Genomic DNA, 230,686 nt, shown 5'->3' with positions numbered 1-230,686 from the left:
ATTCAAAGCAGAGCGATATACAGGATATCACGCATGATCTTATAAAACTCACCCCTTATCAGATGGAAATCATAAAAAAAATGGTACATGCACTGGTATAGCGGATTGGGAGGTGTTGTAGACGGTCTGTTATTGGTGCAGAGGCTTTAATGTTTGGATGCTCTGTGTCGAGGTATGTTAATTTACAGGGTACTCCAAAGAGTGCCTGATGTATTTACCCTGATATACCTTTCTTTCTTCTCTCCTGATTTTGATATTTCGCAACCGCCACAAAACTTCCATTTAACCCCTTGACTTTTCATAGCAGACTATTTTCAAAAGGCAGTTCTAATGTCTTTACCCTTTTTCGTTTCATTGACTGAAACCGGTAAAAGTGCCATACTTGCCAATAACTTTATACGAACATCGCTAAAAACTAACCGAGTTTTTAGAGATGCTCATACCTTTTTAGGAGGATGAAATATATGAAGAAAAGAATTTGTATTCTCTGTTTACTCACCGTATTTTCGATAGGCTTTCTTTCCGCCAAAGTAAAGATGAGCCTTGATGTAGGACCGGTCTATACCTATTTCGGTAGCCGTACAACTCACAGCAGCGAAAATAAATCTTCATGGGCAACCCATACCGGCGGTCTGAATGTCTTATTCGGTGTTGAGTTCGTTCAAAATTTCGGGGCATACGGAACCGTGAATTTTGCGTTCGGACAAAAAATTATCACGAAAAACCGTGTAGGGAACAATAACCACAAGGTAATTACTATAGACAGAGGGAACGAAGATCTGACGTATGTAATCGACAGTCAGTTTGGATTTTTCTATGTATTCCATCCCATAAAAAAGATGGATCTTACACTCGGACTCGGTCTTGGCATCGGGGGAAGCGGGCGAAACAACACGTATACTAAGCTTTTTGTAACAACAAAAGAAGAAAAATCGCAAGTCAATATCGGCGGCGGCGTCAATCTGAATGTTTCCTATATGTTTACCAAAATGGTAGGAATCTACGGCGGCATATCCGATACGCTCTACGCTCCCGTATATACAAAAACTGTAACAAAAACCGGTAACACAAGCACTACAGCAGAAGATAAAAGTGCATCAGGGAAAATTGCACATTCGTTAAATATCAAAGCCGGTGTTCAATTCGTCTTTTAAAAGACACCCCCGACGCAAAGCGTCGGGGTATTAAACCATCCGCACGAATAAATCTGCGGTAAGTTTTGTTACACAAAAAAAAGCCGGTTAAAGAACCGGCCCGCCGTCTGGCTATCGGTCGATTAATGGGTGGGAGGGGAACTAACCGACCGATACTCTATATATCGGCTTTGATGTGCTAAACCTTAATGCATTTTATTTTAATCTGCAATTTCCTGCAAGAGAACATCCATCGTCATTGTCATTTCGTAGGTCTTTCCTTCCTCAACGGTAATTTGACGGGTTAGTTCATACGTTCCCATCTTAAAGACTATGGTATGCCCCCCCACTGCAACCGGCAGCGGTTCCTTTGAAAGCGTTATCTCTTGATTATCAAGGAATACTGCCACATTTTCCGGCGCTTGTATGTGCAGTAACGGCGTAATAGATTTCAACTGAACTTCCAGCTGCGTAATTTTACCTCGCTCGATAATACAAGAGCGCATTTCGGTTCGGTATGCATCTGAACTGATACTTATCGAATATGTCCCCGGCAATAACAGCTGCAAATCTTCGAACTGCGTAAGATATTCATTATTCAGCTGCACAGTAACAGGTTTCTGTTCCTTTTCGGGGAATTGAAGCTTCAACTGTAAGCCGCCCTCAGCAATCAGCAAGGGACGAATAATAACCGTAAAAGAGGCTCGTTCAAAATCGTCAGGCAAGCCTTTCATAACCGGATTCAGCCGCAGCATAACAGGACTTACAGCGACCCTACTGCTATACGGTAAAAGTTCACTATTTTTTATGTGCTTAAAAGTATAGTCTTTCTTTACCGGAATCCTCAGAATATGCGAAAACCTATTCGGCAGCAGCGCCGTACTGATTTTTTTTGCAGAATAGTCGATATATCTCTTTGAAGGTTCAGGTTTAATATCGGTATACACCGTATAAGCGATGGAATTGGGATAATTCATACTTATCTTATCCTGCTTTATTTCAAGTTCTATCCCTTCCAAAAACAAAAAATCGCTTTTAACCGCAAATGAAACCGCATCATTATAACCGATGGTGAGCGACACGGGTGCAAACGCCTCCCTGTCAAAGATATATGAATGCATATTGCTGACCCTAAAACTGTCAGGGTAAAAAAAAGAAATGGAAAAAAAGAAAAAATATGATGTTATACACAAGAGCTGTTTCATGACTTTGCTTTCTTTGTATCAATGAAAAGGGACGGATTTTTTGCTTTTCCTTGCTCGCGTACCTCAAAGTGTAAATGCGGTCCCGTGGAAAGTCCTGTAGAACCGACATACCCTATTACTATACCTGATTTTACCTTTTCATACAAGCGGGCTTGAACCTTGCTTAAATGACCGTACAAACTTTCCCTGCCGTCATCATGGCGTATCAGGATATAATTGCCGTAGATATTACTGTATGCAACTTCAATAACCGTACCTGCGGCACAGGCATAGACAGGGCTTCCGGTTGGGGCGGCAAGATCAATGCCTGCATGATAGGTTGATTTTCCGGTAAACGGGCTTTTCCGCATCCCGAAGTCAGAAGTAACAACTGCATTCTGCAACGGAAACCGATAGAACGGAACAAAAAAGAAGCTGCGCACGGTGCTGTCAAGCATTGCATTCGGAAAGCATTCCACCCGTATTTTTTTTCCGGGGTTTGCAGCAGAAGGAAGCGTAATTGAAAAGGATTCGGTTTTAAGCTTTTTACTCAGCGCTTCGGTCAATTTTTCGATATCCGAAACCGCTTTTTCGGGGAGATAGAGCGCCGGTAAAGTCGGTAGCAAGAGCATTTTACCTGAAATATTGGTTTTAACGGATTCGATACCGTTTAAAGTGATCAGCGCATCATACGGGATACTGCATCGGGCAGCAATTCGGATAATGGTATCTTCTTTTTGTGCTTTATAGCGATAAAATTGCAGGGGCAGTTCACGAGCGGTTTTTCCCGCTGCAAGCGCTTTCCGTGCATAGAGGACATCATCGCTATATTGCTGAAAAATATGATTTTGAGGAGACAGCTCCGGTATAAGCGGCAGTTCCGCGGACTCGGCTGCCGCAATAATATGGACAACCAGAAGAAGTGCGCAGCAGAGCGGAAATTTTTTCATCACAGAGAACGCTATATCCGGTCTTCCGAAAACCCAAAGGCTACGAAACCATATAATATGAGCGAGAGAATAAGCACGGATAAAGCCAAGATACGATGATAAGCAAAAATAAATATAAAGAAGAGGAGCAATCCTCCAAAGAGAATGAGCTTTTTTATGAGCGAATGCAGAAACCTTCGCGGATGAGCCTTATAGCTTTTTATACTGCGCTTAACAATGAAAAACAACAGGAGCGCCACAAAAAGCAGGAGACTGATAGCGGTATAAACCTGTGTGTACCGAGTTGCCAACAACCAGAGTGGATAGACAATACAAAAACTGAAAAGAAGGCAAACTCCTAAAAGCAAAACAAATGTACACGCCTTTAAAAATAGAAACTTATAACCGGCAGCCAGTTTGTGAAAATACTCTTTCACGCTTAAAACCTTTTGTAATAAAATAAGATAATAGCGGCAGTCTGTGCATACCGAACCGTCTTGCATTTACCGGTTCCAGAACTGCCGCAAAGAAACCTAAACGTTATTCTTCGGAAATTGCTTCCGTAGGACAAACGCCGGCACATGCACCGCAGCTGATGCAAGCATCAGCATCGATAACCCGTACTCCATTCGCTTCACTGATAGCGCCGACGGGGCATTCGCCCTCGCATGCACCGCAATTAACGCAAGCATCGGAGATCTTATAAGCCATAATCATACTCCTTGATATGTGTGATGCCCCTATCATAATCAGAACGACCGAAAAATGCAAGGCTCCGCATTGCATCTCATTGTAATCTTCCTTAAAATGCAATTACTTGACACCATATATAACATCCTTTAAAAATTATATATCTTGCAGGGCAACCGCATTAAAAATATTTTTAGAGGTTGCCTTCCTTCTGTGCGAAATTTTGGTTAAAATTTCGCACATTTTTTTTCAACAGGCGGGTAAACGCATCAGGTAGAGTAGATAAAAACCGTGGAAAAATTAAGACTGTGAGACCATTTGAACCGCGAAGAGGTTCAACTCTGGTCGAATAGTCTCAATTTTTCCGCGGGGGGTGTTAAAAAAACGGCCTGATGCGTTTACCCTGATATATCTTGTGTGTACAAATTACACATATTATGATATATTGTACTATGGAGGTAGTAAAAATGGCAGTCGCACTAAAAAATGTAAGAATTGACTTGAGAGCCAACACTCAGCAAAAATCCACACTTGAGAGAGCTGCTGAACTTAAACATCTTTCACTCTCTTCATATATTCTTTCAACCTCATTAAAACAAGCACAAATAGATTTAACAGAAAATGATACTCTTGTACTTTCTAATCGTGATAGAGATTTAATAATGATGGCTTTAGATAAACCGCCGGAACCCAATGATGCTTTGAAAAGATTATTTCAATGATGAGTGACCATAAGTTAGTTTCAATAAAAGAAATACAACAAAAATCGCTCCTTAAAAAATTTGATTGCGGTATTGAGAAATTAAATGAATTTTTATCACGATATGCAATAAAGAATGATGAGTTGGGTATAGGGAAAACTTTTGTTGCTTTGAATAACAATAACCGGATTTCAGGCTATTTTACATTAGCGACAGCTCAAGTTGCTTATCAAGAAATTCCGGATAGATATAGAGATAAATTGCCGAAATATCCGATTCCTGCACTAAGAATTGCGAGGCTCGCTGTTAATAAAGAAATACAAGGGAACGGAATAGGAAAATGGCTTCTTTTACAAGTTTTTATAAAGGCTATTCAAGTAGCAGATATAACAGGTCTTTATTTGATAATAGTAGATGCAAAAGAAACTTCAAAAAACTTTTATGAACATTACGGTTTTCAAAAATTCATAGATGAGGATTTATCTTATTTTATGCTCGTTGATACAATAAGAAAAGCAACCCAAAAAACTGAGTTTTTTTAAAGGTTCCCTCAAAACAATCACAAACTTTATAGACTCGTATGTTCCTTCCTTAAAATGCAACAGTTGAACAAAGTTTCAACTTTGGAAACTGTTGCATTTGTGCGCGGAACGCGCATACGTCAATACGCGATATTTGCGTAAGCAAACTCGACGTGTTTTTAAGCCGCGCTATTTCAGCGGCTTAAAATAAACCTTCCCTAAAATGCAACAGTTGAACAAAGTTTCAACTTTCGATTGACTTTTTATGGGAGAATACCCTGTTTTAATTACCGGCGAAGAGTGTTTTTTTCCAGCGGGTGATCATCTGCAGGGCTTGGAGCGGAGTGGTTTCGTCGGCGTTTGTAGAAAGGATCTCGTTTATCACCATTTCTTCATCGCTAAAGAGACTATTTTCCGGAGAGGCTTTTTTCTTTGCCGGCACGGTAAAGTCCGTAGGTATGGTAGTACCGGGAACCTGTGCGTTCAGCAGTTCCGTCGCCCGCTGTATAACCGTTTCCGGCAACCCTGCAAGTTCCGCGACGTGCACCCCGTATGAATGGGCTGCAATACCTTCGATAACCTTCTTTAAGAATACAATTTTTCCTTCGGTTTCCAATACATCCAAACAAAGTTTTTGCAGCCGCGGATGGACGAGTTGAGCTAACTCGTGGTAATGGGTTGCAAAGAGGGTTTTTGCACCAATCGTATGCAAAAGGTATTCGCTCACCGCCCGCGCAATTGAAAATCCGTCCCCCGTCGAAGTCCCTCTGCCGATTTCATCCATAATAACGAGGCTGTTAACCGAGGCGTTACGCAAGATATATGCAGTCTCGGTCATTTCGACGAGGAAGGTAGACTCCCCGCGGGCGAGATTATCGCTTGCACCAACCCGACAAAAAATACAATCGACAGGGGTAAGCAGCGCTTTTTCCGCCGGCACAAAAGAACCGACCTGTGCAAGCAGCGTAATAAGTGCAGTCTGCCGCAAGAAAGTGCTTTTCCCTGCCATATTAGGGCCGGTAATGAGCGCAAACGAGGGTATATCCGAAGCGGCGGAAGAAGAAAGCCGTATGCTGTTGGGCACGAATTCGCCTGTCGGCAGATGATTTTCTACAACGGGGTGCCGACCTTCACGGATATCTAACAGGCCGTCGGCGGAAAACTCAGGCTTTACCCATGCATGAAGGGCTGCCGTATATGCAAAGGATTGTAGCACATCCAATTCTGCGATTTCTTTTGCAAGGAGGTGCAGTAGTTCAATCCGATTGTATACTTCCGTATGCACTGCAAGGAACAGCTCTTTTTCACACGCAATAATGTTTTCACCTACATCGTTCAGCTTTGTTTCAAGTTTGCTTAAAGCCTCCGTCGTAAAACGGTCGGCGGTTGTCAGCGAGCGGCGTCTAATAAAATGCTGAGGAATCTCCGCCGTTTTAAGGCTGCCGTGGGTTACTTCAAGAAAGTAGCCGCTTAACCGGTTGTACTTGATTTTTAAGTTTTTAATCCCCGATTTTTCCCGCTCTTTTTCCAAATAGTTTTCTAAAAGCTTATTGGCGTTATCCCGCGTATTGCGCAGTTCATCCAGTTTTTTTGACCAGCCCTGCTTAATTAAGCCGCCTTCGGTAAGGACAATCGGGCAATCTTCGGCGATGCTGTTGTCCAAAAGCGTATAGAGCCGTTCCATATCATCGCTCAGCTTTTGCGGCAGCTGTAAAAAAAAGAGGCCGTTACTTCTACTGAGCTGTGCAAGCTCGATACAGGCATTAAGGCTCTGCTTAATTCCTAACAGATCCTTTCCGTGCGCCCGCTGCATGGCAACCCTACCGGTAAGTCGGTGGATATCAAGCACTGCAGCAAGTGTGTTCCGCACGGCAGCGAGCGCTTTTTCATTATGGAAAAGCAGCGCCGTTTTATCAAGCCGCGCGTTTATTTCCTCAGCGGTTCGCAGCGGATGATAGAGCCAGTGCCGCAAAAGGCGCGTTCCCATCGCCGTCTTTGTATAATTGACGGTTTCAAACAGGGTAAAAGAATCCGTATTGTCATGCAGGTTTTGGAGCAGTTCAAGGTTTTTACGTGTCGCATCATCCATCATCACAAAATCGGAATCGCGGTATACCTTTATGCCTGTAATATGGGGCAAAGCCGCTCCTGTCGTTTGATCCAAATATTGAAGCAGCAGCCCTGCCGGTGGCAATTCGGGTGAAGATGCCGTTAAAGAAAACGATTTAAGTGTTTCGGTACCGAAGCACGCACACAGCCTCTTTTCTGCGGACGCAGCGGAAAAATGCCAATCGGGATAGAGGTTTTGTAGCATCTGCGGATATTCTCCGCACAAGGTTTTTAAGGCCGGCACCGAATTGGCAAGCGATATTTGAATAAGGATTTCCCGCGGCTGTATACGACCGAGTTCTTTTTTAAATTGCTCTGCAAAATCGGAACGCGGAAAAGACGTAGCAAAAAATTCTCCGGTGCTAACGTCAAGGTACGCAAAACCGATAAACACATCCGTAATAGTGCCGCGGGTAATTTCTTTCGGTGTGCAGTACACAGCAGCAAGGTAATTGTTTTGTCCTTGCTCAAGGAAATCTTCCCCTGTAGCGGTGCCGGGAGTAATTACTTCTACAATTTTCCGCTCGGTCAGTTCGCCCGGAACAACATCCGAAACCTGCTCGCAAATCGCAATTTTTTTTCCGGCACGCAACAGACGCGCAATATAAATACGCGAAGCATGATAAGGAATGCCGCACATCGGACTTCCCGTCCGCTGAGTCAGCGTTAAATTCAGCAGTTTACTCACCTCGATTGCATCGTCGTTGAACATCTCATAAAAATCGCCTAAGCGGAAAAAAGAGCACAGCATCCCTATACTGCGCCTTTATTGAGAGATACTGCTGCATCATCGGGGTGAGCGACGCCGGTTTTGTCATATTAGTTTGAGCTGAGCTCTCGGATAACGGTTTCCGTAATATCGACAGTCGGGCTGTACCAGATAATTGCTTCGCCTTGTTGCAAGTTCAGTACCATCGTATAGCCTTGACTTTCCGCAATCTTTTTAATTGCGGCATAAAGACGGGAATAAAAGACATCATCGCTTACCAAACTCTTCCGCAGCACTGCCAACTCGTCGTTACACGCCTTGGAATATTCAAGCAAAAAACTCGTCTTTACGTCGATTTCGGCCTGATATTTTTGGACGGCATCGGTTTTTCCGATAGCTTCCGCATCCACCTTCTTTTGGCGAAGCGCGATAATTTCATCGGACATCCGCTGTATTTCTGCTTGATACTTTACCTGTTTTGCCTGATAATCGCGGACGGAACGGGAATCCCGCAAAAAAGTAGCGTAAATACGGGAAGTATCGACAACCGCAAACCGCGTTATCTGCTGCGCGGATAGCGCAACCGCACCCGCCAAAAGACAAAATAATATAAAAGTATATTTTTTCATCGATTCTCTCCTCTTATAAGTTGGGCACATTAAACGATAATACAAACCGCCAGTCGGCGCCTTTACCGTTTCCCCAAACCGGCTTTCCGTTCTGAGCTTTAAAGGTATTTGCAAACATCAGCCGTAGCGGGAATTGCGGAATAACAAAGCGCAATCCCGGTCCAAAGCTGAAATAGTAATCATCGATTTTAAAGGTCTTTAAATCAGTTAAATCTTTTTTGACGGCTGCCGCATCCGCAAAAAAGTCAAAGGACAGAATACCGTGCGCTAACGGCCATCTAAACTCTATCCAATGGTTGAGCAGCACATTGCCTTTGCCGCTCGAGCCAAGCGTCATCCAGCCCCGGCCGGTAAACATACCGTCAATAGCGAGTTTACTGCTATCCCCGATAAGGCTATTCGGCATCGGTATCTGGAACGAGAAACCGGTATAAAAGGCCAGTACAAACTTGAGGTTCCAAATTTCAGAAACAGGATAATCGACGAGGGTAATATACGCCTCCGCTTTTGTTTCGGAACGGAAGAAATATTCATCTTCAACTTTTGGTATAAGACCAAAGAAAGATATCTGTTCACTCAAGAACCAGCCCTTGCTTGGGTCATACGTAATATCGCGTCCGTCAAACGAGAGACGTGTCCAAAATGAGTTGCTGAGCCGCCATTTAGCCTCCTGTTGCCGTATCGTCGGATCAGCTGCACGATATAACTTAGTATCGTAGAAGTTCTTGACCAATGAAAAGTTCACACCACCGCGCAGTGTAATCGTCGCATATCGGGGGTACCATCGGTAACCGGTATGAACGCCGAATGTTGTTTCAAGTCGGTCATAACGCATTCGGTAGGCATTAGCCAAGTCTTTATTTTTTTCGAATTCTTCTTTATTTTTGAACGGCCCATAGGGGAATACCATATCCTGATAGTCGAACAGTGATTTATGTGTAAACGATAGGTCAAAGCCGAGTGTCAGCGGATAGCCGAGAAACCAGTTTTCAGCATAGCCAAGTTGGAGCGTTTGATTATCCGTTGCCGCAGTTGCATTAACCGATAGTTCGTTTCCACGTCCTGCAAGGTTCCGTTCCTGCCACTGCACGAATAATGAGAGAGGGAAACTGTCGGCATCGGAAACGCCCGAGAACGTAATACCGAATTGGATACTTGCCGTCGACTGCTCTTCAACATTGAGAATGACATCGATTAGATCCTGCTCGGAACCGGGCTGTACATCCGGCACAACCGTAGAAAAATAACGCAGGTTAAATAAATTGCGCAAACTGTTGGTAAATTTTGATTTTGAAAAAACATCTCCCGGCTCAAACAAAAGCTCACGGCGTATAACGTAATCCTTTGTCCGTGCATTACCGCGGATAATAATATTTTCGATATGGCTTCTGCTTCGTTCTACAATGGTAATTACAAACGATACTTTCTTAGTTGTTGAATCGCGCTGCATTGCTTTTGCAATATAATTTGAAGTATACCCGTTTTCAAAATACATATCGGCAATGGCTTGAAAGCCTTGCTCAAATCTGGTCATATTCAAAATGCTGCCCGGTGTCAGTCTTATTTTTGCGCTCAAATCTTCGGTAGAAAAAATCTTATTTCCTTCAAAAGAGGTTCCATTGTAAGTATACTGCTCTCCTTCCATAATGATATATGTCAGCTTTACCATGTTTTTTTGCGGATCGGATTCGGAATCTATGTCCTTAACGATGTTTTCAACATGAGCATCGATATAACCGCGTTCACCGTAGAATTGCTGTATCGCCGTCTTATCTTCTGCGAGTAGACTCTCTTGAAAAATCCCCTTCACAAGGAATTTTGCCGGTTTGGTAAGGAGAACTCCTTTGAGCGCCTTTTCTCCGACAGCGGTGTTACCTTGGAATGCAACTTCGGAAACAATTGTTTGCTTTCCTTCCGTAATGGTAAATTCAAGGATAACGCCGCCTTGTGGACTCTCTGAAACGCTCGAGCTTACGGCAGCCGATGCATAACCTTTTTCTATATAATAATTTTTGATGGTTTGCTCGTCGGCATTCTTTTTTATCTCATTGTAGATATCGCCTTTTTTTAATACTATCTTCGATAAAATATCGCCGCGTGAAATGCGGTTATTTCCGGTTATTTTTATCAACGTAACGACAGGTTTTTCCGTGACTTCAAATTCAAGCCGAACATACTGATAATCGATGTCGGCAGGAACGGCCTTGGGTACAATATCGGAAAAATAATCAAGCGCATATAATTTTTGCAGAATTTCCGAATACGTTGCATCGGAAAAAGGTTTTCCTTTAAACGAATCAAAAATACCGTCCATTTCGGTTTTTGATACGCTATTTAACCCCTGAAAAACAATTGCTGTTATCGGTTTATTTTCATACCAATTATCGGGAGCTTGAGCCCATAAAAAGCAGAAGGATAACATGAGCGCCGTTACGGCTACCACTTTCTTTAACATTAAAGACTCCTCTATCTCATTTACATTATCTTATCAACGATAGCATTATCGCACGGCAACCTTTTTGCGCTGCACGGAGGGGATGTCTCAAAAGTTGGTTACTTTTTCGCTATCCCCGCGAGTTTAAAATTAAATCTTTATACAATACAGAAAAAGCCGATAGGCTTTCAGTTTTTGACAGCCCCGAGTTTTAATATGAATATTTCCATGAAAAAGTCAATGCAGTATCTCCTACAAATAAGGTATCCGGTTTTGTAGGGGCGACTGACCAACGCAGCAAAAAGAAGGGAGTTGCCATTTCCAAACCGATTTCCGGCTGAAATAAAATATCCTTATAAACAGGACGCTTTGAGCCGCCGTTCTTAAGCGATTTTGAATCATAGTGGCTTAAGTGCAGCAGTGCATCCGCATAGATAGCCGAACCGAAATATTTCCCTATATAAACACTCGTATTATCAAGATAGTTACTCATTGTTAAAGTAGTATTCTGATTTGCAGTGAACAGGTTACCAAAAATGGCATTTTGCAGCAACAATGTACGGAAGGAAAAAGCATCCAACCCTATAAAATCCCTGACTTTGCTTTCCACTTTTTTAAGAAAGCCTACTTGTGCAAGGATATCGGAACTGGAAACCAGCAGATTTTGCCATAGATTATCTTTGCCCGTATCGCCGATAGCCACTTGTCCCAATAGCTGCATAATTTCATTCGTAGAACGGGGCGGATCCGAACTAATTTCAGGATTAAAACTGAATAATGACTGATCTTTTGTCGTCAAGACAAGCCGCAACGGTTCACCGCTACTGTCACGATCGCGGATTTCCGCCCTTAAAGTTACCAACGGTTCAATTTCGTTAGCCACATCCGCAAAAGTAATAGCCCCTTCACGGATATAGAAACTACGCTTAATATAAAACACTTCCCCTCCCCGCATCTTTACATCACCTTTCATTGTAAAGTTACCGGTTCCGGCATCGGAAATCAACGAAAGCGGAGAATCCGTAGGCACAAGTGTTCTTAAAATTGGAAAATCTGCTGTCGGCCAACGGAATTCAGCTTTGTGGCCAAACTGTAAATCCAGCTTCATATCAAAAGCGGTATCCCCCTCCCCTCCGTATTCGGCATTGAACTTATCAAAATCGTTAAATTTAACCACAAAGTAGCCTGAATCAAATGTTGCGGAGCCGTATACGCCGACAAGTGTAGGGGTTACCTTTATTTCAACAGTACAACCGGCAAGACCGTCCGCTTGGAACAGGATATTGTCGGTCTTAAATACTCCCATCTTGGTTCCGAGCGTCCCACATTGGACTGAAATATTGTCAGGAATCCAACCTGAAAACTCCGCAGTGCACCGCGCCCAAATATCCGTCGACGGACCTTTCAATACGGTATACGGTACCTCAAGCCCCGTACCGTCCGCAATAATGTCGAGTAAAACAGGCCCATATATCTCCGGTGCATAATTGGGAGAATTGACGGTTATATTCTGTCCGACTAATTTTCCGTTAAACTCAGGTTCCATCGGTTTTCCCCCGATAGTCAAATCTCCGGTAAGCGTCCCGCCGTGAAAAAGCACATAGTCAAGGCCGGTTATGTCCCATATTCGTTTAACATCTGCTCGGATATCGGTTACTTGCAGATTTAACGCCTCTTTTTTTACGGTACCGTCCAAATTGAGTTTAAGCGGCAGTGTTTCCGCTAATTTGAGCGACACTACACCGTCATCTAAGATAAAGCCGGTTATCTCATCATTTTTTCCGGCATAAAACGCAGTAACGCCCGGATCACGGATCATTGAAAGCGGAACAGTGTTCTTCCCGGTAAAATCACCGAACTGCCAATCGCTCAAGTAAGTGTTAATCGTAAAGCGCGCTCCTACGTTTTTGAGCAGGGAAAAGAATGCAGCTTTTGTTTTTTCATCAGGTTGTACACCGGTATACATAGTACCGATATGCGCTTTTAGCTGTTTATCGGCAACCGTACCGGTATAATCGGCATCAAGCCTTCCGGTCATCTCTGCTAACGAGAAATTGCCCGTTATATTGGAAGCTTCATGCATCCCCCATCCAAGCTGCGTAATATTCAGTTCCGCTTTTTCATCTTCCACCACAAGGGAACCGACTATATTCAGATCTTCGCCCTGTACAAACATTGAAAGTTGAGACAAATCCAATCGAGCTAAAAAGGAATCCGGATCGATTGAAAAAGCGGCATCAGCCGACACAGTATGCTTTTTCCCTTGGCTATATAAAAACCGATCCACCGAGATATTATCAAGTTTAAGCGAGCCGGCGGCACGGATATCTCCGCTTGAAAAATCAAACGTTGCGGCACACTCAACCTTTTCGGCGGCATCGGGAGAAACGAGATTCATTGCAGCAGTATAGTTTTTTCCGCCCTCATTATCAGGTATGGAAACTGCCGTTATAGCCAACGTACCGGTCAGCGCTTCGTCATCACCAAGTTTGACTTCAGACAAAAGCAGTCCCGAAGGATCTGCTTTTCCCATAAAATGCAAGCCAATCTTTGCCGGAGTTAACGAAGCAGGAGTTCCATAACTGACATATCCGTTGTCAATAGTATAAAACCAATCCGTGCGGTTATGATATTGAAACTCCGAATCCAAAGTTAAAAAGATGGGCAGAAAAGGCAGCGGTATTTCATTAGTTTTAACGCTTCCTTTGAAGCCGGTACCTTTTTCATAAAGGGCGCTAATTGCGAGACCATAGTCGCCGTAAATATTGAGAACATTCTGAGAAAAGAAGCCCTGTAGCTGATAACCGATCGAGTTAATAGCTAAAGAACCGGTAAAAATGATGTCGTTTAAACGATCAAAATCGGCATTGATATTCCCGCGGACGGACATATTTTTGTAAGATAGTTCGATATCGGTTAGCGCAAAAGAAGATTGATTCCCTTTTACCGATAACAGCGCATAAAAGTCATCAAGTGTATTTGAAACTAAAACGAACCTGATGCAGTTATATGAGAAACTGCGTAAATCACTCGAAATATAAAACTCGGTTGTACATTGGAGCGATTCAACCGCTGCCTGCGGTATATCCGCTTCAGGAACCGCTGCCTGAATAAAGTTGCAGATTGTACCGATACCGACGGCATCGAATGCCCCATGCAACTCTGCAAAATGAGGAGAAGCGGAAGCGCTACCTTCGTTATAGATATAAGATCCGTCAAAACGATACTTTCCATATCCGTCTTCGGCAGATAAGGTATAATCAGCTTTCCGTGCCGAAGGGTTAACAGCTAAAATGATGTTATGAAGTGCCCCTTTGCCGGCGGTAAGCGATGGTATTTTGCAGAAGAACGACTTTCCTTGCTTAAAAAACTGAAAATCCGCAGCCACTGAAGCGCCGGACGGAAGCTTAAACCGTTTTACAACAGCCTTCCCTGTAGGGATCTTAGTGTTGAGGTCAAAACTAAATTGAGAAAACACATCCGCATCTTTTCCCAATAGCGAAAGCTGTGAAATGTTGATTCTCTTATCATCTCCCTCCGCTTCAAGATTCAGTTGGGAAGCCGCGAAGCGGTATGAAGGGAACACTAGCGACGGTAACGCAAAACTTAAATCGCTATTCCATTGGATATGCCGCCCCGAAAGAGCAAATTGAAAGCTGCCGGACATTGTCATGGAAGCAAATTGGGTGAGGCTTTTGGGGGCATTATAGACCCTAACGGACTGCAAGGGGGCAAAATCTTTGCAGCTGAACCTTCCGTTTATATCGTTCGTTGCAATATTCCAGCTTGCGGTAAAGTCAATCGGCTGAAAATCCTGCATGGTATTAAAGGTAAAAACCTTATCCCGGTAATCCGCAAACAGTTTGAGCCGGTATATACCGAACCGATCGGTAGAAATATGAGAAAAATCGGCAACTACCGAACCGGCAGTCAAATCTTTGTTGAATTTTCCTTCGATAGTAAAGTCCGTTTCAGCTTGACCGATGGCCGTATAATCGCTATTCCGATAAGAGGCAGCGCTGCTAAGACTGACCGTTACAGCATCCGCATCGATAGCGACATATCCATCCGTTATCTTTGCGTTGATATCATGTACGGTATTTCTAAATCTTAAACGAACATTTTTAATGTGGATGTTCAGCAGCTGCGAGGAGAAAAAAGAAAGAATCTGTTCGGCATTTACAGAAGATTGGGTGGAACTTGGAGATTTCCGCACTGTGTTGAGCTTTTCGGCAAGCGATTTATTCTCTATCAAGTCTGCATCAATAAAGCCGTTGGCAATATTCACGGAATCTAATATCTCGGCAGTATTTCCGAAGATGAGCGCCCAAAAACGATACTGAACGGAAAAATCTTCAAAAGAAGCAATTTCTCCATTATGTTCCGCATCAAAGATTTTTACATTCCGTAATGAAACCGAGCGCAATATTGAAGGAGAAAGCGATTCGTAAGATAAGCGTACATTATACGTTTCCTCCAGCTCCGTCAAAACCAGCGAACGCACGGCTGCCAATTTTTTTTCCAGCGTTTGCATCAGAGGGCGGAGCGCCGCAAAAGAGAGAATAAGTATACATAAAAATAGTAAAAATTCTATTTTAGACCGTACGACAGGTTTCATCGAGGGGCTATTATATCAAAAAAGAAATTGCTATGATAGATAAGCGTGTCGAACAAACGCATCAGACATTTTGTTACATCTCCCCGCAGAATACTGAGGCCGTTCAACCTTTCCTTTTGAAAATATGGGGGCATCTACTTCGTTATTTCACAAAAATTAGTCCTCGACGTGCAAAAGCACGCCTGTGGGTAATTTTTGTTCATGCCTCGTATCTGCCTCCCATATTTCCAAAAGGCTAACGGAAAGATTATTTTCGAACATCATACTCTCATTTATTTTGCGGTATTTGATTTATTGGTTTGATACGATTATCCTCTTGCTAAGAATAAGGAAAAACTATAGATGATTTTGAAAAATTTTGTGGTGTTTGAGGGGCTTGACGGGACGGGGACGACGAGCCAGATACGGTTGTTACAGGAAGCGTTTGCTTCCCACGGGCGGCAAGATGCCGTGCTGTTTACTTGTGAACCCACCGGCGGTTCCATCGGGAAGTTAATCCGCGAAGCGCTTTCAGGCGCAGCAGGATTCGATGGTCAAACGATTGCCTACCTTTTTGGAGCGGATCGATGCGAGCATATATATGGTAAAGAAGGTATTTTCGCACAGCTCCAAGCGGGGAAGGCGGTTTTTTCCGACCGGTATCTGTTTTCCAGCCTTGCCTATCAAGGGCTTGCTGCAGGAAAGGAACTGGCACGGGCAATCAATGCGCCGTTTCCGCTTCCCGAATATCTCTTTTTCTTTGACTTGCCTGCAAAAACCGCGATGGAACGAATCGAAAAGCGAAACATCCCGCGGGAAATATACGAAAAAGAGGCGTTTCAACAAAGGGTTGCGGACGAATATCAAGCCATTTTCCGGTATTACGCGGAAACGGCGCCGGATATGCGGATTATCCGTATCGATGCTGCTCAACCAATAGCGAAAATTCACGAAAACATCTGGAGTATTGTCTGTAATCTGCCGATAATATAAAAGATGAAAAGGCGTTTTTGTTTATCTGCAGTGTTACTGTTTTTCTCTTTCGCTCAAACGGCGTTGCTACCTGCGTACTTTGTAACATATAAAGAGCAGTATTATAAGCTCTACCATATCCATTACCAGCAGTATCCCGACGATACGATCGAGAACATTTATTGGCTTGAAAAGGCGATCAATGCGGATTTCTGTAATCCCCTGTACGCATTAGGAAAGATCACCGATAAAACGGATTGGGAAAAATACCGGTATCTCTTTATGATGCACTTAAACCTTAAAATGGTAGAACAGCACCTCAGGCTCGGTATGAAATACGATAAGCAGGTCGCATATTTTTATAATGCGCCATGGAAAGAACAAAACATCGAAAGTTTAAAAATGGCCGAAGATTGTTACAACACCGCCTTGTTTTATTGGAAAGAAGCAACGCTGTGGGCTGAAAAAGCAAATGTACGGAAGTTTCAGTTTCTCTTTCTAACCGATCTACAGTATTGGGAAGATGAACGGGAACGGATCGCGCAAAAAAAGCTCAATTACGAACGCACGATAACACGGGAATTGGAACGGCTCGCCAAAGTCCGCGCCGAATTTATCAAAATGGAAGACACATATTGATAATTCAAAATTGAATTATCAATATGTGCGAAATTTTTTATTAAAATTTCGCACAGTTTATTGTGAAAGAAGGGAAAACGTAGCAGGCCAATGGGATAAATATCGCAGAATAATGGAGATTGGGCAACCATTTGAACCGCGAAGAGGTTCAACTCTGGTTGAACGGTCTCCATTATTCTGCGGGCTGTAAAAATTAGTCTGCTACGTTTTCCCTGAATGCAAATGCTGGACAGGTAGCTCGTTAATTGGTATACTTTTCCAATAGCGCTATATAAAGAGGTGTAAAAAGTGTCTCGAACACGAGGATATAAGAAAACTGAAAATAATATTGTACGATATATCTCAAAGCAGATAAAGAAAGCAGCCGAAGCGGTTTTGCATTTTTTTCAACGAGTCATTGCAGGCGGTCGAAAAAAGCTAACCATCATGATCGTCCCGCATTCACAAAAGAAAGTGCTGAATTTTCAGACCAGTATTTTCAGCTTACTTTTCACACTGATTATCGCCATCGGCTTTTTCTCTTCATTCTTTTGGTTTGCACACAAAACAGCCGTATCGGTACAAGACCTTTCAGCTACCAAAGAGGAAGCCCGCAAAGCACAGGCGAGTTTGGACGTATTACGGGATGAAACCAATGAACTCCTAAAAACCGCACGGAATTTTCAGACAGCGCTTACTTCAACTTTCTCCTCACTCGGTTTAAAGACAACTACTCCTGCGGGGCAAGCTGCAAACGGAGATTTATCTTTTCTATTTAATATGCACGAGGTTGCGGAAGGTTCGCTGAAAGAAGCTGCGGAGCTGCAGCAGCTTACCTCATACCTTAACGATGCCGTATTACCGGTACAGGAAATGGGGAAACTCCTTAATATGCAGACAACGCTCTTTTCCGATATTCCGAGCCTTTGGCCGATTAAGGGCGGCATCGGGCATATTTCGATGGCATTCGGACAAAACCGGCACCCCTTTACCGGTCAGTGGTATATTCATAAAGGTATAGACCTTTCCACCTATCGTTCGGGAGACCCAATCGTGGCCACTGCGGACGGGCAAGTTGTTACCGTAGAATTTGATCCCGGATGGGGAAATTATATCATCATTAAGCATAAACACGGTTTTTATACCCGATATGCACACCTTCAATCTTACCGCGTAACCAGAGGTGAATATGTACAGCAGGGACAAACCATCGGATATATCGGAACAACCGGTATTTCGACAGGTCCCCACCTACACTATGAAGTACATATCGGTTCCGATGTTGTAGACCCGATTAAATATCTTAATATAAAAGCTTCCAATACAAAGCAATAACTATGGCAAAAAAAAACTTTATCGATGATATTTCGATCAACACCATTGTTGGGTCGGGATCGATGATAAGCGGGAATATAACGGTTTCAGGCTTTTTACGGATAGACGGTGATATAAACGGCAATATACAGACCATGGGACGTGTCATTATCGGAGAGGAAGCCCGAATACGAGGCAATATCCGTGCAGCTTCGGTTAGTGTAGGCGGAATTGTACAGGGCGATATTATTGCGCCGGATTATGTCGTCGTCCTTTCATCGGGGATGGTTATCGGGTCGGTTCTGACAAAAAAAGCTACGGGTTGATGATAATGTTATCCTGCACGGATTCTGCTCCGCAACCGGCGATCAGCACAGCTTTGAAGAAGCGGAAAAAAAATATGCAAACCGACAAGCGCTCCATTCCTCCACTTTTTCTTACTCAAAATAAAGGAGAAAGATGGGAAATCAGATAGAAAGTTCAACTTACGCAGCAGGGGTAACCGTTCAACCGTCCTTACAAACCAAAACAGCGCAATCCGAAAAAGACAAAAAAAAACTGAATAAATTTAAAGAGATGCTGCGAAGTGTCTTACCCCAAACCCGGCAGGGAAACGAAGTCGATATACTCGAACAGCTGAGTACATTACCGCAAGAAGAAGCAATCGCTCTGTTGCAAGACGATGTACGATCTGCAGGGGATACCTTGCGAACGCGCCAAAATCCTGAAACAATCTTACGGTATAAGCAGGCTGTTAAAAACTTTATCAGCTATGTCGCGCATGAAGCATATACGGTTACGACACGGACTCACTTACGCCGTGATAAGACCAATCATTTAAGACCACGCTCTTTTACCCAAATTGTTATTATCAATGAAAAGCTTGACAAGTTTGCAGGTGAATTGCTCTGTGACCAAAAAAGCCAGCTTTTTATTCTTGAACGGCTTGAAGAAATATACGGCTTAATTATAGATTTAATTACATAATAGGAGTCAGAAATGGATATTGAATTTGAAGAAACATATACCGAATACGAAGAAATAGATGATTTAAGCGCTTTGGAAGATAGCGATGCGCCTCAAACGGAAGAAACTATACCGGAGGGAGCCTTCCCCAAACCACTCTATCAGTTAAAGCTTGAATATTCACAAGAGACTTTTTACGCGACAACGGCGGATTTAAACCTGCAAGACGGTGATTATGTCATTACCCCTACCCGCTACGGTGATGATATGGCTCGTGTAATGGGTTTGGTACAACATCCTATTAGAGCAGCAATTAAAGATATCGTTACGGTTACGCGGAAAGCAACTGATAAGGATTTTCAGCGTATAAATGAAAATCTTGAAAAAGAAAAGGAAGCCGGCGCAGTTTTTAAAGAAAAAGTTCTTATTCATAAACTTGATATGAAGTTGATTGACTGCCACTACTTGCTTGAGGATCCTAAAGTGATCTTCTTTTTTACGGCAGATACCCGTATTGACTTTCGTAAGCTGGTTAAAGACTTGGTTGCTATTTTGCATCTTCGTATCGAGCTGCGGCAAATCGGTGTTCGCGATGAATCGAGAATGGCTGGCGGCATCGGCTGTTGCGGTCGCCCGTTTTGCTGCCATGCCGTAACGGACAAACTGCGGCCGGTATCTATCAAGATGGCAAAAGAACAAAACCTATCGTTAAATTCGCTCAAAATTTCGGGGCAATGCGGACGTCTACTCTGTTGCCTTTCTTATGAATATGATTGGTATGTGGAAACGCGGAAAAAGCTGCCCTCAATCGGCACCAGTCTCTACTACGATAACACCCTGTTCCGCATCAGCGAAATAAATCTGATTACCGGCATTATTGCACTTGCCGGAGAAGACGGGCGGGTTATTTCTATGCCTGCACAGCGTTTTTCTCAGCAGCACGGAAAATGGAAAATTAATAATTAGCAAAGAGGTTATTTAATAAGGCGGTCATAAGAGGTTTGCACCCTTTGGGTTTTAGATATCTTATCTTCCGGCCCGGGAGCCTTATTGAGTTTACTAAGATACGCATACAGCTTATCTGAAGTATCCTGGCTGATCGCATGTTCCATTTCGCATGCCTCGCGATCGGCAGTTTCTTCGTCTACACCCAATATATCGGTCAAAAACTTATACAACGTGTTATGCCGTTCGCGAACATTTTTTGCAACAGCACAGCCTTTTTTTTTCGGTAAGACGCACCAATCCGTAGGGTTCATGTTCGACAAAACCGGAATCTTTTAACAGACTGAGACGCTTATTTACGCTTGCCCTCGAAACCCCCAACAAATTAGCGATATCGATTGAACGGACAGCCTCAGTACCGTGTGATAAATCATAAATAACTTCCAAATAATCTTCTTGCGAAGCAGAAACTCGTGCTATCATAAGTTTATTATATACCCCTTTGAGTTCGTTTGCAAGTTTTAATTTTCTGTTGCAATTTATAATTCAGATAGTATGAATATGCGGTATCTTTAAAAATCCGTTAGCCTATGCTATAATACTTACCAGCAAGCGAGGGAGAACAGCTATGAGCACTGCAAACAGAAAGTACAAAGACTCCGTATTTGTCGACCTTTTCAGCGAAGACGAAAAGGCAAAAGAGAATTTCCTCTCATTATACAATGCTCTGCATGGAACAACACTTAAAGATACAGCACAACTAAAAACAGTCAGACTCGATCAGGTTCTCTATATGTCATTTTATAATGATGTATCTTATCTCGTTGAGAATAAAATCATAGTACTTGCAGAGCATCAATCAACCATAAACCCCAATATGCCTTTACGCTGTCTTGAGTATGTCAGCCGCCTGTATGAAACGCTCTTTGAATCAAAAGAAAAATATAGCCGTAAACTTCTTAACATTCCCACTCCTGAGTTCTATGTCTTTTACAACGGCATAGAAGACTATCCTAAAACTACAATGCTAAAACTTTCAGATGCTTTTGTAGAAAAGGTAGGCGAACCAAGCCTTGAGTTGACCGTTAAGGTAATAAACATTAATCAGCACGATAAACATCCGATATTAGCAAACTGTAAAACTATGAAAGAATACAGCATATTTGTGGAAACAGTGAGAAGATGGAAAGAGCTAGATCAGATAAACGGTTTTCAACAAGCGATTGAAGAATGCATAGCAAATAATATCTTGAAAGAGTATCTCAAACGTAAGACCAAGGAGGTATTGAACATGTTACTCGCTGAATATGATTATGAAACCGATATAGCCGTGCAACGAGCGGAAGAACATGAAATAGCCTTTGCCCAAGGCATTGAACAAGGTATTGAGCGTGGTATTGAACAAGGTGCTTACCAAAAAGCTCGTGAAACTGCAACCGCATTTAAAAGACTTGGAATTGATATTGCCAAAATAGCAGAAGGAACCGGCTTAAGCCTTGAAGAAATCTCACACCTATAAAGATATGGGCATCTCTAAAAAACCGATTCACAATCCGCTTAAGAATGGAAATAAAGGTACTGGAGATAAACACAAAAAAAGGGCTGTCCTTTTAGAACAGCCCTTTAATTTTACTGAGGTTAATCCCTTAAATTATTAATCCGCTAAATCAGGCATTCTCACTCATCCAGCCATTTACCGAATTCAATATTGCTTCCAAGATAGCCTACTACAGGCCGTCCATCAGTATCAAAGCCTAAATTTACCTTCTTAAACTTAGGTGTACCGCCCTGAGCAGGCGTAAGAGTAGGAATAGTCATACAGTCCCACCTGCCTGTTACAAAACCATCCTCGTAATATAATCCTTCAGCTATTTTGTTTGCTTCATCACCCATTGACGTACCGACACCATTTTTAACAGTACCGACATTATCCTTTGCAACGGCAAGCTTGATGGCACTTCGCTGACCCGCTTCAGAATTATTGTAATAGGCAATATAGGGTTTGTTATTATGAACCTTAATTTGTGTCCACTGCCCCACGCTAAAAGCAGCATCCACCAAAGCTGTTTTCAATGTAGTAGCATTATAGCTGTCAAGATAGAAATACTTTAAATCTCCATTATTTGAATCAAAGGCCGCTATATGAATACCATTGCCTGAATCGATATCCATCGAAACATATTGACCGACATAGTTGGGGAACTCAATAGAACTATCCGTCCAAGCAACCACAGCTGTAGGATCATCACCCGTTACAGGAGCATTTGAATAACGCAGCTTAAGCTTACCTACCGATTCATCAAAGTATACAACTACGACACGTCCATCACTCAGTACGCCTATATCAAAATATGGAGAAGCAGATGTAACGAGTTCTAAACGACCTGTATTGTAATCAGGAGAAGGGAAAGCTTCTTTGGTATCCTTTGGAGCAGTTGTATAATTCTCCTTTAAATTTGTCCATTGCACATATTCTGGATGACTACTATCACTATATAGTTCAAATTTAGTAGGTGAAGATCCCGTGTCAATACCGGTAACACTATCTTTTTTGCCAATCTGAAAATTTCTAAAAATGAGTTTTTTATCATTTGTATTAGTATCATAATATGCCATATACACCACAGCTTTATCAGTTATAGAATTTCCTTTTGTTATGATCTTCGGATACTGATATCTGCCCAATAACAGAGAATCATGATGGGTGGTTTCAAGCGTGAGAGCATTATTCTTAAGCCTCGTTGAAAGATTTCCACCCTGAGCTTCATACTTAGCATACTGAACACCTGCCCCCCAACCTTTTCCGTCATCGTATAATTCAGCATACCTATCATAAATAAAGGACATAGCGCACTTATCTCTATCGTAAACCGTTACATGATGGTATCTTCCGCCATCATCCCTTGCCATACCCATTTGATCCCATATTGAAGCTTTTATCAGGTATTCTGTATCCGTTGTACTGCCTGTAGCGCCGTTAAATTTTGCACGCTGAGGCATTGCATGTGAAGGCTGATACGCCCCAGCGCCTCCCGATGCGACAGCACTATCAGGTCCTCCGCTTAAATCAATATACCCGAACACCGGATCATTTCCATCCATAATCATTTCAGGATAGTAACCGTTTCTCACAGCTGTTTGCTTTATATCGAATAGGCGCAGATATCGGTCATCGTTGAAGTTTTTATTTTTCAACAAATACAAATCTTCTTCTTTGTTATACGCTTTTTCATTGCTATTAATATTATTTATTGCACGAACCTTCGAAGCTCCTGCAAATACTTCAAGATAACCCGATTTTGAAAGAGCATTTGTTAGTGTAAATTCGGAACCACTTCCGGTAGCAGTAAGACCTTCTCCAGTCGTTTCTGTAGCAGTTGGCAAGTCTGCTGCTTTAACAAGTCGTACAGTAGGATTAGGCAAGTTAAAGCCCTTTACCTTTATGAATCCTACCGTACTGCCTTTTATAACCGAATATTTCCCGTTCGATGAGCGGATAGTATTTTTAGTCAAGCCGCTTTCGTGCGTTTTTTCAGTTACTATCTCCGTAATATACGGCACAACATCCACCTTCCTGCTATCAGACGCGGTATTTGTTTGAGCGGTATCTTTTACTGTTACCGTAACGGTTTTATCCAAGCCTACGCCGTTCGCTATCTTTGAGCTATCCCAATCGAGCTGCCATTTAACGGTATGACCCTTTTCAACACTGAACTCATTCGATACAACAGTAAACTTCCATCCGTTTGTATCAACATTACCGGATTCTACCGTAAAATTACCGGTTGAAGTACTATACGTTGCAAGCCTGTGACCTACTTGAGCATCCGTAGTACTTGCACCGGTAAATGTAAAGCCGTCGATCTTTGCCCAAATTTCCGTGATAACCTGATCGTCATACGCAGTTCCCGTAATGCTGATCTTGCCGGAAACTTTATCATCCTTGTCCATAAGGCCGCTTGTCTGGTTAAAAGTACTTGGTAAATCGGTTCCTCTTTCGATGTGTCCGTTATCGCGGCTGTTGCCGTACAAGCTGTTTTCGCTTTCGGAAACCCACTTAAATGGATTTATCTCGTTTGTGGGCGCAATTCTGTCTGTAGTATCGACAATAACATCCAGTGCCAGTTCTGCCATCCACGTATCGGTACCGCAGGTTAACCCCTGTGCAGAATCCCATACGGTAAGAAGAAGCTTACGCTTTTTGGGGTCGCTTGTGGCAAGGTCATCACTTTGACCTATTTTAGTAAAATCAGCCGCATCCAGCGTAATAACGCCATCTGAAGGTAATGCAGTTAGATTCCGAATGTCAGTACCGTTTGTTACGCATTTCAGCGTATACTTTTTATCGCCGCTTCCGCCGCCGGTTCCAATGTTAATGTGCGACGTATTGTTTTTAAATCTAAACGTACCGCCGTCAGCTTTACCGTGCCAATCGTATTTTTCACTGTCGATACCGTCAGGATTTGCTGCGTTATATGTCAGCCCCAACGTTTTGGTTTCAACCACCGTAGAGCCGACATCTGCGATAGTGCCGTTCCGGTTCATATCCGTTCCCAATGCTACAGCGCTTATCTTCAAAGGCTCCTTTTTAAGTTTTACCGGTACTTCAATCGGAGCAGAGGCATTATTTGCACGGTCAATCGGCGTAATGACGATTTTCCCCGTACCATCTACAAAACTGCTGACATCGAGTTCACCTTTCCATGTGACAAAGTTGACATCGCCGTTACCGACATCCGTTCGCACGCCGCTCGGAAACTCTAACGTAACTTCGCTTGCCGGAACTCCATTATAGCTTACTTTGACCTTTTCAACCCCAGCGCCTACATCATACGCAGCGCCGGATACCCACACTTTACCGCTACTGTCAGGCCTCAAATATTCAATGGGACTGTAAATAAGATATCCCTTTGTAGGATTCGCCGGAGCGGTGGCAAGCGTAACCTTCCCCGTACTCTGATCAAATGCGGTAATTGCAATATCTTCCCCTGAGGTAAAAACCTTCATCGAAGCATTGATATTGCTTCTCCCTATTAACCCAGTGTCGGTAAACGAAGCTCCGCTCACCTGTACAATACCCGATGAATACATTTTTGTACCAAACACCGCGGTTGGAACGCTGTTATCATACTTAAAGGAGAATGAAGTTGAAGCCGTTAACCCCTCTATATCTCCTTCTTTTTGTTTTTTAGCCTTTATCGTAACATTAATCGTAAATCCGTTATTATTTGCAGGGTTCCCCGTCGTCTTTAACGGTATCCGCATCTTGTAGTTATGACCGTCTGCTTCAAAACACTGCTGATTATGCAGCTGATAGCCGGTTATCTCACTGTCTCCCGTTAAAGAAACAGACGTACCGAGATAGCTCCCGCTTATATCTATCCTTTCTATACCGGCATCATGCGATAACTCTGCACATAAATACAGTCCATCTCCCTTGATCCACATATTTGAAACATAGTCTTGGTTTTCGGGGTCAATCTGCCCGGAAGGAATAGCCGTACCGATCTTACTTTCGCTTGCAACCTTCATATCGGTAATAGCCGGAGCCTCCTTATCAACGGTAACTTTAATCGGCTCTGTCCATTGTCCGACTCTCCCCTTCTCATTTTGCCGCACAATCTAAACCAAATAATCCGCTGCCGTTCGCTTGCTGCTTCAAATTCCTTACTTCCGTTTATTTCTACCGACCAATACGAACTTCCCGCCGTATAGCTTAACGGTTTCCCATCGGCAGGGCACCACTCGCTTTCGCCAAACAGAGCGCTCCGGCTAAAATCCGGTTCGTGGGGTTTTCAGGTTTGGTGTTATCGGTAATTTGAATCAGTACAGCATTGACCACTCCCGCTGCGGATTAGGTACCTTCACGGTTCCCCATATACGGATCCTTCCGCCTAATACTTTATCCGCTTCAGGCGATAATACCTTTACTTCGGAATATCTCCGTTCGGGTCTACTCTGATTATTTGACTGATAATACCGGCATTGCCTGCTTTATCTTCAACTAAAAAAAGAACAGCGGTATATCATATAGTTCTACTCCCGCTGCGAGCCCGTCAACTTGTTTACCGATCCTTTCAGCTTTTGTTTTCTGCGTGATATTATCCCCATCGGTAAAAGGGATAGCCCATGTATCTCCCGATATCTCAAGCTCTTTCCACTCGAGCGAGGTTTCTGCGGGCTTTACCGTTATATCACTGCTATCTTGTTTACCCACGATATATTTTATGCTTTTGACGCCGCTCGGTATATCGATAATCGAACCGCGCATCGTAAAATCACCACTTTGACTTTTCGATAAATCAGGACTCAGTATTTCTACTTCGGGTGCTCTATTGTCTATTTTATAATTCTTGGTAAATGTGCTTGTCTTTCCGCCTGTATCGGTAACCGTAACCGTTACTTCATATTCACCGTCGGGAAGAGCGCATCTATTTCCTTTCACTTCATTGTCTATATGGGTACTCCACAACACCGATACGCTGCCCTTACTAAAGTCATTGGCCTCATACGTTTGGCTCGTTTCTTTCGTTTTGATATTTTCAAACACAACCGAAACCGATTCGACACCATCGTCATCGCTCGCCTTTCCCCTTAAAACAAATGAACCGCGTATCGCACCTACCCCATCAGGAGCGGTAATCTCTCCATTTGGCGGAAGAATATCTATCTGACCGCCTAAACCGATACTGTTCTTACAGGTAAAACCTGCAATGGCAGCAAGCACAATCAGTGCAAAAGATACTATACGATTCTTCTTTTTCATAAGCTTTTTCTCCGCTTTATTTAGTAAGCACCCTTAACACATGAACCCGTGCTGTTAAAAGCGCACTTCTATTACTGCTGCATATACGCCGCAGCAGTAATTTTTCATCGTCTTGCTTTCCCGTTTCAGCGGTAGCGGCATGATCGGCACAACTTTCTGCTATCCCGCTTCTCATATCGGCAGGTATAGCTCAGCATTTTAATGTTGCTAATGATAGACTTTTTATACGATTACTTTTGCAGATAACTTTTAGAGAACGGCTCTATGCCGCATAGATTACTAAATACTCTGTAATGATATACTGATAATCCTATGCTTTGTCAAGCGGGTAGAAAGAGCAAGAACAATTCTTATTTTTTTATGGCAAAAAATAAAAACATCGTTTATACTTATAATAATAGAACAGCGCTGAAATCCTAACGCGCTTGTAGATACTTCTCTCGGTTTTTGCGGAATGCGCCCCTGCAAATATCATAAGGAGGATATATGCCGAAAGTATTATCGATTATCTTGGGAGGCGGAAAAGGAACTCGTTTATACCCGCTTACTCAATCCCGTTCAAAGCCGGCCGTACCGTTCGGGGGGAAGCACCGTATTGTCGACATCCCTATCTCCAATTGTATTAACTCAGGTCTTCGGCAAATCTATGTATTGACTCAATTTAATTCCGCATCGCTGCATCTGCACATTGCGCGGGCATACCGCTTCGACAGTTTTTCAAACGGTTTTGTTGAAATCCTTGCTGCGGAACAAACATTTGAGCATTCGGGCTGGTACGAAGGAACCGCGGATGCCGTAAGAAAAAAACTTTACTCACTTTAAAACGCAAGATCCGAAATACTATATCATCCTTTCAGGCGATCAATTATATCGTATGAACTTAAAAGAGTTTTTAGCGCAGCACGAAGCTTCCGGAGCAGACATCACCATTGCCTGTACGGCAGTAAACCGCCGCGACGCTTCCGGATTCGGCATTATGCAGATTGATAAAAAATCGAATATCACCGCTTTTATGGAAAAACCCGGCCCCGACAAAAATATCGACGAATGGAAAATCCCTGCACAGTCGGGTATTTCCGTTGCAAGCCCCGATAAAGAATATCTCGCTTCGATGGGTATTTACATCTTTAATGCAAAGGCGATGGAAGACTGCTTAAACAATAGCATGACGGACTTCGGAAAGGAGATCATCCCCGCGTCGATTAAAGATCATAAGGTTTCGGCGTTTGTGCATAACGGCTATTGGGAAGATATCGGTACCATCCGCAGTTTTTACGAGGCGAATCTCGATTTAACGGAGATTACACCGCAGTTTAACTTTTATGATGCGGAAGCGCCGATTTATACTCACTACCGAAATCTGCCGGCTTCAAAAATCAACGGGGCGCAGCTGGATCGCGTTACCTGTAGCGAAGGCTGTGTTATCACGTATGCAACGATTAGCCGCTCCGTTATCGGTATCAGAACCATTATCGAATCGGGCAGCGTGTTGGAAGGGGTTGTCTGTATGGGAGCGGACTACTACGAATCAGAAAGCAGCAAGGCGGGGGACGAAAAAGCCGACATTCCGTGCGTCGGTATCGGGAAAAACTGTCATATCAAAAAAGCGATTATCGATAAAAATGCACGCATCGGGCATAACGTATCCATCGGTATGGGTGAAATCCCACCCGACGGCGATTACGGCTATTATCACGTTGTCGACCGCATTTACGTTATCACCAAGAACGCAATTATCCCCGACAACACCGTCATTTAACAAGCAAGAGGGAAAGCGCTTTCAATCGATATTGCCATTAGCCATCGGTCTCAGTATTATCCTTACGGTATGAGTGAACAAGCGGACGTGCGTGAGGCGCTTCATCAATATGCGCTGTCGGCGCCTAAAACCAGCGGCGTGTATCTGTGGCGGGATGAAAAAGATATCGTTATTTATGTCGGAAAGGCGAAATCGCTCAAGAATAGGCTGAGTTCGTATTTTGCGTCAAAGCGGGATATAAAAACCCGTATCCTCGTTTCGCGTGCGCGCCGTATCGAATATATTCAAACCGATAATGAGTATGAGGCGCTGCTGCTTGAAAATAATTTGATTAAAAAATACAAGCCGCGTTACAATATCAATCTCAAAGACGGGAAAACCTATCCCGTACTCAAAATCACCAATGAACGCTATCCGCGGCTGTACCGAACGCGGCGGATACAAAACGACGGCGCACGGTATTTCGGCCCTTTCCCCAATGTGCCGGCTGTTGATGATTTTTTGTCGCTCATTAAACGGACATATACATTGAGGCAATGCAAGCGCTTAAAGAAGCGTGAACCCTGTCTGTATTTCCATATCGGCCGGTGCAGTGCGCCCTGTGCGGAAAAAATTTCGGAAACCGACTATCGGAAGGATATTGATGAAATTGCGCTGCTGCTTGAGGGCGACGTGAAAAAACCGCTTGCCGAATTAACGGAAAAGATGAAAGCTGCTGCTGCCGCCCGCGAGTTTGAAAAGGCCGCCCGTATTCGGGATGGGATGCAGGCGGTACGGGCGCTCCGAGGCCAAAACTCCGTTGAAGATATGGATCCTGAATCCCGCGATTATATCGGATGGGCGGCGGAGGGAGCGCTGATTACGTTTACGGTATTTAAAATGCGGGGCGGCAAGGTTGTCGGGCGGGACTTATACCGGACGGAAAGCCTTAAAGACGAATCCGAGGTCTTACCTGAATTTCTCATTGCCTACTACACCGATCCGAAACAGATTCCGCCGCATATCTTTGTGAGTGCGGGACAAGAATACGAACTCGCAGAACAATGGTTTGCCGACCGGCTCGGCGTCAAAGTTACTATCACGGCGATTCCGTTGGAAGATCGGAAACAAGCCTCTGCAACGGATATGGAAAGCCTCACCGCTGTGAACGAACATTCATATCATATTGATAACACCGAAGCGGCAGTCGCCGAAAAAACGCCGGTATATGGCGCCGTTACACCTGATGAGGCTGCTACGACGCCGGTATCCGGCAGCGCAAGCGAACCGGAGATATCAAAACAAACAGCGGCAGACCGTCTGTCTCCTTCCGTACTTCGGCGGCATAAAGCGGCGCTTGCAATGGCTCAGTTTAACGCCAAAGAGGACGTTGCCCGCCGCGTAAAGGAACTGGGAGACTTCCCCGCGCTGGAAGAACTCCAAAAAATATTGTCGCTTGACCGTCCGCCCCACCGCATCGAGGGCTTCGATATCGCTCATTTGCACGGCAAGTACACGGTTGCGAGCCTCATCTCGTTTAAGGACGGCAATCCCGACAAAAAGAACTACCGGATATTCAGACTGCGTACTACGGACGGTATCATCGATGACTATGCCTCTATGCGGGAAGCGGTGGCGCGGCGGTATACCCGTTTGCTGAACGAAGCGGCGGAGCTGCCCGACCTGATTATGATAGACGGCGGCATCGGACAGGTGAATGCGGCAAAAGCGGTACTCGATGCATTGGAGCTGGATATTCCGTTGGTGGGTTTAGCGGAAAAAAATGAAGAACTCTACCGGCCGCATATCAACAAGCCGATTGTACTGCCGCGGCGGAGCGCAGCCTTGCGGGTACTCCAGCGGGTACGCGACGAAACACACCGGTTTGCCAACACCCGCAACAACCGGCTGCGGTCAAAAGAAGAGCTGCACTTACGGTTTGAAGAGCTGCCCCACATCGGAGAAAAGCGGGCTGCGCGTTTGCTGCGCAGCTTTTCAAGTATTGAAAAGCTTGCAGCCGCTTCCGTGGAAGCGGCTGCCGCCGCCGCGGGGATTACGCAGGCTCAAGCGGAAGAAGTGATTGCCGCCGCTCGGGAAGTATCCGGTCACGGCTCGGCAAGAGTATGATTAGGATGATGTACACTGTAGTTTTGTGTTTTAGATATTGAAAAGGTATATTTTCAAAAGGCTAAAATGATGATAGAATATGACCTATGCATTTAACTATTTGGGCGCTTGCCTTTCTATGGTTCTTTGTTTTTTTGGCGGGGTTTGTCGATTCCGCTGCAGGAGGCGGAGGCTTAATCTCGCTGCCTGCGTATCTATTCGTCGGGCTTCCGCCGCATACGGCAATCGGATGCAATAAGTTTTCCGCTGCGTGCGGTACCACGCTTTCCGCAGCGCGATTTTTTAAAAGCGGCGCAGTTGACTGGCAGGTTGCTGCCATTTCCGCCGTCTGTTCGTTTATATTTTCGTATATCGGTATCAGAATCGCATTGATGATCAATCAAGAAACGCTCAAAACAGCATTGGTCGTCGTTCTCCCGATTGTCGCGGTTCTGCTGTTATTAAAACGGGATTTCGGTACGGAGAATCAGTCAGCCGATATACCCAAAAAGAAAGCGTTCATCTTAGCAACCTGTGCCGGCTCCGTTATCGGATTCTATGACGGGCTGATCGGCCCGGGAACGGGAACTATCGCGATTATCGTTTTTTCCGCATGGATGAAGTACGACCTTAAAACCGCTTCCGGCAATGCCAAAGTATTGAACCTTGCATCGAACTATGCGTCGCTCATCGCCGTCATCATCGGCAACAAAGTCATCTATTCCATCGCGATTCCCGCCGCCGTATTCGGCATCATCGGGAACTATATCGGAGCAGGCTTTGCAATAAAAAAAGGTACTGCGTTTATCAAACCTCTGATGATCTGCGTCATCATACTGCTGTTCGGAAAACTCTTTTACGATGTTTTCGGAACGCTGTTCTTTTCATAATTGCCGATGTACGATACGCTTTACGACCCTTACGACTATCCGCTGTACCGTCCGCCGAGCGAGGCATATTCTTTAATCTTGCAGGTAACGCTCGGCTGCTCGTATAACCGCTGCGTCTTTTGCGGAATGTACCAGACAAAAAAATTCCATATTAAACCGATCGAAACGGTGAAGCAGGAACTCGTGATGTTTGCCGAGCACTACCGCCGTGTCGATAAGGTATTCTTGGCGGACGGCGATGCGTTGACTGCCCCGACGGAATACTTAGTCGCAGTGCTGGACGCGATCGCGGCCGTTATTCCGCAGTGCAAACGAGTGTCCTGCTATGCAACCCATCTCAATATCAGGCAGAAGTCTCCGGAAGAATTGCAGCTGCTGGCCTCGAAGGGGCTGACACTCTTGTATCTCGGTGTGGAAAGCGGCGATGATGAAACGCTCAAGTTTATTCGGAAGGGAACAACGGCGGCGGAGCTGATCAAACTTTCGTATAAAGTAAAAGACGCGGGAATGGAGCTGTCGGCAACTTTTATTTTAGGAATTAACGGCGCGGAGCGGGATAACACGCAGCATGCGATTAAAACCGGTGAGATTATCTCCAAAATGTATTTGACGTATGCGGGGCTGCTCACCTTGCGGCTTGAGGACGGCAGCTATCTTACCAAAGCCGCCGCCGAAGGGAATTACACGGTTGTCGGGATCGAAGAAGTTGTTAAAGAATTAAAGCTGATTTTAGAAAATATCCATGTTGAAGAGATGACCGCTCCGGTGATTTTCCGCTCCAATCACGCCTCCAACTTTTTAACGCTGAAAGGGACGCTGCCGCAGGATAGGGATGCAATGCTCGCGCAAGTCAACCGCGTTCTGGAGCGGGGCGTCTATCCTGAACATCGGAAATACTACCTATAGGGCTGAGCCGTGTGAGCGTATCAGAGCCGCCGTCTCCATAGCGGTTTTAATGCCTTGTGCCCTGTTAAGTAATTCATTGACAGAATAGATATTCGTTTGTATATTAAGTGTATGAACACATCAACTGACAATATTTCATTGCAGCAAGCAAATGAAAAAATCACTCAGCGGTTTATCACCGCCGTATATGGATGGATGGTTGCAGCTTTAGCAATGAGCGGAATTGCAGCCTTTGCAGTATTCAATAGCGAAACGCTTCTCTATTTTATCTTTGGGAATCGTTTTACCTTCTTAGGCTTGATTATTGCGGAATTTGCGCTTGTCATTATTTTGTCGGCAGGCATCAGAAAGATGAGCTTCCCTGCTGCAGCCGCTTCTTTTGTTATCTACTCAATTGTTAACGGCTTGACGCTCTCGTCGGTACTCTTTGTATATACCGGTACTTCTGTTGTCCGTATCTTCGTAATAACGGCGCTGATGTTCGGTGCAATGAGCGTTTACGGTGCAACAACGAAGAATAATCTGCAATCGGCGGGTAAGTACCTGATGATGGCTGTTATCGGGCTGATAATTGCCTCGCTTGTTAATATGTTTATGCGTTCTTCTTCACTTGATTGGCTGATTTCTTTTGTAACGGTCGGTGTTTTCACCGGACTAACCGCTTATGACACTCAAAAGATTACACAAGCTGCCCGCTATGCACAGGATAATGAAAACTTTAAAAAGGTTGCGATTATCGGCGCATTAGAGCTGTATCTCGACTTTATCAATATCTTCTTAGCGCTTCTCCGCTTATTCGGCAAAAGAAGATAAGGGCATCTCCCATGGTAACCGTTAACAACTCAGGTACGGTTACCCTTGCGCTGCTAAATATAAACATGATACTATCACCTTTATGGAAAGAAAACGAATTTTAACGGGTGATCGCCCTACGGGTAATCTTCATCTGGGGCATTATGTCGGCTCGATTAGGAATCGAGTACGGCTTCAAGAAGAATTTGAATGTTTTTTTATTATTGCGGACTTGCATACACTGACGACAAAGCCCGAAAAACACTATATCGATGAACTTGCCGATAATGTGCGGCAAATGGCGCTGGACTATTTAGCCTGTGGAATTGATCCTGAAAAATCGGTTATTTATTTGCAATCGGCAGTGCCGGAAGTTTGCGAGCTGAACCTGTTTTTTGCCGACCTTGTTACCGTGCCGCGACTGCAGCGTATTCCTTCTATAAAAGATATGGCAAAGGCTGCACATCTTTCCGAATTACCGCTTGGTCTCCTCGGCTATCCTGTGCTGCAGGCTGCCGATATCTTGCTCCCCCGTGCAAATCTGGTGCCGGTCGGCAAGGACAACGAAAGCCATGTCGAATTGACGCGGGAAATTGCAAAGCGTTTTAACTATATGTACGGCGATGTGTTTCCGTTGCCGGAGGTTATGGTGAGCGACTACGGCTCGCTTGTCGGCACGGATGGACAAGCTAAGATGTCGAAGAGCCTCGGCAATGCGATATTCCTCTGCGATGATGAAAAAACGGTGGTAAAAAAGGTACGCAGTATGTACACCGATCCCAACCGAACCAGCGCCGATATTCCGGGTACCGTGGAAGGGAATCCGGTGTTCATCTACCATGATGCCTTTAATCCGAACAAAGCAGAAATTGAAGATTTAAAAGAACGCTACCGGAAGGGAAAAGTCGGCGATGTTGAAGTAAAGGATAAACTCGCCGCCGCCATCAATACTTTCCTTGAACCTATTAGAGAACGGCGTGCGATGTATGCATCCAAGCGAGGCTTCATCGACGAGATTATTTACAACGGCACGATGAAGATGCGGGCGGAAGCCGCACAAACCCTTAAAATCGTAAAAAAAGCGATGGGGGTTTTCGGTGTTTGGAATAAAATTTCCCGAAAAGCGGAAGAAGCGAAAAAATAATTGATAATGGGTAATGTGTAATTAAAGAAATTTTCTTGTACGCTCTCTTTTATCGCACTGTGTGAGCGTTTCTATAATTACCAATTATTTATTTGAATTATCCCTGATTTTCTTAGATGTTTTTATCTCCGTGCTTTACATAAAAAAGCCGGTCTATGGACAACCATAAACCGGCTTTTTTTTGCCCTGCGGTTTACACCCATCGGAGCGTAGTACCGCAAGCGCTATACAGAGGACTTCTTTTATAAGCCCCAGAACGTTTTCAACATCGGTGCGATAACCAATGAGACCATCGACATCAGCTTTATCAAAATATTGATTGAAGGACCGGCGGTATCTTTGAAGGGATCTCCAACCGTATCACCGACAACAGCAGCCTTGTGCGCTTCCGAACCTTTCCCTGCGCCGCTGCCCGATTCAATCATCTTCTTTGCGTTATCCCATGCACCGCCCGAATTTGCCATAAAGATAGCGAGTACAACGCCGGAGCCGGTAACGCCGGTTAATAACCCGATAAGCATCGCCGGACCGCCGACGAAGCCGACTAAAATCGGTGTGATAATGGCGACAAGACCGGGAATAACCATTTCGCGGATGGCTGCCTGCGTGCTGATATCTACACAGCGCTTATAGTCCGGCTTTTCAGTGTTGTTCAAAATACCGGGCTTGTTTTTAAACTGACTGCGTACTTCTTCTATCATCTTGTACGCGGCTTTACCGACTGCGGACATCGCCATAGCGGAGAATAGGAACGGCACCGCAACGCCCAGCAAAATACCGGTCAGAACGGGAATATTCGTAATATCGACGATATTGACGCCGGTATGTTCTTTGAATGAAGTGAAAAGGATGATAGCGGTTAACGCTGCGGAACCGATTGCAAAACCTTTTCCGATTGCTGCGGTGGTGTTCCCAACGGCGTCGAGGTTGTCGGTAATTTCGCGTACTTCGCCCGGGAATTCCGCCATCTGAGCAAGACCACCTGCGTTATCCGCGATGGGGCCGTAAGCATCGACTGCCAACTGAATACCGAGCGTAACCAGCATACCGACCGCCGCAATACCGACGCCGTAGAGGCCAGCCAAGCTGAAGCTGCCCCAGATTGCCGCTCCGATCAATACGATGGTCGGGAAAGCGCTCCGCATACCGACACCGAGTCCTGTGATAATCGTTGTTGCGGCGCCTGTTTCGCATGAATTCATAATCGAAACAACCGGTTTTTTGCCCGTGCCGGTGTAGTATTCGGTTAAAAGCCCGATAAGTACGCCGGATGCAAGACCGGTAATTGTTGCGCCGAAGATGTGATACATACCGGCGCTTCCGTTAAAGGTTTCCTCGCCGATGAAGAACTTCAATACGATAAATAAGAAAACGGTCGCCAGAATCGCCGCGCCAAAGGTACCGGCGTTCAATGCTTTTTGAGGATCGCTTCCCGGCTTTGCACGCACAAATATCGTTCCGATTAAGGATGCGACAATGCCCAAAACCGCAATCAACAGCGGCAATACCATAAGCTTTAATTTAAGATCATCGGAGGCGGCGACGGTTAAACCGAGGATCATTGCCCCGATTAACGAACCGACAAAGGATTCAAAGAGGTCAGCACCCATTCCTGCAACATCGCCGACGTTATCGCCGACGTTGTCCGCAATGGTAGCCGGATTGCGCGGATCGTCTTCGGGGATGTTTTTTTCTACCTTACCGACCAAGTCTGCGCCGACGTCTGCCGCTTTGGTAAAGATACCGCCGCCGACACGGGAGAAAAGCGCAACCGATGAAGCTCCGAGCGAAAAAGCGGTTCCGAGCGGCAGCGTTATATCATAAAAAGTCTTGATATCCGTTCCATACGACAGGGACGAAACCAGCATCACAATAAAGAAACCAAGCAGTGCAAGACCGACAACGCTCATACCCATGACGCTGCCGCCGGAGAAGGCGACCTTTAACGCAGGGGTAAGGCCGCCGTTTTTGGCCGCCTGTGCGGTGCGCGCATTTGCAGCGGTTGCGACCTTCATACCGATAAATCCTGCCAACAGGGATACCGCTGCGCCCAATACAAAAGTAAGCGCTTCTATCTTTAACGCACCTTTATTTCCGGCAGCCAAAAACAAGGCAACCGCTGCAATAAAGGGTACCAATGCCTTGTATTCACGGTTCAAAAAAGCCATTGCTCCTTCCGAGATATAACCGCTGATATGCCGTAAGTCGTCGTTCTCTACCGGCTGCCGGTTAATCCAGCGCGTTTTTACAAAGGCATACAGCAGCGCTGCAATGCTCCCCGCAAGAACAAGCGCCAATACGGAATACACAAGATTCGTCATCATACTATTACTCCTCTCAATACTTTTTCCTCTTATATAAAGTTTTTATAGAAGATTCTATTACAATTTATAACCACCGTTTCAGTGATATGTCCAAAGGACCTTTTATTGGAACTAATTTTGTATTCTAATACATGGAATATGTTTTTTCAAGCCCGATTTTACCGCCTATTTTTATCGCCTGATAATGGCAATCGCTCTTTTGAAAATAGATGGCGCATCTGCTCTGCGTTATCACAACATGCGTTATCGCAAAGGGCTTTACGGTTTGCATTTTAATCAGTATGTTATGGGCATCTCTAAAAACTCGGTTAGCTTTTAGAGATGCCCGACGAGTTTCAATTTAAGTTTTTATATTGTAATTACTTAAATTGAAACATCGCAAATTAAATCTAAGGAAAATCTCTAAAAATTGAAGTTTTTAGAGATTTTCTTATACGGAAATGCCGATCGGCGAAATATTGCCGATTGATATGAGGAGCCTGTTATGGTGCGTTCATTATTATTAACTGTTAGGCAGCTGATCAATGCCTATCTCTTTTTATGTTTTATTAAGATTTTGCTGTCGTGGGTTCCTTCTGCGGCGTATTCATCATTCGGCAGGGTGTTATCATCCATTTGCGATCCTTATCTAAATTGGTTCAGACGATTCAGATTTACCCGCATCGGTATGGTCGATTTTTCACCTATTTTATCGCTCGGTATCTTGTCCATTGCAGCGCAGCTTATTACTTCCATCCTTGCGACAGGAACGATTTCCCTTTGGGTAGTATTTGTGAGCATCATGCAACTGATATGGTCGTTTATCGGTTTTATGCTCAACCTGCTGATCATTTTTTTGATTATTCGGCTTGTGTACGATCTTTTCGGTTCGTCAAACAGCTCTCCGTTTTGGTATAACTTGGATAAATTTTTAAGTCCCGTTATTGCAAAGGTTACCGGTTTTTTTCCGCGAAAGCCGCTGCAGTACCGTACCCGACTGATATTGACGATTCTCATTATCCTTTTAGTCCGTATTGCGCTTGGCCTTTTTTTCGGTTCTCTATTATTTCAATTTAAGGTAATAAGAATTATGTAGAAACCACCATGGGCGCCTCATTTCTATTGTGTTTTTATCGGTTTTTGTATATGGTATTTATCGAAGAGGGGGATGGGAAATTGTCTTCGGGAAAAAAACTGATTAAATACAATAGCGAGCTTATCCACGATTTACCGCCGTGGGCGCAGGAACTCGCAACTAAATACTGTACCGAAACGGTCAATCTTTATTTTGTACATGGTAATATCCGTGATTTCCTGCCGCACAATCATCGGGCAAGCGCTCATTTTGTTTTTGTAAAGATATGGGATTATATTTCGGAGGTCATTTTCGGTAACAAAGATATTATCGTATTTTACGATAAATCGAGCGGCGTATCTTTTTGTATGCAAGAAATGGATCAGACCTATATTGCAACGATGCACAGCCGGTATCCCGAAGTTCCCATCGAAGATTTTTATTCCCGCGATCCCGTTAAAGCCTTTGCATACCTTGAACGCTATTTTACGCTGAATATGGGAAGCGGCCGCAGAATGGTATTGATTATCGATTATGCGGAAACGGTTATCCCTGCGGAGGAAATCGGGAACCTCGATGCAGTTGATCGCTACTGCTTGGTTACCTTGAACCGCTGGTCACACGATCCTCAATTTACCAATGAAGATATTTCGGTTGTTATGTTGACCGAAAATCTTGCCGATGTGAATTCCCGACTCGTTGCCTCTCCTTCAACGGTTAAAGTCGCTATCCCGCTTCCGTCGGAAGCAATCCGTATTCATTTTTTAACGTATTTGCAAAATAAAGGAGAACTATTATTGGAACGTCTCCTCAATGCCGAGCGGATGGGAAAGCTGACATCGGGATTAAATCTATTAAATCTTAATCAGCTGGCAAAAGAATCGTACAACGAAGACATACCGATTACGTTTGAATACCTTCGCAAAAAAAAGCAGGAAATTATCGAAAACGAAGCGGGCGGGTTGCTGGAGTTTTTGGAAACGGAGCATGACCTCTCATTTATTGCAGGGCATGAATTTGTAAAAAAGCGCTTTAAGTCGATGGCAAAGGCGCTTAAACAGGGAAGAACCGATGTGCTCCCGATGGGCTATTTAATTTCAGGGCCGATCGGCACGGGTAAGTCCTTCCTCGTTTCGGCATTTGCCGGAGAGATCGGCATCCCGATGGTGCGGCTTAAAAATTTTCATACGCAATGGCAGGGGACAACCGAATCGAATTTAGAAAAAGTGCTGAATATTCTGCGAGCAATGGCGCCTGTTGCCGTGATGATCGATGAAGCGGATGCCGTTTTAGGAAACCGTAAAATGCAGGATGGTGTCGGTTCCTCCCGCGTATTTGCGCAAATTGCAAACTTTATGGGCAACACCGATTACCGCGGAAAAATCATCTGGTTTTTAATTACCAGCCGTCCCGATTTATTGCCGATAGACTTAAAACGGCAAGGAAGAGCGGAGGAGCACTTAGCTCTTTTTTATCCTGAAACGTTGACAGAAAAAGTTGAGATTTTTGAAACGCTGCAACGAAAGTTGAAAATTAAAACAAAAGATATTTCTTTTTCTAATATTATCAATAGAAAGCTGAAATTTCCTATATCCGGTGCGGACATTGAGGCCATTTTGGTTCGGTCGAAAATGAATGCAAGTGCTGACAACCGTATGATGTTGACAGCGGAAGATATCGAACAGACAATCGACGATTTTATTCCGCCCTCCTATCCCTATGATATTGAATTACAGAATTTAGTCGCTGTACTCGAGTGTACCAGTAAAGAGATGCTGCCCAAGCAATATCAGAATATTCAGCGCTCAAAACTGGTTGCAGAGATACAGGAATTAAAACAACTGCTTGGAGAAAAATAAAACCGCTCTGACACCTATTCAAATGGAAAATAGACGGCTCGGAGCGGTTTAAACCGTATTTCGATTATACAGCGTTTTCGTCTTTACACCTAATTATTTACCGGCTTTTTGTTCTTCCAGATTCGGCCACGTCAGCACCTTTGAACTTAACTGAGCAAATTCTTTTGCGGCATTTTTTGCATCACGGAGCGGAACTCCGGCTTCCTTATTTAAGGTTTGTTCAAAGAACAGTTCGATGGATTGAAATACATCGGGAAGCGGGTAAAAGAGGAAAGCAAAGTTTATACCTGTAGGCTTAACAATAGTAAATGCCGACAATGCCTCTTGCGGCTCCTTACTGAAAATAATTTTTGATTGATTTTTTGCAGTGATGATATTTGAATCTTTAAATCGCAGCGGTACTTGAAAGTCGCGCTCACGGCAGTAGGGTTCCATAGACTTATGGGAATAGTTTTCCGGTTCGACAAACAAGAAAAGTTTTTTTCCGTTTGTTTGAAAAGTTAAGCCATTACTTGTTAGGTAAATATCCTTTAGGGTCGCATAGGAAACGATCTCGTAAATACTGTACGCAGAATCTTCTTTAAAGAACGATGAAACAATATATCCTTGATCCATCGGCAGTTTCTGTTTTGCATACGCTTCAAAAAAGATCCATCGCTTTAACTGTTGCCATACCTGTTCCTCCAAATTATATGCTGTCTGCTATGGGCATACTTGCCTGCTTTTCAAATGTAGCATACGATGAAAGTATATGCCATTTCTTGGCAAACTGCAACCTTTCGTACGCAGGGCAGAACGTATCGGTTATTTTCTGTAATATTCCCACAGCCTCTTTATCTGCGGAATTTGGTCTATTACGGGTTTTACCGACGGCTCTTACCAAACCAAACTTGAAACGGCAAAACTGATGAGGAATTAAAGATTGTACCTTACAAAAGCGCCTACCGATAGCTTTCAAAATCCTCATATCCATGCTATACTATAGCCATTGAGGGAGAAGCAGTTATGAGTACGGCAAACAGAAAATATAAAGATTCCGTATTTGTCGATCTTTTCAGCGAAGATGAAAAGGCAAAAGAGAATTTCCTCTCATTATACAATGCTCTGCATGGAACAACACTTAAAGATACAGCACAACTAAAAACAGTCAGACTCGATCAGGTTCTCTATATGTCATTTTATAATGATGTATCTTATCTCGTTGAGAATAAAATCATAGTACTTGCAGAGCATCAATCAACCATAAACCCCAATATGCCTTTACGCTGTCTTGAGTATGTCAGCCGCCTGTATGAAACGCTCTTTGAATCAAAAGAAAAATATAGCCGTAAACTTCTTAACATTCCCACTCCTGAGTTCTATGTCTTTTACAACGGCATAGAAGACTATCCTAAAACTACAATGCTAAAACTTTCAGATGCTTTTGTAGAAAAGGTAGGCGAACCAAGCCTTGAGTTGACCGTTAAGGTAATAAACATTAATCAGCACGATAAACATCCGATATTAGCAAACTGTAAAACTATGAAAGAATACAGCATATTTGTGGAAACAGTGAGAAGATGGAAAGAGCTAGATCAGATAAACGGTTTTCAACAAGCGATTGAAGAATGCATAGCAAATAATATCTTGAAAGAGTATCTCAAACGTAAGACCAAGGAGGTATTGAACATGTTACTCGCTGAATATGATTATGAAACCGATATAGCCGTGCAACGAGCGGAAGAACATGAAATAGCCTTTGCCCAAGGCATTGAACAAGGCATTGAACAAGGTATTGAGCGCGGCATTGAACAGGGGGCTTACCAAAAAGCTCGTGAAACTGCAACCGCATTTAAAAGACTTGGAATTGATATTGCCAAAATAGCAGAAGGAACCGGCTTAACCGTACAGGAAGTTGAAGCGTTGAACTAATTCAGAATTATGTCTTGCGCTCTCCCCCACAAAAATAAAAACACCCACACCCATGTAGACACAAAAAGAGCCGATAAGCATTAAACCAGTTCGGGAACTCACCTTTCTAAACAGGTTACCTTGAAATGCAAGGTTCACTCATCCGGCGCTTTGCTTTTTGCGTCTCCCCTACTCCATCATCCCCACTATGGATGCCGCTTCTGCGCAGCCAGCACCTTTTGAAAATAGACGGAGTAGATGCTTTGCCAGCAAATGTACATCCGTGTACATTTGCTGGCGGCGAGTTTGCTTTCGCAAACATCGCTGCTGCATGGAAACACGGACATCCGTGCCCGTCCTGATACGTTGAGACGATGCAGGCGCCCATGTATTTTAAAACCAACACTTTTGAAAATAGATGGTGTAGATACGAGGCGCGAGCACAAATTAACCGCAGGCGTATCTTTGATACGTTGAGGATTAATTTGTGTGCAGCAACGAAGTAGATACGCCGTATATTTTCAAAAGGAAATCGAAGGGGGTCATAAAATATGTTAGTAGCCGAATACGATTATGATACGGACATTGCGGTACAGAGAGAAGAGGCAGGCAGAATAGCCTTTGCCAAGGGGATATCTCAAGGAATACAGCAAGGCTTTGAACAAGGTGCTTATCAAAAAGCCCGTGAAACTGCTAAAAACTTAACTGAAATGGGTTTTGCTGTAGAAGCTATCTCAAAAGCTACCGGCTTAAGCCTTGAAGAAATAGAAAGGTTACAATACCTCAGACCCCACTACCAACTCCAGCCATAAAAAATCCCCCGACGGGAGAAAGTAAACCTATATTAGCTTAAACCTCATTTCATCTTAGTATACTCAATAAAGGAATCCCCAAGCCATGCAAGCACTGGCTTATTTGTCCCACCCTCAGTATAGTTGTCTATCATCACACAGTTAAACTCAGGGATCTTGCATTGGGCTTAAATATTCACACAACATCAAACCAAGAGGAATTTGCTACAAAAGCTTCGCATACTGGAGCTTTTTTTAAACCAATAATCAATGAATGAGCAATATTTTCACCGTGAATATCATTATCTGATGATGTTATTGGACTATATTTAATCGATTGATGCCACTCACGGATTATCTGTGTACTTCTTTTTGGATTAACCGGATTACGAATTGCTTCACAAACATTAATTTGAATTATTCGCGTCTTTCCTTCAGCAATATGAAATGATGTTGATGGATCTTGCCTAAATAATTTCCAATCGCAAGAAAGGCTTCTATCCATAAAAATAGAAATCGGAATTTCCAACTGTCCGTCTGGGAATGCTGCCGGATTACAATAGCGAAAAAGAACTTCTCCGTTCGGTATTTCATCATTCGGTTGGTAATTCATTAATTAGCCTATATTGATAAATTATTTTATTAGCATCCATACTTTCCGTAATTGAATAATAGTAATCATAATACTTTAAATCAATATCAATTGTACCTTCATTAAATATTGAAACATACATGGCATTATTTTCATTGATATGTAACTCAAAACAAATGCCTCCGCTCGGTATGGGGCCTATAATTATTTTAGGGATTGGAAGATTTCTTTTGTTGAGTATTAATCGCGTAAGATCTGATAAGAACCTTTTTCCAACAGAAAGTGAAATTTGACTTGGAATTTCTGATTTACCATTAATCCAGTTGTTATTTAAACTAGAAAGACTATCGAGATATTTTTTTCTATTCATTAATAATAGAGCAAAATTTTGTTTTTCAACAATAGCCCAATTATCCTCTGTTTTAATTTTCTCAAAAAAAGAAATCTTTGAATTTTGGTAAATAGGTTCTAAATTATCCTCAAAAAAAGAAATCTTTGAATTTTGGTAAATAGGTTCTAAATTATCCTCAAAAAAAGAAATCTTTGGATTTTGGTAAATAGGTTTTAAATTATCCTCAAAAAAAGAAATCTTTGAATTTTGGTAAATAGGTCTTAAATTATCCTCAAAAAAAGAAAAATTAGATAAAGTACTATTTTGAGAGATTATTCCATTATAGGAGTTTATCATAACCATTCCTTCTTTAGGTTGTCAGTAAAAAAGATTCTCAAAGATAAATGATTGTTTCTTATGAGCTTCTTCAAACCATGTTGTAAAAGTAAAACCTTTCAAATTTCCTCGTAATACAGTTTCTATTTTAATTACTTGACTTCCCTGTATTGAAGTGGCGGTATTAATATTGACTAGCCCAAATCCATTCAATTCACTATCTTCATAAGTATACTTAGCGAATAAATTATTGTAACCTTCTTTTGAAAAAATAGGCGGAGTAGAAATATTTATAAGGTCATTAACTTTGCTTAATTCAGGAATATAACGCTGCCAATCAATTCTATCTCCATACGAAAGGTCGAGCATATTGATATCTTCATACATATTAATATTTAATATTTCTTTAATGGAATCCAGAATACAAACAAATTGCTTATATACAGCAGAATATCCTATATAATTACCTACAGATTCTGAATCATTTCTAATCCAGTTTAAATAGATAGTGTTCGATTGGATTTGTAATAACCATTTATTATCAGAAGACCTGCGACGTAATAGCAAAGGTCCACTTAATAACGGATCTAAATTTGGAAGTAACTGAAACCCATTGAGATTCTCAATTACTAGTGGTGAAAGTATTTCCAGCAATGGAAATTGATTTTTAAAATGACCATTCAAAAAGAAAATATCATCAGAAGAAAGCTTCTGTTTTGTATATACAACGCCAAATATAACTTCTGAAATAGGAGCTTTTGTATATTTCATATAGTTCCTCCTAATTTTTATATCATAATCAGTCTTATGATATAAAAATTTTCGCGATTAATTTCTTTTTGGACATTCACAACTTTCAACATTTTTTTATCTGTGACTGCCTCTCATACATATTAGATTTTTTTGATATTAACTCATTTATTCGTTTTTTTCAACTGTTCGCTTTCATATTTTTGTTAGTCTCCCCCTCATTAAAAGCAAGCAGTGTTCCATCCTGCACACTAACACAGAACGCTGCCCCATAACACCACAACAGCCCGGTGAGCAATGCGCACCGGACTTTTTGCTTTCAGCAATCCCCTTAATTCCTCATCTTGAATTAAGGGAAACTCTGCATTCTTAATTACGAATCTCCTCCCTGCCGCGGGCAGAGAAAAAGATTACAAAAAAGGCATTGTTAAAAAACTTCCATTTTTTAACAATGCCTAAAACTTTTATTTTACTTTACAAAAGCAACTACTTGCCTACATAGAAAGCAGCACGGTAATCCGAACCGGTGGTAAACCCTACCGCAACAGGCATCATACCCGTAGCATTGTAATGCTTTGCCTGTGTTTCAATGCAAATACGGCTGTTTGCAGCACGCTCGTTAAGAGGAGCCGTCATTGTTTCCCAGCCAGCCACATTCGTCCCCGTATTGTTAAAGTCCATAGATGTTTTATAGGCAATGCGGATAGCATCGTACGAGTTGGGACGGGACACATACGTGATATACGGAGTTGCGCCGTCCATGGTCATATCTATAGACGTACCGGAATCATCCAGTACTTCCGAATCGCCAAAACCATACTTTGTTGAACCGTCATTGGACGTATTTGTAGATTTTACGTACACGAGCTGCCCTCTGGTGTTTTGGAATGCGATATGCAGAACTCCGTCGCTGCCGACACATGCATTGATGTAGTCGCTTGCAAGATTACCGTTCGGATCCGAAGAAGTGAGAACCTTTTGAATTTTCCAATCGGTAGGCAACGTAGGCTGTTTTTTCGTACTTCTTGCAAGGCGCAAGCTTCCTGTAGCAGCATCCATGTACACTACAACGGGATAGCCTTGTGTAGTCGTCGTAACGGCGATGGATTCCCACACCGCATTTGAAACGGAAAGGCCGTCTTCAAATGTGTTCAGTACATACGGCTTTGCCTCATTATTTGAACCGTCAGGATTTACAAATTTAAATGTTTTCTGCTCCGCCGGAGCATCAGCCGGAGCGTCAGGTACTGCACATTCGCTATCGGTTACATCGGTATTGCCGTCAATGACGCACCACGGAAGCGCTTGGTCTCTTGTAATCGGCTTTTTGCTGTCATCTACCCAGGCGAATTTTACGGCTCCGGTCAACCGATCATAGTAAACCGTATAAATATTGTCTCCGGAACGCACTGTCCGTATGTTTTTAAACTGCTGCAATTCATTATCATAAGTAAACAGTTCAAACCGGTATATTCTAAAATAATTCGGGACTGTACTGACCTCTACCAGCGGTGCATCTTTATCATAGAGATATAAGCCCCCAGCATTTGCAGATTGGGTATCGTTCCAAGGATAACTAGAGTCTCCGTTTCCCCAGTCAAAATCACGACCTCCATGATAATTTGCAGCATACAGTACATTTACTTCCGCTCCATTCACGGTTATATCGGTTTCTTCCGGCGGGTCATATCCGGTAAATACTCTTGTTGCACCGTCTCCGGCTGTAACAGCACCTCCTCCCGTAAATGCATCTGAATAATACACTGACGACTTTGAGTAATTACTGAATGAAGCATACAGTGTACCGTCAGTTCCTTTACTCATTGCAGGATAAATGGCATTTTTACTGCCCTTAAACGTATCTTCCTTATTTACACGCCAGATATGCACAAATCTGTCGTCGGAATGTTTCTCGGTTCCGTATGTATCGGATTTTTCCATATTGCTTTCGGTATACGCATTTGTATTATTCACCGCAGCAACACCGTTTACCACAAGATGCAGATATCCGTCTTTTGCCGTATCGGGAACTGTAAAGCTAAAACTCTTCTTATCACTACTTAAAGTAAGACTCTCCATTGGAACTGGAGAACCGGTTCCGTCTTTATTTTCAGTAATCTTTAAAGAGGGAGCGTTTCCTTCAAAGTTAAAGCCTGTAATCGTATTGCCAGCTTCCCCGCGGAGCAAAGGTATAGCACCGCTTCGCGCACGCTTTGTATTATAGGTACTATTTCTAGTGACCCCCGTAATATACGGCACGACATCAACCTTTCTGTTATCAGACACGGTATTTGTTTGAGCGGTATCTTTTACCGTTATCGTTATGGTCTTATTGGTTCCGACACCGCCATTTATCTTCGAGCTATCCCAATCAAGCCTCCATTTAACGGTATGCCCGTCTTCAACACTGAACTCATTCGATACAACAGTAAACTTCCATCCGTTTGTATCAACATTACCGGATTCTACCGTAAAATTACCGGTTGAAGTACTATACGTTGCAAGCCTGTGACCTACTTGAGCATCCGTAGTACTTGCGCCGGTGAACGTAAAGCCGTCGATCTTTGCCCAAATTTCCGTAATAACCTGATCATCATACGCAGTACCGGTAATGCTTATTTTGCCGGAAACCTGCGAATTACCGCTCGCCTTGATTTCGATGTGTCCGTTATCGCGGCTGTTGCCGTACAAGCTGTTTTCGCTTTCGGAAACCCACTTAAACGGATTTATCTCGTTTGTGGGCGCAATTCTGTCTGTAGTATCGACAATAACATCAAGTTCCAGTTCTGCCATCCACGTATCGGTACCGCAAGTTAAACCAGATGCAGAATCCCATACGGTAAGCAGAAGCTTACGCTTTTTGGGGTCGCTTGTGGCAAGGTCATCACTTTGACCTATTTTAGTAAAATCAGCCGCACTCAGCGTAATGACACCGTCTGCCGGTAAATCTGTTAAACCTTTTACTTCCTGACCGTTTGTTACGCATTTCAACGTATACTTTTTAGGATCGGTTCCGCCAGTCGTTCCAATTTTAATGTGCGACTTATCGTTTTTAAACCTAAACGTACCGCCGTCAGCTTTACCGTGCCAATCATATTTTTCACTGTCGATACCGTCAGGGTTAGCGGCATCATAGGTTAAAGCTAATGCTTTGGTCTCAACCGTCGTCGTGCTGACATTTTCGATAGTGCCGTTCCGGTTCATGTCCGTTCCCAATGCTACAGCACTTATCTTCAAAGGACTTTTCTTCAGTTTTACCGGTACTTCAATCGGAGCAGAGGCATTATTTGCACGGTCAATCGGCGTAATGACGATTTTCCCCGTACCATCTACAAAACTGCTGACATCGAGTTCACCTTTCCATGTTACAAAGTTGACATCGCCGTTACCGACATCCGTTCGCACGCCGCTCGGTAACTCTAACGTCATTTTGCTTGATGCAACACCATTATAGTTTACTTCGACTTTTTCAACCCCAGCGCCTACATCATACGCAGCGCCGGATACCCACACTTTACCGCTACTGTCAGGCCTCAAATATTCAATGGGGCTGTAAATAAGATACCCCTTTGTAGGATTAGCCGGAGCAGACGCAAGCGTAACCTTCCCCGTACTCTGATCAAATGCGGTAATTGCAATATCTTCCCCTGAGGTAAAAACCTTCATCGAAGCATTGATATTGCTTCTCCCTATTAACCCAGTGTCGGTAAACGAAGCTCCGCTCACCTGTACAATACCCGATGAATACATTTTTGTACCAAACACCGCGGTTGGAACGCTGTTATCATACTTAAAGGAGAATGAAGTTGAAGCCGTTAACCCCTCTATATCTCCTTCTTTTTGTTTTTTAGCCTTTATCGTAACATTAATCGTAAATCCGTTATTATTTGCAGGGTTCCCCGTCGTCTTTAACGGTATCCGCATCTTGTAGTTATGACCGTCTGCTTCAAAACACTGCTGATTATGCAGCTGATAGCCGGTTATCTCACTGTCTCCCGTTAAAGAAACAGACGTACCGAGATAGCTCCCGCTTATATCTATCCTTTCTATACCGGCATCATGCGATAACTCTGCACATAAATACAGTCCATCTCCCTTGATCCACATATTTGAAACATAGTCTTGGTTTTCGGGGTCAATCTGCCCGGAAGGAATAGCCGTACCGATCTTACTTTCGCTTGCAACCTTCATATCGGTAATAGCCGGAGCCTCCTTATCAACGGTAACTTTAATCGGCTCTGTCCATTGTCCGACTCTCCCCTTCTCATTTTTGCCGCACAATCTAAACCAAATAATCCGCTGCCGTTCGCTTGCAGCTTCAAATTCCTTACTTCCGTTTATTTCTACCGACCAATACGAACTTCCCGCCGTATAGCTTAACGGTTTCCCATCGGCAGGGCACCACTCGCTTTCGCCAAACAGAGCGCTCCGGCTAAAATCCGGTTCATTGGGGTTTTCAGGTTTGGTGTTATCGGTAATTTGAATCAGTACAGCATTGACCACTCCCGCTGCCGGATTAGGTACCTTCACGGTTCCCCATATACGGATCCTTCCGCCTAATACTTTATCCGCTTCAGGCGATAATACCTTTACTTCCGGAATATCTCCGTTCGGGTCTACTCTGATTATTTGACTGATAATACCGGCATTGCCTGCTTTATCTTCAACTAAAAAGAACAGCGGTATATCATATAGTTCTACTCCCGCTGCGAGCCCGTCAACTTGTTTACCGATCCTTTCAGCTTTTGTTTTCTGCGTGATATTATCCCCATCGGTAAAAGGGATAGCCCATGTATCTCCCGATATCTCAAGCTCTTTCCACTCGAGCGAGGTTTCTGCGGGCTTTACCGTTATATCACTGCTATCTTGTTTACCCACGATATATTTTATGCTTTTGACGCCGCTCGGTATATCGATAATCGAACCGCGCATCGTAAAATCACCACTTTGACTTTTCGATAAATCAGGACTCAGTATTTCTACTTCGGGTGCTCTATTGTCTATTTTATAATTCTTGGTAAATGTGCTTGCCTTTCCGCCTGTATCGGTAACCGTAACCGTTACTTCATATTCACCGTCGGGAAGATTGTATCCATTTTCCTTCGCTTCATTGTCTATATGGGTACTCCACAACACCGATACGCTGCCCTTACTAAAGTCATTGGCCTCATACGTTTGGCTCGTTTCTTTCGTTTTGATATTTTCAAACACAACCGAAACCGATTCGACACCATCGTCATCGCTCGCCTTTCCCCTTAAAACAAATGAACCACGTATCGCACCTACCCCATCAGGAGCGGTAATCTCTCCATTTGGCGGAAGAATATCTATCTGACCGCCTAAACCGATACTGTTCTTACACGTCGTAAGTAAGGCGGTAACGCACATTATCAAGACCGCCGCTAATGCGGTGTTTCCCATACGTGTCTTTTTCATACACTGCTCCTTTGGTTTCACACAATACAAGCGTATCCCGCTTCTCATATCGGCAGAAATAGCTCAGCATTTTAATGTTGCTAATGATAGACTTTTTATACGATTACTTTTGCAGATAACTTTTAGAGAACGGCTCTATACCGCATAGATTACTAAATACTTTGTAATGATATACTGATAATCCTATGCTTTGTCAAGCAAAAGCTTAAATCTTTATCCGGCCTTTAAAGCTGCGCATCAGCGTCAGTTTATCGGTGTACTCCAAGTCGCCGCCGACCGGCAGTCCCGATGCAAGGCGGGTAACCTCGACGGGGAGATCGCGCAGTACCTTTTGGATATAAAGGGCGGTGGTATCCCCTTCGATTGTCGGATTGGTTGCAAGGATCACTTCTTTTACCGCCGTCCCGCTGCCGATGCGCTTAACGAGGCTTGCGATGCGGAGCTGTTCGGGGCCGATACCTTCAAGCGGGGCGATGACGCCGCCGAGTACGTGAAAAAGCCCGCGGTACTCGCCCATGCTCATCAGCGTATAGACATCCTGCGGTTGTTCCACGACACAGATACAGGAGCCGTCCCGCCCCGGATCGCTGCAGATAGAACACACATCCTGATCGGTAAAAGCGCCGCATACGGGGCACGGCTTAATGCTGTCGTGAAGTTTATAGAGGCTATCCGCCAGCCGGTGGGCATAGGGCGGCTCTTGTTTGAGGATATGATACGCGAGCCGTGCAGCGCTTTTTTTTCCCGATACCCGGCAGGCGGCATAAATTATCGATAAGGTCTTCGAGCGCATTCATTATGACGGCATTCCTCCCGCAAGCGCGGCGAGCGGCCCCATCTTTTCCTTTAATGTATCCTTAATTTTTTCTATCGCATCGGTATGAGCGGATCGGATCAGGTCTTGTAACATCGGAATATCGCGGTTATCGACAGCGATGGGATCCAATTCGATTTTTACCATATCGAAGGTACCGCTGAGTGTTACTTTCACCAAGCCGCCGCCCGAAATGCCTTGCACGCGGAGCGCCGCCAACTCTTCTTGCATTTTCCCGAAATGAGCCTGCAAGTCTTTTGCATTTTTCATCAATTCAAAAGGATTTATATTCATTCTTCTTCCTCCGGTTCTTCTACAACCGCTTTTTTCTGTATGTCAACGATGCTGCCTTTGATATTACGCATGACCATCTCTACCCGCGCGGGGACGGCTACTTTTTGCGCTGTCTCTTCTTGGGCAAGCGTTATCTGTATTTTCAGCTCTTTGCCGTAGAGCTCCGCCGTTTTCCGGGTTAGGATATTTTTTTCCCGCTGCAGCTGCTGTACTTCAAAAGGCGTATGAACGGACATATACAGGATGCCGTCCCGTTCGTTCCAGTTGAGCGTTTTACCAACCGCCGCCGACAACATTCTATGTTCTATCAGCAAATGCTGAACGAGCGCCTCTTTAAGTTCGGCAATGCTTTTGATGCGGAGCGGCGGCGGGGGTTCCGCCGGAGATTGGCGTACCACCGAAGGCTGCGGCACTACCGAAGATTGATGTCCTGCTGCCGATGGACGAATCTGCTGTACCATTATTCCGGTTGCCGGATGTTGATTATAACCCGTCGGCGCATTGACGGGCATTCCGGCAGACTGCGTGCCTGCTGTTCCTACCGGAGCATTGACCGGTGTCCCGGTCGATGCGGTGTTTCCGTAAGCGCCGGCAGCCCTCAGCGAGGAGAAGCCGCCGGTCTTAAAAAAGGGGAGTCAGCCCCGCCTTTTTGCGGCGCCCCGCTGCCGGGCAACGCTCTGTTTGCCGCTTGAACCGCCGTTGGTACACCCGCGAGCAGCGCTTGAGCCGCATCAAAGGCCTCTTTCAGTTCCTTAGGGGAAACATAGTCGGAAAGCCACGCAAGGCGGGAAACTGTTAATTCCAGTTCATAGCGAGGATTAAGCGAGAAGCGGAGATCTCTGAAAAGCTGCAAAAAAAGATACAGCGCGCGCTCAAGCTGCTGCGCATCCCATCCCGTCAGTATCTCCTGCGGGAACCGCTCCGCACGCTGCCCGATCAACGCCTCTTTTGTGATGCCTTGTTGTATCAATAGAAGACTGCGGATATAGTTGGTGCAGTCTACCGTAAATTGCTCGGTGGAAACACCGTTCTGTAGAATGGTGTCAAGGGTGAGCAGCGCGGCGGCTGCATCCTTTTGAACGCAGGCTGTCAGCAAGGCGCCAATCGAATCGGTACCGGTTAAACCGAGTGTGCTCTGTATTTTTTCAAAGGTGATATGCCCGTCAGAAAAAGCAGCAACCTGATCGAACAGCGTATAGCAATCGCGCACGCTTCCGGTAGCCTCACGCGCAATCCAGTACAGCGCCTCGTCGTCAGCCTCGATATGCAGCTCCGCCGCCGCTTCCGCTAAAGCTTGTTTAAGCACTTCAACATCGACTAATTTAAAATTGAAGTGCTGACAGCGGCTTTTGATGGTCGCCGGAACCTTGTGCAGTTCGGTCGTTGCAAAAATAAAGATAACATACGGAGGAGGCTCTTCAATCGTTTTCAGCAACGCATTGAAAGCGCTCGTAGAAAGCATGTGCACTTCGTCGATAATGTAGATCTTGTACCGGCTGGTATTAGGCGGAAAGAGGATTTCGTCCTTGATTTGCCGCACATCATTGACGCTCGTATTCGAGGCGCCGTCTATCTCGATAACATCGATGCTTGACCCCGCTGTAATTTCGCGGCACGAGGTGCAAACTCCGCAGGGAGTAGCGACTGTTCCCGTTTCACAGTTAAGCGCCTTGGCTAAAATACGCGCCGAACTGGTTTTACCGCATCCACGCGGCCCCGAAAAAAGATACGCATGGGCTATTTTCCCTGCTTCAATGGATTTTTGCAGCGTCGCCGCAACAAAATCCTGCCCTAATAAATCTTCAAATCGCTGAGGCCTGCGCCGTGTCGCAGTTACTTGGTACTCCATCCGGGTATAGTATCATAAATTGCGGTTTGGATAAAGAGTATCCCTTTTGATTCAGAATATCTACAAGAGCCTGCTGGTCTATATAATTTTTTGTATTAAAATCCAAATAGAGGACGGGGTATTCTTGCCATGCATTCCTACCTTCTTGCAGAGCTTGTTTTTCTTCCGCCTTTTCAAGGTACAAGCCCTTGAATAGCTCTTTTGGCCCGCAAAAGTATGCCGCTAAAGTTGAAAGAAAAAGGCTTTTACCGAACCGGCGCGGGCGGCTGAGGAAAAAAGGACTGGATGATTGAATAAGATGCCAAATGAACGGTGTTTTATCAATGTAAAGGTAACCATCCTGCCGCAGCTTTTCAAAACTCTGTATACCGATCGGTAATTTGCAGGTCATGTTCATACCGGTATTATAGCAGGTTTTTTGATAAAGCAAACCGCCGTTCGAGGCTGGTTTTTATGCACTGCACAGGATGTGTAGCGATTTAGTCTTACGATAAGCAACCCTGATATTATAACGCTTTCAGGTACCGCAATATTTTTTGAGGATTGGCGTAGGCACGTTTTTGCAGACGCTCAAAAGCTTCTTTTGTTTCGGTTGCGGAACCGCTTAACAGTAAGGCGTTCCGCTCCCACAGGAACCAAAGATAATGCATCTCGGGATGAACATACAGTTGCTTACGTTCCAACTCGGCCTGTAGATCACTGCCAAGTTCAAGGTGATTAGCTTCTCCCGACAGCCAAAACAATCCTGCATCGCAAAAGCAAATCACAACCCGCCGGAAACCGCGAGCCGCCGCATCATCGTTCACAAAATCTTTTACAATAAGCTGAATTGCTCCGAGAGATAAATCATACCCTTCCAAACGCAGCGCTTTCCTCAATGCGATAAGGTCTTCCCGTACCGATGCGCGTACCGCATCATTTTTCCCTGTTTGCAGCCGTTTACGCCATACGGCAAATTGCTGCTCATAGTTCTGCTGCAAAGGGGTAGACGCAAGAAAATGCTCCGTTTCGGAAAGCAATTTCCAATCGGATTGAAAGCTATCCCGGAGGTTATTCAAAAGTCTTGTTGTAAGTTTTTCCGGCATACGGTATGATATATTCCTCTCAATATGAAAATAGTGGTAACGGCAGATATCCATGCAAACATGGAAGCACTCAACGCTGTACTGGATTCCGTCAAGGGACAGTACGACGGCTTTATCTCGCTTGGCGATATGGTCGGCTACGGTCCCGATCCCGAGGGATGCATTCAGCAAGTAAAAGGATTAAAAAAACATATCCAGCCGTGCATTCTTCTGACAGGTAATCACGAAGAAGGATTGCTTAAAAGGCTTCCGTCCGACTGGTTCAGCGAGAATGCCCGCCGTTCGCTCAAAAAGACTGCATCGCTTATCTCGTGGAAAAGCCGATTCTTTTTAGCACGATTACGTCCTCTCTATTTTTTATCCGAAAAGACACTGCTTGTGCATGGGTCGCCGTTGGAACCCGTCACCGAATATCTGCACGGCGGACAAGAAACAGCGGTATCGCTCCGGTACCTGTGTGCAGAAGGCTTTAAACTCTGCTTTTGCGGACACACGCACCAAGCTGCCGTTTTCTACATCGATCGGGGATACTACAATGCATTATACCCCGAACCGGAGCAAACGGTAACACTCGATAAAGATTGCTGTATCGTCAATCCGGGCAGCGTAGGCTTTCCGCGCGTATTAGGCGCAGCTGAGGACAGGGCGAAATCGCTTGCCGATAAAACGCATTTCCCTGCATATTTTGCGCTATGGGATACCACCGCCCGCACGGTTACCTTCAAAGCAGCGTATTACGATGTCCGCCCTACCAATGAAAAAATAAAACAACGGCTGGGAACGGCTCTATTATAAACGAGATCGTAAAACCAATCAGCCTACCCAACTTTCCCCTTTTTTATAATTCTAGTCCCCTACCCCGTTTTTTAAGCATATATCATTGAGCTTACATTCGGAACAATCAGGATTTCGAGCTTTACAGACATATCTGCCGTGCAATAATATCCAATGATGAGCGTCCGGCAAAAATTCTTCGGGTGTTATGCGCAGTAAATCCTGCTCAACCTCAAGCGGGGTTGTCCCCTGCGACAGTCCGATACGAGGGGCAGTACGCAGAATATGTGTATCAACCGCTATTGCAGGTTCTCCGAATCCTACATTCAGCACAACATTGGCTGTTTTCCGCCCGACCCCCGGAAGGCTTTCCAATGCAGTACGGTCATGCGGCACCTCCGAATGATATTGGTCTATCAGAATCTTACTGAGCGCGATAATCCGCTTCGCCTTTGTCGGGTATAAATTGATGGAATTGATATAGCTTTTCAGTCCCTCTTCGCCGAGGTCAAGCATTTGCTCCGGTGTTTCAACCTTTTCAAAAAGAGGTGCGGTTGCCTTGTTTACCCCGACATCGGTTGCCTGCGCGGAAAGCACCACGGCAACCAGCAATGTATAGACATTTTTCCAATGCAGCTCGCTCCGCGGGTTGGGATTTTCCTGCCGCAGCCGTTCATACACCGTGTACACTGCATCGGCGGGAAGCAATCGTATCGTAGGATCCATACTCTCATTTAGCCTTTTTAAGTAAGCTACGAGTATTTATGCTGCCTGTCAACCCTTCATACCGGTACTTGATTCGTGCGGAAAGTAGCATTTTCCAACCCGCTGTGTCGAGGGATAGTTGATTAAAAGAAGAAAAGCGGTGATACTGTTGTGCATGTTATATTCTGTATATTGTACTGTTGAAATTGTCATGCTCGTTTTGGGATTGATATGCTTTTTTGCCTTGTATTTTATTCCTGCGGGGTACGGAAAGCTGATCGATAAAAAATGGGGCTTCAGTTTTAACAATAAAGCTGCATGGATGCTGATGGAGTGTCCAACTCTTATCGTTATGATTTCTTTACTGTCCGTACTCGACTATGCACACAAACCGGTGCGGATAGTGCTTGTGTCTTTCTTCCTTGCCCACTATATTCAACGCACGCTGATTTTCCCGATGCTGCTCAAGGGAAACAGTAAAATGCCGCTCAGCATAGTATCAATGGGGATGCTCTTTAATACGATCAATGCGTTTTTAATCGGTTTATGGATTTTTTATTTTTCTCCTGCAGAGATGTATAACGTGCGCTGGTTTGCCGATCCCCGTTTTATCCTCGGCGCAATTTTATTTTGTGCCGGTATGTTTATCAATATACAATCCGATTCCTATATCCGTTCGCTGAGATCAAATGGAGACAGCAAGCACTACTATCCGTGTAAGGGAATGTACCGCTACGTTACCAGCGCAAACTACTTCGGTGAATTGGTGGAATGGCTCGGCTTCGCCGTTTTAACATGGTCATCCGCCGGTTTCCTGTTTTTATTTTGGACGGCTTGCAACTTGGTACCGCGCTCTCATGCCTTGTATAAAAAATATGCGCAAGACTTCCCCGATGAATTTGCCCGCTATAAACCGAAGCGTATCATCCCCTTTGTGTATTAGAGGAACCTGCTTCGTAGGCGAATATATCGCGGGCATCCTCTGCTGAATACGATTCCGTTTCATCAGCCGTGTGGTCGTCGTACCATACTTGCGCATAAAACGGAATGTGCTTTGCAAGCTCTCCGAAATTCCACGGCGGTACGCTGCAGCATTCGGGACACCAATGCCCTGTTTTAAGCACCAAATACGGCGTCGCCGAAAAATGATGACCATTATGGCACTGCCATTGCAGCGGGCGGTACATATCGCCGCGGGTCATCGTTGTACTATTGCACTTGCCGCCCCGGAAAGCCGCTGCCTGCTGCATATCTTCAATATCAAGTTCATCCGGCTTCTTTGTTTCATCATAACCGTGATTTAAAAGCATATTGTTTGCTGCAAGCAATGCTTCGTCTTTTAATGCCGCGTAATCTAACTCAGCACCGGTTTCAGGGTTTTGATTTTTGCACAATAACGGAAATTTTTTCCAGCTGCGCGGGATTGCGTTATACGCTTCCGGCGATCCGAAAAAGGCATCAACTCTTTTTTTGAGGTTGTGCGTAACCCAGAAGACCGGAGCATTATTTGTGTTCAGTAGCGGCATAATGGAAAAACGCTGAACAAGGCGCGGGAACGGTTTTCCCAATTTAAAATACCATAATTTTTTTTCAAGCTTTGAAAAAAACGCTTCAAACCCCTCATGCTGGAAATCCAGATAGCTGTTTAATATATGAGAATCGGCAAACCACATACAATGGAAATTGCGGCTTGCATTCCATTCGGGGCGGAAAATTTCCTCGGCGCTCCGTCCCATCATTTTAAAACCGCGGTCAAGTGTTTCAAAGCCGGTAACACGGGCATCCTTTCCGTTTCCGATATTGTATACCTTTTTCCAAAAATCAGACCTGAGCGTTCCGTTTGTATCTTTTTCAACGAGATTTTTCAGAAGCAGACCGGAGGTACGCGCCGTTGCCCATTCTATCGGCGTATTCCAGCACGTATGAAACATCAACCCATCATTCATATTATTGAAAAGCACTTCGTCATATAAGATACCGCTTTGCCGCAGCGAAACCCAGCATAAAGGGGATTCAATAACCGCACGCTCAGCCTTTACTTTGCTTGCCGCATACATATCAAATGCACTCGGCAGAAGCGGATCGCCGACTCGTCCCCACGGGTGTTTGAATGTTCTATTACCGTATTCCGCAACGGTGCCTATGTAAACGAATTTGGTCTTTTCGATTTGTCCGTTTTCTACCACAGCATTAAGCAGATTTTGAGTCCCCAGCCAATTCGTACGGAATGCAGCATCATGATTGTGGTCGGCTGCCGGAGGAATAATCGCTGCGCAGTGAAGCACATAATCTGCATCTTTTACGCCGGCAAGGCAGTCTTCGTAGTTTTGTATATCACCGAACAACACTTCAATGTTTTCGTTTTTTTGAAGCTTTTTTGCCAGCTTTATATTCGCCTTTTTAGGTCGTAATAGAACACGGCACCGGAATGCTCCCGTTTGAGCAATCTGTTTTAATGCTTCGGATCCCATCGTTCCGGACACACCGGTAATAAAAATAATTTTCATATATTTCTCCGCAATCGCAGATATGCAACAATAAATGCGACGGTAGTTAAACTCCAAGATACAGGAAACGCCCACACGATTACTTCAATCGAAGGATACAGCGGTACGACACACCATATCCACAGAATACGGAACACACATATTCCAAGCAAGGTAATAATCATCGGTTTAAATGTTTCGCCGATTCCGTACATTGCTGCAGACAAAATCTCCGAAAATACGAATACCGTATAAAAGGGAGCCATCAGATGCATTAACCGTTCAGCAATGGTAAGAATACCATAATCTTCAGCGCTGATAAAGAGCTTTCCCAATGGCACACACCATAAATACAAGATCGCACTCAATATTCCGATAATGGCAGTACTCATCAATAAACCGGTACGAACCCCCGTACTTACCCTGTCATATTTTTTCGCACCATAGTTTTGTGCAACAAACGTAGAAACAGAGGTTACCATTGCTTCAAGTGAAATCCAAATCAGAAAATCCAATTTACCACATAACGCCCATGCCGCAATGTTTTTCGTACCGGTAGCATTTACCCGCGCCTGAATGATCATATTTGCAACTGGAAAAAGTATTGACTGCAACCCTATCGGAATACCCAGTTTTGTGATAGCTGTAACTACAGTACCGTATACTTTAAACTTTGAAATATATAACGGACACAAGCTGCTTTTTTTTGAAAGTGTAACAAAAAGAATTGATGCACTGCATAATTGTGCAAACACGGTTGCGAAAGCTGCCCCGCCGATACCCCACTTGAACACACCGATAAATACAATGTCGAGTATAACATTTATTCCGCTTGAAATCACCAATGCATAAAACGGCGTTTGCGCATTTCCCATTGCCCGTAAAATTCCTGCAGCAATATTATAAAAGAGCGAGATTAACATCCCGCCGAAGTATATCCTGGCATAGATTAGTGTTGCATTAAAAATATCGGAAGGAACGCCCATCATTACCAATAATGCAGGAGCCAATAAAACACCGATAGTAGATAAAACCGTTCCGACAATAAACGTGAGTACTAATGCCGTATGCATTGTCTTTGACAGATCATTGTACTTTTTTGCTCCATAGAGCTGTGGAATTAAAATTGAAGAACCGGCCGACAGTCCGCTGAACAAATTAACGGGTAATCTTAATAGGCTAAAAATAGAATCGATTGCGGCAAGGCCTTCTTTGCCGGTAAAACGCCCGACAATCACCGCATCAGCTGTCGTATATAAATGCTGAAAAAAAATTCCCCACCAAAATCGGTACGGTAAATATAATCAGCGTTTTCCAGATAATTCCTTCCGTCAGATCACTATTTCTTTGTTCGACTATCATTTTATTTCCTTAAAAAAATATAATGGTCAACAGACCGGTTAAAATAGACCTAACGAGGCTGGCATGAAATACGGGAAACAACAGGGCATCTTTAAAAAACTGAGGTTTTTAGAGGTTCCTAACAAGAAGTTAAATATTATAAAAAGAATGAGACTAGGCGGATTCGAACCGCCGGCCTTCAGATCCGGAATCTGACGCTCTATCCAGCTGAGCTATAGTCCCAAAGGCTGTTTTATAGTACACAAGACGGTATCGGGTGTCAAGCCCTTAATTTCTTCTTGTTTAAAATAAAAATATGGCGTTTTGAAAATAGTAGTACCGGATACAAGCCGTATACCAAACCGCAATGTCTCAGTTTTTATTCTTGTGCAAACGGATCATATTTCATTGTTTAACAGCGTTTTTCTAAAGTATGCAACCGTGCCTGCTCCGACACCTGCTTGCCGCCGCCGCTTAATTAACCTACAGGCTATCTTTATTACGATGCGTTCCATAGTAATACGCCGCGGATCAGACCCCATTGCGTCAAATTCGGCGATTTTGGTGTCGCCGACTGCGCGGCGGATTATTTCGGTACCGGCAAAGCCGTAGGCATCGGCACGTATTTCAGTAAGCCTCCGCCGGATATACCGTTCGTTGTAGAGCGGGTCGCTCAATGGGACGGTTTTACACCGTTCCAGCGCTTTTGCGGTAAAAAGCTGCGGCAGGGTTTCGATTGCGGCGGCTATCCGTTCGGTAAAATCATCGGCAGCACGGGGCTGAGGTACGGGTGATTGCAGCTCTCCCTGCGCATAGAATTTTTCGTCGCAGCAGGCGCCACGGGTAAAAGCGACATACATCCATGCACAATAAAGGTGTGCGATAATATTACCGAGGTCGTATCCGATTGGGCCGTAAAAAGCGAATTCGGGATCGATAATTTTCATACACGGCTCGGTTGTTCCATTCTTATCGATGGCAGTGCCGGTATTATTTCCGATAAAAATGGAGCCGGTGTGTAAATCCCCGTGGATAAGAGCCTCCGCCTTATTCATAAATGTTTCCCGCAGCGAAGCGGCCTCGGCTTTAAGCGCTTCGTCATTGTACAGCGTTTTTTGAATAAAGGCCTCGTTCCCGGGCGTAATACGGTTGCGGTTTTTTCCGTTGCAGTACGGCTCGGAAAAAACCAGCGTTTCGGAAATTGCGCACAGTTCGGGATTAATAAACGCTTTTACCCGCTCCTTCTTTTCCTCCGGAGATACAAATAGATCACTTGTCCCAAAAACCGCATCGGCCAAAAAGGATGCTGCGTTTTCTGCGAAGTTCGCCGGAAGCGGACGCCCCGCCATCAATTCCTTCCGTAGATTACCGCAATAGGAAATATCTTCCATGCAGATAGCGCTCATGGTATCGTCGTAGGCGTAAATACGGGGAATAAACTGCGGGGTAAGGTCGGCGTAAATACGGAGCGCATCCGCCTCTCTTTTGCTGCGGGTAATGTCGAGCGGACGCCCCGATGAGCGGAGCAGCCGGTCTGCCTGTTTTACAATAATACTTTTTCCGCTTGTACGGGAACACACACGGAATACATAGTTGATATTCCCGTCTCCGATTTCTTCCGCATCGAGCGGTTCATCGGCGGGAAATAGCTTGAGTTTTTCAACAAGGTATGTCTTTACGGTTTCCGTATCAAGTAAGTAATGTTCTGCCATAGTTGTATGTATGTCCTTAAAATGTACCGATCGAACAAAATATGATTTGTATCGGCAGCCGCAGTTAAACCGCCTTATGTCCTAAAGAGCCGGTAGAACAGCACGATCATCAAAAAGAGAAGATAGCGGAATACGTAAAATACTTTAAAGGGATTGCGCAACAGCTGCGGCCAAAACTCATGCCCTTTCCGAAATGCAGCATCGGAAATGCGTTTTTTACGTTTTGCAAAGATGTCGATGATATCGTTATTGTGGATAAAGATGCTTGCAGGTAATTCGGCTTTATTCCGGTAAATCCATCGAACGCCGCCGGGAACACCGTTTCCGGCAATCAATAGCGCAGGATGGGCTTTGACAATCGACAGGATAATATCCGGCTCCATATTCTTGCGGTAAAAACCGTTAAAGCGGCCGACAATACCGATACCCGGAAAGGTTACGTGCACGTTGCGCTCGGCGTCCAACAAATTTTGCGCCCGTCCGCCGAGGATGTAGAGCGTTTTATAGTGAGAATCAATGATGTTCAAGATTCTGATAATCATATCAAAGGAATCACGCCTGATCGGTACGGGAAGTTTGAGAAACTGCGCCGCTTTTAATAAACTTTTTGAAAGAGGAAGACAGAGCGCCGCTTGTTCAAGCATTGCGCGGAATTCCGCATCGCGCCGAGCCCTGAGCAAATCCCAGATCGTAATGAAGACAATCTGCTGAGGTTCTCCTTTACCCGCCATATCCATTATGGTTTGTTCAATATCTTCGTCAGGGAGAATATCGATGGGAATTGTCAAGAGTCTTATACGGGTAATTGCCATTGGTCAGCCTCGTTTATAGTAGTTTGTGCCGCTGCGATTGCATACAGTGCGGCGGTTTCTGCACGTAATACATTTGTTTTAAAATGAACGGTTTGGAATGCCGCTTCACGGAGCACCGCCGCTTCCGCAGGGCTTATCCCTCCTTCCGCCCCGATAGCCAGCACAATATGGGAAGGTTTTTTTGCAAGCAGTTGGTGAAATCCGACGGACGCTCCTGCGGCTTCGCTGCACTGAGCGAATACGGTACGAGCAGCCGGAACGAGCGTTTTTAAGGTATTGAGCGCTTGGGCAAGCGGAACCGGTTCCATAACGACGGTATTGACCGGAGAACCGGATTGCTGCCGCGCTTCTTTGATGATTCGCCTGAACCGTTCCAGCTGCGCAGGGTTTTGTTTTTTTGCAACGGAAAATTCTCCAATCACCGGTAAAACGGCACGAACGCCCGCTTCCGTTGCCTGCCGGATAATCGCATCGGTCTTGGAACCTTTGAGTACCCATTGCAGCAAGATGAACTCGGCAGCAGGCGCGGCAGGAGAAGCGGGTATGATGTATCGATTCGGCGGTTGATTGTCTGTACCGAACGACGCTGTTTGCCGCTTTAACCGCAGCGTTTTCTTTGCGGTATTTATCGAATCGATTACCATATCGGCAGCGCCGCTTTGGGGTAGCAGCGCCGGTAGGATATCGCCTTCCCGCATACGCCGTACTTTTACCAAATAGGCAAAAGCCTTGCCGCTCAACGTGAGTATACCGTTACTGTCCGGCTCTTGCTCGATAATAAATTGCTTCATCGCTTCGTAATACCGATTTATGAAGCCTTCTTCAACTCGGCAATAGCCTTTTCTTGCGCCGCTTCTTCCTGCATTTGACGTACGGTTTTACTGTTTTTGAGCAGCTGCGGCAAAGTTCCGCTTTTAAGAATTTTGACAGCCTCTTGCAGCGGCGCATCATATTCAATATCAGCTGCCGGCGCGGTATGCGTTCTATTGTATTCCTGCCGAATCAAGATACGGAGCAATTCTTTGTTTAAGGAATATTCTTTTGCGAGCGATTCCGCATATCGGGTAATCTGCGTAGCGGTTAAATCCTTGTTTTTCTTTACATAGTTTGAAATTTTTTCATCTTTGAAGAGCTTTTCAAGGTTCTTTTCATCATCTGCCGATAACGGCGGGAACAACACCGCTTCTTTGTCCGGTTTAATACCGGTTTTGTCGATATTGGCATCGCTCGGCGTATAATAACGCGAAATGGTCATTTTAAAGGAATCTTTTTGCGTTAAATCGAAGATTTGCTGCACGGAACCCTTTCCATAACTGGTTTCTCCGACGAGGTACGCGCGCTTATAATCCTTTAAGGCGCCTGCCAATATTTCTGAAGCGCTTGCCGAACCTTTATTGATGAGCACGACAAGCGGCACATTTGCAAACACCGCATCTATCGCAGCGTTGGTGTTAAACTCAAGATTTTGCTGCGGAATACGCGACTTTGTCGAAACGATCAAGCCTTCTTTGATAAACAAACTTGCCGTATCGACTGCTGCGGTGATAAGCCCACCCGGATTATTCCGCAGATCGAGCACTAACTTGGTTACCCCTTCCGCTTGCAGACTTTCCATTGCTTCCCGTATACGGCGGCTGCTGTTGGGATTAAACTCTATCAGGCGGATATAGCCGATATCCTTATCAAGTTTCATGTATTTAATGGTCGGCACTTCAATCCGTGCCCGCACCAGCTTAGCCGGAAATTCCATATTCTTTCCCCGCCGGACGGTTACCGTAACGGATGAGCCGATTTTTCCGCGGAGCTTTGCAACAACATCCGCCGTCGTCATCTCGATAACGGATTCGCCTTCGATTTCGGTGATGAGGTCTTCCGCCTGAATACCGGCTTTCCACGCAGGGGTTCCTTCGAGGGCGGAAGCAACTTCAATATAGGCTGGACGTTCGGATGTTGAAACGGCCGGCTTGGTAAAAGTGATGCCTATGCCGCCGAAGTAGCCGGTTGTCGTATCCTGCAGCCCGACACCGGTTAAACTGCCGTTGTCGATATACATGGTATACGGATCCTTGAGCGCATTGAGCATTCCTTCCGCTGCGCCCTGAAAGAGCACCTCAGGTTTTACCTCATCAACATAATAACGCTGGAGCGCCTCATTTAAGTATTGCAGGTATTGCATATACGGTATCGTACTTTGCCCCTGCTCTTGCTGAGATTGCGCAAAGACGGACGGCGCATACGATACGGTACATACAATGAAAAAGCGTTTTTCGATTCGCTACAAACTCATCATCATTTTCGGTTTTCTTATTGTGGCAGCTTTAACGATAGAAAGCGTACTTGCCGTTCATACAGCACGAAAAGCTGTAATAGAAAAAATTGAAGCACATCTGCTGGATAAGGTGCATGATACGGCTGAAATACTGGACGGTAAGGTTGAGCAGTGGTTTCAATTGCTTGAAGGTATTGCCCAGATGCCGACATTGCAAAGTGATGAAGTATCATATTTTGAAAAAGCAGTATTGTTAAAAGACCTCGCCGATAAAGATGCCGCTTTTCAGATACTTAATATTGTCACTCAAAACGGAATCGGTTATTTAGCTAACGGGCGAACAAGCGATATTTCTTCAACGGCTTGGTTTAAAGCCTATCGTGGGAAACCTTTAATGTGCGAACCTTTTGTATCTCTTATCAACGGTAAAATAGTTATCATTATTGCTGTTCCGATTTATGATGATAATAATCAAGCACGCAATATACTCGCAGCAACAATCGACGGATTTGCGATGTATGATGCCATAAAAGATATCGTTATCGGACAAACCGGTAATTGTACTATGATAGGGGATACGGGAATAATCATCGCTGATCAAGATACGGAATTGATTGCAAATCAGTTTAATCCAATAGAAGAAGCTACAAAAAATCCGGTCTTTACTTCTCTTGCAGCATTTTTGCAAACAGCGCTTGAAGCAAAAGATTCTGCAATCGGATACTATGAATACAAAAATGTACACAAAATAGCAGCGCACGCTATAATGAAAACGACCGGATGGACAGTGATTGTCAATGCACCTGCAGAAGAATTTATGGGGGATGTCAATACATTGCGCGGTACTATGCTCATTATAGGGCTTATCATTTTACTGGCGGCAATTGTTATTGTATATATTATCGCTCGCGCAATGGTAAAGCCGGTACAGACTGCTGTTAATGCCTTAAAAAATATTGCACAGGGGGAAGGAGATTTAACGGTACGGTTGCCTGTAATCGGTAATGATGAGGTAACTGATCTATCCGAATATTTTAACGAAACAATTGCTAAAATCGGCGCTTCAATACAAGCGGTTGAAACAAATAGTAACGAAATGGAAGAAATCGGCGCAGAGCTTGCTTCCAATATGACGGAAACAGCCAGCGCAGTAAATGAAATCAGCGCTAACATCGACGGGGTTAAGCAGCAGACGATGACCCAAGCAACAAGTGTTACCGAAACGGCGGCTACTATCGAAGAGATTGTCCGCACGATAAAGCAGTTGAATAACAGTATCGAAACACAAGCGACAAGTGTTGCACAATCTTCTTCTTCCGTAGAAGAAATGGTAGCGAATATCGCCTCTATCGGACAGACACTCGGCAAGACCGATGACGTAATTAAAAACTTGACAAGCGCAACCGGAGACGGCAAAGCGACGCTGGTAACATCCAACACCGTCACACAGAAGATTGCAGAAGAGTCAGGCTCGCTGATGGAAGCAAGCAGCGTTATTCAACATATTGCGTCGCAGACAAACTTACTCGCGATGAATGCTGCGATTGAAGCGGCTCACGCCGGTGAGGCAGGCAAGGGCTTTGCCGTCGTTGCGGATGAAATCCGCAAACTTGCCGAAGATTCTGCAATGCAAGGAAAAACCATCACCGCAACGCTGAAAACATTATCCGGTGAAATTGAAACGCTTTCTGCATCTTCAAAAACGGTAGAAGAAAAGTTCAATGCAATTTTCACCCTTGCCGAACAGGTTAAGGAGATGAGCGCCTTACTAACTAAATCGATGAAAGAACAAGAAAACGGCAGTAAAGAAGTATTAACAGCTATCAAAAATATCAACATGGTAACGGTGGAGGTTCAAAGCGGTTCGGAAGAGATGCTGAAAGGTGGCGAGAGCGTTGCACAAGAAATGTGCAAATTAGACAATCTTAGCCGCATTATCACCGACAGTATGAACGAAATGGCCTCCGGTGCAGTGCAAATTAACAATGCGATACAAGAAGTCAATGAGATTACGCAGAAAAATAAACGGAGTATTGAAAGCTTGGCAGAGGAAGTAGGAAAATTTAAAGTCAACTAGACAATATGTTGTACCAACCGGTTTGTAAAAACGAGGATTGAGCGACAAGATGGATAATGATAGCATTACTCGTATGAGGTATTACCAAGCAACACCGAAAACCGTACTTGCCGTTGGTTACAGAAAGCAGACTGCCCCTTACTGCTTAATGGAATAACAGCCGCCTTCTTCTGCCACAAAACCTTCGCGGATGAGTCCTTCAAGCGCTTTATCGAAGAGGAGTTTTTCCGTCTGAGTATTGCCGTACAGCTCTGCATATCCTTGGTTATTGTGCGCCGTAAGAGTTCTGATTACTGCGCCGCGCGCTTGCCGTACCGACCCTTCAAATTTGGACTGTTTGGTATAATGCCTGCTTTTTCTGTTCGGATTGACGGTTTTCTTTTTTAATTCCACGCCGTAGTCCATCAGCGCGTAGTACCAAAGCCGCGGATTTTCTGTATACAGCGACGCTTCGATATGCGGGAATATTTCTTTATCGCTGATATCTGCCCTATCCTTAAAAAAGAAAAAGATAAACACCGCGCGGATATTTGTTTCGATAAATGCGTTAGGTTTATTGTAGGCAAATGTCGAAATCGCGGCAGCTGTGTAGGGACCGATACCCGAAAGCGTTTGAAGCGTTTTAGAAGTGTCGGGAACAACTCCGCCGTATTCGCTTGCAATGGTTTGGGCGCACTGGTGTAAAAAACGCGCACGGCGGTTGTACCCAAGACCTACCCATTGCTCAAGCACCTGCACGAGGGAGGCGGCCGCAAGGTCTTGCACCGTGGGGAACACTTCCAACCAGCGGTTATATTTTTCCACCACCCGTTCGGTCTGCGTTTGCTGCAGCATAAATTCGGACACAAGGATGGAATACGGATCGTTTGTCGTGCGCCACGGAAAAGACCTGCCGTGTGCAGCATAGTAATCTAAAATCGCTTTTTGAAAATCGGTGTAATCGGGATGAGGTGGTGCTTCAAGAATACTCATCTGTCTGCTTTCCGAACAATGAGCGAACGCCGTAAAAGCTCGTCTATGATAAGCCCTACAATGACATCCGGCGTATAATGCTCCGTATCGATCAGCATATCGGCAAAGGCATAATCGGTATTGTCGATATTGTACAATTCTTTGTATCGGCGGGTGTCGTCGCTGTCCCGCATCGCGGTAAACTCTTTGATATGCTCAAGGCTTCCACCCTCCCGTTGAAAAATGCGTCCCGCGCGTACTTCTTCGGAGGCATAAAGATACACTTTTAAATCCGCCTCTTTCAGCATCCAAATCGCAAGGCGGGAACCCAATACGCACGATGATTTCAACGCCTGCTCAACTTGGCGGCTATCGACAATACGGTCAAAGCTGAAATCCGTTTTCGCTTGCTCAATGACTTTTTTTAACGGCATACCCAATTCTTTTGCGAGATTCCTAAAGGTATAATTGATGCATGGAATACCCAACGTGTCGGCCAACAAAGTAGAGACCGTTGTGTTGCCGCAGCCGGAAGCACCTGAAATTGCAATGCGCAGCTCTTTTTTTGCAGGAATGGCGTAGTTGTTTTTCATCAATAGTCTCTCTCTTAGTATCCCTTATTCGATATTGTGAGCCTGCTCACGGATATTTTCCAGAGCATCCTTAGCGGAGATTACCGCCTGTCCGATTTCCGTCAGCTGATTTTTGGAGCCGATGGTGTTGATCTCCCGATTGATTTCCTGACACAGGAAATCAATTCTCCGTCCGGGAGTTTCGTTTTCTGCAATTTCTTTTTCTAAAGCCGCGATATGCGCTTTTGCCCGTATGATTTCTTCGTTGATTGTATACTTAACGAGCAGCGCCGCGACTTCCTGCATAACGCGCTGTTGATCCGGTTCACGCTCCATAAGGTCGGAAAATTTCTTTTTCAGCATTGCAGAAAAAAGCTCTTCCATTTTAGCGGCGTGCCGTTCAATCTCCGCAACCGAGCCGGAAAGTACGGCAAGCATTTTCCGTATATCGGCGGATAACGCCTTACCTTCTTCAACCCTGCACGTATTGAACTTTTCAATCAACTCATCGAGGAGGGGGATAAGGGCTTTTTGCCAAAGCCCCTCATCAAAACTTTTATCAATCTGCAGCACGCCCTCTTGCCGTAAAATCAGCTCAAGTGTGATTTGATTTTCCATTCCAAGCGCATGGGCAATATCGGCGATGGATTTATAGTAAGTCTGTGCAAGCGGTATATTGGGCAGAATAGGCTGCTCGTTGTGTACTTTCTTTAAGCGCAGATAAAAATCGACCTTGCCCCGTATAATCCGCTTGGAAAAATATGTGCGTAAAAACGGTTCAAGCCGAGCCATTGTAGAGGGAACATTGATGTTGAGATCCAAAAATCGGGAGTTATAACTTTTCAGTTCGCAGGAAATATCGGTACCGTTCACAACGCCGTCAAGATAGGCATAACTCGTCATGCTTTTCATACGTGTGCCTTTGCGAGTAAGTCGTTATAAACGGCGCGGCCGAGCTTCCAATTGTCGCCTGCCCCAACGGTGATGAACAAATCGTTCGGGCGCAGCTCGTGTTCTACAAAATCCTTTGCATCCATAATCTCTTCAAAATAATGAATTCGTTTATGCCGCTTTTTCATTTGTTCGTACAAAGTCCTGCCGTTTGTCGAACCGTTGTATTTTTCCCGTGCGGAAGCGTATATCTTATGCAGGATAACCGTATCGGCGTAGGAAAAAGCATTTGCAAATTCCGGAAGCAGCGCTGCGGTGCGCGAATAGGTATGCGACATAAAGTCCGCGATGATGCGCCGTTTGGGATAAAACTCGTGGATGCCCTTGAGCGTTTTATAAATTGCGGTGGGGTGGTGTCCGTAATCGTCCATAAACAGGATGCCGTTTACTTCGCCTAAAATTTCGCTGCGCCGTTTTGCCCCCTTAAATGAAGCAAGACTGTTTCTGATTGCGGTGAGATCGGCGGCGGTAACCTCATTTCGCTCCTGTTTGATAAGCCCGATTACCAGCGCGATTGCGGCAGTTGCATTGAGGACGCTGTGCTCTCCCGGAATACCGATGCGGAATTCTCCGCCGAAGCCGCGCAGAGAAAAGACCGACTGCCCGTTTTTGATACCGAGAGTTTTAATCCCGTAGTCGCCGTGCGCTGTTTTGCCGTAAGGGGTTAAGACAAGATCGGGACGGGAAGAAAACGTGAGCTTTGCTGCCTCCCGCGCTCCTGCATCGTCTGAGCAATAAATCAATTCGTTGAACTGAGGCAGGCGGTCGATGTACTGTAAGAAGGCAGTCAATATGTCTTCGTATTGAGGATAGTAATCTTGATGATCGCTTTCGATGCTGGTAAGTACGATTTTTTGAGGATGAAAAAACAAAAAGTTGCGTTTATATTCGCAGGTTTCGGCGACAAAATACTTTGAACCGTTGATAACCGTGCATCCGCCGCCGAAGTTGGACACGGCGCTCCCCGCCAATACTGAGGCGCTCAAGTTTAAATCCTTTAACAACGTTCCTGCAATACCGGTAGTTGTCGTTTTGCCGTGCACGCCTGCGATACCTGCCGAATAACTGTGTTGAGAAAAAGCGCCCAACGCTTCGGGATAGCTCATACGCGGGATATTTTTTTCCACAGCGGCATATAGCTCAGGGTTTTTGTCAGGCGCGTACGCCGTTGAATATATGATAAGCTTGGTGGAAGCGGGAATGTTTGAAGGCGCAAAAGGAGTGCTGACCGGTATGTTCAGCTTACGCAGCAACGCATCGGTATAAAATTCATCGCTGACATCACTGCCGCTCAGAATCGCGCCCCGCGAAACAAGCAGCTCCGCTAAGGCCGCCATGCCGGTTCCTTTAATACCGATCATGTGTATATGATAACCGGAGAGATTTTCCGGCAAACGGGTTGTAATCATAGGCGCTATAGTAAATCAAAATTGCATTTTAAACAAGAATATAAATTGCAAGAGGTATTGACCAAAAGCGCCGTGTAACAGTTTTCTTAAATGCTTGACAAGAGCATTTTCAACGTGTAGGCTATAAAACAAAGTTGGTGTTACTATTCTAAAGGAAGATACCGTTTATCGATACACGACGGAGCTTCCCTCAAAATTTTATCAATAAGGATGCATTATGAAAAACGCAGTGATTAAAGGGGCGAGCTATACGTTAGCGCACAGCCCCGATCTGTTAAAACGGAACGGTTCAACTCAGACCGCAGCGATTGCAAAAGATCCTGCCGATCCCTATATTGCCGCAATTCCGTCTCATTTAAGAACCTTTGAGCAGGCTGTGCAATATCCGCCCAATCAGGTGTATATCGGAAATAAAAAGCCTGAAGATTTGCCCGGCATCCCCGAGCCGTGGTTTAAGTGCACCGAGAAAGCCGACCGCTTTGGGCCGTTCGGCGAAATTGCAACGCAAAAAGAACTTTACATCTTGATGAAGTATGCCGATGTCTTTGAACTGGTATACTTAACCGAAGAATTTACTGCCGAAGCGGCAACGATTATTCAAAATCATCCGCTCATGAAGGATAAGGCGATTGCGTTGGGAGAAGCCCATTCCAAGGCCGATATCGAAAAATTGGTGCAATCGCATACGGCGGAAGGCTTGTACGACAATGACGTGCTGGTCGGCTGTGTCAAGCAAGCGCACGACACCGACCCGAACTTGAGCGCCCATACGATGCTCGAAAACCTTGTTACCAAGGGAAGCGGTATTTTAACCGCGTGGCACCTCGCAGAACTTGAAGGTATCAATGCAGCGGACATCGATTATATTATCGAGTGTTCCGAGGAAGCTGCGGGCGATGTAAACCAGCGCGGAGGCGGCAACATCGCAAAGTCCGTCGGCGAAAAAGCGGGATGCGTTCATGCAACCGGCTGCGATATCCGCGGGTTCTGCGCAGCGCCGGTACACGCATTGGTGAATGCCGCTGCGCTCGTGCGGTCGGGTATCTTTAAAACCGTTATGGTTGTCGCCGGAGGTTCCGTGCCCAAGCTCGGTATGAACGGTAAGGATCACGTTAAAAAAGAGATGCCGCTCCTTGAAGATATGGTGGGCGGTTTCGCCGTTTTAATTACGGAAGACGACGGCGTAAACCCCATTATCAATACCGATGTGATCGGTAAACATACGATTTCTTCCGGTTCTTCTCCGCAGGCGGTTATGACAGCGCTCATCTATGATCCGCTCAACGCAGCTGGGATGAAGATTACCGATGTCGAAAAGTTCGCTGCGGAGTTGCAGAACCACGAGATCACCGCCCCTGCGGGCGCCGGAAATGTGCCGGAAGCAAACACAAAGATGATCGCGGCGCTTGCGGTTATGAAAGGACAGCTCGAACGCGCAAAAATTGCAGAATTTGTAAAGCAATACGGCGTGGAAGGATTCGCACCTACACAGGGACACATTCCCTCCGGTGTTCCCTTTATCGGCCATGCACGGCGAGATATGCTCGCAGGCAGTCTGCACCGTGCGATGATTATCGGAAAGGGCAGCTTGTTCCTCGGCCGTTTGACAAACCTTTTTGACGGTTTAAGCCTTTTAATCGAGGCGAACAACGGCAAGGAAAGTTCCGGTGCTGCGGGCGGCGCCGGTGAAGCGGAAATTAAAAAGATTGTAGCCGATGCTATGCGCGATGTCGCTGCCCGTATTTTAGCGGAGGACGGAGCAAAATGAGCAGTACAAAACAACAACTGGCCGATGCCTTCAGCCTGATGGCGAAGGGACTGGAAACCGGCGCCTTTGCGGAAGCCTTTCCGGTCGGCTTAACCGTCCCCGGCAGCGAGCACGGAGAAGCGGAGCTTATCCGCGCGGCAAAGCTGGCAGCCCATGCCAATCCCGGATTGGATATTGTGCTGATCGGCGGCCCGAAAACCGAGGGGTTCCGCTGGTATGAAGCGCCGACGCTGGAAGACGCGCATCATAAAATGGAAGAATTGTTTAAAACGGGCGAAATAAAAGCCGCGGTGACGATGCACTACACTTTCCCACTCGGCGTTACGACAATCGGAAAGGTAGTAACGCCCGGCTTCGGCAAAGAGATGTTTATTGCGTCCACTACCGGCGCTTCCGATGCCGACCGGTATAAGGCAATGCTGTTAAACACCTTTGCAGGGATTGCCGTTGCAAAGGCAAACGGCGTTGAAAATCCGACGGTCGGGCTTTTAAACATCGACGGCGTTGCGACAATTGAAAAAGCATTGCTAAAACTGCAAAAAGCGGGCTATCCGATACGCTTCACCGAATCGCACCGCGCCGACGGCGGGGTACGCATGCGTGGAAACGATTTGCTGCAAGGCACGCCCGATGTGATGGTCTGCGATACCTTAACCGGCAATGTGTTGATGAAGCTGTTCAGCTCTTTCTTAACGGGGGGGAGCTACGAAGCCTCCGGTTCCGGTTACGGCCCCTGCGCCGGTAAAGATATGACCGATGTTGTCGCGATTGTTTCCCGCGCATCGGGCGCTCCGGTTATCGCCGCAGCCTTGGCGTATTCTGCGCGCAGCGCGCAGGCAAACCTACAAGCGCTGTGCCGTGCCGAGATACAAGCCGCCGAAAAAGCGGGGCTGCAAGCCATACTCGACTCGTTCGGCGCCGTAAAAGAAGCAAGCGCGGAGACAGTCGCGGCGCCGCCTAAAAAAGCTGTTACGGAAGAAATCCACGGCATCGACGTTATCGATATAGAAAATGCCTGCAAGACGCTCTGGAAAGAGAACATCTATGCGGAAGCGGGTATGGGCTGTACCGGCCCCGTCATCCTGCTCGCCGGCGAAGACGCCGAACAAGCCCGTAAGATTTTAACCGCAGCGAACTATATCTAAAAAGAATTACTGTAGGAGACCTCTAAAAACTGCAAGTGCCGCGGCTTGTTTTATAAGGAAATTCATTTCCTTGTCTGCTGCGGCCTGCAAAGCAAGTTTTTAGAGGTCTTCCTTAAACATCTATATTATTATAAAGAGAAGCTATCTGATATGCTTCGTAGAATGAACAGTTTTAACGTACAGCGCACAAAAATACTTTATAAACGGACGACATAACACTGCATACGACAGGAGATGCCCATGAACTACATTGCGTTTTTCAGTTTTGTATTTTTTACATCGATTACTCCGGGGCCGAATAATATTTCAGCAATGATGTATTCGAGTAAATACGGATTTCGTAAAGGAGTTCTCTTTGTTTTCGGCTGTTTGATCGGCTTTCTGTGCCTTATGTTGTGTTGCGCTGTTTTTTCTTCTATTCTCTATGAAACAATTCCTGCAATTAAACCCTTCTTCTTAACGGTGGGAGCGCTGTATATGATTTATCTTGCATGGATTGTATGGAGAAATAAACCGCATAGCGGAAAAACGCCGATGAAGAGTACGCATATCGTATTACATGGGGCATTGCAGCAGTTTATCAATATTAAAGTTATTATCTATGCTATCACTGTATGGACTACCTTTATTTTACCGCATTATAACACATTGAGTGCGCTTATCGGATGGTATATCTTTCTATCATGCTTCGGTCCAATATGCGCGTTCTGTTGGGTGATAGTAGGTACATCATTCGACAAACTTTTGGGTAAGTACGGCATCGTAGTCAACGCCGTTATGGTGCTCGGCTTATTATATTGTGCCGCAGCCATGGTGTTCGATATATTTCGGTAAGGATTAGCTATTGTATATATTTTGAAAATAATCGGCTGATATATATGCAATCATACGCTGTACGGTGGGAGAACAATTTATCGGTTGTAAATGAACATTGGGATGCATGTTTCTAAACACTCTAAAAACTTCATCGGCGAATGCTTGACCTATTTCAGTTACCCCTTGAAAATCCAAAACAACTTCTAAAAATTTATCAAATCTTGTAATAAGTCTTTTTGCTTGTGAACGGGATAGTAGTAGTTCGCCTTCATATTCCATAAGTTTTACCGGTATACGGGTTTTATAAAAACCGGGCTGTTTATCCGGGTCTGCATACTCATTAAAAACATCCGAAATATTTAAATGTGAGTTTTTTGCTATTACCATCGAAACCGCAGTACCTGATACGGAATCAGGATTTTCAAGCAGCCAGTCATTTTCATGATGACCACTAAAAAATAATCCGCCGGATAAGATCATAAACTTATCACATAGACGGGAACTAAAAAAAATACCTTCACCGCTGTGTCTTTCAGGATCCGATGTAAATTTTCCCTTTGCAAGTTCCAAAATAGCATATTTCGGATCTTCAAGACCGAGGGCTTTTTGAATTTTATTAAAGATACCGACTCCGTTATCACGAATCAAGATTGCAATATTTAAAGCGTTTAAGTCTACTTCCACATTCATTATATCTGCGTTTGAGTGATCAATAACATTATTCACCATTTCGGTAAAGCAATATTGAACAATTCGTTGAACATTTTCTTGTACATCAGATAAAAGAGGCAAAATATCCTTTCGTAAAATTATATCTTCTTCGAGCTTATCTTTAAGTTTATATGTAAAAGAATATTTCTTTGTAACCAAAGAATAATCAGGGTATCGGCCTTTTCTGTTCATTTCAATAATATTTTCTAAAATAAGCTGATTTAAAAACTTTGCTACCGTCGGTTTTGATATACCGAAATGATTCATAGTAAAAGTAACAATATCGTTTTTATGAGAAGGTAGTTGCTCTATTATAAAAGTTTGTATAGCTTTTTCTATCTCTTTAGTAAACTTCATATTCAATATTCACCTCTAATAGCAAATATAAATCGTTTTTTAATAAATGTAAACTATTGACATACCCAAAAAAGTACGCCTACTCATTTCACCCTGATCCTATAATCACAGGCTAATTCGGTAAGCAACGCAGCTCAGCCGTTGTGCCTCATTCCTACGATATAGGTTCACTTTACTCGCTTTTGACGGTAGCGGTTATCTTCCTTCTGTGCAAAATTTTTTCAGAAACAGGATAAACGCATCAGACAGCTAAAAACATATCGCAAAATAAGCGGCTGGAGCAGCATTTGAACCGCACAGCGGTGAAATTCTGCTGATACAGCCGCTTATTTTGCGGGGTAATACACCAAACTGTCTGATGCGTTTACCCTGTTGAAGCTCGCTTGACCTTTTAATAAAATAAACTTATTATTACTGCTATGGGTTTCCTGACGAGTCAACAGGTTAATAGGTATTACGATTTTTTCCAAAAAGCGGAAATAACTTTTACAAAAGAAGTTATTCAAGCAATGAATCTTAATGCGCAGCAATCATCAATACGCTGTGTTGGCGCCGAAGGAGGACCGTGGCCGTGCGTCATCAACTCTTCTTCGATGATAGGAGCAAAGGTAATCGTACCGCAGCATTGCGGAATATATGAAAAAATATGCGAAGGTTCTACGGCGGTTTCTCTGTGGTTTTCCTTTTCTCAAACAAATGGGAAAAGTGATCTTTCGTTCTTTGTTTCAGGGAAAGTGGTAAGCTGCACACCATATACGGTAACCCCCGATTTACTCCTGCTTAATATCGAATATACACAACGCGCTCCCGACGACTTAATTGAAAAGCTGGGGCTCCTTGTCGATGCAAAAGCAAATACAACTAAGCGCGGAGATGAACGTATCGAGTTAAACGCGGAGGCGATGCGGAAACTGTCGCTGACAAAAAAAGAAACAATTGTTTACATCGAAAACATTCCTAGGCGTTGCATCGTGCGAGATATTTCGTTTTCCGGCGCAAAGTTTATTATGGCAGGGATTGCTCCGTTTCTGCTCAATAAAGACTGTGTGCTGAAGTTCGACTTTGATGATCCTACCGTCATTGTCGGATTGCGCGGTAAAATTATCAGAGCAGAGTTGGTAGAAAAACGGAAAGACCTGATTGCAGTTGCGATGACGTATACTCCCTCGACGGTGCCGCTTGCTTATAAAATACGATTAACTCAATACTTTAACCAACAACGTAAAACCTATCTCTAATGAGGTTTATCAGTACAAACAAACCGTCGTAACCCAATAGGATCAATACAAATGGAAAACTCCGATAAGCAACTCATTTATATCAAAGTGCCTGATGAATATGCTTTAGCGGCAAAAATTCCCGGCTTTGATTCATCGATACCGCTTCCGCTCCTTCTAACGGATGAAGAGGAAAAGTTTACGGCGGGAAGTATTTCCGAAGAGATGATTTTAGCCGGTATGCTGAATGTATTTGCATACGAAAGGGATAATCAGCACATTGCATACTATCGGGATATTTTTAAGGAATTACGTCCGAATATCCTCGAAGAAATGACCAATGCTGCAATTCTAAAGATAAAAAATGCCGATTTTGACTTAGCTGAACAGCTGTTGTTTGCACTTGAAGGTCTATTCCCCGAACACATGCAGACAAAATTGAACGTTGCCCTACTGATGGATGAACGCTCCCGTTTCTACGAACAAGCGGGTGCAGAGGATTATGCCGAATACTATACCGATAAGGCTTTTCAAGCATATAAAGAAGTGTTGGCTGCCGAACCGCCGTTACCTGACGCCTTTTTTAATGCAGGCTTTTTCTTTATCCGTCAGAAAAACTTTCCCAAGGCAAAAAGCGTATTGGAAACGTACCTGCATATTGAAACGGCGCAGGATGAATTAACGGCACATCGCAAAAAAAAGGCTTCCGAACTCATTGAATGGATAGAAACACAAGCGCTTGACGATGAGCTTTTTAAGGGAGCTTTTGATTTTATACAGATGGGAGAAGAAGAAAAGGCGCTGGAAAAAATACGGGAGTTTTTAGAGCATCACCCTAAGGTATGGAATGCGTGGTTTTTGCTCGGCTGGGCGCTGCGCCGTCAAGAGCGATGGAAGGACGCTTCGGAAGCATTCCTTCATTGTCTGGAGCTTGGGAAAAAGACTCCAAAGGAATTGGCAGTTGCCTATTGCGATATTTGCAATGAGCTTGCCATCTGTTTAATGGAGCTTGATCAATTTGACGAAAGCCGCCGTTGGCTGATGAGCGCACTTGAGCAAGAGCCGGAGAATATCAAGATTATTTCAAATTTAGGAACTATTTCGTTAAAAGAAGGAAGGACTGAAGAAGCAAAAGCATTTTTTAGAACGGTTCTTGATATTTATCCCGAAGATACGCTCGCCGTTGAAATCTTAAAAAAATTGGAAAATACATAAAGGATACAATACGGAGTATACTATGAATATAGCTATTATTTATGGCGGAAGATCGGGTGAGCATGAGGTGTCGCTTGTTTCCGCTTCTTTTGTTGTTCGTGCTATCGACAACGAACATACCGTACATTTAATCGGTATTACCAAAAACGGTGAATGGTATTTGCAGCCTGACTCACTTTTAGAACGTATTCGTAAGGATACGTCCGCAGTCTTAACGATAGAGCGCAATAAGGCAGCACGTGTTGCCGTTATCCCGGGCGGAGGCACTACATCCGGCTTATCAGTAAACGGCAAACCGATTGCTACGGATGTTGTTTTTCCGGTATTACACGGCAGTTTTGGAGAGGACGGCACCATTCAAGGTTTATTTGAAATGGCTGACCTTCCATATATCGGCGGCGGCGTGCTTGCAAGCAGCGCTGCGATGGACAAAGAAAAGACAAAGATAATCTGGCAGCATGAGCAGTTGCCGATCGTGCCGTTTTTATGTGTAAGAAAATTCCAATGGGATAACCCGAAAGAACGCGAAAGCATTATCACTCAGGCAGAAAAAGAATTGGAATACCCGCTGTTTGTAAAACCGTGCAGGGTAGGCAGTTCCGTCGGCGCCGGTAAAGCAGCCAACCGTACCGAGCTGCTGCAAAAAAATGCAGGAAGCCTTTCTCTGGGACAGCAAGGTGCTGATCGAAGCGTGTATTGCCGCGCGCGAAATCGAATGTTCCGTAACCGGCAATGATGAATGCGTAGTCTATACGCCGGGAGAAATTATTCCTTCCCACGAATTTTACGATTATGATGCAAAGTATATTGATCCCAACGGAGCGCAGCTGAAAATTCCTGCCGACATCGACGACGAACAGCGCCGTGAAATCCGCAGTATTGCAGGCAAAGCCTACCGAGCGCTTGATTTAAGCGGCTTAGCGCGGGTCGATTTTTTTATCGACAAAAAAACAAAGAAAATTTATTTGAACGAGGTAAACACCATCCCGGGCTTTACCGCCATTTCGATGTTCCCCAAGATGTGTGAAGCATCAGGCATGCCATATCGGGAACTCATCATGCATTTATTTGATCTTGCCATTGAACGATTTACTTCTTCGCGACAAATTAGGACGGATTGGAAGTAATCGCGAACGTATCCACGTTTCAAAAGGCATATAATAAACCGCGATAGAGAAGCCGCGTAAAACAGCCGACGGCTTCTCTTTAGTAAAATTGCCGGACATCTCTAAAAACTTAGGGAAGTGCTGATTAAAGCGAGAAGCGCATTTAATCAGCACTTCCCCTTGTCTTTAATTGCCTATTTGCTATGAGCACGTCCGATAATGATCTTTTGTTGACTTTCGAGACTCTGTTGAGGCCGCAGGTAAATTCTTGTCATAAAGATGACAAAGAACACTGCCGCAACAACAATTCCGACCGCATACGAAATCGTAATTCCCTGCATACCGAGCCGAACCAGATTGAAACACTCCGGTGCATACATCAGGTAGGTAACGGAAACAGCCGACATAAAAGTTGCGGGGATAACCGCAATCCAGCAGCGGTTCCGATTGGAATAGTTTGTTGCAAGATAAGCGCCGCCTGTCCATAAGACAATCATCGCAAGCGTTTGATTTGACCACGAGAAATAGCGCCATACAACACTGTAATTGATAAGCGAAATACAGTACCCAACCAGCAGTAACGGTACGGCAACAGAAAGTCGAGTCTTTAGATTCTTTTCATCAAGTTTAAACCAGTCAAAGACAATCATACGAGCGCTGCGGAACGCGGTATCACCCGAAGTAATGGGACATGCGATAACACCGATCATTGCGATAGCGCCGCCGACCGTTCCAAGTAAGCCGGTACAAATGGCGTAAACCGATTTTGAATTTCCGCCGCCGATATCGAGGAGCGCTTTAAGACCGGTACCTGAGCCGTCTTTATTCCAAAAGAAAGCGATTGCCGCCGATGCCCATACCATTGCGATAATACCTTCGGCAACCATTGCACCGTAGAAAACCCAACGGCCTTCTTTTTCATTTTTTAACGTACGCGAAACAATCGGAGACTGCGTTGCGTGGAAACCGGAGATGGCGCCGCATGCTACCGTGATAAACATTAACGGCCAAATAGGACGCTGATGTGCGCTCGGATACAAGTTTTCGAGCGTCAATTCCATCATTGGACGAGTTCCGCTGTTCAGTATTGTCGCAACCGAAACACCGACAGCCATTAAAATAAGGAAAATACCGAAAATCGGATAGAACCGCGCAATAACCTTATCAACCGGCAGGAGAGTCGCAAGGAAATAGTATACAAGAATGATAATTGTCCATACTTTTACATTGAGCCATTCGGGCGTCAGCAGCGCAAGCAGACCTGCCGGACCTACCATAAATACGACACCGACCATAACAAGCAACACTAAACCGAATACGCGCATAATATTCTGCATCGTATGACCTAAGTATTTACCGGTAATTTCGGTAATACTGGCGCCGTCATTCCGCACCGACAACATACCGGCAAGATAATCGTGGACACCTCCGGCAAGCAGCGTTCCGCCGACAATCCAGAGATAGACACTTGGCCCCCATAAAGCGCCGGAAATTGCACCGAAGATCGGCCCTAAACCGGCGATATTCAAAAGCTGGATTAAAAAAGCTTTCGGCTTTGAGATCGGAACATAGTCTATTCCGTCAGGATTAGCCATAGCAGGCGTCCGATTTGCTTCATTCGGAGCAAAAACTTTTTCTACAAACGTACCGTACACCAAGTAACCGACAATGAGCGCTGCGACACACAGCAAAAACGTTACCATAAAAAGTACCTCCTGTGAATTGGATTTATGAATGACCCCTTAGCTTGCATTACTATTGAATCATTACACATAAAGTATAAATCCGTTTTTTACGTTTGTAAATAAAAAATAGAATTTTATATCTCTACCAAAAGTATGATGCTAAGAATATCAAAAAAAATACTCTGATGCGTTTACCTTCCTTTTGTGCGAAGTTTTTTTTAAATTTCGCACATTTTTCCGGCAAACGAGTAAACGCATCAGGCAGAATAGATACAAATCGTGGAAAAACTAAGACTGTGAGACCATTTGAATCGCGAAGAGATTCAACTCTGGTCGAATAGTCTTAATTTTTCCGCGGGGTTTCTAAAAAAATCTCTGATGCGTTTACCCAGTTTTGCTATAGTTGTTCACCGGAGCGGATTTTTTCTTCAAAGCGTTCCAGCTCTTTGCCTTTGAGTCCGCTTTCTTCGCCTTGCAGCAGATTGCGCACGGCTTCCAGTTCGGCGCCGGAAAGATGCACACCGGTTAAGCTATGCTTTTCGAACGATCTTGTTGCAAGCGGCGCCACGTTCCGGCAAATCTCCAGCAGTACAAAGGCGTAATCGCGGATTTCCTTTTGAGCATGGCTGTCGCAACGGAGTTTTAAGAAGTGAAAGAGATTGTGTAAATCGATTTGCCAATACATTTCCGTATAGGCAGATAGGGGCAAATTGATGCGAGCAAGTTCCCGCGCCAGTTTTGTATCAATGAGTGCACGGTATTCACGGTAGGCGCTCTCTTGCTGCGTGTGCAGAGTGTCCCGTATCTGCGTCCGTATCTCAAGCGGCGCCGGTTCGCTCATACGTCCCTGCCGGTTATCCGTACTTTGGAATGCGATATCCTCGGATGCGGGTAAATAGCATTCGTCCCGCATAATCGAATACCGCCCTGAAATTTCGTTAAGACGCGCCGTCCGGTGCCGCACCCATTGCCGCGCGACAAAAATCGGCATCTTTATATGGAAGGTCAGCACGACCTGTTCAAACGGGGACGTATGCTGATGCCGTAGTAGGTAATCGATCAGCCCCGCATCTTCGCGAACGCTTTTTGTGCCCTCTCCATACGACACCCGCGCGGCCTGTACGATGCGCGCGTCTCCTCCGAGATAATCAACCAAGCGGACAAAGCCTTTGTCCAACACCTTATATTCTTTATCAAGAATTTCTTCCGCCGTGGGAACAATACAATGAGCCATAGTCTATGTATCGGTACTTTTCCGTTGCATAGTTAATTGATCCCATCAAGCGGCAAGTGTCCCTGCGGTTTAAAATCGCCGAGCAATGCTCCGAAGCCTGCGGTAAACGAAACCGGCGCATAGCTGTAAAGAGCAAGCGCGGTTGGAATTTCCGGAATACCCGACAAGAATACCGGCGAGAGGCAGGAAAAAATGATATACCGTTTGTTAGGATAGGTCTTATAGAGCCGCTGCAAGACTTGGAGTGATGAATCGTTTGCAAGACAGAAAATGACGGTATCGCTTGCGGCGGTTTTTGAAAAAATGTTGTCCGCCAGATTGCTGGTTCGGGCAGCAGGGAATCGTTTTAAACCGGCCTGTAAAAAAGCGGAATATGAACCGGCAAGCAATATCTTTTCTCCCGGTTTTATTGTATACGGAATGTATTTACCGCGGACAACGGTAACTGCCCGTGCTGCAAGTGAAAGAAAAAATGCCTGTCCTTCGGCATCGGGCAGCTTTTCGGGAATAGCATATATGTCGGGATACAGCGGTACTGCATTGCCGCTTTTAAAATACCGAAGTTTTGTTTCGATTATCCTACGCGCCGCATCCTTAACCCGCAACCTGAATGCTTCATTGGTTTGCATCCGCTGTAAATTTTCCGTCCAAAATGCATCATAAAGGCGAGGCGTAGTAGACGATTCGATGATATCGTTTCCCGCCTCAAGCGCGAGCTGAACCGCCTTGGCAACCGTACCGGCATAGCGGATTGCGCCGTGCATCATCATATCATCGGTGATAACCAAACCTTTAAATCCGAGCTGCCCGCGCAGTACGGTTTGCAGTAAATACTGAGAGAACGAAGCGGGCTCTCCGTGTTCGGATACGGCGGGAAAGTGTAAGTGTCCGGTCATAATCGCCGGTACATCCGCTTCGATGAGATATTGAAACGGCACCAACTCGCGGTTATAGAAGGTCTCTTTGGAAATGGCGATGCTCGGCAGCTTTCCGTGGCTGTCAAGCGCCGTGTCCCCGTGTCCGGGGAAATGCTTAGCAGTGGTCAGTACGCCTGCTTTTTTACTCCCCTGCATAAAGGCACGGGCTAAAATCCCCGCAGCCTCCGGCGATTGCCCGAAGGAACGCGGCCCTATAATGGAAGATTCATGGTTGGTATAGAGGTCTACCGTCGGCGCAAAATTGAGATTGATCCCAAGCGCCGAAAGCTCACGGGCTATATAAAAGCCCTCGTAGTAAGCATCTATCGGATAGCCGGAGGCGCCGATAGCGAGGTTGCCGGGTGTTTCCGATGTGCGTCCCTTAACATGCCGTATCCAGCCCCCTTCCTGATCGGTTGCAACAAAGAGCGGGATACGGAAGCGGGTGCTGTTGGCTTTTTTTTGTAAAAGGCTAACCGCTTTTGCCAGTTCAATACTGTCCTCGGTATTCCAGCCGAATATCTTGATGCTGCCGAGGCTCCGCTCGGTAATCCAGCTCATTAAAAGGTCGGTCGGCGCCTGCCCCGCCCATCCGAACATGAATGTTTGGGATAATAGCTCTTCGTCGGTCATTGCCTCCGTAATCCGGCCGGCAAGCTCCGCGGCAGGTACGGCATCATAAAAATCGGGCAGGGTTTTAAGTGCAGCAGTTTGAGCTTGAGCATTCAGTTGTGTCTTGAGCTGCGGTAAGATCAGCAGTGCGACGCCGAATAAGACGGCGGCAAAAAAATATTTACGACGCAAAGCGGTTAACTATGGAGATTTTCGATATAGGCTGCAGCGGTATGGGCGGCAATAGCGCCGTCGGAAACTGCGGTAACCACCTGCCGGAAAGACTTCGCGCGCACATCGCCCGCCGCGTAGAGTCCTTCGATAGAAGTACGCATATCCTCATCGGTAACGATATAGCCCGTTGCATCTTTCGTTGCGTCGGGAAATAGCTCCGTTTTAGGATTCATACCGACAAAAAAGAAAACTGCATCACAGACAAGTTCCCGCTCTTCCTGCGTTTTTACGTTCCGCAGTACAACGGCGGTTACCTTATCGGTTCCCTTTATTTCCGTAACGGTCGTATCGAATACCGCCGTTATATGAGGATTGTTCAATGTTCGGGTAACGAGCGCCTTTTGCGCGCGGAAGGTATCGCGGCGGTGTACCATCGTAACTGTATCAGTCAAATTGGCAAGAAAGAGCGCTTCATCACAAGCGGCATCCCCTCCACCGACCACAACGATATGCTTATTTCTAAAGAAGGGACCGTCGCAGGTAGCGCAGTACGAAACGCCTTTACCTTGCAGCTCTTTTTCGCCCTTTACGCCAAGGCTGCGGTGCTCTGCTCCCGTCGCAAGAATAACTGCAAGCGTCGTGTAGGTTTTATCCGTGGTTTGTACGGTAAAGGTTTTATCTCCGTTTTTTGTAACAGCTTCTACCTTATCGGAAGCAAATTCGGCGCCGAAGCCTGCCGCCTGTTTACGCATATTTTCAGCAAATTCAAAGCCGTTTATCGGTTCGGCATATCCGGGATAATTTTCAAGCGAATCGATTAAAACAACCTGTCCGCCCGGCGCTTTTTCTTCCAGTACCAATACTTTTAAGTTTGCTCGGCACGCATATTGCGCCGCAGCCATACCCGCCGCGCCTGCGCCGATAACGATAATATCATAATTTGTATTCATTATCATAATGTACGAAAAAAGCTCTCCTTGGTCAATTGAAGGGGGCATGGCAACCAAAATTTCGTACGAAAGACAATGCGCAATCTTGCAGAAAAAGCGGTAAAATAGTACACTCGTGCCTACATCTGTGATTCGGAGGTTTTATTATGCGGTTTGTTCAAATAATGAAAGACAAAGCGAAAGAATATCACAATCGCTTGGTTTTGCCTGAGGCGACGGAAGAGCGTACTTTACGTGCAGCTCGTATACTTGTCGATCAACAAATTCCAGCCGAGTTGTTTTTAATCGGAAAAACATCAGAGATTAAAGAAGCCTGCAAAAAGTTAGGCGTATTGACCGATGGGTTTACTATTGTCGATCCGGAGCATTCCGAATGGACGGAAGATTTTGCCGTAGCGTTATACGAAAAACGGAAAGCTAAAGGAATGACACCGGAGGAAGCAAAAAAAGAGATGCACGAGCCTTTACGGTTTGCCGCGATGATGCTGGCACAAGATAAAGCTGATGCGATGGTTGCCGGTGCGGAAAACACAACAGCAAACGTATTGCGCGCGGGGCTTACTATCGTCGGTGTAAAGAAAGGCGTTAGAACCGCTTCTTCCTGCTTTATTGTAGATACCAAAAGTACCGAATGGGGGACGAACGGTGTATTGATTTTCTCGGATTCTGCGGTTATTCCCAATCCTACTGCCGAACAGTTAGCGGATATTGCAACTGCGGCAGCCGAAAGTTATCGTGCTTTTGTCGGGCATGAACCTGTCGTTGCACTCCTTTCGTATTCGACAAAAGGATCCGGCGGGGATAAAGATGAGAGCCTTATCAAAGTACGCGAAGCCGTTAAATTGCTGGATGAACGAAAAGTGAATTTCTGTTATGACGGTGAACTCCAGCTTGATGCCGCGCTCATACCGGAAGTAACCGATAGAAAAGCGCCAGGAAGCCCTATCCGCGATAAGGTAAATACGTTGATATTCCCCGAGCTTAATTCGGGAAATATCGGGTATAAGTTAGTACAGCGCTTCGCAAAAGCCGATGCTTACGGACCTTTTATGCAGGGGTTTGCAAAACCGTTATCGGATTTGTCTCGAGGCTGTTCAACCGAAGATATTGTCGTAACGGCAGTTGTAACACTCGTACAGGCCGGTAAAAAATAAAACTGCGTTGTTCCCGTTCATTTATACGGAGCGTTTACCACCCCGACACTCTGCGTCGGGGTATGTTTCATTTTAAGAGAATGCCCCCATATCAGACAGCTCCATCAATATCGCAATTAAAATTCGTTATCAAAAATAGGTGATTCGAATAGAGTGTTTAACTCCCGTTCGGAATATCGTTTGGAATTTAAAAAATTTTCTTTTACCAGTTCTCGTGTTTCCTTATCTAAAACCAACCTCTTTTCATCCCGTAGATAAACTACCAAATCTTCAAATACCGATAATGGAAGCCACGGGAAGGCAATATCAAAAATATTATACCATGCATAGTATTGCTTCACATTTTCATCGGTTAACAACGCCCCCTGATCTTTTAACCGATCGCGGGTTACGGGGTGAATAGTAAACACCTTTTCATTTAATAGATTACAATAATCCTCGGCAGAGAAGAAAGCTCCGGTTTTTCTAATCAATTCGGTTTTTTCAACAGAGGGTACATCAGCTAATATAGAAGCTGTTACAAAATTAAGCCCATCATGGCTGATTTTGCTTAGTTCCTTACCTTCGCTTTCTGCCAAAGTAAGGCTTTCCTTTAACAGTCCTTTTTCCAAAAGCGGCTTTAAAATATCTATGGCTTCCATGTATTTAGTATAACCGAAAGAGCAAGAAAAGACCAGCCTATCTTCTTTTTGCGCACAATTTTTTTAAATTTTATGCTTTTTAAGAAAGACGGATAACCATACTATAATCTCCCTAAAGGACAGTTGTTTAACGCGGAGAAATATAAAAGTGCGTCCGATTCAGTCGCCCTGATATTCACCGAAGGGCATCAGCTTTTAACAACCAGCGATAAAACTCCATGCCGCTGACGGGTTTGTCGGGTTCAAAGTTTTTACCGTCTACGAGCGGTACAACATCTTCTTCTACCGTACCGATGATAGCATCAAAATAAACACCGTCCATCAAAACATCGGGAATAGGCAGCCGTCGTCTGCTGGTGTAATAGCGTGTATATTTCTTTAAGCGAAGTTCATCATTGCCTACAATTAAATGCCATAAAAACAGTGCGGCATCTTTTTTCGACGCAAAATCTTTGAGAACATCACATTCCGGATTGTACCATCCATCTTTTTGCAGATATTCGGCAAGGAGCGGCGGTTTCCATTCTGCGGTACCGGTTATAAAATCCAGTGCGTTCGTAGAATCTTGCGTAAGGGTTGCCATTTCTATTAATGAAAGTTGAGGCGCTTGCAATATCTTTTCAGAAGATTTCCGAATGGATGCCCCGTCTATCGTATAAAGCTGTAAACTCTGCTCGCGCTGTTTACTGTAGAGCCGCTGATATTCTTCAGGTAAAAATAAAAGCGAAGCGTCAAAGGCTGCGAGGGCATTCCGATAGTCTTTTACCGCGAAATAAAGCCCTCCGAGTTCTGCTTTCAGCCGGTAATACGTCGGATTTTGTATAAGCCGCTCTTCCAAATATGCTCTCCGCTTTTCCTGATCGGAAATGATCCGTGCCGAAACTAATTGGACGTATTCATCATATTCGTTTTGCTGTTTTGCCTCAGCTAATCGCTTCCGTGCTTCGTTCGGTTGGCGTTGTAATAGGTATACGTCTGCAGAAAGAGCATATAGCCGTGCCAAATATGAAGAATCGGTGGAAGGTTCCCGCAACAAGGCTTCGATGTCTGTCTGTATCCGCTTAACTTGTTCGGAGCTATATTGTATCCGTTGCGAGACGATAGCCGATTCAAGCATTGCAAGTGTTTTTTCACGAGCAGATCCCACGCCGCCCGAATAGCGGATATCCGTTTGTACCGAAGCACATGAGGTGCTGCATAAAGCGCAGAAAAGGATCATCGCAGCCATAATCGGCGCCAAGCATATCCGAGGCTTTGTTATAGCAGTATGCTTAACAATCAGGCACCAAAAAAATTGAGCGTTATGGTTAATCATAGCTTGGCTCCTCTCCATATAGATAATAGCAAACTTTACCGCAACTTTTTATTGGCTTCTATCTTATAGAGGAAAGAAATTTTTTTCAGTTTTTAGAGTTTCCCGATCCTTTGTATAAATTGATTAGGGATAGGTGCGGCGGGGTTTTTCCTGTGCGACATTAACGCGGAGACGGCGTCCTTCGAATTCTTTTTCGTTTAATTCTGCAATAGCATTTTGCGCAGCGCCCTCATCAGCCATTTCAACAAATCCGAATCCCTTTGAACGGTTGCTGAACTTGTCTTTAATGACAACTGCCGAAACGACTTCGCCGTAAGTTCCAAACAAGGTTGACAAACCTTCTTCCGTGGTTGCGTAGTTTAAATTCCCTACATAGATTTTCTGAGCCATACTCAAATCCTTTTACCTTTTGCGGTGCTAAATAATGAATCCATACGGAAACAATTTCTATGAGACCTTTATTTGATTATGTAAGCTGAACTTTCGGCTCTATCATTAATGGAAACAACGATCACGTAGATAAGCTACTGTAACATAGTTACGATAAACGGTCAACCGACCGATACGCAGGCAAACGCATCAGTCCGTTTTTTAACATCCCCGCAGAATAATTAGGGCTGCTCAACCAGAACTGCCAAGGATGGCAGTGATTCCATACAGCAGCGATGTTTTGTGCACACACAAAACTCGCCTTCAACTGTTGTACACGGACGTACAACAGTTGAAGATGGTTCAAATGGTCTCATAACCTCTTTATTCTGCGATTCCGGTCTACTCTACCTGATGCGTTTACCCGCTTGTTGGGAATATCGATTAATACATTCCGCCCATACCGCCCATGTCGGGAGCAGGAGCTGCCGGAGCGTGCTTTTCAGGAAGATTAGTGATAGCGCACTCGGTGGTCAGCAGGAGACTCGCAATGGATGCGGCGTTCTGCAATGCGGAGCGGGTAACCTTTGCGGGGTCGATAATACCGACCTTCATCATATCCGCCCATTCCATTTTTGCAGCGTCAAAACCGATACCACGCTTCTCTTTTGCTTTTTCCGCAATAACAGCGCCGTCAACACCGGCATTTTCCGCAATCTGGCGAATCGGCTCTTCAAGCGCGCGCTTCACAATCTTAAAGCCAATCTTCTCGTCTTCAGTCAGCTTGGAAATATCAGCCTTGTTGAGCGCTTCCGCAGCCTGAATGAGTGCAAGACCACCGCCTGCAACAATACCTTCTTCGATAGCGGCGCGGGTTGCGTTCAAGGCATCCTCTACGCGGTGTTTCTTTTCCTTCATTTCTACTTCGGTAACAGCGCCGATCTTAATAACCGCAACACCGCCGGCAAGTTTTGCAAGGCGTTCCTTGAGCTTTTCGGTGTCGTATTCGGAAGAAGAATTTTCAATCTGCTTCTTAATCTGAGCCACACGGTCGCTGATGTGCTTTTTATCGCCTGCGCCGTCGATAATCGTAGTATTCTCTTTATCGATTTTAACGCTCTTTGCCTGACCAAGCTGACTGATATCGGCTGTTTCCAGTTTTAAACCCAGTTCTTCGGAGATAACCTGTCCGCCAGTCAAAATAGCGATGTCTTCGAGCATTTCCTTGCGGCGGTCGCCGAAACCGGGAGCCTTTACCGCGCAGGTTTTTAACGCGCCGCGGAGGCTGTTTACAACCAGTGTTGCCAGCGCTTCGCCTTCAACATCTTCTGCGATAATCAAAAGCGGGCGGCCGGACTGCGCAACTTTTTCCAAAAGAGGCAGCAGATCTTTCATCGTAGAAATAGTCTTGTCATGGATCAATATGTAGGGATTGTCGTATACGGTTTCCATGCGGTCGCGGTCGGTTACAAAATAGGAAGAAATATAACCGCGGTCAAACTGCATACCTTCAACATATTCGGTAACGGTTTCCATGGTCTGCGCTTCACCGACATCGATAACACCGTCTTTTCCAACACGGGCAATGGCATCGGCAAGGATTTTACCGATTTCCTGATCGTTATTCGCAGAAACGGAAGCAACATGCGCAACTTCTTCGGAACCTTTAATCTCTTTGGCGTTTTTCTGAATATCGTCTACGGCGATTGCCACAGCCTTATCCATACCGCGCTTTAATTCAAGCGGGGTCATACCGGCGGCAACGGCTTTTAAGCCTTCGCGTACCATAGAATAAGCCAAAACGGTTGCGGTTGTGGTTCCGTCACCGGCAACATCGTTGGTCTTTGTGGCAACTTCTTTTAAGAGTTGCGCTCCCATATTCTCAAACGGATCTTCCAATTCAACTTCACGGGCAACCGATACACCGTCTTTGGTAACGGTTGGAGCGCCGAAGCTCTTATCGAGTAAGACATTGCGTCCTTTGGGACCTAATGTAACTTTTACCGCACTTGAAATTTGTTCAACACCGGAAAGCAGCTTTTTCCGTGCTTCTTCATTAAACAGCAGTTGTTTTGCCATCTTATGAACTCCTTCATCATTATAACTGAAATTATGCTACGTACTGTAGTTTTTAACATATAGAACATTTACCAGTCTGCAAAAGCCTCGTAAACATTCAAAACGATATGATAGTAAAATACAAAAAAAAAGGTAAACCGGCAAGTGATTCAAGAAACCAGTTATAAAATCGACGGATGTTCCTAAAAATCAAACCGAGTTTTTAGAGCTGCCTGCTGAATTTTAGGAACACCTTGTCAGACGCAGATCGGCTTCACCTCAGTACCGCTCCCCGATATGCGTGAACTTTTGAGTCGATACCGTGTGTGATCAGTTCGGGGAACGAGTCTCCGTCGATATCGAGTAAGTACGGCGTTCCCGTACCGGCAAGGGGAAAACCGTCCAGCGGAGCAAAGCCGGAGGTGAAGCCGTAAAGTGCATTGCCGCCTCCCGAAACAAAGATTTCATCTTTACCGTCGCCGGTTACATCGAGCAAGGTGATGCGGTAATCATCCGCAGCGCCTGTTTTTAACGGTAATGAGTCTATTATCGCACCGGCGGTGTTGAATTTGAACAGGTGGCCGTCTTGAGAAACCACAAAAAACGCCCGCAACGATGCCGAATACGCCAAATCCGCTTTACATACGGTGTTAAGATCACACGAGGCGGTCTCCGCATAATCCTGCGATAAGCTGCGGATAGAAAATCTACCGTCTTCGCTTACAAAAGCGACAGCGTAGTTTCCCTTTGTTTCTTCAAAGAATACCGGCGCTGCGGCAAAGATGCCCTCAAGTTCAATGGGATACCCTTCAACGGTTTTCCCCTCGTTATTAAACAAGTACAGATTGCTTTCAAAAGAACGAGGAAGCGCCGCGACCCCAGCCTTCCATATAATAGGGGCAGTTCGCAATTTCGCGTTCATCGGCTCAGAAATAAACCAATTATCCGTTGCGTCGGCAAAGAGGAGCGTCGAATCGGAAGAAAGCGGAGCCACGATGCCGCCGTTAAAAGTAGCCGGTTTGGGGAGGAGTTTTTCCGCCGTCAGTATGGGATAACCTGCAAAGGGTTCCAAGTTTTCATTTACCCGATAGATGGAACCGCGGGCGGAAACAGCCCACAACGCTTGCAGCTTTGAGTGTTTTATTTCGGCGGCAATCCCCGCTTTTCCGTCGAGCGAAAGCGTTGACTCATTTCCGGTTAAAAGATTCATGCCATGCACATTCGAACCGTTCGTCCAAAAAATATAGGGAATATTGTCCGCGGACTTTGTGCAGATAATATCGGTTTCGGGCCGCTGAGAAAGAGACCGCGGAAATGAGGGGATTTCTTCCAATTTGCGCGCATCGGTTTTCTGCGTATAGAAATCCAAATGAACTTTGCGATCAGCTGCAAAACGCAATGATAATACGCCTTTACCGTAATTCTTAAAAGCGGTTTTTAGCAGTGCATTTTGTTCCAAGAAAAACGGAATACTTCGATCCAGCGAATAGTACACCAAGAAAGACGTTTCGGCGGAAACGGATTTTGCAATTTTCTTCCATTCATCGGTTTTTACCAAGAGCTTACCAGCATCGGTTTCCTTTTTGCACATTCCGAGCGCTTCAGCACTATTGGAAAGATACAAATAGCTGTCCTGTATCATATAGAATGGTTCCGGCAGATCGATTTGAAAGGCTCGTAGCAGTCTTGACAACCACGAGGGGAAGATAATCCGCGGGATACGGTTATCGTCGACTACCGCAGCAGTGCTGCGATCGATGAATATCGTGCTAAACAAATCTTCCAACAGATAGCGGCATTTTGCCTCATCCTTTAACGAAATGAAGAAAACAGGCGTTTGAGAATCCCGATGCCCGAATACGCCGATTTCACTGCCCATCCAGTCAAAAATAAGTTGATTCAAATCTTTGTTAAAAAAGAATTTACTATTTTTATCCGCCGAATTGAAGTTCTTCGTTAGTTCCGGAGGGAAAAAAGCTTTGGTGTTTTCGTAGAGAAATTGGGGATCGCCAAGGTTGAGTAGCGTCACATAGACGGCGCCTTCCGGCAGACGAGATAAAATAGCCGGCAGGGTTGAGCGCCGCTGTAGGATGGCATTTACCTCGTTTCGTTCCGAGATCCAATTGATAATGCTGTGAAGAGAGACGGTTGTTTCGTCAAAATTGACGTTGAGCGCTGCCGGATCGGGGAAGGCGAGTTCCCGTATCATGTTGCCGACGATGTCTCGTTTTGCTGCCATACCGGAAATAAAATACGACGGTTCCGCGTAGACACTGATAGCTCCGCGATTTGAATCCCGCAGCAGCGCAGTCAGCCGTTTACCGCTCGCTTCTGAGTTTTCGGCCAAACAGGAATACAGCAAATCTTCCGAGGTTGTGGCAACCATGAGATTTTTATAAAAACAGATGTAGAGCCGCTGATCTTGAGTCAGTTCAAAGAGAAAGCCTTTTTTTGCGCTGCCGTTGATGTCAAATTCGGTTTGCGAAAGGTTCGGCACCGAATCAAACAGTTCCGGCTTAACGGCACTAATAAGGGGAAGCAGCTGAACGGCAGCAGAGCGGATACCGATATTCGCAACAATCGCGGCATTACTGCCTTCATAAACAGCAATGTTCACGGGGACGTTCAGCAGCCGCTTAAACCAACTCGATTGGAGCGTTGTATTCGATCGCAGCGCACGGAGATTGCCCTGTAAAGCTGCCGTTTCGGGCGAGGAAAGGAGCGAATCGACAGCGCTAAGGTACAGTCCTTTTTGCAGCGTATCACTTGCAGAGCGAATGGTAACCGCTGCATAGTATCCATCCGCAATATGCCGCGCAGGATTCGTCCGGTTTATCAATGAATATCCGATTAACCCGACAAGCGGAATCAGGATAATCAAAATAAGGACGAGGAGAAAGATACCGACTTTTTTGAAAAATCCGCTCTTTTTCCGCTTTTTTTTCGTGGGCGGAGACGGAGGGGCTTGTACCGTATCGGCGTTCTGCGCTACCGTCTGCCGCTCTGCCGGATGACTGCCTGCCGTGTCAGCGTTTTCGTTTTCAATAGGCTGCATATTAGGCAGCATTTCGGCGGTACCGCTTGCCGTGGTACCCGGGCGTATCTCCGTATCGAGGTTCGAAGCGGGTGGCATATCGTGCCCTTCTGCTGAGTGAATGTGTTCGTTGGTATTTAAATCGTCGGTATCCATAGGTATTCCTTAATTGCAGGGTAAACGCCTTAGGTTCTTTGTAAGACACGCCCGCAGAATATAGGGGGCTGCACAACCAGAGTTTCGCCGCGTTGCGTCTCAAATGGTTGCTCCGCTCCCTATATTCTGCGGAGTTTGATTCATTTGCCTAATGCATTTACCCTTATTCTCGGATAAAGAGTGCGAAATTTTGTCAAAATTTCGCACAAAAGGAAGGCAACTGCTTTAAATATTTCCGATGCGGTTGCTCAGATCGCTTCGTTACTGTAGTTTTTGTTTGAGCGCGTTTACTTGCTGCGCGGTTAGACCAACCGTTTTGGTCAGGTAGTTTTCCGTAACGGATTTTAAGTTGGCATCGGTAATAGCCTTGCCGCCGTTCATCTTTACGAACATATCGGTGATAATCTTCGCAATTACCGGATATCGCGCATCGGTTTTCTTGACGTTAAAGTAATTCATGTATGAGAGCATATAGTCGTCAGCAACCTGCTGCACGGTGGCGCCCATCAATGCCTCTAGTACGGCGGCAACCATACCCGCGCGGTCTTTTCCTTCGTTGCAATGAACATAGAACGGTCCCTCGTGCTGTCCCATAAAGATCAACCCGTCTTTCAGTTTCGCGATAAATGCAGGATCGTTAAAATCAATTCCCATATTAAGGGTGATAACCTGTCCGTCTTTTACCAGCTGCTGATAGTAAGGCGCTGCAGCAAGGTGCGGTTCCATGCTTTCGGCGCTGTCTGCAAGATTGATAACGGTTATAATTTTTGCTTCTTCAACGAGCTTTGCCGCATACGGGGCGCGGGCATCGCCGAGTACCGGATTGCATCCTCTGTACAGCCGATTGGACGCAATAGAACCCGCTTGAACGGCGCGGAAGTTTGCGAATATTGCATCGGAAGCATAATCCTCACGTTTTTCCGATTTAACCAAGTGGCGCATTTCATATTCCTGTAAATAGGCGCCTTTCTTGGAAAGAGACAGTGTTACCGGAGTTCCCTCGACTGCACCGGTTTTGCCGCTACAGTTATCATAGCTCATCGCGATAGCGGTAAATCCGTGTGACATTCTAATCAGATAATCCCCTCTATTAACGTCGCTATAGGTTGCAACAAAGGGAGCTGTTACGGTTTTGTCTCCCAGCTTTGCGAGCAACACATCGCCGAGTTCATACCCTTTTTCTTTTAAAGCCGCTTCGGTAATGTCCGTTGTAAGGTTACCGTACTTGTCAACCGATGAAACGGTTCCCTGCAGCGGCTCATATACCGGCTCCTGCATACGTGCGCTGTCCGTAGTAGCGCATGACATCAGCACGGAAAGGCTGAACAATAATGCAATCGATAGACGCATAAAACGTTTGTGAATCATAAAACCTCCAAAAATTGAAGCCTCACGCAGAAAAAGTGCAAACTTCTTTCTTAATAATATACTATAAGTATATATGCTAATGGGGCGATAAACAAGACTTTTGAAAATAACCGACGCCTCTGCACCGCCTTTTTTCAAAAGATATAGTCTTCGTTCTAGCGAATGTAATCTCCCCATCTAAGCTGCCTGCTCTTTTACTGAAAAACACACGGGAACCTCTAAAAAACTGATTCGCAATCCGCTTTTGCGGATATGATAAATCACTTCCTTACAGAACAAGCCGATAGGTTTGAGGTTTTTAGAGATTCCCATATAAAATGTTAAAAAAATTTTGCAAAAAGGCTAAAGTTTTCAGCTTATACCACCGATAAAAGAAATGGAGATATTCTATTTTCCTGAAAAGCACGGATGCTTTTCAGTACCACATTTCATGGAGGAAATGCTATGGTTATCAACCACAACATGAGTGCAATGTTTGCACAGCGTACATTGGGCGTTACCGGTGTACGTATCGGTAAGGACATCGAAAAATTGTCCAGCGGTATGCGCATCAATCGCGCAGGTGATGATGCTTCCGGTCTCGCAGTTTCCGAAAAAATGCGCGCTCAAATCCGCGGCTTAAATCAAGCTTCGACAAACGCATCGAACGGAATCAGCTTTATTCAAGTTGCCGAAGCGTATTTGCAGGAGACGACTGACATTATGCAGCGTATCCGCGAGCTGGCGGTGCAGGCATCAAACGGCATTTACAGCGCGGAAGACCGGATGCAAATTCAGGTCGAAGTTTCCCAGCTTGTTGCCGAAGTTGACCGCATTGCAAGTTCCGCTCAATTTAACGGTATGAATATGCTGACCGGACGCTTCGCACGGGAAGGCGGCGAAAACGCTGTAACAGCATCAATGTGGTTCCACATTGGCGCCAACATGGATCAGCGCATCCGCGTGTACATCGGTACTATGACGGCTCATGCCCTCGGCGTGCGTGATCTGAGCGATAACCGCACGATGACGATCGAAACCGCAGAAGAAGCCAATCACAGCATCGGTACAATCGATGAGGCATTGAAGAAAATCAACAAGCAGCGGGCAGACCTCGGCGCATACCAGAACAGACTGGAAATGACTGTTGTTGGAATCGATATTGCCGCAGAAAACCTACAGGCATCCGAATCACGTATCCGTGATGCCGATATGGCCAAGCAGATGGTTGAGTATACGAGAAATCAGATACTCACACAGTCCGGCACGGCAATGTTGGCGCAGGCGAATTCAAATACCCAGCTTGTACTCTCATTATTACGGTAATTTCTTGCGTAACTCTCTTGTCTTTTTTTCGGCAAGAGGGTATACTTACCACTGTAATAACGAGAACCGGCGGGATGTCTCCGGTATCCCGTTAACATGATCTTTGAAAAATACCCTTAAGAAGCCCTGTATAACAGTATTATTGGTCTTCGGTTAGTACATCGAAAGCCAATAATACTGTGTAAAAAACAGAAAGGAAAGGCGCAACCAATTTCCGTAATGTTTTTATACAGTGACCATTTCCGGCATGGATGCCGGGAGCAGACTTCAAGGAGGGTTATATGATTATTAACCACAACATGAGCGCTATGTATTCACAGCGCAACACAGGTATCGTCGAGACCAGCATCGTAAAAGACATAGAAAAGCTTTCCAGCGGTATGCGCATTAACCGCGCAGGCGATGATGCTTCCGGACTTGCAGTTTCCGAAAAAATGAGAAGCCAGATCCGCGGTTTAAATCAAGCAGGTCAGAACATACAGAACGGTGTTTCCTTTATCCAAGCAACAGAAGGATATTTAGCTGAAACCACCGATATCATGCAGCGCTTACGCGAGTTGGCAGTTCAGGCCGCTAACGGTATTTACTCTGCAGAAGATCGTATGCAAATTCAGGTTGAAGTTTCTCAACTTGTGGATGAAGTAGACCGCATTGCAAGCCATGCCCAATTCAACGGTATGAACTTGCTTACCGGACGCTTTGCAAGAGATGCAGCTGACAATCAATTGCAGTTGCATGTCGGTGCGAACATGGATCAGTCTGAAAAGCTCTTCGTCGGCACAATGACTGCTACCGCTCTCGGTCTTATCGGTGGTATGCAGGGTGGTGAAGGCGATATGATCACCATCTCTTCTGTAGAAGGTGCTAATATGGCCATCGGTACTATCGACAATGCATTGAAGCAGATCAACAAGCAGAGAGCAGACCTCGGTGCATACCAGAACCGTTTCGAACTTGCATACAATGGCGTTGCAATTGCTGCTGAAAACCTGCAGGCTGCTGAATCACGCATCCGCGATGCTGATATGGCAAAACAGATCGTTGAGTACACCAAGAATCAAATCTTGATGCAGTCAGGTACCGCAATGCTTGCACAGGCGAACACACAACCCCAGTCGGTTATCCGCCTCCTTCAATAGCGCTCAAAAAAAATCGGGGAAATAACGCAAACCTAAATCAACAGTGAGGGTTTGACTAAAAGAGGTTTCTGGATGTTATCTCTTTTTCCACGACTTAAAAGGAAGAAGAAGCCGCGCCCTTCTTCTTCCTTTTTTTATCTAAAAATATGTAAATCACGTAACTCATTTGATTCCATAAAGATTATTGGTATTACAGCCGACAATGATAGTAGATAAGTTTTATCCGGCTTAACGGTAAAGGGGTTAGAGTGTCCGATATGAATATTCCCGGCATAGGAGCCGGTAAATATGATAATCTCATTGAAACGCTGATGAAAAAAGAGCGTGCCCCGCGCGATTCAGCTGCTGAAGATTTAAAAAAATATGAACGGCAAAATACTATTTGGCGAAAAATAAACCAGTTCTCTACCGAAATCCGCGAAAAGACACGGGAACTCTATTCATTTAACAATCCCTTTGTAGAAAAAACCGTTACCTCTTCCAATGAACGAGCGGTAACGGCAACCGCTTCACGGGATGCCCGCGAACAGACTTTTAAAATCTCCATCAATCAAATTGCCCAAGCGGATTCTTTTTTATCACAAGAAGTATCAAAAGACTTTCAAGTTCCGAAAGGGCTCTACACCTTTACTGTCGGCGAAAAAAAATTTTCGGTGAATTGGCAAGGCGGAAAATACCGAAGTTTTATCGATGCCGTTAATAAAAAAGGAAAAGATATTCTCAGAATTTCGGAAATAAAGACTTCGCCCAGTGCCGTTTCGTTGCTTTTTGAATCCCAGCTAACGGGGGAAGCCAATAAGCTGGAGTTTTCCGATGATGCCTTATCCTTTGCGCTCGAAAACGGTCTGATAAAAAAGAACGACCGTCCTGCAGTGGATGCCGAAAAAACAGAGGCTGCAATTCCTGCACAGACAACAGAACGCATTATGTTTTCCAAACCGGTGCGCGGCTCACAGCAGTATGTATTGGAATATACCGTATCCTTGCAAAACAATACCGATGCAGATGCTTCGCCTTCCGCGCAAGGAGAAGTATCCGCCCCCAGCGGAGAATCGATTTATGAACAAGTCGGTTCCGCATCGTATAAAGGCGTAACCGTAACCAATGCGCCGAGCGATTCAAGTATCCTGCCTGAAACTCTTGGGTTAAATCAACAAACCGCTGCCCCTGTGGAAGATTATAATGTACTATCATTAGTTTCTCCGCGTGGAACGCTTATCCCGTTGCCTGCACTAGCCGATACGGCAGAAACGCAGACCTTCAGTATCCCCTTGAGCGAATATGGTGATATTACCGGACTCACCGTACATAATAATAACACAGATAAAAGCGTATCAATAACGCAGATCAAAGTATACGATCCTAAAGCGACAGGCGAATACATACCGGTTAATCCCGTCTCGCAGGCACAGGAGGCAGCTCTTACCTTTGAAGGCATCCCTGTAAAGCGAAGCACAAATAAAATCGATGATCTTATTCCGGGAGTAACGCTCCAACTGGAGGATAAGACCGATAAACCGGAAAGTATCAGTATTAAACCGGATCCTCAACCGGCAAAGGATGCAATTATCGAATTTGTCGCAAAATACAACCGGCTTTTGGCGGAAATCAATATTGTAACGAGCAACCAGCAAGCGGTTATCGATGAAATCGAATATTTTACCGACGATGAGCGTAAAACGGCGGAAGAAAATCTCGGCGCTCTTTTCGGGGATACGACGCTGTCCGCTTTAAAAAATAATCTGCGCCAAATCGTTGCAAATGTATACCGTAAAAATGCAGACACCCCAATACGGACGTTATCGCAAATCGGCATATCGACAAAATCGGATACAAGCTCAGGCCTTAATGAAGCGCGGCTCCGCGGATATTTGGAAATCGATGAAAAAAAACTTGATGAGGCTTTACAAAATTCGATGGAAGATGTCCGTTACCTTTTCGGATATGATACCGATAATGATGTGCTTGTCGATGACGGCGTCGCGTTTCAGGTATTTAAACAGATAGATCCATATGTGCAGCGGGGCGGAATTTTTTCTACGCGAACAAACGGATTGGCAGCTCAAATTAAGACGAGCAAGGATAAAATCGCGCGGTACGATAAGGCTCTTGAAAAAAAGGAGCTGGAGCTGCGGCAAAAGTATGGGAATATGGACGGAACTTTGCGAAATTTGCAAAAGCAGTCGGATATGATCAATAATTTCAGCCGACAAAATAAAGGCGGTTCTGACAACTAGCGCTGAATAATCCGCGACATTGCCGAAACGATAATCACGTGAGGAGTATGACGATAAATGGTAATAAAAATTAACGGCGAAAAACTCTCGTATACACTTGAAAATGAAAAGACCGTTGGCGAAGTGTTAGGCAGCATTGAAGAAGCGTGTTGCCGTGAACATGAAACAATCGTACAAGTTGCAGTCGATGGAAAAGAATTGACTTCGCAAGAGCTTGATCTGCTTTTTAAACAGCCGGCTGATAGCGATATTACGATCGAGCTTTCAACATTTTCCGGAACGGAAATTCGTAATTACATGAAGAGTTTGACACAAGAACTGTCCGGCTATGCGGAAGAGTTTGAGCAGATTCCGGTGTATATGCAGACCGGAAAAGATATGCAGGTTTTAAATTTGCTTGGAACTTTTTCGGAGAAACTCAAGGAATTGTATCGATCATTACTCTTATCCGATGTAACGGAACTCCCCATCGATATACAAATTGAAGAAAAATCGGTTCATGAGTATCAGAAAGAAATAACAGCGCTATTGCATGATATCGTATCAAGTATAGAAGAAAAAGATATTATTCAAGTCGGCGATTTAGCCGAATATGAATTAGCTCCCCTTGTCAAAACTTTGATAAATGGGGTATCATCAATCCTAAATTAGACGGAGACGGAAGCAGTGCTTGTAGAGGATATTATCGATATTGAAAAAAAGAATTCTCTTATTTATTATCGGGAGGAGTTTGAGGCTACCGCCGTTTATAATATTTTAGAAAGAGAGCAAAAAGGAAAAATAAGCTTTTTAATCGAAGTCAATCCTATCGGCCAGCAACAACTCTTCGTACAGCTTATCGATAAACCGGACTACCCTATATTACCGATTCGTCTTGCATTAAAAGAAAAAATACAGCATTTAATTACTTCCTCCGCTCTGCCGCTTTAGGAAAAGAAGCCTCGAGTGGGGCGATTTCAGGGTAGAATATTATGTTTGGAGCAGCTCATGTATGAATATCACATTGAAGGCGGTTTCCCCGTAAAGGGTACCGTTAAGGCAAGCGGGAATAAAAATGCTGCGTTGCCTTGTATTGCCGCCGCCGTCCTTACCGATCAGCCTGTTACCATAAAAAATCTCCCTGAAATTGAAGACGTCTTTGTAATGTTTGAGATATTCAAATCGTTTGGGGGAACAATCTCTAAACTTGCTCAAAACGAATATACCTTGCAATTAAAAAACCGTAACCGGCTATGAAGTACCGGCGCCGCTGGCACAAAAGATTCGGGCTTCTATTTTGTTTGCGGGGCCGCTGCTCGCGCGTTATGGAAAAGTTATGATGACACCGCCCGGCGGCGACGTTATCGGGCGACGTCGGTTGGATACGCACTTTTTGGCGCTAACAGAACTCGGTGCGCAGGTAAAGATAAACGGGCATTTTTTATTTACGGCAAATAAGCTCATCGGGCAGGATATTTTTTTGGATGAGGCTTCCGTAACCGCTACCGAGAATGCAGTGATGGCTGCGGTAACCGCCGAGGGTGAAACCGTTATCACCAATGCGGCAAGCGAGCCGCACATTCAAGACCTCTGCAAACTGTTGAACGCAATGGGAGCAAAGATAAGCGGTATCGGGTCTAATATTCTTAGTATTCAAGGAGTGCAGCAACTGCACGGCGCAGAATATCGCATCGGTGCGGATTATATGGAAGTCGGATCGTTTATCGGGCTTGCCGCGGTAACACACGGCTCGCTTACCATTACCGATATCAATCCGCCCGATATGCGGCCGATAAAGCTTGCGTTTAACAAGCTGGGCATCCGTTGGGAAATCGACGGCACAAGCCTTATTGTTTCCGCACAGCAGAGTTTAAAGGTAAACTGCGACCTCGGCGGTATGATTCCGAAAATCGATGACGCGCCGTGGCCGGGATTCCCCGCCGATCTTACCAGCATTATGGCGGTTATTGCCACACAGGTGGAAGGCACGGTGCTTATCCACGAAAAAATGTTTGAATCACGAATGTTCTTTGTCGATAAACTGATTGGTATGGGTGCACGTATTACGCTTTGCGACCCGCACCGCGCCGTCGTTACCGGTCCCAGTACCCTGCACGGTTCTGAACTGGTCTCTCCCGATGTACGCGCGGGAATGGCGCTTGTCATTGCCGCTTGCTGCGCCCGCGGTGAAAGCCTTATCCGCAATGTGTACCAAATCGAGCGCGGCTACGAACACCTCGTCGACCGGTTTAAAGCGCTCGGCGTACAGATCGAACGCAAGCCTATCTGCGTATAACATTGCACACAAATAACAACTGCGCTATACTTTTCCCGATTATGAAATATACACAGCTGCCTGTTTATGAACAAAAGGCACGGATTTTAGAGAGTTTGGATCGGCATCAGGTTATTGTCGTTGAAAGCCCTACCGGATCGGGTAAGACTACCCAGTTGCCGGTTATTTTACATGAGGCGGGCTATACGCAAACCGGCATGATCGGGGTTACCCAGCCGCGGCGGATTGCAGCGCTTTCGGTAAGCGAATTTATTGCACATCAACTGAAGGTTCCGCTCGGCGATGCAGTGGGCTACAAGATGCGGTTCGAAGACCATACCTCGCCGAACACAAAGATAAAGATAATGACTGACGGTATACTCTTGCAGGAGCTTAAACTTGACCCATGGCTCAGCAAGTATTCCGTTATTATGGTAGATGAAGCGCACGAGCGCAGTTTGAATATCGATTTTATACTCGGGCTGCTCAAGCGGATTTTACAGGAGCGGCAGGATTTTAAGGTGATTATCTCATCGGCGACTATCAATACCGATATGTTTTCGATGTATTTTAACGAATGTCCGGTGATTAAAATCGATGCGATGACCTATCCGGTTACCCTCATCTTTGACCCGCCTGCCATCACCGCCTCCACAGAGACGCTCGCTGCGGAAACAGCATTACTCGATAAAATTGCGGTGATTGTCGGGCGGATTTTAAGCGAGGGGCGCCCCGGAGCCATCCTCGTGTTTCTTCCCGGCGAGCGGGCGATTAAAGACTGCATCGAGCGGCTCTCGCATGAGTCATGGTTCCGCAAGCTCTACCCGCTGCCGCTGTACGGGCGCTTGAGCAAGGAAGAGCAGGAACGGGTGTTCAAGTCCCCGCCGTTCGGGAAAAAGAAGATTGTTATCGCAACGAACATTGCCGAAACCTCTATCACCATCAACGATATTGCCGCCGTTATCGACTCAGGCTTATCGAAGCTCAATTTTTATAATCCCTTTACCTACACGTCGAGCTTGGACGAAGCGCCGGTGTCGAAGGCATCGTGTAATCAGCGGCGGGGACGCGCGGGACGGACGCAGGAGGGGGTATGTTACCGCCTCTACACCCGCAAGGATTTTGAAACCCGCGTTATGTACACCACGGAGGAAATCTACCGCACTGATCTTTCGGAGGTGGTGATGCGGATGGCGGAGCTGGGGATCTACGACTTTGCGAACTTCGATTTTATTTCCCCTCCCGGCAAGAAGGGCATTATCGGTGCGGTAGATACGCTCAATATGCTTGGCGCGTTGGAACCTGATAACAGCCTGAGTAAAATCGGGCAGATGATGTGCCTCTTCCCGCTCAGCCCGCGTCAATCCCGTATGATTGTAGAGGCGGTACTCTATTATCCCGAATCGATTGAGGATGTATTGATTGCCGCGGGCTTTTTATCGGCACGCAGTCCCTTCCTCTTCCCCGACGGGCATGAGCTTGAAGCGAGAAAAGCCCATGCAGCATTCCGCGATCCGCTTGGAGACTTTGTGTCCTTCCTCAAGGTCTATCGGCAGTACATGCAAGCGGAAAACCAAAAGCGCTTTTGTGAACGCTTTTACCTCGACGAGCGGATTATGGCGGAAATTGCCAATATCAAGGAGCAGTTGGAGCTGATTGTCTCCGATATGGGCGTGCCGATTCTCTCCGGCGGAAAACCGGCGGATTATCTGACGGCGGTTGCCCGCGGTATGATTCAATTTGTGTGCGCTGCACAGGGGCGGGACGTATATCGCAGCCTTACCACCGAAAAGATTTCCATCCATCCGGGTTCCTGTATGTATAAGGAGCATCAGCCCTTTATCGTTGCGGGGGAGATTGTGCGTACGTCACGGATGTATGCTATGTCGGTTTCACCCCTTTCCAAAGACATTGTAGCTCTTGTTGCCCCTGCGCTCCTCGACAAAAAAGCAGCACAGCAAACGCGGGCAAAAGCCGGTAGCGGTAAGACTGATAGAGCCGCAAGCGGAACTGGAAAAGGCAGCGGCAAAGGCGGCAGTAAAAACGCACTGGGAGCCGGTGCGGTCGGAAAGCTCTCCGGCAGTGCAGGAAGAGGTGTGCCACACGACTCCGCAGCAGCATCGGAAAGCGCAGGCAGAAAAGGAACCGGCAGTGTCGGTACCGCAGCTGAAAAACAGCTGCAAACAGTATCCATCTGTGGCACCCCGTATATCGTACAAAAGATGAAAGGGAAAAAGCAGCTTTTACTGCCGTGGGAGCAGTTCAGGCATACGGTGGAGCAGCTGCGGGTGGAGCGGCAGCTGCAAGGATCCGGCAAGCCGAATACCGATTGGAATATGCAAGGCGATGCTTCGATGGAAGTCTCTGGCAGCATTATATATGACGGTCGGCTGGAACAACTCAAAAACCTGCGAGCAAAAATCACCTTCGGCAGCTATGAGCTACTCGCCGGAGAAAAGTTCGGCTTGGTATTAAGCATTGCCAAAGCCTTTCCGCTGCAACCTCTTGATTCGGAAACGCCTTTTCCACGCACCAAGAACTTTACGCTGCCGGATGACACCACAGCCCTGTTGGAGCAGCTGCCGCTTATCTTCCGCACGGTAGCGGCAAAGCAGAAGAGCAAGCAGCTCGGCTTTATCACCCTGTTCAACGACGGCAACGGTACTTTCTGGCTGAAAACTTCACGCGGCTTTCACACTGCATTGCACGAAAACCTTGCTTCCCTGCAGCAGCTCATCGACAGCGCCGGTGCAGGATTGGATGAAGCGCAAACAGCCGCGGTTAATAGTCTCTACAGCAAAATTGCAAAACTAATATAGGCAAAAAAACTGTATCAGTCTGATGCGATTGCTCTGTCAGGACACTATGTCAGACGGTCTTTACATCGCCGGTAAAATGTGTAATAGTTGCGGATACGAGGAGTCTCTAATGGAAAAATTTGTTTCGTGGGATGTCAGTTATGATGTGGGAGTTCCGAGCGTCGATAAACAGCACCGCCACTTAGTAGATTTAATCAATAGCTTATATAATGCCTGCCTTGGAGAAAAAGCAGAACTTGAAGAGACATTTAGAGATGTAATGAAAGAATTGGTAGACTATGTAATGATTCATTTTAAAGATGAAGAAGCAATAATGGAAGGAATCAATTATCCGGGGTTAAAAGAACACAAACAAAAACATGAGTTATTCGTTAAAGAAATTTTAAAATCAGTTAACGCCTATACAAACGGTAAACAACTCGTGCCCAACTCATTTGTCCGCTTTTTACGCGACTGGCTGTTTAATCATATCTTAATCGATGATAAAGCATGGGCACGCTATTACTTCTCACTTAAAAAATAAAACAGAAAAAGGCTGTCTTAAAAGCTGCTCACTTTTAGGACAGCCTTTCGCATATTAACAAACTGAGCGGGTAACGATACGGCTAAACCGCTTCTTTCCGGCACGGAGAATGAGTTCTCCTGTTTCATCCAAGGCGGTGGCGGTAATGACCGCCTTAAAGTCAGTAACCGATTCACCTGCAACAAGCGCCCCGCCCTGCTCTATTAAACGGCGGGCATCGCTCTTGGTGGCGCATAAACCGCTTTGCACATATAAATCGACAATCGAAATCCCCTGCTCAAAAACGGTACGGTTCATTTCTACGGTCGGCATTGCGCTTTTATCGCCGCCGCCGCCGAATGCAGCTTTAGCACCGGCAAGCGCCATATCTGCTTCATCTTTCCCGTGTATCTCTTTGGTAACTTCCCATGCAAGCCGCTCTTTCGCCTCATTGATATTGCCGGCGCAGATACGGTCAATCTCTTCAATCGGCAAAAAGGTAAACAGCAGCATAAAACGGCGCACGTCGGCGTCGTCAACATTTCGCCAATACTGGAAAAAGTCGAACACGGGGGTCATCTCTTTGTTTAGGAAGAGTGCGCCTTTTTCGCTCTTTCCCATTTTTTTACCGTCGCTGCGGGTAATGAGGGGGAAAGTCAGCCCGAACACCTCATCACCGGTCTTGCGGCGAACTAAATCGACCCCTGCAACGATATTGCCCCACTGATCGTCTCCCCCTATTTGCAGACAGCAGTGATGTTTTTGATGCAGCATTAAAAAGTCGTAACTTTGTAACAGCTGATAGTTAAATTCGAGGAAAGACAAACCCGTTTCCATCCGTATTTTATATGCCTCAAACGAAAGCATCTTGTTGACCGAAAAACAGGAACCGATGTCTCTCAGAAAATCGATATAGTTTAAATCAGCCAGCCAGTTTTTATTATTTTCGGGAAAGGCGGTTTTCCCGTCAAAACCGATAAAGCGGTCGAGCTGTGCTTTTATCTTTTCAACATTTTCATCAAGCTGCTGATAATCCAGCATTTTGCGCATCTCAGTCTTCCCCGAAGGGTCGCCGATGCGTCCCGTACCGCCGCCGAGCAGCGCAATACCGATATGCCCCGCATCACGTAAATGCCGAACTGCAAATTGAGGTACGAGGTGCCCGATATGCAAACTGCCGCCGGTTGGGTCGGTACCGGTGTAAAACGTAACCGGTCCTTTATCCATTAACGCGGATAGCGCTTCCACATCAGTGCATTGCTGAAAAAATCCACGGTCTATTAACGTCTGTAAAGCTCTATTCATAACCGGATAATACCCTTTTTTATAAATAAATGCAACTTTTGACCACAGGACTGCGCGGTACAAAAGCCGATTTTCGATTCTGAAAATGCTCAACGTATGATTTCGATAATTCACATCATAAATCCACAATTAAAAATTATCTAAGCGTTTCTCCATCTGCTTTGCAAACCTCACTCGTCCTATTCACTAAAATCGTTAAATGAGGTATCATTTTAGCCGTTTTATGAAAAAAAGGGGGAAGCCGTTATGGATATTCAATCGGTATTAAAAAATCTGCACCCGCTTGAAATCAAGGTATTAAAGAACTTTAAGATAGGCGAAGGATTATATGCGAAAAAACTGCAAGAGGTTTTGCAGTATAAAGAAGGTCATGCAAATCAGGCATTTTCGTGGCTCAAGCTCAAGGAATTGGTAAAAGAAAAAACGAGAAAGACAACCGTTGTCTACGAATTGACGGAGCTGGGCAAAGACTATGCACAAAACGGATTGCCTGCCGAGCGGATTATCTTGTTGTTGAAGGAAGCAGGACCACTCAAGCTGCCTGAAATTGCGCAGAAGCTCGGTTTACAGAATAAGGATGTCGGCTCTTCCTTCGGGGAGCTTTCTAAAACGGGCTGTGCCGCGATGAATGATGAAAAAAAAGCGGTATATATAAAAGAACCTGACGATAAAAACTTTCTATTGAAAAAAGCGCTGCTGAAACGTGCAGCAGAGGCTGCCGACTGCCGTCTGCCTGAGGACTCTTTAACGGAGGACGAAAAAAACTGCATTGCCGATATAGCGAAAAAACGCGGCGCTGCGGATGCCGCATTCAAGATTATTGAACGGGACGAGATTGTCTACGCCTTTACGGATATGGTTGCCGCAGTGCAGAAGGCATTGAATGCGGCAGGTATTACCGGCGACGAAACGGGACAGCTGACGTCTGAAAGTCTCAAGACCGGCGCATGGAAAACGCAAACCTTCCGTAGCTACAATATCCAGCTGCCTCCCGCCCGCGTTATCCCCGGCAGGACAAACCCCTACGTTGATTTTTTGGAGAGTGTCAAAGATAAGCTCACCTCCCTCGGCTTCGAGGAATTTGACGGGCCACTCGTCGAAACGGATTTCTGGAACTCCGATGCGCTCTTTATGCCGCAGTTCCACGCCGCCCGCGACATTCACGATGTGTATTACCTAAAAAATCCCACGCACGCCAAAGCTATCGAGGAACCCTTCCTTTCCCGTGTTGCGGAAATTCACGAAACGGGCGGGGACAGCGGCAGCCGCGGCTGGAACTATCACTTTGACCGCGATTTTACCCGACAGCTGTTACTCCGCAGTCAAGGCACGGTATTGTCCGCTCATCAGCTGGCAAAGGCAAAAATCCCGGGCAAATACTTCGGTATTGCGCGCTGCTTCCGCTACGATAAGGTAGACGCAACGCACCTTTCCGACTTTTACCAAACAGAAGGTATCGTCCTCGGCGAACAGGTCAACCTGCGAACGCTGCTCGGTATCCTTAAAATGTTTGCCGTCGAAATTGCCGGCGCCACCGAAGTGAAGTATGTCGGCGGGTACTTTCCCTTTACGGAACCTTCTATAGAAGTACATATCAAACATCCGATACTCGGCTGGTTTGAACTGGGCGGTTCCGGCATCTTCCGCCCCGAAGTTACCAAGGCAATGGGGATCGACGTTCCTGTTCTGGCATGGGGTATCGGCATTGACCGTATGGCGCTGATGGCATTGGGGCTCAACGATTTACGCGAGTTGTTCAGCACCGATATCGAAGGCGTCCGGCTCCGCAGATAGACTGCTGTATCAGTAAGCAACTGCTGGATACTCAAGGGCACAGGCATTCAGGTACCCTGATACTCGGATGCTCAAGTCCCCTGATACACAGGCGCCCCCTACCGATCGCATATAGCATATATGAAACGAACATCATCTTTACTGAAAAGCGGTATTAGCCTGTCCGTACTCACCCTCATGTCGCGGGTGTTAGGGCTGATACGGGAAATGACCAAATCAGCCTTCCTCGGCACCGGCCCCCTCGCGGACGCCTTTACCGTTGCCTTTATGATTCCCAATCTACTTAGGCGCATCTTTGCCGAAAACAGCATGACCGTTGCGTTTATTCCTACTTTCCAAACCTATCTGGAGGATGAGAAGCGCAATGTGCCGGATGCAAAGGCGGCGATGAAGGAGTTCCTTTCCGCAACGTTCACCATGCTGTCTTTTGCCGTAACGGGTACCGTCATCATCGGGATTTTGTGCAGCGGTCTGATTATTGCGGTGTTTTTTCCGAAAATCGCCGATTTTTCCGCAACGGTACTCTTAACGCGCATCATGTTTCCGTACCTACTGCTCATCTCCATTGCGGCATTCTTTCAGGGGATATTGAACGGCGTCCGCAGCTTCTTACCGACGGGAATTACGCCGATTTTGTTTAACCTGTCCGTTATCGGCTGTACCTTTGTACTCGCAAAGCCCTGCGGCAATCCGGCTCTTGCAATGGCGATCGGCGTGGTAATCGGCGGCTCCTGCCAAATGCTATTTCAGCTCCCCTTTGTACTGCGCGCAGGCTTTTCGTTTAGGCTGATACCGTTCCGGCGCTGTGTACATAATGCCGGAGCGCGGAAAATACTACGGCTGATTGTGCCAACGCTTATCGGAACGGCGGTGTATCAGATTAACGACCTCGTTTCTACAGCGCTCGCGACATACTCCGGAGTCGGGGTTGCGGCAAGTTTGCAGTATTCAATCCGTTTACAAGAGCTGATTCTCGGCATCTTCGCCGTTTCCGTCGGCACGGTTATTCTGCCCGACCTTTCAGCCCATGCGGTTAATAAGCAATGGGAAGTCTTTCAAAAACTGCTGTTGAATGCCGCAAAGATTATTGCGCTCGTAACCGTCCCTGCAACGATTTTCCTGCTCTGTTCGGGCGAACATATCATCATTTTGGTGTATAAGAGCCGACGCTTTACCGAGGAGTCTGTCCGGCTCACCTTGCAAGCCTTTCAGTGGCATATCGCAGGGTTGTTCTTTATCGCATTAAACAGGATTTTAACCTCGGCTTTTTATGCACAAAGCGATACCAAACGTCCCACGATTGCAGGTATTGCGTGTTTCGGAATCAATATTGTGCTTGCGGCGGCTCTGGCAGGTTTTATGCAAGGCGGCGGTATTGCGTTGGCACTGACCGTTGCGAGCGCCGTTAATACCGGTCTTCTGCTGTATTTTCTTACCAAAAGCGATTCAATCGATGTGCGTACATTGCTTGTATCGGCAACCGGTTTTACCGTTAAGATGCTGCTTTTTTCGCTGATTGCCGCCGCCCCGCTGTATTTTTTCGGCGAATGGCTCTACGATCCGTTAGCGGCATACCCCCGCATTATCGCACAGGGACTTCCGCTCTTTATCAGCGCCGCGCTTTTTGCACTGATCATTTTAACACTGCTCATCATAACGGGAGATTCTTTGTTAAAGACTGCCGTACAAAAAATACGGCGGCGGTAAACGCATTAGGCCTTATTTTTTCATATCCGCCACGGATGGCGGTGATACTAATCAGCAGCAAGTTTTTTGCTAGAAAAACTTGACACGAACATTGTACAAGGAAGTACAATGTTCGTGTTCCCCGCAGAATGATTGTGGCTGCTCAACCTTTCCTTTTGAAAATATGCGGGTATCTACTTCGTTATTTCACAAAAATTAGTCCTCGACGTGCAAAAAGCACGCCTGTGGGTAATTTTTGTTCATGCCTCGTATCTGCCTCACCTCTTTTCAAAAGGCTAACGCAAAAATTATTTTTAACCATCAGCCTCAATTTTTCTGCGATTTTTATCTAATCTGTCTAATGCGTTTAGCACCTGTTAGAAAAAATGTGCGAAGTTTTGTTTCCGTAAAATGCAACTGTTGAACAAAATATGAATTTTTGAAACTGTTGCATTCGTGCGCGAAAAGCGCACACATCAAGCGACAGTTTTTTGTCTTGAAAACTACCCGATTGCGTTTAAGACTTTGTTCAAGCGGTTCTTATCAAAGAGATCCAGCGGGCGGCCTTCGGTAAAGCGGCGGGCTTCTTCCGTAAAGGTACCGGCAGTCATACAGATTCCCTTCCCCGCCTTCATCTCCTTAATTCTCCCGTGGAAGTCGCGCAGTACCAGTTCACCGACCGAACCTTGGGAACGGAAAAATCGGAATATTACAAGATCCGCCCATTTAGGCGTATCAATTTCAGCAACGATATCGGTATAGGTTGCAAGAACACTAATATCAAGTATTTTGACCTTAGCATTCGGAAAAAATCGTGAAACGATTCTGCGGCATAATCCGACAAATTCACTTTGCCCCGACATTAAATAGGTATGAAGGTTTTTATTCTGATTTAATTCCTGATACCGCATGATAAGAGAAGCGACATCTTTATACCCCGGACTGACGGTCTGAATTTCTTTTAATTGAATCAGCGCTTTTTGTAAATCCTGCGTTTTAATCCGCGCAGCGGCTAAATTATAGCGCAGCTCATTCATAATATCCAACGGGATGCCGTCATGCTTTAGGCCGATTTCAAAATCTTCAATTGCCTTCTCTAATTGACCTGCACGCATCCGTATTAAACCCGCATAGAGCGCAGCACGCGGCCCCACTTCGGGGGATACCCGCAAATGAGTGAATATCTTTAACGCCTGATCATTTGAGCCGACTTCATAAAAACACTCCCCCATCGCAAAAAGCGCATCTTTATTATCAGGCTGAACATCCAATACTTTTTTTAAGCTGGGGAGCGCCTCTTGATATTTGCGTAAACTTTGGAGTGTATAACCAAGATACTTTAACGCCATCACGTTATCGGGCTGAGTGAGTAGCGCTTTCCGCAAAAACGGAACCGCTTTTTCATATTCTTTTTGAATATAGTAAATATATCCGAGATTATAGTTTATCTCGAAATGGTTGGGATTGATATTTTTTGCCAGTAAAAGCCCTTTCTTCGCCTCTACAAACCGGTCTGTTTTCAGTGCGCTGATACCGTACCGTAAGCTGATTTCAAATTGCTCCGATGGAACACGCCCGCCCATCTGATCCAACAGCGGCGCATAAGAAGCATAGGCTTTTTCCCAGTCTTGATCCTGAAAGTATATATCTCCGACCATTAAAAGTGCGGCGCTGTCATTCGGATTTTGCGCAAGCCGTTTCGTTGCCTCGCGTATCACTGCAGCCTTGTTTTTTTTGCCGATCGATAACGTTCCGCGGCCTTTGAACCCCGTCATAACAACCGTTACGACCGCAACAACTGCGATAATGATGAAAAGAGAGATAATTACAACAGACATACTGTTTGTATTATCTTATCTATTTGGATAACTGTCAAGACAAGCTCAGTTTCTGAAATATTGCTTATTTACGTGTGCGGTGTCGTACGATATTCACCAGAATTTAACTTCTGCACTCTTCAAGATTTGATAATATTTTCGATTGTCGAATTTCAAGAAAAAGATTCCACAGCGGGATTAAATAAAGAAAAAAGGCTGCTAAAAGCACTGTTGCAGGTGCGCCGATTGAAGTCAACGGAACGCTTACCGCTATCGACCACGGCATCAGCGGCGCTACGACAACGGCGGTATTCTCCAAGTAAGATGCAAGGATGTTTTTATCTTCTATAAAATCATCACAAACTTGATGAGTCAGCATAATGGCTAATGTTTGATTGCAGGCAATCGCCGAAGCAAATACGGAGGCGGTAAGAACACTGCCGAATACGGTAATACGGCTGCTGAGCCACCGCATAATTCGCTGCATTCCATCGAAAAAATGAGTTCCCTTAAACATTCCCGAATAACAAGACGAAATGCAGATAATTGCAAATACCCGTATCATCGAAACAATCCCTCCGCCGGCCATAAGTTTTGCCAGTTCCGTATCTTGAGGATGAAAACCGAAAAAGACTATTTTTATCAGCTCTGCCACCTGTATATGCTGCAAAAATCCGGCGCAGAACAACCCTGCAAGGCAGCTTATCGCCATCGTTATTTTTACATCGATTTTAAGTAACGAAAAAAGGATGATGATAACGGCAGGGATAGTCGTAAAAAGCGAAAGGTTGTAATAATCGGTGAAGATACGGAAAGTCATATTGCTTTCTCTGCCGGAATTAATGATAGTCTCAATAATACTATTTCCCGCACTGGGATTGATGATAATCCCGATGATGCCATACAGAACAGCTGTTACGATAAAGGGGATAAGTGCGGTTTTCACCATCATTTTGATATTATTGAAGACATCAGTATGCGTTAATCCGCTGATGAGATGCGCTCCCGACGACATCGGCGAGCAGCGGTCTCCGAAAAATATCCCCGAAATAACAGCCCCTCCAGAGTATATAACGGGAATATTCATACTATTTGCTAATGTCATACAAATAACACCGATGGTGGCGGCGCTTCCGAAGGCGGTACCCATCAAAAACGATACAAAGCAGCATAGTAAAAAGCAGAGCAACACCATAGCCTGCGGCACCGCAACCAGAGAGGCATAGTACACGATAAAGGCGATGGTGCCGCATGCACGCCATATTGCAGTAATACAGCCTATCAACACAAAAATCATCAGAATATTTTTTACGGTTAGAATACCGCGAAAGGAATAGCGGAGCATCTCCTTCCACGTTTTGCCTTTGATAAGGCCGAATACAAAGAAGAGCGCATAGCCGAATATCAGCGCGTATAAAATTGAATAGTGAAGAATAACGCAGATAATTAAACTGACGGAAAACAGCAATAGAATACATAATTCAAGCATAAGTCTTCTACGTTCCTTTCCGTTATTATTATGCAGAGACACGCGCCTGTCAATAAGTAAATATGAGCTTGCAGGGCAATCGCTTCAGGGCAAAAAAAAGGTGATAATCACGGTACGGCTAAAGGAGAGATGTAAAGGCCGTACAATGACTATCACCGGGATTAACTGTTGTTTGTATTAAGCCCGCACGTAAGGTTTGAGCTTACTCTGCAAGGCTTTTGTAAATTTTTTCTATATTAGAGGTCATCCGTTCCGTATAGGATAAACCATCCTCAGCCGACTCAATCGTATAGATTGTTTGCACCGAAGCTCCGACTTCTTTTGCTAAGGTAGCCGAAACTTGCGGACTTGCCGTATTTTCGGAGAAAACAACTTTAATTCCATATTGGTTACAATAATCTGCTAATTTTGCTAATTGTTGTGCACTCGGCTCGCCTGCGGAGAATACATCTTCGACGCTGTTCTGTTCGAGGTTGAAATCTCTGCAGAGATATCCGAACGCTGCATGTCCGACGACAAAACGGCGATGACTTACCTTCGCAAAATTACTGCGATATTTTGCTAAAAGCGCATCAGCATTCGCAATAAAAGTTGCGGCATTCGCCTTATAGAAAGCGGCATTTGCAGGATCTACCTCACTTAAACCGTCGGCGATGTTCTTAACCATCACTTTAGCGGATTCAAGGCTCAACCACGCATGAGGATCAACCGCTTCGTGGTCGTCATCATGATCATGGTCATGCTCGTCGTGATCATGATCGTGCTCATCTTCGTGGTGGTGGTGATGATGATGGTGTCCTTCTGCGAGTTCGATCGGTTTAATACCGTTACTTGCACAGATAGTCTTTATCGTATCCTGCTTCACCGCATGGAGAGCATCCATAAGCCATGGTTCCATACCGAACCCGTTGTAAACGACAGCCTTTGCCTGCATTAAGAACTTTAAATCCCCTGCCTTTGGTTCAAAATCGTGTGCTTCAACTCCCGGCGGAATAATCGTATGGACGTACACCTTATCTTTACCCACGATTTCCGTGAGTTCCTTCATCGCATCAAAGGTTGCTGCAACGGCAACTTTGCCTTCCATGTTTTTCTCGGTTTTTCCGCCGGCAAACAGATTTACCGCGGCGATGCCGAAAAACATCATACAAACTGCTGTAAAAAACAATTTCTTCATTAAAAAAACTCCTCTTGCAATGCTACTTGCAAATCGGTTGCAAGTATACACAAATGCAAAAAGTTTGCAAGTAGCAAATAAGCATAAAAACTAATTAAATCTAAAGAAACCCTTTAAAAACGGATTCGCAATCCGCTTTTGCGGATATGATAAATCACTTCCTTACAGAACAAGCCGATAGGTTTGATGTTTTTAGAGGTTCCCATATATCATATTTTTTATGCTTGAGGAATTTTTTCGCCTCTTTACAGAACCGGATATTAGTCATACAGTAGCAAGGATGAAACTGCTCCATACCGCCGACCTGCATTTGGGAAAGACGCTGCATGAAACGCCGTTGCTCGGCCTGCAGGAAAAAAAATGTTGAACGATATTCATGATATCCTTACACGGGACGACTATGCAGCGCTGATTATCGCAGGCGATGTGTATGACCGCGCCATTCCTTCGGCGGAGGCGGTTTCGCTTTTCAGCCGGTTCCTTGCACGGATACGGGAGGATTGTCCCGATACGGCGGTGTTTATCATTCCCGGCAATCACGACTCCGCGCAGCGGCTCGCCTTTGCCCGCGAAATACTGCAAAATCAGCGCATCTATATTGCGCAGGATACAAGCAGGCTTGCCGATCCGGTGATTCTTACCAAGGGCGCGGAAAAACTTGCGGTATACCTGCTCCCGTTTTTAAACTTCGGAACCTTTTCGGAAGAAAAAAAAGAAGCATGCCGCGCCGCGGGTGATTCACAAGCGGAAATGGCGGCAGTTGCGTCGCACATACTGAAACAAGCGGTGCCGCCGGGCATACCCGCGCTGTTAGCGGCGCACCTTTTTACCGTTGGCGGGCAGAGTTCCTCCAGCGAGCGCACCTTTATCGGTACCGCCGAATATGTCAATCCCGACCTTTTTTCTTTTTTCGATTATGTTGCGCTCGGACACCTGCACCGCTGCCAACGGATAACCGACAGAATGTATTATTCGGGATCTCCTCTCCCCTACTCCTTTGATGAATCGGAGGATTCCAAGTGTGTTCTTTCGATAGATATCGACTGCACGCCGAAACAAAACGCTGCCGAAAAGAAAAACAAAGCGAAAGTTAGTGCGGAACTCTTCGATAGTGAAACAACTAAAGCTCATGCGGAGCTTTTCGATGCGGAAATAACGAACTCCCGCACAGAACTGTTTGATGCGGCAAATCAGCAGTCCGATATGAACAGTGCAAAGGCTCCGCTCAACATTGAACGGATACCCATTATTTCCGAACGTCCGCTTAAACGACTGGAAGGCAGTTTTGAAGAGTTCTTTACCGGAAATCGCTACGACGAATGGAGCGGTTGCTATCTGGAAATCACACTGAACGATGCCGAAGTCATTGCGCACCCGATGCAGCTGCTGCGGCAGAAATTTCCGTTTTTGCTGAGTATCCGGCAAAAGAGTTTTATGAATCGGGAACAGCAGGATGGGGAAGAACAGTTGACACTCCGCGAACGGACGGCTGAAGACCCGCTCACGTTAGCCGAAAATTTTAGCCGGTTTGAAATCGTTATTAACGGCGAGCCGAACCAAATGAAGCAGGAGCTTTTTGAACAGCTCTGCAAAGAGGCTATTGATGAGACCTAAAGAACTGATACTGCACAACATCGGCCCTTTTACCGGCGAGCATACCGTCAATTTTGACAGCCTCGGCTCCCTCTTTTTAATTTACGGACAAACCGGCGCCGGAAAGACCACGCTCTTTGACGCCATTTCTTACGCCTTTTACGGAAAACCGCTCGGCGGAAGATCGGGCGTTATGCGGAATTTGCGGAGCCATTTTGCAGACGACTATGCAGTATCCGATGTCATACTCACCTTTTTTATCGGTCCGCAGCTGTACCGAATAAAACGGCAGCTGCCGTATACCAAAGAAGGCCGAAAACTGGAAACACCGGAAGAAGTCTCCCTCGAATGCTACGAAAACGGCAGCTGGGAAAACCGCTCATCGACGAACAAGCGGGAAACCGATGCTTCAATCCAAAATCTGATTAAACTTTCCGACAAAGAGTTCAGCCGCATCGTCCTTTTGCCGCAGGGAGAATTTGCGCAGTTTTTGCGGGCGCAGTCGAGCGATAAAAAAGAGACGCTGATGCACTTGTTTCCTATCAAACGGTACTCGGATTTGATGCAGGAAGCGAAGCTCCGCGCAGATATGCTGCAGCAGGAAGCTCATACAATAGAAGCAAACCTTGAAACCCTGCATACCCGCTTTGTCTACCACCGTTACGAAAGCGACCGCGCGGAGCTGCTCAACGAAATTGACCGTATCAGGGATGAACACGGTGGTGTCCTGACCGCCCTACAGACAAAGAATACCGAGCTTGAGCAGGAAAAAATACTTGCAGAGAAGCGAAAAGAGCTGGAGCGAGTTATCGAAGAACTGGAAGCATGCCGCATCCGTGAAGAGGATATCCGCAATTTAAAAGCGAAAATCGAAAAAGCGCAGCGGGCGGCTCCGCTCGCAGTCCACGTAAATCAGCTCCTTGAGTTGGAAGCAGCATGTGCGGCGGACGAGCGGCAGATACGGGAAAAACGGGAACGCATGGAAGAACTGACCGCCCGCATGAACGCTTTGCAGGAGCGAGAAACCGACATAGCGGCAAAGGAACACCAGCGGGATAGCCTCTTTGCCGTCATCGATTCCCTGCGGAAAGCCGCCGTGTTGGAACGGGAAATCGGAGCGGAGCAAGCCGAAGAAGATAACCTGAAACGCGCCGCCGCCGCCGCCCAAGCGCAACTGCAACGCATCGAAGCGCAGCTCGCCGCCGTTACGGAAAAAACCGCAGCCCTTGCTCCTGTCGTCGATGCGCTTGACGAGCGGGAACACGCCTACCGCAGCCTGCAAACCCGGCTCGACATGGAAAAACAGCTGCACGATATGTTATGCAAACAAGAGCAGCTCACCACCTTTTTGCACAGCTATGCGCAGGCTGCGGATAATGCGCGGACACAGCTTGCAGAGATCGCCCGCGACTGTGATATTCAAGCGGAACAGATCGATAGAATAGAAAAAGAAAAAAAAGCAGCGGAACGGCAGCGTGCAGCGGCGGCGCTTGCGGAACATCTCGAAGAAGGAAGTCCCTGCCCTGTCTGCGGTTCGGTACATCACCCTGCACCGGCTCAAGGTATGTCAGAAAGCGCGTTCAGCTTTGACGAGCGGATAGAAGCGGCAAAACGGAGCGCAGCAAAACTACAGCACGAAAAAGAAAAAGCGCAGACGGCGCTCGCCGGTGCGGAGGCTTCGTATACAAACTATCAAAAACAAATAGATGAACGGGCGGCCACTGCGGCTGATTTACAGCTGCGGTATAAAGAATGCAGCACGGCGCCCTTTCCGGAAGGAAAGGATGCGGCGGAATGCCGCATTAAGGAAACCGCTCAGCAGATCAACGAGGCGGTGCAAGCGTACAACGCATCCCGCAAAGCCTTTGCCGAACACAAAACGCTGGAAGAAGAAGCCCGCCGTTTGCAGCGGGAGCGGCAGGAATGTACGCAGCAGCACCATAGCGCGGAACAACGCTTAAGCGGAGTTTCCGCCGCGCTGCAAGAAAAACGCCGCCAGTTTGACCAAGCTTTTTCCCAGCTACCCGAAAACCTGCGTAGCGTTCAGTTGAGCGCGGATAGGGAAATTTTGGACAACCAGGAAACCGGCGGCAGAAACAAAGCCCCCGATGCCCCTGCCGGCCAGACCGCACCGGAGCAATATGAAGTTCCTGATGCCGAAACCGCGTTGGAGCAATGCGAAGCGCTGCTGCAAGAGCTCAAACTGACTATCAACGCCTACCATACCGATGTTTCCGAAGCAACGCAAAACCTTGAACGGATCCGCGGCGAACTTTCCACAGCGGAAACGCACGGACAGGAACGCTCGCAGCAGCGCAGCGAAAAAACGGCACAGCTCGAAGCCGCGTATATAAAGGAAGGTTTTGCCGATTTGGAAGATCTACAGCAAGCCGTGTGCAGCGAACCGGAAGTTGCGCAGTGGAAAACCGAAATCGACACCTTTTATGAGCAGTACGCGGCGTACAAGCAGGCGGCGTCCGGATTGGAAAAAGACGTTACCGCAACGGAGCAGCGCGATCTCGATGAGCTGGAAACTGCCGTCGAAGCCCTGCGCCAACGGTATGACGAAATACAGGCGCGGCTCGAAGTCCTCAATACGGAGAAAGCAAAGCTGGAGGAGTTGCACGCCCAGCACATGGAACTGACCAAAGCCCTCGCAGTTAAAACGGCGGAGGCGCAAAACTGGGTAGCCCTTGCAAAAGACCTCTGCGGCAGCAATCCGCGGAAACTCCAGTTCGACACGTGGATTCTTTCCGCCTTTTTGCATGAAGTAACCATGTTTGCAAATAAGCGGCTTGAGCGGATGAGCGAGGGACGGTACCGGCTTGCCGTCAGTGAAGAGCACGGCGCAGGGAACGCATACCGAGGCCTCGACTTGGAAATCGCCGACGCCTACACCGGTAAATGCCGCCCCTCTGCGACCCTCTCCGGCGGGGAAACCTTTATGGCCTCCATCAGTCTTGCGCTCGGCCTTGCCGATTCCATTCAGGCACGAGCAGGCGGCATCAGAATAGATTCGATGTTCATCGACGAAGGCTTCGGGTCGCTTGACGAAAAAGCCTTGGAAAACGCTGTCAGCATCTTAGACGAAATACGTGGGAACCGGATGGTCGGCATCATCTCGCATGTCAGCGAACTGCAAAGCCGCATCCCACAAAAGATTGAAGTGATAAAAACCGGAACGGGTTCATCCATCCGGCAAGGTAAACTTCATCCTTGACTTTACTCGGATGGGGGTATAGTATAAGGACTCTTAATTGGCAACCTCTAAAAACCGCAGTTTTTAGATATTTCCTTTAAGCTTATTTGCGGAATTCTTTAAATACCTTAGCTTTAGAGTATCCCGCCTGTCAAAGTAGGTGCTTATGAATTTGAAAAACGCACTGGTTAAAAGACTATACAAACATCCGCGTATTACTTTGGGTATTATCCTCGGCATCACGCTCTTCTTTGCATTGCAGCTTCCGCGTATCCGATTTGATAATAATAATTTCCGCTTTATACCGGAAAGCGATCCCTCTCGAATAGCGGATGCCGAAATGGCAAAGATATTCGGCGATTCGGTGCCGCTCCTGATCGGAATCCAACGACACTATTCGACGGTCGTTGATCGAGAATTTTTAGAAAAAATGCAAGAGCTGGATAAACAATTGCTTGCATTACCGCTTGTAAAAAATGTCGTTTCGCTTACGACAACAACCCATATCGAAGCGGCGGATGATTCAATTGTGAACGAAAAACTTGTGCCGGAACATTTAACCGGTTCGCCGGAAGAATTGAAGACAATTACCGAACGGCTCCGTTCGATGGACACCTATAATCGAAGCTTGGTTTCCGATGATTTAAAAGCCACACAGACTATTATCTTCCTTAACATAAAACAGGAAGAAAGCGGATCCCCGGAAACGGTTTCCGTATGCCGTGAAATAATGCGCATCGCGGAGGAATGGGACTTTCCGGACTCCGTTACCTACGTAACCGGCACACCGGTTTTTAGCGAAATTGTCAATGAAGCAACCGGTCATGATTTAATGTTCCTTGTCCCTATCGTCGTCATCATCGTGGCGGGCGTCTTATTTTTTTCGTTTAGAAGATTTACCGGCGTATTTTTACCGCTGCTCACCGTTATTATTTCATGCATTTGGGCAATCGGTGCAATGGCACTGTTGCAAATTCCATTGACTATCCTTTCGACGGTGCTACCCGTTATTTTGATTGCCGTTGGTAGTGCATACGGTATCCATGTTATCAATCACTATTTTGATGAAGTAACACAGAGCAAGGAAATCTCTCGGGAAACGCATTCAGCACAGATTGTCGAAGCTATGTCGCGGGTTATTCCGCCGGTTTTTTTAGCGGCGCTGACAACCTTTGCAGGCTTTGTATCATTCTGCTTTACGAGCGTTGTCCCGATTTTTGAGTTTGGGATATTTTCGAGCTTTGGTGTACTTTCAGCCTTTATTGTTGCGGTAACGCTTATCCCTGCAATTCTTATTTTACGGGGACCGCGTAATCCGACCATCGGCGGTCGCTTTGGGGCAAAATCGAGCCACAGCGGTATTATCGATCGGATTATTGCCGATACACTGATGATTGTTCATGCACATAAACGCAGTGTACTTTTGGTCAGTCTCGGTTGTATTATTTTCGCCGGTTTGGGGATTTCAAAACTCGTTATCGACAACGTATTAATGGAATACTTTGAACCGGATGTACAGGTTGTCAAAGCCGATACGTTTATCCGAGAAAATTTTGGCGGTTCAAAATTACTGAACTTAGTTATCAAGGGGACGAAACAGGGAGATGTTATTCGCCCCGATGTGTTGCAGGCAATCGATTCTCTTGCCGAGTATGCGGAAGAAAATATCCCCGAAGTAGGAAAAATTACCTCGCTGGCGGACGTTATTAAACGGTTCAATCAAGTGTATAATGCGGATGCTCCGGCAGCAGGACTGGCAGCTACAGGGCGTACTCCCCTGTCGTCCTCCGATGGACAAACAGCTGCTACCTCGACTGTAGTTTCCGGTGCGAACTCCACCGAAAAAGAAGAAGATTCGTTTGGCGATTTTGGCGACTTCGGAGATGCAGACAGCTCATGGGGTTTTGATGATGTTGACACATGGAGTGATTCGGAACCATCCACCTCGGCTTCCGGTAAAGCAGGACACACCATAAAGGAAACGCAAAAAGAACCGGCGTATACTTTTTCTGAAATCATCGAAAAACTTGCAGCTGCTCAAACAGCCCGCCGCGGCAGATATGTTTCTGCGACCGAGGTGATTGATGCGTTAAAAAAGGATATCAATTATAAAGGCGCTGCCTACTACGAAATTCCTACGGATCCTCACAAATACGGCAAAGAAACTCAGGAAGAGCTTACCGCGCTTATTCAAAACTACCTTCTCCTGCTGGCGGGGAATGTACAGGATTTTATTGACGATACATATACCCCAACCGCGCTCAAAGTAAATATTCAGCTGCGGACGCTCGGTCAACAAGACAGTGAACAGGCCTTGCAAGCGATTATGGCGTATGTTAAGGATAATTTCCCCAAAGATATATCCGTAGAGCCGAACGGTTCAATGTTTATCGAACAGTCGTTGAATACCCTTGTGGTACAATCCCAGCTGATTTCCGTTGCGGTGTCGTTCGGCATTGTGTTTTTAATTTTAGCGGTCTATTACCGCTCCATTATTGCGGGTATTATCGGCATTATCCCGCTGATGATTTCCGTTGCGTTGAATTTCGGCTTTATGGGAATCGTTGGTATAAAACTCAATATCGGGACGGCAATGGTGGCAAGTTTTGCAATCGGTATCGGTATCGATTATACCATCCACTATTTGGCCGCCTATCACCATGAATATACCAAACGACGTGACGACCGGAATTTCCTTATCCACACGTTCTACGGTTCCGGTAAGGCAATTCTGTTTAATGCGGTGTCGGTCGGTGCAGGATTCGCCGTCTTAATGCTTTCAAAGTTTAATATGCTATCAGAACTCGGTCTATTGATTGCGTTGGTGATGGGTACCAGCTCTTTTGCAAGCTTAACGGTACTACCGACCATCCTTTCGATTGTAAAGCCGCGGTTTATTACGAAGCCGTTACCGGGGGATTTTGAAAATATATAGCGCATCTACTTCGTTACTGCACACAAATTAATCCTCAACGTATCAAAGATACGCCTGCGGTTAATTTGTGCTTGCGCCTCGTATCTACACTATCTATTTTCAAAAGCGCTGGTTTTATATAGCATATCTACGGATCCGATAACGAGTTGGGAAAAGAGCAGGAGATAGAAGTAGAGAATAATATTTGTATAAATGTTAGAGGAAAGAATGATTTTTGCTATCATGCTATAATACGCTTCTTAACAAAAATCACTCCGCCTGTAATACAGAATTGATATCTATATCATTTTTTGTTGTTTATCGCATTAATAATAATGACAAGCCCTGCGATTATTGCGCCAATTCCCAATCCGATAACTGTTCCAATTCCGGGAAAAAGAAGCGGCCCAATGACGGAACCCGCAGCTGCAATTAGTGTAATTACGCTCATTAAGCTGCCTCCGTTCTCAGATGAATTGTTCATAATAAACATCCTCTCATCTCGCTTTTTCAATACATAGTATCAAAATTACAAGCGCTTGCAATCATTGCATATAAACTTTGAGCAGTTTCACGTGTCATAAAATCAAGGTTTTTTGATCCGAATGTTCCCGTAAGATTTACGCCATAGGATATCGATGTTTTATTGTTTTTATCCACATGAGCATCAAAATTCAACGATGCACTTATAATTTCATCCAGATTAATAACGTTTTGGCTTAATTTACCGAACGGTTTAAAAAGCGCTGTAAAATAGTTCGGCTTTAACTTTATTACTCGTTTATCTAAATCCAATATGATCCCCTGTTTCTCTACTCGGAACCAAATGAAAAAGATATAAAAAAATATCAGCATAATTATCACACCAAGAAAAGAAAAACCCGTATCTTTAGAAACCATATAAGCGAAAAAGATAAGAAAAAGAATAAACAAAAACGCTGTATTTAATAACACAGAAGTAAATCTAAATACATTTTGCTGAAGTTTTTTTACGCCCATAATACACCTCTTTTTAACGATAAACGGTTATGAGTAATCATACTTTTAGGTAAATATCCGGAACGGAATTTTAGGAACTGCCGGAGTACATGCTGACTTGTGATTCCTTGGGGCTTATGCATCATCTTTACACCTCATAAAATATATTGACTGAAATATACGATATAAATCAACAGCACAAATAACTGTTTTATAAAACTATTCGTTCGCCGTTCAGTCGTTTTTTTCAGCCTGTCATAAAAATCGGAATATTTTATTTATTCAGATTTTCTTCCATAATACCCCCCCCCCCCCCCTCAAAAGTCAAGAGTTTTTTGTAAAAAAGTATAAAATAAATTCAATACTGTTATTTTTATACGTACACGTTAGCGACCGTAGTTAAAAGCAACCAACAACTTGATGCAGTGTGTAAAAATATGTATAGTATAAATATATTTAAATCGATGAGTGATGAATGCGTACAAACAAGCGATACGGGAACTAAAGAACGTACATTACTTTTTAAAAAGACATAGCAGTAACCATGACATATATTTCAATGCTGAAAAAAGCCGTTCAATTCCGCTTCAAAGACATTATTTTGATGAAGATGATTTGCGGTATAAGAAAAGAAATTATGAACGAAGATAGAAAATGAAATATACCTATACAGCTGTTTTCACCAATAAACACGGTAAGATTTATGCAAGAGTTCCCGATCTTAACGGATGTATAACAACAGGATCGGATTTGGTAGATGCAATTGAGCAAATGGAAGATGCTATGTCTGCTTGGCTTTGCGTAGCGGAAGATGAGCATTTACCTATTCCGCCATCGACTCCACAACATGCTATTCAATACGGTGCGAATGAAAATATTTCTTTAATAAAGGCTGACACCTATAAATATCGTGCTCTAACGGATACAAAAGTTGTTCGCAAAAATGTATCGATACCGGCATGGCTTGCTTCGGCTGCCGAAAATGCGCACCTAAATTTTTCACAAGAATTACAAAAAGCTTTAAAGCAACGTCTAGAAATAGCATTTTGAATTTGTGAAAAGCCCTTTGCGACAGGTTTTATTTTGTGTTATAGTACCGAACTGTAAGCTCATCAAGGGAGTATAACAATGAAAAAATTACTAATGCTTTGTTTTTTATTGCTCTGCAGCATCGCAGTGCTTTTTGCCGAAGAAGCCGCCGAATCCATTATGAAGGGCGCTCCGTCAAAAATAACAATTGAAACAATCGGGACGCGGGCAAAGATGGAAATCCAACGAAATGGAACGACGATGGCGGAACTGTTGGTCGATCAATATTCCGTGCAAAAAGAAAATGATCACCGCACCTTTTTGGAAATTAAAGCGCCGGCAAATGTAAAAGGAACGCGTTTTTTGATGATTGCAAAAGACGGTGTTACCGATCAGCGGATTTATCTACCGTCGCTCGGGAAAGTCCGCCGTATTACCGGTGAATCTGAAGGGACTGAAAGTTTTCTCGGTACTGATTTTTCGTATAATGATATGTCGTATCTACAGCGGGACAGCAGTTTGGACACATACAAGATATTGCGCGAGGAAGAATACGGCGGAGTTTTGTGCTATGTCATCGAGGGCGTTCCTAAAGATACGAAATCCGAGTATTCCAAGACTAATGTGTGGGTAGAAAAAGATTCCAAGCATTTGGTAAAGATTGCCTTTTATGACCGGAAAAACGTATTGGTAAAAATCATGGAAATGAGCAATTACGAGACAACCCAAGGCGTGGACACTCCTCGGATTACTAAAATGACAACCCTCGCAACGAATACGGCAACGACCATCAACATTATCAAAATGCAATATAATATGAATATCCCTGATAAGATTTTTACCCCGCGGTATTTGGAGCAAGGCCGTTAAGTAACAGAGCATAATCGCATAAAAAAAACCGGTATGCCTATCGGCTATACCGGTTCATCAGATGCGTATCGGTGTAACTGTTATTCAATTACCGCGACGATATCGCCTGCCTTTAAAATTAGGTAATCTTCACCGTCGATCTTAATCTGTGTCCCTGCGTATTTATCGTGCATCACTTTTTGACCGACCGACACCTTAATCTTCTCTTTATCATCGCCGATGGCAACGACAACTGCCGTCTGTGTTTTCTCCTGTGCGGTATCGGGAATAATAATTCCGCTTGCGGTTTTAGTTTCTACCTTATCGACCTTTACTAAAACACGGTCTGCTAATGGCCGTACTTTCATGTAAGAACCTCCTATCATACTGTACTTTTCGGTAGTAAAAAAATATGCCCCGATGACATCAAGGGCATTTTAACCGGATATAGCTGTGTCAATTTAACCCAGTTTTAATCATATTTATACTGAGTGTGTCATTTCAACCATACGAGGTTATATTTAATATACAAACAAAGATATAAAAAGGCAAGTTTTTTTCTTTTTTTTATAATTCCATGCCTAAAATGCCCGCAATGTAAGTATTTTTGTGGCTCTTTTCTCTTTCATCGTACCATCTTTTATCTTGAAAAAATTGGCATAGTATTTGCTTTAATAATAAGCATACACGGTTTAAATAAGGTGCACATCAGAATGCCCCTTTAACCGGCGAATTTCGGTTTGCTGCATTGCCTCGAAATATCGTACACATCACTTGCAAGGAGTTTGACTTATGGAAAAAATACGGAATACACGTGCGGATAATAATGTCTTTGCAACCTATTTAAGAGAGATAAACAAGATACCGCTGTTGTCGGTAGAAGACGAAGTTAAATATGCAAAAGCCGCTGCTGCCGGTGATGAGAAGGCGAAAAAAATACTGATTGAATCGAATTTGCGCTTTGTGGTCAATGTCGCAAAAAAATATCAGAATAAAAATATTCCGATTATGGATTTAATCAGCGAAGGCAATATCGGATTGATGAATGCTGCCGACCGCTTTGATCCCGATAAGGGATATAAGTTTATTTCGTATGCAGTATGGTGGATTCGCCAAGCGATTTTAAAAGCCATCTGCGAAAAATCCCGCATGATTCGGCTTCCGCTGAACAGGGCAAACGAATTAGTACAGATTGAAAAAGCTCGTAAACTTACGGGAAAAACCGGAAGCGAACCGGAAGATAAAGAGCTAACCGCCATCGCACAGGAACTCCGTATAGAACCTGAAATGGTACGGACGATTATGAATGCTGCCCGCGACCCCGTTTCTTTGGATGCGCCGGTATTCAATGATAACAGCGCTGCCAGTACCGGTGATTTTATCGAAGATACCCGTTATATGCAGCCTGAAAGCTATGCACTTGATATTGATTTGCGCGAAAATGTCGATACATTGCTTGCTTCTTTGACTGAGCGGGAAGCTGAAATTCTCCGTTACCGCTTTGGACTAAACGGATACGAGCAGCTTTCGTTGAAGGAAGTCGGTATGCGGTTCAATTTAACCAAAGAACGCATCCGCCAAATTGAAAAGAAAGCGCTTGAACGGTTACAGTCGATAGGTCATCAGCACGAACTCGAAAGCTTCGTCGCATAACCTTCGACTGGGACAACCGCATCAGCTTGGCTTTTTAATGCCCCCGCGGAATAAATAGGCTGTTCAACCGGAATTTCGCCGCGTTGCGTCTCAAATGGTCTCACAGCCTATTTATTCCGCGATTCGTTTATATACCCGTCTGATGCGGTCGCCCTTATTCTAAAATAAACTGTTCGAAATTTTGGATAAAATTTCGAACAAAAGGAAGGTAACCGCATCAGAGCCTTTTTAAGCGTGAGTGGGTATTCGGTACTCGGTGTAGCGGACGTTCTTCTTTTCTACGGCATCGCGCAGCGAACGTTCGACTTTTGAAAGTGTTGCATTACCGGTTTTTACTTCGACGAACAGTACTTCATCAACGGCTCCCGCAGAAAGCCCCGGAAAGGCGACGAAGTCTACCGGTTTTCCGAGAAATCGGATTTCCGTCGGATCGGCAGGAAAACCGGGAAAGAACGCTGCAAATTGTTCGGAAAGCTGTCCGTTCAAAACCGCTCGAGACCGTTTAACAGCATCTTCACGGGCAATTTTTATCTCTTTAGCGAGGTGCTTGCTTGCGGTAAGTCGTCCTATTTTTGTTCCGAGGAAGAAAGCGATGATAATGAATGAGATACTTGCAATCGCTAGAATAAGCAGCAAGAGTTTTACTTCTACCGTATCAAACATAATTTTCCTCCTCGAAAAAACTTTTGGTCGGCGTAAAATGCCGTATGCTGTGTTACTGTGAGTATCGGTTATCTGTTGTATTCCTAAAGGATCCTATTAAAGTATCCGATATAAGAGTTGATTTTTTCTACGAAGTTGAGGCGTTAGTGTATGTATCGTATAGGTTCTGTACTCTGTTGTTGCTTTTTTTTATCATTAGTTGTTTCTTGTGCATCAATAGCAACCAAAGGGGATACCGCATCGCCGGTAACGGAATCGAGAGAAGCTCTTGAACAAGGATACGTGAATCAATCCCCTCGGACAATGAAATCAGGTAACGAGATTACTGAAACAGTATCGGAAAAGCAAACACTTGCACGGCTGCTTCCCGAGCTTACGCAGGCTGTTGAAAACTACGATATACATAAGATGCTTGCATTATTCAATGCTATTTATGAATCGTGCAATGGACAAGAAGATAATGCGATTCTCATCGAAGCTCGCAATCGAATAGAACCGCTATTGGAGACTATTTCCATCGAGGCGGTCAGCAGCCCCGCACCTGTGAATGCCGACTCTCCGTTCACTCAGCCGTTTACGGCACGTGTTGTCATTACCGCCCCCGAAAAACAGTTTCCTCTCGATAATTATCCTATTACCGTTCTCTATCCGTCCGCCGGTACCGGCAGCGCTTTAAAAAAAGAGCTTGTACGGACGGATTCCGATGGTTTTTTATACTTTACCCCTCCCACATCCAACCGAGCATGCGACGGAAAACTATTTTTTTGCCTTTGTCCGGTCAAAAAGTCTACCGCTTTAGCTGATGAGGCAACCGACAACCTCTCCGTTTCTTTCCCTTATAAAGTTGCAACAACAGAGAAACGGATACCGTCTATTATTGCTATTCTTGATTATGATGAAAATAATACACCGATTTTTTCCGGTAATATAACAGCAACACGCTTGCTTACGGGATTAATGAAGCGGGGATTCAGCAGGATCGGGCTGGATGAATATCGTGAACTAGCCAATACAGATGAGGCTTCCGTTATCCGTGCTGCTCAAACGAAAATCGGTGCTGCTGTAGACCGTTTTATTTTCGGTAGGACGTACATTACGGTAGAAACAACGGAAGATAGTACCTTTACCTGTACCGTACGTGCTGACATATCGATTTGGGATTTTAAACAAGCACGAAAGATAAACCGATTTACCTTTACCCATACTGCGAAAGCTAAAACAAAAGCTCAAGCAATTTCGCTCGCCCGTACCGATTTGGGTGAAACGGTAATCGCCGAAACATTCAATTACAGTCTTTAAGCAATCAACAATGCGGCCTCTTGCAGTTCAAACTTTATTTGCTTATACTTTTTGCCATGAAGCTTTTTGTTGTGCGCCACGGTGAAACGGATTTGAATGTAAGAGAACTGGCTTGCGGTGTTTCGGAATCTATGTTGACGGAAAAGGGGCGGATGCAAGCCCAAAACTTGGCAAGCCGATTAAAAGAAGATAAAGAAAAAAACAATATCACGACAATTTACGTATCTCCACTTAAACGGGCAAGAGATACGGCTGCATATATTGAACAGGCATTACAGCTTACGGCTATGCCGGATATCCGCCTGCAAGAGATCGATTTCGGTGACTTTGAAGGAAAACCGTGGAATACCCCCGAAATTTTATACATTCATAAAAATCCTTTTTTAACATTTCCCAAAGGTGAATCCTTTGCGAAAGTAGCACACCGTGCATACAGTATTATAGAAGACGTAAAGCATAAGCATACAGGAGACGGCAATATCCTCTTTGTCTGCCACGGCGTGCTAACAGCGGCTATCTATACGTACTTTAAACCTTTTTCGGCAGAAGAATTACTCCAGTTAGAAATTGAGAATTGCCAGCTGCTTGAGTTTGATCTATAAGAGCAGCGGACGCTATTTTTTCCCAGCTCGAAAAATATCGATTGATACAAGTTTCCATCTCGAAATAAAATGGAGCTTCAATGAAAGCGGGGATATCCGCCGGTCTTGAAGCGGGAAAATACAACCGCCACGCATGGAGTACGTAGCGCTTGCACGCAGGAAGCGGATTTCCTCCGCGGTATTTACGATCTCCAGCCAACGGATGATCTACACTCGCAGTATGCTTCCGTATTTGGTGTTTTTTACCGGTGATAAGCTTAAACAGTATCAGCGACGCATCGATCCCTTTATTGTAACTCAGCGAATAACATTGTGTGATAGTTTTACCGCTTTCGTCTTCGGCGGTAATAAGCTGTGATGGCATAGCGCCGCGCACAACGCCTAAATAGTATTTACCTACTGTTTTTTCCCGCAGACATTGAGAAAACCATTGCGCTCCGGCAAGTGTCTGCGAAAAACAGAGCACGCCGGTAGTATCTTTATCCAACCGGTGCAGCGGCCCTTGTTTAAAAGAAAGACTTTGCAAAGGATTACGAGCGAAGCCGACAGTAGACGGTATATTGGGGGATAACTGTACCGTAGTGTCGCACTGTAGGGTATTGCCGCAAAGATGCGCAGCGCCGGAAAGCAGCGTATCGATACTGTGCACCCCGTGTACGGGAATTCCCGCAGGCTTATTGACGATAAGCAAGTCGGTTGTTTGTAACAAAATCGGGATATCGGCAGGAATGCGAGCTTGCCTGCCGGAGACACGGCACCGTTTGCCGGAGGTATGGTTTTGTTCACCGGACGCAGACTGCTTCTGTACCGGCTGTTTTTCAGCAGAGAGAAGCATTTCAGAAATCGATAATGTATCGCCTACTACCGTCCGGTAATTAAGCACTGTCCGCTTACCATTGATACGGATTAAGCCCTTACGGATTGCTGCATACAGCGTCGAAAGCGGAGTATCCGCCAGAAATTTTCTGATTACACGGTCAAGCCGCCTACCGGCATCGTTTTCCGAAAGAATAAATTCCGTTTTATGCTTTTCCCATACGGCCGATGCTGTTTAACACCAGTTGTTTAAACAGAGGAGCCGCTTTTTTTCCTGCATCCAGCACTTCTTGTTCACTCAATAATGAGCTGCTCATACCTGCTGCGAGATTCGAAATGAACGAGATGCCGCAAACACGCATACCGGCATGGCGGGCAGCGACCGCTTCTACAGCAGTACTCATACCGACAGCATCAGCGCCGAGTATCCCTGCCAGACGTACCTCTTGTGGCGTTTCATAAGCAGGGCCGGTGAATTGACAATACACTCCCTCTTGCAGAGGAATATGCAAGGACTCTGCCGCTGCCTTGATATGCATCCGAAGGTCTTTATCATACACTTGCGTCATATCGGGGAAACGCACGCCAAGAGTTTCAAAGTTTTTCCCAATGAGCGGAGAAGGCACAAGACATGTGATGTGATCGGTAATCAACATAAAATTACCTGCACTGAAATTTTTGTTCGCACCGCCTGCCGCATTAGTTAAGAAGAGAACTTCCGCCCCCATCATTTTCATCATCCTGATAGGAAGCACCACATCGGTCATCGGATATCCTTCATAATAGTGGATTCTCCCCTGCATAATAACGGTAGGAATCCCTTCTATTTTCGCAAATACGAATGCGCCGCGGTGTCCCGGTGCCGTAGAAAGCGGAAAATCGCGAATGGAAGCATACGGAATCGTTGCCTCGACCTGCAGCTCGTTCGCAAGATTGCCCAGTCCTGAGCCAAGCACTAGTGCAATTTTTGGGGTATACGGAACGCGATCTTTGAGATTCTTAAAACACTGTATCAATTTTTCTTCAGCAGTCATATAGTTTCCTTTAAGCATCCGTATCGACTAAGCATCTACATCGGCATTTGCCAACAGGCGTTCCATGTCGGACAAGTCCGCAATACGGCTTGCAACGGTTTTGCCTTTTCCTGACATTTTTGTATCGTATTGGAGCGTTGCATGATAAAGTTCAAGCACCATCGAAGCCAATAGGTTAAGGTTCGGCCCTAAATTACTGAAAGCCATATTACGGTACACTTTATCGGCAGTCGCCATTTTGGTATTTGCTTCGGTAATCGAATTAATATTGGGAAGAACATCGCGCCGGACTAAATAAATAAACCGGGCAAGCGCGATAATGTCATAATAAAGGTCATCAAGATGGAAACCTTGTAAGACAAAATCCTCGGAATGTTCGGTCAAATCAACGATATGCCGCGATAAATCAATATTAGAAAGAATTTGTGCAAACAAAGGGCGTAAGAAGCGCGTTGCGATATTTTCATTGTAATGCCGCCCAATTCTTACGATTATTTCAGCGATAATTCTATCATCCACTAACATGGTCTTCACTATATATCAGTTCGCAGGTTTTTACAAGTATAAACAGCTTACATAGAAAACTTCTTCTTCATCTGGGCAAACATCTTGGCGATATCTTCTTCCTCCGGTTCCGTTTCCGGCTCATGGTACTGCACTAGCTCCGCAGGAATTTCTTCCAAGAACGGTGACGGGCTGCACTCCAGCAAACCCGCCTGCCTGCGCCGCGTTCGGCAGCTCGTAATAATGAGCTTGTCGCGGGCGCGGGTAATGGCGACATAGAACAGGCGGCGCTCTTCTTCCACATCCCCTGCATTTTCTTCCATACTACGGGCATGTGGGATAATGCCTTCCTCGGCGCCTGCAATAAACACCACCGGAAACTCCAATCCCTTCGCTGCGTGGATGGTCATGATATTCACCTCACCGGTATCTTCCTCATTTTGGTCATCGCGGCTCAACAGTGTGATGCGATTGAGGTAAGTATACAGCGAAGGGTCAAAGTTGTCGGGGTTTGTCTCCCACGTGTCGATGGACTGCAAAAGGCTTTCGATATTCAAAAACTTAAAGCGCGCCGCTTTTTCGTTTTTCTGAAATTCCTGCGTCAGATAATCAAAATACTGAATGCGCTCTACGAGTTTCCGCACCTTATTTGCCAAGCCCTTGCCGGACAGCAGCTGTTTCCGCTCGGAACTTATCAGCTCGACAAATTCCTCCAAATCGGCAAGGCTCTTTTCGCGGAAGTCGTCCGGCGGACGCTCAAGCAGCGCATGAATCGCCATGCGGATGGAGCACTCCTTTTCCGTTGCGATTGCGGAGAGCACTTCCAGTGTTTTTTTCCCAATACCGCGCCGCGGTGTGTTGATAATCCGCAAGAGGTTAATATCATCGTCGGGATTCGCAATCACCCGCAGATAGCTGATAATGTCTTTAATTTCTTTGCGCTGAAAAAAACTCGTGCCGCCGGACATCCGGTACGGAATATTGGCATCGAGGAAGGCTTCTTCAATCGCGCGCCCTAAGCCGTTGGTACGGATCAAAACGCCGAAGTCCGCATAGCTCCGGTTCTCGCGCATCTTCTCCGTAAGGATGGTGTCCGCAATAAAATCAGCCTCTGCCGCCTCATTCTCCGGGATAAAAATTTCAATCGGCTTGCCGGAGCCGTTCCCCGACCACAGCGCTTTTTCCTTCCGGTTGGTATTGTGCGAAATCACCCCGTTCGCAGCCGCTAAAATCGTACCGGTGGAACGGTAATTCTGCTCAAGCTTAATCTCCACCAGATGCGGGAAATCCTTTTCAAACAGGCGGATATTTTCATAATTCGCCCCCCGCCACGAATAAATAGACTGATCATCATCGCCTACCACGCAGACATTATCATCTGCAATCAAATGCATCATCTGATACTGCTGAATACTCGTGTCCTGAAACTCATCCACCATCACATACCGGTAGCGGTTCTTGTACACCGCGAGCACATCGGGATGTTCGGTAAAAAGCTTAATCGGCAGCATAATCAAATCGTCAAAATCCACCGCATTGAACAGCTTGAGTCCCGCCTGATATTCGTTATACAACGGACGATACACCGCCGTCTGTGCCGTAAAGTTTTTCTGCCCCGTCTTTATCTGAGAAAACAGCGTCCCCACTCCGTACACATCGAGCGTTTCCGTTGCAATTTTCAGTTCCTTCGCCGACTCCTTAATCAGCTGATTGCGGTCTACCTCGTCGTAAATGCTAAAGTTCTGCCGCCATCCCAGCCGGTCAATATATTCCCGCAGGATTTTCACCCCCAGCGCGTGAAAAGTACTAATCGTTAAATTCTGTAACTTCTTACCCGTCAGCTCCTTAATGCGCTGCTCCATCTCCCGCGCCGCCTTGTTTGTAAAGGTCAACGCCAAAATCTGCGACTGAGGAATCCCGCTTTCCAGCATGTGCGCAATCCTAAACGTAATCACGCGCGTCTTCCCCGACCCCGCCCCCGCAATAATCAGCACCGGCCCGTTAATCGTATTGACCGCCTTCGCCTGCTCAGGATTCAAATTTTCCGTATTCATAAGAGAGAGAAGTATAGCACAAAACGAGGGGAAAAGATACGGAATAGTTTAGGTCTTTTTTTCGTTGGGTATTTGGTGGGGGAAGTCTCCCCCTACGGCTGCACACGGTTGCAGCCTACCCTCTCTGCGGGGATACCCCGCAACGCCCCGGCTTTATCCGTACGAAACATTGAGCAATACTCACATGCCGCATCGGGATATTGTTGATTTATGAAGATGCCGATAAAATCACATCCACCGCTGTACTAATGTCATGATTGTGTCTTTAGCCTTTTCTTTTTCTTCATTCGTATCTAAAAATAATGAAGCCGGACTGATGTTTAGTGCCTGGCATATTTTTAAAAGCGTATCCAAACTTGGTGTCCGTTTTCCTGTTTCAACATAGTTAATCATATTTTGTGAAATATTTGCTCTCAAAGCCAATTCAAGTTGCGACAAACCTTGCTTTTCCCGCTCTTTCCGTAAATTGAGAATAACCTTTTGCTGTTGTTCCAGAAGCACACTCATTTATTCAATTTTAATAAAATATAGTGTTGCAGCAATGTCATAACGTGTGCTATAATTATAAATATAGTATTATTCGGGTAATACACCAGTAAATGAAAAAGAGGGAATATATGGGAAATGCTGTAGGCAGCTATGCCGTAAGAGCTGTTAAAGATTTTGAACCTGATCTGGAAGACTCCGTTGAGAACTCTCTTCTCATGCAGTATGAACGAGTTATTATCGAAAGTATCATTAACTCCTTCGGATTGGATTTTATTATAAAAGACCGGCATGGCGGTGATGTAGATACTATCCATAATGTCAGGCAAATCGGTACTGACGATAACATGACCTATAAAAATAAAGCAAATGCCGAAGCCTATGAAAAACGCGGAGCCTACAATTCAGCAGACTATCATAGCGATAAACGGTACATCGAAAAAAACCGTGCTATTGCTGAACAAAGAAAAACGGGAACGTTGAAAGATGCTTATACGGGCGAAGATATTCCTGCAAGCGGCACAAGCGATCTTGATCATGTTATTTCCGCAAAAGAAATACATGATGACAGAGGCAGAAGCCTTGCCGGTTTAAAAGGCACTGACCTGGCAAATAGTGATGAAAATCTTCAAGCGACAAACCGGCGCACTAATCGGACAAAGAAAGCCGATGATATGGATACTTTTTTAAAAAAGTACGGCAACGAATATACGGAAAAACAAAAAGCAGCCATGCGCCGAAAAGATGCGAATGCTAGAAAGGTATATGAACAAAAACTTGCGCGGGCGTATTATACCGGTTCTCAATTCCGTAAAGATGTTGCATTTGCGGCAACCGGTGTCGGCTTAGGTATGGGTGTCCGGCAAGCGCTCGGATTTGCATTTACCGAAATCTGGTTCAATATAAAAGACGAACTTAATCGATTATACCGACAAGCAGATTTTAAGTTTGAAGAATTTTTCTCTGCAATAGGAAGCGGTATCAGAAACGGATGGGAAGCGGCACAACGAAAATACAAAGAACTTTTTTCAAAATTTCTACAGGGAGCAGCAGGCGGTGCAATGGCAAGTTTGACCACAACGCTTTGTAATATTTTTTTTACTACTGCGAAAAATACGGTTAACATAATACGCCAATCATGGGCTTCGTTGGTAGAGGCATTTAAAATTTTGTTTATTAATCCGGACGGCTACCTTCCCGGTGATAGAATCAAAGCTGTGGCAAAGATACTGGCAACAGGAGCAAGTGTGATTACCGGTACTTTAGTAGCAGAAGCGGTAAGATCAAGCGGCATCGGTGCTATCCCTGTCATTGGATCAATTGTACCGAGTTTTTGCGGAGCTTTTGTTACCGGTATTTTAAGCTGCACCTTCCTGTATTTTCTTGATAGGTCTCCTCTCATACATAAGCTCACCGATTTTTTTAATGCACTGCCGTCAATGCAGCACATTGTCAATTACTATAAACAGCAAGCTGCATATTTTGCAGAGTATGCGGCAAAGCTCATGGAGATTGATATCGAGCAATTCAAACAAGAAACAGCGCTGTATATCAGTCTTGCCTCCAATTTAGAAAATGCAAAAACAGAGCAAGAATTAAATACAATGCTTTACAAAGCTGCTGAAACAATCGGAATGAAAATACCGTGGCACACGCACAGCAGTTTTGATTCTTTTATGAAAGATAAAAATGCCCGTATGGTATTTGAATAATGTTTCAATGCAACCGTTGCGGCGAATGTTGTAGAAATGTGGATAAGTCCCATTTATATACAAACTTGAATAGAGGAGACGGCGTATGTAAATATTTAGACGGAAATATATGTACCATCTACAATGAACGGCCATTATTATGCAGAGTGGATGAATCTTTTAACCGGTATTTCAAACATACTATGAGTAAAGAAGATTACTATACGTTAAATTATCAAGCCTGTCAGATGCTAAAAGAGCAGGCAAAAAAGTACAGGAACCATAATAGATAGGAGTAGATTATGCCCATACCATTAATTCTCGGTGCTGCTGCGGCTGCGGCAGGATTGATAGGAGCCGGTGCCGGTATTAGCGGCGGAATGAAAATGAAAGAAGCTAATGACACAATAGAAGCCGCACAATCCAGACACCGTAGAAATATTAGTAGATTTAAAGAAAAACAAGAAGCTGCAACAAATGCTATGGATACTTTAGGAGAACTTGAACTCAACACCTTGAAAAGTTTTAAACACTTTCAAGCATTGATCGAAATAATACAAAACCGTCCGAAGTTTAAACCGTATGAAAAAAACGGCGTGAAGATCCCTCCGTATGATAAGGAAAAGATAAAAGAAGTTTCCGTCGGTGCTGAAATATTACTCGGTGGTTTAGGCGGTGCCGGCTTAGGAACTGCCGGAGGGCTTGCCGCTTCGGGACTTACTACCGGAGCGATTATGGCATTTGGAACTGCCTCCACCGGTACTGCGATTTCAACTTTAAGCGGTGCTGCGGCCACAAATGCAACCCTTGCAGCCTTAGGTGGAGGAAGTCTCGCGGCTGGCGGCGGTGGAATGGCGCTGGGAAGTCTAATACTCGGCGGTGCAACCTTGGGAGTCGGGTTACTGGTAGGCGGTATTATTTTCAATATTACCGGTAGTTCCCTTTCCGATAAGGCAGATGAAGCATGGACTCAAATGAAAAAGGCTGAAAATGAAATCGACTCCATTTGTCCCTACTTAGATGATCTTAAAAATATCGCAGAACGATATAACGCTGCTCTTATCAAAGTGAAAAATATCTACGATTCTCATATCAAGCTGTTGTATTCCATATTTAACAGCCAAACCGCTATGTATAACACAATAGATTGGAATAATTTTACACTTGAGCAGCAGGTAACTGTACATAATACGAGTTTATTGGTAGGCGTCCTTTTTAATATGTGCAAGGTAAATATTGTAAACAAGAGCGAAACAGAAGGCGAGAAGCCCAGTATTAATAAGTCAGATATAGAACAAACACTGCAGGATACTGAAACGTTTTTACAAGCAAAAAAGCTAACAGCTTAACATAAGGAGATACTCATGTATTTAAATCGACTTTCCGGAGAACAAAAAGAACTGTTTCTGGACTTATGTATTCATGCCTCGAAAGCGGATGGAATATTTGCCGAGGAAGAAAAACAGTACATACAACAATACTGTATTGAAATGCAACTGGAAACCGTCCGCTATTCCGCTCAAAATAATTTAGAAAATGTTATCAAAAAAATTACGGAAGTCAGTACTGATATTGACTTAAAGATTATTTTGTTTGAAATAGCTGCACTGGTCTTATCGGATAATACTTTCGATAAACAAGAACAGAATTTAGTAGACAAACTTACCGTGGCATTCCAACTTGGTGCAGATTTTAAAGAAAAGGCTCTTACACAGCTAAAAAATTTGATGAATGTATATGGAGAAGTCAACCGTCTATTGTTTGAAAGTGTCTGAGCAACTTTCATAACCATTGACCAAGCTAAAATCTTTCTTACTAATCACATCGTGAGGGGTAAAGTCAAAAGTCTTACAGAGTGGAATAGTCAGTCCCCCTTGTGCAGGGGGATAGTGTCTAAAATAGAAACCAGTTGCAACAATACCACATAGCCGTCTTGCATGGATAGCAAAAAAACCGGCTTAGCATCTTCCGTGTTTATTACCCGTATCTGTGTCAATGTTTCCTGCGTTGCGTCCGGCAGCATATCCGCACACAATGTATCCTGCGGTTCAAGTAAATATGCATCAGTGAAGGCGCCTGCTAGGAAGTTTGGTTCTTATTCCGCCGGCGCACCCTCTTTCCACGATTCAAAAATATACTCACGGGATTGATAGAAAAAATCCGTATTATAATTTGAAATTGCCCCGTCAATCCATGATGAATAAACAGAGACCAATGTGTCAACAATAAAATCAATAAATTCGTTTTCTGCACAAATATCTTCAATAAGGCGTTCGTATACTGCGCCGATTGTCCAATAATCCGGAACTGCATAACGGCACCGTAAAACATTATCAAAGTCTCCGGATGTTATATTATAAATGGATATAACTTCATCGGCAATTTTTTCAATCGGTTCGCAATGAAGCACATCTGCATCTTTATAAAGTCTTTTTATATTATTTTTCCCAAGTTGATTTACCAGTTTTGACCGCTCAATTTTGCAAAGGCGGCCGATATATTCCAAAAGACTGCACACATAAAATAACGAACTATTATTTTTCATCATACACCTCGTAAGCCGTCTTGAAAGTCAATGTTTCCAATGCTCGCGCTGTATGAAAACTTATCTGATGGGTCGGTTTCTTGAACTTTGCAAGTTCCCAAAACGCAGATCGGGAAATCTTACCATCAATGAAATCCTGAATATAATTGAAGATAGTATCATTCGCCATAGGACCTTCCACTATGTCATAATCATGAGATTTCCCACTCCGGCAATCAATGATAAAATCAAGCCATCCCTCTGTCATCGCCGGAAAGTTCAACATTTTGAGAGAGAAATTCTGAACATATTCATATTCGTTCACTATCCCTTTTCCGGAGAATCTCACTGCCCATCTTTTCGCCTGCTCGCTTATAAGCGTACAATAAAAACCAAAGTAAAAGTCTTTACTATACCGGAGAATGCGGATTTCCGGGCTTTTTACAATTTCTCTGCTTCCGTGATAAAGTATCATACAATAGGTTCCTTTGGTAACTATTATAATTGAGATTTGTCTTTCTGAAAACATACTGTATTATCTGTAATTTGAACAACGGTTTGTTTGGACCGGTTGCGGCCTCTCGCCTGAGCCGAAGCTGTTGATTGTATAAAAAAACGCTCCAGGAGTCTACAAGATTGAGTCGTTTATACTCTGTAGTCTTTTCGGAAAGCTCCCGTTGTTACCGGTTCCATCATAATTTAGCGGTTATTTCCGTATCCAGCTCATTAAACAAGGCGCGATTTGCAGGTATTTTCCCTGCAATAATGCCTCTCGCTTCTTCTATTGCCGCTTCGGTTTCAGCATTAAAGCGGGGTTGTTTCACCGCAAAGGGGAGTCCCCCTTCCATAATGGATTTATGAAGAAAAATAGAGATTGCATCCGTTACGGTGATGCCGAAAGTTGAGAAAAGTTGTTCTGCACTTGTCTTTGTTTCAGGATCGATTCTGATAGTAATATTTGCCGTCTTTGCCATGAATAGTGCCTCTTGATACAGGAGTTTATACCATTTTGTACGAACAAATGCAATACAATGTATAACACAACTCACCTCGATTTGCTAAAACATTTATTTGCTCCTCTCTGTCTTTTTTATAGAAATTTGATATAATAAAAAACAATTATCAATGAATCCTCTATGGAGTTACGTATGAATATTTCAGATGAATATAGACTCAAACTCACACAGTTGACTGACCTTTTTGAAAGAAATAGAAAACAGTACAATACATCGGCTTATGACGAAGCAAATACCCGTACCGATTTTATTGACAAGTTTTTTGAACTTTTAGGCTGGGATATAAGGAATGAACAAGGTTATTCCGAACAATATCGGGAAGTGGTGCGTGAAGACAAGGTAACGATAGCCGGAAGGGTTAAGGCTCCCGATTATGCCTTTAGAATAGGAGGGGTGAGGAAGTTTTTTGTAGAAGCGAAAAAACCGAGCGTTAACATTAAAGATGAACTTGAACCGGCGTTTCAGGTAAGGCGGTATGGGTACACGGCAAAACTCCCCCTGTGTATACTTACCGATTTTGAAGAATTTGCCGTGTACGACACTCGTATAAAACCTTCGCCTTCCGATAAACCAAGTACAGCCCGTATCTTTTACTGTACCTTCGATGAGTACCATAAACATTTCGATTTTATTTTTAACACTTTTTCAAAAGAAGCAATTTTAAAGGGCAGTTTCGATACCTATATTCAAGAGAATAAAAACAAAAAAGATACTTCCGAGGTTGATAAGGAATTACTGAAACTGATTGAAAACTGGCGGACGGATATTGCAAAAAATATCGCACTGCGTAATCCTTCGCTCAATATTTATCATCTAAATACTGCCGTACAAAAAATTATCGACCGAATCATTTTCTTGCGAATTGCGGAAGATAAGGAAATGGAAGAGTACGGCACCCTTTTGGGAATCTGCGGGTATCTACGTCGTTACGGCACCCAAAATAATACTCAATGTACTGTCAGTACACCTCCGTTTATTTTGGGTGCCGTGCCTAGTAGCTGTTCCACATATTCCCAAAAGACCTTTGATTCACATGAAACCGAAAGCGGCACAGTGTATCAAAAGCTGCAAGCTGTTTTTGACAGGGCTAATGCAAAGTACAATTCGGGACTTTTTAAACCGCATGATTGGCTTCGCAATTTGACTATTGATGATGCGGTTCTTTCTTCTATTATAAATGGACTGTATTATCCCGAATGTCCGTACGAGTTTTCCATTTTACCGGTCGAAATACTCGGCAATATTTATGAACAGTTTTTAGGAAAGATCATTAAATTTCGTAATGTGAAAGGCGGACACACTGCGCTGATCGAAGAAAAACCTGAGGTAAAAAAAGCCGGCGGTGTGTACTATACCCCGCAATATATCGTCCGCTACATTGTAGAAAATACCCTCGGCGTAAAAATAAAGGGGCAAAGCCCTGACGCTATTGCTCAGCTTAAAGTGATTGATCCCGCCTGCGGTTCAGGCTCCTTTCTTGTTGAAGCGTATCAGCAGCTCTTGAATTATCATTTGGACTATTATTCAAGCGAAAAGGAGCGGAAGCTGGCTTTGAAAAACAGCCGTATTTATGAAACAGGGAAAAATATTTATAAACTCACCATTGAAGAAAAGCAGCGTATTTTGCTGAATAATATTTACGGAGTGGATATAGACGGTCAAGCTGTGGAGGTTACCAAGCTTTCGCTCTACTTAAAGCTATTGGAAAATGAAGGAAGCGAAACGCAAGGGCAGCTGTTTAAGTTTTCGGATATGAAGCTTTTGCCCTCGCTCGATTCGAATATTAAATGCGGCAATAGTCTTGTCGGTTCCGACTATTATAACGAAAAAGACGTAAGCCTTTTTGACGATGAAGCAATGCGAAAAATCAATACCTTTGACTGGGATAAGGAGTTTCCGGAAGTCTTTGCTCAAGGCGGTTTTGACTGCGTAATAGGGAATCCGCCGTATGTGAACATCAGTGTATTTCCTGAACTGCACACATATTTGCAAACAACATATCCTGTAATACACACAGGTTATAACGATTTGATGTATTATTTTATGTATCGCGGTATTGAGTTCTTAAAAGAAGATGGATTGTACGGTATTATTACTTCAAATTATTTTTTTAGGCAATGAGTATGCAAAAAAATTACGAGTCTTTTTATCCGACAAGATTACCAAAATTGTAAATTTTAAAAATGCAAAAATATTTAGCGCAAATGTACATACTGCATTAGTATTTGCAGAAAAACATACAACAAATGACATCGATATTTTTACATATTCAAGCGATAAAGCTCCTGATTCCGTAATTATAGAAAATGATTACTCATATATCACGATGAAAAGGAATACACTCGGTGAAGTATGGATTCTTGCCGATAGCAAAGAACAGTATGTTATTGACAAAATGAAAACAGATTCATTATATCTTGGTGATATAATGCTCATTGAGCAAGGTTCTAAATCAGGTAAAAATGATATTTTTACAGTACCGCTTTCCGTTGCTGAAGAAAATACTTTTGAAAAAGATCTTATACGAAAAAATATAAAAAACGGCGATATTCATAGATACCATTTAGAAAATAGAAAAACTGTTCTGATTTATACAGATAACAAAACCGACATAAAAAAGTATCCGAATATTTATAAATATCTTTCAGCACATAAAAAGGAACTCAGCAACAGAAATGAGGTGTTAAAAGGTGCTTATGCATGGTATCGTTTTGATAGACCACGTAATAAAAATATTTTTGATGCAAAAGAAAAATTGATTGTCCCGTATCGGGCAACACAGAATCGCTTTGCGTATGATAATCAACAGTATTTCAATGACGGCGGTGATATCCGTGCATTAGTAATGAAAGAAAATATGCCTTTTAATATTAAATATCTACTGGTATTACTTAACTCAAAACTACACAACTGGTATTTTGGCTTTATCGGTAAATCAAAAGGAAATACGCGGGAATATTTTAATAAACCTCTTGCAGAAATTCCCATAAAAGCTATTTCACCGGAGGATCAAGCCCCGCTTATCACTCTTGCAGATCAAATGCTTGAAATCAAAAGCAGATTGCAGCAAGTTTTTTCCGATGAGGATAAAAAGCTCTTGGAACAACGGGCGGCAATTATTGATAAGCAGATTGATAGGGCGGTATACCGGTTGTATGGGCTGACGGAAGATGAGATAAAAGTGGTGGAGGGGGAGTAGGGATGAATGAGCATATAACAGAGTATTGTAAAAATTTTATAGAATCAATTGATAATCCGCAATTTGCAGTTTTTCTAAAGGGTAAATGGGGAATTGGTAAAACCTATTTTATTGATACTTTATTGGATAAATATAAAACAAGCAATACGAATAACAGCTCTGATATCGATGAATCACATATCATTAAGATAAGTTTATTTGGTGTCAAAAATTATGATGATATTGATATAAAAATTTATGAAGCTATTCATCCTATTTTATCATCTAAGGGAATGAAAATAGCAGGGGCAGTTGCTCGCTCCGCCTTAAAACTGGGAACAAGTATTGATTTTAACGGAGATAAAAAGAATGATATAAGTATGACTATCGGCGGTTTTTCGTTCGGCAAAGGCAAAATTGCAAGACACATCGCTAAAAAACTTATTATTGTAGATGATTTTGAGAGAGCGTTATTAGAATCTGGTGAAATATTCGGTTATTTTTCAGAAATAATTGCACAATCTAATACAAAAGTAATTTTTATTGGAAATGAAGAAAAAATTGCAGAAAAAAACGAACAAAAGAAAATAGAATATTTACAAATAAAAGAGAAAATTATAGGAATAGAATTTGAAATTGAACCGGACATCGAGAATGCTATCAATCATTTTGTCGAAATCTTGCCATTTCAAAATAAGGATTTTTTCAGGACTAGAACAAAAGAAATTATACAAAACCTTGGTTGTACTAATCTTAGAACTGTTTGGCAGGCTCTATATAATTTGAACTTACTAATTACGTTAATAGATGAAGAAATAGAAGATACTGATAAGGAATATATTTTTTCCATCTTCCTTGTATTATATATACAAAAAAATCTTGAAGAAATTCATGAGGATGATCAGATCATTGATATTCTTTCAGGATATTTTAAATATAATAGCCCATATAAAAGATATAAAGAAATGAAAGCAGAACGAAAAAAAGAAAATGCATATTTTTTCTTTTTAGATATTACTGGGTATATTCCTTTGCTTTCATCTTGGACTAGATTGATTTTTGACGGTTACTATAATAAAGAATGGCTTGTAAAAAACTATAAAGAAGAAAAAAATGCTATTAAAATAGAAAATGAGAAAACAGATAAGAATTTATTTAAATTATTGCATAATTGGCGTAATTTAAATGGCACAGATTTTGAGCCATTGATAAAATTAGTTTTTAAAGAATTTGATGAAGGTGTATATTTACACCCCGGCGAAATCCTACATTTTGCACATATTATGATGCTGTTCTCGAAATGGAATTTAATCCCTGATAGTATTGATACAATTTCTAAAAAGATTGAGAAGTTTTTAACAGATTTTTCTGATAAAGTTATTCCAGTAACTAACTGGGAATATTTAATACTGGAATATAACGGATATGAATATAATACAGATCTCATAGAATTTAAAAAAGTGCTTGATGAGCTCAACGAGTTTAATTCTGAGAATGTAAAAAAACATGCAAGTATTGATATACAAGAAGAAGTAAAACTTTTAGATACAGATGAGGGTATAAATATTTTCTGTAAAGACATTATGTATGCAAATGGCAGCGGTAAATATTATAAACAACCAATACTAAGTTATTTAGATATGAAAGATTTCTATAATATTTTAAAAACTCTATCAATTAAAAATCAACAGAGAATATTATATTCTTTTGTCGATCGGTATGGTAAAAGATATACTAATGAACCTTTAGAAAAAGAATATTATCCTGATTATAAGAACTTAGAACTTTTATGTAATATATATAAATCTGATGTAAAAGAGATTTATTATAATCCGCAAGAAATGTTAAAAAATAGCTTGGCAGAAGAATGGGATAACTTACTTTCATATTTTAAAAGAAAAATAAATGCTTAGTCATAATAAAACTGAGGAATTATAAATAATTTAAATTAAGCAGGAGTGATAAATCAATGTCTTACAAAACAATTATTGAACAAGTAAAAATGCTGCCGGAGCCGCTATTGGTGTCAGTGTCAGCTTTTATTAAATTGCTTGAAGCAGAGCAAACTTGTAGGGTTACGGAAAATTATACTAAGCAAACAAAACCGAAAGATAAGCAAGCATTCTTTGCGTTAGCAGGAAAAATCCATCTGGATCAAGATGCAGTAACCGAATTACGCGAGGCAAGTTTGATATGATTCTGGTAGACTAAGACTTTTTCGATTTCTTTTAAAAAGAGATGGAAAAAGCGAATTTTAGCCACTATAAAGGAGCCTGCTAGGAAGTTTGATTCTTATTCCACCGGAGCACCCTCTTTCCACGATTCAAAAATATACTCACGGGATTGATAAAAAAAATCCGTATTATAATTTGAAATTGCTCCGTCAATCCATGACGAATAAACAAAGACCAATGTGTCAACAATAAAATCAATAGATTCGTTTTCTGCACAAATATCTTCAATAAGACGCTCGTATACTGCGCCGATTGTCCAATAATCCGGAACTGCATAACGGCACCGTAAAACATTATCAAAGTCTCCGGATGTTATATTATAAATGGATATAACTTCATCGGCAATTTTTTCAATCGGTTCGCAATGAAGCGTGTCTGCATCTTTATAAAGTCTTTTTATATTGTTTTTCCCAAGTTGATTCGTGCGGAGGGTTTAATACCCTGACGCTTTGCGTCGTAACAAAGGGTATTAAAACCGACTGCAACCACCTTATAGAACACACAGTGCGAAACATTGAGCACTGTGCCCCGATGCTCTGCATCGAGGTTGTTGATTTACCAGTTTTGACCGCTCAATTTTGCAGAGGCGTCCGATATATTCCAACAGAAAGGCGAGTTTCCGAACAGGTTTAATGTATTTCCCTTCCGCACGAATGATGAGTGTTCAAAACGAGCAGGGGCACTACGGTGAACTGCGTAGGGTTAGCGATGGGAGCTGCGCCGCAGGCGTTCCAGAACGAAGTGAAGGAATGGAGCGGTAGCGGAACAGCGGACGTAGCGACCCGAACGGAGTGAGGGGAACCCCAAATAAAAAATCAAGGTTTATTTTTCACCCGCTAAAACATCGCTACTGCATGGAACCACTGCCATCCTTGGCAGTAATGGACGGCGAGTTTGCGCAGAACCGCCTAGGATGGCGGGCGTATGAAGCAGAAACGATGTTTTACCAAAATTTTATTTTTGTAAAACTCGCGAGTCAATTTACACCACGGATGGTGTAAATTGACGATGCCACTTATCATCGTATGCGCGTTCCGCGCATCAATGCAGCAACTTCCAAAGCTTATACTTTGTTCAGTTACTGCATTTTAAGGAACGGAAGTGTTAAAAATTAATCCGAGTTTTTAACCGGAGTTAATGAGGATAAAACGATGCAATTTAAATTGTTTGTTATACCAATCTCCAATTATGAACAAGCGGGTTCGAGAATGCGATTAAAGAATACATCAAAAATGATATATTGCGGGAATACCTACAAAGAAAATCACGGGAGATCATCAATATGTTAATAGCTGAATATGATTACGATACTGATATTGTCGTACAAAGAGGAGAAGCAGGAAGAATAACTTTCGCCGAAGGCAGAGAGCAAGGGATATCACAAGGTTCCCGCCAAGCAAAGCTCGAAACAGCAAAGCTATTAAAACAGCTTGTTGATTCTGTACAAAAGATAATGCAGGTTACCGGATTAAGCAGAGCTGGTGTGGATGGCGCCTAAAAGCGAAGCTCTCTATTTTATAGAACACCGTATTCCGAATATCATATTCCGCTTGGAAATTGCCGATTTTTTAAGATACCTCGGGTTTTTTGATCACTATACAAAAGAAAAGATGAAGGTAAAAGGTTATGTCCGGTATATGGATGACGTACTACTGTTCACCAATACGATGCAGGAAATAAAGGCGATGTTCAAAATCGTGCTGTCTGTACAACTTTGGACTCATCGACCTGTTCGACAACGAAGGTATCGAACAGGTTGACTATGAAAGGCATTACCGGTACTCGGCATTTACCGCTGCAAGCGCGGGGAGTAGGTTGTCGGTAAAAAACCGGTCTTCAATCGGGAGATTTGCCGCAGTTCTGCCTAAATACACATCCTTACGATTTGCCCCGTGAAAGTCGCTGCCGGCGGTAACAATCAGCCCGAGATTTTCGGCAAGCGCTTGCAGGCGGACACATTCGCCGTACCGAGCACCGGAATGCCATGCTTCAAGACCTACTAAGCCTTGACCTTTAAATTGAGCAATCGTTTCGGGTAGTTTTCCCCACGAAAGATAGAGCGACATCGGGTGAGCCAAAACGGGAACCCCGTGTGCAGCTTTAATCGCTTCTATCACTTCCGTAAGCGGTAAACACTCTTTTTCAATATAAAACGGCCGTCCTTTGGCTAAATATCTCAGAAAGGCGTCTTGAATGGATTTTGCTTTCTTTTCTTGTACAAGGTACTTTGCAAAATGAGGTCGCCCGATTACCGTTCCTCCGGCTATGTTATGCAATTTTTCTTCATCAATTACGATTCCTGCCTCAGAGAACTTTTTGATGATTTTGCGGTTCCGTTGGAGACGTTTTTCCTGCGCATACTGCATAAGGCCGCAAAGTGTTTTATTTTTAATATCGATTCCCAGCCCAAGCAAATGTAATTCCCCGGGTTGCCATTCAACACTGATCTCTATTCCCGGTAAAACACGGATACCGAGCGCTTCCCCTGCCTGCTGGGCTTCCGCAACCCCCGCTACGGTGTCGTGGTCGGTAAGGGCAAACAGCGAAAGCCCCGCCTTATGTGCTTCCGCTGCCAATTCCGTTGGTGAAAAAGTGCCGTCGGAAGCAGTGGAGTGCGTATGTAAATCTATCATAACAATCATTATAACAAAAAGATGTATAATGCACTAGGTTTTTTTTAGCGAGGTGTGGTATAATCATCAAAGGTAGTTCTTACCGTTAATTATTTGAATAAATATATGCGATCCCCTTTAAAAACTGAAGTTTTTAGAGCTTCCCATATATGATTACAGTTGAGAACTGCGTGTGCTACGGAGGACAAAATGCCAAAGGCTGTTCAATACAGCGCAAATTCAGTAATTTATTTTTCAGGCGATTTTGATGCTCGAGTATTTTTGCTGCATAGCGGACATATTGCACTCAATTCGCTCGATATTGAAACCGGCGCGCAGGTAACGGAATATATTAAAACCGGTGAATTTTTTGGGGTGAAATCCGCACTCGGGAATTATCCGCGGGAAGAAAGTGCAATGGTTTTAACCGATTCGCTCGTATATACCTTCTCGGTTGCCGAATTTGAGAGCTTTGCTCAAACAAATACTCGTATTATCCTTCAAATGTTGAAGGTTTTTTCCAGACAACTGAGAAATATTCATCATCAACTTGAATCGTTAATGGATAGTAAACAGCAAACGAATAACGAAGACGGTTTATTTACAGTTGCAACAGCCTTTTATAAATCGCAGCATTATCAAGCGGCAGCCCAAGTAGCAGCACGCTATCGGGCGCTCTATCCGGCAGGCAAGCACTTGGCAGCGATTAGTCCGATTATTGCAAACTCGACACAGATGGCAGGTCGCAGCTTTGGAGAAGCCCGGCAGCAGACCAACATGAGCAGTATTTCTTCCGGGCAACCTACATCATCAGCTTCCATTCCTGCGAGCGGCCCCGTTCAACAGGCTCAGCCCGATGATGCTTCAGTAGATTTGAGTTTTCAACTTGCCGAAGATCTTGCAAAACAAGAAAAGTGGGCTGATGCATACAAGCAATATCATACCATTATTGAAATGAAACATGGTACGAAACTGGAGGCAGCTTATTTAGGAGCTGCCCGTTGCTTATATAAACAGGCAGAATATGTGCGGTGTATTCAGCTTGGTACGAGCTTTATTACTCAATTCCCCAAATCTTTAAAACTTGCAGAAATTCTGATGTTCCTCGGCCTCTGCTATCAAGGTATGGAGCGCCCCGATAAGGCATTGCCGTTCTATGATAAAGCTTTGACGATGGCAGGGCCTCTGTTGGTACCCAAGATTAAAGAGCTGCAAACCGCATGCGAAGGAGCTATTCATGCCTGATTTATTTGCCTCGTTTGCTCGTTTTGCTAAAAAGTTTCCCAAAGGTTCCGTTATCTTTTCCGAATTTGAACCCGGCGCTTCCTTCTATTTAATTCAATCGGGGCGTGTTCAACTGATTAAGATTATCAATGGGGCAGAAAAAAATCTTGATATTTTACAGCAGGGTGAAATCTTCGGTGAAATGGCTGTTTTGGATAATTCTCCCCGTTCCGCTTCCGCGATTGCGTATGACGATGTCGTTGCCCTCGAGTTTAATAAGGAAAACTTTGAAATTCTGTTAACCGGAAATCCGGCCATCGCAATGCGCCTGTTAAAGACTTTTGTCAAGCGTATTTACGTTCAGAAACGCCGATTCATGATTTTGACGATACAGGACAATATCGCTCGTGTCGGTGACGTATTCTTGATGCTTGACGAAACGCAGCCCGATCTTGACCGCTCAACCCAGATGCGTACCTTTATCATTACGCCGGAAGAAGTTGCTCGATGGGCGGGACTTTCTGCAGAAGCAACAGGCGATGCACTGCGTAAGTTTGCCGATCAGGGACGATTGGAAGTATACGGCGACCGTATTATCGTAAAAAATATCGTTGACCTTGCCCGTTTTGTAACGACCCGACGCTCAAAAGATAACTTTTTCGGCTAATTATCGGTGATGAAAGAACAGACATTACAAGGCAGTATCCGCTCATGGAAGACCATGCAGGACGCTTTTTCCTCTTTGAGGGAAGAGCGTTTTCCGTATCATATACACGGGCTTTCAGGCGGTATATTCGCTTTTTTCTTAGCCGAATATGTCCGCCGTTTCGGCACTAATCTTTGTATCGTTGTCCCGACGGAAAAAGAAATAGAAGAACTACGTGCAGACCTTGATATTGCAGGATTGCAGGCTCAGGTTTTGCCGTGGTGGGGCAATATGGCATACCGGCCGGTACAAAACTCGGCGCCGGTATTTGCGGAGCGTGCTCAAATATTAGCGGAACTCTGCGCAGGGGCGCCGGTATCCGGCGCGGTATCGTCCGGTATGACGACAAAAGCGGTATCCGGTGCGGCGGTCTCCGGCTCAGCGGCGTCAAATTCGGCGGCAAACACGGTAACGGTTATGACCCAGCGGGCATTTTTAACGCCGGTTCCGCCGCCCGACTACCTTAAAACACTCACCTGTACTCTCTATAAAGGTAAGGAAATCGACACGGAAAAAATAGCTTCGCTGCTGGTGCAATGGGGCTATACACGGGTGCCGCGGGTAAGCGTCCGGGGCGAGTTTGCACTTCGAGGCGAGGTACTCGATGTCTGCGCCGCTGCTAACAAAGGGTCGCAGCACACCGCTTACCGTATCCAATTCGACTTTACTACTATCGAAAAAATAAAATCCTTCGATATGCACACGCAGGCCTCGGTTGAAGAATTTGACAGCCTTACGCTCTATCCGATGAAAGAAGTTATCTGGGATGATGAGCGGATCGCCGCGTTCGAACGGAATTTACCGCAGATGCCCGAATTTACCGCCGAAGGTACGGACAAGCTTATTGCGCACTTAAAAGAACACCGCGCCTTTGGCGGTGAAGAGCTTTTTTATCCGCTCTGTTTTGAAAAACCTGCAAGCGTCCTTGATTATCTTGAGTATCTGCACGGCAGTGGTGCATCAACACAGCGGAATGCAGATGGCGCTTCAAGACATCAGGGTACAGGCGGCGCTACGAAACCTGCAGTTCTCCTGTACATGGACTACGACCGGCAGCGGAACGCGGTGGAGGCGCTGGAGCGGGAGTATCACGGCTTATATAACAAAATCACCCGCGCAATCGACGACGACATCAAGCATAATCTTTTGATTACCGAATATCCCATGCCGCAGCGCCTTTTGCTGCCCTTTGCGGAACTGACCGAGAGCTATCCGCAGAGTCTTTTCCTCCGGACGCTGAAAGAAACAGACGAAACCGGAGCGTCGATTGTGTTTAACTGCGACCCGCCGCGCAGTTTTTTCGGCAATATCGTGTATCTAAAAGAAGAATTAACGCATTTACAGCAGGAAGGCTGGCGTATTTTTGTGTTTGCGGAAAGCGATGCGCAGGCGCTCCGTATCGGTGAATTGCTCAAGGATATTAAGGCAACGGTGCTGCCGCTTACGCTGTCGTCCGGCTTCGGCATCCCCGAACTTAAAATACTCGTTATTCAGGAAAACGAAATTTTCGGCAGGCGGCGGCGCATCCCGAAATCGGTTAAACAGGTTAAAAGCTCGGTTATCGACACCTTTGTAGAACTTAATCCCGGCGACTATGTTGTCCACGTCAACTACGGTATCGGGCAGTTTAAGGGGATTGAGCGGGTCAAAACGCTGGGGCATGAACGCGACTATATCAATCTGCTATACGCGCAGGACGAAACGGTGTTTATCCCGATCGAGCAGGCGAACCTCGTGCAGCGGTATATCGGCAATGAAGGCGAGGCGCCGCGGCTGGATATCATCGGCTCTAAGGCGTGGGAAAACCGGAAAAACAAGGTTAAAAAATCGGTTGAAGATATTGCCGATAAGCTTATCGACCTGTATTCCCGCCGTAAAGCTGCCGCCGGTTTTGCCTTTGCGAAAGACAACGAATGGCAAACCGCTTTTGAAGCCGCCTTCCCGTATGAGGAAACGGAAGATCAGCTGACTTGTATTGCCGATGTAAAGACCGACATGGAAAAACCGATACCGATGGATCGGCTCATCTGCGGCGACGTCGGATACGGTAAGACGGAAATTGCGATGCGGGCAGCTTTTAAGGCGGTGATGAGCGGGAAGCAGGCAGCCTTTTTAGCCCCGACCACCATCCTCGCGGAGCAGCATTTTGATACCTTTCAAGAACGCTTTCAAAAATTTCCGGTCAAACTCGCACGGCTGTCCCGCTTTGTTTCCAAGGCTGAACAGAAAAAAGTGCTGACCCAGCTGAAAAACGGCGAACTTGATATTGTTATCGGTACACACCGCGTGATTCAGAAAGACGTGCAGTTTAAAGATTTGGGGCTGATGATTGTTGACGAGGAACAGCGCTTCGGGGTTAAAGACAAGGAGCGGCTCAAGCAGATGAAGACGAATATCGACTGCCTCTCTTTGAGTGCGACCCCCATCCCGCGTACCCTGCATATCAGCCTCTTAAAAATCCGCGACATGAGCCTTTTAACCACGCCGCCGCAAAACCGCCGTCCGGTGGAAACCGTTATTTCTCCGTTTGACCCTGAAAAAATTGCGCAGGCGATCCGTTTTGAAGTTGACCGCGGCGGGCAGGTGTTCTATCTGCATAACCGCGTAGAAAGCCTCGAAGAAACGCGGTATAAGATTCAACAGCTCATCCCCGAAGTGCTTATCGATATTGCGCACGGGCAGATGAGCGCAACCGAACTTGAAGATATTTTCCGCCGCTTCAATATGGGCGGCTTTCATGTCCTCATCGCGACTACCATTATCGAAAACGGTATCGACATCCCCAATGCGAATACCATCATCATCGACCGTGCCGATATGTACGGCGTTTCGCAGCTGTACCAACTGCGCGGCCGCGTCGGACGTTCCGACAGAAAGGCCTATGCGTATCTCCTCTACCCCGAAAACAAGGCGCTTTCGGAGGTGGCGATGAAGCGGCTGCAGGTTATCTCCGATTTTACGGAGCTCGGTTCCGGCTTTAAAATTGCGATGAAGGATATGGAAATCCGCGGCGCAGGGAATCTGTTGGGAAAAGAGCAGTCAGGCGATATTTATTCCGTCGGCTTTGACCTTTACCTTCGTCTGCTGGAAGAGGCGGTGGAACGGCTGCAAAACGCCGGTTACGAGCCTGAAACGGAGCCGGTCATAGAGCTGGAATACACGGGCTTTATCCCCGACAGCTATATCCGCGTGCCGGAAACAAAGATGGAAATATACAAAAAAATCGCCGCCGTCCGTACCGCGGAGGAGCTCGACAGGCTCTACGCGGAGCTGTCCGACCGGTTCGGCCCCGTTCCGGAAGAAGCGGAAAGTCTGCTTTCCCTTGCCGAAATTAAAATTATCTGTGCAAAACTCGCAATCGCCTCGCTTAAAGAGCGGAACGGAACCGTGCGCATCACCTTTGCTAAAGTCTCAAAGATTTCTATCGACAAATTACTCCGCATGATAAAAGAGTCGGCGGGGCGGGTTAAACTCGATGCAAAGCAGCCGAATGTCATCATGCTCGAAACCGGCTCTATCGGCTTAAAAGAAAAGAGCGAATTTATCAGCGAAAAACTTAATCAGCTTGTATAGGGCATCTGCAAAAAACTCGATTAGGTTTTTAGAGGTTCCCTATAAAACTTCAAAAGAACCGGTTGCGCCCGATTACCCGCGCCGCACACGGTCAAACCACGTTTCAGGTTCTTTGTTCCATTCAAGCGCGATAGCGGCTTCTTCGGGGCTTAAATAGTTTTCTTCTTGCAACAGCTCAATCAAAACCGAAAAGCGGGAGAGTGATTCAAAGGGGCAGTCTTCGTTTTTAAAATTGGTGTCAGCCTGCGCAAATTGATAAGAAAAAATCGCTTTTAAACTCACCTCGGCGGCTCCGGCTGCACGTAAGGACTTCACCGCGCCGATACTGCTCTTCCCCGTCGAGATTAAATCTTCGATAAGCACTATCTTCTTACCCGCAACGGCTGCCCCTTCTATTGTGCTGCCCGTTCCGTGATCTTTCGGCGCGGAACGCACGTAGGCAAGCGGTTTGTTCAAGGCATTTGCAATGAAGGCAGCCCACGGAACTCCCGCCGTAGCGACACCCGCAATCACATCGATATCGGCAGGAATTAATTGTGTAAAGGCCTCCGTAATGAGGGTGCGCTGCTGAGGCCAACCTAAAAGAGAGCGGTTATCGCAATAGATAGGGCTGCGTATCCCCGAAGCAAAGGTAAAAGGCTCCGCAACGTTAATCTTGACGGCTTTTACCTCAAAGAGCGTGCGGGCAACCGCAATTTCTATTTCTTTTTTATCACAGTGAACAGCATTCATAATTATTTCTCCTCATTTCTTATGCCTGAAATACGAAACGGCCGGCGGGGCGTTCCCGTAAGTCGGCGGCGAAACGGCCGTCGCGGTAGACTATCTTGCCGTTTACAATAGTCATATAATTTTTACCGATAAAGTTCCAGCCCTCAAAAGGAGACCATCCGCATTTCGATACTATGTCCTTTCGGCCAAGCTGCCAGTGTACCGCGGTGTCGGCAACGGTAATATCGGCATCGGCGCCTTTTGCAAGTACACCTTTGCGCGTTAGCCTGAGGATTGCAGCAGGATTTTCACTCATCAGCTTTTGAAGCAGCGGCAGCGTGATATCTCCTTCCGCCGCCGCAGTGAGCATCAGCGCCAGCGAGGTTTCGGCGCCCGGTATGCCGAAAGTCAGCTTTGTCAATTTCTCATCCAGTGTGTGAGGCGCGTGATCGGTGCCGATGGTATCGACATAGCCGTCCCGAACGGCCTGCATCAAAAATGCAGTATCGGATTGCGCTTTCAGTTCGGGCTTCATCCGCAACAGCATATCGGCTTCGGCACTCGCTGCCCGCATACCGGTGTGTAAAAAAAGATGATGAGGCGTTACTTCCGCATAAATGGGATGCTGCCGGTTATGTAATTCAGGATTTTGCTTCGCCTTGATGACCGTCCGCATCTCTTCTTCGGAAGAAATATGGCAAATATACAGACCGTTCCCATAGCGGGCATTCAGCTCAATCGCTTTGTCGATCATCTCCGCTTCGGCATGCACAAAGACCAAGCCGCCGACCTTAAAAATTTCAGCCAGCAGAGCGGTGTCTTCAATCAGCATAAGACCGGTGCTCACATTCATAAACACCTTCGTACTGCGCGCCTGACTGCTGCCGATAACGCGCCGAATTTCATCAATATTATTGTTTTTTGAAGCGCCGAAGTGGAAGCCGAAATTAACGGCTGAAACCCGCGCCGCCTGTGCAATTTTTTCCGTAAGCGCCTGAGCCGTTACCGTCGGCGGCTGCGTATTCGGCATATCAAAAAAGGTCGTTATGCCGCCTTTTGCACAGGCGCGCGAGCCGGTATAAAAATCTTCTTTGTGAGTAAGCCCCGGATCTCTCATGTGGGTGTGTAGGTCGATAATGCCCGGCATAACGAGGCGGCCTTCCAAGTCAATTTCCTGCGAATCCTGTACGGCATCCGCCTCTTTTGAACAGCGCTGAGCGGACACCCCCTGTTTGATGATGATATCTTCTATTATATCGCCGTTGATTACAAGGTCGATAATTTCGTTGCGAACGGTTTTCCCGTTTTTGAGTATGAGCACTGTTTAGTCCTCCGTTGCCTTTCTAATTTCCTCCAAAACCGCGTGCACCGCCTGGACGGGATCTGGATGTTGGGTAATCGGGCGGCCGACCACCAAATAATCGGCTCCGTTTTTTACCGCTTCGTAGGCAGTCATCACCCGTGCCTGATCTTCTTTGCGGTTTTGAGCATACGAGCCGCTTTGGGTAAAGGCAGGGCGGACTCCCGGACATACGGTAATAAAATCCTTGCCGAAACGCTGTTTAATAGCGCCAGCTTCTTGAGCGGAACAGACAATACCCTGTAAACCGGCATTGCTGACAGCAGCAGCCATCGCTTCGACGGTTGTTTCGACATCGACAGCTGCTCCGTAGAATTGCTGTAAGTCTTGTGCGTTTAAATTGGTTAAGACCGTTACGCCGATACAAATGCTCTGAGAGCCTTTTTCTTTGAGCATCTCGGCGACTGCCCGCATGGTTTTTTCGCTGTTAGAGCAATGTACGTTGAACATGAACACGTTTTGCTCCGCCGCAAAAAGGCAGGCCTGTACAACAGTGTTGGTAATATCGTGGAACTTTAAATCCAAAAATACTTTTTTGTTTTTTCCGTGCAAGTAATCGACAATGGCTCCCTTCGTCCGTAAGAAAATTTCGAGCCCTGCCTTATACACCGTAACACTATCGCCGAGCTGCTCCACGAGGGCGGCTGCTTGATCAAGTGTGTCATAGTCCAATGCAACAATCAATTTCTCACGAACAGCATTGCTGATAGTTCCGCATTGAGCATTTTCCATATTGTAAAACTCCTCCGTGATGAAGGAGTCTCAAAAACTGTTTGCTTTCGAGACTCCCCTACTCTCTTCTTATTGAACAGTACTGCGGTGTTTGAGTCTGCTGCGGTATGCAGCTCCTCCATCGGGATGGCTGCGGCCAACCAAATCCGTAACGGCAGTTTGATGCTTTTCACAATACCGTTCAAGACCGTCAAGTATTTCTACCGCAGCGCAAGGATTGTGAAAAAGACCGCAGCCGACCGCAACTGCCGAAGCGCCTGCAAGTATAAATTCGATTGCATCCTCCGCAGTCCGTATACCGCCCATCCCGACAATCGGCAGCGACGTAACCTGCGACACCTGATAGACCATCCTGACCGCGATGGGCTTTACCGCCGGGCCGGACAGTCCGCCGAAAATATTGCCGAGCAGAGGCTTTTGGGTATTGATGTCGATTGCCATACCGGAAACCGTGTTAATCAGCGACAGCGCATCCGCGCCTTGAGCCTCCGCAATGCGGGCAAAAACCGTAATGTCGGTAACATTCGGCGACAGCTTCACGATGAGCGGTTTCCGGCTTGTCGCTCGTACCAGCGAGACCACCCGCTCCGTTTGCGCCGGATCGGTACCGAAAGCCATTCCTCCATGCTTTACATTCGGGCAGGAAATATTGAGTTCTACGGCTGCAACTTCCGCGATGCCGTTCAGCCGGGCGGCAAGTTCCGCATATTCTTCTGCGATTTTGCCGTTAATATTAATAATCAGCGGAATGTGCAGCTGCGGAAGAATTTCCGGCAATACCCGCCGCACAAACTCATCATACCCGACATTTTCCAAACCGACGCAGTTGAGCATACCGGACGGCGTTTCTGCAATCCGCACTCCTGCATTACCGTCCCGCGGCTCAAGCGTTAACCCCTTCAGTACCGCCGCACCGAGTATATTCGGATCAAAGAAATCCGCATAGTCGGTACCGTAGCCGAAACAGCCGCTCGCCGTCATCAACGGGTTCGTTAAATGTAAACCTAAAAAATCCAAGGTAAGTTTGCTCATATCATTCTCTCAATTATCACGGCTCATTCTCTCATTGTTACGGCAATTCGTACGGAAACAAAAGCGAATCGAAAACAGGGCCGTCGGCGCATACTTTTTTCACCCCCGCAGCCGTTTGAATGGAACATCCCATACAGGCGCGCACACCGCAAGCCATCCGGCGCTCAAGGGAAAGCTGACAGGGTAACTGCGCCGACTGCGAAAACGCACGTATCTTATTCAGCATCGCAGTTGGCCCGCAGGCATAGATCATCGCAATGTCCGCACAAAGATTTCCGCTGTTGCGGCATTTTTCAATATACGCTGAAAGTACATCGGGCACAAAGCCATTAATACCGAGACTGCCGTCATCGGTACAAAGGACGAGTTCAATATCCGCAGGCAGGGCAAAAAAATCGATAAGTTCTTGAATATGCCGATCGCGGCCTCCTGCAAAAAAAATAATGCGCGCTTCCGGCTGCTTACAGCGAATCGCCCGTATCAGCTGCGGCAGCGGTGCAAGTCCTATGCCGCCTCCCGCGATAATATGACAGGAACCGGCGGAAGGGATCATAAAGCCGTTCCCCAAGGGGCCTTGAATAGCAAGACTTTCACCGGCACGGTATTGCGTTAATTCTTGTGTACCGGCTCCTATGGGGCGATATACAAAGCTCAAGGTTCCCTGCTTCTCATCAAATGAATGCAGACTGATGGGGCGGGGTAAAATATGGGATTTATCGTGCAAACTGATCATGTAAAACTGCCCCGCACAGGGCAGCTCGGAGCCTTCCATCTTCCGCGGCAATCGGACGGTGAGACAGTAACAATCGGCTCCCGCATATTCATGGGAAACAATTTCGGTTTTTTCAAACAGCTTTTTTCCAGACCGGTGTTCCATACCGCTTCTCCGCTAATTTAAATTAAGCTTGATGTCAGCTGCCGGAATAACACGCTCGCAGTAAAAACACTTGTAGCAGTCCTGTCCATGCGAATGTACCTTTATAAACCGAGACGGTACCGCTTCATTATTTGAAATACATTTAAAATTTTCGCAGTGTATAAACGCTTCGATTTCGTCAGGCAATGCAAGCGGTATCTTTTGCACGACCTTACTGTCTTTAATGATATTGACCGTTGCGTGAGGCGCCAACAGCGAAATTTTTGCCAGCTCCGATTTAGTCAAGGTTTTATCGGCAATCTTAATCAGACCTTTTTTATTGTGCGCCTTGCTATACAAATTAAAACCGACGGTTACCGTATCGGTATACTCTTTTAATTTCAACATTTTGACGATTGCAAAAGTGCGTTCCGGCGGTATATGGTCAATCACTACTCCGTTTTCCAATGCCGTTATCTGTAATTCCATCATTCAACTCCTTCTCGTTGTTCCGTTATTCGTGCGGATGGTTCAATATCCCACACTTCTTGAGTCTCTATCGTTCTAGCGAGAGCATCATCATTGCCTGCCTAATCGGGATACCGTTCCGCGCCTGCTCAAAATAACGCGCATATTTCGTAGTATCCAAATCAACATCGATTTCATTCACACGCGGCAGCGGATGCAGAATAATCATATCATCTTTGCACTTCCCTTCGATGTTGCCTCTATTGATAATATAAACGCCTTTCACCTTTTCGTATTCTTCCGGATCGGGGAAACGCTCGCGCTGAATGCGGGTCATATAAAATACATCGAGTTTATCTAAGCAGTCGGTAAAGTTTTCTTCTATATAATAGGTAACGCCGGCATCATCCAAATCATCAAGCAGATATTGCGGCATAGCGAGATTCGGCGGAGAAACAAAGTAGATAACCGGATGAAAATGCTTGAGCGCTTTAACCAACGAATGAACGGTACGGCCGTATTTTAAATCGCCGGTAAAAGCAATATGGATATTTTCCAAGGTACCTTTTTCTTTCATAATGGTATACAAATCGAGAAGCGTTTGGCTTGGATGTTGGTTTGAACCGTCGCCGCCGTTTAACACCGGCTTATGCGAAACGGAAGCCGCAAGACGCGCCGCTCCGTCCATCGGATGACGAATAACAATGATGTCCGAATAGGATTCCACCATGCGTATGGTGTCCGAAAAGGATTCACCTTTTTTAACCGATGAATGTTCCGTATCGAAATAGAGAATATTTGCGCCGAGCCGCATTGCAGCCGACTCAAATGACAGTTTCGTCCGCGTGCTCGGTTCATAAAACATGGTTGCGACAATCTTGCCGTGCATCTGCAAAAGTTTTTCCTCATCGGACATTTTTTCTATTGCTTCCGCTTTTTTCAAAATGAACAGAATTTCTTCTGCGGTGAAATCATTCATTGAAATGATATCCTTCTTCCCGTTTATCATAGCGCCTCCCATAAAAAGTCAAGAAGAAAGTATCAACTTTCGATTGACTTTTTACGCACGTTCGCAACGACGTGAGAACGTGCATAAGATATACAAGTTTGCGCACCGCAAACTTGAGTAAATAAAAGCCTGAGCTATTTGTACGGCTTTTATTTTACACTCCTCCTCAAGCAAAAAAAAAGGATACTGTCTTCATTTAGAAAACAGTATCCTTATTAGTTACGGTAACAACACTTACCGGCAATTGAAAGGGTAAACTCCTGCGAATTATACCCCCAAGTTGTGTACAAGGATTATATTGATGTTGCCGTAAGCGCTTTGCCATTATTGCCTCTTTCAATTAAAATCGCGAGTTTATAGCATAAAAAAGAAGAATATGTCAAGTATCATATTTTTGATAGTATTGCGGATTTTGGATTGTAGATTTTGGCTCGTATACTTTACTTTTAATCAAAAATTCATTATGCTGTGCTTCGATATTTCAATGTTATCCAGCATAAACAATTGCAATAATACGGGAATATCCGAAATTTTCTTTTAGGAGGAAGAGGTATGAAAAAATCCGCTTTCGTATTATCGGTTCTTTTTTTGATCAGTGCTCTTTCGTTTGCATCCGGTTCTGCTGATGCGACAGCTTCCAAGGCTGAAACCGATGTCAACATCGACTTTAGAATGAACATTGCTAAAAAAGATTATGAATCCAATTATTTTAATTGGACGCTCGGAAAACAAGAGATGGTGCAAGACAAATTCGATGCGGTTTCGGGCGCCAGTTTGAAAGGCTCTACAAAAGCATTTAATGCTGTTCGCTATGCAGGTAATGCTGCAGATAAAAAAGCGGCGATTCCGGCAGCGCTTCGCAGTCTGTTTTTGTTCCCGCTTGCCGATTGGAAATTTGTCGAGGGATACGGACTCCAAGTAACAAACACCGACGGTATGTTGACGATACGGTTTGCCCGTAAAACAACGGCTTATGAGTTAACGACCGACAAAAATGGTGATTTTAACATCCTCACCGGAGCTAAAATCGCAAAAGATATTACTGAAAAGACAGATACCGGTTATGTCATCAAGCCAGAATACCTCAAAGCCGACGGTGATCCTACAAAAATGTCCGATTTGGATTGGGATAAATTGCCGCTGAAAACTGACACCTTTGCTTCCGATGCAGCCTATCATTATGAAGGGACATTGAAGTTTGCCTTAAAAGATAACGTTTTAACAGTGAATGGCACATTGAACCGTAAATAAGCTGGGTAAGATTACTGTCATCACTAACAGCCGGGGAAATGCATCCGGCAGAGCAGATAAAAATCGCAGAATAATAGAGGCTGGGCGACCATTTGAGCCGTGCAACGGCGAAACTCTGGTTGAACAGCCTTTATTATTCTGCGGGAATATCACCAAAAATGCCTAATGCGTTTGCCCTATATTGATACTTTTACTCCGAGTAAAGACCGATGGCGTGTATCTTTTTGCGGCGGTACCGCACCAAGACTTTGGGATCACGCTTGCAAAGATCGGCTAAGTCATGGAGAATTTGTGCTCGTATCTGATCCGCCGCTTTTTGCGGGTCGGTATGGGCGCCATCCTCCGGCTCTTCGATAACCCCGTTGATCAGTTTAAGTCCAAGTACCTCGCGGCTGGTAATTTTCAGCATCGCGGCGGCATCCTTCGCCCTGCTTGAATCCCGCAATAAAATTGATGCGCAGCCTTCCGGCGAGATAACCGAGAAAATCGCGTTTTCCAGCATATATACCTTATCGCCGACGCCGATACCGAGCGCACCGCCTGAGCCTCCTTCTCCGATAACAAAGCAGATAACCGGCGTTTTTACGCGGCTTAGCTCTCGTAAATTGACCGCGATAGCTTCGGCAATACCGCGTTCCTCGGAGCCGAGTCCCGGATAGGCGCCCTGTGTGTCAACAAAGGTGATAATCGGGCGGTGGAATTTTTCCGCCTGTTTAATCAGCCTGAGCGCCTTGCGGTAGCCTTCGGGGTTTGCCATACCGCCGTTCCGGTCGATGGTTTCCCGCAAGTTCCGTCCTTTCTGGTTGCCGATAACCGTTACCGGTATCCCGTTGATGAATGCGATACCGCCTATCAGTGCAGGGTCGTCGCCGAAGCAGCGGTCGCCGTGCAGCTCGATAAAGTTGTCAAAGACCATATCGATATAGTCGAGCGCGCGCGGGCGGTCGTTATTTCGGGCAAGCTCAATCTTCCGCCATACTTGTGAAATTGCGGAACTTGCTTGCAGCTTTTCATTTATCGTTTTGAGTTCTTTGGTGATATCAAGTCCGTATTTGTCTGCAATATCACGCAGGCTCGACAGAATTTCACTTTGGTCGGTCAGCTGTTCATTTCCTTTATCCATATTACTTCCTTCCCTTGCCGAACGGCGGATTAATATGTGCGTCAATCATCACGGCAAAAAAGTGTTTTTGTTCGATGCGCGGTACAATGCAGTCGACAAAGCCTTTTTTAAGCTGAAATTCGGCGCGCTGAAAGCCATCCGGCAGCTGCTGGTGAATGGTGCCTTCGATAACGCGCGGTCCCGCAAACCCGATAAGCGCATGAGGTTCCGCAGCGATAATATCGCCAAGCATCGCAAAGCTCGCTGTTACACCGCCGGTTGTGGGGTCGCAGAGCATCAAAAAGAGGGGAACACCCTTGTCGTCCAGTTCCGCCGCTGCGCTGGAGGTTTTTGCCATCTGCATCAGCGAAAAAAGCCCCTCCTGCATACGCGCGCCGCCGGACGTTGCGTAGATAATCACCGGTATCCGTTCCGCCGCACCTTTTAACATAAGCCGCGAAATTTTCTCCCCAACAACCGACCCCATCGAGCCGCCGAGAAAGTCGAATGACATAATACCCAAAAGGGCATCCCTGCCTTCGATTTTGCACTTACCGGTAACCACCGCCTCACTCATCGAAGTTTTTGCCTCTGCGGCGGAGATTTTTTCTTCGTAGCCCTCCATCTGAATGGGGTTCATCGTCCGCAAGGTGGGATCAAGTTCTTCAAAAGTGCCTTTATCAGCAAGGTAGGCAATCCGCTCGGGCACATCCATCCGCAGATGACAGCCGCAGTCGGGACATACCATGAGGTGTTTTAAAAGTATTTCCCGTTCATATTGTTTTTTACAATGAGGACATTCCATCATTTCTTTCCTTATTTATCTTCACTAGTGAATAGCTGCGCATACAAACTTGTGCCGAAAGAACCCGATTGGAATTGAGCCGATCGTAAAATCGTCTTTTGCTCTTCGATATTCGTTTGAATACCTTCGATATGCAGTTCATCCAGCGCACATAGCAGCTTTTGAATAGCCTGTGCCCGATCCGCCCCGTGCACAATCAGCTTGGCCGTCATCGAATCGTAGAACGGCACCACCTTGTAGCCCTGATATAAAAATCCGTCGAAACGGACACCGTTTCCGCCGGGCACCCGCAAGTTTGTAATCAGCCCGGGGGTGCGCGCATTGATACGGGCTTCTATTGCCCAGCCATTTACCGGCACTACGCCGTCGGGGAGCGTCATCTTGCCGCCCGTACACACGGTAATCTGCTCACGGATGATGTCGGTACCGGTTACCATCTCGGAAACAGGATGTTCAACCTGCACCCGTGCGTTTACTTCCATAAAATAGAACTGATCACCGGAAACGAGAAATTCGATGGTACCCGCTCCGCAATACTTGAGCGTAGAAAAAAGCTTTTTGGCGCCTTTGCACATCGTCTCATACATTGTGTCGCTCACTGCCTGCGAGGGGCTTTCTTCTATCAGCTTTTGATGATTCCGCTGCACCGAGCAGTCCCGCTCGCCGAGAATTGCAACCCCGCCTGCACCGTCGCCGATAACCTGAAGCTCAACATGCCGCGGATCGCTCAAGTATTTTTCGATATAGACTGTACCGTCGGCAAAATTCGCTTCCGCCTCCGAAGATGCAATGGAAAGGTTTTCGGCTAAGTCGACTTCTTTCCAGACGATACGCATACCCTTTCCGCCGCCGCCTGAGGCAGCTTTGATGATGACGGGGTACCCGCACTCCTTCGCGGTTTTCGCCGCTTGTTCTTTGGTGGTAATCGCACCCTTAGAGCCGGGGGTAATCGGAAGACCGCTTTTTTGCGCGGTCTCGCGTGCCCTTACCTTATCACCAAGCATTTCGATGGTGTCGGGTTTGGGGCCGATCCAAAACATACCGGCTTTTTCCACCTCCCGCGCAAAATCTGCGTTTTCGGAAAGGAAGCCGACACCGGGGTGTACGGCATCGCAGCCGGTACAGAGCGCGGCAGTAATCAGCGTATCCTTGTTCAAATAGCTTTTGGAGGAAGGCGGCGGCCCGATGCACACTGCGTGATCCGCAAGTTGCACATGCAGGCATTCTTTGTCGGCAGTTGAATACACGGCGACCGTTTCGATGCCCATTTCACGGCATGCGCGGATAACGCGGACGGCAATTTCGCCGCGGTTCGCAATCAGCATTTTCCGTATCATACTTAAATCCTGATGGTAAAGAGCGGCTGGTCAAACTCGACTAAATCGCCGTTTGCCGCAAGAATATCTTCAATAATACCGTCGTACTCGCATTCAAGGGTATTCATCATCTTCATTGCTTCGAGGATACAGAGAGGCTGCCCTTTGGAAACCTTAGACCCCTTGTCTACATACGCAGGAGCATCGGGAGACGGCGAGCGGTAGAAGGAGCCGACAATGGGGCTTTTCACCGTAACGAGGTTTACATCAGTGCCGGGGGTAACCGCCGCTGCACTCGGTGCGCTTGCCGGATTGATTCCTGTGCCCGTAAAACCGGCGGCTGCGCCCATTGCATTTGCCTGCCCCATCCCCCCAGCGGCAAAAGTTGTTCCGCCATTCGCAGGAGAGTTTTGTACGCCGACTCCTGCCGCATATCCGCTTGTCTCCGTTCCGGCAATCGGCTGCATCGGTACATTGTGCAATGCGAACGGTACGGCTGCCTGAGCATTTTGATACGCAGCTTCTTTTTTTAGGGTCAGCTCCGCTTCGCCTTCCTTTATGTGCAGCAGCACAGCCGAGCTTTTTTCAAACTTGTCAAAGACATTCAAAATAAATTTTTCGTTCATATTCTTACTCTGTTTCTTAGTCTGTGTTAATGCCGATGCTTCTTTGCCTCAATGCGCCGGAAGCTGATACACACAACCGATGCGGATTCGCAAAGAAGCAGCATACCTTATATCCGGTCGAACCGGTCAATCTCGGCATCGTAATCGATACCGGCAATATCAAACCCGTTAATAGCCAAAAAGTCGTGTCGGTATTCGTCTACATCGGTACGCTCGCGGCTGGTCTCGTCGGTAACGGTCGCCATAATCTCTGCAACGGCGGACTGCACCGCTTCGTCCAATTCCCAGTCGTCGATGCGGATGCGGTGTTCGCTATCCGTCGGGATAACCCCGTCCGCCGTGTACAGACGGCTGTCGAAGAGGCGGTTGATCTGCTCGATACAGCCTTCGTGCGTGCCTTTTTCCTTCATCACCTTGAAAAGACTTGCCAAATAGAGCGGGATAACCGGAATAACAGCGCTTGCACGGGTTACCAGCCCCTTATTGACCGACACAAACGCTTGACCTTTTAAGGCAGCGAGTTTTGTGTTCAGTACATGGGCGGTGGCTTCCAAGTGTTCCTTCGCCTTACCGATGGTTCCCTTGCGGTACAATGCTTGCGTAGCTTCCGGCCCGATGTAGGAATAGGCGACCGTGATGCATCCTTGTGCAAGCAGATCCGCCGCATCGAGCTTTTCTATCCACCGCTGCCAATCTTCACCGCCCATCACCTTTACGGTAGCGGCGGCTTCCTCGTCGGTTGCCGGTTCCGCGGTAATTTCCGTCAAAGCGCCGGTGAACGGATCGAGGGTTTTGCCGGTAAAGGGCTTCCCAAAAGGCTTGAGCGCCGAGCGGTAGGTAACACCGGTATCGGGATCGGTACGCACGGAGCTTGCCACGCTGTAGACAATTAAATCAAATTTCATATCGCGCTTTTTTGCTTCATCAATCACTTGCGCTTTAATAGCATCGGAGAACGCATCGCCGTTTATCGTAACGGAGATAAGCCCCGCCTCTTTTGCAGCGGTGTCAACCGCTAAATTGTTATACCACCCCGGAGTTCCCCATTTTTTTTCGGAACCGGCTTTTTCATACGATACACCGATGGTTGCAGCTCCGTAGCCGAACGCTGCCGTAATGCGGCTTGCCAGTCCATATCCGCCCGAACAGCCGATTACCAAAACGTTTTTCGGTACTGCCGTTCCCGCAGGGTGAGATGCCACCCGTTTTTTTGTATATGCGATTTGATCTTCAACCGCCTTTTTACATCCTTGAGGATGCGCATTCAAACAGATATTGCTTCTCAGCATCGGTTTCATACTCATAATATTCTACTCCTTACTATTCTGAACCTTTATAATGCCTAATTATGCAATAATTGGCAATAGTGTTTTTTTCTTGACTGAATATATGATGTTTTATATAATAGAAGAATGAGTACTAAATCATTTAAAGGAGGCTGTCATCCTCCCGAGCGGAAATTTATTTCCGCCGAATCCGAAGTCTTGGCTGTCATGCCATCAACAAAGATGGTGTGGATTCCTGTTACCCAAGGCGGTGCTCCGAATACTCCGTTGGTAAAGGTTGGAGATACGGTTGTACGAGGTCAAAAAAATAGCGGAAACGGACAAATTTATGTCTGCGCCTGTACATGCTTCGATCTCCGGTACCGTAAAAAAAATAGAACCCCATCTCGTTACCGGTAATACGGACGCACTTTGTATTGCAATTCAAGCGGGCGAGGATACTTCCGAGTCCTTTATGGAACCGCTTGATCCCTTCACCTGCACAAAAGAGGACGCTATTAAGCGTATCCGTGAGGCCGGTATAACCGGTATGGGCGGAGCTTCTTTCCCCGTACATGTTAAATTGAGTCCCCCTAAAGATGCGAAGATAGACTACATTTTAGGTAATGCTGCAGAATGCGAGCCGTATCTGTGTACCGATGCTGCGACGATGTATCATTCCGCCGAAACGATTGTAGACGGGATGGCGATTATTATGCACATTACCGGAGCCGACAAGGGGATTATTGCGCTTGAAGACAATAAAACACATTTGGTGCCGGTGTTTGAAAAAGCTATTGCAAAGATAAAACAAAATCCTGTCGGACCGGGCGCTTATGATATTTCCGTTGAGTTGTGCAAAACGAAATATCCGCAAGGCGGTGAAAAAAATCTGACTTCCGCTGTGGTCGGCAGAGAGATTCCTTCCGGCGGGCTTCCGTTCCAGATTGGGTGTATCGTTCAGAATGTCGGAACAATGAAGGCGATTTCCGATGCGTTCCGTAAAGGAGCGCCGCTCATTGATCGTCCGCTCTCGCTTTCGGGTGGAGCCTGCGAAAATCCTGTGAACGTGATCGCCCCTATCGGTACCTGTATCGGCGATTTAATCCCTGATGTCATCCGCTTAAAACCCGGTGTTACCAAAATCATTTCAGGCGGTCCAATGATGGGCTTTGCAATGAAGAGCGCCGATTTCCCCGTGCAAAAGAATACATCCGGTGTTCTTTTCTTAACAAGGGAGGAAGTCAACCTTGATGAAGAAAGCCCGTGTATCGGATGCGGAAAGTGCGTAACCCATTGCAGTTGTCAGTTGTCGCCGGTTCTGATGATACGTGCATTAAAGGCGAATAAGCTTGATGAAGCTGTCCGCTGCGGGCTTATGGACTGCGTTGAATGCGGTATTTGTTCTTACGTATGTCCGGCGCGTATAAAGCTTGTCCAGCGGTTCAAGGTTGGAAAGCAGCTGTTACGCGAAGCAAAGCAAAAAGAAGCGGCAAAGGCAACAGCCGCGCAAGGAGGAAAATAAGCTATGGCCGAATCAGATAAGAACGAAATTTATCTTTCTCCTGCGCCGCATATTGCGAGTCCCGTAACCACTAAAAAACTGATGATACACGTGCTGATTGCGCTTGCTCCGCTTGCGCTGTACGGTATTTATCTGTATGGAGTGCCGGCGCTCATCCGTATTATTGTTTCCGTAGGCGTCGCGGTCGGTTCCGAAGCGGCATTCCGTAAAGCGATGGGCAAGGATATCCGCATAAAGGATTGCTCCGCTGCAGTAACCGGTTTGCTGTTAGCGCTTGTGTTACCGCCGCTTATTCCTATTTGGATTGTCGTTGTTTCCGCAATCTTTGCCATTGTCGTAGCAAAAGAGTTTTTCGGCGGACTCGGCGCAAATCCGTTTAACCCTGCATTGGTAGGCCGTGCGTTTGCCTTTGTCAGTTTTTCACGCCTGATGACCTCGTGGGTTGCTCCTCATCACGGTTTTGACGCAGTGAGCACGGCAACGCCGCTTTCGTACCTAAAAATGTCGGAAGGCGGGATTTCCACTGCGGCGACAATCGCAGAGAAGATGGGTTTGTCCTCTTCGAGCGACGTATATCTTAAACTTTTTTTAGGAGATCACGGCGGCTGTATCGGTGAATCGAGCGCGGCGCTCATTCTCATCGGTTTTGTCTACTTGCTGGTTACCCACGTTATTGAATGGCAGATTCCTGTTTCTATGGTAGTAACGGCAGTGTTGGTAACATGGCTTGCGGGTATCGATCCGCTTTTGACGCTGTTAAGCGGCGGTTTGCTGTTCGGCGCCGTCTTTATGGCTACCGACTATGCAACGTCGCCCGTAACCTTTAAAGGACAAATTATCTTCGGCGCGGGCTGCGGCTTAATTACCGCTTTAATGCGTCTGTTTGCCGGAATGCCGGAAGGCGTTATGTACAGTATTTTGATTATGAATTCGGTCGTTACATTCTTAAATAAACTGATTCAGAAAAAATACGGATATGTAAAGCCCGTTAAGGCAGCCAAGGAAGGTGCAAAATGAAACAGATGATGAAATTATCCGTTACGTTGGCGCTCTATACTGTTGTTGCTTGTCTTGCGCTTGCTGCGGTCAATATGCTTACCGCTCCCCGCATTCTCGCTTCAAAGGAAGCAAAGACGAAACTTGCGCTTCAAGCGATTTTCCCCGAGGCGGATTCATTTCGCCCTGTTACCGAAGGAATGCCGAAATCAGTTGATAAGGTAGCGTTCGGCGATACTTTTATCGCATTACAGGGGGATAAGCCTGCGGGAATTATCGTAACGGTGAGCGGGCATACCTATGATCAGGCGACTATTCTTATCGGTATTGATATGGAAGAAAAGCTGAGGATGATTCAGTTTTTGACATTAACCGATTCACCCGGTATCGGAACAAAGGCGAAGGATGAACCGTTCATCGGACAGTTCCGTAATAAGCCGACTACCGATGCCTTTGCGCTGGGAAGCGATGTTCAAGCGATTGCCGGCGCTACGATTACCTCTACGGCTGTTACCCGTATGGTAAAAATCGCCGTCGATGCCGCTTCTTCATACATGAGCAGCCAAGGTCTTGGTGGCTCAGGCAGCGGAAACTAAGAGGAGAACGGTTATGAAAGAGTATGTACGCATTTTTACGAACGGGTTGGTAAAAGAAAACCCCCTCATTATGCTGATGATCGGGCTTTGTTCCGCGCTTGCCATTACAACCTCGGTTGCAAACGGTATCGGAATGGGGCTTGCGATGACCTTCGTTATCGTGTTGAGTGAACTGATTATCAGTATGTTTCGGAAATTTATCCCGAACGATATCCGTATCCCTATTTTTATCATTGTTATCGCGTCGTTTACTACCATTGTAGACCTTTTGATGCAGGCTTTTTTGCCGGAACTTTCCGAATCGATGGGTATTTTTATCAAACTCATCGTTGTAAACTGTATCATTATGGGGCGTGTTGAATCCTTTGCCTCGAAAGAGTCTCCTTTAAAAGCGATTGCCGATGCCTTTGGTATGGGTTTGGGCTTTACGTGGGTGTTGGTTGTGATGTCTGCCATCCGCGAGCTTTTAGGAAGCGGTACTGTGCTGGGTGTGCGTCTTTTATCAGACGATTACCTTATTAAATTCTTTGCGAACTCTCCCGGAGGCTTCTTTGTATTCGGGGTTCTGATTGCCTTGACCTATTTGATACAGGATCAGCGGAAGCAGCGAAAAAATACGGAAGGCTGCTGCGATAAAAGAAACGGCATTGCAAGAAGCTGCTGCATTACGCGATGCTGAGCTGAAAAAAGAAGCTGCGCTCAAGGCGGAGACTGCACAAAAAGAGGCTGCGTTAAAAGCGGAAGCGGAAAAAGAAGCTGCTGCAGCCAAACCGGAACCGGTTGCTGAACAAAAAGAAGCTACCGCAGCACAAGCAGAAGCGGAGAAACAAGCCGTTGCACCAAATACCGAAGCTGCTGCTGAACCTGCAAAGGAGGAAACTGAAAATGGAACTGTTTAAGATTTTTCTTGCTGCGGTATTTGTAAAAAATATCGTTTTTATCCGCTTCCTTGCGTTGTGTTCGTTTATCGGTATGACATCCGATGTTAAGAAATCTACCGGTATGGGGTGGGCGGTTCTCTTTGTTACGGTTATTGCAACAGCAGCGACCTATCCGCTCTATAAACTGGTTCTTGCACCGTATAACCTCGGTTTTTTGCAGACATTGCTCTTTATCTTGGTTATTGCGAGCTTGGTTCAGCTGGTAGAGTTCTACTTGAAAAAATCCGCTCCGGCGCTCTATTCGGCGATGGGTGTGTATTTGCCGCTTATCACGACAAACTGCGCTATCTTAGCGGTTACGCTCGATGTTATCGCCGCCGACTATACCTTTATTCAGTCGATGGTGTATTCGATCGGTGTCGCAATCAGCTATATGTTGGCAATGGTTTTGTTTGCCGGTTTACGTGAACGCATTGATATTGCCCCGATACCTAAGTACCTCAAGGGTACTCCTATTTTGTTTGTCGCTGCGGCTCTGTTGTCTTTGGCATTCGGCGGTTTTGCAGGCATGATTTAAAGGAGTAGGAAAAGAGTATGCATACGATTATTTTAACGCTTATTGTCTCGTTGATTTTATCACTGGCGATAGGCTTTTTGTTAGGCTTTTTTAAAAAGCTGTTTTATGTAGCGCCTGATGAAACGGTTGCAAAAATTCGTGAGGTGCTTCCCGGCGCAAACTGCGGCGCCTGCGGGTTCCCGGGCTGCGATGGTTTTGCGGCTGCGGTTGCAAGCGGCAATGCGCCGGTAAACGGCTGCTCCGTCGGGGCAGGTCCCGTTGCTGCAAAGGTCGGCGCGATTATGGGCGTTTCGGCAAATGCCGATGCAAAGGTTGCGGTGTTACTGTGCCAAGGTTCACACGATGTCTGTAAGGAAAAGGCTGATTACGTCGGCGTTAAAACGTGCCGCGCCGCAAAGATTTCCGTAAACGGACTGCGGGAATGCGATTGGGGCTGTATCGGCCTCGGCGACTGCGAAATGGCCTGTCCGTTTGACGCTATCCATGTCGGAGAGGATGGGATTCCGCACGTCGATTACGAAAAGTGTACCGGCTGTGCAGTCTGTGTTGCAGCCTGTCCTCAGCATATTTTGACTACCGTACCGACAAGCCGGAAAGGTTCCATTGCGCTTTGTTCATGTCGCAATCCGAGAAAAGCCGTTATTATGAAAAACTGTAAGCGCGGCTGTATCAAGTGTATGAAGTGTGAGAAGAATTGCCCTAAGGGTGCGATAAAAGTTATCAACGGAATCCCCGAAGTTAATTACGAGTTATGCGATTCCTGCGGTATCTGTATTAAAGGCTGCCCGACAAAGGTACTTGCCTTAGTTGAAGATAAGATCGCAGTACAGTCTCCGTGCAGCGCGTGCCAAGCGAGCTAAGCGGCGTACTCAACGTGCCGGATAAAAACATGCGGAGCGGCGTTGTCTGTATTATCGGACGCCCCTCCGCCGGAAAGTCAACATTTCTAAACAACGTCTGCGGCGGAACGGTATCGATTGTTTCTGCGCTGCCGCAGACCACGCGCAGCTCCGTCCGCGGTATCCTTACGGCGGAGCAGGGGCAGATTATCTTTATTGATACGCCCGGTTATCATATCAGTGAAAAAAAAATAAACCGCCGTATGCAGCTCATTGCGGAAAACCGTCTGCAAGAGGCGGAGGCGATTTTGTATCTTATCGATGCATCGCGTCCGTTCGGCGAAGAAGAGCTGGCTATCTGTGCATTGCTGAAAAATAAACAAGATCGCTTGATTGCCGGTATTAATAAAACCGACAGTCCCGCTGCGCGTCCCGGGCAAACCCATATCAGCTTGATGCAGGCCTTACCCGATCTACCGCAAGAGCGGATTTTCGAGCTGTCCGCACAGGAAAAGACGGGGCTTGAACCCGTGCTTGCCGCGTTGTTTTCTCTTCTGCCCGAAGGTGAGCTTTTGTATCCCGAAGACTTTTATACCGACCAGCCGGTTGATTTCCGTATTGCCGAAATTATTCGCGGCCAAGCTATCAGCCGTCTCTACGAAGAAATTCCCCATGCGCTGTATGTTGATATTCAGGATATGGAAATGAAAAAGAACGGCAAGGAGCTTTTTGTCCGCGCTTTTCTGTGTGTAGAGCGGGAAAGTCAAAAGGCTATGGTTATCGGAAAGGGCGCGGCACTGATTAAAGCAATCAGAGTAGAATCCCAAAAAGAACTGCGCAAAATCTTCCCCTATCGTGTGCAGCTTGATTTACAGGTGCGCGTCGATAAAAATTGGCGCCAAAAGGACAGGGTGCTGCAAGCTGTGTTGCAGGAATAGGATGCTTTATGGTCTTTGCAATAATTTTTCCAATACTTTCTCAAGTTTTTTAAAATCATTGCATCGTTTTTTGAGATTACTACTACAATTAGGCTTTTGAACCAAACAATACAATTTATTTGCTTTTTTTACGATTGCTTCTTGATGTTTACGGCACCATTCAATTTCTTTTATGCACAATTTTTTATAATTTGCTTGAGATCGAGAATCTTTTACATTCGGCTTCAAATCAATTTTTGTAATAAATTTATCATCAATAGGAATCATATTGTTAAAGTTCAAAACACTTATGAGTTGTTCATCGTCAAAGATACGGGTAAAGTCTACATCATTCTTGTGCATCTTATGTTTTTCTTTTGCTGAATCCAATGGTACACAATATTTATATTCATTACAAATAATAATAATTCCTACAAAAGGACGATTACTTTTATGAATTTGAGGGGAAATTGACTGAACACGATCATCGACCTTATGTAAATTTCGCACATATTTCATATCTATAAAATATAAATTCAGTCTTTCTTGTTTCATATTTACCTATAAAAAAAAGCCGTATCAGCTAACTGAACGGCTTTATCGATTCCACTTAACGGTAGGACTCACCGCATTTCTAAAGTTCCCACTCTCAGTAGGGTACACTGCGTTTAAGGATTCCACTTAACGGTAGGACTCACCATTAACTACAATATAATACAAAAAATAGTTAAAGTCAAGAAAGTGTATTATACACGGGTATCAATTTTTAGGCAGCTTAGCCTACAAGGCTGCTACAATCTGTTTTGCAGGAATAGTACCACTTTTGAAAATAGACTTTTCGTTAGCCTTTTGAAAATAGACGCTGCAGATACGAGGCACGAGCACAAATTAATCGCAGGCGTATCTTTGATACGTTGAGAATTAATTTGTGTGCAGTAACGAAGTAGATGCACCGTATATTTTCAAAAAGGACTTCGCAGCTTTTTGAGTATCAGCACCAGCAACAGCATAAAAACCGAAATAAGTGCGGTAAAGCCGCCGGGGGCGACGTTTAAATAGTACGAACAGATAAGCCCGAGCATAATATCCGCGATACCGAAACAGATTGAAAAAAACACCGTCCGCTTAAAGCCTGTGTGCAGCTGTAGCGCGGCTGCAACCGGCAAGGCAATCATCGAACTTAATACGAGAATCCCCACTATCTTAATGGAAACGGCAATTGTTGCTGCTACTAAAATCGAAAAAATATAATTGATTGTCTTTACACGGATGCCGATGACATACGCGATGTCTTCATCGAGCGTTATATACAGCAGCTTATGATACAGCACAGCCAATACGGCAACGGCAAAAAAGCTCAATACGATAACGGTGATAACGTCGGAGATTGAAACCGTTAAGATGCTTCCGAACAAATAGGCTTCGGCATTGGTGCGTATCAACCCCGAACTCATCAAGGTGATGGCAATACCGACACTGAGCGAAAGAACGATGGAAAGGATGAGGTCGCTGTATTCTTTAAAGTAATTGCGTAGCGCTTCGATGAGCGCTCCCGCCGCAGAGGTAAAGGTAAACGCGCCGATGATGGGGTTAACGCCGGTAACCAGCCCGAGCGTAATCCCTGTCAGCGAGGCGTGCGCAAGGGTGTCGCCAATAAGCGAATACCGCCGCAAAACAAGGAAAATACCGATTAATGGGCAGAGAATGCCGATAAAGAATGACACAATAAAGGCGTTCTGCATAAAAGCGTATTTCAACATAGCGGCTATACTATCAGATTTTAGGCAGAAAGGCTATCAGGGTTCTTCCCAAGAATATAACGACTATTTCAGAAAATTGGAATATTCGGTGCAAAGGATAATCTCTGAGCAAAACAGTGAAAAACACGGCGGTTTACATAAGTGAATCTTAGTCGTTTCGCTACTGCTTTTCAAACAGCAACGCCGTATCGATATTGAAAATCATAACGGCTGTTTTTGCTTTTGCATAGCGGGCTTCGGCTTTTTTGTACTCAAGTTCAGCTTGCAGGCTTTCCACCTTGCTGATAACACCGTTGCGGTACCATTGGGCGTGGTCATCGGCATTTTGCTTATAGATGCTCAACTCATCCGCCGTTGCTTTTTGCTGCCATGTCATCTGCTCATTCGATGTTTTATTAGTATGGAGTTGTTTTTGATAGTGTTCCTTCGCATCTTCAATTTTAAGCCGTTCAATCGCATCTTCAAGCTCGGCATTTTTTTTATCGAGTTTCCGATACTGAATCGAAAAAGGATTCCAGCTGAATGAAAGTTTAAGCGCCGTATTTTTAGGATCCGCAAGCGGAACCTCGACACCGGTATACGCCTTTCCGCCGGGGAATTGCATACTCAATCCGCCTAAGACGGAATGTTCATTTTTTGCAGAACCGCTGCCGATTTTCGTATTGCGCAATTTATAACCGGCATCGGCGCCGATGGAAAACGGAGACAGTTCAATATTCCGTTTCGCTGCATTTTGCGTATGCCGTTGCTCCGCTTCAACAAGTTTTTTATAAGCAGCTTGAGGATACTGTTCAATATCTGCGGCCTTTTGTACGGGGATGGAATTCCATAGCGACGTTAAAAACATTTGAGGTGCCTCATCGGTTGTAAGACCGCAGCTTTCCGCAAAAGCATGGTATGACGCCGAAAAGTTAAAATCCGCATTCTGATGTTCCCGTTTTGCACCCAACAGCTCTAAATTGGCTGTGCGCATTTTTGTAGAACTGTCTGCATACCCTTGCGCCTTTATTTGATTGTATTGAATCTCCGCTTTTACTTCGCTCAATTTTTTATCAAGCAGTGTTGTATAATCGTCCAAAAGCCGCTGGATATCTTGAAGGAACTGCTTTTCGGCAAGCGCCAAACCTTCTTCTTTTGCCCGCCTTGCTTGATCTGCTGCAGACTGTGCAAGATTGAACGTATATTTTTTCGCTTCTGCATTTTTGGAATAGATATCGGTAGACACGGAAACCTCGGCGCCGGTTTCTTGCCGCTGCCCTACTTTACTGTACGGTACGCTCAGTTTTATGCTTGTATTATTGTACGAAGGTAATGCGATATTCGCATACGGCGCAGTGGTAACACCTCGTTTGTCCGCATCGGTGTTAAGAACGAACTGTGTATTTCCGCTGCCGACTTCCATCGTTACTAACGATTCGGTTTTTGCTTTTTCCGCTTTATTGGCCGCAATATCCGCCTGCATTTGCAGCTGCCGGTAATTGCTGTCATGTTCAACACGATACCGTAAGAGCTTTTGATACACCGAATCTTGCGGCATCCCCGTTTCCGTTTGAGCAAAAAGAACAAAGGCTGCGGATAACCATACCGTTATACAAGCAATCTTTTTTCATAGAGTCGGATAACTCCTTGCAAACTGTTTTAAGCATCTTCTAAAAACCGGAATTCTTAGAGGTTCTCTGTTATAATTTTTGAGAAAATATTTCGGCGATAGCCTCGACAAAGCACCTGTCGGTATCGGTAAAATGATCGCATTCGGGAGCATCAAGATCAATCACACCGAATAAAATACCGTTGTGAATAATCGGTACAACTAATTCACTTTTACTTGCCGCATCGCAGGCAATATGTCCGGGAAAAGCGTGTACATCCGGCACCATGATACTTTTCCGATTGACCGCACAATGCCCGCAGACACCTTTTCCATAACCAATGCGATAGCAAGCCGGTCGGCCTTGAAATGGCCCCAGAACCAATTCATCACCTTTCATTTGATAAAACCCCGCCCAATTTAAGCCGGAAATATTTTCCATGATAAACGCGCTGGTATTTGCCATTACCGCAATAACATCGGTTTCGCTTTCGATTAATGCACGATATTGAGCTAATTTTTCTTTCATTTTTCGCTCCTACTTTTATCTTTAACTAAGATCAACAACCCGTTTTTAATGCTGCCTGTGGTGTTTCTTTAAACGTTAAAATACTATTTATAATATAATATATTGTCAAGTATAATATTTATAGTATACAGGGCAATCGAATCCGATGCAGCGGTTTGTTCCTCCTTAATGATAAAATGAAAAACCGATTATGCGACGTAAGGTTTCAAGTATGTAGGGCAACCGCATCAGGACAAATATGATACGACTCCCTGCCATTTGCGAAAAATTTTTTAAAATTTTTCGCACTTTGTTTTAAAAGTCGGACAAACACATCAGGCGGGTAAATATAAATCGCAAAATCAGGAGGTTGGGCAAGCATTTGAACCGCGGAGAGGTTCAACTCTGCTTGAACAGCCTCCTGATTTTGCGGGGATATTCAAAAAATGTCTGATGCGTTTGCCCGAAAAATTCCAGTTATTCACGGTTGACATTTTTCGGGTTCTATGTGCATAATACTATTATGTTACCGCACGCTTACGTTGAAGCAAATCTTGCCCGTCATGCAGCCCCTTGTTTAGCAGGAATTAAACCGGCGAATCTTGTGTCGTTTCCAAGCGCCGATATTCAATGGTGTGATACCTATAACGCGATACTGAATGAGCAAGGAATATATTTTACCCCACTTTGCGTATGCGAAAACCGCGCTCAAATATTAGTATATCGGAAGGATTTGCTCGCTCGCCTTTGTTTTCAACCTTCAGTGACCATGGTGCTGCAATCTTTCGGATATCGGCCGGAAAGCGGGCTTGAAGCAATTATTATGCGGTTAAAGGATCGGATGTCTGTTTTAAGAGGAGCACGAAACAGGCATTGCAGGGACAGCTTTCCGCACGAAATCGGGCTTTTTTTAGGTTATCCTGCAGATGATGTAATGCAGTATGTAAAAACAGGAGGCCGAAATTGTTTGCTGTGCGGATACTGGAAGGTATACAGCAATCCCGAAAAAGCATTACAAGTGTTCCACCAGTATACGGAATGTAAAGAGCGTTTTGCTTTACAGATAAAAAGCGGCATGACTATCTTTGAGATTGTTTGTGCAGCTTAATGACAGAATAATACTTCTATTATTCTCATCACACTTTATAAGGAGTTTGCTATGGCAAAAGTTGCAGTAGTATTTTGGAGCGGAACCGGTCATACCGAAAAGATGGCCCATTGTATTATGGACGGACTGAAAGCAGGCGGAGCAGATGCTGAATTATTCCCCGTTGCTCAGTTCAGTGCGGATAAATTGGACAGCTATGATAAAATCGCCTTCGGATGCCCTGCGATGGGTGCGGAAGAGCTGGAACCGGATGAATTTGAACCGTTCTTTGCATCAATCGAAAATAAACTTTCAGGGCGCAAAATTGCACTGTTCGGATCCTATGAATGGGCGGACGGTGAATGGATGCAGACATGGGTAGAACGTGCAAAAAGAGATGGAGCCGATGTGTTTGAAGAAGGTCTCATCGCTTATGACGATCCCGATGAAGAAGCACAGAAAAAATGTAAAGAATTCGGTGAGCGATTCGCAAAATAACCGTCAAACACGGTAATGGACGGCACAAAGAACGTATCTTTGTGCCGTTTTTTATTCGTGCGGAGAGTTTAATACCTGCCGTCCTCGGCAACGCTCTGCGTCGGGGTTGTTGATTTCATAATATAGGTTTTAAGCGGAGGAAAGCCGTTAAATTCTACGGATGCATAGCTGGCCGTATAGGCGCCTGCAGTGAGAAAATACACCCTATCTCCCGGCTTGAGATTGATTGGAAGTTGATATTTATATTTTTCATACATAATATCCATACTGTCGCAAGTCGGCCCCGCAAGAATCACTTCGCCGCGCTTGCTGCAATTTGAATCCTTTGACGTTACAATAGGATACTTAATACTTTCGTTGAGTGTTTCCGCCAATCCGTTAAAGACCCCTGCATCAACATAGACCCAGCGATGCAGGGCTGTATTATTTTTCCTCGAAACAGTGATAACTTCGGCAACAAGAACGCCGGCATCGCCAACCATAGACCGTCCCGGTTCAAGGATGATGCGCGGTCGTTCATCGCCAAAGTCATCGTCAAGATAACGATTAATTTCACTTGCATATTCGGAAAGCTCATTGGTCGGAACGACATACGAAGCAGGAAAGCCGCCTCCCATATTGATCATCTTGAGTTCGATATCTTCTTCTTCTTCAAGAGAACGCATTAAATACTTTGTTTTTGCAATAGCATCGTCCCATTGCCCAATATCCCTTTGTTGACTGCCGACATGAAATGAAATTCCATACGGAACAAGCCCAAGCTCTTTCGCCAAAATACAAAGATCATAAGCCATATCAGGATGGCAGCCAAACTTACGGGAAAGCGGCCAATCGGCACTATTAGTGTTTTCAACCAAGATACGAACATAGACACGCGATTGAGGTGCATATTTTGCAATATTTTTTAAATCTTCTTTACTGTCGGTAACGAATAACCGGATACCTTTTTCATAAAAATATGCAATATCTTTTGCTTTTTTAATTGTATTTCCGTAGGTAAGCCGATCAGGATTGATTCCCAAGGCAAGAATCTTATCGAGCTCATACCGCGAAGCAATATCAAAATTAGCCCCTAACTCGATAAGCAACTTTAGGATTTCTTCATGCGGATTTGCCTTCACTGCGTAGTAAATGTCTGCGGCAGAAAAGAACTTTTTTAATTCAAGATAATTTTTTTTAATCCGATCCAAATTGATAACAACACAAGGTGTTTCGAGTTTTTCGGAAAACTGCAGCAACCTTTTCCACTCTGTTTCGCTAAGATAATCGGTTACGTTCATGTCCGCCTCCGGATGCGTCTATGGGAGTATGGTGGTATTGATAGCTTTAGCTATAAAGAAATATTACCATAATCATATTGTTTTTATCTGTCAACAAATGAATAAGAAACAGTATAACCGATTTTTCCTATTTTTAAAGAGAAAAAGTCGAAAATTATCGGCAATTTCGAAAAAAAAGAGCGATTCTTACAACAAAGCTAAAATATGTTTCATAATGACACATGTTTTGTTTCTTATTGGAAATATTGATACAATATGGCATATAAAATGACACAATGCATCACGAAAAGAGATTAAGCGGCGGCTCAACCGGAACCTTAGTCCAAAAAAACGGTGGAAATAATCCGATTTAAACCTTTTTTAACCGAAAATTGCGCGGTATACACTGAATTATTGAGCAAAAAGAGCCATATACACCGAATTTCTTCAGGATCTAACTTGGCACGCTTGTTGCTTAATAATAAGTGAAGTTGAAAAACTTCAAGGGCTTTCTAAAAGCCCTACTATTATAAAGCCTTTTGGAGGAAAACTATGAACTCATTAAGTATTTTTAATCCCTTATTTGCGGACTCTGTGCTTGACTCTTTAAATCACGACAACCCTCATTTCGGAGTTTTCAGTCCGTTGGCAAATGCGAATTATCCGACTGTTGATGTGCGCGAAACAAGCGGCGCCTATATTATGGATATTGATCTTCCCGGTTATACGGAAAAGGATGTTACCATTCACTTAAAAGAACGTGTTTTGACGGTTGCTTCCAATCATGAGGAAACAAAAGAGACGGAAGAAAAGCCTAACGGAGAACAATTCCTTATCCGCGAACGCACACAGCGCCGCTTTGTCAGACGTTTTACCCTGCCTGAAGATATCGACCAAGACAAGGTTGAAGCGGCCTTTAAAAACGGCGTATTAACCGTCACCATACCTCGTAAGGAGCTTGCTCCCCGTCGGCAGATTGCCATAAAGTCAAACTAAGAGATTTCCGATCAATCTGAATCAAGATTGACCGAAGTCGCAGAAACTAAGCGAAAAGCCCTCTGCATGATAATTATGCGGAGGGCTTTTTTGTTATCAATATGTGGCATCATATTATCTCGTAAGTCAATTTACACCACGGATGATGTAAATTGACGATGTCGCTTATTAACGTATGCACGTTCTGTACATCAATACAGCAGTTTCCAAAGTTCACACTTTGTTCAACTGTTGCATTTTAAGGTGCTATCTGTGCGATTTAGAACTCGTCGACCTGTTCGGCAACGAAGTCATCGAACAGGTTTATTGTCCGTTTGCCGGAAAAAGAAATAAATGATATAATGGTATAGGTAAATTTGTAAAAAACCGGGTTGTTAATTTTTCAGTATTTCCTGTACAAGTTTGATTGGAGGTTGTTATGAACGAATTTAACGGCGTAGCCGATACAATGCTTATACCGATGGCTGCGCGGATTTATGCATCTAAACAGTTCCCTGAATATTTTTATGATGAAACAGCTTTATCGTTGGAATCAAAAATTCCGGCAGGTACATTTGAACGGATTTGGAAATCGTCGTCCCAATATACGATGCTTGCTTCAGTCGCCCGCTATTATAATTTTGACGAAATGATAAAAAATTTTTATGCCAAGCATGAAAAATGTAACATCGTCAATCTCGGAGCTGGATTGGAAACGGCTGCGTTTAGATTATCTGAAATTAAAGCTCCTTTTTACGAAATCGACTTACCCGAAGTGATAACCTTGCGTAAAAATATTTTGGCTACACGAGAAAACGAAACACTGATCGGCGCAGATATTTTTAAACTGGAGTGGATGGAAGGTATCGATAGCTCTATCCCGACCTTGCTGATTGTATCCGGCGTCTTTCAGTATTTCCGCGAAGAAAAAGTTCTTGCCTTTTTATCGGCGCTTAAGGAGCGATTCCCAAAGGGTGAATTAATTTTTGATGCGACAAATGCAATCGGTATAAAGTATGCCAATAAGTATGTACAAAAAACAGGTAACACTTCGGCACAGATGTATTTTTATGTGGATGACGGTTCTGCCTTTGCGCGAAAATGCGGGATGGAACTTATAGAGCAGCGTACCTTTTACACCACCGCGCGGAAGATGCTGAAACGTAAATTAAAACTGTATACCCGTATCGCGATGAAAGTGTGCGATGATGGAGGCCGAACTATTATTTTGCATTTAAAACTGAATTAAGCGGATACGGTAATTACTTCCTGACAGCTAGATTTACCGTTTTAGGGATGTCCTATAAACTTTAGCTTTAACATACTTCCGGCTTGACAAAATATGATACGGCATATACCCTTTTTACTAGGAATATAATTCTTAAAGGAGAAGATATGAGAAAAGAGTTCCGTATTACGGCGTTGGTAGTAGGTATCCTTTCTATTATTGCAGGTATCTATATGTTCGTCAGCCCGATTACCAGCTTGGTATCGCTTTCGTTTTTTTTCGCAGTGGTTATGTTTATAAACGGCGTTTATGAAATTATCCATTATTTTGCAGACAAAGAAGATCATATCTTGATTGTTTTGCTGAACGGTATTCTCACCATTCTGCTTTCAATTCTCGTACTGTCCAGTCCTTTGTTTGCAGCTGCAACATTTATTCCGTATCTTTTTGCCTGTTGGATATTATTCAGCGGTATTACACGTTTTGTTATCAGTTTTAAAATCCGCTACATAACCAGAAGAGGCGGTTTTTATTTACTATTAGTCGGCATACTGGGTATCATCTGCGGAATCGTTATGCTTATGCATCCGCTCTTTACCAGCCTGTTCGTCGCCTACCTGATCGGCTTCGACTTTATCTATCACGGTATTATCAGCATCGTTTTATTCTTTAGAGGACGATAACCGGATTGAGAGCTGTTGCTCAAAGTTTCTAGAGGTTTCGTTTAATATTTTTAACTTACGCGGTTACCCTTAGGGAAGTGCTGATTCATTCGCATTCGAATTAATCAGTGTTTCCTTAACAGATAACCGCACTTAGTTCGTTACTTTACGTATCAGCTACTTTAACGCTTTGTGGCAGAACCACCAGTCAAAGCCCTCGTATTCCTTGAGCCGCTTTTCGGCGTCTTTTACGTTAGAAGCAGGCGGTATAATCACGTGATCTTTAATTAAGCCGTTTTCAGGCCAGTTGGCAGGCAGCGCTACATCTTCTTTGTCGGAAATCTGCAAAGCCTTTACCGCGCGCAGGATTTCTTTCATGTTTCTGCCGATTTCCTGCGGATAATACAGTACCAACCGGAGTTTTCCCTCGGGATCAACGATGAATACGGCACGAACGGTGTTTGTTCCTTTACCGGGATGCAGCAGACCAAGCGCATTTGCGATAGAATCATTTGCGGCAATGACGGGGAAGGTAATCTGTACATTGAGCTTGTTTTTCATCCATTCAATCCATTTAATATGGCTGAATACCTGATCGACGGAAAGACCGACTAATTTTACGCCGAGTTTTTCAAATTCGGGCATCAATTCCTGAAAACCGACAAACTCTGTTGTGCATACAGGGGTAAAATCGGCAGGATGGCTGAACACGATAAACCACGAACCTTTCATATCTGCCGGTAATGTCATCGGTCCTTGTGTGGTTTGCACTTGTAAAGTGGGAAATGCATCGCCTAAGAGCGGCATGTTAATTCTTTCGTCCATAAGTATCTCCTTGAATCTTAGTAATGATTCTTAATATATCATAGTTTTTAAAAAAAATCAAGCGCTTCCTATCTTTTTGTTTCTTTTAGCTCTCATTTACCGACGTTTTGTAGATCGTTTTGTAAATGAATTCCTGCTCCGCCTCTGCTTTGCTCCATAGCGCCCTATATTATTGAATGTATTTCAGTATATACTGAACTTATGTGGAAATTATTTGCATTCCTTTCGGCGGTGTTTGCCGCTTTTACGTCGATTTTTGCAAAATATGGTATGAAAAGCATCGACTCAACGCTTGCAACGGCGATAAGAACCGTTGTGGTGCTTGTGCTGGCGTGGGGAATTATTTTTGCAACCGGGAACATCAAAGGTATAAAGGATTTAACAGTCGCTAATTGGGTGTTTCTTGTTCTTTCGGGGCTTGCAACCGGTGCGTCATGGCTATGCTATTTTAAGGCGATACAAATCGGCGAAGTGTCGCGCGTTGCGCCAATCGATAAGCTGAGCGTTGTCTTTACGCTGATTCTGTCGTGCCTTATCTTGCATGAAAAGATAACGATGAAAACCGCCCTCGGCAGCGTACTCATCACCGTAGGCTCCCTGCTGTTTTTGTAGCAGGGTACCCGCATTAGGTCTCCTTATTTGGCGGGGAGATTAAAAAGAGAGCTGATGCGTTCCCTGAGCACCTGTTCTCTTGTAGTTTTTTTGCCGTTATGCGATGATAGCGCCCTAATGATCGATATTTATACTGAAATCCGCAAGCGGTACGGAAACGTTCGGCGCGCCCGCGGTTACTATTTATACACGGAAAAGAATGTCCGGCTGCTCGACCTGTGGCTTGACGGAGGAAAGGCTATTTTAGGCCGAAGAACAGGACAAGCGAATCTGGTTTGTAAGCAATTTCTGGATAAGGGACTCACCGGCTTTTTGCCGACCAAGGCCGATGCTCAACTACGGCGTGCGTTGGAAGCCCTGCTGCCGGATTATCCCGTTATCCGCTGGTATGAAACGCAGGATAAGGCGGAACGGATAGCCGGTTCTGTGCTATATGCCGGTCAAACCGATGCGGTACAGCCGCTGCCGGTATGGCGGCCGTTTTTAGACTTTGATTCCGCTTCCGATTCTAAGGAGCCGATAGCCGATAGTCTCATGCTGGTAACGCCCGCCTATCCGGTACCGTGCGGCATTATCGCTGCGGGAAGTCGATTTGAAGAACGCTTGCCTCCTTCTGATATACTGTTTCCGCCGCTTGCGTACAGCCTTGCGCGGGCATTTTTCGATTTGAAGCGTAAGATGGAAGAACTTCAACTCAAAGAAATTAAACTCGATGAGCTCAAACTAGCAGACGAGCACCATTCGGAGGCGGCAGGACGCAGCGCAAGGGTAAGCCGTATAATAGTAAAGAAACGGCAGGCGGCGCTCAATCGAAAAGCCGAAGCGGTGCGCCTCGTCCCCAGTATATGGACACAAAAAGGCTGGTATCTCTTCCCTCATATTCCCGAAGCCGAATACCCTGCGCTCTTTTCGCAGGCGCTTGATGCCCACGTATTAATCTCTCCCGAATACGGCACCCCTTCCATTTTACCCGATTGCGAAAGCTACGCAGAATTAATCCGATTTTTAAAATTGAGGAATGAGAGGAATGCTTGATGAAAAAAACGCCCTTTACGCTGATTTATGCCGATGAAGATATGATTGCGGTGAATAAAGCCGCCGGTCTTTTAGTTGCTGCCGACCGTTGGGATAGTGAAGCCCCGCGGCTCGACCTGCTCATTCAAAAACAGCTACCGCAGATTGCACCGCTGTGTCAAAAACTCTATGCTGTGCACCGGATTGATAAAGACACCTCCGGCATCTTGCTCTATGCCCTCAATGCGGAAGCGCACCGTGCGTTGAACGCCGCATTTCAAGATAGAGAAATAAAGAAAATCTACCGGCTGTTGATTCACGGGCGGGTACCGGAAGAACAGTTTACCGTTGACCTGCCGCTGCGTGCCGACGGGGATGCACTACACCGTACCGTTGTGGATAAACGGCGCGGCAAAGATGCGATAACGCACTTTACGGTGCTGGAAACCTTTCGGCAATTCTCCCTGCTTGAAGCTCGTCCCATTACCGGCAGAACGCACCAGATTAGGGCTCACCTAGCAGCAGCCGGTTATCCGATTGTCTGCGATTCCCTTTACGGCAGCGGCAAACCGGTGCTTCTTTCCAAGCTCAAGCAGCGATGGCGCGGTGATGTGTATACGGAACAGCCGCTTATCCGGCGGCTTGCACTGCATGCCTATCAATTGGAAGGCAAGCATCCTCGGACGAGCGAACCTTTCTCCTTTACTGCGGAATACGCGAAGGATTTTAAGAGTACGGTGCATCAGCTTCAAAAGCTGTAAGGGGGTGCAGCTATTATCATACTATCATACAATCGAGCAGTTATAATGCCGTTCTCTCAATGCATATGCCATGTCTGCGGTAACCTTTCAGACTTTGCAGCTGTTTTATCAGTTATCGGTACACACGACTAGATATTTTTACAGGAGAATAATATGAAAAATTTTCATCGCACTTTACGTATAAGTGCAACATTCGGTTTTATTTTGATGCTGTGCTGCCTGCCGCTCGCGGTCTATGCAAAGGATAAAGATAAAAACAAGAAAAAGGGAATCAGCTATGAGGCCGACATCGACTATCCCGTTTTTGAAAAAGAGCCGCTTCTAAACGCGCAAGTTTCGGACATCGTGCAAAAGAATCTTGAAGCTTTTAATAACGAATTCTTTTCTGCAGAAGCGCCCGCCTATCCGCAAGTTTTTGAATTCGATATCGACAGCAGCTCAGTATACGAGGATGCCAATCATATCAGTTTTCTGCTGAATGTCTATCAATATGCCGGCGGGGCGCATGGAAGCACCTTCCTCATCCCGATAACCTACAGCAAGCAAACCAAAAAACTGCTCTCATTAGAAGAAGCTTTACAACCGGCGCGGAAAGATTGGCTGGCAGCTCTTTCAACTGAGGCGCGTAAACAGCTGAATGCTCAAGTTAAAAAACAGAAATTTTCCTCCGACGAGGATTGGATTAACAAAGGCACTGAACCGACAAAAGAAAATTTTGCAATCTTTAAGCTTGAAAAAAATTCCGTCCGTATTATCTTCAGCCAATATCAAGTCGGACCGTATTCTTCGGGTATGCCGGAAATTGTTGTTCCCCGCTCCTTGTTTAAGTAGATGTTTTCCATGGAACTCAGTTTTTGAAAAATGATATTGCAATCTAACCATTTCTATGATGTTTTTAGAAAAAATGAGGTGCTTTTTTAGTATTTTTCCGGTAATTTCGGCCTCAAAACCTATGAAAATGGCAAAAACTGATTTCCGTGGATTTTTTCCGGTTGTATTTGACACCACTCCGTACCCGTGGTATACTTCTCCATATTATGTTGCAAAGTTTATACGCTGCAAACTCACTTTTCTCTTTCCGTAAGCTCTGCGTAATGCAGGCAGCCGCATTGCGTATTGAGCTTGCCCCCCCCCCCCATATCAAGTCATTATATAGTATAGACTTAATAAATTCAAATCTTATTATTTTCTTTGTTTATTGTTTTCAGGTCTACATAGGATACACTCTTTTTTCGTATCCCATGAAATACGTATCTATAGCCGGAGCAAGTTCAGCTATTAGCCTTTTGCAAATAGACAACGCAGATGCCCGTATATTTGCAAAAGTACGAAATTCTTATCAATTAATCACAAAGAAGCATCATCATAAAGGAGCTTACCATGAAGTGTCCCCATGTTTTCGCATTCGCCGTATTCGTCGCTTTGTTAAGTGTACCGGTTTTCGGGTGTAAACCCAATGTAGAAAGCCGCAACAGTATCGTCACTGTTACCGTAACAGGTGATGAGCACACCGTTGTACAGGAACCGAATACCTTTCAGGTTAATAATGGGACGCAGTGGCAGGACGTGAAAGCACGTATCCGGGTTACCTATGCCGACGGATTTGAGGGAGACGGTTGGAAGCTCGGCGGCAAAGACGGAATGGGATTGAGCGACGATTACCGGTTTACCGAAAACGCAACGGTTTTTGCACTTTCAAAACAGAAGCATATCAACACTCCCATTACGATAACAGTGAATGCCGATGAAGGCTACGGCCTGCGCCCCGAACATACGCTTACGGTAGAGAAAGGTTCCCTTTGGAAGGATATAAAAACGCAGGCAGAAGGCATGGTAATGTTAAAAGATGGCCGTATAACGGACGGCTGGAAGCGCGGCACTTCCGAAGGTGCCTATTTGGATGATGCGGATACTTTTACCAAAGATGAAACCGTATGCGCTGTTTCCCGCAAGAGCACCGATCCGGCTCCTGCCAGAATTACTATCACCGTTACGGGGGACGAAGGGGTAACGGTGAACTCGCCCGTAACCTTTAGTGCTGTAAGCGGCGCAATGTGGAAAAACCTTAAAGCCGCAGCAGAGGCTCGAATCACTGTTAAAGAGAAACACGCGGTTAAAGAATGGCGACTTACCGGTAAAGACGGAGAGATGCTTACCGGTGCAAAAACCTTTACAAAAGACGAAACCGTTTTTGCCGGTACCGAGGAATTAAAAGACGTACCGGCGGATTCTTCTCTTTTTGAAACGGACGGAAAAGGCACCATAACCGGTTATACCTGTGCAAAGAACGATTTACCCAAAGTGCTGGTTATCCCCGGCAAAATAGGCGAAGAGATTATTACAAAAATCGGGCGAAATGCTTTTGCAGAAACTCCGATAGAACAGCTTAATCTCTCTCAAGCTGATTCTCTTATCGAAATCGGTGAGTACTCTTTTGTCGGGTGTGAAGAAATGGCGGGAACACTCGTTTTTCCTGCAACTCTTACAACAATCGGAGCGAATGCTTTTTACGACTGCACAAAGCTTCAGAGTATAAATATTTTAGCTTGCACGGAGCTTACCAAAATTGGTGCGGGGGCTTTTTCTAGCTGTACAAAGCTGCAAGGTTTAAACATCTCATCGTGTACGAAACTTACCGAAATCGACATGTGGGCTTTTTCTGGCTGTACGGAATTAGCAACAATAGTTTTCCCTAAAAGTCTTAAAAAAATCGATCTACAGGCTTTTAGAGGCTGTTCAAAACTTCAAAGCCTTGATTTTTCCACTTGTATGGAGCTAACCGAAATCGAGGAGGAGGCTTTTTCCCGTTGTGAGGGATTGACCGCTATTAATTTCTCCCCAAAACTTGAAAAAATTGATAGATCTGCTTTTCTCGATTGTAAAAAACTCCGGAGTATAGATTTTTCCACCTGTACGGCGCCTCTTGACATCGGAAAGGAAGCTTTTTCCGGTTGTATAAATATGACAGAGATTGTTTTCCCTGCAAGTCTTAAAACAGTCGGTAAGCAAGCTTTTGCAAACCTTGAGAATCTTCAAAGGGTAGATTTTTCCTCTTGTGCCGAGCTTACCGAAATCGGTGAGCAATCTTTCTATCATACAGGAATAAGGGGAACACTCATTTTCCCTGCAAAACTTAAAACAATCGGCAAAGAAGCGTTTAAGAACTGTACTAGCTTAACCGGAATAAATACTTCCTCGTGTAGGGAACTTACCGAAATTGGTACGAGTGCTTTTTGGGGCTGTACAGAAATGGAGGGGATGGTTTTTCTTCCGACAAGTCTTCAAAAAATAGGCGATACTCCTTTTACTTGGTGGACTAAAATAAAGATAGATATAAACCTTTCCGCGTGTACAGAGCTTACCGAAATCGGTGCGGGCGCTTTTTACAAATGTAAGGAAATGACCGGAACACTCGTTTTTCCTGCAAAACTTAAAACAATCGGCAGAGAGGCTTTTATGTATTGTACCGGCTTAACCGGTATAGACACTTCCGCATGTACGGCGCTTACCGAAATTGGTGAGAGCGCTTTTTACGAATGTAAGGAAATGACCGGAACACTCGTTTTTCCTGCAACACTCACAACAATCGGAGCAGGTGCTTTTTACGGCTGTAAAAAGCTTCAAAGCTTAAACATCTCATCGTGTACGGCGCTTACCGAAATCGGAGAGAGCGCTTTTGCCGACTGTGAGAAAATGACCGGAACACTTGTTTTCCCTGCGACACTTACAACAATCGGTGCGGCGGCTTTTAAATACTGCAAAAAGCTTCAAAGCTTAAACATCTCATCGTGTACGGCGCTTACCGAAATCGGTGAGAGCGCTTTTGGCGAGTGTGAGGAAATGGCGGGAACACTCGTTTTCCCTGCAACACTTACAACGATCGGTGCGAAGGCTTTTAAAGACTGTAAAAAGCTTCAAAGTATAAATATTTCAGCTTGCACGGAACTCACTGAAATTGCACCGGAGACGTTTAGATCATGTGAAAATTTGATGGGCATCATTGTATTTCCTGCAAATGTTAGAAGCATAAAAGGAAAAAAGGATGGACCGGTGTACCTCGGTGCCTTTGAAGACTGCAAAAAACTTCAGGGTATAGACTTTTCCGCTTGTACGGCGCTTACCGAAATCGGTGAGGCTGCTTTTTCCGGTTGTAAAGAAATGACCGGAACACTCGTTTTTCCTGCGACACTTACAACAATCGGAGCAGATGCTTTTTACGGCTGTAAAAAGCTTCAAAGCTTAAACATCTCATCGTGTACGGCGCTTACCAAAATCGGTAATAGCGCTTTTTCTGGTTGTGCGGAATTGACAGGTATAATATCTTTCCCTGCAAATTTACAAAAAATCAATAGTTCATCTTTTGCCGGCTGCAAAAAAGTGCAAAGTTTTGATTTTTCAGTATGTACAAACCTTACGGAAATCGGTAGCCACGCGTTTGATTTCTGTGAGGAGCTGCAACCCGTAGATCTTTCTTTATGTACACGGCTTACAACAATCGGTGAGGAAGCTTTTTATGCTTGTAGAAAAGCCGTTGTTAAATTACCTGAAAGTATCATAGAATTAGGTTCTGGTGCTTTTGGATATCCTATTTCAGCATGGAGCTTTGGAGCATGCAAAAGAGTGTTTATAAAGAGCGGCGCTCATTTTGACCGGATTAAAGCGCTGGTAACCGGCGAGCCGTGTAAATATCCTGCAAGTAGAATCGGAAGCTATTAAGCTTTGGCGGAAAATTTCAGGAGAACACCGGCAATCGTGATACGATCGGCGGCATGGATTTTTTATAGTATTATGATATGATGCCGGTATGGATCACGTATATTCGATACAAGAGATTACCGGCATTATCAAGTCGCTTTTTGAGCAAAATTTTACCTCCCTCCGCATCGCGGGGGAGATTTCCAACTGCCGCCCTTCAAGCACCGGACACCTCTATTTTACCCTAAAAGATGAAAAAGCCGCACTGCAAGCGGTTATGTTCAAAGGCCGAACATGGACGCTCGGCTTTGAGCCGAAAGACGGGCTCAAGGTTGTGGTATCAGGTTCGCTGTCGGTATATGAGCAGCGGGGTTCATATCAGATAATCGTTGAAACGATGGAGCTTGCCGGAGAAGGCGCTATCCTGAAAATGCTGGAAGAGCGGAAGCAGAAACTCGCGCGCGAAGGCCTTTTTGACCAAAGCAGAAAGCGCCCGCTGCCGTTTTTCCCGCTCCGTATCGCTGTGATTACCAGCCCAACGGGTGCCGCCCTGCGCGATATCCTCACGGTACTTTCGCGCAGGAACCGCACGGTAAGTGTTACCGTGCTTCCCGCTCCCGTACAGGGAGCTGAGGCGGCGCCTGTGTTGGCACGGCAGCTGGAAACCGCCAATCGGTATAAGCTCGGGGAGCTTATCATTATCGGAAGAGGCGGCGGCTCTTTGGAAGACCTGTTGCCCTTCTCCGATGAGGCGGTTGTCCGCGCTGTGGCCGCTTCTGAAATTCCTGTCATCAGCGCAGTCGGGCACGAAATCGACTGGGCGCTCACCGATTTTGCAGCGGATGTACGCGCGCCTACGCCGTCTGCTGCCGCCGAACTTGCCGTACCGGTCTTAGATGAAATCACCGATACCATTACTCAAATACAATCCGATATGCTGCACAGTATCGGCCGCGCAGTGGAAAGAATACGGCTTACGATTAAAGGTTTTACACCGGAGTCGCTTGAGATGAAATTCCGCCGCATCGAGCAGCCGCTTTTAATGCGCCTTGACGATGCAAAAGAAAATCTGCTGTACACGATGCAGGCGCGGCTAACCGACACAAAGCACCGGCTTGCTTTATTGAAACAAACCATTGAAGGGGCAAACCCGCAGGAAATTCTCAATAGAGGATATTCTATCGTTTACAACCGGCAGACGGGGTTCGTACTCCGCCGTGCGCAGGATGCAGTAGCTGCCCGCGAACTCCGCATTAGGCTCGCCGATGGTGAAATTACCGCTTCTACTGAAGGGTAGCATGACCGTAAAAATAATCCGGTGCGGGTGCCCTGAATTACACGATATTGACAACCCAACCCTTTTTATTTACAGTTAAAAAAAGATTTATAGAACGCAAAGAAAGTCGCTGTATCGTTTAACGACTTTCCCTCAGTGTGTTCAAAATTCTTACTAAGGAGCGTAAAATAAAAGCCGTACAAATAGCACGGCTTTTATTTACCCAAGTTTGCTCGATCGCAAACTTGTATATCATCTGCACGTTCTCACTTCGTTACGGACGTGCATAAAAAGTCAATCGAAAGTTGATACTTTCTTCTTGACTTTTTATGGGAGGTAAATATGAAAGTAGCTATTAACGGATTTGGCAGAATTGGTCGGCTCGTGTTCCAAGCATTGGTTGAACAAAATTTGCTTGGGAAAGATAAATTCGATGTCGTTGCGGTTGTCGATCTTTCAACCGATGCAAAATATTTTGCATATCAGCTTAAATACGATTCCGTACAAGGCAAGATGAATGCCGAAATCGGTACAAAAGGTGATGATGTACTGGTTATCAACGGTCACGAAATCAAATGTGTCTCCGGAAAGGGCTTAACTCCCGCACAGCTTCCGTGGAAAGAATTAGGCATTGATCTTGTTATCGAAAGTACCGGCCTTTATACAAATGAAAAAGCCTACGGACATTTGGAAGCGGGTGCAAAGAAGGTTATTATTTCCGCACCCGGTAAGAGCACCGATGCCGCAAAACCTATTAAGACAATCGTTATGGGCGTTAACGAAAACGAATATGATCCTGCAAAACATCACGTCGTTTCCAATGCGAGCTGTACCACCAACTGTTTGGCTCCTATCGTTCATGTCATCTTAAAAGAAGGTTTCGGAATTGAAACAGGATTGATGACGACGATCCACTCCTATACCGCAACGCAAAAAACCGTTGACGGTGTTTCGATGAAAGACTGGCGCGGCGGACGGGCAGCAGCTATCAATATCATCCCGTCTACAACCGGCGCTGCTAAAGCTGTCGGCGAGGTATTGCCTTCGACAAAGGGAAAGCTGACCGGTATGTCCTTCCGTGTACCGACCCCCACCGGTTCGGTTGTCGATTTAACCTTCCGTGCAACAAAAGATACCTCTATTGAAGAATTGGATGCAGCATTCAAGAAAGCTTCCGAAACCTATATGAAGGGGATTTTAGGCTATTGCAACGAAGAAATCGTTTCCACCGATATTATTCACGACAAGCGTTCTTCGATCTACGACAGCAAGGCAACGCTCCAGAATAACCTTCCGGGCGAAAAGCGCTTCTTCAAAGTAGTTTCGTGGTATGATAACGAATGGGGCTATTCCAACCGCGTTATCGACCTGCTCAAATTTATGAATAAATAACTTCCCTGCAGCGCTGTAGAAATGAATCAACCTGTTTGGAAACTTCCGTTTCTGAACAGGTTACCTTGAAATGCGATGTTTTTGCAGCGCTGACCTTTCCTTATAGATGCTATTTATCAAGTTACGGGGAGATTTGGAATCTCCGTTCTTCCCGTTATGAACTCATCGATACGATATATCTCCCCTACAAAAATTATTATTCCGAAATGGTAAAAGCGGAAACGCGGAATATATTAATTGTGCCTGATGGGAAGGCTTGCAGTTAAGAGTATAGGATAAGTTAAGAGTATAGGATATTGAACAATCAGTCTAAATATAGTAATATAAAAAGACTGGAGACTTGTATGATCACAAATGTTCAGGAATGTATAAAACCGATTTCATACATAAAGACAAATGCCGCTGATATGATGAATTTTGTGAATGACAGAAAAGAACCGCTTATCATTACACAAAATGGGGAATCACGGGCAGTTTTAATTGATGTTGAGTCATATCAGGAAATGAAGAATGCGTTTACTTTGTTGAAAATAATTCACCTTTCTGAAAAGGATGTAAAAGCCGGGAAAACGAAACCTGCTTCGGAAGTTTTTACAAATTTGCGAAGGCTGTATAATCTTGGAAATTAAAGAAGTTATTGTTTCGCAATTTGCAGAAGATGATTTGAATGAAATTGTAGAGTATTATTTTTCTTTAAATCCTAATTATGTAGAGAACATAGTTTCTGAATTTGAAACAAATATAATGTCCTTACAGCAGTATCCGAAACGTGGAAGAATGGTTCCTGAATTGGAGCGGCAGGGAATTTCACAATATAGAGAGTTAATTCAAGGGTACTATAGAATTGTGTATGAAATTTCGGAAGATAAAGTAATAGTTCATACAATTATTGATGGTCGGAGAAATTTTGAAGATATAATAATTTCAAAATTGTCTCGTTATTATGGAAATAAAATCTAATTCCCGCGTCAACCAGACATTATAAAGAAAAAATATTATATTTTTACCATATTTAACAGAATAAATTTTCAAGGCAAAAAAGTTGCTTATTATGATTCAACGACAATATCAAGGAGTGCCTGAACTCCTGCCCCGTGTAGTTTCAGAAACGCGCTTTACTCGGCTTTTTCCAAGGTCAGTACCATGCTGTCAGGGATGAGTTCCCCGCGGACGTGGGGACTTCCAACGGTGGAAAGCTCCAGTACGCATATACGGAGATTTTGCGGCAAGCAGTAACAGGAGCTGATAATGCCCCATGTTTTCCCCTTACGAAGCGAAAAATACAGCCGCGTATCGTTATCTTCAAAACAAAGCTTTATATCTTCTTTTAGAGGAGAAACACACTTCCAGCCTAACCTAAAGACCGTTTGAACGGACTCGGACGAAACGGCTAACTGCCAGCGCTTTCCCGTTATAATCGGCCGCAAAGTATAGTATTCACTACCCGTATAACGGAAGAGGTTTATGCAAGCGGTCAACCGGAAAGATCCGTCTTTTTCTGCCTGAATAAGGGGGGCATGACACGCTGCCGTTTGAGTTTCATCCCTGCCGAAATTACGGGCAGGCGGAAGAGGGGTTTTGCGTAAACTGCGGCCGATCCCCTCTAAGACTTCTTTTTCAAAAGGAATAACCTCACCGGTATTATCCGGCCCGATATTGAGAAGATAGTTACCGCCGCCGGATACGACACGGCGTAAACTTCCGGTTAATTCGGTGATTTTTTCATCAATGCTGCCGCGTTCCTGCCAACTTTTATATCCCCAAGTTTCTTTATAAATAGAAGCCGGCGTTTGCCATGGAATGTTTAATTCGTATTCATTTACCGGCAGTTCGGGCATTGCATTATCAGGGAGCGTAGCAAAGTCGCCCATATCGTTCCATATACGTCCGTTAATCATGATGTGTTTTTGGAGCGAATGTACAAGCGCATACATATCTTGTGATTGTTCGGCAGTCGGGTACCCCATATCGAGCCATAATTCACAAATCTCACCGTAATTTGTCAGCAGTTCGGTTAACTGGGCACAGTTATATTCATGGTGTTTCGGCGGAATGCGGTCGGAATTATGAGCGCTTATCGGAAGAGCATCAGGGCAGTGCCAGTCGATGAGTGAAAAATATACGCCGAACGCAAGCCCTTCTTTTTTACAAGCTGCACTGAGTTCGGCAACGATATCCCGCTTACAAGCCGCATTCATGCTGTTATAAGATGTGGTCTTTGTATTAAAAAGACAAAAGCCGTCATGATGCTTTGAGGTAACCACTATGTAGCGCATTCCGGCAGCCTTAGCGAGACGGACAATTTCTTCCGCATTGAAATCCGGTATGAGAAATTCATGCAGTAAAGCTTCATAGTCGGCTTGCGGAAGCTCCCCGTGAGAAAGTATTTGTTCACAATAGCCTCTTTTGACGGGAACGCCCTTCCAACAACCTCCCGCAAGCGAGTAGAGGCCTAAGTGGATAAACATACCGAATTGCAGGTTTTGCCATCTCCGTATTGCCTGTAATTGATGTTCCGTATATAAACTTGTTTTCATATATCCTCCGGACAGCGTCAGGGTATTAAATCCTCCGCACGAATAATAGTGTGTATGTGCAACTATTGTACTTGATATACCGGCAAAATAAAGGGCGATTTTGATGGTGTTCAAAAAATGACCCTTTTTACATAAAATGCCCCCTATTTTTATATCAGCATACCTAATTTTAAAATTTCAACGCTTTCAAACCGGAAGAAGTGGTGTAATACTGTATATATGTTAAGTAAGAGTATAAAGCGGCAACTGCTTGCACATTGGCAGTTTTATGTGATTATCGCCTTACCGATGCTGTATTTTATCATATTTAAGTACGTGCCGATGTACGGCATCCTACTCGCCTTTAAAAAATACCGTATTTCGAAAGGTATTTGGGGAAGTCCGTGGGTAGGTTTGGCGCAGTTTGTTAAATTTTTCAGTAATCCTTCTGCGCTGCAGATTATGTGGAATACGTTCATCCTGAGTATGTATGCGCTTTTTGCCTCAATTCCGATTGCGGTTATTATGGCGCTTGCGCTGAACGAAACGCAAAGCAAGCTCTGGCGTAAATCCGTTCAAATGGTAACGTATGCGCCGTATTTTATTTCGACAGTGGTTATGGTCTCAATTTTGATGCAGTTTATGGATCCTGCGTTGGGACTGTTCAATGTGATACGGGCGGAATTCGGGCTTGAGCCCTTAAATTTTATGGGGGAACCGAAACTTTTTCGGCATATTTATGTGTGGTCGGCCTTATGGCAGAATACCGGTTACAATGCCATTATTTATCTTGCGGCGCTTACCTCCGTCGACCCCGGATTGTATGAAGCCGCGCGTGTAGACGGCGTAAATAAATTTCAGAAAATTTGGTATATCGATTTACCCTGTATCAGAAACACGATCGTTATCATGTTTATTTTGAACATGGGGTTCGTTATGAGCTTAGGTTTTGAAAAGGCCTTTTTGATGCAAAATCCGCTCAATCTTGAAACCGCCGAAATCATGTCGACGTATGTGTATAAGATGGGATTGGTCAATAACGATTTCAGCTACTCAACCGCCATCGGCGTTATCAATTCTCTTATCAATGTAGCGCTTATTCTTCTTTTTAACTATCTGGCGAAGTTGCGGCAAAAGGATGGCGGATTATGGTAAAAACTCAGAACTTTATATGGAAGAAACAACAATCGTCGAAAATTCGAGAAACGCCTTTTGACAATCTCTTTAACGGGATAAACAATGTCTTTTTGGGCCTGTGTTTTATCATCGTTTTGTATCCGCTCTTGTATATTATTGCCTGTTCTTTGAGCGATCCTAAGGCAGTGATTGAGCATCGGGTTACGTTTTTTCCGGTCAATTTCGATTTGACGGCATACAAGGCGGTGTTTGCAAACAAGGATATCGGGCTGGGATACCTCAACTCCGTCATCTATGTGGCGCTGGGAACTTTTATCAGCGTGTCTCTTTCGATGCTGCTGGCATATCCGCTTTCGCGCAAAGAATTTTATGGAAGAAAATTCGTAACCAAGTTTATTATGGCGACGATGCTCTTTTCCGGCGGACTGATACCGCTGTATTTTGTCGTAAAAGGGATCGGACTTTACAATACCCGCTGGGCGCTTGTGCTCCCCAATGCGGTCAATGTGTGGAACGTTATCATCGCGCGCACATTTTTGCAGGAAACCATCACCAATGAGCTGTATGACGCTGCGCAAATAGACGGATGTTCCGATCTGCGGTTCTTCTTTACAGTGGTGATTCCGTTGTCGGGAGCTATTATCGCGGTGCTGTCGCTCTTTTATGCGGTAGTCCTTTGGAACAGCTATTTTGACGCCTTAGTGTTCTTGCAGGATAAAAAGCTCTACCCGCTGCAGATTGTATTGCGCAATATTTTAATCGTGAATAAGACGAACCCGACAATGCTGTCGGATGTAAGCGCGGCTGTCCGCGTACAAGGACTTGCGGAAACCGTCAAGTATGCGCTTATCGTGGTGGCCAGTTTACCGCTCTTGGTTATTTATCCTTTTGTACAAAAATATTTTGTAAAAGGCGTGATGATCGGCTCCGTAAAAGGCTAAAAGGCTCAAGGATACAGCCGAATAATAGGAATCGGCCGCCATGCGCTTAAAAACAGCAAAAATCAGGCTATAAAGCCGATTTTAGATATTAGACCTATTCTGAAACTTTCGTTTTCGAATAGGTCGACGAGTTCTAAATCGCACAAATAGCACGATTTAGAACATCGCATTTCAAGGTAACCTGTTCAGAAACAGAAGTTTCCGAACAGGTTTATTGAAGGAGGAAATATGAAAAGGATCACCGGTATTGTATGCGCTACGGCGCTTATTGCATGCGTTATCATCAGCGGATGCAAGGCATCGGAAACTGCGGAAAAAGGGAAGTATACGCCTAAAGGAACATACCCCATTGTTACTGAACCTATTACCGTGAATATTATGGTTGCGCAGCCGCCTTGTGTTGAAGATTTTAACACGAACGAATTTTCCAAATTTATGGAAGAGAAAACCGGCGTTAAAGTAAACTGGATTATGGTACCTGAACAAGCGGCGTCGGAAAAACTCCCGCTTACCCTTGCAGGCGGCGATTTGCCTGACGCTTTCTTAGGTATGGGTATCGGTTTTAAAGAAGAAACAACCTACGGTACGGAAGAAAAATTATTTATGCCGCTTAATAAATACTATTCCGACGGTACGCTGCCCAATTTAACGAAAGCCCTAGAGGATTTCCCCGGCGCAATGGGCTTTATGACCATGACAGACGGTAATATTTACTCGCTGCCTCGTTTGGAAGTTTGCTATCATTGTACGAATGCAGCGAAGATGTTTGTGTACAAGCCCTTCCTCGATAAACTCGGACTTAAAGTGCCGGAAACCATCGATGAGTTTTATGACACACTTGTTGCCATCCGCGATAACGATCCCAATGGTAACGGTAAAAAAGATGAAATACCGCTTGCCGGTTCCATTATCGGTTGGAATGATCAGGTTGAACGCTTTATCATCAACTCGTTTATCTACTGCGACCTTGATACCAATATTTCTGCCGATGCGGAATTAAACACCGGTTATTTGCTTGATAATAAAAAAGTCGATACCGCAGTAAATAAACCCGCATACCGCGAAGCGTTAAAATTTATCAATAAACTCTATAAAGAAGGCTTGATTTACAGCGGCTCCTTTACGCAAGATTCAAGTCAACTGACACAGCTTGTTGAAAGCTCTGCAGAACCGGTAGTCGGCTTTGTCGCCGGCGGCTGGAGAGGTCAATTCTCTTCATTAAGCGGAGAACGTTTCTTACACTTCCAAGCTATTGCACCGTTACAGGGACCGCAAGGAGTACGCGAAGCCGTAAACTTCTTGTCCGTACCGGGAACCGGCGCGCTCGTTCTTTCAGCCAAAACACCTCATGCCGAGGCAATTCTCCGTTACTTTGACTATATGTACAGTACCGAAGGTACGCTTAAGCAGAAGTACGGCAATGAAGGGGATGCATGGGCATGGGCAGCAGAAGGTGATGTCGGTTTGGACGGTCAAAAAGCAATCTGGAAGCAGTTGAAACCGTGGAACGACAAAGACCCGCAGAATGTAACCTTTATTCAAGGACAAACCATTGCTGAAATCTCATCCTTCCGGCTCGGGCAGGCTGTTGACCTCAGCGGCGACTACTATGCGCCGAAAAACCTTGAGAAAGTTCTCTACGATGAAACTCATAATCTGTATAAACCCTATGCGGATGTCAATAAAGAAGTGCCGCCGTTAAAGTACACTGCAGAAGAAATTGAAAAATTCTCTACAGTGAAGCAAGAGCTTGCCAACTATATCCGCCAGAGCGCCGTTAAATTCATGGTCGGTACCATGGATATCAACAGCGATACGGAATGGGATAACTATCTAAAGAATTTGGATAAGCTCCAACTGTCTGCAGTTCTTGAGAATATGCAGGGGGCGTATAATCGACAATACAAGTAGCCTTTTGAAAATATACGACGCATCTGCGTTGTCGCTACGCCGAAATAAATGCTCGACGTACAACAAGTACGCCTCCGCTTTATTTCGGCTAGGCTCCTTGTATCTGCATCGTCTATTTTCAAAAGCGTTGGCTGCGCAAAACCGCCATGGATGGCGGTGGTTCCACGCAGTATCGAGTTCGCTACGCGAACTCGTCGTCAGAACGCCCACGGATGGGCGGGAAATAAATCAGTAGCAAGTTTTGGCACAAAACTTGTTCTCTGCCGATGTAACAAGGATGTACATCGGCAGAGAAGTACAGGACGTACATTCTTCGGCTGCGGGGCTAACGGAAAAAAGGGATGGCTTGGCTGTTTGGACGATAACTGGAAGGGCGATAAAAACATTTGACAGATGGAAATTTCGGGGATATCCTTTATATAGAGTTATGAAAATGTTTTCTAAAAATGTTTTCATAAAGTTAGAGCCGATGTGAGGATGATATGAAAGCGTGGGAGTATATTTACGATTTAACAAAAAATGCTGTTCCCGTGGTATTGTCAGAAGACGAGCAAACATGGGCAGCTTCGAATGCTGCTGAAAAGCAGGCGGACGATCAACTTCGTATGTATTGGGCAAGCCATACGCCCTGCTCTCATGCTCCTGAAAGCCTGGTGATTGCGGCAGTCCAGTCCATAGAAGCGCTGGGGTGCGATGTAAGTGCCGCGGAGGAATTGTTTCCGGAGGGGCTTTCCGCACTAAAGCGGAATGATATGAAGGCGCTGCAAAGGATTACTGCCCGCATATTTAATATCCTTTTTATGTGTCCGAGCGATACTTCAAGCGACTATTGGAAAAGTAAGCTGTATCAAAACTTTAGTGAATATGAAAAAGTAATCGAGTTTCCCGAAGCAGCCACAGAAACAGTACCAAATGCTGTGTTGTACGATAAAACAAAGGCGGCATGGCTCGGTCGTTTATGCGGCGGAGGCTTGGGAACGGCGCTTGAGGGATATACAACGGCACAGCTGCAAAAAAAATTCGGCGAAATCCGTACTTATGTGCGTACCCCGAATACTTACAACAATGATATAACATACGAGATAGCATTTCTGGAGGCGTGCTGCAAAGTGCAGGGGATACCGACAAGCGCCGATATTGCCGACCAATGGCTGGAGTTAATACCCTGCGGCTGGTCTGCCGAACAGGTTGCATTGGATAATTTACGCAGAGGGATGTATCCCCCTGAAAGCGGTATGTTTAGGAATCCGTACCGTGAATGGATAGGCGCACAGATGCGCGGCGCCGTATGCGGTCAGGTAGCCCCGTTAAATCCTCATAAGGCTGCACTACTTGCATGGCGCGATGCGGAAATTTCGCACCACGGGAATGGAATCCTCGGAGAGGTGTTTAATGCCGTTTTGGTCAGCCTTTCATACGGGGAAGAGCCTATGCGGAGATGTTTGGAAAAAGCAGTCTCCTGTATCCCTAAGGATTCGGAATATGCTTCCGTGCTTCACTTTGCATTAGCACAGTGTATGAAAAAAAATGATTTTTATGAGGCATGGGCCGCATGCGAAGAAAAATATAAGCGGTATAACTGGATCCATGCGTATCCGAATGCGGCGGCAGAGGTGGTTGCGTTGTATTTCGGCAAAGATAATTTTAACGATGTTATGCACTATATTGCAATGTGCGGTCAAGATGTCGATTGTAACGCCGCACAGCTGGGAGCTGCGCTTGGTGCAAAGTTAGGCACACGAGGAATCGAAGAGCACTGGACGGATCCTTTTGATGATGAAATTATAACCTATTTACGGGGAAATAAAACGGTAAGTTTGCAAGAACTTATTAACAAGACCGTATCGGTTGTAAAACAATTAGAGGATGTCTGAAAAAAGGCTATGTGTGTCAGTCTGTTTGTACTGCTAAACGTGTCTATGTTTGCTTTCGGTGCAAAAGAGAACAACGGTTCAGAGGAGTCTCCCCTCAAGACGGCCGCCGGTAAGGTGAGCGCACCGGCTTGGAGACATCGCGGACTGTCCAGTCTTCAAGCGCATCGTCCGAAAGACGCGGCATAAAACGCTTTTGTTTTACCGTTTTCATAGAAGAGCCTGCGCCGACCGATTCATTCCACCAATCATATAAATGCACGTTTGTTTTTTACCCCTAAAAAATTATAGTCTTTTTCAAGAGAAATAAAGCCGATAGGATCGTACTCATAAAATTTTAGCTTTGCATCAACGGTATTCGGATGTGTTTCATAAGGCAGCCAGTTTTGTGGGATATAATTGTTTCCGATTATTTTTTTATAATCACTCGGCATTCCATACGAGTAAAGCAGCTTCGTGTTGGTGTCTACCGCCCACATTAAATTATTAAGATAGTTTTCAAAGCTTCTTCCCTTCGCTGCGTAGGCGGTAAATTTAAAGAAAATAAACCGTTGAAGCGTTTCCGCTTCAGCAGGAGCATCATACAGAGGTAAATCGAACGGATGAACACCCTCTATGCGGTAATAGGTTACGTCGTTTAGCTTATTAGTGATGCTAAAAAAGACAGCGGTACCGGGTACTTCTTCTTCATGGTAGCGATATGTTTTACCTTCCCGTCCCCAACCGTCATCGGGGCTGCAGGGTTCCCACCTAAAATCGGAATTAAAAAGCACTTCAACCGCCGGAGCGGAACCCTTTGAAGGGTTGGTAATTTTTGCCATGTGGATAAAGCATTCGCCCAGCTGTGCTTTTTCATAAATGCAATCAGGATTATTGGGATCGGGAAGAACTGTGTTTTCCGTCTGAGCAAAAAGAAAAGACGTAAACACTATAGCGCAAAAAAAGAAAATGATGGTTTTTAGTTTCATTTGCTATGTCCTATTATATGATGAGCCGATATCGAGCTCTTTTCGGTATTTTGCAACCGTGCGGCGGGCGACGGCAATACCGTATTTATCCTGTAATAAGTCGGAAATTTTTTGATCCGATAGCTTTGATCCTTTTGCAGCGTGTTCGGTCAGCAGCTCTTTGATACAATCTTTAACCCCTTCCCTCGTCGCGAAAATCCCGGGCGATGCGGAAATATCTGATTGCAAAGAAGCATTGGACTGCGATTGCAGCTTTACTGCTACGGAATTAGTAAAAAAGTATTGTATCTCAAAGGTACCCCATTGGCATTGCACATATTTTCCGGCAACCGTCCTCGATACCGTAGATTCATGGATATCCAGTTCTCTCGCTATCTGCTGTTGAGTAAGTGGAACCAATCGGCGTCTATCTCCGGTTAAAAAGAACGCTTCTTGTGCTGACACTATTTTACGCAATACCTCTATAATTGTCTTTTCTCGCTGATTTAAACTCCCAATAAAAGCCTTTGCCTTTTGTATCTGCTCTTTAATGTAGGTCTTTGCAGCTGTATCTTTGGTATGGCTTATTAAGTCCTGAAATTCGGGTGAGACGGTAAGGAGCGGCACTTCAAGATTATTTATTCTTACAGTAAATTCCTGATCATTCTGTTCGATGAAGGCTGTGGGAATAATATATTCATCCGGTGTTATATCCATTGTCAATGCCCTTCCTGGAAAAGGATTTAACGAAGCAATCAATGCAAGAATATCCTCTGCATTTTCTTGGGTCAATTTATAAGCGATTGTTGAATCCTCATTGACGGCACGAACAAGGGAGTACGGGCGGGCTTTTTCCAAATAGGCAAAATGATGCGCTAATATATCGATAGTATAGGCGTAAACGGGATCGATTTTTATCTTGTCATGAAATAAAATCTTTGCTTGCACCAAAAGCGATTGCTTAAAATTCTGCGTTGCGCACCCGATAGGATCAAGCCGTCGAACAACCGATAATGCATGAGATATTTTATGCCGTGTAAAAGAATATTCTTTCTCATTTTCTTTTTTAGAGAGCTCCGCTTTAAAAAGTTCGTTGAGCGGGACAACATGAAAACCGTCATTTGTCAAATTCTCAATAATCCGTTCGGCAAAAGAAGCGGTAAGCGGCTCGATCTTGAGAACAAACAGTTGTTCCAAAAGATGGCTTTGCAAACTCTGATGCTGAGGCGCCGGAATGTTTTCCAAAAAAGTTTGGAACGCATCGCTTGCTTCTGTCGAAAACGCTGACAATGTTCGCTCATTGCGGTAATATGAATCTGTCGGTTCGATTGATTTTGTCTGACCGGTTGACGGCACAGAGGGCTGCTGTGTTCCGCGGACAAGCTCCAAGGCAGGATTTTCAGCAAGCTCTTCTGTAATCCTTTCACGGAGTTCGGCAGTCGGCATTGCCAATACATCGAGTGATTGGATTTGACTTTGACTCATCCGCTGCTCAAGCCGTTGCCCAAGCGTTTGCCCCATCTGTTGCATCGTTATCGGCCTATTCGAAAGGTACACCCGATTGAGCAGGTGCAGCCGTGTAAAGAAGTGCCTGCAGTATTGGGCTGTGTATAGGAATATGGTTTAGGCGCTTTGATACTGTCATAAAGAAGGCTGTACCCTTCCATTGTAATACAGTATTGATAAAAAAGATTAACGAATACTGAAAAGAACGGTAGACAATTCCAATTTAACCGGATAGTGCCGTGCATTGCCCAGCCCCCGCCCAAAATATCGACAAATCGTACATTACGACCATGGTGGATATCTTCTGCCAAAGCCATAATATCAGGAGTAAGGTGAAAGTCCGATAAAAGCGTCAGGTTATGCGGAAAAGTTGTTTCAAAACCGATGCCTATTGCAGGCATCATTACGTGTTGTTGATACGATACTGCCGGTCCGGTATGCGGTACTTTAGGTAATGCTTCAGTCCACGGTTCATACATTCCGTTCGGTTTCAATTTCGCGTATTGCAAATAGCCGCCGTAGGAATGCCAGCTGATTGTTGAGGAGTAAAAACTGAGCATTGGTTCTATCGTCACTGCAATGCCGACTTTCCGCATTGCAGCAGATTGCGGCATCTGCATCTGTAACCCGAGTTTTGCTGTCCAGTTTAACCCACCAACAATCGTACAGTTGTGTTTTGAAAATTTTGTGATACCTGTCTGTGGAGGTATTGCGTCTATTCCTTCAAAGTCCGAATCGGTCATGGAGGAGGTAGACATCGGCTGCATAAACGAAATATTTCCTTCGATGTGAATGCCTTTAGGCAGATATAACCCGCCATAGAGCGTATACGAGGCCGAAGGCGTAAGCGGCCATTTTAGGTCACTTACTATTGCATCATAATCGCAAACATATTCGTGACCTTCGGCAATCATGGTGTTGACCGAAAAAGCAATAAATCCGCTTACCGGAAACTTTTTTACCTTTTCGGAATCTTCAAGCTGTTTTGCATCTTGTGCCAAAACTATGTGCGAGAATAAGAAAAAGATTATAACTGGTAGTAATAAAAAGCGATACGACCGCATAACGAAACTATAACCTTAATTTTTAATCTACTCAATATCCTGACATACTGCGCATGATAAAATCAAAAAGCTATTGAGCGAAAAATTATAAAAGTTACTTGACTTTTTAAAAGGGGGAGAGGTATTATGGAAGAAAGTTACCGTGCAAATTGTCCGGCGTTTTACGGCTGTATAGCCTTTACTGTAACGGCTATACAACGTATCAGTTTGTACAATCGGCGATAACTATATTACTTTTAAGGAGGAAACAATGAAAAAGATTGTTTCAGCAATGGCTCTGTGTGTTGTACTGTTCGGTACAATAATGATGGTAACCGGATGCGGCAGTAAGCCGAAAGCCGATACCGTGTGGAAGGTAGAAAAAATAACGGCAACGGGGGCAAGTATACCTGTTCCCGGTGAGATGTATTTTTGCTTCCATTCCGACGGTAATGCATACACTGCAATGAAAATGTTCACATTGACGGCATCAAAACTAGGGACTTACACTATCGGTAAAAAAGACATAACTATCAAAGGTGACACCGATGCAGTATCTTTCCCATATACATTAAAAGGCGAAAAGATGACATTGGATATCTCTGCAGATTTAGCGAAAAAACTTAGTATTCCCAGTCTTGCAGGAGCTGCAAAGTTCGAACTGCAGAAAGTCTCAAGCCCCTCTGCGGCGGACATAAAAAAAGCTGCAAAGTAAGCGCACCTGTTTGCGCGTACTCATTAGATATCTAAAGGGTACGTGTCTTCTAATGAACTAATCCCGATAAAAGAAACTCTCTTTTATCGGGATTTTTTTGTTTTACTTCTTATTAAAGAATGCTGCAAAGGGATTATACTTTGTACCGTCGTCGTCCTTCCGTGGGCGGGCTTCTGCAACGCGCCGCTCCGAACGGAGTGCGGGTTGCCGCTCACCACGGTGGCTTAGGTGTTTTTCTCCCTGTACGGCAGGGGCGCCACTGGCGGTTTTAACCGCAACGGTTTTTCCGTCCTTGGTTTTTACGGTGATCTTTTTTACTTCCGCCTTTTGCTTTGCAGTTAGCTTCCCCTGTACCCCGCTTTCGCTTTTCCGGCTAAGTGAGATACGGCGGCGCGCTTCATCAAGTGCAATAATCCGGCATTCCACAATATCGCCGACTTTTACTGCCTCAAGCGGATCGGAAACAAAGCTGTCGCTCATCTCGGAGATGTGCAACAGGGCGGTTTCCTTAATACCGAGGTCAACAAAGGCGCCGAAGTCCACAACGTTTTTGATCTTGCCCTTAACGGTCATGCCGAGTTTAAGGTCTTCAAACAAGAGAACGCCCTGCTGCATAATCGGCTTGGGGCAGTCCTCACGAGGGTCGCGGTTCGGTTTTTTCAGTTCTTCGATAATGTCGCTAACTGTTTGCTCGCCGAGCCGGTACTTTTCCTGCAGCTCCATTCGTACCTCTTTGGTTACCGGTTCATTTTTGCGAACAATCTGATAGATAACCTCCGCTGCAGGATAGTTTTCGGGGTGTACCCACGAGTTATCCAGCGGATTTGCGCTCTCCGGTATCTTCAAAAAACCGGCGCATTGTTCAAAGGTCTTTGGTCCCAAACCGCTGATATTATGAAGCTGCTCCCGGTCGGTAAAGATGCCGGTTTTTTCGCGGTGGCTGACAATTTTTTTCGCCAATCCACTCGTAATACCGGACACGTATTTGAGCAGCGAGGCACTTGCGGTGTTCAAATTCACACCGACATTGTTTACTACCGAACCGACAACCGCATCCAGCTCTTCTGAAAGTTTTTTCTGGTTTAAGTCATGCTGATAGAGCCCAACACCGATAGACTTAGGGTCGATTTTAACGAGTTCAGCAAGGGGATCCTGCAAGCGCCGCCCGATGGAGATAGCGCCGCGGATGGTCAGATCCAAGTCGGGAAATTCCTCGCGCGCCACATCTCCTGCGGAATACACAGAGGCTCCGTCCTCATCAACTACCGTAAACAGGACATCAGGGCAATGCGTTTTAATCACATCGGACACAATTTCTTGTACCTCGTGAGAGCCTGTCCCGTTGCCCACTGCGATGAGCTGTACCTTATAGTCTTTTACCGCCTTGAGCAGCGCCGCTTTTGCTTCCTCTGCCTTATGCTGGTAAATAACAAAAGAGCCGAGGTACTTGCCGGTTTCGTCTAGGGCGGCGCATTTGGTGCCGGTTCTGATACCGGGGTCTACGCCGAGTACGCGGGTTCCCTTAATCGGCTGCGTCATCAAAAGATGTTTTAAGTTTTCGCTAAAAATAGTAATGCCGTGGGTGTCGGCGTCTTCGCCTAAATTGCTGCGGATTTCGCGCAATACCGCCGGGCTGAGCAGCCGGACAATACCGTCCGCAATCGCTTCAGTGTGGTATTTGTTGTGCTGCACCGAACGGCTCTGTACCCGTGCGACCGCTTCGTCTACATCAACATTGATTTTTACTTCCAAAAAACCTTCACGCTCTCCGCGGTTGATGGCAAGCACCCGGTGCGGTTTAATCTGGTTCAGCGCTTCGGAATAATCCCAGTACATCTGATACACAGAGGTTTTCTGCGCTTCTTCATCCCCGATACCCTTCACTTCAAACATACCGGTTGCCATAAAGAAATCATGTACCGCTTTCCGGTTTTCAGTATCCTGTGCTGTTTCTTCGGCGATAATATCGGAAGCTCCCGCAAGAGCCTCCTCTACCGTCGGCACATTGAGCGTTTCGTCTTCGCAATCGGTTTTAACAAAGTCCTGCGCCCGTTTTACAAGCTCCGCTTCCTCCAATTCCTTCATTAAATCCGCTAAGCCCTGCAAACCGCGTTCAACAGCCAGCATACCGCGTGTCTTTTTCTTCTTTTTAAAGGGCGCCCAAATATCTTCAAGCTCTGCCAGCGTTGATGCCTTCATAATGTTGTCATAGAGCAGCTCAGTCAGCTTTCCTGCCGCAAACACACCCCGCACAATCTCAAGCCGCCGTGTTTCCAAGTTGACGTAGGATTTAAACAATTTATCGGAATCCCGAACTTGAACTTCATCGAGCGAACCGTGCATTTCTTTACGATACCGTGAAATAAAAGGAATCGTACACCCTTCGTTGACCAATGTGATAACTGCGGAAACCTGCTGCATCCTGATATTCAGCTCTTCCGCAACCTTTTTCATAATGTCGATCTCGTTCACAACAAGACCGTCAATAAACTCTTGTGTTAATTCCATGCGGATGAGTATACCTAATTTTAGCTTTTTTTTAAAGAGGAGAGGAGAAATAATGTCCCGTTAATCAATTATAGAGAAGTCGATCATTAAACCTCGAAACCGACAAAGAAACAATTAAAGGTATTGAAATAGAGGTATATTATGCCGGTTCACCATTTACGGCGTAATAAATGTGCCCGCCTTTGCCCAAAACTCGAGTTTATATACAGGAAGGAATTATCGGGCAGGGGGGATTTGAACCCCCGACTTCTTGGTCCCGAACCAAGCGCGCTACCCCTGCGCTACTGCCCGTTTGTGTGATTATATCTTAACGATTATAAAATAAAATATAAAATAAAAGCTCACCACTTGTGCGGTGAGCTTCTTCGGGAGCGACGGGGCTCGAACCCGCGATCTCCGGCGTGACAGGCCAGCGCGATAACCAGCTTCGCTACGCCCCCGTAATGGCGGTAATAATATACTGCTTGGAATAAAAAGTCAAGAGAAAATTACAAAAAAATTTCTCTATATAAATTGCAAGAGGTATTGACAAAAAGAATATTGGGCATCTACCTGCGCACAAAGATATTAAAGGCACAGCGGAGAGTACGGGCGGCAAATGCACAGTTCACGGCTGCATACAACGAAGATATTCAAGGTGCGAAGACGACAAAGACGCTGCTGCAAAAAAAAGGCACTACTATCAACTCTATTCGATGCAGTTCCTGCAAGAAGAAGAAGGCATACTGCAGAACGAAAGAACGTAATTGCTCCGTGTGAAAGTGGATACCTCTGTATTCCGCGCTGCGCCGTATTGCTTTTTATGAACCTTTACGCGACGGTTAAGTTCTTTACCCACCGTTCTTTTTTTAACTGATGTCCGGCGATGAGCAGCTTTAAAAAATCACTGAGCTTTGCAAGGCCGAACATTGCAACGGGTGAAAGCGCAGTACAGTAGGTAAAGATAATCATCACCGGTAGGAATACGATTGAGTTGACGCTGATATCCACCCATGCACCGAGCTGCGCATCGCCACCGGCGCGGGAAATTGCGAGCTGCGTGTTAAGGTATGACCACAGCGGCATATAAAGCGCGATAACCCATACGAGGTTCCGCGTAATGATATGCGAGGCGGGCGAAAGCCGGATAAACACAATGGGAATGATAAAAACGGTCAGCGCTTCGCAGATGCCGACAAAAATACCGAAGATAAAAAAGCCGGAAAGGAACCACCGCGCCTGCTTGCGGGCTTCATCTAATTTGTTCTGCCCCAGCGAGCTGCCGACAATGATACGCACACAGGTAAAAATAACCGGAAAGATTAAAAAGAAGATATTTGCAATCGTCCAACCGGCAGCCATACCTGCGACCACCTCCGCTCCGCCGCGACTGTTATACAGCGCCGCGACAATCGTTTCGGTACCTACCCACGAAATATCGGAGGCAAACACCAATCCGAGTTTTTTAAACATCTGCATAAACAGTTCCCAGCGTATTTTCCACAGCGCGGTAATCCGCACGTAGAACGCAGGCTTTTTAATATGCACGTAGATAAGCAGGAGTATAACTTCAAAACAGCGGGCTATCAGCGTCGCATAAGCCGCACCTTTTACCTCTAGCCGCGGCGCACCGAAATTTCCGTAAATCAAAATATAGTTCCCGCACGTGTTGATCAAAGTAGAGATAATCGCGCTGTACATAATGATCTTTACCATGCCAATATCGCGCAGGGAAGAGGTAATCGCGGTTGAAAAAGCTATCGGAATAAAGGTTAGAAGGATAACATGGAGATACCGCTGCCCTTCGGCTACAATTTCGGGCGCCTGCTGGTTTCCGTGTACCAAAAAACCGAGGATATATCCCGAAAAAAAGAATGAGAGAACCGTAAAGAGCGCGGCGCAGATCAGCATCATAATCTGCTTGAATCGATACGCCTGTTGCATTCCGCCGGTATCCTTCGCTCCGTTAAACTGGGACATAAACATACCGCCTGTTTCGGAAAAGGTGCTGATCGTCGTCAAAAAGAGGAAGGTAAATTGATTGGTGATATTGACCGCGCTCATTTTTATATCGCCCAGCCCGCCAACCATAAAATTATCAATCAGCGAAACGAGACTCTGCACAAAGGTCTGAATCATTACCGGTATGGCAAATCCAAGCGCTCGCCGATAAAAATGAGTCGGCCCAAGCGAAAATCTTTTAAATTGCATTTTCTGCTCTATAAATCATCCTTTAACGCGGAAGATTTTGCATAAGCCGTAGACTTTGCTTCGAAGAAGTCCGTTTTGATGAGGTTCGCGTTGCTGTATTGGCTTACCCAGCTCATGGAGACGGGTTCTTCGCGGTGCCCTTCGTATAAGGGTTCAAAGCCGAGGTTTTCGCAGCGGAGATTGCCGAGGTATTGAATGTAGTCGGTAACCATGCCGCGGGTCAGGCCGGGAATGTCATCCCCGATAACGTAATGCCCCCACGCAATTTCCTGCTCGCAGCCTTCGCGGATCATGCTGCGGAACAGCTCGTTGTTTTCCGGAGTGAACAGCTGCGGCTCTTCCTTTTGCAGCTCGTGGATAATCGAGCGGAACAACCACAGGTGTGTGTTTTCGTCGCGGTTGATGTAGCGGATTTCCTGCACGGAGCCAGGCATCTTGTTGTTGCGCCCAAGGTTATAGAAAAACATAAAGCCGGAATAAAAGTACACCCCTTCCAGAATATAATTGGCGACGGCAACCTTCAAAAGAGCCAGCGCGCTTTTATCATCCTGAAATTCATTGTATAAGTCTCCGATAAACTTGTTCCGCTTGAGCAGATGTTCATCATCCTTCCATTGATAGAGGATGGCTGTCCGCTCGTCGGGGGAGCAGATAGTGTCCAGCATATAGCTGTAGCTCTGCGAATGCACTGCTTCCTGAAACGCTTGAATGGTAAGGCAGAGATTCACCTCGTTTGCGGTGATGTATTGCCCGACATTCGGCAAGTTTGCCGTTTGGATGCTGTCCAAAAAAATGAGGAAGGACAGGATTTTATCGTAGGCAGTTTTTTCCGCGGGACTCAGCTTGCGGTAATCCTGCACATCGGTATTCATATTGATTTCTTCCGGTATCCAGAAGTTATTCATCGCTTGCCGGTACCACTCGCTCGCCCATGTATATTTCATATTATTAAAATCGTTGAGGTTGGTAGTGTTACCGCCTATCATCTTCCGTAAATGGACTTCGATGTCACCTGTTTCGTTAAAAAGTTTTTTACGGGCAAGTACGGTTTTGTTATCTATCATGATAATCTCCTATTTCCAACAGGTAATTGCTGAACACATTGATAACCGTTGTGTTTTCATAGACGGTTACCCGCGGCGCCTGTAAGTCGTAAAGATGAATATGCCCGTGTAAAAAGTAGCGCGGCTTAAACTTTTTTATGAACCATAAAAAGCATTTAAACCCTACATGGCACGGATCGGGACGGTCGTGAATACCGAAGGGCGCCGCATGAGCGACAAACACATCTAAATACCGTCCGTAACGCAGCTTGTTGTAAATGAGGCGCGGCACCAATGCAAGCAACTGCATCTTCATTTGATGTTCGGTGTACTGCCCGATATCGCTATTGTACCGGATACTTCCCGAAACTCCTGCAAAAAGCACATTGCCCTCTCGGCGTGTGGTAAAACCGAGATAGGTTGAACCGTATCCTTCAGTCCGCTCTTCCGCAATGGATTGCAGCGTTGCATTCGTCCTAAACTTTTTGTGATAATAGGGCAATGCGTTAAGATTATGGTTTCCGAACACAAAGAAGAGCGGTTTATTCAACGATGAAACGATAAATTCCAAATACTCCATCGGTAAATCCCCTGCCGAAATCACCAGATCGACATCTTGATACCGCTCTTTGATATTGACACTGTAAATGAGCGGATCAATTTGATCGGAAACACAGAGGATCTTCATGCTATATGCCTTTTATTGTTTTGAGGATTGACTCCAGTTTGTCTTTATCGATTAATTCAAACGGCCGATTTTCTGCAAAACTCAATGCAGCTCGCGAAAAACCGCTTGAGGTAATAACGACACCTCGCACCAACCCTTGAGTTTTCATCTGTTCATGCAGCGAGCGTAAAAAAGAATCACCGATGATGTCGCTATCCCGCGAATAAATAAAGAGTTTGGGCTGCTTGCGTACATTCATCCATTTTTCGGAGTTATCTTCCAATGCGATAATCGCACAGCCTTGTTTAATCTCTTTTTGAGACTGAACCGAAAGCGCAAAGGCTTGTTCCGTAACCGCTTTACAGAGTTTGAGGAACGCTTCCGCGCTGACGGTAAGATATTCCTTCATATAATCATTTGAACGGAGATCCCGATACTGGTTCAGTTTGTCCGCAACATCTTTATACTTCGGCGTTACCGTGTGGATTATCTCCCATTGTTCAATAGCCCTGTCAAGGTCTCTCATTTTTTCGTAGCATGCCGCAGCCGCATAACGGAGCCGCAACGTATCGGGATTCGTATTTTTTGCAGTTGTAAGTTTAAGCGCGCGATCAAATTCAAAAGCGGCTTTCTCGAGGCTGTTTGCATCAAGATAGCATAAACCGCGTTCGGTAAAACACTTTTGTCGAAGATCCGCATTGCGGGCTGCTTTTTCAAATGAAGCCAGCGCTTGCGCATATTCTTTTGATTCACGGAGCAGCCGCCCTTGATAGTACAGCGCAGTTGTATTATCCGGTTCAAGCTTCAATGCGGTAGCGATTTCCTGTTTTGCCTCGCTCATCAACTTATTGCGGAACAGAAGTAATCCGAGCGCTGCATGAGCCGCAGCATGTTTAGGATTAAGGCTAATCACTTGTCGGTAATGAAAAATAGCTTGTTCTGTTTTATTGAGTTGTTCAAAAAGCTGTCCGATTGCATAATAATATTCCGCATTTTGGGGATCGAGTTTTATCAGCAGCGCATATTCGGCAAGGGCTTCGGTATGTTGTTGAAAGCGTTCATACAGCTGTGCCGTTAAATTTCGGAATTCTTTTTCTTGCGCTTTCGATTCAAAGGTCGCCTTACTGATGGTTTTAAATTCCATCAATGCAAGTTCGGCACGACCGTCGGCCAAATAAGCCTTTCCAAGAAGATAATGGGCTTTCGTATCACGCGGGTTTTTTGCTATAATAGCTTTTGCCCGTTTAATTGCTGTCGCATACTTGCCGGCATTGATATATTTTTCTATTATAGCTGTTTTTTTCGGTGAAATAATCGAACGTATCAGTAAAAAAGCGAGTAATAGAATGAAAAAAGCAAGAACACTAATGAAACTAATAAGGTACAAAGACATAATTTTATGGTATAATTTTTGAGAGGTAATGTCAATGAAGCGTATTTGCCGTATACTATCGGCTCGGCAGTTAATTCCGATCATTATGTATCTGTTAACAGCTCTCACATCAGGCTTTACGGAGGATGCTTTAACGCAGGGAAAGAAATTGCTGCTGAATAATCAACCGGATAAGGCTGTTCCGCTTTTCTATAAGGCGGCGGCGGAAGGAAAGAACGATCCTAAAATCAATCTGTATTTGGGTGTATGCTATATCAGCCTCGGTAAATATGCTGAGGCCGAACAGCAGCTGTTGGCCGGCAAAAGTAAAGATACGGCGGGAGCCTATCTCTACTCCTATAATCTGGGAAATGTCTACTTTTTACAGAGCCGGTTTACCGAAGCGGAAGAGGCTTATACCGCAGCGCTGGCAGCACGCCGCGCCTATCCGCCGGCAGTATTGAATAGAGCGAATACCTATATTAAATTGGAACAATATCCGCAAGCATTGGAAGATTATAAATTTTATTTAAATCTCGACCCCGCTACTTCCCAAAGACAGGCAATTCAGCGTATGGTATCTCTTTTGGAATCGGAACAGCGTGAAGCGGAAATGATTCGAATGCAAGAAGAAGCGCGGAAGCTGGCGGAAGAAGCGGAGCGAAAGGCTGCAGAGGATCGGTATAAAAAGCTACAAGATGAAATAAATGCAAATTTACAATCGGTAGATAATGCTTCTTCTCTTTCCGTCGGTTCGGATGAAACGCTTGACTATTCGGAGGACTATAATCTTGAATGATTTACACAAATATTTAATCGGAACGGCAGCAGGTATTGTTCTATGTCTTTTAATTTGGGGCGGGTACTCTCTTATTTTCGGCGGAAAAGGGACAAATAATGTACCGATTTCAAAAAATGAACTGAACGGCGGCAGTATGGGAGCAGCTTCCGGGCAATCCTCCGATATTTTAGGAAATAACGATTTTTTTGTATCCGAAAATGACGGCAATGAGCTCACTCCGGAACAACAGGAACGGCTTTTGGCGGCACAAGCTGCCAATGAAAGTCTTGCAAAACAATACGGCGCTCAAGACGGAAGTAACGACGGAAGAGGCAAGCCCTATCCGGGAGTGTTCGGTGATGATGCGCTTGCGCTTAACCGCGGAATACAGGAGCAGGAAACGGGACAGGCAACCGGAAATCAAAAGCTTGAAGAAGAGCGCAATAGAGTACGCGACTACATTGTGCAAGGGAAAAGCGCCGCTCAAAAAAATCAGCTGGACAATGCGCTTACCGCTTTTGAACATGCTGATGAAGCGATGCCTGATGACAAAGATTTTGAAGCGGTCTCGTATTACGATATGGCATCATCACTCTTTTTATTATCGAAAACAGCGCCTGATGCTCAAACCGTTCAAAAAGCCCGCGATGAGGCGGAGCGGTATATAAAGAAGTCTCTTGCAGCTCGTAACAATACGGATGCCCGTGCGCTTTATAGTAATATTATAGACGAGTACCAAAAAGCGGCCGAAGCAAAACGGCAGCAGGCGCTGTTAGCCCAACAACAAGCGGCAGAACGCGCACGCAAAGAGGATCGAGCGGAACAGCAGCGAAGGCAGGTTGTGGAACTGATCGGACAAGGGAAGAATGCCGTAAACAAGCGGCAGCTGAATGGCGCTATATCCGCTTTCGATAAAGCGGCAGCCGCGATGCCGGACAATAAACAGTTCGCAAGCGATTCATACATGGATATGGCTGATGCAATGCTCAATCTTGCACAGCGCCTGTCAAATCCGAATGATTTACAGACGTCGCTAAATAAAGCCGAAAGCTATATTAAAGAAGCGCTCGCCGCACAGAACAACTCCGGCGCCCGCAATCTGTACGCTAAAATACTCGATGCACGCAAAGAGCAGGAGCGGCTTGCGCAGGCAAGAGCTGAGGCGCAGCGTAAACAGCAAGAACAGGCTGCCCAAGCTGCCGCGCAGAAAAAAGCTGAAGAACAGCGCAAAGAGCAGGAGCGGCTTGCACAGGCAAGAGCCGAGGCGCAGCGTAAACAGCAGGAACAGGCTGCCCAAGCTGCCGCGCAGAAAAAAGCCGAAGAACAACGCAAAGAGCAGGAGCGGCTTGCACAGGCAAGAGCCGAGGCGCAGCGTAAACAGCAGGAACAAGCTGCTAAAGCCGCTGCTCAGAAAAAAGCCGAAGAACAGCGCAAAGAGCAGGAGCGGCTTGCACAGGCAAGAGCCGAGGCGCAGCGTAAACAGCAGGAACAGGCTGCTAAAGCCGCTGCTCAGAAAAAAGCCGAAGAGCAGCGCAAAGAGCAAGAGCAGCCTAAAACCGCTGCACACAAACAGGTAGAAAACCTTATAGCGCAAGGGACAGCCGCAGCACAGCGTAAACAGCTGAATAATGCAATCCTTGCTTTGGACAGAGCAAGCCGCCTTATGCCTAAAGATAATGATTTTGCAGAAAAATCTTACCGCAAAATGGCTGACGCAATGTTTGGCTTGGCGGAAAATTCAACGGATAAGCAGACAAAAGCAGGTGCATTGAAAAAAGCCGATGAGTATATCAAAAAGGGACTCGCAGCAAAGAATACTTCCGAATCACAAGCCTTAGCTGCAAAAATTGCCGATGCGCAGTCGGCGCTGCAAGCGCAAACAAGCCCCTCTGCAAAACCGCAGACCGCACAGCAAACAAATGCGGCTGCTTCACGGCAAACACAACCAGCTGCACCGCAAAAAAACAATGCAGCAGCGAATAAGGCGAACCAAGCTAATACGGCAAATAATGCAAACACACAAGCGGCGGCTCAAGCCCGTGCAGCAGCCGAAGCTGCGGCCGCCAAAAAAGCACAAGCGGAGCTGTTAACTAAAAAACGCGAAGTAGACGCACTGGTGCAGCAAGGAAAAAAAGCCGCTGCAGCCGGTAATTTTGTCGCAGCGCAAAGCGCTTTCAGTAAAGCGGCGGGACAAATACCTTCCGGTGATGCGGTCTTTGCAGCTGAGCAGTACCGCGAAATGGCGGAGGCTATGCAGTCGCTTTCAAAGGCATCGCCGGCTAATAAAACTCAAGCGCTGAACGAGGCATCCGGTTATATTAAGAAATCGATAGCAGCTAAAAACGATGACGCAAAGGCTCATTATATATATGCTCAAATTGCAGATGTCCAAAACAATGCGGCGCTTGCAGTGCAGGAATTAGAGGCAGCCCGTCGGTTTGATCCGCAAAATGCTCAATACAATTATGAGTTGGGCAGAAAGTATTTTGCACAGAAAAAATATCCGCAGGCACGTACCGCTTTTGAGCAAGCGGTAAAATCAAATCCGCAATTTGAAGCGGCTTTTTTCAATCTCGGTATGACGCATAAGATTATGAATGCAAATGATGCCGCCCTTACGGCTTTTTCAAAAGCTGCTGCGTTAAAGCCGGATTACGTTCGGGCATGGATTGAAATAGCCCGTATGCAGGATAAAAAGCGCAATTACGGTGAAGCGATTAATAACTACCGAAAAGCGCTGGCGTTGGAACCGTCAAATACTTCCGCCTTAAAAGAGATGGCGCAAGTGTATTCAAAACAAAAGGATGCAAAACAAGCGGAGCGCTATTTTAAAGAAGCGTTAACGCTCGGTGATGCCGATCCGGTAACGTATTATAACCTTGCTGCGGTACAACTTGAACTCGGCAAGGCGGCAGAAGCGTTGCAAAATGCCCAAAAAGCATTAGCTGTTAACGATAAAGATGCCCGCTTCTTATACACGTATGGATTAGCGCTCGAAAAAAACAATCGGCTGCGCGAAGCCGAGGATTACTACAGCAGATCAGTTACAGCTGACGGAAACTATAGCAAGCCTCGTATCAACCTTGGGCGGATTCAGCTTGAAGCAGGGCGTCTTGATAGCGCGGAACAGCATCTATTAGCCGCATATCGGGCGGAGCCTTCAAATTTTGAAGTGAATATGAATTTAGGAAAGCTCTACGGGCTAAAAAATCAGTACGGAAAAGCTATCGATTATTATACAAATGCGATAAAAGCTACGCCGAAAGATATCGATGCACGGCAAAATCTTGCAGCTGTCTACTTATCAGCCGGGTTAAAAGAAAATGCGCGCGACACCTATCAGGCTATCATCAAAATAAATCCGCAAGCATGGGATAGTTACTATGAGCTTGGAAAAGTGTATATTAGTCTAGATAATAAAACGGAGGCAAAGGCGATTTTTGAGCAGTTACTTAAGCAAAAACCGAATTATCGCAATGCAGCCGAAGTTAAAAAGTTATTGGCTAATCTCTAAAAAATAGTAAGGCGAGGATAACGATTATGGCATCAGGAGAAAAGAAACGGTTATTAAATCTTCCTATTAAGTTGGTTTTAACGCAGGAAGGTTCAACTTTCTTTATTAAGCAAAATAAAAAGCTGCTGCGATTTACCTTGGCAGGGAATGTTGAAGAGTATGGAATCTCTTTGGATTCTTTTGTCCCCGATAACATTCAACGCCTCATCCTCGCAAACTATATTTCAAAGATTGAAATTTCACAGTCTGAACTGGTTTCTTTACGCCAAGAAATTATGGACTTGTCAAAATTGATTGTATTTTCTCTATTATACCGTCAGTACGATATGTTCATATTTAAACAGATTTTAGCTTCACCGGTACTAAAAAAATGGAATAGATTGAACCCTGCAAATATTATCGATGAAAAAACGCACATCAATCAACACTATTTGGCGGCGATTTTAAAGAAAAATGAAGAACTCATCTATACAACAAAGAAAGAAATTCTTGCTCCGCTGTCTGCCTTTATCAGTAAAGAAGATCTTTCCCCCGCAGATAAAAATATGAAGCTCTTCTTGAGCGAAAAATTCCTCAATAATCTCCGGCCGTTTATTTGGTTTATCATTACCAAGTTTAAATCAGCTCCGAATTTTGACCTCATCATACGGACAATCCGTACCAGCTTGAATGAATATATCGACAAAACCAAAATAGCAGAATATATCTCGCTTGTGCTGATGGAGTTGATTTTAAGCGCAGAAAACATGAATATGCGAAATGAGGCAAAGCAGCTTTTCCCGAATATCGAAGATCCTCAAGACGCGCTTTTCGATCCGAAAGTTCGCCAATTACTTATTGCCGAACTGAGAAGGAAGGAAGAGAAAGTCTTTGTTTCATGGAAAATCGGAGGAGGAAGTACCACTTCTATCGGGACACAGGGAAAGATGCAGATTTCAGTGTACAACAAAGCAAAAGCGAGTTCGTCGGAAGCAATAAAAGCAAGTATAAACGACATGAAGAAAGCGGATATTAATAAAAATTCGCTCATTGATTTTTATCGTGCGCTACCGGAAGGCTCGGATATTTGCAGTCTTGGAATGTACTATATTTCATATTTAATCGAGCAATGCGAAAGTAGAAATGTACACTTTGAATCCAGTGCAAACAAAGCCGCTTCCGATCTGACGGTTGTCAATCTTTCCTTTATGTTCTAGGCCGATGAAGCGCTTTTCTTTTCCGTGTCTGTTCTTTGTCGTGTTATTGTCGGCGGCCTGTTCATTTAATACACCATCCGTTACGCTTGTAAAAAAACAGCGGATATACAGCTATAACCGACAAGGCACCGTGACGGAGCGATTGGCTGCTTTTGTATTACTTGAAGACGGCGATGGAAGAAACGATTATAAAGACTTGACGTTACGCGAAGATGCTACCGGTCTTGAATGGTCTTGCCATCGGGAAAATACCGTTTTTTTACAGGAAGCAGCATATTCAAAGAATGCTCAATGGATAGGTTCAAATAAGTTCAAATATCCTCGCCGTTTTTTCTTTTCCCGCAGGGCAATATACGCTTACCGCTTCCGATTTGGGTGGGAATAAAACGGAGACCGCCTTTTCACTGCAAGCGGCGCCGCAGATACTCACTTTCTTACCCTTTGAATTTACGCTGGAAAATGAGCAATGGACGTTACACATTACCGATAGTGCAGCGTGCGCATCCTATTCTTTGATTATGCTGAGCGCCGATTTACAACCGCTTTCCGTGTATCAACTACAACCGAACGGTGGCGACCGGCAAAACGGATCGCTTGAAACGCTCGAAAATAGACCTACGGATGCGCGATATATCCAGTGTTTCGGAGAAAATACAGACCAATCGATCGGCTTTCTCAGTACACCGCTCCCGCTGCCGTAATTACTTTTCTGAATATTTAAGTTGACGATATTGTTAACTATGGTATATAATAAAAAGAATTAACAAGGAAAGCTTGATATGAGTGAAAGGTATCTATACCATCTCGTATTTTCAAACATATTATCAAAATGTCCATTCTTAAACATGAAAGAAAAGCAGTAATGAGATTTTCTTTTTATCGAAAAAAATTCCCTATAAAAGGAGATTTACCATGAAAAAGGCTGTTTCCATTCGCTTTAGGCTTTTGCGGGCAATCACTATAACGATCATTTCGATTATCAGCTTTATTAGCGCTGTTGTCGGCTATGAGCTTTATAAGAGAAATACCGAACAATTTAATGAGTTTACTGCTCAACAATTTTTCAATATCGAAAAATCGATCAAACTCCTCATTCAAAAAGGCGAAAACGTTGTAACCATGCTTGCTTCCCATCCTGCCGTACAAGGCGCTGATGAAACTATTTACAATTATACGATAGAAGCGCAAAAATCGGGAATAATATATACGCATACCGGAAGATCGGAGCGGGAGCTTGTAACACTGTTTAGAATTATAGAAAAAAGTTTTACCGAGTTTCAAGATGTCTATATGGGAACCCGATGGGGTGGAATAGCATCTTCATGGACTGGAGAAGATGAGCTAGGGTACGATCCCCGCCAAAGACCATGGTATAAACAGGCGGCAGAAGCGAACGGCGATATAGTTATCACACCGGTATATATTGCCACAGATGGTACTCCCGTCGTAGCGGTGACAAAGGCTGTAAAAGACAGTAATGGTGCATTGCTAGGGTGTGTCGGTGTGGATATCAATTTAACGGATTTAACATCGTTTATCAGCAGTATCAGAATTGGAGATACGGGATATTGTATGCTCGTACAGGATGACGGAATGATTTTAGCGGATGCAACCCATAGCGCATTCAATTCTAAAAACCTAAGAGATGTCAATGCTGCTTTCTCGGAAATCATTCAAAAAAAGGAAGGGACTGTTTCTATTACAGTGGATGGAAAAAAACAGAAAAGCCTATATCTTTCCGCTTCCCGAATTAGGATGGAAACTTATTATCATTGTAGAACAAAGGGAAATTCTCTCGTTGTTTTATGCGCTCGTCAGAATTATGCTCCTCATCGGACTACTGATGTTTGTTATTTATTTCACTTTGGCAATTATTGCCTCCCGGGCACTTAGACGTTATTTTGCACGGCTTGAGGCTATGTTTGCAAAGATTGCGGCAGGTGATCTTACCGACCGCATAACGATAAAACGCAACGATGAAATCGGACGGCTGATGATCAATTTGAATACGGCAACGGAGCATACCCACCGTATGCTCACCGTCTTAACAGAAGAGGCGGATAAAATGACTGCCATCGGCTCCGACTTATCAAGCAATATGGAAGAAACGGCGGCCGCAGTAAAAGAAATCGGCAGTAATGTTGCAACGGTAAAAGAAAAAGCTTTAATGCAAGCAACAGGTGTAACGGAAACGGCTGCGACCGGTGAGCAAATTCAAGGAAAATTAAGCCTGCTCGTTGAAGGAATTACAACGCAGTCGGAAAGCATTGCGCAGTCTTCGGCGTTAATAACACAGACCGCTGAGAATATCACTCATATCAACAAGGCGCTCGCTCAAAATGATGAATTGATTAAAATCGCATACGGTCAAATGAAAATCGGTAAAGATGGAGCGCGGACTGCAAATGAGATTGTTAAACAAATTGCAGAACGCTCCGAAGCCTTGCTCGAAGCGAGTCAGGTAATTCAGAATATTGCAAGTCAAACAAACCTTTTAGCAATGAATGCTGCTATCGAAGCAGCTCACGCAGGAGAATCAGGCAAAGGCTTTGCCGTTGTTGCCGATGAGATTAGAAAACTTGCCGAAGAATCCAACGTACAGGGAAAACAAATAGGCGCAGTTATTAAAGAATCGACGGAAATTATCGAGCAAGTTTCCAAGGCCGGTATGCAAGCGGAAAAGACCTTTACCGACGTGTACGAACTTATCAGCCAAATTTCGAGAAAAGAAGATTCTATTGTAGATCTGATGCATGAACAAGAGGAGAACGGATCGCAAGTTTTATCGGCCATCGAGACCATCAATAAGGTAACGAAAGCGGTAAGTTCCGCTTCCGTAGAAATGCTTGAAGGCGGTAGACAAATTGCTGCAGAGATGCAAAAACTAGCGGAAATTACACGGGAAACGACCGACAGCATGACCGAAATTGCTTCCGGCGCCGAACAAATAACCAATGCGGTAGAAGAAGTCGTGTCTATCACAGCGCAAAATAGAACCAGTATTGAGCATTTGGCGCAAGAGGTGGGAAAGTTTCGGATATAGCCTTAATCCGCCAATGCAACAACCGGATCCAGCCGAGCGGCTTTAACCGCCGGCCGGAGACCGAAGAAAATCCCAATGGTGATGGACACGGCAAATGCAATAACCGACCCTGATATATTCGGGCTAAAGACCATCTTAAAATTGTCGGACTGAAAGACGGTCTGTACCAAAAGTATGCTCAGTCCTCCGCCAAACAATATCCCGAATATACCGCCTGTCAAGCTCAACGTGGCGGATTCAACCAAAAACTGATTGCGGATAACCGCTTCGCTTGCTCCAAGTGCCTTGCGGATACCGATTTCCTTTTTCCGCTCTGTTACGGTAACCAGCATAATATTCATAATATTGATGCCGCCGACCAAAAGCGACATAACCGCGATCACCGTAAGCACGACGCTGACAAGCCCGATTTGCGAATTGATCCGGTTCATCAGATCTTTTTCCGAAAACGTCCATAAGGCGTTTTCTGTTTTGGCAAACGAATCGGAAAATGCCTTTATCTGCGCCGTTGCTTCGTCAATATATGCCGGATCGTAAATCTGCACCGAAGCAATATCCGAATTGTTTTTGCCGATACCCATATCCTCTGCAACAAATGACCGCGGCACCATAAAAGAACCGATATTGGAAAACCGATTGCGCGGCTTTACAACACCGCATACTTCAAATGAAAATGGAATAAACTGGCGCCCCTGATTATACGGAACGGTAAGTGTAACCCTTTTTCCAACCGCATTTCCTTCGGGGAACAGAACCTTTGCTTCATCTTCAACCAGAATAATCTTGTGCCGTCGGTTCGCAAAATCATCAAGGCTAAAGCTCTTCCCATAAGACCATTCGTACCCGTTTGCCTCAAGCGCACCGTATTCGATGCCGACTATCCGCTGATTTTTCAGATAAAATGAATTATGCGAAACCGTTGCGCTGAAAAAGCCTGAGTAAAATACATTTTTTACAAGCGGTACATTTTTTTCCAGTGCTTCGCGGTATTTTTCAGTCAGTTTGATATGGCTCTTTTGTTTATCAAAATCCCACCGCGGCTCAATTTGGATCATATTCATCGCATCAAGGTTGAATAATTTTGCCATACTGATCTGCATAGAGCTGCCGATGTTGCTGATAACCGTAACAACGGTAACACCGATTGCAATACCTAAAAGCGACAGTACCGTCCGCAATTTCTTACTGCGGAAATTACCGAACGCATTGATAAAATCTTCTAACATAGCTGATCCTCAGGGTAAACGCATCAGATTCTAGTAGTGTTCGCCCGCAGAATAAGTGAGGCTGTCCGTCCAGAGTTGAACCTCTTTGCGGTTCAAATGGCCGTCCAACCTCCCTTATTCTGCGGTATTTGAACTTATTGCTCTGATGTGTTTACCCTTCTTCCCTAAAAATAGTGCAAAATTTTATTCAAAATTTTGCACAAAAGGAATATTAAATTAAGCCACACAAATAGTGTGTCTTAATTTAATTCCGAGTTTGCCGTTCGGCAAACACCGTAGATTATATGTACACTTATTCCTCCAGCGCCTTGACGGGATCGAGTTTGCCGGCCTGCCATGCGGGGTACAGCCCGAAGAAAATACCTGCTCCTGCGGAAATTAAAAACGCCAGCAATGCTCCGCGCATATTGAACGATAATACAACATCGCTACCGCCTGAGAACTGAGATAAAATCGGCGTAACGGCGACAAGACTGATTAAAAAACCTGCTGCAAGACCGATACCGCCGCCGACAATACTGATGGCGGCCGATTCCGTTAAGAACTGCGAAAGGATTGCCCCCGTCGTAGCGCCGATTGCTTTACGGATGCCGATTTCCTGTCGCCGCTCCGCAACGGTTACGAGCATAATGTTCATAATGCCGACACCGCCTATCAACAGCGAAAGCCCTGCAATACCGGATAGCACGGCGGCAATCATCGCAAGACTGCTCTGAATCTGCTTTTGCATCGATTGTGCCGACCATATCCGCACCGTATTTTTACTGTTTGCATATTCGTCGGATGCTGCTTTAATTGCCTCTTCAACCGCTTCGATATCCATTACAGTATCGTACAACTCAACATCAACCGAGTCAGCTTTCTTGCGGCCAAGCTGCATTGCCATAAACGAACGCGGTATCAGTACATACCGCTGCATCTGTCCCATTGCCGTTTCTTTTGTTTTAAGCACACCGATAACCGTACACGTAAAAAGCAGCGGCGCAGCATTTCCGTTATTTACCGATAACGTCAGCTTCTTGCCGACGGCGCCTCCTTCAGGGAATAAACCTTTGGCAATATCTTCCCCGATAATAACCTTCTGCGCACCGGTCATAAAATCCGAAGCGGTAAAACCCATACCGTAGTCAAGATGCCATTTCTGCGCTTCCATGTACCCGTATTCTATACCATAGCATTCTTTAGATCCGGCATTCAGTCGGCCGCGCATGACCGCAGCATTAAACGAATCAAACCAAAAAACGCGTTTTATCTGCGGTATCTTTTTTTTCAGCATATCAGCATAACGGTCATTAAATGTAATAGCAGCATTCCGCCACGACGAAGGCCACACGGCGACCATCGAACTGCTTAAATCCTTAAACACCAAAGCAACGCTTGCTTCCAGCGAGCGGCTCAAATTCATCGTAATAACAACCGAGCATACCCCAATCATAATTCCTAAAAGCGACAGGAGCGTGCGCATCTTATTGTGCCGGAAGTTCTGCAAGGCTGAAAGAATATCTTCAAACATGAGAGCCGTCCCGTATGTGTTGTATATGTAATCTCATAGGTTCTCCTAGAAAACGTCCCGCCTAATATTTGCATAATCTGCATTGCCAAAGGCAAGGCCATGTTGAAGCGGGCGTTAGCTGTTTTCGCTTATTTCCTATGTCTTTTATTTCTGTTGTAATGTTACCACCTTCACAGGTTGTAATACATATCCTAATTTTTGCATAATATTTGAAAGTGTCTTGAATTTTACTGTTTCTGCATTTCCACTGCGTAAGTTTTGGATTGTGGTGGGAGACACTTTTGCTTGTTTTGCCAATTCTCTGACGGAAATATTTTCTTCTTCCATTTTTTCAATCATGAATTCTGAAATTAAAAACTCATTGTAGCCTTTTTCAAACTCAGCTTTAAATTTTGAGTTTTGCATTAATCTGTCAAATGTTGTCATAGTAAGTTCCTCCTTTTACGCGCAGTTCATAATCCTTTCTGCACTTTTCAGCCTTAGCTTTTTCTGTACGTGGTAATTTGTCACATTTCTTTTCAAAAGCATTTGTTATAATGATTTTCTTTCCGCTTGTGAAAAATGAAAGAAATCTGTCCGGATTGAGTTTAAATGCCCAAATTCCATCATGCTCAAAATTGAATTTCGTTTTATCTGCAATTTTTCCAAAATCGCCCATACGTTTTACCAAATATAACAATTTCATTTGCTGCTGGGAATCAAGTTCATTGAAATAATCAAAGGGCTGACTTTTACCTTCTATTGTAAAATACCATTCTACAGTGAATTTTTCTCCCGTATATAAAACGTATTCTTTTTTATTCATGGTTAAATTGTAACAGTATATTGTTACAAAATCAAGCGTTTTTGTAAAACTTTCTTTACTTGATGATAATACCCATAACAATATGAGCATCGGAGCGTGCGCATCTTATTGTGCCGGAAATTTTGCAAGGCTGAGAGGATATCTTCAAACATGGGCTCCGTCCCGTATGTGTTGTATATGTAATCTCATAGGTTCTCCTAAAAAATTCGTAATATCTATCGGTCAAATTCTTTGCTAAAGGAAAAATAGCGTTACAGGAAGCGGTTAAAGTGCATAGCAAGGCCAAGTTGAAGCAAGGGTATAAACGAGTATATTTGTATCAATAAATATTTTAGACACGATATAATTCTTCCCTTGTCCATTTCTCAAAAATTATCCGCCGTGTCGGAAATGATTTTTCCGTCTTTAAGGTGAATGGAGCGCGGCGCCATTGCACCGATGTCCGGATCATGGGTAACAATGATAACCGCCGTGCCTTGCCGGTTTATGTCAAAAAAAAAGATCGAGTACGGACTGACCCGTTTCGGAATCGAGCGCTCCGGTCGGCTCGTCGGCAAGAATCAGTTTAGGACGGGTTACAAGGGCGCGGGCAATAGCGACACGTTGTTTTTGTCCGCCCGACAGCTCGCTCGGACGGTGCTTGAGGCGGTTGCTCAATCCTACTTTGTCCAGCTCTTCGGCGGCAAGCTTCTTCCGTTCGGAGGCAGGCAGCCCCTGATACCGAAGCGGTAGCATCACGTTTTCAAGAATGGTAAGCGTGGGCAGAAGAAAATACTGCTGAAAGACAAACCCGATCGTTCTATTCCGCAAAAATGCCAAATCTTTTTCGGTCATTTCGGCAGTGTTTTCTCCGTCAACATAGATTGCCCCTGCCGTCGGGCGGTCAAGGCAGCCGATCATATTCATACACGTCGTTTTACCTGAACCGGACGGCCCCATAAGCGAAACAAAGCTCCCTTCCGGTATATCGAACGAGACGCTGCGCAAGGCATGTACTTCGTTTTCTCCCATAAAAAAGGTTTTTACCACCGAATCAAGGGAGACAATCATCCCTGTTTTCACTATGCGTCTCCTAGAAATCTCTATCGTTGTTCAGTTTTGCTTGATTTTTCAGCACATCGTTTTCTTGCACACCGGAGAGAATCTTCACAAAGCCTTTAATATACGGTTCGACGGTTACCGGAATTTCCTGTGTGGTATTGCCATCGATTTTATCGACAAACGGCTTCCCTTCCACATAACGGATGGCATCTTGCTCTACTATAAGCACTTCGGAGTCGGCGCCGGTTACGATGGTTCCATTAAAAGAATAACCGGGAAGAATTTTTTCCGGCGGATTATCCAGCCGGATCAGCGTATCGACAACCGTCCGCCCAAGGCTGGTTAAGCGTGCGATTGCCGGATAGGAGATAACCTCCGCCTGCACTTTAATATCCGGTTCGGCGGGGAATGTCATATCAACCTTTTGTCCGACTGCAAGGCGGGACGCATCGCTTTCGGCAATTTCGACCGTGGCTTTAAGAAAACTGCGGTCAATCAGTGTGCCGAAGGTATCTTTTGCCTTGGCGTATTGCCCTTGCGAAATCGTGAAAGCCGCAACGATGCCGTCGAATTTGGCATACACTTTGCGGTCGGCGAGCTGTTTTTCCAAAAGCCGCTGTTCCTGTTCCATCAAGCTCAGCTTTTGCGAGGCGCCGTTAATTTGCTCCCGTTTTATCGCAAAAGCATGTTCTGCAACAGCATAACTCTGTTTGTCGGTATCAAGCGCAAAAAGCAATGCGCCTTTTTTCACCCTGTCGCCTTCTTTTACCAGAACCTGTTCGATAAACCCCTCGCCGGGCGCTTCTAAAACCTGCGTTTGTGCCGCTTCGATATAACCGGACACCTCAATTTGATTATGTTCGATTTCCTTTTTTACCGTTAAAGGCGGCAAATCACCTGTTTTTGTATTTTTAGGCTTCATAAAAACATACCAGCCGCCTACCAACGCCGCTATGCATACAATAACAATAATTCTCGTTTTCCGCGATTTCTGCTGCCGTGCCGTCAGCGGCTGTTTATTGAGACTCATCGTGTCCTCCAAATTAGTTCGTATAAAAATTCGATTCGGGCGTATAGAAAATATTGATCACACCGAGTGCGAATGAATCGGAATCAATTTTTGCTATCTTATTTTTTAACAAATCTCCAATTATATTATTAGCAAGACAACTGCATCAAAAAAGATACAGAACGGGTGTAAGACGTTTGGCGCAGTAAGTATAATGTCGCAAAGGTTCATTTTTGATACGGTAAAAACACCTCTTGAATTTGCGCATTAATCGCTGCGGTCAGCTCTGCTTTTATTTTTGCTATTTCTATATCGTTTTCACTAAATGTTGTACGTGCGGATTCTTGTTTCGGGAAAAGTAACACAGCAGGCGTGGTATGCAATATCTCTGCTATTTTTATAAGAGACTTATCGCTTACCCACGTTCTGCATCCTTCTATATCATTAATAGTTTGCGTAGAAAGCCCCGTTTTTTCAGCTAATTTTTCTTGCGTTAATGCAAGTCGTTTTCTGTATGTTTTTATATTTTGTGAAAGATATCCCCGTAATTCTATTTGAGTCATAGTAAAATATTACGATAAAAGTAGGTATTATCAACTTGACAATAGTAAGTGTTGTGTATTATTATTAATTAGTCTTCAGTATTGAAGATAACAAGGAATCTCTAAAAGCTTCGTTTTTTAGCGATTACCAATAGTATTTTAAGGAGAATCTTATGAAAAAGATGTTTATGGGGCTTGTGGTGCTTACCGCATTTATCTGCTTTGGATTTGCAGATGCAACTGATGCTTCTTGTGAAGATCAATCAAAAATCTGGAAAGAGCATGAGAATATGAATAAAAAAATTAAGAAAAATGCTCTGAGTAAGGATAAAAATCTTCAGCCGGTTATTGAAGCAGGTAATCAAATTATCGGCAACATGAAGAATGCTCAGGCGGTTGGTGAAGGTATCGGCGTTATGGGGGGGGGTGTGCTACGCATAGCGACAATTTCAGAGATTTCGGAAATTGTGTAACTTCTCATGACTACCAATCAGGAATCTTGCAGAATGCTCAGGCAGCCACTGAATTTGTCACTGTTACAGCGGCTTGCGCTACGCATAGTGACGATTTCATAGTCGAAACGGCAAAAAATCTCTTGCAATTCGGCCTTTCGCGGGAAAAGATAGCGCAAGCGACCGGTCTTACCCAAGCAGAGGTAGAAGCGATAAACTGATTTACTAATTCTTAATTAAAAAAAGCCGTTCTATGTAGAATTTCTTCAACATAAAACGGCTTTTCCTCAATTCTTAATTATGAATTCTTAATTCACTAATTATTACCTAACTTCCATCCAATGGTGTAAATTACTTTTACCGTGCCCTTTGATCTTGTACTAGCTTCATTCTCTCCACCATCGTCCATATTTTTATATTTTTTGTCTTCGTCATGTTTATAGCCGTTGTTATTAACCGTATACGTAATAACAAAGTCTTTTTCTTCGCCATCGGCAAGGGTAAAGTTTTCGTCATAGGAGATCGTTACACGTTCCGGCTGATTAAGTTGTAGTGCAGTTGCATCTAAACGCCATGTTCCGGTAGTTTCGTTGTAGACAAGTTTAATGATGCTGTTATTGTCTAAGGGCTGCTTGGGGTATACCGGTCCACCGCCTGCCCATATCTTTTCAGTACGCCAAAAATCATGTCTGTTTGATTTTATCAGATAGGTTTTAAATACAATATCCATTTCTGAAAAATCAGAGAAATTCTTAGCTAGCACAACAACATTATTGTCTTCCTTATACTTCTCTAGTTTTATGTAATCGTTCTCTTTCACATATTCACCGTGTCCCCCGTTTGTGATTCCTGTGAACAAGCCATCTGATCCTTCAATAGGAAAGTCGTATTTCCATTGTATGTTATCCGTACCGCCATTTGCATTTACCGTAACGGCAAGATCATGAGCAAAATGAGCACCGTCAATATATTTATGGTTAGCATGATCTGCCAAACCTGCCGTTGACCACGACTGTAAACTTTCATTTTCAATTTTGGGTCTTACGGTAAGGCGCATCTTCGGCTCAAAAGAGACGGAAACGGCGACATTTTCGTTTCCGACCGTTAATTGCGCCAAGGTTTTATCCGGCAGTGAAGCCACAGGCGTAATGCCCGTCCATTCTTTGACAATGTACCGGGGCTTGGGGGTTGCGATAAATTTAACCACACCGCCTTTTTTTACGTAAGAACCCGAATCTATTACCTTTCCGTCATAAAGGGCAGTAAGAGAGCCGCCGTTTCCGTCTACAGTAAAGGTAACCTTATACGCTTCTTCAACTTCAATTGTCACGACGTCGCTTTTCCGTGTTGCGGTTTTGTTTCCGTCAGCGTTATTGTTTGTGTTCGTAACAAGGCAATAATAATATGCAGTACCGGTGGAAGACGTATCGGGTTCACACAGGTACGCAGCTTGATCACTCGGTTCGCTTACGGCGGCTCCTTCCTCTGCGGGGTTTGTGGTCTTATACCACTGATATGAAAGCGCACCACCGTCTACCGAAACCGCTTCCATACTGAGCTCTATTTCGGTAGTGACGTTCAGCGGAACGGTTTTGGTCTTAGGCTGCGGCTGCTTTGTTATTTTAGGAGGTTCGGCATCAACGCTTATCGGTCCCGTCCCGCTTAAAATACACACCCGTGCGTCTTCCGATTGTACCTCGGCAATCTGTCCGTTAGCGGAATTCGTATTCTTTACGGTACAATAACAATATGCGTTTATTTCAGAGGAGGTATCCGGCGTATAAACGGCTGCATTTGCCCCGGAAATTTCTTCTACACTGCCGCTTTCCTTATCTTTTTTATACCATTGATATGAAAGCGCCTCTCCTTCCGGAGCAGGTAAAACCTTTACTTCAAGCAATACGGCAGCTCCCACCCGCGCATAAACGGAAACAGGCTGCCCTACGATAACCGGTTCCGATACCGTATAATAGGGGTTTACCTCTGTCGTAACTTCCGTCTTCTTTATTATGATGTTCTTTCGATACGGCGAATAGCCCGCTTTTCCCGGACTTCTACCGGCAGGTTTGTCGTAAGCGGGGTTTTTCTGTGCATGGTAATTCGCTGCATTTATATTATCCTTTATCCATTGATACATAACAACGGAACCGTCTTCCCTTACATATCCGACAGGATCGCTCATATAAAACGGTTCTGCAAATTGGATGTGATCACCTATAGAAGCAGCAGCATAGTCAGTCCATTCCGTAGGGAGCTTGCTGCCAGCAATACTTTTTATCTTAGCCGGATCACTATAATAAAAAAGGAACTTTGAGTACCGGTCTACACAGAACATGGAATTGTCGGCTTTTATCCCCATTGAAGCATCTGCGGTAAACCGGTAAAAATAGAATCGGTTGTCATGAGGATTGGCTGCAAGTTCGCTATCAGTACCGTGTGCACTCCCTCGGTCTTTTCTAGTTTTATACCGGTAGATTTTTACATTGGAAATTGCTTTAAACCCCGAACCGATTCCTGAAGGAATGTTTTCAACCATTTCGGGACTTCCGCTCCAGCTGCCCGCGCGGAATTTATACGAAGCGATAATACCCGACATAGAAGGCATATGCAGAACCCATTCGTCGAATTTGGACGCGGGGAACTCATAATTTTCATCGTAATGATCAAACGGATTGACTTCTTCGGTTACGGTCGTAACCTTTACAATGTACTTTTTGTTGCCGTGTTTATCCCGCGGATTATATACCGCCGCAGCGTCTTTTTTAAATGTAAACTCGCGCTCCCATTCTTCGTATTTTCCTTCTTTTGCAGAAATCTTAAATTTTGCGGATGCGGTCTTTCCCTTAAATACCAGTTCCGGCGGCGTCATTTCCGCAGCTATATAGCCGAATGTCTTAAACGATAAGATTATATCGTCCGCGGTAAGCTTCTCCGTATTTTCCGGTATGCTTATACTACCGGCGATATTGCCGGGCACACCCCGTACATATACGGCTTCAAGCTCTAAGGCTTCCCCTCCGTTCTCCGGTTTTTCGGCTCTGGTTACGCTGATAACATGCTCAAAATCTTTATATTGCCCCTTCAGTTCCCTAACAAACAGTTTGATTTCGGTTTCTTCGTTCTCCTTTAAAGACACGGGGGCGTCTTTCACTTCTACCGGTATTACGGTTTGGGTTTCACCGTATAAAAATTCAGCCTGAATTTTGGAAGCAACAATAACGTTTTCTTTATAAGGAACCGTAACGCTTCCTGCCATTGCGTCGATACCGCAAACGGTAAGGCGTTTTAATTCCAATTCGTATGGTTCGTGTTGTGTTATATTTATTACTTTTTCCTGAACAGCATATTTCCCGTCAGGATCCGCTATTTTTATGGTAACGGGCACAGTCTGCCCCGCGCTTAACGGAACGCTGCCGCCGTTCAGCTTTACCTCTACTGAAAGAGCGTCCTTTCGAGAAAGAGATGCGATCGCCGTAACCGTTATGTTCTCGGCCGTTATTTCTGTAACATCGGCAGGAACAGTAACGACATAGCTGTTTGCCTCCGAAAATTTCTTTATTTTATCCGCATCGTCGGCCGGAGTTTCCGCCAGAACAGGGACGACATCCAATCCTTTGACCTGTATGCCGGTAATAACAAAACCGCCGGAAGAGGAGGATGCTGACCGCGGATACCACGGGGTACCGATTGCCGGTTTACATGTTGAAAATATAAACGCTGATACTGCAGCAAAAAAATAGTAACGTGATCGTATTTATAATCTTTTTAGACAAACGCATAAGTACTTCTCCTTATACTTTAAAAGTCAATCCGACTGTTACGCCGAAATCGAGCGAGTTCATATAAAATGACTTAATGGGGGTATTTACCACATCAACGTCAACAGGCGGGTTTTTGGCTTTACCGCCAGCTTTTGCCGCATCGATAAGTTTTTGCGGCATGGTTACATATTTCGGCTTATATATGGTATAAGACAAGA

186 protein-coding genes, 3 tRNA genes and 14 pseudogenes (2 of these 203 running past the window's edge) are annotated in these 230,686 nt (G+C 44.9%); 99 read left to right on the top strand and 104 right to left on the bottom strand.

Annotation, left to right across the window (positions count from 1 at the left end):
- Both GWP40_RS04170 and GWP40_RS04165 read left to right on the top strand, forming a co-directional pair.
- Positions 1 to 101, top strand: the end of a protein-coding gene (locus tag GWP40_RS04170) for a helix-turn-helix domain-containing protein (RefSeq protein WP_212566180.1). 211 nt of this gene lie to the left of the window's left edge; only the last 101 of its 312 coding nucleotides appear in the window; its start codon lies beyond the left edge, outside the window; it ends in the stop codon at positions 99 to 101.
- A gap of 363 nt (positions 102 to 464) precedes the next feature.
- Positions 465 to 1,154 (top strand): DUF2715 domain-containing protein, encoded by a 690-nt coding sequence (locus GWP40_RS04165; protein ID WP_212566179.1) that lies wholly within the window; start codon positions 465 to 467, stop codon positions 1,152 to 1,154.
- Between the two features lie 200 nt (positions 1,155 to 1,354).
- On the opposite strand, the gene GWP40_RS04160 is transcribed toward GWP40_RS04165, so the two are convergent.
- Together GWP40_RS04160 and GWP40_RS04155 are read right to left on the bottom strand one after the other, a co-directional pair.
- Positions 1,355 to 2,254: a hypothetical protein gene (locus GWP40_RS04160; RefSeq protein ID WP_230974591.1), complete on the bottom strand. Its 900-nt coding sequence runs from the start codon at positions 2,252 to 2,254 to the stop codon at positions 1,355 to 1,357.
- 80 nt (positions 2,255 to 2,334) lie between these two features.
- Positions 2,335 to 3,267 (bottom strand): LysM peptidoglycan-binding domain-containing M23 family metallopeptidase, encoded by a 933-nt coding sequence (locus GWP40_RS04155; protein WP_212566534.1) that lies wholly within the window; start codon positions 3,265 to 3,267, stop codon positions 2,335 to 2,337.
- A 95-nt stretch (positions 3,268 to 3,362) separates the two neighbouring features.
- Between GWP40_RS04155 and GWP40_RS04150 the strand changes: the two genes are divergently transcribed.
- Entirely contained in the window at positions 3,363 to 3,608 is a 246-nt protein-coding gene (locus GWP40_RS04150; RefSeq protein ID WP_212566177.1) for a hypothetical protein, read from the top strand.
- Positions 3,609 to 3,786: 178 nt separating this feature from the next.
- Here GWP40_RS04150 and GWP40_RS04145 read toward each other — a convergent pair whose 3' ends face one another.
- Positions 3,787 to 3,957, bottom strand: a complete 171-nt coding sequence (locus GWP40_RS04145) for a DUF362 domain-containing protein (RefSeq protein WP_016523292.1) — start codon at positions 3,955 to 3,957, stop codon at positions 3,787 to 3,789.
- A gap of 446 nt (positions 3,958 to 4,403) precedes the next feature.
- On the opposite strand from GWP40_RS04145, the gene GWP40_RS04140 reads away from it, so the two are divergent.
- Together GWP40_RS04140 and GWP40_RS04135 are read left to right on the top strand one after the other, a co-directional pair.
- Complete coding sequence (locus GWP40_RS04140; protein WP_212566176.1) at positions 4,404 to 4,658, top strand: type II toxin-antitoxin system TacA family antitoxin; 255 nt, start codon at positions 4,404 to 4,406, stop codon at positions 4,656 to 4,658.
- Complete coding sequence (locus GWP40_RS04135; RefSeq protein WP_212566175.1) at positions 4,655 to 5,179, top strand: GNAT family N-acetyltransferase; 525 nt, start codon at positions 4,655 to 4,657, stop codon at positions 5,177 to 5,179. Before GWP40_RS04140 ends, GWP40_RS04135 begins: the two co-directional genes overlap by 4 nt.
- 262 nt (positions 5,180 to 5,441) lie before the next feature.
- Here the strand turns inward: GWP40_RS04135 and mutS are convergent.
- The 4 genes and pseudogenes from mutS to GWP40_RS04115 form a co-directional block, all read right to left on the bottom strand.
- Positions 5,442 to 8,085, bottom strand: a pseudogene (mutS, locus tag GWP40_RS04130) (DNA mismatch repair protein MutS).
- A 1-nt stretch (position 8,086) separates the two neighbouring features.
- Positions 8,087 to 8,605, bottom strand: a complete 519-nt coding sequence (locus GWP40_RS04125) for an OmpH/Skp family outer membrane protein (protein WP_212566174.1) — start codon at positions 8,603 to 8,605, stop codon at positions 8,087 to 8,089.
- Between the two features lie 13 nt (positions 8,606 to 8,618).
- On the bottom strand, positions 8,619 to 11,060 hold the full coding sequence (gene bamA, locus GWP40_RS04120; RefSeq protein ID WP_212566173.1) for an outer membrane protein assembly factor BamA: 2,442 nt from the start codon (positions 11,058 to 11,060) through the stop codon (positions 8,619 to 8,621).
- A gap of 190 nt (positions 11,061 to 11,250) precedes the next feature.
- Positions 11,251 to 15,573: a translocation/assembly module TamB domain-containing protein gene (locus GWP40_RS04115; RefSeq protein WP_230974590.1), complete on the bottom strand. Its 4,323-nt coding sequence runs from the start codon at positions 15,571 to 15,573 to the stop codon at positions 11,251 to 11,253.
- A 426-nt stretch (positions 15,574 to 15,999) separates the two neighbouring features.
- Here GWP40_RS04115 and tmk point away from each other — a divergent pair, with 426 nt between their 5' ends.
- From tmk to GWP40_RS04085, 6 genes are all read left to right on the top strand, one after another.
- Positions 16,000 to 16,629: a dTMP kinase gene (tmk, locus tag GWP40_RS04110; RefSeq protein ID WP_212566171.1), complete on the top strand. Its 630-nt coding sequence runs from the start codon at positions 16,000 to 16,002 to the stop codon at positions 16,627 to 16,629.
- Between the two features lie 3 nt (positions 16,630 to 16,632).
- Positions 16,633 to 17,247, top strand: coding sequence for a hypothetical protein (locus GWP40_RS04105; protein WP_212566170.1), 615 nt, complete (start codon positions 16,633 to 16,635; stop codon positions 17,245 to 17,247).
- Between the two features lie 288 nt (positions 17,248 to 17,535).
- The gene (locus GWP40_RS04100; protein ID WP_212566169.1) at positions 17,536 to 18,561 is read left to right on the top strand and encodes a M23 family metallopeptidase; all 1,026 of its coding nucleotides are present in this window, start codon (positions 17,536 to 17,538) and stop codon (positions 18,559 to 18,561) included.
- A 2-nt stretch (positions 18,562 to 18,563) separates the two neighbouring features.
- Positions 18,564 to 18,866: a bactofilin family protein gene (locus tag GWP40_RS04095; RefSeq protein WP_230974589.1), complete on the top strand. Its 303-nt coding sequence runs from the start codon at positions 18,564 to 18,566 to the stop codon at positions 18,864 to 18,866.
- A gap of 133 nt (positions 18,867 to 18,999) precedes the next feature.
- Positions 19,000 to 19,527, top strand: a complete 528-nt coding sequence (locus tag GWP40_RS04090) for a YaaR family protein (protein ID WP_212566168.1) — start codon at positions 19,000 to 19,002, stop codon at positions 19,525 to 19,527.
- A gap of 12 nt (positions 19,528 to 19,539) precedes the next feature.
- On the top strand, positions 19,540 to 20,472 hold the full coding sequence (locus GWP40_RS04085; RefSeq protein WP_212566167.1) for a PSP1 domain-containing protein: 933 nt from the start codon (positions 19,540 to 19,542) through the stop codon (positions 20,470 to 20,472).
- 8 nt (positions 20,473 to 20,480) lie between these two features.
- Here GWP40_RS04085 and GWP40_RS12665 read toward each other — a convergent pair whose 3' ends face one another.
- The gene (locus GWP40_RS12665) at positions 20,481 to 20,765 is read right to left on the bottom strand and encodes a metal-dependent transcriptional regulator (protein ID WP_230974657.1); all 285 of its coding nucleotides are present in this window, start codon (positions 20,763 to 20,765) and stop codon (positions 20,481 to 20,483) included.
- Positions 20,689 to 20,934 (bottom strand): metal-dependent transcriptional regulator, encoded by a 246-nt coding sequence (locus GWP40_RS12660; RefSeq protein ID WP_230974588.1) that lies wholly within the window; start codon positions 20,932 to 20,934, stop codon positions 20,689 to 20,691. The genes GWP40_RS12665 and GWP40_RS12660 overlap by 77 nt, the downstream gene beginning before the upstream one ends.
- A gap of 145 nt (positions 20,935 to 21,079) precedes the next feature.
- Here GWP40_RS12660 and GWP40_RS04075 point away from each other — a divergent pair, with 145 nt between their 5' ends.
- Positions 21,080 to 21,970 carry an Rpn family recombination-promoting nuclease/putative transposase gene (locus tag GWP40_RS04075; protein ID WP_212566166.1) on the top strand — a complete coding sequence of 297 codons (891 nt, stop codon included), beginning with the start codon at positions 21,080 to 21,082 and terminating at the stop codon, positions 21,968 to 21,970.
- Positions 21,971 to 22,128: 158 nt separating this feature from the next.
- On the opposite strand, the gene GWP40_RS04070 is transcribed toward GWP40_RS04075, so the two are convergent.
- The 3 genes from GWP40_RS04070 to GWP40_RS04065 all read right to left on the bottom strand — a co-directional run bounded on the left by GWP40_RS04070 (position 22,129) and on the right by GWP40_RS04065 (position 27,217).
- The gene (locus GWP40_RS04070) at positions 22,129 to 26,070 is read right to left on the bottom strand and encodes a hypothetical protein (RefSeq protein WP_212566165.1); all 3,942 of its coding nucleotides are present in this window, start codon (positions 26,068 to 26,070) and stop codon (positions 22,129 to 22,131) included.
- 97 nt (positions 26,071 to 26,167) lie between these two features.
- On the bottom strand, positions 26,168 to 26,293 hold the full coding sequence (locus tag GWP40_RS13240; RefSeq protein WP_269140256.1) for a hypothetical protein: 126 nt from the start codon (positions 26,291 to 26,293) through the stop codon (positions 26,168 to 26,170).
- 162 nt (positions 26,294 to 26,455) lie between these two features.
- The gene (locus GWP40_RS04065; protein ID WP_212566164.1) at positions 26,456 to 27,217 is read right to left on the bottom strand and encodes an Ig-like domain-containing protein; all 762 of its coding nucleotides are present in this window, start codon (positions 27,215 to 27,217) and stop codon (positions 26,456 to 26,458) included.
- A gap of 486 nt (positions 27,218 to 27,703) precedes the next feature.
- Here GWP40_RS04065 and GWP40_RS04060 point away from each other — a divergent pair.
- From GWP40_RS04060 to trpS, 6 genes and pseudogenes are all read left to right on the top strand, one after another.
- Positions 27,704 to 28,976: pseudogene (locus GWP40_RS04060) on the top strand (glucose-1-phosphate adenylyltransferase).
- Positions 28,977 to 29,045: 69 nt separating this feature from the next.
- The gene (uvrC, locus tag GWP40_RS04055) at positions 29,046 to 31,082 is read left to right on the top strand and encodes an excinuclease ABC subunit UvrC (RefSeq protein WP_212566163.1); all 2,037 of its coding nucleotides are present in this window, start codon (positions 29,046 to 29,048) and stop codon (positions 31,080 to 31,082) included.
- 86 nt (positions 31,083 to 31,168) lie between these two features.
- Positions 31,169 to 31,951 carry a sulfite exporter TauE/SafE family protein gene (locus tag GWP40_RS04050; RefSeq protein ID WP_212566162.1) on the top strand — a complete coding sequence of 261 codons (783 nt, stop codon included), beginning with the start codon at positions 31,169 to 31,171 and terminating at the stop codon, positions 31,949 to 31,951.
- Positions 31,952 to 31,957: 6 nt separating this feature from the next.
- The gene (locus tag GWP40_RS04045) at positions 31,958 to 32,857 is read left to right on the top strand and encodes a radical SAM protein (protein ID WP_212566161.1); all 900 of its coding nucleotides are present in this window, start codon (positions 31,958 to 31,960) and stop codon (positions 32,855 to 32,857) included.
- 111 nt (positions 32,858 to 32,968) lie between these two features.
- Positions 32,969 to 33,670, top strand: a complete 702-nt coding sequence (locus tag GWP40_RS04040) for a Bax inhibitor-1/YccA family protein (RefSeq protein ID WP_212566160.1) — start codon at positions 32,969 to 32,971, stop codon at positions 33,668 to 33,670.
- 82 nt (positions 33,671 to 33,752) lie between these two features.
- Positions 33,753 to 34,793, top strand: a complete 1,041-nt coding sequence (gene trpS / locus GWP40_RS04035) for a tryptophan--tRNA ligase (protein ID WP_212566159.1) — start codon at positions 33,753 to 33,755, stop codon at positions 34,791 to 34,793.
- Between the two features lie 242 nt (positions 34,794 to 35,035).
- Here the strand turns inward: trpS and GWP40_RS04030 are convergent, their stop codons facing one another.
- Positions 35,036 to 37,117, bottom strand: coding sequence for a sodium-translocating pyrophosphatase (locus GWP40_RS04030; RefSeq protein WP_212566158.1), 2,082 nt, complete (start codon positions 37,115 to 37,117; stop codon positions 35,036 to 35,038).
- Positions 37,118 to 37,601: 484 nt separating this feature from the next.
- On the opposite strand from GWP40_RS04030, the gene GWP40_RS04025 reads away from it, so the two are divergent.
- Together GWP40_RS04025 and GWP40_RS04020 are read left to right on the top strand one after the other, a co-directional pair.
- Positions 37,602 to 38,192, top strand: coding sequence for a YggT family protein (locus GWP40_RS04025; RefSeq protein ID WP_212566157.1), 591 nt, complete (start codon positions 37,602 to 37,604; stop codon positions 38,190 to 38,192).
- Positions 38,193 to 38,272: 80 nt separating this feature from the next.
- The gene (locus GWP40_RS04020) at positions 38,273 to 40,030 is read left to right on the top strand and encodes an ATP-binding protein (RefSeq protein ID WP_212566533.1); all 1,758 of its coding nucleotides are present in this window, start codon (positions 38,273 to 38,275) and stop codon (positions 40,028 to 40,030) included.
- A gap of 93 nt (positions 40,031 to 40,123) precedes the next feature.
- Here GWP40_RS04020 and GWP40_RS04015 read toward each other — a convergent pair.
- Positions 40,124 to 40,703: pseudogene (locus GWP40_RS04015) on the bottom strand (hypothetical protein).
- A 332-nt stretch (positions 40,704 to 41,035) separates the two neighbouring features.
- On the opposite strand from GWP40_RS04015, the gene GWP40_RS04010 reads away from it, so the two are divergent.
- Together GWP40_RS04010 and GWP40_RS04005 are read left to right on the top strand one after the other, a co-directional pair.
- Positions 41,036 to 41,941 (top strand): Rpn family recombination-promoting nuclease/putative transposase, encoded by a 906-nt coding sequence (locus GWP40_RS04010; protein ID WP_212566156.1) that lies wholly within the window; start codon positions 41,036 to 41,038, stop codon positions 41,939 to 41,941.
- Between the two features lie 527 nt (positions 41,942 to 42,468).
- A pseudogene (locus GWP40_RS04005) lies at positions 42,469 to 42,732 on the top strand (hypothetical protein); the annotation flags it as partial.
- A 175-nt stretch (positions 42,733 to 42,907) separates the two neighbouring features.
- Here GWP40_RS04005 and GWP40_RS04000 read toward each other — a convergent pair.
- The 10 genes and pseudogenes from GWP40_RS04000 to GWP40_RS03955 form a co-directional block, all read right to left on the bottom strand.
- Positions 42,908 to 43,324, bottom strand: coding sequence for a hypothetical protein (locus GWP40_RS04000; RefSeq protein WP_212566154.1), 417 nt, complete (start codon positions 43,322 to 43,324; stop codon positions 42,908 to 42,910).
- Positions 43,305 to 43,991: a hypothetical protein gene (locus GWP40_RS03995; protein ID WP_212566153.1), complete on the bottom strand. Its 687-nt coding sequence runs from the start codon at positions 43,989 to 43,991 to the stop codon at positions 43,305 to 43,307. Before GWP40_RS03995 ends, GWP40_RS04000 begins: the two co-directional genes overlap by 20 nt.
- 21 nt (positions 43,992 to 44,012) lie before the next feature.
- Positions 44,013 to 44,741, bottom strand: coding sequence for a TIGR04255 family protein (locus GWP40_RS03990; RefSeq protein WP_212566152.1), 729 nt, complete (start codon positions 44,739 to 44,741; stop codon positions 44,013 to 44,015).
- Positions 44,742 to 45,206: 465 nt separating this feature from the next.
- Complete coding sequence (locus GWP40_RS03985) at positions 45,207 to 50,156, bottom strand: hypothetical protein (protein WP_212566151.1); 4,950 nt, start codon at positions 50,154 to 50,156, stop codon at positions 45,207 to 45,209.
- Between the two features lie 205 nt (positions 50,157 to 50,361).
- Positions 50,362 to 50,953, bottom strand: a pseudogene (gene recR / locus GWP40_RS03980) (recombination mediator RecR).
- Positions 50,953 to 51,264, bottom strand: coding sequence for a YbaB/EbfC family nucleoid-associated protein (locus tag GWP40_RS03975; protein WP_212566150.1), 312 nt, complete (start codon positions 51,262 to 51,264; stop codon positions 50,953 to 50,955). The pseudogene recR and the gene GWP40_RS03975 overlap by 1 nt, the downstream one beginning before the upstream one ends.
- Positions 51,261 to 51,776: a DNA polymerase III subunit gamma/tau gene (locus tag GWP40_RS03970; RefSeq protein WP_212566149.1), complete on the bottom strand. Its 516-nt coding sequence runs from the start codon at positions 51,774 to 51,776 to the stop codon at positions 51,261 to 51,263. Before GWP40_RS03970 ends, GWP40_RS03975 begins: the two co-directional genes overlap by 4 nt.
- A gap of 86 nt (positions 51,777 to 51,862) precedes the next feature.
- Complete coding sequence (gene dnaX, locus GWP40_RS03965) at positions 51,863 to 53,113, bottom strand: DNA polymerase III subunit gamma/tau (protein WP_212566148.1); 1,251 nt, start codon at positions 53,111 to 53,113, stop codon at positions 51,863 to 51,865.
- A 49-nt stretch (positions 53,114 to 53,162) separates the two neighbouring features.
- Positions 53,163 to 53,510: pseudogene (locus tag GWP40_RS03960) on the bottom strand (AAA family ATPase); the annotation flags it as partial.
- Positions 53,511 to 53,619: 109 nt separating this feature from the next.
- On the bottom strand, positions 53,620 to 54,198 hold the full coding sequence (locus GWP40_RS03955) for a hypothetical protein (protein ID WP_212566147.1): 579 nt from the start codon (positions 54,196 to 54,198) through the stop codon (positions 53,620 to 53,622).
- 24 nt (positions 54,199 to 54,222) lie between these two features.
- Between GWP40_RS03955 and GWP40_RS03950 the strand changes: the two genes are divergently transcribed.
- A complete protein-coding gene (locus GWP40_RS03950) occupies positions 54,223 to 54,993 on the top strand; it encodes a metallophosphoesterase family protein (RefSeq protein ID WP_212566146.1) in 771 nt (256 codons plus the stop codon).
- A gap of 51 nt (positions 54,994 to 55,044) precedes the next feature.
- Here the strand turns inward: GWP40_RS03950 and nth are convergent, their stop codons facing one another.
- Positions 55,045 to 55,686 carry an endonuclease III gene (gene nth, locus GWP40_RS03945; protein WP_414162763.1) on the bottom strand — a complete coding sequence of 214 codons (642 nt, stop codon included), beginning with the start codon at positions 55,684 to 55,686 and terminating at the stop codon, positions 55,045 to 55,047.
- Between the two features lie 166 nt (positions 55,687 to 55,852).
- Between nth and GWP40_RS03940 the strand changes: the two genes are divergently transcribed.
- Positions 55,853 to 56,620, top strand: coding sequence for a DUF1295 domain-containing protein (locus tag GWP40_RS03940; protein ID WP_212566144.1), 768 nt, complete (start codon positions 55,853 to 55,855; stop codon positions 56,618 to 56,620).
- Here GWP40_RS03940 and GWP40_RS03935 read toward each other — a convergent pair.
- The 7 genes from GWP40_RS03935 to GWP40_RS03905 form a co-directional block, all read right to left on the bottom strand.
- Positions 56,601 to 58,184: an NAD-dependent epimerase/dehydratase family protein gene (locus tag GWP40_RS03935; protein ID WP_212566143.1), complete on the bottom strand. Its 1,584-nt coding sequence runs from the start codon at positions 58,182 to 58,184 to the stop codon at positions 56,601 to 56,603. The genes GWP40_RS03940 and GWP40_RS03935 overlap by 20 nt on opposite strands.
- Positions 58,181 to 59,401 (bottom strand): MATE family efflux transporter, encoded by a 1,221-nt coding sequence (locus GWP40_RS03930; protein WP_230974587.1) that lies wholly within the window; start codon positions 59,399 to 59,401, stop codon positions 58,181 to 58,183. The genes GWP40_RS03935 and GWP40_RS03930 overlap by 4 nt, the downstream gene beginning before the upstream one ends.
- A gap of 272 nt (positions 59,402 to 59,673) precedes the next feature.
- Positions 59,674 to 59,747 (bottom strand) — tRNA-Arg (locus GWP40_RS03925).
- A gap of 155 nt (positions 59,748 to 59,902) precedes the next feature.
- Positions 59,903 to 61,216 (bottom strand): S-methyl-5-thioribose kinase, encoded by a 1,314-nt coding sequence (gene mtnK / locus GWP40_RS03920; RefSeq protein ID WP_212566142.1) that lies wholly within the window; start codon positions 61,214 to 61,216, stop codon positions 59,903 to 59,905.
- Positions 61,217 to 61,290: 74 nt separating this feature from the next.
- Positions 61,291 to 62,028, bottom strand: a complete 738-nt coding sequence (locus GWP40_RS03915) for a WecB/TagA/CpsF family glycosyltransferase (RefSeq protein ID WP_212566141.1) — start codon at positions 62,026 to 62,028, stop codon at positions 61,291 to 61,293.
- Positions 62,010 to 62,819: an RsmE family RNA methyltransferase gene (locus tag GWP40_RS03910; protein ID WP_212566140.1), complete on the bottom strand. Its 810-nt coding sequence runs from the start codon at positions 62,817 to 62,819 to the stop codon at positions 62,010 to 62,012. Before GWP40_RS03910 ends, GWP40_RS03915 begins: the two co-directional genes overlap by 19 nt.
- 17 nt (positions 62,820 to 62,836) lie before the next feature.
- The gene (locus GWP40_RS03905) at positions 62,837 to 64,282 is read right to left on the bottom strand and encodes a S41 family peptidase (RefSeq protein ID WP_414162762.1); all 1,446 of its coding nucleotides are present in this window, start codon (positions 64,280 to 64,282) and stop codon (positions 62,837 to 62,839) included.
- Here GWP40_RS03905 and GWP40_RS03900 point away from each other — a divergent pair.
- Positions 64,281 to 66,374, top strand: a complete 2,094-nt coding sequence (locus GWP40_RS03900) for a methyl-accepting chemotaxis protein (protein ID WP_212566139.1) — start codon at positions 64,281 to 64,283, stop codon at positions 66,372 to 66,374. The two genes, GWP40_RS03905 and GWP40_RS03900, sit on opposite strands and share 2 nt — an antisense overlap.
- Positions 66,375 to 66,512: 138 nt before the next feature.
- Here GWP40_RS03900 and GWP40_RS03895 read toward each other — a convergent pair whose 3' ends face one another.
- The 4 genes from GWP40_RS03895 to murC are packed head-to-tail and all read right to left on the bottom strand — an operon-like array spanning position 66,513 to position 70,257.
- The gene (locus tag GWP40_RS03895) at positions 66,513 to 67,346 is read right to left on the bottom strand and encodes an HhH-GPD family protein (protein WP_212566138.1); all 834 of its coding nucleotides are present in this window, start codon (positions 67,344 to 67,346) and stop codon (positions 66,513 to 66,515) included.
- Positions 67,343 to 67,918, bottom strand: a complete 576-nt coding sequence (cmk, locus tag GWP40_RS03890; protein WP_212566137.1) for a (d)CMP kinase — start codon at positions 67,916 to 67,918, stop codon at positions 67,343 to 67,345. The genes GWP40_RS03895 and cmk overlap by 4 nt, the downstream gene beginning before the upstream one ends.
- Before the next feature lie 24 nt (positions 67,919 to 67,942).
- A complete protein-coding gene (locus GWP40_RS03885; RefSeq protein ID WP_212566136.1) occupies positions 67,943 to 68,809 on the bottom strand; it encodes a YicC/YloC family endoribonuclease in 867 nt (288 codons plus the stop codon).
- Complete coding sequence (gene murC / locus GWP40_RS03880; RefSeq protein ID WP_212566135.1) at positions 68,806 to 70,257, bottom strand: UDP-N-acetylmuramate--L-alanine ligase; 1,452 nt, start codon at positions 70,255 to 70,257, stop codon at positions 68,806 to 68,808. The genes GWP40_RS03885 and murC overlap by 4 nt, the downstream gene beginning before the upstream one ends.
- Before the next feature lie 217 nt (positions 70,258 to 70,474).
- Here murC and grdC point away from each other — a divergent pair, with 217 nt between their 5' ends.
- The 3 genes from grdC (at position 70,475) to GWP40_RS03865 (ending at position 74,004) form a co-directional block, all read left to right on the top strand.
- Positions 70,475 to 72,025 carry a glycine/sarcosine/betaine reductase complex component C subunit beta gene (gene grdC, locus GWP40_RS03875; RefSeq protein ID WP_212566134.1) on the top strand — a complete coding sequence of 517 codons (1,551 nt, stop codon included), beginning with the start codon at positions 70,475 to 70,477 and terminating at the stop codon, positions 72,023 to 72,025.
- Positions 72,022 to 73,170: a glycine/sarcosine/betaine reductase complex component C subunit alpha gene (grdD, locus tag GWP40_RS03870; protein WP_212566133.1), complete on the top strand. Its 1,149-nt coding sequence runs from the start codon at positions 72,022 to 72,024 to the stop codon at positions 73,168 to 73,170. The genes grdC and grdD overlap by 4 nt, the downstream gene beginning before the upstream one ends.
- Positions 73,171 to 73,410: 240 nt before the next feature.
- Positions 73,411 to 74,004, top strand: coding sequence for a LysE family transporter (locus GWP40_RS03865; RefSeq protein ID WP_212566132.1), 594 nt, complete (start codon positions 73,411 to 73,413; stop codon positions 74,002 to 74,004).
- 3 nt (positions 74,005 to 74,007) lie between these two features.
- Here GWP40_RS03865 and GWP40_RS03860 read toward each other — a convergent pair whose 3' ends face one another.
- Positions 74,008 to 75,054 carry an STAS-like domain-containing protein gene (locus tag GWP40_RS03860; protein ID WP_212566131.1) on the bottom strand — a complete coding sequence of 349 codons (1,047 nt, stop codon included), beginning with the start codon at positions 75,052 to 75,054 and terminating at the stop codon, positions 74,008 to 74,010.
- Positions 75,055 to 75,473: 419 nt separating this feature from the next.
- On the opposite strand from GWP40_RS03860, the gene GWP40_RS03855 reads away from it, so the two are divergent.
- The 3 genes and pseudogenes from GWP40_RS03855 (at position 75,474) to GWP40_RS03845 (ending at position 78,613) form a co-directional block, all read left to right on the top strand.
- The gene (locus GWP40_RS03855; protein WP_212566130.1) at positions 75,474 to 76,292 is read left to right on the top strand and encodes a PilZ domain-containing protein; all 819 of its coding nucleotides are present in this window, start codon (positions 75,474 to 75,476) and stop codon (positions 76,290 to 76,292) included.
- 51 nt (positions 76,293 to 76,343) lie between these two features.
- A complete protein-coding gene (locus tag GWP40_RS03850; protein ID WP_212566129.1) occupies positions 76,344 to 77,486 on the top strand; it encodes a tetratricopeptide repeat protein in 1,143 nt (380 codons plus the stop codon).
- Between the two features lie 22 nt (positions 77,487 to 77,508).
- A pseudogene (locus GWP40_RS03845) lies at positions 77,509 to 78,613 on the top strand (D-alanine--D-alanine ligase family protein).
- 173 nt (positions 78,614 to 78,786) lie between these two features.
- Here GWP40_RS03845 and GWP40_RS03840 read toward each other — a convergent pair.
- The 4 genes from GWP40_RS03840 to trxB form a co-directional block, all read right to left on the bottom strand.
- On the bottom strand, positions 78,787 to 80,295 hold the full coding sequence (locus GWP40_RS03840) for a carbon starvation CstA family protein (RefSeq protein WP_212566128.1): 1,509 nt from the start codon (positions 80,293 to 80,295) through the stop codon (positions 78,787 to 78,789).
- A gap of 379 nt (positions 80,296 to 80,674) precedes the next feature.
- On the bottom strand, positions 80,675 to 81,511 hold the full coding sequence (thyX, locus tag GWP40_RS03835; protein ID WP_212566127.1) for an FAD-dependent thymidylate synthase: 837 nt from the start codon (positions 81,509 to 81,511) through the stop codon (positions 80,675 to 80,677).
- A 32-nt stretch (positions 81,512 to 81,543) separates the two neighbouring features.
- A complete protein-coding gene (locus tag GWP40_RS03830; protein WP_212566126.1) occupies positions 81,544 to 83,232 on the bottom strand; it encodes a glycoside hydrolase family 3 protein in 1,689 nt (562 codons plus the stop codon).
- A 5-nt stretch (positions 83,233 to 83,237) separates the two neighbouring features.
- The gene (gene trxB, locus GWP40_RS03825; RefSeq protein ID WP_212566125.1) at positions 83,238 to 84,164 is read right to left on the bottom strand and encodes a thioredoxin-disulfide reductase; all 927 of its coding nucleotides are present in this window, start codon (positions 84,162 to 84,164) and stop codon (positions 83,238 to 83,240) included.
- 146 nt (positions 84,165 to 84,310) lie between these two features.
- On the opposite strand from trxB, the gene pta reads away from it, so the two are divergent.
- On the top strand, positions 84,311 to 85,318 hold the full coding sequence (gene pta / locus GWP40_RS03820; protein WP_212566124.1) for a phosphate acetyltransferase: 1,008 nt from the start codon (positions 84,311 to 84,313) through the stop codon (positions 85,316 to 85,318).
- Between the two features lie 116 nt (positions 85,319 to 85,434).
- Here the strand turns inward: pta and GWP40_RS03815 are convergent, their stop codons facing one another.
- The 7 genes from GWP40_RS03815 to GWP40_RS03785 form a co-directional block, all read right to left on the bottom strand.
- Entirely contained in the window at positions 85,435 to 85,959 is a 525-nt protein-coding gene (locus GWP40_RS03815) for a hypothetical protein (protein ID WP_212566123.1), read from the bottom strand.
- Positions 85,960 to 86,134: 175 nt separating this feature from the next.
- Positions 86,135 to 87,274 (bottom strand): tetratricopeptide repeat protein, encoded by a 1,140-nt coding sequence (locus GWP40_RS03810; protein ID WP_212566122.1) that lies wholly within the window; start codon positions 87,272 to 87,274, stop codon positions 86,135 to 86,137.
- Between the two features lie 123 nt (positions 87,275 to 87,397).
- Positions 87,398 to 87,664, bottom strand: coding sequence for an RNA-binding regulator (locus tag GWP40_RS03805; protein WP_212566121.1), 267 nt, complete (start codon positions 87,662 to 87,664; stop codon positions 87,398 to 87,400).
- Between the two features lie 148 nt (positions 87,665 to 87,812).
- A complete protein-coding gene (locus GWP40_RS03800; protein ID WP_212566120.1) occupies positions 87,813 to 87,956 on the bottom strand; it encodes a hypothetical protein in 144 nt (47 codons plus the stop codon).
- A gap of 131 nt (positions 87,957 to 88,087) precedes the next feature.
- The gene (gene groL / locus GWP40_RS03795) at positions 88,088 to 89,722 is read right to left on the bottom strand and encodes a chaperonin GroEL (protein WP_212566119.1); all 1,635 of its coding nucleotides are present in this window, start codon (positions 89,720 to 89,722) and stop codon (positions 88,088 to 88,090) included.
- 253 nt (positions 89,723 to 89,975) lie between these two features.
- Positions 89,976 to 92,891, bottom strand: coding sequence for a VCBS repeat-containing protein (locus tag GWP40_RS03790; protein WP_212566118.1), 2,916 nt, complete (start codon positions 92,889 to 92,891; stop codon positions 89,976 to 89,978).
- Between the two features lie 261 nt (positions 92,892 to 93,152).
- Complete coding sequence (locus tag GWP40_RS03785; RefSeq protein ID WP_212566117.1) at positions 93,153 to 94,259, bottom strand: tyrosine-protein phosphatase; 1,107 nt, start codon at positions 94,257 to 94,259, stop codon at positions 93,153 to 93,155.
- 444 nt (positions 94,260 to 94,703) lie between these two features.
- On the opposite strand from GWP40_RS03785, the gene GWP40_RS03780 reads away from it, so the two are divergent.
- The 8 genes and pseudogenes from GWP40_RS03780 to GWP40_RS03745 all read left to right on the top strand — a co-directional run bounded on the left by GWP40_RS03780 (position 94,704) and on the right by GWP40_RS03745 (position 104,536).
- On the top strand, positions 94,704 to 95,564 hold the full coding sequence (locus GWP40_RS03780) for a flagellin N-terminal helical domain-containing protein (RefSeq protein WP_212566116.1): 861 nt from the start codon (positions 94,704 to 94,706) through the stop codon (positions 95,562 to 95,564).
- Between the two features lie 281 nt (positions 95,565 to 95,845).
- Complete coding sequence (locus tag GWP40_RS03775) at positions 95,846 to 96,703, top strand: flagellin N-terminal helical domain-containing protein (RefSeq protein ID WP_212566115.1); 858 nt, start codon at positions 95,846 to 95,848, stop codon at positions 96,701 to 96,703.
- Between the two features lie 257 nt (positions 96,704 to 96,960).
- On the top strand, positions 96,961 to 98,940 hold the full coding sequence (gene fliD / locus GWP40_RS03770) for a flagellar filament capping protein FliD (RefSeq protein ID WP_212566114.1): 1,980 nt from the start codon (positions 96,961 to 96,963) through the stop codon (positions 98,938 to 98,940).
- A 57-nt stretch (positions 98,941 to 98,997) separates the two neighbouring features.
- Positions 98,998 to 99,591: a hypothetical protein gene (locus GWP40_RS03765; protein WP_212566113.1), complete on the top strand. Its 594-nt coding sequence runs from the start codon at positions 98,998 to 99,000 to the stop codon at positions 99,589 to 99,591.
- A gap of 15 nt (positions 99,592 to 99,606) precedes the next feature.
- The gene (locus tag GWP40_RS03760) at positions 99,607 to 99,870 is read left to right on the top strand and encodes a hypothetical protein (protein ID WP_212566112.1); all 264 of its coding nucleotides are present in this window, start codon (positions 99,607 to 99,609) and stop codon (positions 99,868 to 99,870) included.
- 57 nt (positions 99,871 to 99,927) lie between these two features.
- A pseudogene (gene murA / locus GWP40_RS03755) lies at positions 99,928 to 101,215 on the top strand (UDP-N-acetylglucosamine 1-carboxyvinyltransferase).
- 41 nt (positions 101,216 to 101,256) lie between these two features.
- Complete coding sequence (locus GWP40_RS03750) at positions 101,257 to 104,013, top strand: helicase-related protein (protein WP_212566111.1); 2,757 nt, start codon at positions 101,257 to 101,259, stop codon at positions 104,011 to 104,013.
- Between the two features lie 109 nt (positions 104,014 to 104,122).
- On the top strand, positions 104,123 to 104,536 hold the full coding sequence (locus GWP40_RS03745) for a bacteriohemerythrin (protein ID WP_212566110.1): 414 nt from the start codon (positions 104,123 to 104,125) through the stop codon (positions 104,534 to 104,536).
- Positions 104,537 to 104,590: 54 nt separating this feature from the next.
- On the opposite strand, the gene tyrS is transcribed toward GWP40_RS03745, so the two are convergent.
- Complete coding sequence (gene tyrS, locus GWP40_RS03740) at positions 104,591 to 105,820, bottom strand: tyrosine--tRNA ligase (protein WP_212566530.1); 1,230 nt, start codon at positions 105,818 to 105,820, stop codon at positions 104,591 to 104,593.
- Between the two features lie 246 nt (positions 105,821 to 106,066).
- Here tyrS and pheS point away from each other — a divergent pair, with 246 nt between their 5' ends.
- Together pheS and murJ are read left to right on the top strand one after the other, a co-directional pair.
- Positions 106,067 to 107,614, top strand: coding sequence for a phenylalanine--tRNA ligase subunit alpha (gene pheS / locus GWP40_RS03735; protein WP_212566109.1), 1,548 nt, complete (start codon positions 106,067 to 106,069; stop codon positions 107,612 to 107,614).
- Between the two features lie 120 nt (positions 107,615 to 107,734).
- Positions 107,735 to 109,321, top strand: a complete 1,587-nt coding sequence (murJ, locus tag GWP40_RS03730) for a murein biosynthesis integral membrane protein MurJ (RefSeq protein ID WP_212566108.1) — start codon at positions 107,735 to 107,737, stop codon at positions 109,319 to 109,321.
- 482 nt (positions 109,322 to 109,803) lie between these two features.
- Here the strand turns inward: murJ and GWP40_RS03725 are convergent, their stop codons facing one another.
- The 3 genes from GWP40_RS03725 to GWP40_RS03715 all read right to left on the bottom strand — a co-directional run bounded on the left by GWP40_RS03725 (position 109,804) and on the right by GWP40_RS03715 (position 113,783).
- Positions 109,804 to 111,138, bottom strand: a complete 1,335-nt coding sequence (locus GWP40_RS03725) for a tetratricopeptide repeat protein (protein ID WP_212566107.1) — start codon at positions 111,136 to 111,138, stop codon at positions 109,804 to 109,806.
- A gap of 103 nt (positions 111,139 to 111,241) precedes the next feature.
- A complete protein-coding gene (locus tag GWP40_RS03720; protein ID WP_212566106.1) occupies positions 111,242 to 112,606 on the bottom strand; it encodes a Na+/H+ antiporter NhaC family protein in 1,365 nt (454 codons plus the stop codon).
- Between the two features lie 202 nt (positions 112,607 to 112,808).
- Positions 112,809 to 113,783, bottom strand: coding sequence for a metal ABC transporter solute-binding protein, Zn/Mn family (locus GWP40_RS03715; RefSeq protein ID WP_212566105.1), 975 nt, complete (start codon positions 113,781 to 113,783; stop codon positions 112,809 to 112,811).
- A 280-nt stretch (positions 113,784 to 114,063) separates the two neighbouring features.
- Here GWP40_RS03715 and GWP40_RS03710 point away from each other — a divergent pair.
- The 3 genes and pseudogenes from GWP40_RS03710 to GWP40_RS03700 all read left to right on the top strand — a co-directional run bounded on the left by GWP40_RS03710 (position 114,064) and on the right by GWP40_RS03700 (position 121,510).
- Positions 114,064 to 115,397: pseudogene (locus GWP40_RS03710) on the top strand (exonuclease SbcCD subunit D).
- A complete protein-coding gene (locus GWP40_RS03705; RefSeq protein ID WP_212566104.1) occupies positions 115,387 to 118,596 on the top strand; it encodes an AAA family ATPase in 3,210 nt (1,069 codons plus the stop codon). The pseudogene GWP40_RS03710 and the gene GWP40_RS03705 overlap by 11 nt, the downstream one beginning before the upstream one ends.
- A 145-nt stretch (positions 118,597 to 118,741) precedes the next feature.
- Positions 118,742 to 121,510, top strand: a complete 2,769-nt coding sequence (locus GWP40_RS03700; protein ID WP_212566103.1) for an efflux RND transporter permease subunit — start codon at positions 118,742 to 118,744, stop codon at positions 121,508 to 121,510.
- A 283-nt stretch (positions 121,511 to 121,793) separates the two neighbouring features.
- Here the strand turns inward: GWP40_RS03700 and GWP40_RS03695 are convergent, their stop codons facing one another.
- The gene (locus GWP40_RS03695; protein ID WP_212566102.1) at positions 121,794 to 121,973 is read right to left on the bottom strand and encodes a hypothetical protein; all 180 of its coding nucleotides are present in this window, start codon (positions 121,971 to 121,973) and stop codon (positions 121,794 to 121,796) included.
- Between the two features lie 26 nt (positions 121,974 to 121,999).
- Positions 122,000 to 122,488 carry a hypothetical protein gene (locus GWP40_RS12655; RefSeq protein ID WP_230974584.1) on the bottom strand — a complete coding sequence of 163 codons (489 nt, stop codon included), beginning with the start codon at positions 122,486 to 122,488 and terminating at the stop codon, positions 122,000 to 122,002.
- A 633-nt stretch (positions 122,489 to 123,121) separates the two neighbouring features.
- Between GWP40_RS12655 and GWP40_RS03685 the strand changes: the two genes are divergently transcribed.
- Complete coding sequence (locus GWP40_RS03685; RefSeq protein WP_212566101.1) at positions 123,122 to 123,517, top strand: type II toxin-antitoxin system HicB family antitoxin; 396 nt, start codon at positions 123,122 to 123,124, stop codon at positions 123,515 to 123,517.
- 78 nt (positions 123,518 to 123,595) lie between these two features.
- Positions 123,596 to 124,366, top strand: a complete 771-nt coding sequence (locus GWP40_RS03680; RefSeq protein WP_212566100.1) for an outer membrane lipoprotein-sorting protein — start codon at positions 123,596 to 123,598, stop codon at positions 124,364 to 124,366.
- A gap of 80 nt (positions 124,367 to 124,446) precedes the next feature.
- Here the strand turns inward: GWP40_RS03680 and GWP40_RS03675 are convergent, their stop codons facing one another.
- On the bottom strand, positions 124,447 to 124,713 hold the full coding sequence (locus tag GWP40_RS03675) for a co-chaperone GroES (RefSeq protein ID WP_212566099.1): 267 nt from the start codon (positions 124,711 to 124,713) through the stop codon (positions 124,447 to 124,449).
- Positions 124,714 to 125,137: 424 nt separating this feature from the next.
- Between GWP40_RS03675 and GWP40_RS03670 the strand changes: the two genes are divergently transcribed.
- Positions 125,138 to 125,998, top strand: a complete 861-nt coding sequence (locus GWP40_RS03670; protein WP_212566098.1) for a sigma-70 family RNA polymerase sigma factor — start codon at positions 125,138 to 125,140, stop codon at positions 125,996 to 125,998.
- Positions 125,999 to 126,226: 228 nt separating this feature from the next.
- Here GWP40_RS03670 and GWP40_RS03665 read toward each other — a convergent pair whose 3' ends face one another.
- Entirely contained in the window at positions 126,227 to 126,661 is a 435-nt protein-coding gene (locus tag GWP40_RS03665; protein ID WP_212566097.1) for a Holliday junction resolvase-like protein, read from the bottom strand.
- A 150-nt stretch (positions 126,662 to 126,811) separates the two neighbouring features.
- On the opposite strand from GWP40_RS03665, the gene GWP40_RS03660 reads away from it, so the two are divergent.
- Together GWP40_RS03660 and GWP40_RS03655 are read left to right on the top strand one after the other, a co-directional pair.
- Positions 126,812 to 127,960 carry a hypothetical protein gene (locus GWP40_RS03660; protein ID WP_212566096.1) on the top strand — a complete coding sequence of 383 codons (1,149 nt, stop codon included), beginning with the start codon at positions 126,812 to 126,814 and terminating at the stop codon, positions 127,958 to 127,960.
- A gap of 56 nt (positions 127,961 to 128,016) precedes the next feature.
- Complete coding sequence (locus GWP40_RS03655) at positions 128,017 to 128,562, top strand: histidine phosphatase family protein (RefSeq protein ID WP_212566527.1); 546 nt, start codon at positions 128,017 to 128,019, stop codon at positions 128,560 to 128,562.
- On the opposite strand, the gene GWP40_RS03650 is transcribed toward GWP40_RS03655, so the two are convergent.
- The 5 genes from GWP40_RS03650 to GWP40_RS03630 all read right to left on the bottom strand — a co-directional run bounded on the left by GWP40_RS03650 (position 128,489) and on the right by GWP40_RS03630 (position 133,477).
- Complete coding sequence (locus GWP40_RS03650; protein ID WP_230974583.1) at positions 128,489 to 129,445, bottom strand: RluA family pseudouridine synthase; 957 nt, start codon at positions 129,443 to 129,445, stop codon at positions 128,489 to 128,491. The two genes, GWP40_RS03655 and GWP40_RS03650, sit on opposite strands and share 74 nt — an antisense overlap.
- Before the next feature lie 139 nt (positions 129,446 to 129,584).
- Positions 129,585 to 130,412 carry a purine-nucleoside phosphorylase gene (locus GWP40_RS03645; RefSeq protein ID WP_212566095.1) on the bottom strand — a complete coding sequence of 276 codons (828 nt, stop codon included), beginning with the start codon at positions 130,410 to 130,412 and terminating at the stop codon, positions 129,585 to 129,587.
- Between the two features lie 27 nt (positions 130,413 to 130,439).
- Positions 130,440 to 130,937, bottom strand: coding sequence for a hypothetical protein (locus GWP40_RS03640; RefSeq protein WP_212566526.1), 498 nt, complete (start codon positions 130,935 to 130,937; stop codon positions 130,440 to 130,442).
- A 47-nt stretch (positions 130,938 to 130,984) separates the two neighbouring features.
- Positions 130,985 to 132,970 (bottom strand): ATP-dependent helicase, encoded by a 1,986-nt coding sequence (locus GWP40_RS03635; protein ID WP_212566094.1) that lies wholly within the window; start codon positions 132,968 to 132,970, stop codon positions 130,985 to 130,987.
- Positions 132,971 to 133,198: 228 nt separating this feature from the next.
- The gene (locus tag GWP40_RS03630) at positions 133,199 to 133,477 is read right to left on the bottom strand and encodes a helix-turn-helix domain-containing protein (RefSeq protein WP_212566093.1); all 279 of its coding nucleotides are present in this window, start codon (positions 133,475 to 133,477) and stop codon (positions 133,199 to 133,201) included.
- 110 nt (positions 133,478 to 133,587) lie between these two features.
- Between GWP40_RS03630 and GWP40_RS03625 the strand changes: the two genes are divergently transcribed.
- From GWP40_RS03625 to GWP40_RS03615, 3 genes are all read left to right on the top strand, one after another.
- On the top strand, positions 133,588 to 135,168 hold the full coding sequence (locus GWP40_RS03625) for a hypothetical protein (protein WP_212566092.1): 1,581 nt from the start codon (positions 133,588 to 133,590) through the stop codon (positions 135,166 to 135,168).
- A 281-nt stretch (positions 135,169 to 135,449) separates the two neighbouring features.
- On the top strand, positions 135,450 to 136,496 hold the full coding sequence (locus GWP40_RS03620) for a hypothetical protein (protein WP_212566091.1): 1,047 nt from the start codon (positions 135,450 to 135,452) through the stop codon (positions 136,494 to 136,496).
- A 15-nt stretch (positions 136,497 to 136,511) separates the two neighbouring features.
- Positions 136,512 to 136,922, top strand: coding sequence for a tellurite resistance TerB family protein (locus GWP40_RS03615; protein WP_212566090.1), 411 nt, complete (start codon positions 136,512 to 136,514; stop codon positions 136,920 to 136,922).
- A gap of 89 nt (positions 136,923 to 137,011) precedes the next feature.
- Here GWP40_RS03615 and GWP40_RS03610 read toward each other — a convergent pair whose 3' ends face one another.
- The 4 genes from GWP40_RS03610 to GWP40_RS03595 all read right to left on the bottom strand — a co-directional run bounded on the left by GWP40_RS03610 (position 137,012) and on the right by GWP40_RS03595 (position 138,645).
- Positions 137,012 to 137,170 (bottom strand): hypothetical protein, encoded by a 159-nt coding sequence (locus GWP40_RS03610; protein ID WP_212566089.1) that lies wholly within the window; start codon positions 137,168 to 137,170, stop codon positions 137,012 to 137,014.
- Positions 137,171 to 137,242: 72 nt separating this feature from the next.
- Positions 137,243 to 137,695, bottom strand: coding sequence for a hypothetical protein (locus tag GWP40_RS03605; protein WP_230974582.1), 453 nt, complete (start codon positions 137,693 to 137,695; stop codon positions 137,243 to 137,245).
- On the bottom strand, positions 137,682 to 138,146 hold the full coding sequence (locus GWP40_RS03600; protein ID WP_212566088.1) for a DUF3990 domain-containing protein: 465 nt from the start codon (positions 138,144 to 138,146) through the stop codon (positions 137,682 to 137,684). The genes GWP40_RS03605 and GWP40_RS03600 overlap by 14 nt, the downstream gene beginning before the upstream one ends.
- A 217-nt stretch (positions 138,147 to 138,363) precedes the next feature.
- On the bottom strand, positions 138,364 to 138,645 hold the full coding sequence (locus GWP40_RS03595; protein ID WP_212566087.1) for a type II toxin-antitoxin system RelB/DinJ family antitoxin: 282 nt from the start codon (positions 138,643 to 138,645) through the stop codon (positions 138,364 to 138,366).
- A 174-nt stretch (positions 138,646 to 138,819) separates the two neighbouring features.
- Here GWP40_RS03595 and GWP40_RS12650 point away from each other — a divergent pair, with 174 nt between their 5' ends.
- From GWP40_RS12650 to GWP40_RS03565, 6 genes and pseudogenes are all read left to right on the top strand, one after another.
- On the top strand, positions 138,820 to 140,808 hold the full coding sequence (locus GWP40_RS12650; RefSeq protein WP_230974581.1) for an Eco57I restriction-modification methylase domain-containing protein: 1,989 nt from the start codon (positions 138,820 to 138,822) through the stop codon (positions 140,806 to 140,808).
- Positions 140,762 to 141,886 (top strand): TaqI-like C-terminal specificity domain-containing protein, encoded by a 1,125-nt coding sequence (locus tag GWP40_RS03585; RefSeq protein ID WP_212566086.1) that lies wholly within the window; start codon positions 140,762 to 140,764, stop codon positions 141,884 to 141,886. Before GWP40_RS12650 ends, GWP40_RS03585 begins: the two co-directional genes overlap by 47 nt.
- A gap of 2 nt (positions 141,887 to 141,888) precedes the next feature.
- Positions 141,889 to 143,778, top strand: a complete 1,890-nt coding sequence (locus GWP40_RS03580; protein WP_212566085.1) for a P-loop NTPase fold protein — start codon at positions 141,889 to 141,891, stop codon at positions 143,776 to 143,778.
- 56 nt (positions 143,779 to 143,834) lie between these two features.
- Positions 143,835 to 144,062, top strand: coding sequence for a hypothetical protein (locus tag GWP40_RS03575; protein ID WP_212566084.1), 228 nt, complete (start codon positions 143,835 to 143,837; stop codon positions 144,060 to 144,062).
- A gap of 1,232 nt (positions 144,063 to 145,294) precedes the next feature.
- Positions 145,295 to 145,597: pseudogene (locus tag GWP40_RS03570) on the top strand (hypothetical protein); the annotation flags it as partial.
- Complete coding sequence (locus tag GWP40_RS03565) at positions 145,587 to 145,859, top strand: RNA-dependent RNA polymerase family protein (RefSeq protein WP_212566082.1); 273 nt, start codon at positions 145,587 to 145,589, stop codon at positions 145,857 to 145,859. The pseudogene GWP40_RS03570 and the gene GWP40_RS03565, both read left to right, overlap by 11 nt.
- 12 nt (positions 145,860 to 145,871) lie before the next feature.
- On the opposite strand, the gene GWP40_RS03560 is transcribed toward GWP40_RS03565, so the two are convergent.
- Complete coding sequence (locus tag GWP40_RS03560; protein WP_212566081.1) at positions 145,872 to 146,732, bottom strand: PHP domain-containing protein; 861 nt, start codon at positions 146,730 to 146,732, stop codon at positions 145,872 to 145,874.
- A 189-nt stretch (positions 146,733 to 146,921) separates the two neighbouring features.
- Here GWP40_RS03560 and GWP40_RS03555 point away from each other — a divergent pair, with 189 nt between their 5' ends.
- Genes GWP40_RS03555 through mfd form a run of 3 tightly spaced genes read left to right on the top strand, consistent with a single transcriptional unit; the run spans position 146,922 to position 152,214 of the window.
- Positions 146,922 to 147,956: a cyclic nucleotide-binding domain-containing protein gene (locus GWP40_RS03555; protein WP_212566080.1), complete on the top strand. Its 1,035-nt coding sequence runs from the start codon at positions 146,922 to 146,924 to the stop codon at positions 147,954 to 147,956.
- On the top strand, positions 147,949 to 148,602 hold the full coding sequence (locus GWP40_RS03550; protein ID WP_212566079.1) for a Crp/Fnr family transcriptional regulator: 654 nt from the start codon (positions 147,949 to 147,951) through the stop codon (positions 148,600 to 148,602). The genes GWP40_RS03555 and GWP40_RS03550 overlap by 8 nt, the downstream gene beginning before the upstream one ends.
- A 9-nt stretch (positions 148,603 to 148,611) precedes the next feature.
- A complete protein-coding gene (gene mfd, locus GWP40_RS03545) occupies positions 148,612 to 152,214 on the top strand; it encodes a transcription-repair coupling factor (RefSeq protein ID WP_212566078.1) in 3,603 nt (1,200 codons plus the stop codon).
- Positions 152,215 to 152,286: 72 nt separating this feature from the next.
- On the opposite strand, the gene pyrE is transcribed toward mfd, so the two are convergent.
- The 7 genes from pyrE to pyrB all read right to left on the bottom strand — a co-directional run bounded on the left by pyrE (position 152,287) and on the right by pyrB (position 158,382).
- A complete protein-coding gene (gene pyrE, locus GWP40_RS03540) occupies positions 152,287 to 152,946 on the bottom strand; it encodes an orotate phosphoribosyltransferase (protein ID WP_212566077.1) in 660 nt (219 codons plus the stop codon).
- A gap of 19 nt (positions 152,947 to 152,965) precedes the next feature.
- Positions 152,966 to 154,246 (bottom strand): dihydroorotase, encoded by a 1,281-nt coding sequence (locus GWP40_RS03535; protein WP_212566076.1) that lies wholly within the window; start codon positions 154,244 to 154,246, stop codon positions 152,966 to 152,968.
- Positions 154,247 to 154,249: 3 nt separating this feature from the next.
- Complete coding sequence (gene pyrF, locus GWP40_RS03530; RefSeq protein WP_212566075.1) at positions 154,250 to 155,017, bottom strand: orotidine-5'-phosphate decarboxylase; 768 nt, start codon at positions 155,015 to 155,017, stop codon at positions 154,250 to 154,252.
- 69 nt (positions 155,018 to 155,086) lie between these two features.
- Positions 155,087 to 156,049: a dihydroorotate dehydrogenase gene (locus GWP40_RS03525; RefSeq protein ID WP_212566074.1), complete on the bottom strand. Its 963-nt coding sequence runs from the start codon at positions 156,047 to 156,049 to the stop codon at positions 155,087 to 155,089.
- 37 nt (positions 156,050 to 156,086) lie between these two features.
- Positions 156,087 to 156,926 (bottom strand): dihydroorotate dehydrogenase electron transfer subunit, encoded by an 840-nt coding sequence (locus GWP40_RS03520; protein ID WP_212566073.1) that lies wholly within the window; start codon positions 156,924 to 156,926, stop codon positions 156,087 to 156,089.
- 12 nt (positions 156,927 to 156,938) lie between these two features.
- Positions 156,939 to 157,397, bottom strand: coding sequence for an aspartate carbamoyltransferase regulatory subunit (locus tag GWP40_RS03515; RefSeq protein WP_230974580.1), 459 nt, complete (start codon positions 157,395 to 157,397; stop codon positions 156,939 to 156,941).
- A gap of 64 nt (positions 157,398 to 157,461) precedes the next feature.
- A complete protein-coding gene (pyrB, locus tag GWP40_RS03510; RefSeq protein WP_212566072.1) occupies positions 157,462 to 158,382 on the bottom strand; it encodes an aspartate carbamoyltransferase in 921 nt (306 codons plus the stop codon).
- Between the two features lie 552 nt (positions 158,383 to 158,934).
- On the opposite strand from pyrB, the gene GWP40_RS03505 reads away from it, so the two are divergent.
- Complete coding sequence (locus tag GWP40_RS03505; RefSeq protein WP_212566071.1) at positions 158,935 to 159,633, top strand: hypothetical protein; 699 nt, start codon at positions 158,935 to 158,937, stop codon at positions 159,631 to 159,633.
- A 190-nt stretch (positions 159,634 to 159,823) separates the two neighbouring features.
- On the opposite strand, the gene GWP40_RS03500 is transcribed toward GWP40_RS03505, so the two are convergent.
- The 5 genes from GWP40_RS03500 to fabV all read right to left on the bottom strand — a co-directional run bounded on the left by GWP40_RS03500 (position 159,824) and on the right by fabV (position 164,786).
- Positions 159,824 to 160,756 carry an acetyl-CoA carboxylase carboxyltransferase subunit alpha gene (locus tag GWP40_RS03500; protein ID WP_212566070.1) on the bottom strand — a complete coding sequence of 311 codons (933 nt, stop codon included), beginning with the start codon at positions 160,754 to 160,756 and terminating at the stop codon, positions 159,824 to 159,826.
- A gap of 1 nt (position 160,757) precedes the next feature.
- Positions 160,758 to 161,540: an acetyl-CoA carboxylase carboxyltransferase subunit beta gene (locus tag GWP40_RS03495; RefSeq protein WP_212566522.1), complete on the bottom strand. Its 783-nt coding sequence runs from the start codon at positions 161,538 to 161,540 to the stop codon at positions 160,758 to 160,760.
- An 11-nt stretch (positions 161,541 to 161,551) separates the two neighbouring features.
- Complete coding sequence (locus tag GWP40_RS03490; RefSeq protein WP_212566069.1) at positions 161,552 to 162,877, bottom strand: acetyl-CoA carboxylase biotin carboxylase subunit; 1,326 nt, start codon at positions 162,875 to 162,877, stop codon at positions 161,552 to 161,554.
- 2 nt (positions 162,878 to 162,879) lie between these two features.
- On the bottom strand, positions 162,880 to 163,482 hold the full coding sequence (gene accB, locus GWP40_RS03485) for an acetyl-CoA carboxylase biotin carboxyl carrier protein (protein WP_212566068.1): 603 nt from the start codon (positions 163,480 to 163,482) through the stop codon (positions 162,880 to 162,882).
- A gap of 107 nt (positions 163,483 to 163,589) precedes the next feature.
- A complete protein-coding gene (gene fabV, locus GWP40_RS03480; protein ID WP_212566067.1) occupies positions 163,590 to 164,786 on the bottom strand; it encodes an enoyl-ACP reductase FabV in 1,197 nt (398 codons plus the stop codon).
- 108 nt (positions 164,787 to 164,894) lie between these two features.
- Between fabV and rsxC the strand changes: the two are divergent.
- From rsxC to era, 8 genes and pseudogenes are all read left to right on the top strand, one after another.
- Positions 164,895 to 166,272 (top strand): annotated as a pseudogene (gene rsxC / locus GWP40_RS03475) (electron transport complex subunit RsxC).
- A gap of 3 nt (positions 166,273 to 166,275) precedes the next feature.
- Positions 166,276 to 167,289 carry an RnfABCDGE type electron transport complex subunit D gene (locus tag GWP40_RS03470; RefSeq protein WP_212566066.1) on the top strand — a complete coding sequence of 338 codons (1,014 nt, stop codon included), beginning with the start codon at positions 166,276 to 166,278 and terminating at the stop codon, positions 167,287 to 167,289.
- Positions 167,286 to 167,864 carry an RnfABCDGE type electron transport complex subunit G gene (locus GWP40_RS03465; RefSeq protein WP_212566065.1) on the top strand — a complete coding sequence of 193 codons (579 nt, stop codon included), beginning with the start codon at positions 167,286 to 167,288 and terminating at the stop codon, positions 167,862 to 167,864. Before GWP40_RS03470 ends, GWP40_RS03465 begins: the two co-directional genes overlap by 4 nt.
- Positions 167,865 to 167,877: 13 nt before the next feature.
- Positions 167,878 to 168,543: an electron transport complex subunit RsxE gene (gene rsxE / locus GWP40_RS03460; protein ID WP_230974579.1), complete on the top strand. Its 666-nt coding sequence runs from the start codon at positions 167,878 to 167,880 to the stop codon at positions 168,541 to 168,543.
- Positions 168,512 to 168,763, top strand: a complete 252-nt coding sequence (locus tag GWP40_RS03455; protein WP_212566064.1) for a hypothetical protein — start codon at positions 168,512 to 168,514, stop codon at positions 168,761 to 168,763. The genes rsxE and GWP40_RS03455 overlap by 32 nt, the downstream gene beginning before the upstream one ends.
- Positions 168,750 to 169,322, top strand: a complete 573-nt coding sequence (locus GWP40_RS03450; RefSeq protein ID WP_212566063.1) for an electron transport complex protein RnfA — start codon at positions 168,750 to 168,752, stop codon at positions 169,320 to 169,322. The genes GWP40_RS03455 and GWP40_RS03450 overlap by 14 nt, the downstream gene beginning before the upstream one ends.
- A gap of 17 nt (positions 169,323 to 169,339) precedes the next feature.
- On the top strand, positions 169,340 to 170,182 hold the full coding sequence (locus GWP40_RS03445; protein WP_212566062.1) for an RnfABCDGE type electron transport complex subunit B: 843 nt from the start codon (positions 169,340 to 169,342) through the stop codon (positions 170,180 to 170,182).
- Between the two features lie 29 nt (positions 170,183 to 170,211).
- On the top strand, positions 170,212 to 171,099 hold the full coding sequence (gene era, locus GWP40_RS03440; protein ID WP_212566521.1) for a GTPase Era: 888 nt from the start codon (positions 170,212 to 170,214) through the stop codon (positions 171,097 to 171,099).
- Positions 171,100 to 171,105: 6 nt separating this feature from the next.
- Here era and GWP40_RS03435 read toward each other — a convergent pair whose 3' ends face one another.
- The 4 genes from GWP40_RS03435 to GWP40_RS03420 all read right to left on the bottom strand — a co-directional run bounded on the left by GWP40_RS03435 (position 171,106) and on the right by GWP40_RS03420 (position 174,955).
- A complete protein-coding gene (locus GWP40_RS03435; protein ID WP_212566061.1) occupies positions 171,106 to 171,633 on the bottom strand; it encodes a type III toxin-antitoxin system ToxN/AbiQ family toxin in 528 nt (175 codons plus the stop codon).
- Between the two features lie 407 nt (positions 171,634 to 172,040).
- Positions 172,041 to 172,838: a metal ABC transporter permease gene (locus GWP40_RS03430; RefSeq protein WP_212566060.1), complete on the bottom strand. Its 798-nt coding sequence runs from the start codon at positions 172,836 to 172,838 to the stop codon at positions 172,041 to 172,043.
- A gap of 160 nt (positions 172,839 to 172,998) precedes the next feature.
- On the bottom strand, positions 172,999 to 174,375 hold the full coding sequence (locus GWP40_RS03425; protein ID WP_230974578.1) for a TolC family protein: 1,377 nt from the start codon (positions 174,373 to 174,375) through the stop codon (positions 172,999 to 173,001).
- Between the two features lie 142 nt (positions 174,376 to 174,517).
- Complete coding sequence (locus GWP40_RS03420) at positions 174,518 to 174,955, bottom strand: GAF domain-containing protein (protein ID WP_212566059.1); 438 nt, start codon at positions 174,953 to 174,955, stop codon at positions 174,518 to 174,520.
- Between the two features lie 502 nt (positions 174,956 to 175,457).
- On the opposite strand from GWP40_RS03420, the gene GWP40_RS03415 reads away from it, so the two are divergent.
- Both GWP40_RS03415 and GWP40_RS03410 read left to right on the top strand, forming a co-directional pair.
- Positions 175,458 to 176,042: a DUF3793 family protein gene (locus GWP40_RS03415; protein ID WP_212566058.1), complete on the top strand. Its 585-nt coding sequence runs from the start codon at positions 175,458 to 175,460 to the stop codon at positions 176,040 to 176,042.
- Between the two features lie 51 nt (positions 176,043 to 176,093).
- On the top strand, positions 176,094 to 176,519 hold the full coding sequence (locus tag GWP40_RS03410; RefSeq protein WP_212566057.1) for a flavodoxin: 426 nt from the start codon (positions 176,094 to 176,096) through the stop codon (positions 176,517 to 176,519).
- A gap of 68 nt (positions 176,520 to 176,587) precedes the next feature.
- Here GWP40_RS03410 and GWP40_RS03405 read toward each other — a convergent pair whose 3' ends face one another.
- A complete protein-coding gene (locus tag GWP40_RS03405) occupies positions 176,588 to 177,799 on the bottom strand; it encodes a type III PLP-dependent enzyme (protein WP_212566056.1) in 1,212 nt (403 codons plus the stop codon).
- Positions 177,800 to 178,330: 531 nt separating this feature from the next.
- Between GWP40_RS03405 and GWP40_RS03400 the strand changes: the two genes are divergently transcribed.
- The 3 genes from GWP40_RS03400 (at position 178,331) to GWP40_RS03390 (ending at position 180,664) form a co-directional block, all read left to right on the top strand.
- Entirely contained in the window at positions 178,331 to 178,774 is a 444-nt protein-coding gene (locus GWP40_RS03400; protein WP_212566055.1) for an Hsp20/alpha crystallin family protein, read from the top strand.
- Between the two features lie 418 nt (positions 178,775 to 179,192).
- Positions 179,193 to 180,002, top strand: coding sequence for a class I SAM-dependent methyltransferase (locus GWP40_RS03395; protein WP_212566054.1), 810 nt, complete (start codon positions 179,193 to 179,195; stop codon positions 180,000 to 180,002).
- Positions 180,003 to 180,148: 146 nt separating this feature from the next.
- On the top strand, positions 180,149 to 180,664 hold the full coding sequence (locus GWP40_RS03390) for an HdeD family acid-resistance protein (protein WP_212566053.1): 516 nt from the start codon (positions 180,149 to 180,151) through the stop codon (positions 180,662 to 180,664).
- 156 nt (positions 180,665 to 180,820) lie between these two features.
- Here the strand turns inward: GWP40_RS03390 and GWP40_RS03385 are convergent, their stop codons facing one another.
- On the bottom strand, positions 180,821 to 181,468 hold the full coding sequence (locus GWP40_RS03385; protein WP_212566052.1) for a peroxiredoxin: 648 nt from the start codon (positions 181,466 to 181,468) through the stop codon (positions 180,821 to 180,823).
- 201 nt (positions 181,469 to 181,669) lie between these two features.
- Between GWP40_RS03385 and GWP40_RS03380 the strand changes: the two genes are divergently transcribed.
- The 9 genes from GWP40_RS03380 (at position 181,670) to GWP40_RS03340 (ending at position 192,178) form a co-directional block, all read left to right on the top strand.
- Positions 181,670 to 182,080 (top strand): EamA family transporter, encoded by a 411-nt coding sequence (locus GWP40_RS03380; protein WP_212566051.1) that lies wholly within the window; start codon positions 181,670 to 181,672, stop codon positions 182,078 to 182,080.
- Between the two features lie 117 nt (positions 182,081 to 182,197).
- Positions 182,198 to 183,115 (top strand): hypothetical protein, encoded by a 918-nt coding sequence (locus GWP40_RS03375; protein WP_212566050.1) that lies wholly within the window; start codon positions 182,198 to 182,200, stop codon positions 183,113 to 183,115.
- Positions 183,115 to 183,855 carry an RluA family pseudouridine synthase gene (locus GWP40_RS03370; RefSeq protein ID WP_212566049.1) on the top strand — a complete coding sequence of 247 codons (741 nt, stop codon included), beginning with the start codon at positions 183,115 to 183,117 and terminating at the stop codon, positions 183,853 to 183,855. The genes GWP40_RS03375 and GWP40_RS03370 overlap by 1 nt, the downstream gene beginning before the upstream one ends.
- Before the next feature lie 153 nt (positions 183,856 to 184,008).
- Positions 184,009 to 184,686 carry a DUF3298 and DUF4163 domain-containing protein gene (locus GWP40_RS03365; RefSeq protein ID WP_212566048.1) on the top strand — a complete coding sequence of 226 codons (678 nt, stop codon included), beginning with the start codon at positions 184,009 to 184,011 and terminating at the stop codon, positions 184,684 to 184,686.
- Positions 184,687 to 185,235: 549 nt separating this feature from the next.
- Complete coding sequence (locus GWP40_RS03360) at positions 185,236 to 188,571, top strand: leucine-rich repeat domain-containing protein (RefSeq protein WP_212566047.1); 3,336 nt, start codon at positions 185,236 to 185,238, stop codon at positions 188,569 to 188,571.
- Positions 188,572 to 188,659: 88 nt separating this feature from the next.
- Positions 188,660 to 189,847, top strand: a complete 1,188-nt coding sequence (gene xseA, locus GWP40_RS03355; RefSeq protein WP_212566046.1) for an exodeoxyribonuclease VII large subunit — start codon at positions 188,660 to 188,662, stop codon at positions 189,845 to 189,847.
- 321 nt (positions 189,848 to 190,168) lie between these two features.
- Positions 190,169 to 191,218, top strand: coding sequence for a type I glyceraldehyde-3-phosphate dehydrogenase (gene gap, locus GWP40_RS03350; RefSeq protein ID WP_212566045.1), 1,050 nt, complete (start codon positions 190,169 to 190,171; stop codon positions 191,216 to 191,218).
- Positions 191,219 to 191,562: 344 nt separating this feature from the next.
- Positions 191,563 to 191,847: a type II toxin-antitoxin system Phd/YefM family antitoxin gene (locus tag GWP40_RS03345; protein WP_212566044.1), complete on the top strand. Its 285-nt coding sequence runs from the start codon at positions 191,563 to 191,565 to the stop codon at positions 191,845 to 191,847.
- On the top strand, positions 191,837 to 192,178 hold the full coding sequence (locus tag GWP40_RS03340; RefSeq protein WP_230974577.1) for a type II toxin-antitoxin system RelE/ParE family toxin: 342 nt from the start codon (positions 191,837 to 191,839) through the stop codon (positions 192,176 to 192,178). Before GWP40_RS03345 ends, GWP40_RS03340 begins: the two co-directional genes overlap by 11 nt.
- 155 nt (positions 192,179 to 192,333) lie before the next feature.
- On the opposite strand, the gene GWP40_RS03335 is transcribed toward GWP40_RS03340, so the two are convergent.
- Positions 192,334 to 193,755: an alpha-L-fucosidase gene (locus GWP40_RS03335; RefSeq protein WP_212566043.1), complete on the bottom strand. Its 1,422-nt coding sequence runs from the start codon at positions 193,753 to 193,755 to the stop codon at positions 192,334 to 192,336.
- A gap of 219 nt (positions 193,756 to 193,974) precedes the next feature.
- Between GWP40_RS03335 and GWP40_RS03330 the strand changes: the two genes are divergently transcribed.
- From GWP40_RS03330 to GWP40_RS03315, 4 genes are all read left to right on the top strand, one after another.
- On the top strand, positions 193,975 to 194,889 hold the full coding sequence (locus GWP40_RS03330) for an ABC transporter permease (RefSeq protein ID WP_212566042.1): 915 nt from the start codon (positions 193,975 to 193,977) through the stop codon (positions 194,887 to 194,889).
- Positions 194,883 to 195,812, top strand: coding sequence for a carbohydrate ABC transporter permease (locus GWP40_RS03325; RefSeq protein ID WP_212566041.1), 930 nt, complete (start codon positions 194,883 to 194,885; stop codon positions 195,810 to 195,812). Before GWP40_RS03330 ends, GWP40_RS03325 begins: the two co-directional genes overlap by 7 nt.
- A gap of 228 nt (positions 195,813 to 196,040) precedes the next feature.
- Positions 196,041 to 197,723, top strand: coding sequence for an ABC transporter substrate-binding protein (locus tag GWP40_RS03320; protein WP_212566040.1), 1,683 nt, complete (start codon positions 196,041 to 196,043; stop codon positions 197,721 to 197,723).
- Between the two features lie 482 nt (positions 197,724 to 198,205).
- Positions 198,206 to 199,597 (top strand): ADP-ribosylglycohydrolase family protein, encoded by a 1,392-nt coding sequence (locus GWP40_RS03315; protein ID WP_212566039.1) that lies wholly within the window; start codon positions 198,206 to 198,208, stop codon positions 199,595 to 199,597.
- A 94-nt stretch (positions 199,598 to 199,691) separates the two neighbouring features.
- Here the strand turns inward: GWP40_RS03315 and GWP40_RS03310 are convergent.
- The 3 genes and pseudogenes from GWP40_RS03310 to GWP40_RS03300 all read right to left on the bottom strand — a co-directional run bounded on the left by GWP40_RS03310 (position 199,692) and on the right by GWP40_RS03300 (position 203,048).
- Positions 199,692 to 200,562 (bottom strand): annotated as a pseudogene (locus tag GWP40_RS03310) (hypothetical protein).
- A 3-nt stretch (positions 200,563 to 200,565) separates the two neighbouring features.
- Entirely contained in the window at positions 200,566 to 202,062 is a 1,497-nt protein-coding gene (gene rpoN, locus GWP40_RS03305) for an RNA polymerase factor sigma-54 (RefSeq protein ID WP_230974574.1), read from the bottom strand.
- A gap of 11 nt (positions 202,063 to 202,073) precedes the next feature.
- Positions 202,074 to 203,048, bottom strand: coding sequence for an omptin family outer membrane protease (locus GWP40_RS03300; protein ID WP_230974573.1), 975 nt, complete (start codon positions 203,046 to 203,048; stop codon positions 202,074 to 202,076).
- Between the two features lie 313 nt (positions 203,049 to 203,361).
- Between GWP40_RS03300 and GWP40_RS03295 the strand changes: the two genes are divergently transcribed.
- A complete protein-coding gene (locus GWP40_RS03295) occupies positions 203,362 to 203,805 on the top strand; it encodes a lipocalin-like domain-containing protein (protein ID WP_212566036.1) in 444 nt (147 codons plus the stop codon).
- A gap of 102 nt (positions 203,806 to 203,907) precedes the next feature.
- Here GWP40_RS03295 and GWP40_RS03290 read toward each other — a convergent pair whose 3' ends face one another.
- The 3 genes from GWP40_RS03290 to GWP40_RS03280 all read right to left on the bottom strand — a co-directional run bounded on the left by GWP40_RS03290 (position 203,908) and on the right by GWP40_RS03280 (position 206,753).
- Positions 203,908 to 206,313, bottom strand: coding sequence for a helix-hairpin-helix domain-containing protein (locus GWP40_RS03290; protein WP_212566035.1), 2,406 nt, complete (start codon positions 206,311 to 206,313; stop codon positions 203,908 to 203,910).
- A 219-nt stretch (positions 206,314 to 206,532) separates the two neighbouring features.
- A tRNA-Pro gene (locus tag GWP40_RS03285) sits at positions 206,533 to 206,604 on the bottom strand.
- Between the two features lie 75 nt (positions 206,605 to 206,679).
- A tRNA-Asp gene (locus GWP40_RS03280) sits at positions 206,680 to 206,753 on the bottom strand.
- Positions 206,754 to 206,838: 85 nt separating this feature from the next.
- Here GWP40_RS03280 and GWP40_RS03275 point away from each other — a divergent pair.
- Positions 206,839 to 207,072: a hypothetical protein gene (locus tag GWP40_RS03275; RefSeq protein ID WP_212566628.1), complete on the top strand. Its 234-nt coding sequence runs from the start codon at positions 206,839 to 206,841 to the stop codon at positions 207,070 to 207,072.
- A gap of 51 nt (positions 207,073 to 207,123) precedes the next feature.
- Here the strand turns inward: GWP40_RS03275 and GWP40_RS03270 are convergent, their stop codons facing one another.
- The 4 genes from GWP40_RS03270 to GWP40_RS03255 are packed head-to-tail and all read right to left on the bottom strand — an operon-like array spanning position 207,124 to position 211,606.
- Positions 207,124 to 208,503 carry an MATE family efflux transporter gene (locus GWP40_RS03270; RefSeq protein WP_212566034.1) on the bottom strand — a complete coding sequence of 460 codons (1,380 nt, stop codon included), beginning with the start codon at positions 208,501 to 208,503 and terminating at the stop codon, positions 207,124 to 207,126.
- A gap of 8 nt (positions 208,504 to 208,511) precedes the next feature.
- Positions 208,512 to 209,567: a ribonucleotide-diphosphate reductase subunit beta gene (locus GWP40_RS03265; protein WP_212566033.1), complete on the bottom strand. Its 1,056-nt coding sequence runs from the start codon at positions 209,565 to 209,567 to the stop codon at positions 208,512 to 208,514.
- Positions 209,557 to 210,234, bottom strand: a complete 678-nt coding sequence (locus tag GWP40_RS03260; RefSeq protein WP_212566032.1) for a metallophosphoesterase — start codon at positions 210,232 to 210,234, stop codon at positions 209,557 to 209,559. The genes GWP40_RS03265 and GWP40_RS03260 overlap by 11 nt, the downstream gene beginning before the upstream one ends.
- Position 210,235: 1 nt before the next feature.
- A complete protein-coding gene (locus GWP40_RS03255) occupies positions 210,236 to 211,606 on the bottom strand; it encodes a tetratricopeptide repeat protein (protein ID WP_212566031.1) in 1,371 nt (456 codons plus the stop codon).
- A gap of 34 nt (positions 211,607 to 211,640) precedes the next feature.
- Here GWP40_RS03255 and GWP40_RS03250 point away from each other — a divergent pair, with 34 nt between their 5' ends.
- The 6 genes and pseudogenes from GWP40_RS03250 to GWP40_RS13370 all read left to right on the top strand — a co-directional run bounded on the left by GWP40_RS03250 (position 211,641) and on the right by GWP40_RS13370 (position 220,119).
- A complete protein-coding gene (locus GWP40_RS03250) occupies positions 211,641 to 212,384 on the top strand; it encodes a tetratricopeptide repeat protein (RefSeq protein ID WP_212566030.1) in 744 nt (247 codons plus the stop codon).
- Positions 212,377 to 215,880, top strand: coding sequence for a tetratricopeptide repeat protein (locus GWP40_RS03245; protein ID WP_212566029.1), 3,504 nt, complete (start codon positions 212,377 to 212,379; stop codon positions 215,878 to 215,880). The genes GWP40_RS03250 and GWP40_RS03245 overlap by 8 nt, the downstream gene beginning before the upstream one ends.
- A gap of 26 nt (positions 215,881 to 215,906) precedes the next feature.
- Complete coding sequence (locus tag GWP40_RS03240; protein ID WP_212566028.1) at positions 215,907 to 217,076, top strand: DUF8084 family protein; 1,170 nt, start codon at positions 215,907 to 215,909, stop codon at positions 217,074 to 217,076.
- A 4-nt stretch (positions 217,077 to 217,080) separates the two neighbouring features.
- The gene (locus GWP40_RS12640) at positions 217,081 to 217,461 is read left to right on the top strand and encodes a hypothetical protein (protein WP_230974572.1); all 381 of its coding nucleotides are present in this window, start codon (positions 217,081 to 217,083) and stop codon (positions 217,459 to 217,461) included.
- A complete protein-coding gene (locus GWP40_RS12635; RefSeq protein WP_230974571.1) occupies positions 217,448 to 217,777 on the top strand; it encodes a hypothetical protein in 330 nt (109 codons plus the stop codon). Before GWP40_RS12640 ends, GWP40_RS12635 begins: the two co-directional genes overlap by 14 nt.
- Before the next feature lie 211 nt (positions 217,778 to 217,988).
- Positions 217,989 to 220,119: pseudogene (locus tag GWP40_RS13370) on the top strand (methyl-accepting chemotaxis protein).
- A 2-nt stretch (positions 220,120 to 220,121) separates the two neighbouring features.
- On the opposite strand, the gene GWP40_RS03225 reads toward GWP40_RS13370, so the two are convergent.
- The 7 genes and pseudogenes from GWP40_RS03225 to GWP40_RS03195 form a co-directional block, all read right to left on the bottom strand.
- Positions 220,122 to 221,345 (bottom strand): ABC transporter permease, encoded by a 1,224-nt coding sequence (locus tag GWP40_RS03225; protein ID WP_212566027.1) that lies wholly within the window; start codon positions 221,343 to 221,345, stop codon positions 220,122 to 220,124.
- Positions 221,346 to 221,637: 292 nt separating this feature from the next.
- A complete protein-coding gene (locus GWP40_RS03220) occupies positions 221,638 to 222,858 on the bottom strand; it encodes an ABC transporter permease (RefSeq protein WP_212566026.1) in 1,221 nt (406 codons plus the stop codon).
- Between the two features lie 144 nt (positions 222,859 to 223,002).
- A complete protein-coding gene (locus tag GWP40_RS03215) occupies positions 223,003 to 223,284 on the bottom strand; it encodes a helix-turn-helix domain-containing protein (protein WP_212566025.1) in 282 nt (93 codons plus the stop codon).
- On the bottom strand, positions 223,271 to 223,663 hold the full coding sequence (locus tag GWP40_RS03210; RefSeq protein ID WP_230974568.1) for a type II toxin-antitoxin system RelE/ParE family toxin: 393 nt from the start codon (positions 223,661 to 223,663) through the stop codon (positions 223,271 to 223,273). The genes GWP40_RS03215 and GWP40_RS03210 overlap by 14 nt, the downstream gene beginning before the upstream one ends.
- Positions 223,664 to 224,028: 365 nt before the next feature.
- Positions 224,029 to 224,713: pseudogene (locus tag GWP40_RS03205) on the bottom strand (ABC transporter ATP-binding protein).
- A gap of 22 nt (positions 224,714 to 224,735) precedes the next feature.
- Positions 224,736 to 225,734 (bottom strand): efflux RND transporter periplasmic adaptor subunit, encoded by a 999-nt coding sequence (locus tag GWP40_RS03200; RefSeq protein ID WP_212566024.1) that lies wholly within the window; start codon positions 225,732 to 225,734, stop codon positions 224,736 to 224,738.
- A gap of 206 nt (positions 225,735 to 225,940) precedes the next feature.
- Positions 225,941 to 226,276, bottom strand: coding sequence for a helix-turn-helix domain-containing protein (locus GWP40_RS03195; protein WP_212566023.1), 336 nt, complete (start codon positions 226,274 to 226,276; stop codon positions 225,941 to 225,943).
- Between the two features lie 152 nt (positions 226,277 to 226,428).
- On the opposite strand from GWP40_RS03195, the gene GWP40_RS03190 reads away from it, so the two are divergent.
- Together GWP40_RS03190 and GWP40_RS03185 are read left to right on the top strand one after the other, a co-directional pair.
- A complete protein-coding gene (locus tag GWP40_RS03190; RefSeq protein ID WP_212566022.1) occupies positions 226,429 to 226,728 on the top strand; it encodes a hypothetical protein in 300 nt (99 codons plus the stop codon).
- A gap of 26 nt (positions 226,729 to 226,754) precedes the next feature.
- On the top strand, positions 226,755 to 226,928 hold the full coding sequence (locus GWP40_RS03185) for a hypothetical protein (RefSeq protein WP_212566627.1): 174 nt from the start codon (positions 226,755 to 226,757) through the stop codon (positions 226,926 to 226,928).
- Between the two features lie 95 nt (positions 226,929 to 227,023).
- Here GWP40_RS03185 and GWP40_RS03180 read toward each other — a convergent pair whose 3' ends face one another.
- Positions 227,024 to 230,317: an InlB B-repeat-containing protein gene (locus GWP40_RS03180; RefSeq protein ID WP_212566021.1), complete on the bottom strand. Its 3,294-nt coding sequence runs from the start codon at positions 230,315 to 230,317 to the stop codon at positions 227,024 to 227,026.
- Positions 230,318 to 230,498: 181 nt separating this feature from the next.
- Positions 230,499 to 230,686: the end of a hypothetical protein gene (locus tag GWP40_RS13575; protein WP_414162758.1), read on the bottom strand. 226 nt of this gene lie beyond the right edge of the window; only the last 188 of its 414 coding nucleotides appear in the window; its start codon lies beyond the right edge, outside the window; its stop codon occupies positions 230,499 to 230,501.

The organism is Treponema vincentii (assembly GCF_018336815.1).
Taxonomy (GTDB): Bacteria; Spirochaetota; Spirochaetia; order Treponematales; family Treponemataceae; genus Treponema.
This window is presented reverse-complemented; position numbering and strand designations above follow the sequence as displayed.

Coding starts and splice junctions, on each gene's coding strand:
- GWP40_RS04165 (WP_212566179.1), top strand. CDS start 465: ATGAAGAAAAGAATTTGTATTCTCTGTTTACTCACCGTATTTTCGATA.
- GWP40_RS04160 (WP_230974591.1), bottom strand. CDS start 2,254: ATGCATTCATATATCTTTGACAGGGAGGCGTTTGCACCCGTGTCGCTC.
- GWP40_RS04155 (WP_212566534.1), bottom strand. CDS start 3,267: ATGAAAAAATTTCCGCTCTGCTGCGCACTTCTTCTGGTTGTCCATATT.
- GWP40_RS04150 (WP_212566177.1), top strand. CDS start 3,363: ATGATAAGCAAAAATAAATATAAAGAAGAGGAGCAATCCTCCAAAGAG.
- GWP40_RS04145 (WP_016523292.1), bottom strand. CDS start 3,957: ATGGCTTATAAGATCTCCGATGCTTGCGTTAATTGCGGTGCATGCGAG.
- GWP40_RS04140 (WP_212566176.1), top strand. CDS start 4,404: ATGGCAGTCGCACTAAAAAATGTAAGAATTGACTTGAGAGCCAACACT.
- GWP40_RS04135 (WP_212566175.1), top strand. CDS start 4,655: ATGATGAGTGACCATAAGTTAGTTTCAATAAAAGAAATACAACAAAAA.
- GWP40_RS04125 (WP_212566174.1), bottom strand. CDS start 8,605: ATGAAAAAATATACTTTTATATTATTTTGTCTTTTGGCGGGTGCGGTT.
- bamA (WP_212566173.1), bottom strand. CDS start 11,060: ATGTTAAAGAAAGTGGTAGCCGTAACGGCGCTCATGTTATCCTTCTGC.
- GWP40_RS04115 (WP_230974590.1), bottom strand. CDS start 15,573: ATGCAAACGCTGGAAAAAAAATTGGCAGCCGTGCGTTCGCTGGTTTTG.
- tmk (WP_212566171.1), top strand. CDS start 16,000: ATGATTTTGAAAAATTTTGTGGTGTTTGAGGGGCTTGACGGGACGGGG.
- GWP40_RS04105 (WP_212566170.1), top strand. CDS start 16,633: ATGAAAAGGCGTTTTTGTTTATCTGCAGTGTTACTGTTTTTCTCTTTC.
- GWP40_RS04095 (WP_230974589.1), top strand. CDS start 18,564: ATGGCAAAAAAAAACTTTATCGATGATATTTCGATCAACACCATTGTT.
- GWP40_RS04090 (WP_212566168.1), top strand. CDS start 19,000: ATGGGAAATCAGATAGAAAGTTCAACTTACGCAGCAGGGGTAACCGTT.
- GWP40_RS04085 (WP_212566167.1), top strand. CDS start 19,540: ATGGATATTGAATTTGAAGAAACATATACCGAATACGAAGAAATAGAT.
- GWP40_RS12665 (WP_230974657.1), bottom strand. CDS start 20,765: ATGAACCCTACGGATTGGTGCGTCTTACCGAAAAAAAAAGGCTGTGCT.
- GWP40_RS12660 (WP_230974588.1), bottom strand. CDS start 20,934: ATGATAGCACGAGTTTCTGCTTCGCAAGAAGATTATTTGGAAGTTATT.
- GWP40_RS04075 (WP_212566166.1), top strand. CDS start 21,080: ATGAGCACTGCAAACAGAAAGTACAAAGACTCCGTATTTGTCGACCTT.
- GWP40_RS04065 (WP_212566164.1), bottom strand. CDS start 27,217: ATGAAAAAGAAGAATCGTATAGTATCTTTTGCACTGATTGTGCTTGCT.
- uvrC (WP_212566163.1), top strand. CDS start 29,046: ATGAGTGAACAAGCGGACGTGCGTGAGGCGCTTCATCAATATGCGCTG.
- GWP40_RS04050 (WP_212566162.1), top strand. CDS start 31,169: ATGCATTTAACTATTTGGGCGCTTGCCTTTCTATGGTTCTTTGTTTTT.
- GWP40_RS04045 (WP_212566161.1), top strand. CDS start 31,958: ATGTACGATACGCTTTACGACCCTTACGACTATCCGCTGTACCGTCCG.
- GWP40_RS04040 (WP_212566160.1), top strand. CDS start 32,969: ATGAACACATCAACTGACAATATTTCATTGCAGCAAGCAAATGAAAAA.
- trpS (WP_212566159.1), top strand. CDS start 33,753: ATGGAAAGAAAACGAATTTTAACGGGTGATCGCCCTACGGGTAATCTT.
- GWP40_RS04030 (WP_212566158.1), bottom strand. CDS start 37,117: ATGATGACGAATCTTGTGTATTCCGTATTGGCGCTTGTTCTTGCGGGG.
- GWP40_RS04025 (WP_212566157.1), top strand. CDS start 37,602: ATGGTGCGTTCATTATTATTAACTGTTAGGCAGCTGATCAATGCCTAT.
- GWP40_RS04010 (WP_212566156.1), top strand. CDS start 41,036: ATGAGTACGGCAAACAGAAAATATAAAGATTCCGTATTTGTCGATCTT.
- GWP40_RS04000 (WP_212566154.1), bottom strand. CDS start 43,324: ATGAATTACCAACCGAATGATGAAATACCGAACGGAGAAGTTCTTTTT.
- GWP40_RS03995 (WP_212566153.1), bottom strand. CDS start 43,991: ATGATAAACTCCTATAATGGAATAATCTCTCAAAATAGTACTTTATCT.
- GWP40_RS03990 (WP_212566152.1), bottom strand. CDS start 44,741: ATGAAATATACAAAAGCTCCTATTTCAGAAGTTATATTTGGCGTTGTA.
- GWP40_RS03985 (WP_212566151.1), bottom strand. CDS start 50,156: ATGAAAAAGACACGTATGGGAAACACCGCATTAGCGGCGGTCTTGATA.
- GWP40_RS03975 (WP_212566150.1), bottom strand. CDS start 51,264: ATGAATATAAATCCTTTTGAATTGATGAAAAATGCAAAAGACTTGCAG.
- GWP40_RS03970 (WP_212566149.1), bottom strand. CDS start 51,776: ATGCCCGTCAATGCGCCGACGGGTTATAATCAACATCCGGCAACCGGA.
- dnaX (WP_212566148.1), bottom strand. CDS start 53,113: ATGGAGTACCAAGTAACTGCGACACGGCGCAGGCCTCAGCGATTTGAA.
- GWP40_RS03955 (WP_212566147.1), bottom strand. CDS start 54,198: ATGCCGGAAAAACTTACAACAAGACTTTTGAATAACCTCCGGGATAGC.
- GWP40_RS03950 (WP_212566146.1), top strand. CDS start 54,223: ATGAAAATAGTGGTAACGGCAGATATCCATGCAAACATGGAAGCACTC.
- GWP40_RS03940 (WP_212566144.1), top strand. CDS start 55,853: ATGTTATATTCTGTATATTGTACTGTTGAAATTGTCATGCTCGTTTTG.
- GWP40_RS03935 (WP_212566143.1), bottom strand. CDS start 58,184: ATGAAAATTATTTTTATTACCGGTGTGTCCGGAACGATGGGATCCGAA.
- mtnK (WP_212566142.1), bottom strand. CDS start 61,216: ATGGCAGAACATTACTTACTTGATACGGAAACCGTAAAGACATACCTT.
- GWP40_RS03915 (WP_212566141.1), bottom strand. CDS start 62,028: ATGGCAATTACCCGTATAAGACTCTTGACAATTCCCATCGATATTCTC.
- GWP40_RS03910 (WP_212566140.1), bottom strand. CDS start 62,819: ATGAAGCAATTTATTATCGAGCAAGAGCCGGACAGTAACGGTATACTC.
- GWP40_RS03900 (WP_212566139.1), top strand. CDS start 64,281: ATGAAAAAGCGTTTTTCGATTCGCTACAAACTCATCATCATTTTCGGT.
- GWP40_RS03895 (WP_212566138.1), bottom strand. CDS start 67,346: ATGAGTATTCTTGAAGCACCACCTCATCCCGATTACACCGATTTTCAA.
- cmk (WP_212566137.1), bottom strand. CDS start 67,918: ATGAAAAACAACTACGCCATTCCTGCAAAAAAAGAGCTGCGCATTGCA.
- GWP40_RS03885 (WP_212566136.1), bottom strand. CDS start 68,809: ATGAAAAGCATGACGAGTTATGCCTATCTTGACGGCGTTGTGAACGGT.
- murC (WP_212566135.1), bottom strand. CDS start 70,257: ATGATTACAACCCGTTTGCCGGAAAATCTCTCCGGTTATCATATACAC.
- grdC (WP_212566134.1), top strand. CDS start 70,475: ATGAAAAACGCAGTGATTAAAGGGGCGAGCTATACGTTAGCGCACAGC.
- grdD (WP_212566133.1), top strand. CDS start 72,022: ATGAGCAGTACAAAACAACAACTGGCCGATGCCTTCAGCCTGATGGCG.
- GWP40_RS03865 (WP_212566132.1), top strand. CDS start 73,411: ATGAACTACATTGCGTTTTTCAGTTTTGTATTTTTTACATCGATTACT.
- GWP40_RS03860 (WP_212566131.1), bottom strand. CDS start 75,054: ATGAAGTTTACTAAAGAGATAGAAAAAGCTATACAAACTTTTATAATA.
- GWP40_RS03855 (WP_212566130.1), top strand. CDS start 75,474: ATGGGTTTCCTGACGAGTCAACAGGTTAATAGGTATTACGATTTTTTC.
- GWP40_RS03850 (WP_212566129.1), top strand. CDS start 76,344: ATGGAAAACTCCGATAAGCAACTCATTTATATCAAAGTGCCTGATGAA.
- GWP40_RS03840 (WP_212566128.1), bottom strand. CDS start 80,295: ATGGTAACGTTTTTGCTGTGTGTCGCAGCGCTCATTGTCGGTTACTTG.
- thyX (WP_212566127.1), bottom strand. CDS start 81,511: ATGGCTCATTGTATTGTTCCCACGGCGGAAGAAATTCTTGATAAAGAA.
- trxB (WP_212566125.1), bottom strand. CDS start 84,164: ATGAATACAAATTATGATATTATCGTTATCGGCGCAGGCGCGGCGGGT.
- pta (WP_212566124.1), top strand. CDS start 84,311: ATGCGGTTTGTTCAAATAATGAAAGACAAAGCGAAAGAATATCACAAT.
- GWP40_RS03815 (WP_212566123.1), bottom strand. CDS start 85,959: ATGGAAGCCATAGATATTTTAAAGCCGCTTTTGGAAAAAGGACTGTTA.
- GWP40_RS03810 (WP_212566122.1), bottom strand. CDS start 87,274: ATGATTAACCATAACGCTCAATTTTTTTGGTGCCTGATTGTTAAGCAT.
- GWP40_RS03805 (WP_212566121.1), bottom strand. CDS start 87,664: ATGGCTCAGAAAATCTATGTAGGGAATTTAAACTACGCAACCACGGAA.
- groL (WP_212566119.1), bottom strand. CDS start 89,722: ATGGCAAAACAACTGCTGTTTAATGAAGAAGCACGGAAAAAGCTGCTT.
- GWP40_RS03790 (WP_212566118.1), bottom strand. CDS start 92,891: ATGGATACCGACGATTTAAATACCAACGAACACATTCACTCAGCAGAA.
- GWP40_RS03785 (WP_212566117.1), bottom strand. CDS start 94,259: ATGATTCACAAACGTTTTATGCGTCTATCGATTGCATTATTGTTCAGC.
- GWP40_RS03780 (WP_212566116.1), top strand. CDS start 94,704: ATGGTTATCAACCACAACATGAGTGCAATGTTTGCACAGCGTACATTG.
- GWP40_RS03775 (WP_212566115.1), top strand. CDS start 95,846: ATGATTATTAACCACAACATGAGCGCTATGTATTCACAGCGCAACACA.
- fliD (WP_212566114.1), top strand. CDS start 96,961: ATGAATATTCCCGGCATAGGAGCCGGTAAATATGATAATCTCATTGAA.
- GWP40_RS03765 (WP_212566113.1), top strand. CDS start 98,998: ATGGTAATAAAAATTAACGGCGAAAAACTCTCGTATACACTTGAAAAT.
- GWP40_RS03750 (WP_212566111.1), top strand. CDS start 101,257: ATGAAATATACACAGCTGCCTGTTTATGAACAAAAGGCACGGATTTTA.
- GWP40_RS03745 (WP_212566110.1), top strand. CDS start 104,123: ATGGAAAAATTTGTTTCGTGGGATGTCAGTTATGATGTGGGAGTTCCG.
- tyrS (WP_212566530.1), bottom strand. CDS start 105,820: ATGAATAGAGCTTTACAGACGTTAATAGACCGTGGATTTTTTCAGCAA.
- pheS (WP_212566109.1), top strand. CDS start 106,067: ATGGATATTCAATCGGTATTAAAAAATCTGCACCCGCTTGAAATCAAG.
- murJ (WP_212566108.1), top strand. CDS start 107,735: ATGAAACGAACATCATCTTTACTGAAAAGCGGTATTAGCCTGTCCGTA.
- GWP40_RS03725 (WP_212566107.1), bottom strand. CDS start 111,138: ATGTCTGTTGTAATTATCTCTCTTTTCATCATTATCGCAGTTGTTGCG.
- GWP40_RS03720 (WP_212566106.1), bottom strand. CDS start 112,606: ATGCTTGAATTATGTATTCTATTGCTGTTTTCCGTCAGTTTAATTATC.
- GWP40_RS03715 (WP_212566105.1), bottom strand. CDS start 113,783: ATGAAGAAATTGTTTTTTACAGCAGTTTGTATGATGTTTTTCGGCATC.
- GWP40_RS03705 (WP_212566104.1), top strand. CDS start 115,387: ATGAGACCTAAAGAACTGATACTGCACAACATCGGCCCTTTTACCGGC.
- GWP40_RS03700 (WP_212566103.1), top strand. CDS start 118,742: ATGAATTTGAAAAACGCACTGGTTAAAAGACTATACAAACATCCGCGT.
- GWP40_RS03695 (WP_212566102.1), bottom strand. CDS start 121,973: ATGAACAATTCATCTGAGAACGGAGGCAGCTTAATGAGCGTAATTACA.
- GWP40_RS12655 (WP_230974584.1), bottom strand. CDS start 122,488: ATGGGCGTAAAAAAACTTCAGCAAAATGTATTTAGATTTACTTCTGTG.
- GWP40_RS03685 (WP_212566101.1), top strand. CDS start 123,122: ATGAAATATACCTATACAGCTGTTTTCACCAATAAACACGGTAAGATT.
- GWP40_RS03680 (WP_212566100.1), top strand. CDS start 123,596: ATGAAAAAATTACTAATGCTTTGTTTTTTATTGCTCTGCAGCATCGCA.
- GWP40_RS03675 (WP_212566099.1), bottom strand. CDS start 124,713: ATGAAAGTACGGCCATTAGCAGACCGTGTTTTAGTAAAGGTCGATAAG.
- GWP40_RS03670 (WP_212566098.1), top strand. CDS start 125,138: ATGGAAAAAATACGGAATACACGTGCGGATAATAATGTCTTTGCAACC.
- GWP40_RS03665 (WP_212566097.1), bottom strand. CDS start 126,661: ATGTTTGATACGGTAGAAGTAAAACTCTTGCTGCTTATTCTAGCGATT.
- GWP40_RS03660 (WP_212566096.1), top strand. CDS start 126,812: ATGTATCGTATAGGTTCTGTACTCTGTTGTTGCTTTTTTTTATCATTA.
- GWP40_RS03655 (WP_212566527.1), top strand. CDS start 128,017: ATGAAGCTTTTTGTTGTGCGCCACGGTGAAACGGATTTGAATGTAAGA.
- GWP40_RS03645 (WP_212566095.1), bottom strand. CDS start 130,412: ATGACTGCTGAAGAAAAATTGATACAGTGTTTTAAGAATCTCAAAGAT.
- GWP40_RS03640 (WP_212566526.1), bottom strand. CDS start 130,937: ATGTTAGTGGATGATAGAATTATCGCTGAAATAATCGTAAGAATTGGG.
- GWP40_RS03635 (WP_212566094.1), bottom strand. CDS start 132,970: ATGAATACGGAAAATTTGAATCCTGAGCAGGCGAAGGCGGTCAATACG.
- GWP40_RS03630 (WP_212566093.1), bottom strand. CDS start 133,477: ATGAGTGTGCTTCTGGAACAACAGCAAAAGGTTATTCTCAATTTACGG.
- GWP40_RS03625 (WP_212566092.1), top strand. CDS start 133,588: ATGGGAAATGCTGTAGGCAGCTATGCCGTAAGAGCTGTTAAAGATTTT.
- GWP40_RS03620 (WP_212566091.1), top strand. CDS start 135,450: ATGCCCATACCATTAATTCTCGGTGCTGCTGCGGCTGCGGCAGGATTG.
- GWP40_RS03615 (WP_212566090.1), top strand. CDS start 136,512: ATGTATTTAAATCGACTTTCCGGAGAACAAAAAGAACTGTTTCTGGAC.
- GWP40_RS03610 (WP_212566089.1), bottom strand. CDS start 137,170: ATGCTGCCGGACGCAACGCAGGAAACATTGACACAGATACGGGTAATA.
- GWP40_RS03605 (WP_230974582.1), bottom strand. CDS start 137,695: ATGATGAAAAATAATAGTTCGTTATTTTATGTGTGCAGTCTTTTGGAA.
- GWP40_RS03600 (WP_212566088.1), bottom strand. CDS start 138,146: ATGATACTTTATCACGGAAGCAGAGAAATTGTAAAAAGCCCGGAAATC.
- GWP40_RS03595 (WP_212566087.1), bottom strand. CDS start 138,645: ATGGCAAAGACGGCAAATATTACTATCAGAATCGATCCTGAAACAAAG.
- GWP40_RS12650 (WP_230974581.1), top strand. CDS start 138,820: ATGAATATTTCAGATGAATATAGACTCAAACTCACACAGTTGACTGAC.
- GWP40_RS03585 (WP_212566086.1), top strand. CDS start 140,762: ATGGATTGTACGGTATTATTACTTCAAATTATTTTTTTAGGCAATGAG.
- GWP40_RS03580 (WP_212566085.1), top strand. CDS start 141,889: ATGAATGAGCATATAACAGAGTATTGTAAAAATTTTATAGAATCAATT.
- GWP40_RS03575 (WP_212566084.1), top strand. CDS start 143,835: ATGTCTTACAAAACAATTATTGAACAAGTAAAAATGCTGCCGGAGCCG.
- GWP40_RS03565 (WP_212566082.1), top strand. CDS start 145,587: ATGGCGCCTAAAAGCGAAGCTCTCTATTTTATAGAACACCGTATTCCG.
- GWP40_RS03560 (WP_212566081.1), bottom strand. CDS start 146,732: ATGATAGATTTACATACGCACTCCACTGCTTCCGACGGCACTTTTTCA.
- GWP40_RS03555 (WP_212566080.1), top strand. CDS start 146,922: ATGCCAAAGGCTGTTCAATACAGCGCAAATTCAGTAATTTATTTTTCA.
- GWP40_RS03550 (WP_212566079.1), top strand. CDS start 147,949: ATGCCTGATTTATTTGCCTCGTTTGCTCGTTTTGCTAAAAAGTTTCCC.
- mfd (WP_212566078.1), top strand. CDS start 148,612: ATGAAAGAACAGACATTACAAGGCAGTATCCGCTCATGGAAGACCATG.
- pyrE (WP_212566077.1), bottom strand. CDS start 152,946: ATGAATGCTGTTCACTGTGATAAAAAAGAAATAGAAATTGCGGTTGCC.
- pyrF (WP_212566075.1), bottom strand. CDS start 155,017: ATGGAAAATGCTCAATGCGGAACTATCAGCAATGCTGTTCGTGAGAAA.
- GWP40_RS03525 (WP_212566074.1), bottom strand. CDS start 156,049: ATGAGCAAACTTACCTTGGATTTTTTAGGTTTACATTTAACGAACCCG.
- GWP40_RS03520 (WP_212566073.1), bottom strand. CDS start 156,926: ATGGAACACCGGTCTGGAAAAAAGCTGTTTGAAAAAACCGAAATTGTT.
- GWP40_RS03515 (WP_230974580.1), bottom strand. CDS start 157,397: ATGATGGAATTACAGATAACGGCATTGGAAAACGGAGTAGTGATTGAC.
- pyrB (WP_212566072.1), bottom strand. CDS start 158,382: ATGATAAACGGGAAGAAGGATATCATTTCAATGAATGATTTCACCGCA.
- GWP40_RS03505 (WP_212566071.1), top strand. CDS start 158,935: ATGAAAAAATCCGCTTTCGTATTATCGGTTCTTTTTTTGATCAGTGCT.
- GWP40_RS03500 (WP_212566070.1), bottom strand. CDS start 160,756: ATGGATAAAGGAAATGAACAGCTGACCGACCAAAGTGAAATTCTGTCG.
- GWP40_RS03495 (WP_212566522.1), bottom strand. CDS start 161,540: ATGGAATGTCCTCATTGTAAAAAACAATATGAACGGGAAATACTTTTA.
- GWP40_RS03490 (WP_212566069.1), bottom strand. CDS start 162,877: ATGATACGGAAAATGCTGATTGCGAACCGCGGCGAAATTGCCGTCCGC.
- accB (WP_212566068.1), bottom strand. CDS start 163,482: ATGAACGAAAAATTTATTTTGAATGTCTTTGACAAGTTTGAAAAAAGC.
- fabV (WP_212566067.1), bottom strand. CDS start 164,786: ATGAGTATGAAACCGATGCTGAGAAGCAATATCTGTTTGAATGCGCAT.
- GWP40_RS03470 (WP_212566066.1), top strand. CDS start 166,276: ATGGCCGAATCAGATAAGAACGAAATTTATCTTTCTCCTGCGCCGCAT.
- GWP40_RS03465 (WP_212566065.1), top strand. CDS start 167,286: ATGAAACAGATGATGAAATTATCCGTTACGTTGGCGCTCTATACTGTT.
- rsxE (WP_230974579.1), top strand. CDS start 167,878: ATGAAAGAGTATGTACGCATTTTTACGAACGGGTTGGTAAAAGAAAAC.
- GWP40_RS03450 (WP_212566063.1), top strand. CDS start 168,750: ATGGAACTGTTTAAGATTTTTCTTGCTGCGGTATTTGTAAAAAATATC.
- GWP40_RS03445 (WP_212566062.1), top strand. CDS start 169,340: ATGCATACGATTATTTTAACGCTTATTGTCTCGTTGATTTTATCACTG.
- era (WP_212566521.1), top strand. CDS start 170,212: ATGCGGAGCGGCGTTGTCTGTATTATCGGACGCCCCTCCGCCGGAAAG.
- GWP40_RS03435 (WP_212566061.1), bottom strand. CDS start 171,633: ATGAAACAAGAAAGACTGAATTTATATTTTATAGATATGAAATATGTG.
- GWP40_RS03430 (WP_212566060.1), bottom strand. CDS start 172,838: ATGTTGAAATACGCTTTTATGCAGAACGCCTTTATTGTGTCATTCTTT.
- GWP40_RS03425 (WP_230974578.1), bottom strand. CDS start 174,375: ATGCCGCAAGATTCGGTGTATCAAAAGCTCTTACGGTATCGTGTTGAA.
- GWP40_RS03420 (WP_212566059.1), bottom strand. CDS start 174,955: ATGAAAGAAAAATTAGCTCAATATCGTGCATTAATCGAAAGCGAAACC.
- GWP40_RS03415 (WP_212566058.1), top strand. CDS start 175,458: ATGTTACCGCACGCTTACGTTGAAGCAAATCTTGCCCGTCATGCAGCC.
- GWP40_RS03410 (WP_212566057.1), top strand. CDS start 176,094: ATGGCAAAAGTTGCAGTAGTATTTTGGAGCGGAACCGGTCATACCGAA.
- GWP40_RS03405 (WP_212566056.1), bottom strand. CDS start 177,799: ATGAACGTAACCGATTATCTTAGCGAAACAGAGTGGAAAAGGTTGCTG.
- GWP40_RS03400 (WP_212566055.1), top strand. CDS start 178,331: ATGAACTCATTAAGTATTTTTAATCCCTTATTTGCGGACTCTGTGCTT.
- GWP40_RS03395 (WP_212566054.1), top strand. CDS start 179,193: ATGAACGAATTTAACGGCGTAGCCGATACAATGCTTATACCGATGGCT.
- GWP40_RS03390 (WP_212566053.1), top strand. CDS start 180,149: ATGAGAAAAGAGTTCCGTATTACGGCGTTGGTAGTAGGTATCCTTTCT.
- GWP40_RS03385 (WP_212566052.1), bottom strand. CDS start 181,468: ATGGACGAAAGAATTAACATGCCGCTCTTAGGCGATGCATTTCCCACT.
- GWP40_RS03380 (WP_212566051.1), top strand. CDS start 181,670: ATGTGGAAATTATTTGCATTCCTTTCGGCGGTGTTTGCCGCTTTTACG.
- GWP40_RS03375 (WP_212566050.1), top strand. CDS start 182,198: ATGATCGATATTTATACTGAAATCCGCAAGCGGTACGGAAACGTTCGG.
- GWP40_RS03370 (WP_212566049.1), top strand. CDS start 183,115: ATGAAAAAAACGCCCTTTACGCTGATTTATGCCGATGAAGATATGATT.
- GWP40_RS03365 (WP_212566048.1), top strand. CDS start 184,009: ATGAAAAATTTTCATCGCACTTTACGTATAAGTGCAACATTCGGTTTT.
- GWP40_RS03360 (WP_212566047.1), top strand. CDS start 185,236: ATGAAGTGTCCCCATGTTTTCGCATTCGCCGTATTCGTCGCTTTGTTA.
- xseA (WP_212566046.1), top strand. CDS start 188,660: ATGGATCACGTATATTCGATACAAGAGATTACCGGCATTATCAAGTCG.
- gap (WP_212566045.1), top strand. CDS start 190,169: ATGAAAGTAGCTATTAACGGATTTGGCAGAATTGGTCGGCTCGTGTTC.
- GWP40_RS03345 (WP_212566044.1), top strand. CDS start 191,563: ATGATCACAAATGTTCAGGAATGTATAAAACCGATTTCATACATAAAG.
- GWP40_RS03335 (WP_212566043.1), bottom strand. CDS start 193,755: ATGAAAACAAGTTTATATACGGAACATCAATTACAGGCAATACGGAGA.
- GWP40_RS03330 (WP_212566042.1), top strand. CDS start 193,975: ATGTTAAGTAAGAGTATAAAGCGGCAACTGCTTGCACATTGGCAGTTT.
- GWP40_RS03325 (WP_212566041.1), top strand. CDS start 194,883: ATGGTAAAAACTCAGAACTTTATATGGAAGAAACAACAATCGTCGAAA.
- GWP40_RS03320 (WP_212566040.1), top strand. CDS start 196,041: ATGAAAAGGATCACCGGTATTGTATGCGCTACGGCGCTTATTGCATGC.
- GWP40_RS03315 (WP_212566039.1), top strand. CDS start 198,206: ATGAAAGCGTGGGAGTATATTTACGATTTAACAAAAAATGCTGTTCCC.
- rpoN (WP_230974574.1), bottom strand. CDS start 202,062: ATGGGGCAAACGCTTGGGCAACGGCTTGAGCAGCGGATGAGTCAAAGT.
- GWP40_RS03295 (WP_212566036.1), top strand. CDS start 203,362: ATGAAAAAGATTGTTTCAGCAATGGCTCTGTGTGTTGTACTGTTCGGT.
- GWP40_RS03290 (WP_212566035.1), bottom strand. CDS start 206,313: ATGGAATTAACACAAGAGTTTATTGACGGTCTTGTTGTGAACGAGATC.
- GWP40_RS03270 (WP_212566034.1), bottom strand. CDS start 208,503: ATGCAATTTAAAAGATTTTCGCTTGGGCCGACTCATTTTTATCGGCGA.
- GWP40_RS03265 (WP_212566033.1), bottom strand. CDS start 209,567: ATGATAGATAACAAAACCGTACTTGCCCGTAAAAAACTTTTTAACGAA.
- GWP40_RS03260 (WP_212566032.1), bottom strand. CDS start 210,234: ATGAAGATCCTCTGTGTTTCCGATCAAATTGATCCGCTCATTTACAGT.
- GWP40_RS03255 (WP_212566031.1), bottom strand. CDS start 211,606: ATGTCTTTGTACCTTATTAGTTTCATTAGTGTTCTTGCTTTTTTCATT.
- GWP40_RS03250 (WP_212566030.1), top strand. CDS start 211,641: ATGAAGCGTATTTGCCGTATACTATCGGCTCGGCAGTTAATTCCGATC.
- GWP40_RS03240 (WP_212566028.1), top strand. CDS start 215,907: ATGGCATCAGGAGAAAAGAAACGGTTATTAAATCTTCCTATTAAGTTG.
- GWP40_RS12640 (WP_230974572.1), top strand. CDS start 217,081: ATGAAGCGCTTTTCTTTTCCGTGTCTGTTCTTTGTCGTGTTATTGTCG.
- GWP40_RS03225 (WP_212566027.1), bottom strand. CDS start 221,345: ATGTTAGAAGATTTTATCAATGCGTTCGGTAATTTCCGCAGTAAGAAA.
- GWP40_RS03220 (WP_212566026.1), bottom strand. CDS start 222,858: ATGTTTGAAGATATTCTTTCAGCCTTGCAGAACTTCCGGCACAATAAG.
- GWP40_RS03215 (WP_212566025.1), bottom strand. CDS start 223,284: ATGACAACATTTGACAGATTAATGCAAAACTCAAAATTTAAAGCTGAG.
- GWP40_RS03210 (WP_230974568.1), bottom strand. CDS start 223,663: ATGAATAAAAAAGAATACGTTTTATATACGGGAGAAAAATTCACTGTA.
- GWP40_RS03200 (WP_212566024.1), bottom strand. CDS start 225,734: ATGAGTCTCAATAAACAGCCGCTGACGGCACGGCAGCAGAAATCGCGG.
- GWP40_RS03195 (WP_212566023.1), bottom strand. CDS start 226,276: ATGACTCAAATAGAATTACGGGGATATCTTTCACAAAATATAAAAACA.
- GWP40_RS03190 (WP_212566022.1), top strand. CDS start 226,429: ATGAAAAAGATGTTTATGGGGCTTGTGGTGCTTACCGCATTTATCTGC.